Source organism: Tepidiphilus succinatimandens (assembly GCF_006503695.1).
GTDB classification, from domain to species: domain Bacteria; phylum Pseudomonadota; class Gammaproteobacteria; order Burkholderiales; family Rhodocyclaceae; genus Tepidiphilus; species Tepidiphilus succinatimandens.
On the sequence record NZ_SBIK01000001.1, the window covers coordinates 1 to 163748 of the forward strand.

Here is a 163748-nt window from a genome sequence, read left to right on the forward strand (position 1 = left end):
CTGTCAATACCTTCGAAGCCGGCCCCTTCGTACTGCCTCGACCCGGCTCCACAGGCCTTCCCGCCGCTTCACTCACCCGCTTTCAGCGGCAGCAGCGCGAGAGAGGGCGCATTGTAGGGAAAGGGGGCGAGAAAGGCAAACAAGAAATTTTGATCCATCCTATAACAAAACGAAAACGGCACCCAGAAAGGTGCCGTCATCAGTCATCGTGCGCCATCGCTCCGTCAAGGACGGGGCGATGGACGCAGGCTCAGAGCGCGACGCTTTCGGCGACTTCGGCGAACTCAGGGATCTGATCGAAGTTCATGTAGCGATAGATCTCGTTCGCCTTGCTCGTCACCGGCTGCAGGTGCGCGAGGTACTCTTCCACCGTCGGGATGCGGCCGAGCAGCGCACAGACCGCCGCGAGTTCGGCCGAGCCGAGGTAGACGCGCGTATCTAGCCCCAGCCGGTTGGGGAAGTTGCGCGTCGAGGTCGACATGGCCGTGGAGCCGCGCTTGATCTGCGCCTGGTTGCCCATGCACAGGGAGCAGCCTGGCACCTCCATGCGAGCGCCGGCGCGGCCGAGGATGCCGTAGTAGCCTTCCTCGCGCAGCATCATCTCGTCCATCTTGGTGGGCGGGGCGATCCACAGCCGCGCCGGGATGTCGCTCTTGCCTTCGAGCACCTTGGCGGCGGCGCGGAAGTGACCGATGTTGGTCATGCACGAGCCGATGAAGACTTCGTCGATCTTGTCGCCGGCGACTTCCGACAGGCGCTTGACGTCGTCGGGGTCGTTCGGGCAGGCGACGATGGGCTCGGTGATCTCGGAGAGGTCGATCTCGATCACCGCGGCGTACTCGGCATCTGGATCGCGCTCGAGCAGCTGCGGATTTGCAATCCAGTCTTCCATCGCCTTGATGCGCCGCTCGAGGGTGCGGCGATCCTGATAGCCTTCGGCGATCATCCACTTGAGGAGCGCGATGTTCGAGCGCAGGTATTCGATGATCGGCTCCTTGTCGAGCTTGACCGTGCAGGCGGCGGCGGAGCGCTCGGCGGAGGCGTCCGACAGTTCGAAGGCTTGTTCGACCTTGAGCTGCGGCAGCCCTTCGATCTCGAGGATGCGGCCGGAGAAGATGTTCTTCTTGCCCTTCTTCTCGACGGTGAGGAGCCCTTGCTGGATCGCGTAGTAGGGGATGGCATTGACGAGATCGCGCAGCGTGATGCCGGGCTGCATTTCGCCCTTGAACTTGACCAGCACCGACTCGGGCATGTCGAGCGGCATGGCGCCGGTGGCGGCGGCGAAGGCCACTAGCCCCGAACCGGCCGGGAAGGAGATGCCGATGGGAAAGCGCGTGTGCGAGTCGCCGCCGGTGCCGACGGTGTCGGGCAGCAGCATGCGGTTGAGCCAGGAGTGGATGACGCCGTCGCCCGGGCGCAGCGACACGCCACCGCGCTCGGTGATGAATTTCGGCAGCTCGCGGTGCATCTTGACGTCTACGGGCTTGGGATAGGCGGCGGTGTGGCAGAAGGACTGCATCACGAGGTCGGCGGAGAAGCCGAGGCAGGCGAGGTCTTTGAGTTCGTCGCGCGTCATGGGACCGGTGGTGTCCTGCGAGCCCACGGTGGTCATACGCGGTTCGCAGTAGGTGCCGGGGCGCACGCCCTGTCCTTCGGGCAGACCGCAGGCGCGACCGACCATTTTCTGCGCCAGGGTAAAGCCCTTGCCGGTGTCCTTGGGCTGCTGCGGCAGACGGAAGAGCGTGCTCGGCGGCAGGCCAAGCGCTTCGCGCGCCTTGGCGGTGAGCCCCCGGCCGATGATGAGCGGGATGCGGCCGCCGGCGCGCACTTCGTCGAGCAGCACCGGGGTCTTGAGGCGAGACTCGGCGATGAGCTCGCCGTTCTTGTAGGCCTTGACTTCGGCGGTGTCGTGGTCGATGACGAGCTCGACCTCGTCGCCCATTTCCATCTTGCTGACGTCGATCTCGATGGGCAAGGCGCCGGCATCTTCCTGGGTGTTGAAGAAGATGGGGGCGATCTTGCCGCCGAGGCAGATGCCGCCGTAGCGCTTGTTCGGCACGAAGGGGATGTCCTGGCCGGTCCACCAGATCACGGAGTTGGTGGCGGACTTGCGCGAGGAGCCGGTACCGACGACGTCACCGACGTAGGCGACGACGTTGCCCTTCTGTTTGAGTTCTTCGATGAGGCGGATCGGGCCGCGCTGGCCGGGCTCGTCCGGTTCGATGCCGGGACGGGGATTTTTCAGCATCGCCAGGGCGTGCAGCGGAATGTCGGGGCGCGACCAGGCGTCCGGCGCCGGCGAGAGGTCGTCGGTGTTGGTCTCGCCGGGCACCTTGAAGACGGTGATCTTGATGCGCTCGGGCACGGCGGGGCGGGAAGTGAACCATTCGCCTTCGGCCCAGGAGCGCAGCACGGCCTGGGCGTTGGCGTTGCCCTGCTCGGCCTTTTCCTTGACGTCGTGGAAATAGTCGAACACCAGCAGCGTCTTCTTGAGTCCTTCGGCGGCGATGGAGCCGACGAGGGGATCGTCGAGCAGATCGATCAGGGGCTGGACATTGTAGCCGCCGAGCATGGTACCGAGCAGTTCGGTGGCGCGCTCGCGCGACAGCAGCGGGTTTTTCTCTTCGCCCTTGGCCACGCTCGCGAGGAATTCGGCCTTGACTTTGGCGGCGTCGTCGACGCCGGGCGGCACGCGCTGCTCGAGCAGTTCGAGCAGGAAAGCCTCTTCGCCGGCAGGCGGTTGGCGCAGCAGCGCGACGAGCTGCTCGGTTTGTTCTTTCGACAGCGGCAAGGGAGGAATGCCGAGCGCGGCGCGTTCGGCGGCATGGGCACGATAGGCTTCTAGCACGACGATCACCTCATCTGGGTTTGGGTCGAAAACCGCGGAAAGCGAACAGGTTCGATATTATATGTCTTTTATAAGACTTGGGCGTCCCCCGGCTCATTGTACCAAAGGGCAAGGCGCAAAAAACCCTCGATCGGAACGATAATTCGCTTCGATCGACCCTGCACGGCAATCGGGTCGAAGATGTTCTAGACTATTGCCAGACGGCGAAACCGTTTCGACCAGCGTTTTTCATAGGAGGTGTCCGATGTCCGTTGCTGCCGCTACGCTCAAGACCTTCCACATCCCGGGCGTCGGGACGGGGAAATTCCACGACCTTCAGGCGCTGGAGGCGCTCGGGATCGGCTCGGTGCGACGCCTGCCGGTGTCGATACGGCTCGTGCTGGAGTCGCTCGTGCGCAATTGCGACGGGGTGCGCGTGGAGGAACGGCACGTGCGCGAGCTCGCCAACTGGCAGCCGCAAGGGAAACGCACCGAGGAGATCCCTTTCGTCGTCGCCCGGGTGGTGCTACAGGATTTCACCGGCGTGCCGCTGCTGTGCGACCTGGCGGCGATGCGCTCGACGGCGGCCGGCATGGGGAAAAAACCCAAGGCGATCGAGCCGCTCGTGCCCGTCGATCTGGTGGTCGACCATTCGGTGCAGGTGGATTACTACGGTACGCCGGATGCGCTGCGCAAGAACATGGAGCAGGAATTTGCGCGCAACCGCGAGCGCTACCAGTTCATGAAATGGGGGATGCAGGCGTTCGACACCTTCCGCGTCGTCCCGCCGGGCATCGGCATCATCCACCAGGTAAACCTCGAATACCTCTTCCGCGGCGTGCAGCGGCAGGATAGTGCCGAAGGCCCCGTCTATTACCCCGACACGCTGGTGGGGACCGACAGCCACACGACCATGATCAACGCCGTGGGCGTGGTCGGCTGGGGCGTGGGCGGAATCGAGGCCGAGGCGGCCATGCTCGGCCAGCCAATCTATTTCCTCACCCCCGACGTGGTCGGGGTGGAACTGGTCGGCTCGCTTCCCGAAGGGGTCACCGCCACCGACCTCGTGCTTACCATCACCGAGATGCTGCGCAAGGCGAAAGTGGTGGGGCAGTTCGTGGAATTCTTTGGCGAGGGCGCAGCGAGCCTGAGCGTGCCCGATCGTGCCACCATCGCCAACATGGCGCCCGAATACGGCGCCACCATGGGTTTCTTCCCGGTGGACGAGAAGACGCTGGAGTACCTGCGCGCCACCGGCCGCACGCAGGAGGAAATCGCCGCGTTCGAAGCCTACTTCCGGGCACAGAACCTCTTCGGCATACCGCGTGCGGGCGAGATCGACTATACGCGCACGCTGCGACTCGACCTCTCCACCGTGCGCGCCTCGCTCGCCGGCCCGAAACGACCGCAGGATCGCATCGAGCTGCAGGCGATGAAGTCGAACTTCGAAACGCTCTTTTCCAAACCCGGGAGCGAAAACGGTTTCGGCAAGCCGGCCGAGGAGCTGGGCAAGCGCTACCCGGTGCCGGGCCGCGAGGGGCTCACGCTCGGGCATGGCGACGTGCTCATCGCTGCGATCACTTCCTGCACCAACACGAGCAACCCGGCAGTGCTCATCGCCGCGGGACTACTGGCGAAGAAGGCGGTCGAGAAGGGTCTGAGCGTGTCGCCGCACATCAAGACCTCGCTCGCCCCGGGTTCGCGGGTGGTCACCGAATACCTGCAGAAAGCGGGGCTGCTCGAGCCACTGGCCAAGCTGGGGTTTGCGCTTGCCGGCTACGGGTGCACGACCTGCATTGGCAACGCCGGCGACCTCGCCCCCGAGCTCAACCAGGCGATCACCGAGAACGATCTCGTGGTGGCGGCGGTGCTCTCGGGCAACCGCAACTTCGAGGCGCGCATCCACCCCAACATCCGGGCGAATTACCTCGCCTCTCCCCCCTTGGTGGTGGCCTTCGCCATCGCCGGACGGGTGAACGTCGATCTCACGAGCGAGCCGCTGGGCACGGGCGCCGACGGCAAGCCGGTCTATCTGCGCGACATCTGGCCGAGCAGCGAGGAGATCCACGCCGTCCTGCCCTACGCCAACGATCCCGAAGTCTTCCGGCGCCTCTACCGCGATTTCACCAAGGATCACGACCTGTGGAATGCCATCCCGGCGCCCACGGGCGAGGTCTACGATTGGCCGAAGTCGACCTACATCGCCCGGCCGCCCTTCTTCGACGATTTCTCCATGCAGCCGCCGGGGGTGCAGCCGATCACGGGTGCCAAGGCCTTGCTGCTGCTGGGCGACTCGGTCACCACCGACCACATCTCCCCCGCGGGTTCCATTCCCGAAAACTCGCCCGCCGGTCAATGGCTCAAGGCGCACGGGGTGGAGCGCAAGGATTTCAACTCCTATGGGGCGCGGCGCGGCAACCACGAGGTGATGGTGCGCGGCACCTTCGCCAATGTCCGGCTGAAGAACCTGATGCTGCCGCCCAAGCCCGACGGCAGCCGCATCGAGGGGGGCTATACGCTGCTCGATGGCAAGCAGACCACCGTCTATGAGGCGGCCATGGCCTACCGCGAGCGCGGCATCCCGACGGTGGTCTTCGCCGGCGAGGAGTACGGCACCGGTTCTTCGCGCGACTGGGCGGCCAAAGGGACGATGCTCCTGGGCATCCGGGCGGTGATCGCCCGCAGCTTCGAGCGCATCCACCGCTCCAACCTGGTGGGCATGGGCGTACTGCCGCTGCAGTTCCTGGGCGAGGATTCGTGGCAGAAGCTGGGCATCGACGGCTCCGAGACCTTCGACATCCTGGGGCTCGATGAAGCACGGCTCGCGCCGCAGCAGCAGCTCACCTTGCGCATCCGCCGCGCCGACGGCAGCACGCAAGAGGTTCCGGTGCTCTCGCGCATCGACACGCCCATCGAGGTGGAATACTACCGCCACGGCGGGATCCTCCCCTACGTGCTGCGCCAGATCCTGGCGCGCGTTTGATCGATCCGCCCCCGCCTTCGGGTGGGGGTGCCTCCTTGGCTAGGAGCCGTCGTGAACCCGGAAAAAGTCGTCTTCGGTTTCTTCATCCTACTGGCGGCCACGCTCAACTTCGGCTTTTTCATCGGCGATATCGGGGTGGCCGCCTACCACGACGTCTATGAACTCTTCGCCGCGCTGGTCGTGAGCCTGATCGCCACCATCCTGAAGCTGGGCGATCGCACCCAGATCGGGGCAGTGCACCTGGCCACCTCGCTCGTGGCCGACCTGCAGCTGATCACCGCCGCCATCGTCTGGGCCTATGCCGAACATGCCACCGCGGCCGGCCTCACGCCGGAGATGGTTGCGCGTATCGTCTCGCTCTCGGGCGGGGCCTTGCTCGCCAACCTCGTGTCGGTCACCATTCTCGTGGCCGAGACGCTGATGCAACGCCGCTGAGCCCTCCCCCATGAACGTCGAAGGGCCAGACCGCAATTTCAGCGTCATCCTGCTGGTTTTACGGCGGCTGCGCGGTCCCCTGATCCTGATGGTGACCCTCTTCACGCTATCGGTATTGGGTATGGCGCTCGCCCCCGGCCCGCCCGATGCCGAAGGTCGACCGACGCATCTGAGCCTCTTTCACGCCTTCTACTTCGTGAGTTACACCGCCACGACCATCGGGTTCGGCGAAGTCCCCGGGGCGTTCTCCGATGCGCAGCGCCTGTGGGCGATCGTCGTGATTTACCTGAGCGTGCTTGCCTGGGCCTACCTGCTCAAGCAGACGGTCACCTTGATGCAGGACGAAGCGCTACGTCGGGCGGTGGCGGCGCTCGGCTTCGCACGCCGGGTCCGGCGCTTACACCATCCTTTCGTCCTGATCGCCGGTTTCGGCGAAACGGGGGCGCAGCTTGCATTGGCCCTGGATCGTGAAGGCATCGCGACGGTGGCGCTCGATCTCGACCCGAAGAAGATCGAGCGCGCGGAAATGATGGAATTCGTCCACCCACCCGTCACCCTGGCGGCGGATGCAAGCGACCCGAACGTGCTGCTTGCCGCCGGCTTGCGCCAGCCGCGCTGCGCTGCCGTGGCGGCGATGACCGACGACGACGCGGCCAACCTGGCGGTGACGGTAACCCAGGGTCTGCTCGCGCCACGCCTGCCCACCGTTTGCCGCGCCGAGCACGACGCCACGGTGGCCAATATGGCCGAATTCGCCACGACGGCGATCATCGATCCCTTCCACGTCTTTCAAAACGACCTGGCGCTCGCGCTCGAACATCCGGCCGTCTGGCGGGTGCGCCAGATATTGCTCGACATGCCGATGGACGAGATTCGCACCGACCGACCGCCTCCACGGGGCAGATGGATCATCTGCGGCGCGGGGCGCCTGGGTCTGGCGGCAGAGGCGGCGCTGCGCGGCAGTGAGCTCGAACTGGTGGTGATCGACCGCGCCGCCACGGACGGGGGCAAGCATTCAGAATGGATCACGGGCGATGCCACCCAGGCGGAAGTCTTGCGGCGAGCAGGAATCGAGAAAGCGGTCGGTATCGTCGCAGCCACATCCAATGACATCGACAACATTTCGATCCTCGTCGCCGCCCGCCGCCTCAACCCCTCGCTCTACACCATCGTGCGGCAGAACCGCAGACGCAACGAAGCGCTCTTTGCCGCTTTCCACTACGACCTGCGCGTGGTGCCACGCCACCTCGTCGCTGCCGAGGCGCTCGCGTGGTTGCGTCTGCCGGAGATTCCCGCCTTCCTTGCCTGGCTCGCGAACGCCCCGCAAGAACTCGCCCATGATCTGCAGGAAACGCTGCTGCGCCTGCGACGGCATGGCCCCTTGCGCAACCTGAAGATCGCGATTCTGCCGCAAACCGCTCCTGCGTTGTGGCACGCGCTGGCCGATGATTCCGGGGTCACGCTCGAGCGGCTGCTGCGCTCGCCTTCCCTGCGGCCAGAACCGTTGGCATTGCGGGTACTGGCGCTGGAGCGCGAAGGGCATTGGCAGCCCTTGCCGGAGCCGTCGACCCTCTTGCGGCGGGGCGACGTATTGCTGGTAAGCGGTACCGCCGCGGCGCTTGCCGACCTGAAAGAAATCTGCGGCTATGAGCCGACCCTCTACTACGTGCTCGAAGGCCGCGAGCGACCGCAGACTTGGCTGGGACGATGGTGGGCGAAACGCGCCCCGGAGGGATGAGCATGGCACCCTGGAGTGAACGCATCCGTGCCGTTGCCGAACGGGCACTCGCCTGCGGCGCTCTGGAGCCGATCGCCACCGAGGCGCTCGAGCGCCATGAACAGGGGTTCCCCTTCGTGCTGCGCTGGGTCTCGACGCTGGCGCACAAACCGCACCCCAGAAACGATGCAGGGCGCAACCCCTTCCTGCCGCCCGAGCCGGAACTCACGGTCGGCGCGCTCGGCAAGCGGCACCTGGTGGTACTCAACAAGTACCCCGTCTTTGCCGGCCATACCCTCATCGTCACGCGCGAGTTCGAGCCGCAGACGGCGCCGCTTTCCGGCGACGATTTTCTTGCCTGGCATGCGCTGCTCGCCGAAGGGGGGCTGGGGTTCTACAACGGCGGAGAGATCGCCGGAGCGAGCCAGCCGCACCGTCATCTGCAGTGGCTCCCGGAGGGTCATCTGGGCGAAAACCAACTCCGCGCCTTCCTGCCTCCCGGCGAAACCGGTTGGGCGGAACTGCCGTGGGCGGCCTGGCGCGAGCCGTTACCCATGCATACCGAAAGCGCCGCCTGGGCTGCAGCGGCCCGCCGCGCCTACCGCGCCGCGCTCGCCTCAATGGGTTGGCATGACGAGGCGCCGCAGCTGCCGCCTTACGACCTCCTGCTGCGGCTCGATCGCCTGTTCTTCATCCCGCGCCGGGTCGAGCGACTCGCGGGCGTGTCGGTCAACGCGCTGGGCTATGCCGGTTCGCTCTTTGCCGCCTCCCCAGAAAAACTGCGCGCGCTCGCCGCGCTCGACCTGGTCGCAGGGCTATGCACCCTCGGCTGGCCCCGCGCCGAGCTCGCCTCGGGCAAACGCTGAGAGATCGGCGGTGACGCGCCACAGCGTCTGCCCCGAATCCCGGTACTTGCGCTCGAAAGGCGTCATCGGCTCCTCGGGCACGAATGGGGTGCATTCGCCCCGTATCCCCGAAAGGGCCAGCGCGGCGATGAGCTCGCGGGCATAGACCGACCAGTTGGTACGGCACTCGAAGCGTCCGCCGAGTTGCAGCACGGTAGGCCAAACGGGATGCGCATACCAGCGCCGCCCAAGGTGCCCGATCTTGGGCCATGGGTTGGGATAGAGCCACCAATGCTCGCGCACCGGAACGCTGGCTTCCAGCGCCAGGCGCCAGAAGTCGATCACGTCGGCGCGCACGAAACGCAGGTTCTCGGGCCAGGTCGCGCGCGGATAGGGTTTCTGCCGCGAGAGCCGCTCTTGCGATTGGTCCACACCGACGACGAAAGCCTCAGGGCTGCGCCGCGCCAGCAGGATCGTCGACCAACCCACACCGCAGCCGGAATCGAGGATCCACGGCGAGCGCCCGTCCCATGCGGCGAGCGTCTCTTCGAAGGCGGCGAGGTTATAGGGCGCGTAGGGTTTGCGGAAGGACCGAGCGAGATGGCGGCGCACGAGTTCGGGCAGGCGCTCGTGCACCTCGCCCTGGGCGCTCGTCGGGATGCGGGAGATGCCGTAACTCATGATCGCTCAGAGGAAAGAAAGGGGAATTTTAACGAAAACCCCTTGCCCCGACTGGATCGATCGGCGATAATTTGCGTTTTCTCCAAGCAAAAGGATGGCCAAATCCGCCATCCGCCCGATCCCGAGGTGCCCCATGAAAGAGAACATCCATCCGAATTACGCCGAAGTCCAGGTGACCTGCTCCTGCGGCAATTCCTTCGTGACGCGCTCCACCATCGGCAAGCCGGCGCTGCACGTGGAAGTGTGCTCCGAGTGCCATCCCTTCTACACCGGCAAGCAGAAGATCGTCGACACGGCCGGCCGTGTCGAGCGTTTCCGCCAGAAATACGGCAATCTCGCCAACCGCGGCTGAGTTCGTCACGCCGGGTTTCAGCGAAAGGGCGGCCTTGCCGCCCTTTTTCATTGACTCCGTCCCGCCCGACGACGGGGAGCGACTATAATCGCCTCTTCCGCAACGAGTGGCAATGGCATGTTTTTCGACCCGCGTCCGGTTCCGCCGTGGCAACGACGACTCTACGGAAAATGGGGATTGGTGGCGCTACTGGCCGCCTTTCTCTTGGTCGGCACCACAGGACACGACCCTTGGCGCGGCGCCGATTTGCGCCATTTCTTTGCCGTCTGGCAGGTGCTCCAAGGCCAATGGCTGCTGCCTTCCGCGCTCATCGATGGTACCGTCCCTGCAACCGGTCCGCTCTATTACTGGGTGGCGGCGCTCCTGGGCCTGCTGCTCGAACCCTTGGGCTTGGCGCTGCACGACGCAACCCGCTTCGCTTCTCCGCTTCTGCTGCTCTGCACGCTGCTGAGCCTGGGCGCAGCGGCGCTCCCCTGGTGCGGCAAACCCTGGCAGGCGGGCGCGATGCTCGTGGGACTGGGAACCCTCGGCTGGGTGCTCGACGCGCACCAGCATCAGGCCCTGCTCGCTTCTGCCGCCGCGATCGGCCTTGCCCTTGCCGCCGTGAGCCGACGAGAGGCGCAGCCGGCAAAGGCATGGATCGCTGCCTGTATTGCCATGGCAGCCGGCTTTCTCGCACAGGGGTTTGCTCTCCTGCTCGTGCTGAGCATCCCCTGGCTGGCGACCTGGCCCTGGCCTCGGATCGAGGCAGCGCGGCGTCTGTCGCTTCTCATGGCCACGGCGCTGATCTTTGCTCTCCCTGCGATCTGGTTCGTCACCGTCTGGCGCACTGCCGAAGGCGAGGCTTGGTTTGCGCTGCAAGCACCGCAGCTCTCACAGGAATTCATCGCCTCCAACCTCGATGACGCCTGGCGTGACGCAGCCTGGGTGGCCTGGCCTTTGTGGCTGCTGGCATTGTGGCCACTGCGCCGGGCTGTCAACGGCGATGGGTCGAATCTCCGGCTTCTTGCCGTGGCTTGGGCCATGATCGCCATGGGACTGGTCGTGGTAACCGCCTGGCCTCCCAGCAATCCCAGCGACCTCCTCATCCTCTTGCCGCCGCTCACCCTCTTGGCGACGGAGCGGCTGCGGCGCATGCCTTCCGGCGCCCGCGCGGCGTTCTCGTGGTTCTCTGCGGCAACGGTGCTGAGCCTCGTCGTCTTCGCCGGCCTCTCGTGGAGCGCATGGAACCTCGACTGGCCGCCGGGGCTTGCGCGCCACATGGTGCGCGTCGCGCCCGAGTTTGAAATGAGCGGGTCTTTGTGGCGCCTCGGTGCGGCCACGGCGGTGCTGCTCACCTGGTTCGTCCTCGCCGTGACGACCCCGCCTTCGCCGCTGCGCCCGGCAATCCATTGGGCGCTCGGCGTCACGCTCGCCTGGGTGGTGCTGGTGCTGCTGCTCGAGCCCTGGTTCGAGCATACGCGCAATCTGCGGCCGATCGTCGAGCAGATGCAGGGAACGCTGCGCGAACGCGCTCCTTCCTGCGTTTCCGTGCCCGGTCGAGAGCCCGACGTGCGGGCGGCGCTCGTCTATTTCGGCGGCATCCCTGCGACCCTGGAAGACGGCTGCCCCGTCCGTTTCGCCCGACTGCGCGACCAGCAGCCCTTGCCGTCGGACGGCAGCGTGCTCTGGTCGATGACGCGTGGCCAAGGCAAACGCCTAGAATACTGGCTTCTGCTGGACAACGAACGAGCGAGGCCCACCCATGACTGATTCTCTTCCCCCTTTCGTCGCGCCCGAGCAGACCCCTGCATGGGCCGAACTGCTCGCCTTGGCCGATCTCTGGCTGGCGCGCCGCATTACGGATGCGTTTTCCGCCGATGCCGCTCGGGTCGATGCGCTCTCGCTGCCGGCAGGCGCCTTGTGGCTCGACGCGAGCAAGCAGGCATGGGACGCCGGAGTGCTCGCGCAGCTCCTCGCCCTTGCCCGGGCGGTGCGGCTGCCGGAGGGAATCGAAGCGCTCTTTGCCGGGGCGGAAGTCAACTTCACCGAGCGTCGCCCGGCACTGCACATGGCCTGCCGCGGCGGAGCGGACGTACCGCCGGCCGATCGCGAGCGCTTCGCCGCAACGGAAAGCCGACTGCAAGCGTTCGTCACCGCCTTTCACCGCGGCGAGCTGCGCGGTGCCACAGGCGAGCGGCTCGATCATGCCGTCAACCTCGGCATCGGCGGCTCCGACCTCGGCCCACGGCTCGCCTGCGAGGCGCTCTCGCATCAGGAAGCGCCGCAGCGGAATGTGCGCTTCGTCGCCAATCTCGACCCGAGCGATTTCAGCGCAACGATACGCGGGCTCGAGGCGGCGCGTACGCTCTTCGTCGTCTCTTCCAAGAGTTTCGGCACCGCCGAGACGCTCGCCAACCTCGAACGCGCGCGGGCGTGGCTTTCCCGGGAACTGGGAACGCACGAAACGGCGGCACATTTCCTCGCCGTCACCTCCAACCCGGACAAGGCGCAGGCGCTAGGATTTGCGCCGGATCGCATCCTCTGGCTGCCGCCTTGGGTAGGTGGACGCTATTCGCTGTGGTCGGCCGTGGGCTTGCCGGTGGCGCTCGCTTTCGGCTGGGAACGGTTCCTCGAACTGCGTGCCGGCGCGCGCCGCATGGACCAACATTTCCGCACGGAGCCGCTCGAACGCAACCTGCCGGTGTGGCTTGGGTTGCTTGGTCTGTGGAACGCGAACCTGCTCGATGTTCCTTCCTGGGCCGTGCTCCCCTACGATCAGGGGCTTTCCTGGTTTCCGGCCTGGCTGCAGCAGCTCGAAATGGAGAGTAACGGCAAGCGCTGCCGGCGCGACGGTTCGCTCGTGCCCTATCCCACCGCGGCCGTCGTCTGGGGCATGAGCGGTACCCTGGGACAACACGCCTTCCATCAGCTTTTCTACCAAGGAACGCGGCGCCTCACGCTGGACTTCATCGTCCCCCTCCCCCGTCCGCTCGATGCCGGGCGTCGGGCCTTGGCGCAACATGCGCTTGCGCAGGCAGGCGCCTTGCTTGCCGGTCGCACGCGCGACGAGGCGCGCGCTGCGCTTCGGACGCAGGGCCTGGCACCCGAAGAGATCGAAGCGCTCGCGCCGCACCATGAGATTCCCGGCAACCGCCCCAGCTCCGTGCTACTCACCGAGGGCTGGGACGCCAGCGTGCTCGGGGAGCTGCTCGCCGCCTACGAACACGCCACGTTCGTGCGCGGCTGGATCTGGGGGATCGATCCGTTCGACCAGTACGGCGTGGAGCTGGGAAAGGAACTGGCGCGCACGCTCGCCGCGGGCGGAACGCTCGCCGGTTTCGACCCCTCCACACGCGCCCTCGCCGCCCGGCTGGATGCGCACCGCTGAAACGGGGCACCCCGAAAAACGCCGCGAGCGGAAAAGTCGCGAGGCACCAAAACGCTCAGCCTTCAGGCAAACGCAGGAAAGCAGCGCGGTAGCGGCGCAGCTCTTCGATCGACTCATGGACGTCGGCGAGTGCCGTATGCTTGCTTTCCTTCTCCCAGCCCTGCAGGATGGCGGGGGCCCAGCGGCGCGCGAGTTCCTTGAGGGTGGAAACATCCAGGTTGCGGTAGTGGAACCAAGCCTCGAGCCGCGGCATGTAGCGGTAGAGGAAACGCCGATCCTGGCAGATGGTGTTGCCGCACATGGGGCTCGAGCGCGGCGGCAGCCAAGGACTCAGGAATTCGAGCAGCATCGCCTCGGCCTGGGCTTCGTCGATGCGTGAGGCACGCACCCGCTCGATCAGGCCGGAAGCGCCGTGCGTCTTCTGGTTCCAGTCGTCCATCGCGGCGAGCACCTCGTCGCTTTGGTGCACCGCGATCACCGGCGCTTCGGCGAGCACGTTCAGGTCATTGTCGGTGACCACCATGGCGATCTCGAGGATGCGGTCGCGATCGGGATCGAGCCCGGTCATCTCCAGGTCGAGCCAGACCAGCTTGTCGGAAGGCGCGTTGTTCTCGCTCATGCGGTTTTCCTTTCTTGGGGGAATGGGTGCGCTATACTGCCACGGCCGCGTGCCGGACGGCGCGATCCTCACCCGTATTTTTTCGTATCCTGCCCATGGATGAAACCTTCCTCGCCACCGTCGTCGCCGCCCACGGCCGCAGCTACGAGATTTCCCGGACGATTCCGTGGCACGAGCCGCCCTGGCACGCCGTCACCCGCGGCAAACGCCACGACTATGCCTGCGGCGATGTGGTCGAGGCGCGCGCCACGGCCCCCGGCCAGGCGGTGATCGAGCGGCACCAGCCGCGCTCCTCGCTCTTCTGGCGGGCGGACGGCGTACGGCAAAAGCTCATCGCCGCCAACGTCGATCAGGTCGTCATCGTCACTGCGGTCGAGCCGCCCTTCTCGTCCGAACTGGTGACGCGCTGCCTCGTGGCCGCCGAACATCAGGGGATCGAAGCCCTCATCGTGCTCAACAAGTGCGACCTCAAGGACGGCCTGGATGCGGCGCGCGCACGGCTAAAGCCATTTCTCGCTGCGGGCTATCGGGTGCTCGGCCTCTCGGCCAAACGGGACGTCGCCCCGCTCGAACCGCTCTTCGCAGGGAAGCGATCGCTACTCGTCGGACAATCAGGCATGGGAAAATCGACGATCATCAATGCCCTGGTGCCAGAAGCCCGAGCGCGCACGGGCGAAATCTCGCGTGCGCTGGAATCAGGACGGCATACCACCACCGAGGCGCGGCTCTATCCCTACCGGCAAGGGTGGATCATCGACAGCCCCGGCCTGCAGACCTTCGGCTTGGCCCACGTGCCACTGGAGGCGCTGGAAGCCTGTTTCCCCGAACTGCGTCCGGCGCTGGGTGAATGCCGTTTCCGCGATTGCCGCCACGATGCCGAGCCGGGATGCGCCCTGCGCGCGCTGGCAGAGCGCGGCGCGATCAGCCCCGAGCGCTGGCAGCAGTACCGCCGCATCCGCGCCGAACTCGAGGCGCTGGCGCGGCGGTCCGCGACGGGGAGGTAGGGCAGGAACCACCCTATCCCCGCCCTCGGGACTCAGAGACGCTCGAAGATCACCGTCAGGCCCTGACCGCCGCCGATGCACAGGGTCACCAGGGCATAGCGCCCGCCGATGCGGTGCAGCTCATGGATCGCCTTGGTGGCGATGATCGCGCCGGTCGCGCCCACCGGGTGCCCCAGGGCGATGGCCCCGCCGTTGGGGTTGGTCTTGACCGGATCGAGCCCGAGCCCCTTCATCACCGCCAGCGACTGGGCGGCGAAGGCCTCGTTCGATTCGATCACGTCCATGTCTTCGAGCTTGAGGCCAGTCTTCTCCAACGCTTTCTTGGTGGCCGGGATGGGGCCCTCGCCCATGATGTCGTTGGGCACTCCCGCCACGGCGTAGCCGACGATGCGGGCGAGCGGTTTCAGGTTTTTCTGCTCGGCCGTCTTGGCGTCGGCGAGCACGAGGAAAGAGGCGGCGTCGTTGATGCCGGAAGCGTTGCCGGCCGTCACCGTGCCGTCTTTCTTGAACGCCGGCTTGAGCTTGGCAAGGCTCTCCATCGTCGTATTGGGCTTGGGATGCTCATCGACTTCGAACACCACGTCGCCCTTGCGCGTCTTGATCGTCACCGGCACGATCTGCGAGCGGAAGCGCCCTTCTTCGATCGCACGCGCGGCGCGGCGCTGCGACTCCAGCGCGAAGGCGTCCTGCTCTTCGCGGCTGATGCCCCACTTGACAGCGAGGTTCTCGGCCGTGATGCCCATGTGGCCGACGCCGAAGGGATCGGTGAGCACCGCCACCATGGCATCGATCATGGTCGTGTCGCCCATGCGGGCGCCGTTGCGCATCGTCGGTGAGAGATAGGCTCCGCGCGACATCACTTCCACGCCGCCGCCCACGCCCATGACCGCGTCTCCGAGCATGATGTTCTGGGCCGTGGTGACGATCCCCTGCAGACCGGAAGAACACAGGCGGTTGACCTGCATCGCCACCGAGCTCATCGGCAGCCCCGCCTGGATGGACGCCACGCGCGGCACGTAGGCATAGCGCGAATCGGTCGGGATGCAGTTGCCAACCGTGACGTATTCGACTTCGTTGGGATCGACGCCCGAGCGTTCGATCGCCGCCTTCATGACCTGGCCGGCGAGCTCGGCCGGTTCGATCTGCGACAGAGTCCCCCCGAAGGTTCCAATGGCGGAACGCACGGCGCTCAGTACCACGACGTCTTTGTTCGGCATATCCTCTCTCCTTGCTGGTCAGTGAAACGGTTCCATGCGACTGGATTCATCATACGACGAAATTGTGACGATTGTCACCTGGGAGGTCGTGCTCATTCTTCTTTACCACGAATTAGTTCGAGGAACATACGCAGCATGGCCGCTGTTGCCCCCCAAATGAAATACTGCCGCCAGGGAACGGCCCAATAGTGGCGACGGCCTGCTCCGTATTCCAGCGAGTGACGCACGTAGCGGCGCGGATCGAGCACGTGCGACAAAGGTACGGTGAACACCTCGGCAACCTCGAACGGATCGGGGCGCAGCTCGCCCGGATCCTCTACCCAGCCGACGAGGGGGGTGATGCGATAGCCCGTGATGGTGACGTAAGGCGGCATCGCGCCCAACACTTGCACCCGCTGCGGCGCGAGCCCGATCTCTTCCTCGGTTTCGCGCAAAGCTGCCTCCACCGGACCGGGATCTTCGGGCTCCACCCGCCCGCCGGGAAAACTGATCTGTCCCGGGTGATGGGCGAGATGCGGCGTGCGGCGCGTGAGCAACACTCGAGGCCCTTCTTCGCCGGGCACCAGGGGGGCGAGTACCGCCGCCGGCCAGCGGACCTCGCGAGCCCCTTCGTCGCCTGCAGCAAGATCAAGAGGCCGATTCGCCGTCCGCTGCAGACGCTCGGCGATGCGCTCGCGCAGCCGTTCGGGCGAGGAAAGCAGATCCAAGAGTTCGTCATCGCGCATCAGTTCATTGTGGCACAAAAAAGCGGGAGGTTCGGCAGCGACTTCAGCAAAAATTATTTGACCAACCGGTCGGTTTATTTTATTATTCCTTGATCCAGATCAAACTCTGCCGTGAGAAGCTGCAGTACATTCACGGTACGCGAACGGCTTCGATCATGTTGAAGCCGATCCGCGAACGATCCGGATGGACGTTTTATCCACCCTAGAGGAGGCAACACCATGGCTCATCACGACAAACTCGCCCTACAAATGGACCTTCCGCCGCAGATCCCGCAGCCGAACGTCTTTCCCCTGTCTTGGCACGCCAAGACGCAGAAGATGGAGGAAATCTGGGATGCGGCGCAGCGCGAGTTTTGGGATCCGAAGAAACTTCCCTGGGACACGCTCGACGTCGAGTCCTATTCTTGGGAAGAACGCGAGGCGATCGCCTATTGGTGGACGCTTCTGTCCGTCTTCGACGCTTCCGCGCCTCCCGTCTTCGCCTCGGCGCTGATCAAGACCTACGAAGACCACGAAGAAGACCCGGTACGCCGCTGCTTCTTCTCGGTGACGCGCGACGAGCAGAACCACGAACAGATGTGCGGCCTGGCGATCACCAAGTTCCTGGGACACGACGATCCGCTCACCTACCAGCCCAAAACCGACCTGGGCAAGCGCCTGCAGAAAAACGCCATGTGGCTCTACTACAACGGCGGACGCTACTGGAACGGCTACAAGAATGCCGTGCCGAAGTACTCGCTTGCCGTGCTCTTCTCCTCCTTCCTCATGGGCGAGATCGCCGCGGCCACCATTTTCAAGCAGATGCATGACAACAGCCGGGAGCTGGTGTTCAAAGAGGCGTTCCGCAATATCGGCCGCGACGAGGGTCGCCACATGGCGATCTGCATGGCGCTGATGGAGCGCGACTATCCCCGGCTCGCCGCCGAAGACAAGGCACTCGTCACCAAGCAAATCCGCGCCGGTTACCTCTTCCTCTCGGCGGTACTCTTCGAACCGCCGGAAGAATTCTGGGACCTGCCCGCCGACTTCATCAAGAACCAGCGTGAGGGCGAAGAAGTGGCGCGCGGCGCCGGCTTCGGCATCCCCACCTACGAGGCGAAGAAGGAGAACTGGCGCAACGCCATGCTCAACCTCAAGGGCGTGCTGGATCGTTACGGCATCCCCTTCCCTGCCATTCCGGAAGTCGGGATCGAAGGTCAGGAAGTAACGGAAGTCGACATGGACTCGATCATCCCGGTCTTCTGAGCTTCGGCGGCCGCCTGCAGGGGCGGTCGCGCCCAGGCACACCGACCGCCGGGGTCCGTGAAGGACACCGGCGGTTTCGTCGACCAGGCACCCCATCACCCCTCAAGAGAGCGAACCCGAATGAGTACTCTCATCAAACTGCACCCTTCCGGCCGCCAGATCGAATCCCGCCCCGGCGAAACCGTGCTGGAATCCCTCGAACGGGCGGGCTATGCGCTGCCGAACAATTGCCGGGCCGGCGCCTGCGGCGAATGCAAGGTCAAGGTCCTCTCCGGGCACTTCGACCAGGGGGTCGTGCTCGACATGGCCCTGTCGGCCGAGGAACGCAAGCAGGGATTCGGCCTCATGTGCATGGCCAAGCCCCTCTCGCCCGAGCTGGTGATCGAATGGGGCACGGCCGACGCAAAACCCAAACTCTTTCCGCCGCGGGAGAACCAGCGCTACGTCGTGATCGACCGCGTGCCGCGTACTCCTCGCATCACCGAATTCCGCTTGCGGCCATTGGGACAGCCGATGCGCTACTGGCCAGGGCAATACGTGACCCTGAGCGATGTCGATGGCAAGATCCCGGCACGCTGCTATTCGATCGCCAACGCACCGCGCCCCGACGGCGAGATCACCCTGCAGATCACGCGCATCGAAGGGGGTGTGACCAGCGTCTGGATCCACGATCACCTGCAGATCGGCGACATGGTGCGCATCAACGGCCCTTACGGGACCTTCATCGGCGACCTGTCGCTGGATACACCCGTCCTGTGCCTGGCAGCCGGCTCGGGCCTGGCGCCGATCCGCGCGCTCACCGAAGCGGCCCTGCGCCGGGGCTACCGCAAGCCCGTCACGCTCCTCTATTCAGGAAAGACGAAAGAGGACATTTACGAGCTTGGCCTGATGCGCTATTGGGAGACCAAGCACCGCAATTTCACCTTCAAGGCCACGCTCACGCAGGAACGCGATCCTCAGTGGCTGCACGGGCGTATCCCGCAGATCCTGCCCGAGCTTTTTCCGACGCTGGCTGGCTACAACGTATTCATCGCCGGCAGCCCGGCCTTCGTGGCCGACTGCAGCGCGGCAGTGCAAGCCTTGGGTGCGGAGGAAACGATGATCCACACCGAAGGCTATTTCGGCCAGGCGCAACCCTCGGTGGCGCCGGCCGAACAGCTCATGAGCGCGTGATGCTGCATGACCTGCCCGGGATCACTCGATCCCGAGCAGATACTGGATCAGTCCCTTGGCGATGAAGCCGATGAATCCTATTCCCAGGGCGAGGAAGAGCCACAGGGTGCCGTACTTGCCGGCCTTGGACTTCCACGCCAAGTTACCAATGATGAAGATCATGTAGAGGATGAAGGCCGGCACGAGGATCTTGAAGGCCAGGTCTTCGAGCTGGGGAAAGGTGAGTCCAAAAAGTACCGCGTCTTCCATGGGGAGGCTCGCTTGGCCGGATTCATCGATCCGGCCAATTTATAGGTTAAATTAAATAAATTAAAGATCAATTAGACGCCGCGTTTCTTTTCGAGTTTCGCCGCAATGCGCAAGCGCAGGGCATTGAGACGAATGAACCCTTCGGCGTCTTTCTGGTTGTAGGCGCCGCGGTCGTCTTCGAAGGTGGCGATCGTCGGGTCGAAGAGGGAGTCGGTGGGCGAGTCGCGTCCCACCACCATGACGCTGCCCTTGTAGAGCTTGACGCGTACCCAGCCGTTGACCGTCTGCTGGGTGGCGTCGATGAGGGCTTGGAGCGCGCGGCGCTCGGGGCTCCACCAGTAGCCGTTGTAGATCATCTCGGCGTAGCGCGGCATGAGCTGGTCTTTCAGGTGCGCGACTTCCCGATCGAGGGTGATCGACTCGATGGCACGGTGCGCTTTCAGCAGAATCGTACCGCCCGGCGTTTCGTAGCAGCCGCGGCTCTTCATGCCGACGTAGCGGTTCTCCACCAGGTCGAGCCGGCCGATGCCGTGCCTGGAGCCGAGTTCGTTGAGCTTGGCAAGCAGCTCGTGCGGCCGCAGGCGCACGCCGTCGATGGCCACGAGATCGCCCTTCTCGAACTGCAGCTCGACGTACTGCGGCGCATCCGGGGCCTTCTCGGGAGCCGTCGTCCAGCGCCACATGGATTCTTCCGGCTCGGCAGCCGGGTTTTCCAGGTGCCGCCCCTCGTAGCTGATGTGCAGGAGGTTGGCGTCCATCGAGTAGGGCGAGCCGCCTTCGCGGTGCTTCATCTCGATGGGAATGCCGGCCTTCTCGGCGTAGGCGAGCAGCTTCTCGCGCGAGGTGAGGTCCCATTCGCGCCAGGGGGCGATCACTTTGATCTCGGGCATGAGGGCGTAGTAGCCGAGCTCGAAGCGCACCTGGTCGTTGCCCTTGCCGGTGGCACCGTGGGCCACCGCATCGGCCCCGGTGAGTTTGGCGATCTCGATCTGGCGCTTGGCGATCAAAGGACGGGCGATGGAGGTGCCCAGCAGGTATTCCCCTTCATAGATCGTGTTGGCACGGAACATGGGGAAGACGAAGTCGCGCACGAATTCCTCGCGCAGATCGTCGATGTAGATGTTCTCGGGCTTGATGCCGAGCTTGAGCGCCTTTTGCCGCGCCGGTTCGAGCTCCTCGCCCTGCCCCAGGTCGGCGGTGAAGGTGACCACCTCGCAGCGGTAGGTGTCCTGCAGCCACTTCAGGATCACGGAGGTATCGAGCCCCCCGGAATAGGCCAGTACCACTTTCTTGACTTCGCTCATCGTCCTTTCCCATCGAGCGTTCGCACACGATCCGGACGCGGGGTGCGCCGGATCCCCAAAATCTGCCTCAACCGTCCATCCGGCCGAGCACGAGATATTCCATCAGCGCCTTCTGCGCGTGCAGGCGGTTTTCCGCCTCGTCCCAGACCACGGACTGCGGCCCGTCGATCACATCGGCCGAGACTTCCTCGCCGCGATGCGCCGGCAGGCAGTGCATGAAAAGCGCATCGGGCTTGGCCTGGGCCATCATCGCCGCGTCGACCTGCCAGTCGGCGAAAGCGCAGAGACGGTCGTCGGTCTCGTGCTCGAAGCCCATGGAGGTCCATACGTCGGTGGTGACGAGATCCGCCCCGCGCGCAGCCTCCATCGGGTCGTCGAAGCAGCGGTAGTGCCCATTGGGGGTGACGCCTGCAAGCTGCGGGTCGATCGCGTAGCCGGGCGGTGTGGACACGTGCACCGTGAAGTCGAGCACTTCGGCTGCCTGCAGCCAGGTGTGGCACATGTTGTTCGCGTCCCCGATCCAGGCGACGGTCTTGCCGCGGATGGAGCCGCGGTGTTCGATGTAGGTGTAGACGTCGGCGAGCACCTGGCAGGGGTGGAACTCGTTGGTGAGCCCGTTGATCACCGGCACGCGCGAACGGGCGGCGAAGCGCTCGACGATTTCCTGCTCGAAGGTGCGGATCATCACCAGGTCGCTCATGCGCGAAATCACCTCGGCGGCGTCTTCCACCGGCTCGCCCCGCCCCAGCTGGGAATCGCGCGTGTTGAGATAGACCGCGAAACCGCCGAGCTGCTGGATGCCGGCTTCGAACGAGAGGCGCGTACGCGTGCTCGCCTTCTCGAAGATCATGACGAGCGTGCGGTCGAATAGAGGATGCCAGGGTTCGTAGTTTTTGAACTTGCGCTTGATCCAGGCCGTACGCTCGAAGAGGTAGGCGTATTCGTCGGCGCTGAAATCCTTGAACTGGAGATAATGTTTCGGCGGCATGGCGACCCCTCAGTGGCGCGCGACGAAGCGCTCGACGAGCGGCACCAGGCGCTCGACGATCTGCTGCGCCTCCTCGATGGCAAGGATCAAGGGCGGGAGCAGGCGGATGACGCGCTCGGCGGTGACGTTGATGAGCAAACCCGCTTCCAGCGCATCGAGCACCAGCGCCCCACAAGGGCGGTCGAGCTCGACGCCGAGCATGAGCCCCTGACCGCGCACACCCTTGACCTGAGGAAGATGCGCCAGGCGCGCAGCGAGCGTCGCCTTGAGGTAGCCGCCGACCCGGGCAGCGTTGTCGAGCAGGGCGTCGGTCTCGATCACGTCGAGCGTGGTGAGCCCGGCAGTGCAGGCGAGCGGATTGCCGCCGAAGGTGGAGCCGTGGTTGCCCGGGCCGAAGAGCCCCGCTGCCGGCCCGGCGGCGAGACAGGCGCCGATGGGCACGCCCGAGCCCAGCCCCTTGGCGAGCGTCATCACGTCGGGGCGCACCTCGCTCCATTGCCAGCCAAACCATTTGCCGGTACGCCCGAGGCCACATTGCACCTCGTCGCAGATCATCAGCAGTCCATGCGCGTCACACAAGGAACGCACGGCGCGCAGGTATTCGGAATCGGCGAGCCGGATGCCGCCCTCACCCTGGATGACCTCGAACATCACGGCCACCAGATCCGGCGTCTCGGCGATGAGCCGGGTGAGCGCGGCGACCTCGCCGAAAGGCACGCGCAGAAACCCGGACACGAGCGGTTCGAAGCCGAGCTGAGTCTTGACGTTGCCGGTGGCCGAAAGGGTGGCGAGCGTGCGCCCATGGAAGGCGTGTTCCATCACGGCAATTTTTGGCGCTTCGACCTTCTTCACCTTGTGGCCGTAGAAGCGCGCCAGTTTGATGGCGCATTCGTTGGCCTCCGCCCCCGAGTTGCCGAAGAAGACCTCGTCCATGCCGGAGAGCTCGCACAGGCGGTCGGCCAGGCGCTCCTGGGCCGGGATGCGGTAGAGGTTGGAGGTATGGATCACGGCCTTCGCCTGGCGGGCGATCGCCTCGACCAGGCGCGGATGGCCGTGCCCCAGGGTGGAGACGGCGATGCCGGCGAGCGCATCGAGGTAGGGTTTGCCTTGTTCGTCGTAGAGCCAGACGCCCTCGCCGCGCACGAAAGCCACGGGCAGACGGGCGTAGGTGTTCATCAGATGCGACATGTGCGACGCTCCCGCGAAATCCGGTTTTCCCGTGCAGTAAGAAAGGGGTCCGGATCAGGAAAAGTCTATGATCTTACGGGAAAGGCGCTTTTTTTGAAAGAGCACCCATAGCAAAAAGCGGCGCCACGCGGCGCCGCCGTCTTTCTTGCACGATCAGGGCGCTCAGCTCTCGCGGATGGCCTCGGCGACCATCTCGAGGGTATGGGCGTCCTCGATGGTGGGAAGATCGCCGGGGTCGCGCCCTTCGGCGAGCGCCTGCAGCGAGCGGCGCAGCATCTTGCCCGAACGCGTCTTGGGCAGCCCCTGCACGAAATAGACGCGGTGTGGACGCGCGATCGCGCCGAGGAGCTCATCGACCGTCTTCTTGACCTCTTCTTCCAGCGCCCGGCGCGCCTCGCGCGTGGCGATGCGCGAAGGATCCTTGACCACGGCGAAGGCCACCGGCACCTGCCCCTTCACCTCGTCGTGCACCCCGACCACCGCCACTTCGGCGATCGCCGGATTGGCCTGGATCGCCTCCTCGATCTCGCGCGTCCCCAGACGGTGCCCCGCGACGTTGATGACGTCGTCGATGCGCCCGAGAATGGTGAGGTAGCCGTTCTCGTCCTTGATGCCCCAGTCGGCGGTGGAATAGACGAGCGGCTCGCGGAAGAGGCTGAAATAGGTCGACACGAAGCGCTCGTCCTGCCCCCAGACGGTGGCCAGACAGCCGGGAGGCAGCGGCGGCACGATGCCGACGATGCCTTTTTCGTTGGGGCCGCACTCGGTGCCGTCTTCGCGATAGACGTGCAGGTCGTAGCCGTAGACCGGCAGACCCGGCGAGCCGTACTTGATGGGCAGATCTTCCTGCACCCCGCGGCACAGGGCGAGGATGGGCCAGCCGCTCTCGGTCTGCCAGTAGTTGTCGATCACCGGCACGCCCAAGGCTTCGTGGATCCAGCGGTGGGTGGTCTCGTCGAGCGGTTCGCCAGCAAGGAAGAGGTGCTTGAGCGAGGAGAGGTCCCGCTTCATGTAGGAAGGGTCCTGCTTCTTGAGCACCCGCACGGCAGTAGGCGCCGAGAACATGACGTTGACGCGGTACTTCTCGACGATGCGCCACCAGATGCCCGGGTCGGGGCGAAGCGGCGTACCCTCGTACATCACCGTGGCCATGCCGGCGAGCAGCGGCCCGTAGATGATGTAGCCGTGCCCGACCACCCAGCCGATGTCGGAGGTGCAGAACATCGTCTCGCCTTCGCCGCCGCAGAAGATGTGCTTCATGGAGCTCGCGAGCGCCACGGCGTAGCCGCCGGTGTCGCGCTGCACCCCCTTGGGCTTGCCGGTGGTGCCGGAGGTGTAGAGGATGTAGCTCGGATGGGTGGCATCGACCCACTCGACCGGCACGCGCGCCTCGCCCACTTCGTCGCGCAGCGTCGCATAGTCGAGGTCGCGCCCCTCGACGCGGGCGAAGTTGGGGTCGAGCCCGCGATCGACGATGAGCACCTTCTCCGGCGGGAACTGGGCGAGCCGGCAGGCTTCGTCGAGCAGGTGTTTGTAGGGGATGACGTTGCCGTTGCGCATGCCCGCTTCGGCGGTGACGACGAGCTTGGGTTGGGCATCGTCGATGCGGGTGGCGAGCGAGGCGGCGGCAAAGCCGCCGAAGACCACCGAATGGATGGCACCGATGCGCACGCAGGCGAGCATGGCAAACGCCGCCTGCGGGATCATGGGCATGTAGATGAGCACCCGGTCGCCTTTCTCCACGCCGAGCCGGCGGTAGATCGCCGCCATGCGCTCGACTTCGCGCTGCAGCTCGCCGTAGGAGTAAGTCTTCTCCTCGCCCGTCTCGGTGGAGACGTAGATGAGCGCCGGCGCGTCGGGGCGCTTGGCGGCATGGCGATCGACGGCGTTGTAGCAGAGGTTGGTGAGCCCGCCCTTGAACCATTTGACGAAAGGCGGATTGCTGTAGTCGCAGATGAGCTCGGGCGCTTTCTCCCAGTGGATGAACTGCGCCTGTTCGGCCCAGAAGGCGTCGCGATCCTCGATCGAGCGACGGTAGAAATCCTGGTACTTGCCCATGTCCTCTCCCCGATGACAAAGAAATTCCGGAGCGATGCCGTCCGGTCTTGCGAAAGTTGTCTATTATAAGACATGGTACCAAAGGGGAAATCCCCGGTCTCGCGGCAGAACGGCGAAACCAGGGAGTTCTGGCCAAAAAGGGCTCGGCTTACTCGCCGCCGATGCGCACCACCGTGCGCCCTTTGGCGCGGCCGGCGATGAAGTCGTCGAAGGCAGCGGGCAGTTCGTCGAGCGTGATGACGCGCGTGATCTCGGTCAGCTTCTTCGGTTTGAGATCCGTGGCGAGCCGCTGCCAGACGATGCCGCGGGTGGGAAAGCCGATGTAGCCGGAATCGACCCCCAGCAGGCTCACGCCGCGCAGGATGAAGGGAAAGACCGTGGTCTCGAGCTTGGGCGAGGCGGCATTGCCGATGGAGGCCACCGTACCGGCTTGCTGCATGGTGGCGAGCATCCAGTGCAGGATGGGGCCGCCGACGTTATCCACGGCGCCGGCCCAGCGGGATTTCTCCAGGGGGCGGGTGGCGGCAAAATCGATGGTATCGCGCAGCAGGATCTCGGCTGCCCCTAGCCCCTGAAGATAACCGCTCTCCTGTGCCTTGCCGGTGAGCGCCGTCACGCGATAGCCGCGTCCGGCGAGCATCTGGATGGCAAAGCCCCCTACCCCGCCGGTGGCGCCGCTCACCACCACCGGACCTTTTTCCGGCTCGAGGCCATTGTCCTCCATGCGCTGGATGCCCAGGGCCGCGGTGAAGCCGGCCGTACCCAGCGCCATGGCCTCGAACAGATCCAGACCCTGCGGCAGAGGAATCACCCAGCCGGCAGGGATGCGGGCGTATTCGGCATAGCCGCCGTGGTGCGACACGCCGATGTCGTAGCTGGTGGCGATGACCTTGTCGCCGGGACGGAAACGCGGATCGCTCGACTCGACCACCGTACCCGAAAGGTCGATGCCGCCGATGCAGGGAAAGCGCCGGATGATCTTGCCCTTGCCGGTGGCGGCGAGCGCATCCTTGAAGTTGATGCTGGAGTACGCCACCCGGATGAGCACTTCGCCCGGATCGAGGACGTCGAACCCGACCTCTTCGATGCCGGAGCGCACCGCCCCGCCTTCTTCGCGGATCATGAGGCATTTGAATTTTGCGGGTAATTGTCGTTCTTGCGTCATGGCGACTCCTCCTTCGTGAATGAAACCGCAATCAGGGTGAAGTGCCGCGCTCGAGCACGGCAGCGAAAAAGCCGTCGGTGCCATGCACGTGCGGCGCCAGGCGCAGCACCGTCGGGCTGAAGCGATCGACCAGTACCTCGGCCGTCGGACTCTCCCATCGGGGAATCTGCTCGGGCACCCCCGCCTTGAAGAGCAGCGGCAAGGGATCGAGCAGGGAGAACCGCGGCTCCTGCGCGAGGAAGGCTTCGAGCACGGCCTCGTTCTCCTCGGGCAAGAGGCTGCAGGTGACGTAGACCAAACGGCCGCCGGGGCGCACCAGGCGCGCCGCGGCCGCGAGGATGGCGCACTGTTTTTCCTGCAGCTCGGCGATCAGCGCCGGGTGCTGACGCCACTTGAGATCCGGATTGCGCCGCAGTGTCCCGAGGCCGGAACAGGGCGCATCGACCAGCACGCGATCGGCCTTGCCTTCGAGCCGTGCGAGGCGCTCGTCGCGCTCATGCGCAAGCACCATGGGCTGTACGTTGGTGAGTCCGGAGCGCACGAGCCGCGGCTTGAGTTTGGCAAGCCGCCCGGCCGAGACATCGAAGGCGTAGACCTGACCGGTGTTGCGCAGCGCCGCGGCGAGTTGCAGCGTCTTGCCGCCCGCTCCGGCGCAGAAGTCGACCACCGTCTGCCCGCGGCGGGGGGCTACGAGCAGGGTCACCAGCTGGCTTCCCTCGTCCTGTACTTCGAACATCCCTTCCTGAAAGAGGGGATGGGCATGCAGTGCCGGTTTCCCTTGCACGCGGATACCCAAGGGCGAGAAAGGGGTTGGCGCGCAGTCGATGCCGTCGGCCTGAAGCCGAGCGAGCACCGCCTCGCGCGTCGTCCGCCACGAGTTGACGCGCAGATCGAGCGGGGCCGGTCGGTTCGAAGCCGCGAGCAGCGCTTCCGTCTCTGCCGGGCCATAGGCGGCATCGAGCCGTTCGATGAGCCAGTCGGGCGCCTCCAGCCGCTCGGCGCGCGAGAGCACGGGCGCTGCCGCCTTGCGCTCGGCAAGCCAGGCGCGCTCCCCTTTCTCCAGCCAGGGCTCGAGACGGGCGAGCGACCAGCCTTCGCCACGCACGAGCCAGGCGAGCAGCAGCGCGCGCGGGCTCGTGCGTCCAGCCCAGGTTTCCAGGCTGCGCCGATGGCGCAGCACGGCGTAGACGCGCTCGGCGATCTCGCCACGATCGCGGTGCCCCAAATGGGGCCTCTCGCGGAAGAAGCGCGACAACACGGCGTCGGCCGGCCGCTCGAAGCGCAGCGCCTCGGCGAGTGCTGCCACCGCCTCGGTCAGCCAAGGGGCACGCGGCGCGGTTTCGCGCGAGGGGATCTTACGGCGACGGGAAGCGCTCACGGCTGCAACCAATGGTCGAACACGCCGTCTTCGGCCTCGATGAGCAGGCGCACCGGGCGCGAGGCCGGTTCGGACTGCCACCATACGGTCATGGCGAAGTCGCCCTCGACGGTGCGCGCCGTGATGCGCTGCACCGGAATCTCGCCCAACCCGTCGAGTTTGAGGCGCTCCGGCTGCGGCTCGACGCGGTAGGTAGCCTGCTTGATGCGCTTGCCGGTGACCACGGCGATCTTGCCTTCCCGCGGCCCTTTCTGCCGCAGGAATCCGAGCTGGTGCATCAAGGAAAGATAGTCCTGCTCATGGTCGGTGAGCGGCAGATCCACCGTCTTCCCTTTGCGTGTGCTCCGTACCGTGCGGGCTTTCCAATCGAAGTCGAGCATCTCGGGCGGCTTGCCGGAGCGCAGGCGCTCGTAGTGCAGCGGATGAAAACCCGTCTTCGCATCCCAGGTGCCGTTGCTCGTGCGTTTCTCGTTGACCTGGGCGACCAGCGCCACCAGACCGGTGCTCTGCAATTGCAGGGTCATGGTGTAGCGCCCGTCGTCGCTCAGCGTCCAGGCGAGGTCGGCTTGCCCGATCTGTAGCCCCCTTTCGCCGCTCAGGACGCGATAAACGAGCCGCTGCGACTCGGCAGCGAAAGCGGATGCCGCAACGAGCATGCCAACAACGACCAGAATTTTCTTCAACATCATGACTCCAATGGCGGCCAGACGAGGGCCGCTTCTTGCACGCTGGCCGACACTCCCTGCAGCACGACGCGGCCGTCGGCCGTGAGCCGCAGGCGATCCTCGACGAACCAGCGCACCGCCTGCGGATAGATGCGGTGCTCCTGCGCGAGCACGCGCGCAGCCAGCGTCTCGGGGGTGTCGTCGGGCAGCACCGGCACTGCCGCCTGCACGACGATGGGCCCGTGATCGAGCGCCGGAGTGACGAAATGCACCGTGGCCCCGTGCACGCGGCACCCTTCCTGCAGCGCCCGCTCGTGCGTGTGTAGTCCGGGGAAGGCGGGCAGCAGCGACGGATGGATGTTCAGCATCCGCCCCTCGTAGCGGCGCACGAACGCCTCTCCCAGCACGCGCATGAACCCGGCGAGCACCACCAGATCGGGCGCGAACGCATCGATCGCCGCGGCGAGCGCCACCTCGAACGCCTCGCGCGAGGAATGGGCCTTGTGATCGACCACGGCCGTGGCGATGCCGTGGCGCCGGGCGAATTCGAGGCCGGCGGCTTCGGGACGGTTGCTGATCACCGCCGCGACGCGCGCCCCTGGAATCGCAGCGCGCACGATCGCCTCCATGTTGCTGCCGCGGCCGGAAATGAGGATCACCAGATTGCGCACACCCGCTCCTTTCACGCCGGCTTCACGATAAACTTGGATTGTAGCGTCTACCGCCAAGCCCCATGCCCCGTATCCACCTGCTGCCCGACGCCCTGATCAACCAGATCGCTGCCGGCGAAGTCGTCGAGCGCCCTGCCTCCCTCGTCAAGGAACTGGTCGAGAATGCGCTCGACGCCGGCGCCCGTGCCGTGGCGGTGACGCTCGAGCAGGGCGGCGTGCGCCGCGTCCGCGTCCAGGACGATGGCCACGGCATAGCGCGCGAGGAGCTCGCGCTCGCGGTCATGCGCCACGCCACAAGCAAGCTGCACACCGCGGAAGACCTGGAGCGCATTGCCACGATGGGTTTTCGCGGCGAAGCGCTCGCGGCGATCGCCTCCGTCTGCCGCCTGACGATCACCTCGCGCGCTCAGGGAAGCGAGCACGCCTGGCGGTTCGACGCCGTAAGCGGCGAACTCGCCCCGGCGGCTCTGGAATCCGGCACGGTGATCGACTGCGCCGACCTTTATTACAACACGCCGGCGCGGCGCAAGTTCCTCAAAAGCGAATCCACCGAATACGCCCACTGCGAAGAGGCCCTGCGCCGCGTGGCCTTGTCGCGCCCAGAAGTAGCCTTTGCGCTCAGCCACAACGCCCGCAGCGTGCTGCATCTCAAGCCAGGCACCCCCGAGGAGCGGCTCGCCGCCCTGCTGGGGGAAACGTTCATCGAACGCAGCCGGGCCGTGGAGGCCGAGGCCGGTCCGGCTCGGCTCTTCGGCCGGGTGATCGAACCGCGCCACGCCGATCAAAGTCGACCGCCGCAATACTGGTTCGTCAACGGCCGCTTCGTGCGCGATCGCATGCTGACCCAGGCACTGCGCCAGGTCTACGCCGACGTCCTGCACGGATCACGCCAGCCCGCCTTCGCCCTCTTCCTCACCATCGACCCCGCGCTCGTCGACGTCAACGTCCATCCGGCCAAGATCGAGGTGCGCTTCCGCGATTCGCAGGCGGTGTTTCGCTTCGTGCTCGACGCGGTGCGCCGGGCGCTGGCGCCGAGCCGCATCGCGCTCGAAGCGCTTGAAGAAACCGATCGGCGAGGGAGCCCCGAATCTCTCGGCACGGCGCCCCTGCCGCAACAGCCAAGCCTACCCTACTCTTCCCGGAGCGGCGCACCGGCCTCGCGCCCGGCCCCCTATCCCGCCTCGCCTCCCCGCGCCCCCGCCGGTTCGCGCCTGCACGACGCCGCCGCCGAGACTGCCTATCTCGCCTTCGCCCGCTCGGCCCTTGCCCCAACGAGGGAAGCGGACGGCACCTCGGCCGTGCGACCGGTCGCAGAAAGCACCGAAAAGGGCTCGCCGGAAATTCCCGCCCTGCCGGCTGCCACCAGCACCGACGACGCCCTCGCCCCCCCGCCGCTGGGCTACGCGCTGGCGCAACTGCACGGCATCTACCTGCTCGCGCAAAACGCCGCCGGACTCGTGCTCGTCGACATCCACGCCGCACACGAGCGTATCCTCTACGAAGGGCTCAAGGAGGCATGGGATCGCACCCCGAGCGTGCAACGCCTGCTCGTGCCGCTCGTGCTCGCGGTCGATGCCCGAGAATATGCTGCATGGGAAGAACACCGTGAAACGCTCGAACGGCTGGGGTTCGACGTCGGCGCCCTGGGTCCCGAGCAACTGGCCGTGCGCTCGGCCCCTTCGCTCCTCGCCCAAGGTGCGCTGGAACCCTTGGTGCGCGCCCTGCTGCACGAACTTTCCGAGCTGCCGCAAAGCCTTGCCGTCGAATCCTTCCGTGATAAGATTTTAGCCACGATGGCCTGTCATGGAGCCGTACGGGCCAACCGCCCGCTCACGCTCCCCGAAATGAACGCGCTCCTGCGTGCCATGGAGCGCACCGAACGCAGCGACCAGTGCAATCATGGCCGCCCCACCTGGGTGCAACTGAGCCTCACCGAGCTCGACCGCCTCTTCCTGCGCGGACGCTGAACGCCCGCAGCTCTTCTGGCCGCTCAGCCCCACCCCCAGCGGTAGAGCGCATAGGCAAGGAGCAGTGCCGCCACGCTCGCCCAGCCGAGCCGGTCGATGATGCGGTGCAGCCTCGCCTCCATGCGCTCGCCGCCCCAGCGCATCAGCGCCGCCACGAGAAAAAAGCGCGCGCCGCGCCCCACGAGCGAGGCGAGCGTAAACGGCAGCAGCGCCATCTGCGCCACCCCGGCGGCGATGGTAAAGACCTTGTACGGGATCGGCGAGAAGCCGGCGATGAACACCGCCCACGCTCCCCAGGCGTCGAACCATGCCCTTGCCTGCAGATAAGGCTCCCAGTACGAAGAACCCTCCAGCCAGGGCCGGATCCCCGCGAACGCGAAATAGCCGATGGCGTAGCCGAAAAGCCCTCCCAACACCGAAGCCACGGTGGTGAGCAAGGCCAAAGCCCAGGCGCGGCGCGGCGCGGCCATGGCCATCGGCGCGAGCATCACATCCGGCGGCACCGGAAAAAACGAGGATTCGGCAAACGACAGCAGCGCCAGATACCACGGCGCGTGTGGATGGCGCGACCAGCGCATGGTGCGCGCGAACAGCGAAGAAAAGATCTTCATCGACGAAAATGGCCTGGCGGGATGAGAATCGGCCGGATTCTATGCTATAGAAAAGAAAATGCACATACCGCCACCCCCAAAGGGCGAGGTCACCAACCGTCCCCTTATCCCCTGGCTGCTCGGCCCTACCGCCGGCGGCAAGACGGCGCTCGCGCTCAGGCTCGCCGAGCGTTTTCCGCTGGAGATCGTCAGCGTCGACTCGGCGCTGGTCTATCGCGGCATGGACATCGGTACCGCCAAGCCCACAGCCCAGGAACGGGCGCGCGTGCCGCACCATCTCATCGATCTCGTCGAACCGGAAGAAGCCTACGGCGCGGCGCGTTTCCTTGCCGATGCGCTCGCCGCCATCGAGGAAATCCTCGCGCGCGGGCGGCTGCCGCTGCTCGCGGGCGGCACCATGCTCTACTTCAAGGCGCTAAGGGAGGGCCTCTCCGACCTTCCTCCAGCCGATCCGCGCCTGCGCACCGAGCTCGACGCACGCGCGGCACGCGAGGGCTGGCCGGCGCTACACGCCGAACTCGCCCGCCTCGACCCGCAGGCCGCCGCCCGGCTCGCTCCCACCGACGCGCAGCGCATCCAGCGCGCACTCGAGATCGTCCTTCTCACGGGCGAACCGCTCGCTGCACGCTACGCCCGCCGCACCCCTGCCGCCCACGGTTACCGCTGGCTGCCGCTCGCGCTCGTGCCGACGGATCGCGCACGGCTGCACGAGCGCATCGCCGAGCGCTTCCGCGCAATGCTGCAAGCAGGATTCATCGAGGAAGTGATGCGGCTACGGCAGCGCCCGAACCTCACCCTTTCCCACCCTTCCATGCGCGCCGTGGGCTATCGCCAGGTCTGGCACTACCTCGAAGGCACGATCGGGCGCGAAGCCATGATCGACGCCGGGATCGCCGCCACGCGGCAACTGGCCAAACGCCAGCTCACGTGGCTGCGCCAGTTCGGCGAAACCTGGCCCGAGCTGCGCCGCTTCGACCCCTTTGCGCCGGACACGCCGCAGCGCTTGGCTGCGGCGCTGGAGGAGGCGTTTTAGGCTGGCGAGCCCACGATGCGCGCCTGCGGCTCATCCCCTACCCGCGGCACCACCTCGCCGATGCGATAGACCGTCTCGCCCTGCGCCCGCAGCAGTCCTTCTGCCGCCCCGGCCTTCTCGGGCGCGACCACGAGCACCATGCCAATGCCGCAGTTGAAGACGCGCGTCATCTCGGCCTCGGCCACCTCGCCCTGCTCCTGCAGCCAGCGAAAGAGCGCCGGCCGGGGCCAACTGCCCAGATCGATGTGCGCGGCGAGCGGTTCTGGCAGGATACGCGGCACGTTCTCCCTGAGCCCACCGCCGGTGATGTGCGCAAGCCCCTTGACGGCCTCGGGCAGCTCGCGCAACAGCGCCAGGATACTGCGCACGTAGATACGGGTGGGTTCCATCAGCGCCTCACGCAGCGGCTTGCCGTCGAGCACGAGTTCGGCATCGCGCGCCGCATCCACCCCATGGCCCGCCTTGGCGAGCACGCGGCGGACGAGGGAATAGCCGTTCGAATGCGCCCCGCTGGACGCGAGCCCCAAGAGCACGTCGCCGGCGGCGATGCGCGAACCGTCGAGGATGGCTTCGCGCTCCACGGCCCCGACCGCGAACCCGGCCAAGTCGTATTCGCCTTCCGGATACATGTCGGGCATCTCGGCCGTCTCGCCGCCAATCAGCGCACAGCCGGCGAGTTCGCAGCCGCGCGCGATTCCGCCCACTACCCGCGCCGCCACCTCGACGTCGAGCTTGCCGCAGGCGAAATAATCGAGAAAAAAGAGTGGCTCGGCGCCTTGCACGAGGATGTCGTTCACACTCATCGCCACCAGATCCTGCCCCACCCCGTCGTGCATGCCCCAGGCGAAGGCGAGCTTGAGCTTGGTGCCCACGCCGTCGGTGCCGGAGACGAGCACGGGATCGCGATAGCGCCCGCCCAGCGCGAAGAGGGCCCCGAAGCCGCCAATGCCGGCGAGCACTTCCGGGCGCATGGTGCGCGCCGCCAAGGGTTTGATCCGTTCGACCAGGGCATCGCCCGCGTCGATATCCACTCCGGCATCCCGATACGTCAGTCCCGTCACAACGGCTCCTCTTGCTCAGCTTCCGGTTCCCCGGCGATAATTGACACCTATATATCACAAGGCGGTCGTTTCGACCGAACCCTCGCACATGGCGAACGACGCAAAATTGTACGATACCGCATGAACGGCGCACCCTCGACCCGTGCAGAATTTTGGCTGTGGGGTGGATGTGCGGCGCTCTTCGCGCTGCTCTTCTACTCCCTGCTGCCGGTGCTCACGCCGTTCATCGTCGGCGCGGTGCTCGCCTACATCTGCGGCCCCATCACCGACCGGCTCTCCGCCCTGGGCCTGCCGCGATCCTTGGCGGCCTGGCTCACCATCATGGCCGTCGGGCTGGTGCTGGTGACCCTCGTCCTGCTCGTGCTGCCCATTTTCTGGCGCCAGATCGCCGTCTTCATCCAGCAGCTGCCCGACCTGCTGGGCCGGCTCGACACGCTCTTGCAGGACCTGGGGCGGCGCATCGGGGTCGACATCGATCGCATCGACCCGGAGTTCGTGCGCGACTGGCTCAAGGAACACTGGGCGAGCGCCCAGAGCTGGCTGCTGGTGCTGCTGGGCAAGCTCAAGAGCGGCGGCGCCGTGCTCGTGGGAACGCTCATCGACCTCGCCCTCATCCCGCTGGTGATGTTCTATCTGCTGGTGGAATCGCCGCGCCTGCGCCGCGCGTTGTTGCGCCTGCTGCCGCGCGACTGCCAGCAGCCGGTGGCAAGGAAGATGCGCGGCATCGACCAGGTGCTGGCCGAATTCCTGCGCGGGCAGCTGTCGGTGATGATCGCGCTCGCTTTTTACTACAGCATCAGCCTGAGTCTGGCGGGGCTCAATTTCGCCCTGCCGATCGGCGTCATCACGGGACTCGTCGCCTTCATTCCCTACGTGGGCTACGGCACGGGAGTGGTCCTGGCCACCTTGGCCACCCTGCTGCAAGGGCCGGAGCTCGGGCTCGTGCTGCCCGTGGTCATCATCTTCGCCCTCGGTCAGGCCCTCGAGACCTATGTGCTCACCCCCTATCTGGTGGGCGAGCGCATCGGGCTGCATCCCTTGGCGGTGATCTTCGTGCTCATGGCCTTCGCCCACTGGTTCGGCTTCGTCGGTATGCTGATCGCGCTGCCCACCGGCGCGGTGCTGCTCGTGGTGTTGCGCGATCTTCTCGCGGCATGGAAGCGCAGCACCCTCTACCGTGGACGTCGGGGGAAAGGCCCTTGAGCACCCAGCTCGTGTTCGATTTCTTCGACGACACCGTGCCGACCTTCGAGCGCACGGTCATCGGGCGCAACGCGGAGCTGGTAGCGGCGCTGCAGTGCGTGGTGCAGACGCGAGACGGCAATCCCCTGCCCGCCGCCCATCTCTACCTCTGGGGCGACTCAGGCAGCGGTCGCACGCACCTTCTGATCGCCACCGCCGAGTTCGCCCAACGCCACGCTCGCCCCGTACACTACTTCGCCGCAGAGCATTTCGCCGGCGAAGCGCTGCCGGAGACGCCCGAGGCGATCCTTCTCCTCGACGACGTGCAGCGCGCCCCCCCTGGGCTGCAACATGCGCTCTTCAACGCCTACAATCGCGCACGCGAACTCAAGCAACGGCTGGTGGTGAGCGGTGACGCCCCGCCGCTGCGACTGGCGCTGCGCGAGGATCTGCGCACCCGCATCGGCCAGAGCCTGGTGTTCCACGTCGAGCCACTCGACGATGCGCAGCGGCTCGGCTTCCTGCAGCAGTGGGCCCAGGCACGCGGCATGCGGCTGGAACGCGACGTAGCCACCTACGTGCTGCACCGCATCGAACGCGACCCGCGGCGCCTTGCCGCTTTCGTCGCCGCGCTCGACCGGCGATCGCTCGAGCGCCAGCGTCCCGTGACCGTGGCGCTCGCGCGCGAGGTGCTCGCCGAGCTGGAGGCGGAACCGCTTCGGGATGAATCTGGTCTATCAAACAAGGAATGAAGGTGAACCTCACGCTCTTCGATCTGGACAACACCCTGCTTGCCGGCGACTCGGATTTCGAGTGGGCGCAGTTCCTGATCCGCAAAGGACTGGTCGACGCCGAGCTCTATGAAGCGAAGAACGCCGAGTTCTACGCCCAGTATCAGGCGGGCACGCTCGACATCCACGCTTTCCTCGATTTCCAGCTCGCCCCGCTCGCGCGCCACGAGCGCCGCACACTGGAGGCGCTGCACGCCGAATTCATGCGGGAAGTCATCGAACCCATGATGACGCCGGCGGCCAAAGCCTTGGTACGCGAGCATCTGGCCGCGGGCGACGTGGCGGCGATCGTCACCGCCACCAACGCCTTCGTCACCGGACCGATCGCGCGCGCCTTCGGCATCTGCCACCTCATCGCCACCATCCCCGAGCAGCAAGACGGACGGTTTACCGGCCGCTGCCGCGGCACGCCGGCCTTCCAGGCGGGCAAGATCGCGCGCGTCGAATCCTGGCTCGAATCGCTGGGCCTATGGTGGACGAGCTTTTCCCGCACCACCTTCTACAGCGACTCGCACAACGACCTTCCCTTGCTCGAACGCGTCGACGAGCCCGTCGCCGTCGATCCGGACGAGCGGCTGCGCATGCACGCCCTTACCCACGGCTGGCGCATCTTGTCGCTGCGCGAAGCCTCGCCCGCGACGTGCTGAGAAACCCATGATCCGCAAACTCATCAAAAAAGTCATCGCCAAAGTCACCAAACCGAGCGCTTCGGTGCCGGCCGTCTTGCCGGCCGCGCGCTACGGCATCACGCCCGAGCACATTTCTCCCGGCGCCCGCCTCGTGTGCGAGACGCTGCAGCGCCACGGCCATCAGGCGTACGTGGTGGGTGGCGCGGTGCGTGACCTGCTCTTGTCGCGCACGCCCAAAGACTTCGACGTCGCCACCGACGCCCATCCCGAGCAGGTGCGTGCCCTTTTTCGCCGCGCCCATATCATCGGACGCCGCTTCAAGATCGTGCACGTCTATCACGGCAAGGAAACGGTGGAAGTCACCACTTTCCGCGGCCTGGTCGATCCCGAGCGCGCCCCCGTGGATGCACACGGCAGGCTCCTCGACGACAACGTCTTCGGCACGCACGCCGAAGACGCCCAGCGGCGCGACTTCACCATCAACGCCCTCTACTACGATCCGGTGGCCGGCGTGCTGCACGACTTCCATCACGGCGTGGGCGACATCGAGGCGCGTACCCTGCGCGTGATCGGCGACCCGGAGCAGCGCTACCGCGAAGATCCGGTGCGCATGCTGCGTGCCGTACGGCTCGCCGCCAAGCTCGACCTCCTGATCGACCCGGCGGCCCGCGCCCCCATCCGGCGGCTCGCGCCGCTCCTGGAGAACGTTCCGCCGGCGCGGCTCTTCGACGAGATCGTGAAGATCCTCACCTCGGGTTACGCACTCGCCTGCCTCGAGCGGCTGCGCGAGGAGGGCTTGCACGGAGGTTTGCTGCCGGTGCTCGATCTCGTCTTCGCGCATCCGAGCGGCGAGCGCTTCGTGCGCCTTGCCCTGGAAGACAGCGACCGACGCATCCGCGAGGGCAAGAGCGCCTCGCCCGCCTTCAGCTTCGCCGCCCTGCTGTGGCCGCGCGTGCTCGACGAATGGCGCCGGCGTCAGGCCCAGGGCGAACCGGTCTTCCCGGCGCTGGAAGCCGCAATGGACACCGTACTGGAGACGCAGGCCGAGTCGCTCGCGATCACGCGCAAGCTCGCCGGCGACATCCGTGAGCTGTGGATGATGCAACCGCGCTTCGAGCGGCGTGCCGGCAAGGCCCCCTACCGCCTCGTCGAGCAGCCGCGCTACCGTGCCGGTTGGGATTTTCTCTCGCTGCGTGCCAAGGCAGGGGAAGTGCCGGAAGAATTGCCGCGCTGGTGGCAGCGCTTCGCCCACGGCGACGAGGCCGAACGCGCGGCGCTGCTGCGCGAAGCGCGAAGTGCCGGTGAACCGCCGGCCAAACGCAAGCGCCGCCGCCGTCCGCGCAAGGCAAACGCGGTCGAACCCGGGACGATCGCAGTCACTCCCACGCCGGACGCGCCATGACCCCCGTGCTTTCCTACGTCGCGCTCGGAGCCAATCTCGGCGAAGCCGAAACCACGGTACGGGCGGCGATCGCCGCCCTGGGGCGATTGCCCGGCACGCAGCTCGTTGCCGCCTCCTCGCTCTACCGCACCGCGCCGCTCGAAGTCCCCGAGCCGCAGCCGGACTACATCAACGCCGTAGCGCGCCTGGCTACGACGCTGACGCCGCATGCCTTGCTCGACGAACTCCTCGCGCTGGAAGCGCGCTTCGGCCGCGTCCGTCCCTACCGCTGGGCGCCGCGTGCGCTCGATCTCGACCTGCTGCTCTACGGCGACGTCGTACTCGACACCCCCCGCCTCACCCTGCCCCATCCGCGGCTGCATCGGCGCGCCTTCGTGCTCGAACCGCTGCTCGAACTCGATTCCTTCCTGGAAGCCCCTGGCCTGGGGCCGCTGTCGGCCTGGCGTGCGCGGCTGAGCAACCAGGACGTCGAACGCCTCCTGCCCCATCCCGCATGAACGCGCTCTCCCACCCCCCTCTCTGGCTGCAAACGGCGCTGCTGCTTTCCGCTTCCAACCTCTTCATGACTTTTGCCTGGTACGGCCATCTCAAGCATCTGGCCGACCGGCCGTGGTGGTTCGCCGCGCTCGCCTCCTGGGGCATCGCCTTTTTCGAGTACCTGCTGCAGGTGCCGGCCAACCGCATCGGCGCCCAGGCGCTCGCCCTGCCGCAGCTGAAGCTGATGCAGGAAGTCATCACGCTCGCCGTCTTCGTGCCGTTTGCCGTCTTCTACATGAAGCAACCGCTCAAGCTCGACTATCTCTGGGCCGCGTGCTGTCTGCTCGGCGCCGTCTATTTCACCTTCCGGACGACCTGACCATGCTCGACAAGGCCCGCTATCTCGTCATCGAAGGCCCGATCGGCTGCGGCAAGACTCGGCTCGCGCAGAAACTGGCCGAGGCGCTCACCCTGCAGCCAGCGCTGGAAGCGCCCGAGCGCAACCCCTTCATCGCCCGCTTCTATCAACACCGCGAACGGTGGGCGCTGCCCTTGCAGCTCGACTTCCTCTTCCAGCGCCTCGAAGCGCTCTCGAGCGTGAGCCAGATGCTCGCCGCCGGGCAGCGCGTGGTGAGCGACTTCATGCTGCAGAAAGACACTCTCTTCGCCGAGCTCAACCTCGAGGCGGACGAATACGCCCTCTACCGGCGGATCCAGGAGCGGATCGTCCCGGCAAACCTCCCCAAGCCCGACCTCGTCGTCTACCTGCAGGCGCGCCCCGAGACGTTGGCCGAACGCGTCGAGCGCCGCGCCTGGGCGGCCGAGCGCGGCATCTCGCTCGATTACCTCACCGACGTCTGCGCCGCCTACGCCCGCTTCTTCTATGAGTACGACGCCTCCCCCCTCTTCATCCTGGACGCGGAGGTACTCGATCCCATCCACGAATCGGGCGATTTCGCCCTTGTGCTCGAACGCCTGCGCGAGATGCGCAGCCACCGCGAGTATTTCGGCTACGCCTGAGCGGCGCGGGTTGTGCGCCGCGGCGAAATGCGCCACAATCGCCCGCACCATCGCTGCACGGAGGAAGTCATGAGCGCCCAACCCTTGGACGACAAGCCCGTCACGCTCACGCGGCTCGCCGAGATGCGCGCCGCCGGCGAGAAGATCGCCATGCTCACCTGCTACGACGCGAGTTTCGCCACGCTCTTGGAGCGCGCCGGCGTCGACGTCCTGCTCGTGGGCGATTCGCTCGGTAATGTCGTACAGGGACAAAAGAGCACCCTGCCGGTGACGATGGCCCACATGGTCTATCACACCGAATGCGTGGCCCGCGGAGCCCGGCGCGCCTTCGTCGTCACCGACCTGCCGTTTGCCTCCTACCAGGAAAGCCCGCAGCAGGCGCTACGCAACGCCGCTGCCCTCATGGCTGCCGGGGCGCAGATGGTCAAGCTCGAAGGCGGGCAGGTGATGGCCGAGACGGTGCGCTTTCTCGTCGAACGCGGCATTCCGGTGTGCGGGCATATCGGCCTCACGCCGCAGGCGGTGCACCAGCTCGGCGGCTATCGCGTGCAGGGGCGCAGCGAGGAAGACGCACGCCGCCTCCTCGAAGACGCCCTGGCGCTGGAAGAAGCCGGAGCGACACTCCTCGTCATCGAGATGGCCCCGCGTACCCTGGGTGCCGAGATCAGCGCCAAACTTTCGCGCACGGCCACCATCGGCATCGGCGCCGGGCCTGAGTGCCACGGCCAGGTCTTGGTACTGCACGACATGCTGGGCATCTACCCCGGGCGCAAGGCGCGCTTCGTCAAGAATTTTCTCACCGGCCGCGATTCGGTCGAGGAAGCGGTGCGCGCCTACGTGCGCGAAGTGAAGGAAGGGACGTTTCCCGCCCCGGAACACTGCTACTAGAGGCTTTAGAGGCTTGCCATGACCACGATTGCACCGCTCACGACCGTGGCCGAAGTCCGCGCCCTGCGGCCCTCCCTGGGACGCGTGGTGCTGGTGCCGACCATGGGCTGCCTGCACGAAGGGCACCTCGCCCTCGTGCGCCAGGCCAAGACGCTCGCCGACACGGTGGTGGTGAGCATCTTCGTGAACCGCCTGCAATTCGGCCCGAACGAGGATTTCGAGCGCTACCCGCGCACCCTGCCGCGCGACCTGGAGCTGCTCGCCGCCGAAGGCGTGCGCCACGCCTTCGCCCCCAGCGAAACGGAAATGTACCCCGAACCGCAAACCTACACCGTGGCGCCTCCGCCCGAGCACACCGACATCCTCGAAGGCGCCGTGCGCCCCGGGCATTTCCGCGGCGTAGCCACCGTGGTCACCAAGCTCTTCGGCATCGTGCAGCCCGAAGTCGCTCTCTTCGGCAAGAAGGACTACCAGCAGCTCATGGTGCTGCGCAACCTGGTGCGCCAGCTCGCCCTGCCGGTGACGATCGTCGCCGGCGAGACGATGCGCGCCCCCGACGGCCTTGCACTCTCCTCGCGCAACACCTATCTCTCAGAAGCCGAGCGTGCCGAAGCCCCGCGCCTCTACCGCGTGCTCACGCGCATCGCCCAGGCCGTGCGCGCCGGGGCCACCGACCATGCTCGGCTGGAAACGGAGGCGATGGCCGAACTTGCCGCCCACGGCTGGCAGCCGGACTACGTCACGGTACGCCGCCGCGCCGACCTGCAGCCGCCCGCACCGGGCGAGCAGGAACTCGTCGTGCTCGGCGCCGCGCGCCTGGGCAGCACGCGGCTCATCGACAACCTCGAGATCTGACGGGAACCGACATCAGCGCGGCGTGTAGCGCAACCCCACGAAAGCGCTCAGTCCCGGCGTGTTGTAGCCTCTCACGCTCTCGTAGTCCTTGTCGAAGAGGTTGTCGATGCGCGCCTCCAGCTTCAAATCCGGCGCGAAACGATAGCTCGCCACGAGGTTGAAGAGGCTATAGGCGCCGAGCTCGCCGCCGCCGGCCGTCGCGGCTTCCGGACGCCGCTCCATCCCCACCCATTCGAGGCCGGCGTCCCACGCGCCCCATTGGCGCCACAGCGACGCGGTGGCGCTGTGCCGCGCCCGGCGCGCGAGCGCTTTGTCGGTGGTCTCGTCGATCGCCTGCAGCCAGTCGTAGCTCGTGCGCCACTGCCAGGCACCCGCAGTCCCCTCCCAGGCGAGCGTCACCCCCTCGAAGTGCGCTTTGCCGACGTTGATGTAGCGTCCGCCCCAGGTGTCGGTCGGCACCCAGTCGATCAGATTTCTCACCCGGTTGTAATAATAGGTGAGCGAGGCGGACTGCTGGCCGCGTTCCCAGACGAGCGCGACTTCACGGTTGCGCCCTTTTTCCGGCTCCAGCTGCGGATTGCCGGAATAGGGGTCGAAGAGCTGGTAGAGCGAAGGCGCCTTGAATGACGTCCCCAGACTCGCGTGCGCTCGCCATTCGCGGGCGATCTGATAGCCGTAGGCGAGCGCGTAGGTATCCTCGCCGCCAAAAGTCGAATGCTGGTCATGCCGCGCGCTCAGCTGCCAGCGGTGCGGCCCGAGGTTGGCGCTCCAGGCGGCCACGGCCGAGTTGATGGCGATGGATTCCTCGCTCGAGGACTCGTCCCCTAACGGCGCGTTCTGCTCGAAGCGCTCCAGCGCGAGCATCGCCCGCCCCAGCGGCAGGGCCACGTCGTTCTGCCAGCTGTATTCGTCGTTCTCGGTGCGCATCCGGCTGGGCCAGGAGGAGACGTATTTGTGCCAATCCAGAGCGTGCCCGATGCGCAAGGTGCTCGTCCAAGCGTCGGTGAGGGCGTTGCGCGTATAGACCTGCCACTGCTGCGTGCGAAACTCCTCGTAGTCGTTGAACTGGCTCGTCGGCGGGATTTCGTCGTAGTGGGCTCGACCCTGGTTTTGTCGCAGCACGAAGCCCATCTCGTGGCCGGCGAGCGGCGTGAGCACGAGCGAGGCGGTACCGCCGCGGTTGCGGTAGGCATCGTCGTCCGCGTCCTGCCCCGAGGCATTTTTCATGGCGGAGAAGCCACCGCTATAGCTCTGCTGGAAGTCCGCCCGCAGCCGGACGAGCTCGTTGCCCACCGACAGCCCGGCGCTGCCCTGCGCCGTGTCGTACGAGCCATAGCCCGCGAAGGCATCGACCGAGAGGCCGGGCGCACCGCGCCGGGTGAAGATCTGGATCACGCCGCCGATGGCATCCGCCCCGTACAAGGTCGAAGCCGGTCCGCGCAGGATCTCGATGCGATCGACATCGGCCAGCGACAGGAAACGCAGGGGCGAACCGGCCAGGTCGAGCGAGTTGATCGGGACGCCATCGACCAGCACCTTGGTCTGGTCGGGACGCGTCCCGCGCACGAAGAGGCTGGCCGACGTCCCAGGCCCCCCGTTGCGCGTCATCTGGATGCCGGGCTGGCGGGCGAGCAGGTCGACCACGGTCTCGCCCCCCGCGCGCTCGATCTCCTCGCGCTCGATCACCGTGACGTCGGCAAGGATCTCGGAGACGCGCGTCTGCTGCCGCGTGGCCGTGACCACCACCGGCTCCAGCGCCTCCTGCGCCCCGACCTCGAAAGGAAAAGACGACAAAAGCAGGCTCGGCGGCAGCGCGGCCGCCAAAGATTTGACGAAGCGATTCACATGATTCCCCTCGGCCGGCCACCCCGCCGGCCCGAATGGAAAGCCCACCGCAGGCGAGCACCTCGCCTGCGCCCTGCGTTTCTGGCCGGTCTCCGGGCTTGCGAGATTTGACGCGCCGCCTTCCCGGGCCCAAAGAGCCCAGTGGCGTTTCGGCGCGCCCGCACTCGCCTACCGTTGCGGGGGCAGCAGCGGCTTTGCCGGAAGCACTCCAGCGCACCGCTTTCCCGTTTCACCGCGCCGGGAGAACCCCGGCCGCGGCACCAGAAACGTGAGGGGCGATTCTACCTCAAAGCGCTACCGGCGCTTCGTCGGCCATGCGCTCGAGGATCTCGCGCACCTCGGCCGAACGGGCCTGGCGGCGGGTCGCCTCCAGCACGGGCGCGAAAGACACACGATAGGGCTCGGCCCAACACCGCCAGCGCTCGAGCGTCCGGGCAAGGCGCGCCCCTACGATGGGGTTGGTCGCATCGAGCCGCAGCACCGCCTCCTGCCAAAAGGCCCAGGCCAGCTCGCCGGCGGCGCAGGCTTCGGCAAGGTTGTTGGCAAAGAAATTGAGTACCAGGGCATAGACCTTGTTCGGGTTGGTCCAGCGAAACGCCCGATGCTCGGTCAGACGCCGCACGCGCGCAAGCACCACCCCCGGGGCAGCGTGCCACGACCAGCGCATCGCCTGGCGGGCGAACCATTTGTCGAGCACCAGCTCGTCGTCGGCGTAGCGCGCCTCGAAGGCGGAGAGCAGCGCCTCGCCCACCGACTCGTCGGGATGCGCGAGCGCGGCATCGAGCGCCGCCAGCCGCTCGGTGAGGTTGTCGGCGGCGGCAAACGTGCGCGAGCAGCGTTCGTCCTCACCCAGCAGCGCCTCCATGCGCCAGGAAAACGCGGCGAGTGCACGCCGGCCGGCCTCCAGCGGATCGTAGCGGTAGGGGCGAGCGGCTCCGGAATCCCGCCAGCGGGGCCACAGCTCGGCTCCAGCCCGGGCGAGCGCGAGCGAGGCGCGCACGAGGGCGGCACGCAGGCGCACCGGGTCGGCCGGCGTCATCGCCTCCAGCAACCAGCGCTCGCTGGGAAGCGCCGCGGCCTTGACGCGGAACATCGCATCGAGCGACTCGTCGGCGAGGAGCTGCCTCCAGGACGCGACGAACCCCTCGTCCAGCGTCTCGGCTTCACCCCGCGCCAGCCGCAGCACCTGGCGCTGCGCCCAGCTCTGCGCCGCATCCCAGCGGTTGAAGGCGTCCGAATCGTAGGCCATGCGGTGGCGCAGCGCCTCGTCCGGCTCATCGAGCATCAGCCGCACCGGTGCCGAAAACCCGCGCAGCAGCGAAGGCACCGGCTTCGGCCCTGGCGGCAGACCAACGAATTCGAGCGCGAGCGTCTCCCCGGTCAGGGTGAAGAGGCGGGTCCTCGCCCCCACCGCGGTGTCGCGCGGCGCGATCGGCCGCATTCCTCCGGCTGGCGGCGCCTCGGGTTCGGGCACGGCATCGCGCTCGTCGGCGAGCACGAGCGGCAGGTCGCGCCCGTCGGCGCCGAGCAGCCCCAGGCGGATGGGCAGCACCACCGGCCCTTTCTCCGACTGTCCCGGCGTAGGCGGGGTGAATTGCCTCAGGCGCAGCCCGTAGCGCCCCGCTTGACCGTCCCAGTCTTCCTCCACCACCAGCCGCGGCGTGCCCGCCTGCTCGTACCAGCGCAGGAAGGGCGTCAGATCCACGCCGTTCGCCTCGGCCATGGCCGCGACGAAATCCTCGCAGGTCACCGCCCGACCGTCGTAGCGCTCGAAGTAACGGTCCATCCCGGCGCGAAAGCCTTTTTCTCCCAGCAAGGTGTGCAGCAGCCGGATCACCTCGGCGCCCTTTTCATACACGGTGGCGGTGTAGAAATTGTCGATCGCCCGGTACGCCTGCGGGCGGATGGGATGCGCCATCGGCCCGTCGTCCTCGGGGAACTGCGCCGTGCGCAGCGTCTGCACGTCCTCGATGCGTTTCACCGCCCGGGCCGACGCCGCCCGTTCGGGCCCAGCCGCCTCGGCCAGCTGGTCGGCGCTGAATTCCTGCTCGCGGAACACCGTGAGCCCTTCTTTCAAAGTGAGCTGGAACCAGTCGCGGCAGGTGATGCGGTTGCCCGTCCAGTTGTGGAAGTACTCATGCCCCACCACGGCCTGCACCGCGGCATAGTCCGCATCGGTGGCCGTCTCGGGGCTCGCCAGCACGTACTTCGTGTTGAAGATGTTGAGCCCCTTGTTCTCCATCGCCCCCATGTTGAAATCCGACACCGCCACGATCATGTAGCGGTCCAGATCGAGCACGCGGCCAAAGCGGCGTTCGTCCCAGCGCAGCGCCGCCTGGAGCGACTCCAGCGCCCAATCCGCCCGCGGCAAGTGTTCGGCCTTGACCCACACCTGCAGCAAGGCCCGGCGCCCGTCGGCCAGCGCCACTTCCCGCTCGAGCGCCTGCAGGTCGGCCGCCACCAGCGCGAAGAGATAGCACGGCTTGGGGAAAGGATCCACCCACACCGCGCGATGCCTTCCGCCGGGCAAGCGCGCCGTCTCCTGCAGATTGCCGTTGCTGAGCAACACCGGATAGCGCGCCTCGTCCGCTTCCAGGGTCACGTGGAAACGCGCCATCACGTCGGGCCGATCGGGAAACGGTGTGATGCGGCGAAAGCCCTGCGCCTCGCACTGCGTGAAAAGCCCCGTGCCCGAGCGGTACAGCCCCGAGAGCGCCGTGTTGCGCGCCGGATGGATGCGCACCACGGTCTCTACCCACGCCTCGGGGCCGCGTGCGCCGTAGAGCCGCAGGCTGGAGGCGTCATACACGAACCCGCGTTCACCCGGTCCGGCCAGCGGCGACAGCGGCTCGCCATCGAGCGTCACCGAGACGAGCTCGAGCTCCTCGGCATCGAGTACGACCGGTTCCTCTTCGCTCACCCCTTCGCCGCGCACGCAGTGCAGCCGCGCCCGCACCTCGGTCGTTTCCTCGTCGAGCGCAAAGGAGAGCCACGCCTCGCGCACCGACCACTGCGGCGGCCGGTAATCTTCGCGTCGGATCAGGTTTTCCGTCATGGTTTGCTCCTCATCGTTTCGGTGGCAGCAGCACGACTCGCGTGCCTGCCAAGCGGTCATGCAAGAATTGCCCCTCGGCATCGACGAAGGCCCATAGCACCCCAAGCCCCGTCAACCACGAAGGCCAGCAGAGCAGGTAGCGCCACAGGCAGCGCCGCAGGCCCGGGGGCGCACCGTTGCACTCGACCAGCCGCAGGCGCCAGGTCTGCATCGCCAGCGTCGCCCCCAGGCGCCACCAGCAACCGACGAAATAGGCGCCCAACAACATGAAAAGGTGCAGGAAAAGCCAACCGCCAGAAGCGATCCTCCCCCAGACCGTTCCAATCAGGATCCACGGCAGCATGAATCCGACCCCCACGATGCCGCCCAGGAGCAGCAGCTCGTAGAGGGCGGCGGCAAGCCGCCGTGGCAGCGGCGCGAGCACGGCCACGATCTTGCGCCCTTCGTCTTCCATTCTTCGCTCCGAAATCGTCAATGCAGATGCCACCACGCATAGAAGGCCGCACTGCTCGCCACCACGTTCAAGGCCGCCTCGGCGAACCCTCCATTGGCGAAGAGCCGAAAACCCACCCGCCGGCGCCACGGCCAGAATAGGGGGATCCCGCCGTCGGTGAGGAAATCGCCAAAAAGGTGCGAGGCGTAGCCCGCCGCGAACCCCAGGCCGATCGGCATCGACACGAAACAAAAGAGCCCTCCGCCCACCAGCGCGAGAAACGCGAGCGAATGCGTCAGCCCCCGATGCCCGGCGATGCAGCGCACCAGCCACGACACGAGCGGCATCGCCCGCCCCATGCGCGAATGCGGGTGATCCACGTCAGGGAAGAGCCCTCCGACCACCGCCGCCGCCATCCACAGCATGAACTCGTTCGCCCCGCCCACCGGCAGCCGCCCCACCCCTGGCAGCGGCACCACCTGCACTGCCGCCCACGAGGCGCTGCCGGCCAACACGGCCCAGAGCAAATGCGATTTGTACGTCATTGCAGGATGATCATCGTTACGTTCGGTTTTCGCGCCGGCGCTGACGCGGCGCCCTTCCCCCTCCCTCATCGGGCGCAGACTGTACCATTTCCGGCGCCGCTACTGCGCCCTCTCCTCCACTGCCCCCTCGCAAAAGCCCACCAGCGTCCCCGGCGGAATCGGCGTCCAGGTTTCGTTGTCGGTGAGCGGCGTGGTGGCGATCACCGCCACGCGGTCCTGCGGCGTGGTCACCTCGCTGAAGTCCATCGTCAGGTCTTCGTCGCACAGATGCGCCGCGGCAAAGGGCGCCTGGCGCACCCGGTAGCACAGGCGGGTCGAAGCGTGCGCATAGAGCCGCTCGCCGTTGGAGAGCAGGAAGTTGAATTCCCCGTGCGCGGCAATCTCCCGCACCGTCTCGCGCAGCGTGGCGAAGAGCGCTGCCGGCGTCGGCGGCCCATCGGGGAAACGCCGCGCCAAGGTATCGAGCAGGTGGCAAAAAGCCCGCTCCGAATCGGTATCCCCCACGGGCAGGAAACGTCCGCTCAAACGAGGCGCGTAGTCGAGAAGGTTGCCGTTGTGCGCGAACACCCAGTAGCGGCCCCACAGCTCGCGCACGAAAGGGTGCGTGTTCTCCAGCCGCACCACCCCTTGCGTGGCCTTGCGGATGTGGGCGATCACGTTGAGCGAACGGATGGGGTAGTGGCGCACGAGCTCGGCGATCGGCGAATCGGCGCTCGGCTGCGGATCGAGGAAGACGCGCACGCCACGCCCCTCGAAGAAGGCGATCCCCCAGCCGTCGCGGTGGTGATCGGTGCGCCCGCCCCGCGCGCGGAAGCCGGTGAAGGAAAAGCAGATGTCGGTGGGAACGTTGCAGTTCATGCCGAGCAGCTGGCACATGGACAGACCTCGCAAGCACGAATCATGGGTTCGACGAGCGATAGTCTAACGCAGACGAAACCTTGCTTGACCGTGCGCACTCCCATCGTTATAATTTCATGTTCTCTCATACCCTTTTTCGGAGCAGCGCCATGTACGCGGTCATAAAAACCGGCGGCAAGCAGTATCGCGTCACCGTCGGCGAAAAGATCAAAGTAGAACAGATACCTGCTGAAGTGGGCGCCGAAATTTCCCTGGACCAGGTCCTGATGGCCGGTGAAGGTGATTCGGTGAAAATCGGCACGCCCGTGCTCGAAGGCGCGCGCGTGAAGGCCACGGTCGTCGCCCACGGCCGGCACCCCAAAGTGCGCATCTTCAAGATGCGCCGCCGCAAGCACTACCAGAAACACCAAGGCCACCGGCAAAACTACACCGAATTGCACATCCAGGCGATCGAAGCCTGATCCCCTTGCGCGAGGACAACCACCATGGCACACAAAAAAGCGGGCGGCAGTTCCCGTAACGGCCGCGACTCCGAATCGAAACGGCTCGGCGTGAAGCGCTACGGCGGCCAATTCGTGATCGCCGGCAACATCATCGTGCGGCAGCGCGGCACCCAGTTCCACGCCGGCGACAACGTCGGCGTCGGGCGCGACTACACGCTCTTCGCCCTGAAAGACGGCATCGTCGAATTCACCGTCAAAGGGCCGAAGCAGCGCCGCTACGTCACCATCCGGCCGCTCGAAGCCTGATTCACCGCGCCGCCCCTGCGGCCTGAGGAAAGCCTCGTCCGGCGTACCGGGTGAGGCTTTCCCTCTTTGGAAGACCCATGAAATTCATCGACGAAGTCCGCATCGAAGTCATTGCCGGCAAAGGGGGCGACGGCTGTGCCTCGTTCCGCCGGGAGAAATTCATCCCCAAGGGCGGGCCCGACGGCGGTGACGGCGGACGCGGCGGCAGCATCTGGTTCGAGGCCGACGAAAACCTCAACACCCTCATCGACTACCGCTACACCCGCCTCTTCCGTGCCCAACGCGGAGAAAACGGCCGTGGCAGCGACTGCTACGGCGCCTCCGGCGAGGACATGACGCTGCGCGTACCGGTGGGCACCCTGATTTTCGACGACGAGACCGGCGAGCTCCTCGCCGACCTCGCCCGGCCGGGCGAGCGGGCGCTCATCGCCAAAGGCGGCCGCGGCGGGCTGGGAAACCTGCACTTCAAATCGAGCACCAACCGCGCCCCGCGCCAGCGCACGCTCGGCGAGCCGGGCGAACACCGTCTGCTGCGCCTCGAACTGCGCGTGCTCGCCGACGTGGGGCTCCTGGGGCTACCCAACGCGGGCAAATCCACCTTCATCCGCGCCGTCTCCGCCGCGCGGCCCAAAGTGGCCGACTATCCGTTCACCACGCTCCACCCCAACCTCGGCGTGGTGCGCACCGACGTGAACCGCAGTTTCGTCGTCGCCGACATCCCCGGCCTGATCGAAGGGGCGAGCGAAGGCGCCGGGCTCGGTCACCGTTTCCTGCGCCACCTGCAGCGCACGCGCCTGCTGCTGCACCTCATCGACCTCGCCCCCCTCGACCCAGAGGCCGACCCGGTGCACGACGCACACGCGCTCGTCGAAGAGCTGCGCCGCTACGACGAAGCGCTCGCGGCCAAACCCCGCTGGCTCGTACTCAACAAGATCGACCTCATCCCGGAGGACGAGCGCGAAGCCCGCATCGCCGAGTTTCTCGACGCCTACGGCCCCGCGCCGCGCCATTTCGCCATCAGTGCCGCCACCGGCGAAGGCTGCCAGGCGCTCGTCTATGCGGTGCAGGAAGCGCTCGAGGCGATGAAAGCCGAAGCGCCCGCGCCGCAGGATCCGGAAGACGTCTTGGACGACCGCGACGAGACCGAGCATGACGCATCCTGACCGCCGCGCAGCGCTCGCCACCGCCAGGCTCCTCGTGGTCAAGGTCGGCAGCGCGCTCGTCACCGCCGACGGCCGCGGCCTGGATCACGAGGCGATCCGCGGCTGGGCAGAGCAGATCGCCCGCCTCTTCGAGGAAGGGCGGCGCGTCTGCCTCGTCTCCTCGGGGGCGATCGCCGCCGGCATGCAGCGCCTGGGCTGGCGCAAGCGTCCCAAGGAAATCCCCATGCTGCAGGCCGCGGCCGCCGTCGGCCAGGCCGCACTCGTCGACGCCTACGAGCACGCCTTCCGCCCCCACGGGCGGCACACGGCCCAGATCCTCCTCACCCACGCCGATCTGGCCGATCGCACGCGCTATCTCAACGCCCGCAGCACCCTCAAGACCCTGCTCGATCTGGGCGTGGTACCCATCATCAACGAGAACGACACCATCGTCACCGACGAGATCAAGTTCGGCGACAACGACACGCTCGGCGCGCTGGTGACCAACCTCATCGATGCCGACGCCCTCTTCATCCTCACCGACCAGCAAGGGCTCTACACCGCCGACCCGCGCCTCCATCCCGAGGCCGAGCTCGTGGCCGAGGGCAACGCCGAAGACCCGCGTTACGCCGCCATGGCCGGCGGGGCCGGCTCGAGCATCGCCAAGGGCGGCATGATCACCAAGATCCGCGCCGCCGCCCGCGCCGCCAAGAGCGGAGCGCACACCGTCATCGCCTCCGGGCGCGAGCCCGAGGTGATCGTGCGCCTCGCACATGGCGAACCGCTGGGAACGCTCCTCTACGCCGAGCGCAACCGGCTCGCGGCGCGCAAGCAGTGGCTCGCCGACCACCTCAAACTCGCCGGCAGACTGTACGTCGACGCGGGGGCCGCCCGGGCGCTGCGCCAGGGCAAGAGCCTGCTGCCGGTCGGCGTCACCCGCGTGGAAGGCGAATTCGTGCGCGGCGCCGCCGTCGCCTGTCTCGACCCCGAAGGGCGGGAGATCGGCCGCGGTCTCATCAACTACAGCGCCGCCGAGGCGCGGGCCATCCTCGGCCTGCCCTCGAACCAGATCGCCGAGCGCCTCGGCCACGTGGACGAACCCGAGCTCATCCACCGCGACAACTTCGTGCGCACCGGCTGAGCGTCAGCGCCGAATCATCGCAGCCACCCCAGGATCACGCTCAGCGTCAAGGCCGAGGCCAGCGTGGTGAGCGAAATGAGCCGCGCCACGGCCGGCGCGTCGCCCCCGAGGCGGCTTGCGAGGATATAGGCCGAACTCGCAGAAGGCAGCGCCGCAAAGAGGATCAGCATCTGGCGCGCCAAACCCTCGATCCCCCACCACTGCGCCAACCCCCAGGCGACGAGCGGCAGCGCCAACAGCTTGATGAACACGATGAACCACGCCCCTGGCTTGACGAAGGAGCGATCCAGGCGCAAGGCCGCCCCCACGCCAAGGAGCCCCATGGCCACCGCCGCGGATGACAGGCGCCCCAGCAGCGTATCGACCGGCGCGGGCAACGGCAGACCCGCCGCGTGATAGGCGGCACCGGCCAGGGTGGCCAACACCAGGGGATTGGTGAGCAGCGCCCGCACGGTGGCCCGAACCCCTCCCCGGCTCATGGATCCCACCGCCAAGACGTTCGCCAGCGGCACCATCGAGCCGCACAGCGCCCCCATGAGGGCCGAGCCGCTCGCCCCGGCCAGTTGCCCCGCGAGCGCCATGCCGATATAGGTATTGAAGCGATAGGCGCACTGGATCTGCGAGGCCGCCCGCACCGCATCCGGGTCGATCGCGCGGCGCAGCATCCACCCCAGGGCAAAGCCCGCAATCACCGTGACCGCCGCCGCTCCCACCAGGGCCACGGCATCCGCGCCCAAGATCGGCGCATGGACGAGCGAGCGGAAGAGCATGGCCGGAAAGAGCACGAAATACACCAGCCGCTCCACCCCGTTCCAGAATTCCGGCTGCACCATCACCCGGCGTGCGAGCAGCGCCCCCAGCACGATCAAGGCGAAATCCGGCAGGACCAGCGCGAATCCCTCTCCCATGTGCCCTCCTCTCCTGGTTCAGTCGCCCATTGTACGGCTTGAGGCAATGGGAAAAATCTCCTTGAAATCCCCCGCTCCCGCCCCCATAATGGATCGACGACCCCTATCTGCGGAGCAAACAGGCATGACCGAAGAAACCCGACGCACCGAACCGATCGATCAGCCTCAAACCCCCGAGGCAGCCAGTGCGAACGAAAGCACGGCCAATGCCAACGAAGAAAAAACCGACGTGATGCCCAGCCTCGAAGAGATGCTGCGCATCGCCGAGCAGAAAGCCGCCGAACACCACGATGCCTGGCTGCGGGCCAAGGCCGAGGCGGAAAACGTCCGCCGCCGCGCCCAGGAAGAAGTCGCCAAGGCGAGCAAGTTCGCCAGCGAGCGCTTCGCCGCCTCCATGCTGCCGGTGAAAGACAGCCTCGAGGCCGCCCTCGGCACACCCAACCAGACTTTGGAAACCCTGCGCCAGGGGGTGGAACTCACCCTGCGCCAGCTCGAAAACGCCTTCGAGAGCGCCAACGTGCGCCAGATCGATCCGCAGGGCGAAAAATTCGACCCCCACCTGCATCAGGCGGTGGGCATGATCGAGAGCGAGGCCGAGCCCAACACCGTCGTGCAAGTCCTGCAAAAAGGCTATCTGCTGCACGAACGCGTACTGCGCCCGGCGCTCGTCATGGTCGCCAAGCCCAAGTCCGAACCGGAAAGTACCAAGGGCGGCGAGCAGGGCGCCTCCTCTTGAAAAACCGGCTCCTCGCCGCCATCTGAACTTCAACCGAATCCAAACGAGAGGAACGCATCATGGGAAAAATCATCGGCATCGACCTCGGCACCACTAATAGCTGTGTGGCCGTGATGGAAAACGGCAAGCCGAAGGTGATCGAAAACTCCGAGGGCGCGCGCACCACCCCCTCGGTGGTCGCCTATCTCGAAGACGGCGAAATCCTGGTGGGCGCCCCGGCCAAGCGCCAGGCCATCACCAACGCCGCCAACACCATTTACGCCGTCAAACGCCTCATCGGCCGCAAGTTCGACGACCCGGAAGTGCAGAAGGACATCAAGCTGATGCCCTACAAGATCGTGCGCGCCGACAATGGCGACGCCTGGGTCGAAGTGCGCGGCAAGAAGATCTCGCCGCAGCAGGTCTCGGCCGAGATCCTGCGCAAAATGAAGAAGACCGCCGAAGACTATCTCGGCGAGGAAGTGACCGAAGCCGTCATCACGGTGCCGGCCTACTTCAACGACGCCCAGCGCCAGGCCACCAAAGATGCCGGCCGCATCGCCGGGCTCGACGTCAAGCGCATCATCAACGAACCCACCGCCGCGGCGCTCGCCTACGGCATGGACAAGAAGCCGGGCGACTCCAAGATCGCCGTCTATGACCTCGGCGGTGGCACCTTCGACATCTCCATCATCGAGATCGCCGAAGTCGACGGCGAGCACCAGTTCGAAGTGCTCTCCACCAACGGCGACACCTTCCTCGGCGGCGAAGACTTCGACAACCGGCTGATGGACTACATCGTCGACGAGTTCAGGAAGGAACAGGGCGTCGACCTCAAGAAAGATCCGCTGGCCATGCAGCGGCTCAAGGAAGCGGCCGAGAAGGCCAAGATCGAGCTCTCCTCGAGCCAGCAGACCGAGGTGAACCTCCCCTACATCACGGCGGACGCAAGCGGCCCGAAACACCTCGCCATGAAGATCACCCGGGCGAAGTTCGAGGCGCTGGTCGACGACCTCATCGAGAAGACGCTCGAACCCTGCCGCATCGCCCTCAAGGATGCCGGGCTCAAGGTCTCGGACATCGACGACGTCATCCTCGTCGGCGGTCAGACCCGCATGCCCAAGGTGCAGCAGAAAGTCAAGGAATTCTTCGGCAAGGAGCCGCGGCGCGACGTCAACCCCGACGAAGCCGTCGCCATCGGCGCCGCCATTCAGGCGGGCGTGCTGCAAGGGGAAGTCAAGGACGTGCTGCTTCTGGACGTCACGCCGCTGTCGCTGGGCATCGAGACGCTCGGTGGCGTGATGACCAAGCTCATCCCCAAGAACACCACCATCCCGACCAAGGCGACGCAGATCTTCTCCACCGCCGAGGACAACCAAACGGCCGTCACCATCCGCGTCTTCCAGGGCGAGCGGGAACTCGCGCGCGACAACAAGCTGCTCGGGGAATTCAACCTCGAGGGGATTCCGCCTGCGCCGCGTGGGGTGCCGCAGATCGAGGTCACTTTCGACATCGACGCCAACGGCATCCTGCACGTGTCGGCCCGCGACAAGGCCACCGGCAAGGAGAACAAGATCACCATCAAGGCGAACTCCGGCCTCAGCGAAGAACAGATCAAGCAGATGATCCGCGACGCCGAAGCGCACGCCGAGGAAGACCGTCGCCTGCGCGAGCTGATCGAGGCGCGCAACCAGTGCGACGCGCTCATCCACTCGGTGCGCAAGAGCCTGGAAGAGCTCGGCGACAAGGTGAAGGCCGACGACAAGGAGAAAATCGAAGCGGCCCTCAAGGAAGCCGAAGAGGCGATGAAATCCGACGACAAGGGTAAAATCGAGGCTGCGATGCGCAAGCTCGGGCAGGCGAGCGCCGAGATGTCGCAGCACCTCTACGGTAGCGGCGAAGCGGGTGGCGCGACCGGCAGCGCCGGCGCCTCGTCGAGCCAGCGCGCGGGCGACAGTGACGTGGTCGACGCCGAGTTCACCGAGGTCAAGGACGACAAGAAACACTGACCGGCCCTGCCCTGCACCCTGAAAGCCGAGCCCGCGTCGGACCCTTCCGGCCGGGCTCGGCTTCATCATGATTCCACACGGGCGAGACGATGGCACAACAAGACTATTACGCGATCCTCGAGGTGAGCCGCGAAGCGACGGCGGCCGAGATCAAGAAGGCCTACCGGCGCCTGGCGATGAAATACCACCCGGACCGCAATCCCGGCAACAAAGAGGCCGAAGAGAAATTCAAGGAAATCCAGCGCGCCTACGACGTGCTGAGCGACGAGCAAAAGCGCGCCGCCTACGACCGCTACGGGCACGCCGGCGTCGATGGCGCGGCCGCGGGCGCTGGGGCGGCCGGATTCGACGACTTCGCCGAGGCCTTTTCCGACATCTTCGGTGACCTCTTCGGCGGCGGCCGGCGCGGCCGCTCCCAGGTCTATCGTGGCGCCGATCTGCGCTACCAGCTCGAGATCACGCTCGAAGAGGCCGCCCACGGCACCACCAAGACCCTCCGCATCCCCACCACCGAGACCTGCGACACCTGCCACGGCACCGGCGCTCGCCCCGGCACGCAGCCACGGGTGTGCCCCACCTGCGGCGGCGTCGGCCAGGTGCGCATGCAGCAAGGCTTCTTCTCCATTCAGCAGACCTGCCCCGAATGCCACGGCAGCGGCAGTATCGTCGCCGATCCCTGTCCCGACTGCGGCGGCGCCGGACGCGTGCGGCGAACGCGCACGCTGGAGGTGAAGATTCCCGCCGGCATCGACACCGGCATGCGCCTGCGCCAGAGCGGCTATGGAGAAGCCGGCATCAACGGCGGCCCGCCGGGCGATCTCTACGTCGAGATCCGCATCAAGCCCCACCCCATCTTCCAGCGCGAGGGCGACGACCTGCACTGCGAGATGCCCATCTCCATCACCACCGCGGCGCTGGGCGGCGAAATCGACGTCCCCACGCTCGATGGCATCGCCAAGCTGCGCATCCCGCCGGGCACACAGACGGGCAAGGTCTTCCGCCTGCGCGGCAAAGGCATCCGCAACGTGCGCAACCAGGGCGTGGGCGACCTGCTCTGCCACGTGGTGGTAGAGACACCGGTCAATCTCACCGAGCGGCAGAAAGAACTCTTGCGCGAATTCGAGGAGATCGCCCGCGAGAATGCCGAGCGCCACAACCCGCGCAGCAAATCCTGGTTCGACCGCATGCGCGAGTTCTTCACCGGCGAGACGCAATGAGGCGCTGACAACGGACGCGGCGGCAGGCTTCGATCCCCCCTCTCCGACCGAGGGGGACGCATCACCCTAGCCCTCGTCCAGACGCGCGCCGCGAATCTGCTATCCTTGCCCAGCCGTCTTCGTACAGGACCTTCCCATGCCGCAGACCGCTTCCCGCATGAACCCCTGGCGCCGCGCCCTGCTCGCGGCGCTCTTCGCCTGCACCTTCTCCCCCCTTTCCTTCGCCCAAGGAGCCCAAGCCGTGCAAGTCAAACTCGCCACCAACCGCGGTGACATCGTGCTCGAACTCGACGCCGCCAAAGCGCCCAAGACCGTCGAGAACTTTCTCGCCTACGTCGAGAGCGGCCACTACGACGGCACCATCTTTCATCGCGTCATCGACGGCTTCATGATCCAAGGCGGCGGGCTCACCGCCGACATGAAGCAGAAACCCACCCGCGCCCCCATTCCCAACGAGGCCGACAATGGTCTCAAGAATCTTCGCGGCACCGTGGCCATGGCCCGCACCCAGGACCCGAATTCGGCCACGGCGCAGTTCTTCATCAACGTGGCCGACAACGACTTCCTCGACTACCGCGCCCCCACCGTTCAGGGCTGGGGCTACTGCGTCTTCGGCAAGGTCGTACAGGGCATGGACGTGGTCGACGCCATCAAGTCGGTGAAGACCGGCGCCGTCGGCCCGTACCGCGACGTGCCGCTCGAACCGGTGGTGATCGAGCACGCCGAGGTGATCCGGTGATGGCGCTGCCGGCGTTCGAAGCGCCGCGCCTGCGCCTGCCGCGCGCCGCTTTCGTCTCCGACCTGCACCTCGACATCGACCGCGATACGCCGCGCCTGCACGCCTTCCGCGAATGGCTCGCGCAGCGCCCGGCCGAAGAACCCATCTTCCTCCTGGGCGACATCTTCGAATACTGGATCGGCGACGACTGGACGCACCCGGTGGTGGAGACGCTCATCGACGCCTGCGCCGCCGCCCGTGCACGCGGGGCCGCGTTCTACTTTCTCACCGGCAACCGCGATTTTCTCGTAGGCGAGACCTTCGCCGCGCGCGCCGGCTGGGAGATGCTGCCCGACCCGGTGACGGTGGAGATCGCCGGAATCGCCTTCGTGCTCACCCACGGCGATCTGCTCTGCACCGACGATCACGCCTATCAGACCTGGCGCGCCCAGGCACGGCAGCCCGCCGCCCAGGCTGCCTTCCTCGCCCAGCCGCTACCGGCGCGCATCGCCTTCGCCCAGCGCTCGCGCGAGCAGAGCCGCGCCTACCAGGGGGAGCTGGAGGCGCCGATCGACGTCAATGAGGAAGAAGTCCGCCGCTGGCTCGAAGCCTGCCGCCCCGCGGTGCTGCTGCACGGCCACACCCACCGCTGCGCCGTGCACCACTATGCGATCGCAGGCGAGCCACGCGAGCGCTGGGTGCTGCCCGAATGGCACGACACCGCCCGCTGGCTGGAGATCGGCCCCGACGGCGCCACTTGGCACGGCGTGACGCCGGCCAGAGTGGAGCACTCGTGAGCGCACCATGCCGACGATCAGCCTCTTCTATGGCATCATCATCAACATGTACTTTTTTGACGACGAGCGGCACAAGCTTCCCCACATCCATGCAAAATACCAGGGAATGGAAGCCGCTTTCTCCATCATCGACGGCTCGTTGTTGAGTGGGGATTTTCCTGCGGCAAAAGCCAGGCTCGTCCAAGCATGGATCGAGATCCATCGAGAGGATCTCTTGGCCGATTGGGAACTCGCCATCAACGGTCAAGCTCTTTTTCCCATCGACCCCTTGCGTTGAGGTTCTGCCATGGAATCGGTCGTCCGCGTCATCCCGCACGAGAACTTCACGCTCGAGCTCTGGTTCGACGACGGAAGCCATCGCCTCTTCGACGCCCGTCCCTATCTCGAACGTGGCATTTTTACCCGCCTGAAACGGTGGGACGAATTTCGGCTGGCCCACGTTGGGCTCGGCACCGTCTGCTGGCCCGGAGGACTGGACATCGCCCCGGAGACGCTCTACGACAAATCGGTGCCGCTCGCATCCGGGGAACCTCTGAATCTCGCCACCGGCTGAAGCCTCAGCCGCCGATCGCATCCAGCCCGCGGGCGAGGTCGGCTTGCAGGTCTTCGACCTCTTCCAGGCCGACCGAGAGGCGCAGCAGGTCTTCGCCCACGCCCATCGCCTGCCGCACTTCCGGCGCCAGCCGGCCGTGCGTGGTGCTTGCCGGGTGCGTGATGGTGGATTTGACGTCGCCGAGGTTGCCGGTGATCGAGAAGAGCCGGGTGGAATCGATCACGCGCCAGGCTTCGCTGCGTCCGCCGCGCACGCGGAAACTCACCACGCCGCCTCCGAGTTTCTGCTGGCGCCGGGCGAGCGCGTACTGCGGGTGGGATTCGAGCCAGGGATAGCGCACCTGCACCACGTTCGGATGGGTCTCGAGCCAGCGCGCGAGCGCGAGCGCCGCCTCGCTCTGCGCACGAACCCGCAGCGGCAAGATCTCCAGGCTCTTCACCAGCACCCAGGCGTTGAACGGTGAAAGGCTCGGCCCCGTCGTGCGCAGAAAACGATAGACGAGGTCGATGAGGGTACGGCTGCCGAGCACCGCCCCACCGAGCACCCGGCCCTGACCATCGAGGTATTTGGTGGCCGAATGGATGACGAGATCCGCCCCCAGAGCAAGCGGCTGCTGTCCGATGGGCGTGCAAAAGGTGTTATCGACCGCGAGCAAGGCGCCGACCCGGTGCGCCCGTTCGGCGAGCGCGGCCAAATCGACGAGCTCCATGAGCGGGTTGCTGGGCGTTTCGCAGAAGACGAGCTTGGTGCGTGGCGTGAGCGCCGCCTCGAGCGCCGCGGCATCGCTCAGATCGACGAAGCGCGTGGTGATGCCAAAGCGCGGCAGGATGGCCGAGAAGAGCTGGTGTGTAGCGCCGAAGAGTCCCTGCCCGGCCACGATCTCCTCGCCTTGGGAGACGAAGGCCATGGCCGTGCACAGAATCGCCGCCATGCCCGAAGCCGCGGCGATGCAGGATTCGGCACCTTCGAGGCTCGCGAGCCGCTCCTGGAACATGCTCACCGTCGGATTGGTGAAGCGGCTGTAGGTATAGCCCTCTTCCTGCTCGAGGAAGCGCGCCGCGGCTTGCGCCGCGTCGGCGAAGACGAAGCTCGAAGTGAGATAGAGCCCTTCGGCATGCTCGCCGAATTGGCTGCGCAGCACGCCGTCGCGCACCGCGCGCGTGCCCAGTCCTTTACCGTCGTCCATCACCGTCCTTTCATGCATCTTGGTCGAGCGGGAGGTTGAGGTCGAGCTGCGCCGCGCCGGCGCCTTCCTCCCCTTCCCGTGAAGCGACCGAATCCTCGCCGCGCCGTTCGATCCGTTCAAGGTATTCGGGCGTGACGTCGCCCGTGATGTAGCAGCCGTCGAAGCAAGAGGACTCGAAGCGCTGGATCGATGGGTTGACGCTCTGGATGGCGCGCTTGAGATCTTCGAGTTCCTGATAGAGCAAGCCGTCGGCGCCGATCTGGCGGCGCACTTCCTCCTCGTCGCAATAGGCGGCGATGAGCTCGCGGCGGCTTGGCATGTCGATGCCATAGACGTTGGCATAGCGCACGGGCGGGGCGGCCGAGGCGAGGAAGACTTCCACGGCACCGGCGTCGCGCGCCATCTGGATGATCTCGCGGCTGGTGGTACCGCGCACGATGGAGTCGTCGACGAGCAACACGCGCTTGCCGCGGAATTCCTGATGTACGGCGTTGAGTTTCTTGCGCACGGAATTCTTGCGCACCGTCTGCCCCGGCATGATGAAGGTGCGGCCGATGTAGCGGTTCTTCACGAAGCCTTCGCGGTAGGGTAGCCCCAAGCGGGTGGCCATCTCCAGCGCCGCCGGTCGGCTGGAATCGGGAATCGGGATCACCACGTCGATGCGTGCGTGCGGATAACGGGTGCGGAAGCGCTCGGCGAGGTATTCGCCCATTTTCACCCGCGCCTCATAGACCGACACCCCGTCGATCACGGAATCGGGCCGCGCCAGATAGACGAATTCGAAGAGGCAGGGGGCGAGCACCGGCTCGTCGGCGCACTGGCGCGCCCGCATGGTGCCGTCGATGCCAAAGAGGATCGCCTCGCCCGGGGCGACGTCGCGCACGAGACGGAACCCCAGGGTGTCGAGCGCGACCGATTCGGAGGCGACCAGCCACTCCGTTCCAGAGGACGTGTCGTTGCGGCCGAAGACGAGCGGACGGATGCCGTAGGGATCGCGGAAGGCGAGCAGGCCGTAACCGGCGATCATCACCACCACCGCGTAGGCGCCGCGGCAGCGCCGATGCACGCCCCGCACCGCCGCGAACACCGCCTCGTCGTCCGGCCGCGCCCCTTTGGAGGCGGCCGCGAGCTCGTGGGCGAAGACGTTGAGCAGAATCTCGGAGTCGGAATTGGTGTTGATGTGACGCAGGTCGGTTTCGAAGATCTCGCGCTTGAGCGCCTCGCCGTTGGTGAGGTTGCCGTTGTGCGCGAGCAGCAGCCCGAAGGGCGAATTGACGTAGAAAGGTTGCGCCTCGGCCGGATTGCAGGCATCCCCCGCCGTGGGATAGCGCACGTGACCGATGCCCCAGTTGCCCACGAGGCTGCGCATGTTGCGCGTGCGAAAGACGTCACGCACCAGACCCGGCCCTTTGTGCATGTAGAAGCGGTCGTCACTGCCGGTGGCGATACCCGCGGCGTCCTGGCCACGGTGCTGCAATACCATCAGGCCGTCGTAGAGGAGCTGATTGACCGGCTGATGGGCGACCACCCCGATGATTCCGCACATTCAAACGATCTCCCTAGGCAAAGGCAATTTCTCGATCAAACCTCGCGGCAGCCAAGGCTCCAGGCGCTGCAAGGCCACGACGATCCACGGCACCGTGCGCGCCTGTCGCCACCAAGGGGATTCCTGGGCACCGACCGCCAGCAGCACCGCCGCACACAACAACACCACGGCCGCTCCGCGCAGCACACCGAAGATGGCACCGAGCAGACGGTCCACGCCCCCCAGCCCGATGGCGTGCAGGACCTCACGCAAAGCGTAGCGTACCAACGCCGCCAGCATGAAGACGGCAAGAAAGATCGTCGCAAACCCGAAGATGCGCTGCAGCAAGGGATCGGCGAACCAACCTGCATAGAACGCCCGGCCGATCGGCCAGCCGAACGCCCACCCCAGACCGATCGCCAGCACCCAGGCCGCCAGCGAGAGCAGCTCGGCGACGATGCCGCGCCAGGCGCCCACGAGGAGCGAAATGCCGATCACCGTGAATACCGCGTAATCGAACTGATTCATGGTGAAGCGACATGCACGACGCGCGGGCTCAGGCGCTGCTGCTCGGCGATCGCCTTGGCCGACTGCGCCTTGGCTTCACTCACGAAAGGACCAATGCGCACGCGGTACCACCCGTCGGCGCCTCCTTCGACGAAGGCATCGAGCCCGGCGCCGCGCAGCTGCCCGGCCACCTGTTTCGCCTTGGCCTCGTCGCGGAAGGCACCCGCCTGCACCACCCAGTAGCCCGGCAGTTTCTGTCCCGGTTTCAGCGCCCCTTCCAGGGCTGCGAGCGCGCGCGCCTTCTCCTGCAGGGCATCGGGTTTGACGGTAGGCGCCGGTTTGGGTTCGGGCACCGGTTTGGGGGATTCCGGCGGCGCGGCGGGTTTGGCCGCCGCCACGTTCGCTTCCGGTCGCGGCGGGAGAGACGCCACCGGTTTCGATTGCGGCGGCTCTGGTTTGGCAGCAGGTTCTTGCCAGGCCGGAGGGGATGAGGGAGGAACCGGTACGGGCGCTTCGGCGAGTTCGGCTTCCGGGGGCGGTGTTCCTTCGGGGCCGGCCGTCTGGGTCGGGTCGGGAACGGCTGCAGGCGGCGGCACGGTCGCCGGCACCTGATCGCGCGCGGGGATCCGCACCTCGACCGGGGCTTTCTGCCCCTTGGGCTTTTTCTCCATCACCAAGGGTAGGGTGATGAGCGCCGCGAGCAGCAGGACGATCGCGCCGACGAAACGCCGCCGTATCCTGCGCAACCGCTCGAGAGTGTCTTCCTGGGTCGTCACCGTGCTTCCGTGTCCTGGACGTGCAGCGCACGCAGCGCCTCGGCCACCGTGAGGAAAGAGCCGAACACGACGATTCTATCATCGTCCTTGGCCTGCGCCCTGGCCGCAGCAAGCGCCTCGGGCACCGAGGCGAACGTTTCCCCAGGCACCACGCCCGCAGACTCCAAGCGCGCGGCGAGCGCCCCGGCCGTGAGCGCGCGCGAGCCTTGCAGACCGGCGGCGAACCACACATCGATCCGGCGGACGAGCGCGCGCGCCACCCCTTCCACGTCCTTGTCGGCGAGCATGCCGACCACCGCCAGCGTGCGCCGGTAGCCCGGCATGGCGGCGAGGTTCTCGGCGAGCACGGCCGCGGCCTGCGGATTGTGCGCAACGTCGAGGATCACGCTCGGGCGGCCCGGCAGCACCTGGAAGCGCCCCGGCAGTTCCACCGTCATCAGGCCCTCGCGCACCGCCTGCATCGCCAGCGGCAGACGATCGCGCAGGCAGGTGAGCGCCATCAGGGCCGCGGAGGCGTTCATCAGCTGATTGACTCCGCGCAGCGCCGGATAGGGCAGACCGCCGCGGTTGCCCGCCGTGCGCGACCACCAGCGCCACTGCTGGCGGTCGCCGTCGTAGCCGAAATCCACCCCGAGGCGGTAGAGCTCGGCACCGAGCGCAGCGGCCGTCTCCAGCACCGAGCGCGGTGGCACCGGATCGGCGACGATGGCCGGACGTCCGGAGCGGAAGATGCCGGCTTTTTCACGACCGATCGCCTCCCGGTCCGGCCCGAGCCAGGCCTGATGGTCGAGCGCCACGCCGGTGAGGATCGCGGCATCCGCATCGAAGACGTTGGTGGCATCGAGCCGCCCGCCCAGCCCGACCTCCAGGATGATGGCATCGAGCGGTTCGCGGCAGAAGGCCACCCAGGCCGCCAGCGTGCCGTGCTCGAAATAGGTGAGCGGCACGTCGCCCCGCACTGCCTCTACGGCTTCGAAGGCGGAAAGCAGGGCTTCGTCGCCGATCGGCTGACCGTCGAGGCGCACGCGCTCGTTGTAGCGCAGCAGATGTGGCGAGGTGTAGCAGCCGACGCGGTAACCGCCGGCGCGCAGCATCGCTTCGAGCAGCGCGCAGGTCGACCCTTTGCCGTTGGTTCCAGCCACGGTGATGACCACCGCCCCAGTCGCAACCGGCAGGCGATCGAGCACCGCCCGCACCCGCTCGAGCCCCAGGGCGATCACATGGCTCGCTGCGCGCGCTTCGAGCTTCTCCAGCCAGCGATCCAGGGCGGAAGTCTGCGTCATGCCACCTCGTGCGGGCGCAGCCCCAGCAGAGAGAAGGTACGCGCGAGCCACGGCCGCAGCTGGCGCCGATCGACGATGGCATCCAGCGCCCCCTTCTCCAGCAGAAACTCGGCGCGCTGAAACCCTTCCGGCAGAGTCTGGCGCACCGTCTGCTCGATGACGCGCGGCCCGGCAAAACCGATGAGCGCTCCCGGTTCGGCCACGACCACGTCCCCCATGAAGGCGAAACTGGCCGACACCCCGCCCATGGTCGGATCGGTGAGCACCGAGACGAAGGGCAGCCGTGCCTGGGCGAGCTGCGTGAGCGCGGCATTCGTCTTGGCCATCTGCATGAGCGAGAGCACCCCTTCCTGCATGCGCGCGCCGCCGCTTGCGGCGATGCACACGAAGCCGCAGCGATGCTCGATGGCGTGGCGCACCCCGCGCACGAAACGCTCGCCCACGACCGAGCCCATGGAGCCGCCCATGAACTCGAACTCGAAGCAGGCCGCCACCACCGGCAGGTTCTCTAGGTGCCCGGCGAACACGATGAGCGCCTCGCTCTCGCCCGTGGCCTTGGCCGCTTCCTTGAGCCGGTCGGTGTAGCGTTTGCTGTCCTTGAATTTCAGCGCATCCACCGGACGTACTTCGGCACCGATCTCCACTCGCCCCTCGGGGTCGAGCAGCGCCTCGAGCCGGGCACGGGCGCGGATACGGTGGTGATGGCCGCATTTGGGGCAGACGCGCAGTTCGCGATCGAGGTCGGCAGCGTAGAGCACCTCGTCGCAGGCTTCGCACTTGGTCCACAGCCCCTCGGGGACGCTGTGGCGCGCGCCGCTCACTTCACGCCGGATGCGCGGCGGCAGGATCTTGTCGAGCCAGCTCATGGCGCCACTCCTTCATCGAGCGCCCGGCGGATCGGGCGCAGGAATTCCTCCGCCCGCCGGCACGCCTCGTCGGCATGTGCAGCGCCTTCGATCGCTTCGAGCAAGCGGCTGCCGATGACGACCGCGTCGGCCGCCGCGCCGATCTCGGCGGCGGTGTGCGCATCCCGGATGCCGAAGCCCACCGCGATGGGAAGCCCCGTGCGCTCGCGCAAGGCGGGAATGCGCGCGAGCACCTCGGCCACGTCGAGGGAACCGGCCCCCGTCACGCCGGTGAGCGAGACGTAATAGACGTAGCCGCCGCCGAGCCGTGCCACCTCGTCGGCCCGCTCTGGTTTGGAAGTGGGCGCGAGCAGAAAGATGGGGTGCAGCCCCGCTTCGTGCAGCCGCGCGGCGAAGGATTCCGCCTCCTGCGGCGGATAATCGACGGTGAGCACGCCGTCGACGCCGGCGTCGCGCGCCGCCTCCACGAAGCGCTCCTCGCCCATCGCCTCGATCGGATTGGCGTAGCCCATCAGCACTACGGGCGTGTCGGCATCCATGCGGCGAAAGTCGCGCACCAAGTCGAGCACTTGCGCAAGCGTCATACCCTGCGCCAGGGCCCGTTCGCTCGCACCCTGGATGGTGGGGCCGTCGGCCATGGGGTCGGAGAAAGGGATCCCCAGTTCGATCAGGTCGGCGCCGGCGCGCACCAACGCCGGCAAGAGCGCCTGCGTTGTTTCGACCGAGGGAAAACCCGCCGTCACGAAAGGGATGAGCGCCTTGCGCCCCTGCTCGCGCAGGCGGGCGAAGGTGCAATCGATGCGGTTCATGGGACGCTCCTCGTTCACCAGCGAATGCCCGAGCGTTCGGCCACGGTGTGCATGTCCTTGTCGCCGCGCCCCGAGAGATTGACGAGCAGCACCGTCTCGCGCGGCAGGCTCGGCGCGAGCTTGGCCGCATAGGCGAGCGCGTGCGAGGATTCGAGCGCGGGGATGATGCCCTCGTAACGGCACAACGCGTGGAAGGCCGCCAGCGCCTCCTCGTCGGTCACGGCCACGTACTCGGCGCGTCCCAGGTCCTTGAGGAGCGCATGCTCCGGCCCCACGCCGGGATAGTCCAGACCGGCGGAGATGGAATGCGTCTCGCGGATCTGCCCGTCCTCGTCCTGCAGCAGGTAGGTGCGGTTGCCGTGCAGCACGCCGGGGCGGCCGGCCACGAGCGTGGCCGCGTGCCGCCCCGTCTCGATCCCCTCTCCTGCCGCCTCCACCCCGATCAGGCGCACCGATTCATGCTCCAGATAGGGGTAGAAAATCCCGATGGCGTTGGAGCCGCCGCCGACGCAGGCGATCACGTAGTCGGGCTGACGGCCGATGAGCTCGGGCATCTGCCACAGGCACTCTTTGCCGATGACGGACTGGAAGTCGCGCACCATCTCTGGATAGGGATGCGGCCCGGCGACGGTGCCGAGAATGTAGAAGGTGTCGTGCACGTTGGTGACCCAGTCGCGCATGGCCTCGTTGAGGGCGTCCTTGAGCGTGCGCGAACCGGAGGAGACCGGCACCACTTCGGCCCCCAGCAGCTTCATGCGATAGACGTTGGCCGCCTGCCGGCGCACGTCTTCTTCGCCCATATAGACGACGCAGCGCATGCCGTAGCGCGCCGCCACCGTGGCGGTGGCTACGCCGTGCTGCCCCGCGCCGGTCTCGGCGATCACGCGCGGTTTGCCCATGCGCCGGGCGAGCAGCGCCTGGCCGATGCAGTTGTTGATCTTGTGCGCGCCGGTGTGGTTCAGGTCCTCGCGCTTGAGATAGATCTGCGCCCCACCCAACGTCTCCGACCAGCGTTTGGCGTGGTAGATGGGGCTGGGGCGGCCGACGTAGTGTTTGAGCTCATCCTCGAACTCGGCACGAAAAGACGCGTCGCGCTTGGCCTCCTCATAGGCCTGGGCGAGCGCCTCGAGCGCCGGCACGAGCGTCTCGGCCACGTAGACGCCCCCGTAGGGGCCGAAATGGCCCCGGGCATCCGGGTAGTGATAATCCATCAGCGCATTCCTCGGGTCACGGCGGCGAAGAAGGCCGCCATCTTCTGCGGGCATTTGATTCCTTTGGCCGCCTCGACGCCGCTCGAGACATCCACGGCCCAGGGTCGCACGCGCGCGATCGCCTCGGCCACCGTCTCGGGCGTGAGGCCGCCGGCGAGCACCACGGGGCACGGCAGACCGGGCGGGATCAGGTTCCAGTCGAAAGCACGGCCACTGCCGCCCCATACGGCGGAGTCGGCATCGAGCAGCAGCCCCTTCGCGTCGGGATAGCATCGCGCCAATTCTAGCAGATCGAGCCCCGGGCGCACCCGCAGCGCCTTGAGATAAGGCCGGGCGAAACGCCGGCACAACTCGGGCGGCTCGTCGCCGTGGAACTGCAGTAGATCGAGCGGCACACGCTCGAGCACCGATTCCACCTCGTCCGGGGTGGGATTGACGAAGAGCCCCACCGTGGTGACGAAGGGGGGCACTTCGGCAAGCAGGGCTTCGGCCTGCGCGATCGTCACCGCCCGGGGGCTGGGCGGATAGAAGACGAAACCGAGCGCATCGGCGCCCAGCCGGCAAGCCTCCCGCACGTCCTCGGAGCGCGTCAGACCGCAGATCTTCACGCGCACGCGGCGGGGGGGGGCAGAATTTGAATTTTGGGGGTCAGGATTTTGGGACATCCACTTCCTCGTCCAAGCCGAATTCGGGCCGGCGCACGATCCGCTCGGGCACGCCCAGCCCTGGCGGATACTCGACCCCACAGAAATAGAGCCCGGCGGCAGGAAAAGTGGGCGCGGCGAGCGCGCGCTCGCGCCGTTCGAGCACCTCGCCGACCCATTCGGGCGGGAAACGCCCCTTGCCCACGTAGACGAGCGCGCCAACGAGGTTGCGCACCATGTGATGCAAGAAGGCGTCGGCGTGGAAGTCGAAGTGCAGGAAGGGGCCGCGGCGTTCGATTTCGAGGCGATGGAGGGTCTTCACCGGCGAGCGCGCCTGGCATTGGGCCGTGCGAAAGGCCGAGAAGTCGTGCGTCCCCAAGAGCGACGCCGCGGCCTCGCGCATCGGCTCGAGCGCAAGCGGCCGCGCTTCCCAGCCCACCCGGCCGGCGAGCGCGGCCGGGCGCACCGGCGCATTGTAGAGCACGTAGCGGTAGTGGCGGGAGACGGCGCGATAGCGCGCGTGAAACGCCTCGGATACGGGCCAGGCCGCACGCACCGCCACGTCTTCGGGCAGATGGGCATTCACGCCCCGCACCCAGGCGTAAGGCGGTCGTTCGGCCTCCGCGTCGAAATGCACCACCTGGGCGAGCGCATGCACTCCGCCATCCGTGCGTCCGGCGCAATGCAGGCGCACCGGCTGCGCGGCGAGTACCGAGACCGCCGCCTCCAGCACCGCCTGCACCGTGCGCCCCTCTGCCTGCATCTGCCAGCCGAGAAACCCCTGCCCGGCGTATTCGACGAGCAATGCCCAGCGCACCGCGCCTCACCCCCGCCGGCGGGAGAGTCCCGTCAAGCTTTACTCCCCAGGATCCGGTCCATGAGCTGCTGCGCCGCAGCGCGCTGTGTCTCGTCGCCGTCGCGCAGCACTTCCTCGAGCAGTTCACGCGCTCCTTCGGTATCCCCCATCTCGAGATAGGCCTCGGCGAGTTGCAGGCGGGTGTCGTGATCGGCCGTGCCGGCTTCACCGGCGAAGCGCTCGAGGTCGATGTCCATCACCTCGGTCGGCGGACCAGCCTCGGACGACTTCTGCTCTTCAGCGCTTGCCGGAGCCACCGCGGAAGGCTCCGCTCCTTTCGGCGGTTCGGTCGGCTCCTTGCCCGGCGCCTCCGTCTCCGGCGAGATCTCGGCGAGATCGAAATCGATCTCTTCGAGCATGGACTTCAATTCCTGCGACTCCGCCATTTCGGCCGGAGAAGGAGCGGGGCGCTCTTCACGCGGCGCCGCAGCGTTCTCTTCCAGCGAAAGCTCGGGGAATTCCAGCGCCGAGGAATCCTCCCCTTTTTCCGGGGAAGGAGCCTCTGCCGCCGGAGCCCCCGAGGGCGCCTGCGGCCGAGCTTCTTCCTCGGGAGGAAGTTCGAGATCGAAATCCAGCGCATCCGGGGCCGGCGCAGGCGCCGCGGTAGCCGGCGCAGGCTTCGGTTCGGCCGCCATCTGCTCCGTCAGTTTGTCGAGATCGAAGTCGAGTTCGACGAAGTCTGCTTGGGGAACGGTCGCAGCTGGCTCGGCAGTCGCGGCCGGTTGGGCCGGCGCCTCGGCGGCCGGCGCCGTAGCCGATGCAGGCGAAATCTCGCGCTGCAGCGTCGATTCGCCCGCTTTTTCGGCCAAAGACTCCGTGGGCTCCAAGGTGTCGGTCACGACCACCGTGGCGAAACGCTCGTCCTGCGGCCAGGCCCGCTGCCCGATCGCCAGGGCCATGGTCCAGTCGGGCCCCTGCTCGCCGGTCAATTCGGACAGGGTCCGCAGATATTGATCGAATTTCGCCCGATCGCCGCGCTTGGCATAGACTTCGAGCAGCTTGAGGTAGATGGCCGCACGCCGCGGGTTCTGCTTGAGCGCGTCGAGCAGGATCTCCTCGGCCTGGGGGTCGCGGCCGTAGGCCAGATAGACCTCGGCCTCGGCCACGGGATCGACCCCTTCGTCGGCATGCAGGGCGTTGAACGCGACTTGGGTGAAATCGGTACCGAGGATGCTGGAGGTGTCGATGTTCTGCCCCGAGGTGACGGCGCGACCGGACTCGGTGACCGGACCGGAGTGCTCCATCGTGGTCACGGCAGGCGTCTCCGGCTTCGCAGGCGAGGGAGTCGTCGACAGGGGGAATGCGGCTTTTTCCTCGCGCCGGCGGCGGTAAGCAGACCAGCCAAACATCGCAAGCAGCGCGGCCGCAGCCCCTCCTACAGCAGGCAGGAGCCCATCGATCCACGACGCCTCGCTCTGTTTGGCGCTGGCTTCGGCCTGCGCCTGCAGGCGGGCCAGGGTGGCGTTTTGCGCCTCGAGCTGTTTCTGCAGGCGGGCGATTTCCGTCTCGAGCTTGACGATGCGCTCGTTCGCCTCGCCGAGCGCCGCTTCCGAGGCAGAGAGGCTCTCTTGCAAAGCCGCGGTCTCGGGCAAAGGAATGGCGGGGCTTTTCGTTTCCGTGCCGGCCCCCGTCTCCGGAGCCGCACCGACCTTGAGCCGATCTTCGGCGGGCGCAGGCGATGGGGCTTCGAGCGCCTCGCGGGCGATCGCCTTGCCCTTGTCTGCCGCAGCCTCCGGCGCTGGCGCAGGCCCCGTTTCGCGGGCAGGCGCTGCCGCGGCCTGCCGCGGCTTGCTTGGCGCACGCAGCATCGAACGCGCTTCGGCCAGAGGGATGCGGCGGATCTCCTCGCTCGAAGGCACCTTGAGCGTCGCGCCGACCTTGAGCCGGTTGATGTCCCCCTCGATGAACGCATTGGGGTTGGCGCGCCACAATGCCACGAGCGTCTGCTCGGTCGTGGCACCGGATGGCGAGACTTGCCGTGCGATGGCGTAGAGCGTTTCGCCGGGCTGCACGGTCCATTGACCCGGCGTCTGCCGCGCTGCCGCCTTGGCGGGTACGGTCACATCCTTTCCGGTAGCCGGCACCGGACGTGCCGGCGCAGCCATTTCTGGCGGATCGAGCAGGATGGCGAATTCCCGCACCAGACGTCCGCCGGCCCAGTTCATGTCGAGCAGGACATCGACGAAGGGCTCCCGGATCGGCGTGCGGCTGGTGAGCACGATCTTGGCCCGGTTGCCGTCCCGGACCACTTTGGCATCGATCGCCTGGATCGTGGCGTTGTACGGCACGCCGACTTGGCGAAAATACTCGGCGGGGGCGATGCGTGCCGAGAGGGATCGCAGCTCTTCCGGAGTCGCCTTCACGGTGATCTCGGCCGTGAGCGGCTCCCCCAGGCGGGAGCGCACGATGAGCTCACCGAATCCCGCGCTCCAGGCGTTACCCCACAAAGCGCCCAGCAACAGGGCCAAAGGCACCTGCCTCGTTCGTTTCATGTTCTGCGCTCCCTCGTCGACATCGAATCCTGCAGCGGTTCCTCAGGCTTGCAGCAGGATCCGCAACATTCGGCGCAACGGCTCGGCCGCTCCCCACAGGAGTTGGTCGCCTACCGTAAACGCCCCCAGATACTCCGGCCCCATGGCGAGCTTGTGCAAACGCCCGATGGGTACCGTCAAGGTCCCCGACACGGCCGCCGGCGTGAGCTCGCGCTCGCTCGCCTCGCGCTCGTTCGGTACCACTTTCACCCACTCGTTGGCCCCGGCGATGATCGCTTCGATCTCCTCGAGCGGCACGTCGCGCTTGAGCTTGACCGTCAACCCTTGTGAATGGCAGCGCATGGCGCCGATACGCACGCACAAACCGTCGATGGGGATCGACCCTGGCGTGCGGAAGGGCGGCTTGCCGAGAATCTTGTTGCACTCGGCCCCGCCCTTCCATTCTTCCTTCGACTGACCGTGCTCGACCGGCACGTCGATCCAGGGGATGAGGCTGCCGGCAAGCGGCACGCCGCGGAAATTCTTGGTGGGAAAATCGGGCGAGCGCAGAGCAGCCGTCACCTTGCGGTCGATCTCCAGGATGGCGGAGGCCGGGTCGGCGAGATCTCTCTCCACCGCCCGATAGAGCCGCCCCATCTGCTCGAGGAGCTCGCGCATGTTCTGCGCCCCCGCGCCGGAAGCCGCCTGGTAGGTCATCGACGAGACCCACTCGACGAGCTCCTCCCGGAAGAGCCCGGCGAGCGCCATCAGCATGAGCGAGACGGTGCAGTTGCCGCCGATCCAGTCGCGCCCGCCCTTGGCGAGCGCCGCATCGATGACCGGCCGATTGACCGGATCGAGCACGATCACCGTGTGCGGTTCCATGCGCAGGGCGCTCGCTGCGTCGATCCAATGCCCTTTCCAGCCGGCCGCGCGCAGCTTGGGATAGACCGCCTTGGTGTAGTCGCCGCCCTGGCAGGTGAGGACGATGTCCATCCGGGCGAGCGCTTCGAGGTCGTAGGCGTCCTGAAGCGGCTCGGCCGGGGTCACGCCGCCGAAGCCCGGCGCAGGTTTGCCTGCGGCCGAAGTGGAGAAATACACCGGTTCGAAGAGGGTGAAATCTTTCTCCTCTTCCATGCGCTGCATCAGCACGGAGCCGACCATGCCGCGCCAGCCCACCAATCCCACTCGTTGCATTGCCATTTCCTGTTCCTCGTCTCGTTTTTCTGTCAGCGCAGTGCCGCCACCACCGCCTCGCCCATCTCGGCGGTACCGACGAGCCGCGTACCGGGCTCGAAAATGTCGCGCGTGCGCAGGCCCTGGGCGAGCACCGCACGCACGGCGCGTTCGATGCGCGCCGCCGCTTCTTCCCAGCCGAAGCTGTGGCGCAGCATCATCGCCGCCGACAGGATGGTGGCGAGGGGATTGGCCACCCCCTGGCCGGCGATGTCCGGCGCGGAGCCGTGGCAGGGCTCATAGAGCCCCTTGCCCTGCTCGTCGAGCGAAGCCGAAGGCAGCATGCCGATGGAGCCGGTGAGCATGGCCGCCTCGTCCGAGAGAATGTCGCCGAACATGTTGCCGGTGACGATCACGTCGAACTGCTTGGGCGCGCGCACGAGCTGCATGGCGGCGTTGTCGACGAGCATGTGCGTGAGCGTCACGTCGGGGTACTCCGGCGCGAGCTCGTTCATCACGTCGCGCCACAGCTGGGTGGTCTCGAGCACGTTCATCTTGTCGACCGAGCACAGCTTCTTGCCGCGGCGGCGGGCCGTTTCGAAGGCCACGCGGCCGATGCGGCGGATCTCGCTTTCGCGGTAGATCATGGTGTTGAAGCCCACGCGCTCGCCGTCGCGCACCTCGATGCCGCGCGGCTCACCGAAGTAGATGTCGCCGGTGAGTTCCCGCACGATGACGATGTCCAGCCCCGAGACGACTTCGGGCTTGAGCGCCGAGGCCGAGGCGAGCTCGGGAAAGAGCACGGCCGGGCGCAGGTTGGCGAAGAGCCCCAGATCCTTGCGGATACCCAAAAGCCCCCGCTCGGGGCGCTGGGCGCGCGGCAGCTCGTCCCACTTCGGCCCGCCCACGGCGCCGAGCAGCACCGCGTCGGCCCGGCGCGCCGCCTCCCGCGTCGCCTCGGGGTAAGGCTCGCCGGTGGCGTCGATCGCCGCGCCGCCCAGGAGGGCGTATTCGTACTCGATCGGCAGCGCGAGGGCGTCGAGCACCTTCACCGCCTCGGCCACGATCTCGGGGCCGATGCCGTCGCCGGGAAGCACACAGACGCGTTTTTTCATGCTGCCGACTCCTCGACGAAATAATAGGGATGGCGCGCGCGATAGGCCTCTTCGAAGCGGCGGATCTCGTCGGCGTGGCGCAGCGTCAAGCCGATGTCGTCCCAGCCGTTGAGCAGACACTCCTTGCGGAAGGAGTCGATCTCGAAGGAAATCACCCTGTCCTCGGGCGTGGTGATGGACTGCGACGGCAGATCGATCGCCAGACGGTAGCCGGGCGCGGCCTCGCATTCGCCAAAGAGCCGATCGACCTCCTCGGCCGGCAGCACGATGGGCAGCAGCCCGTTCTTGAAGCAGTTGTTGTAGAAGATGTCGGCGAAGCTCGGACCGATCAGCGCCCGAAAACCGTAGTCGAGCAAAGCCCAGGGCGCATGCTCGCGCGAGCTGCCGCAACCGAAGTTCTCGCGCACGAGCAGGATCTGCGCCCCCTGGTAGCGCGGCTGGTTGAGCACGAAGTCGGGATTCTTCGGCCGCTTGCTGCAGTCCATGCCCGGCTCGCCACGGTCGAGGTAGCGCCACGCGTCGAAGAGGTAGGGGCCGAAGCCGCTGCGGTGGATGGACTTGAGGAATTGCTTGGGGATGATGGCGTCGGTGTCGACGTTGGCCCGATCGAGCGGAGCGACCAGGGCGTCGAGGCGGATGAATTTTTCCATGTCTTTGTCTCTCTCGGGTCTCAGACGGAGGCCGGCAGCAGTTCGCGCACGTCGACGAAGTGTCCGGCGATCGCGGCGGCGGCGGCCATGGCGGGGCTCACGAGGTGCGTGCGCCCACCCGCACCCTGGCGGCCTTCGAAGTTGCGGTTGGAAGTCGAGGCGCAGCGCTCGCCCGCCTCCAGACGATCGGCGTTCATCGCCAGGCACATGGAACAGCCCGGGTCACGCCATTCGAAGCCGGCTTCGATGAAGATGCGGTGCAGCCCCTCTTCCTCGGCCTGTTTCTTCACCAGACCCGAGCCGGGCACCACCAGCACGCGCTTGACGTTGGGTGCCTTCTTGCGCCCGCGCACGACGGCGGCGGCCGCGCGCAGATCCTCGATGCGGGAATTGGTGCACGAGCCGATGAAGACCTGATCGACGCGGATCTCGCCGATCGGCGTGCCCGGCTCCAGCCCCATGTAGGCGAGCGCCCGCTCGGCGGCGTCCCGCTTGACCGGATCGGCGAAAGAAGCCGGATCGGGCACGCGCCCTTCGATGTCGGTGACCATCTCCGGCGAGGTGCCCCAGGTGACCTGCGGCTTGAGGGTGGCGGCGTCGAGCACCACCTCACGGTCGAACCGGGCTTCAGGATCGGACACGAGGGTGCGCCAGTAGTCGACCGCCTGCTCCCACAGCTCGCCCTTGGGCGCGAGGGGTTTGTCGCGGAAATAGTCGAGGGTCTTGTCGTCGACCGCGACCATGCCCACGCGCGCGCCGGCCTCGATCGCCATGTTGCATACCGTCATGCGCCCTTCCATGGAGAGCGAGCGGATCGCCTCGCCGGCGAATTCGATGGCGTGCCCCGTGCCGCCGGCGGTGCCGATTCTGCCGATGATGGCCAGGATCACGTCCTTGGCGTAGACGCCCGGCGGCAGGCTGCCGTCGACGCGCACGCGCATGTTCTTGGCCTTTTTCTGGATGAGGCACTGGGTGGCGAGCACGTGCTCGACTTCGGAAGTGCCGATGCCGTGGGCGAGGCAAGCAAACGCCCCGTGCGTGGAGGTGTGCGAGTCGCCGCACACCACGGTCATACCGGGGAGCGTCGCTCCGCTCTCCGGGCCGATGACGTGCACGATGCCCTGGCGCGGATCATGGAAGGGAAAATAGCGCAGCGCGCCGAAAGCGCGGATGTTCTGGTCGAGCGTGACCACCTGCTCGCGCGAGATGGGATCGCGGATCTCGGTCTCGCTAGGATCGGTAGGCACGTTGTGATCGGCCGTGGCGACGATGGAACCCGTCCGCCAGGGCTTTCGCCCCGCCAGACGCAGCCCTTCGAACGCCTGGGGACTGGTCACCTCGTGGATCAGGTGGCGATCGATGTAGATGAGGGCCGTGCCGTCGGGCTCCTGGCGCACCAGATGCGCGTCCCACAATTTGTCATACAAGGTCTTGGCGTTCATTGCAGGTTCTCTCCGGGTCGATCGCGCCACCCACGGCGCGTAATTATTTCACAACCTCGTCATCGGCGCCAACACCATGGCGTAGCGCATTAGCAACAGGTCATCCCTTCAAAGTGGCGAAGGAATCGAACCCGTTGCACCCGGCGACAAAGCCGGAACGGGGGAAAGCGGCGGCACCACGTCGCCGCACTGCGCCCGATGGCGCAGTGCCTGATCCATCAGCACCAGGGCGAGCATGGCCTCGGCAATCGGTGTGGCGCGAATCCCCACGCAGGGGTCGTGCCGTCCGTGGGTGGCCACCGTGGTCGGCACCCCGCGCAGGTCGATCGAACGGCGCTCGAGCCGGATGCTGGAGGTGGGCTTCACCGCCAGATGCACGACGACGTCCTGCCCCGTGCTGATGCCGCCGAGAATGCCGCCAGCGTGGTTCGACAGAAACCCCTGCGGCGTGAGCTCGTCGCCATGCTCGCTGCCGCGCTGGGTCACGACGGCGAACCCGTCGCCGATCTCCACGCCCTTGACGGCGTTGATGCTCATCATCGCCGCGGCGATCTCGGCATCGAGCCGCCCGAACACCGGTTCGCCCCAACCCGGGGGTACGCCGCGGGCCACCACCGTGAGCCTTGCGCCGACCGAGTCGCCCGCCTTGCGCAGCGCATCCATGAAGCGTTCGAGCTCCGGCACCAGCTCGAGATTCGGAGCGAAGAAAGGATTCTGCTCCACGTGCTCCCAGGAAACGAAGGGGATCTCGATCGGCCCCAGCTGGGCCATGAAGCCGCGGATCACCACGCCGTGGCGCTCGCGCAGCCACTTCTTGGCGATCGCCCCGGCCGCCACCCGCACCGCCGTCTCGCGCGCCGAAGAACGCCCGCCGCCGCGCGGATCGCGCCGGCCGTATTTCATGGTGTAGGCGTAGTCGGCGTGCCCCGGACGGAACGTCTCCACGAGGTTGCCGTAATCCTTGGAGCGCTGATCGACGTTGCGGATGAGCAAGGCGATCGGCGTGCCCGTCGTCATGCCCTCATAGACGCCCGAGAGGATCTCGACGGTGTCGGGCTCGCGCCGCTGGGTGACGTGGCGCGAAGTGCCGGGCTTGCGCCGGTCGAGCTCGCGCTGGATGTCGGCCTCGGTGAGCGCCAGGCCCGGCGGGCAGCCGTCGACCACGCAGCCGATCGCCGGCCCGTGCGATTCCCCGAAGGAAGTCACCGTGAACACTGTGCCGAAGGTATTGCCCGCCATCGCTTACCCTACCGTCCGTGCGCAAAAGAACGAGTTTAGCATGCGCTCCACACGGCTTCGACTCACTGGAAGAATCGCTCCAGCTGCACGAACACCTCGTGATCGGCTCCATGGCGGCGCACTTCGAGCACGTCGACCAGGCGCTCGAGCTGGCGGACGAGCTGTTCCAGCCGCTGGTCGGCGAAGACGGTGAGCCAGATGCGGCTGCGCCGCCCGTCGGGCAAGGGCATGCACAGGATCCCCTCGACGTTGAAGGCGCGCCGCGCGAACAAGCCACAGACGTGACTCATCACGCCGGGATGGTTGTTGACCTCCAGCTCCAGCACCACTTTCTCGAAACCGCCCGTAGGCAGCGGTTCGGCCACTTGTTCGATCATCTTCCTCTCCTGTCAGCCCTCGATCATCTCGGTGTTGGCGGCGCCCGGCGGCACCATGGGATAGACGAAGCGCTCGCGCTCGATCGAGCAGTGGATGAGCGCCGGACCGGGGCGGCGCAGGATCGCCGCCAGATCGGCCTCGGGATGCTCGCTGCGATCCAGATCGAGCGCTTCCAGCCCGAAGCCCTCGGCGATCTTGACGAAGTCCGTCGGCCGGCGGTAGTTCGAGGCGATCACGCGCTTGCCATAGAAGAGATTCTGCTGCTGATAGACGAGCCCGAGCGACTGGTTGTTCATCAGCACGATCTTGACGTTGCCTCCTTCTTCGGCGAGCGTCGCCATCTCCTGGATGTTCATCTTCAGGCTGCCGTCGCCGGTGAAGCACACCACCGTGCGCTGCGGCTCGGCGAGCGCAGCGCCGATCGCCGCCGGCAGACCGAAGCCCATCGTGCCCAGCCCGCCGGAGGTGAGCCACTGCCGCGGCCGGCGCAGCGGATAGGCTTGCGCCACCCACATCTGGTGCTGGCCGACGTCGGTGACCACCACCGCCTCGTCGTCGAGCGCCTTGGCCACCGCCTGGACGAGCCCGTAGTGGCTGCGCGGATCCTCGCGCCCCTCCAGCACGAGAGGGAAGCGCGACTTCAGTCCCGCCACGTGGCTCAGCCAGCGCTTGCGCAGCTGGGCCCGCACCCGCGGCAACAGCGCCTGCAGCACCGCCTTGACGTCGCCATGGATCGCCACGTCGGGGCGACGGATCTTGCCCAGTTCCGCCCGGTCGATGTCGATGTGGATCACTTTCGCCTCGGGGCAGAACTGCGACGCCTTGCCGATGGCCCGGTCGTCGAAGCGCGCCCCGACGCAAACCAAGAGGTCCGCCTCCTGCAGGGCAAAATTGGTATGGCGCGCCCCGTGCATGCCCAGCATCCCCAGCGAGAGCGGATGATCGACCGGCATCGCACCCAGCGCCATCAGCGTCATGGTGGTAGGCATCGAGGTCTGCTCGGCCAAGGTCACCGCGAGCGGGGCCGCATCGGCATGGATCACTCCGCCGCCCAGGTAGAGCACCGGGCGCTCGGCCTCGTCGATCAAACGCGCCGCCGCCGCGATCGCCGTTTCATCCAGCGGCGGCAGCGGATCGGACTCGGCCGGCGCGGGCAGTCGCTCGAAGGTGACGAGCTGGTTCTGCACGTCCTTGGGCACGTCGACGAGCACCGGCCCGGGACGCCCCGACATGGCGATGCGAAACGCGTGTGGCATCACCTCCAGCAGCTCGGCGGCCGAGCGCACGAGGAAATTGTGCTTGGTGATCGGGATGGTCATGCCGTAGATGTCGACTTCCTGAAAGGCGTCGGTGCCGATCATGGCAAGCGGCACCTGCCCGGTGATCGCCACCAGCGGGATGGAGTCGAGCCGCGCATCGGCGATCGCCGTCACCAGGTTCGTCGCCCCGGGGCCGCTCGAAGCGAAGCACACCGCGGGTTTGCCCGTCACCCGCGCCATGCCCTGAGCCATGAAGCCGGCACCCTGCTCGTGGCGCGCGAGCACATGCCGGATCGTCTTCGACTGGCTCAAGGCGTCGTAGAGCGGCAGGATCGCCCCGCCGGGAATGCCCACGATCGTCTCTATCCCCTGCTGTTCCAACAAGCGCACGATCAATTCGGCGCCGGTCATCGTCATCATCGCCCTACTCCTCGTTGCCGGGAAAAACGAAAACCCCCTCGGGAGACTGGCTCCGGAGGGGGTCGGGTTCGAATCGGTAGTACGGTTTGATCCGGCTTCAGTCCCTCCGGGGCGCACGCAGCCCTACGCCTACGCGTACGAGCAGCAGCACGGCCAGGGAAACGGGAAAACGGATCACCAAAGCACTCCGACTCGACTCACGGGCAAAAGTAAAACATGAAATCCGGTCTCTGACAAGCGGTTTTTTCACCCCTGCCGCCAAGCTTCCTCGCGCAGCGCGCGGCGCAGGATCTTGCCCACCTGCGTCTTGGGCAGTTCCTCGCGGAATTCGACGTAATGCGGCACCTTGTAGGGGGTGAGCCGCTCGCGGCACCATTGCCGAATCGCTTCGGCATCGAGCGTGGGGTCACGACGCACCACGTAGGCTTTCACCGCCTCGCCGCTGCGCTCGTCGGGCACGCCCACCACCGCCACCTCCAGCACGCCCGGATGCAGCGCGATCACGTCCTCGACCTCGTTGGGATAAACGTTGAAGCCGGACACGAGGATCATGTCCTTCTTCCGATCGACGATGTAGAGGAAGCCGCGCTCGTCCATTCGCGCGACGTCGCCCGTGCGCAAGAATCCATCGGGGAAGAATACCTTGGCCGTCTCGTCCGGGCGGTTCCAGTACTCCCGCATCACCTGCGGTCCGCGCACGCACAATTCCCCCGCATCACCCGGCGGCACCTCGGCGCCGGCGTCGTCGCGCAGGCTCACCTCGGTGGACGGCAGCGGCAGGCCGATGGAATGGTTGAACGCCGGCAAATCCAGCGGGTTGATCGTCACGGCCGGCGAAGTCTCGGTCAAGCCGTAGGCTTCGAGCAGCGGCCGGCCGGTGAGCTGCTGCCACTTCTGCGCCACCGCCTGCTGCACGGCCATGCCGCCGCCCAGGGTGAGCTTGAGCGGGGAAAAATCGAGTTTGGCGAAACCGGGGTGATGCACCAAGGCGTTGAACAGGGTATTGACGCCGGTGATGGCCGTAAACGGCCACTTGGCCAATTCCCGTACGAGACCGTCGAGGTCGCGCGGATTGGTGATGAGCAGATTGTGCCCGCCCAGACGGAAGAAGACGAGGCAGTTGGCGGTGAGCGCGAAGATGTGGTAAAGCGGCAAGGCGGTGACCACCCGCTCCTGCCCCTCGCGCAGCACCGAACCCACCCAGGCCGTAGCCTGCAGCACGTTGGCGATGAGGTTGCGGTGCAGCAGCACCGCACCTTTTGCCACCCCCGTGGTCCCTCCGGTATATTGCAGGAAGGCGACGTCTTCCAGCCCTGGTTCGACGCGTGTCATGGGGCGTGCCGCCCCCCGGCGCAGGGCTTCGCTCCAGCGCCGATGCCCCGGCAGGCGCCACGGCGGCACCATCTTCTTTACCCGACGAACGACGAAGTCTACGGCCCAGGAACGCGGTGCGCCCAGCATCTCCGCCAGCGAAGTCACCACTAAGGCCCGCATCGCGCCCGCCTCGGGCACCTCGTCGAGCGTATGGGCGAAATTCTCCAGCACGACGATCGCCTCGGCTCCTGCGTCGCGCAGCTGATGCGACACCTCACGCGGCGTGTAAAGCGGATTGACATTGACCACCACGCAGCCCGCCCGCAGGATGCCGAACATCGCCACCGGATACTGCAGCACGTTGGGCAGCATCAGGGCCACCCGCGCGCCCGGCTCGAGGCCCAGTTCATGCTGCAGAAAGGAAGCGAAGGCGGCCGAGAGACGATCTATCTCACGATAGGTCAATGTCCTGCCCATGTGGGTGAACGCGGGCAGATCGGCGAAACGCGCCACGCTGCGCTCGAACAAGTCGACCAGCGAGGCATGTTCGGTCGGGTCGATTTCCGCCGGCACGCCCGGCGGATAGCTCCTGAGCCAGATTTTTTCCATGGATACTCCTCCTCCATGTCGGACCATGCCGCGGCCCTTGCATGCCGCGGCCCCTGGCCCCCCCTCCCGGCAAACCGCCGCCTCTTACGGGCGGCTCGGCCGGACGACCATGGATCAAGTATCTTCTTCGTCGACTCCCGGCCAATTGCGGATGTAGTTCTTCAGCATCCGGTTCTCGAAATCCTTTTCCTCGAGCACCGCCTTGGCGACATCATAGAACGACACCACGCCGAGCAGCGTTCCGCCCTCCATCACGGGGAAATAGCGCTGGCGCGTCTCCACCATGCGGCGACGCAGCTCGTCGAGCTCCATGTCGGGATCGGCGACGATGGGCTGGCGCAGCATGGCCTCCTCCACCGTCAACATCCCCCAGGAGGCGCAGGCATGATGGATCGCCACCAGCACTTCGCGAAAGGTGAGCAACCCCGCCATCTTCCCCGCGTCGAACACCACGAGCGAGCCAATGTCCTGCTCCACCATCACCGCCACGGCATCGGAGAGAAAGCGGCGGGGCGTGATGGTGAAGAGCGCCGTTCCCTTGATCGCCAGGATTTCACGTACCTTCATGCTTTTGCCCCTGGCTGCTCAGCGGATGAGCTGGTCGCGCTTGTTCTTGACCTTTGCCCATTCATCGGCATCGGGCAAGGGATCCTTGCGCTCCACGATCGGCGGCCATTTCTTGGCGAGTTCGGCGTTCAGAGCGATGAAATCGCGCTGATCGGCCGGGACGTCGTCTTCGGCGTAGATGGCCTCGACGGGACATTCCGGCACGCACAAGGAGCAATCGATGCACTCATCGGGATCGATCACCAGCATGTTCGGGCCCTCGCGGAAGCAATCCACGGGACAGACGTCCACACAGTCGGTATACTTGCAACGGATGCACGCTTCGGTCACGACGTAGGTCATGAGAAATCCCCTGTTTGTGCGCGACGGCAGGGCGAACGGCTCACCCGCCTTTTGCATTTATACCACGCTTTCGTCGTTTTGCGCGGCCGCAGCCCCCTTCCCGCCTCCTTACCCCTTGACGCCGCGGCCATGATGCCCTAAGTTACGCCTTATCGCCCCGCAGCCGTTCGGCCGGGGCTTTCCTTCTCTCCCGACCACCCCCGAGACACACGATGAGTGAACACATCCATCACGTGAGCGATGCCACTTTCGAGCAGGAAGTCCTGCAGTCGAAGACGCCGGTGCTGCTCGACTTCTGGGCCGAATGGTGCGGCCCCTGCAAGATGATCGCGCCGATCCTCGACGAGATCGCCAAGGAATACGCCGGCAAGCTCAAGGTCTGCAAGCTCGACATCGACCAGAATCCCGAGACGCCCGCCAAATACGGCGTACGCGGCATCCCGACGCTGATGCTCTTCAAGAACGGCAACGTCGAGGCCACCCGCGTCGGGGCAATGGCCAAATCCCAGCTCGTCGCGTTCATCGACAGCAACCTCTGACGCCGACTGCGCGCCTGACGTGTTTTCCGGCCGGCCGTTCGTGCCGGCCTCCTTTCAGCCTCCCTCTTCCGGCTTGCTGCCACGATCATCGCGGCAAGCCGGTCTCGATCTCTTCCCATCCAGAACCTTCATCGACCGAAAACCATGCATCTGTCCGAGCTCAAGTCGTTGCACGTCAGCCAGCTCTTGGCCCTAGCCAATGAACAAAACATCGAAGGCGCCAACCGCCTGCGCAAACACGAACTCGTATTCGCGCTGCTCAAGAACCGCGCCAAGAAAGGGGAACCCATCTTCGGCGAGGGCGTGCTGGAAGTCCTGCCCGAAGGCTACGGCTTTCTCCGTTCGCCCGACACGTCCTACCTCGCCAGCCCGGACGACATCTACGTCTCACCCTCCCAGATCCGTCGCTTCAACCTGCACACGGGCGACACCATCGAGGGCGAGATCCGCATCCCCAAGGAAGGCGAACGCTACTTCGCCCTGGTGAAGCTCGACCGCATCAACGGCGAGTCGCCCGAGAAGTGCAAGCACAAGATCCTCTTCGAGAACCTCACCCCGCTGCACCCGAACGAAGCCTTCAAGCTCGAGCGCGACATCCGCAGCGAAGAGAACCTCACCGGCCGGGTCATCGACATCATCGCCCCCATCGGCAAAGGCCAGCGCGGCCTCATCGTCGCCCCGCCCAAGACGGGGAAGACCGTGATGCTGCAGCACATCGCGCATGCCATCACCTCGAACCATCCCGACGTCGTGCTCATCGTGCTCTTGATCGACGAGCGCCCCGAAGAGGTCACCGAAATGCAGCGCTCGGTACGCGGCGAGGTGGTCGCCTCCACCTTCGACGAGCCGGCCGCGCGCCACGTGCAGGTGGCCGAGATCGTCATCGAGAAGGCCAAACGCCTCACCGAGCACAAGCGCGACGTGGTGGTGCTGCTCGACTCGCTCACGCGCCTGGCGCGCGCCTACAACACCGTCGTACCCTCCTCGGGCAAGGTGCTCACCGGCGGCGTGGACGCCAACGCCCTGCAAAAGCCCAAGCGCTTCTTCGGCGCGGCGCGCAACCTCGAAGAAGGCGGCAGCCTCACCATCATCGCCACGGCGCTCATCGACACCGGCAGCCGCATGGACGACGTGATCTACGAGGAATTCAAGGGCACCGGCAACATGGAGCTGCACCTCGACCGGCGCATGGCGGAGAAGCGCGTCTATCCGGCGATCAACGTCAACCGCTCCGGCACCCGGCGCGAAGAGCTGCTGATGAAACCGGACATCCTGCAAAAGGTGTGGATCCTGCGCAAGCTCCTCTACGGCATGGACGATCTGGAAGCCACCGAATTCCTCCTCGACAAACTCAAGGCGACGAAGAACAACGCCGAGTTCTTCGACGCCATGCGCCGCGCCTAAAACAGAACGGTCGAGGCGGGAGCCGCTTCCGGCAGCCCGGCCTGCGCCAAACCCAAGCGCAAAAAACCGCGGTTTCGAACCGCGGTTTTTCGTCTACCGCCCGGCTACGGCCCAGGACAATCGCCCCGAGCAGCCTGAGGCTTACCTGTCGTAGCGGTAGAACCCTTCGCCCGTCTTGCGCCCGAGCCGGCCGGCCTCGACCATCTCCACGAGCAGCGGCGCGGGGCGGAATTTCGGATCCTTGAACCCTTCGTAGAGCACCTGCATCACCGCGAGCTCGACGTCGAGCCCGATGAGATCGGCGAGCGCCAGCGGCCCGATCGGATGGTTGCAGCCCAGTTTCATCGCCTCGTCGATCCCCTCGGCGCTCGCCAAGCCTTCCTGCAGCGCGAAGATCGCCTCGTTGATCATGGGGCACAGCAGGCGATTGACCACGAAACCCGGGCTGTTCTTCACCGCCACCGGCGTCTTGCCCAGCGCCTTGGCGATCGCCTCGGCCTTCTGGTAGGTTTCGTCGGAGGTCTGCAGGCCGCGGATGAGCTCGATGAGCGCCATCACCGGCACCGGGTTGAAGAAGTGCATGCCGATGACGCGTGCGGGATTCTTCGTCGCGGCGGCGATCTTGGTGATGGAGATGGAGGAAGTGTTGGACGCGAGGATCGCCTCGGGCTTGGCGAGCGCGTCGAGCTTGGCGAAGAGCTCGAGCTTGAGCGCCTCGTTCTCGCTCGCCGCCTCGATCACCAGGTCGGCCGCAGCCACGCCGTCGAGCTGGGTCGCCGTTGCGATGCGCGCGAGCGTCGCGTCTTTGTCCGCCGCCGTGAGTTTTTCTTTCTTCACCAGGCGATCGAGGTTGGCGGAAATGGTGGCCCGAGCCCGCTCGAGCTGTTGCGTGGAAATGTCGTAGAGCCGCACGGAAAACCCGCTCTGGGCCGCGACCTGGGCAATGCCGCTGCCCATCGTTCCTGCGCCGACGATGAAGATGGTCTGCATGGATGACTCCTCTGCGGTTGGTGGAAGACGTGCGCCGGCCTCCGGCGCGTTTGCTGCAGTGCAGTGTAGCACAGCGCCAACCGGAGCGCTTGCCGCCTCGCCCAGCCTCCTTTATCATGGAAAGCGCATGACGACTGGCACCGCCCATGCCCCGAGCCCTTCTCATCGACGACGAACCCGACCTGCGCACGCTGCTCACGCTCGCGCTGCACCGCCACGGCTGGCAGGCCGACGCCGTGGGTGACTGCGCCGGGGCCCGCCGCGTGCTCGACGATACCGCCACGCCGTATCACCTCATTCTCACCGATCTGCGCCTTCCGGACGGCAACGGGCTCGATCTCGTGCGCCACGCCCGCGAGCGTCGCCCCCTCACGCCGGTGGTCGTCCTCACCGCGTACGGGGACATCGACACGGCGGTACAGGCCGTCAAGCTCGGGGCGCACGACTTCCTCACCAAACCCTTGCGCATCGAGCGCCTCGCCCAGCTCCTCGAAGGTTTCGCCCAGTGCCCGCCGGATCAGGACGCCCCCGTCGACCCGGCAGCCTTGCGCGCAGCCCTCGAGCGCAACCGCTGGAACCAGAGCCGGACCGCACGGGAACTGGGCTGGACGCTCGCCAAGCTGCGCTACTGGATGCAACGCCTCGGCCTGACCCAATAGCGCCTTGCGAAATCATGAAAATAGCATGAAACGAACCCTTCCCCGCTGATGGTACAATTTCTTTTTTCTCTTTCGAGGAGTCTCCCTCATGTTCATCACCGACGCTTACGCCCAAGGCGCCCCGGCAGCGGATCCGACCGGCGGCCTGATGCAGCTGCTGCCCATCATCCTGATGTTCGTCGTGCTGTGGTTCCTCATGGTGCGGCCGCAGATGAAACGGGCGAAGGAGCACAAGGCCATGATCCAGGCGCTCGCCAAAGGCGACGAGGTAATCACCCAGGGCGGCATCGCCGGTCGGGTGACCTCGGTGGACGAAGATTTCGTTCGGGTCGAAATCGCCAAAGGGGTTGAAGTGACGGTGCAAAAACCCACCATTGCCGCCGTGCTGCCCAAGGGCACGCTGAAAAATCTCTAAAGCGCTCCCCTACCCATATGAACCGCTACCCTCTGTGGAAGAATCTGCTGATCGCCTTCGTGCTGCTGCTGGGGGCGATCTACGCCGCGCCGAACCTCTTCGGCGAGATCCCCGCCGTGCAGATCACACCGGCGCGGCCCGGTGCCCCGTTCGACGCCCGTTCTCTCGCCGCCCGGCTGGAGCCGAAGCTGACCGCGGCTGGGCTCACTCCCCAGGGTTTTCTCTTCGAGGCCGGGGCCCTGAGGGTGCGGTTCGCCGACACCGAAACCCAGATCCGGGCAAAAGACCTGATCGAAGCCGAGCTCAATCCCGATCCGGAAAAGCCCGAGGCGATCGTGGCGCTCAACCTCCTGCCCGGCACGCCCGAGTGGCTCGCACGGCTGGGCGCCAAACCGATGTATCTCGGGCTCGACCTGCGCGGCGGCGTCCACTTCCTGCTCGAAGTGGACATGGACGGCGCGCTGACCAAGCGGCTCGACGCCATCGCCGCCGACCTGCGCTCGCTCATGCGGGCGGAGAAGATCCGCCACCAGGGAATCGTGCGCAACGGCCGGCTCATCGAAGCGCGTTTCGCCGACGAAGCCGCGGCCGAAGCGGCGCGGCGCGTGATCGCCAAGAACGTGCCCGATCTGGCCCTCGACGTGACGGCCCAGGGCGAAACGGTGAAGCTCGTCGCGCGGCTCACGCCCGCGGCGGAGAAGACCCTGCGCGAATTCGCCCTCAAGCAGAACATCACCACCCTGCACAACCGCATCAATGAGCTGGGCGTCGCCGAACCCGTCATCCAGCAGCAGGGGACAGACCGCATCGTCGTGCAACTGCCCGGCGTGCAGGACGTAGCCAAGGCCAAGGACATCCTTGGGCGCACGGCCACCTTGGAAGTGCGCCTAGTCGACGACACGCCGGGCGCGCTCGAAGAGGCGATCGCCGGCCGCGTTCCACCGGGCACCGAGCTCCTCTACGAGCGCAATGGCCGCCCCATCCTGGTGAAGAAAGACGTCGTGCTCACCGGCGAGCGCCTCACCGACGCCCAGCCCGGCTTCGACGGGCAGACCGGCGAGCCGGCGGTGCACCTGACGCTGGATTCGGCCGGCGCGCGCATCTTCCGCGACGTCACCCGCGACAACGTCGGCAAGCGCATGGCGATCCTGCTCATCGAGCGGGGACAGGCCGAAGTGATCACCGCCCCGGTGATCCGCACCGAGATCACGGGCGGACGGGTGCAGATCTCGGGGGCGATGACGGTGGAAGAGGCGCGCGACATCGCGCTGCTACTGCGTGCCGGCAGCCTTGCCGCCCCGATGCGCATCGTCGAGGAGCGCACCGTCGGCCCCAGCCTCGGCAAAGAGAACATCGAGCGCGGCGTGCACGCCACGCTGTGGGGTTTCGCGATCATCGCCGTCTTCATGATCGTCTATTACCAGCTCATCGGCCTTTACTCGGTGGTGGCGCTGGCGGCCAACCTCATGCTCCTCGTGGCGCTGCTGTCGCTCTTGCAGGCCACCCTCACCTTGCCGGGAATCGCGGCGATGGCACTCACGCTGGGCATGGCGATCGACGCCAACGTCCTCATCAACGAGCGCATCCGCGAGGAATTGCGCCTGGGCGTCTCGCCGCAGATGGCGATCGCCGCCGGCTACGAGCGGGCGTTTGCCACCATCCTCGACTCCAACGTGACCACGCTCATCGCCGGCGTGGCGCTGCTGGTCTTCGGCTCCGGCCCGGTGCGCGGCTTCGCCGTGGTGCACTGCCTCGGCATCCTCACCTCCATGTTCTCGGCCATCCTGGTGTCGCGCATGCTGGTCAACTTCACTTACGGCGGCAAGAAGCGCGTCGCCCACGTCTCGATCGGCTGAACGGAGACTTCCATGGAATTATTCCATCCGCGCCAAGACATCCCCTTCATGCGGCACGCCCTGTGGTTCAACGCCGTGTCGCTCCTCACTTTCGTGGCCGCCGTACTCTTTCTCGCCCTGCGCGGGCTGAACCTCTCCATCGAATTCACCGGCGGCACCTTGGTGGAAGTACGCGCCAGCGAGGCCGTTGCGCTCGAAGCGGTACGCGACGTGCTCGCCCAGGCGGGGCTGCGCGAAGCCCAGGTGCAGAACTTCGGCTCCGCGCGCGACCTCCTCATCCGCCTGCCGCATCTGGGCGACGGCGAGAGCGCCCAGGCCGGCGAACGGGTGAAGGCGCTGCTCTCCCAGGTACCGGGGGCGAACTTCGAGGTGCGCCGCGTCGAGTTCGTGGGGCCCCAGGTGGGCAAGGAACTGGCCACCAACGGGCTCATGGCACTCGCTTTCGTGGTATTTGGCATCGTCGCCTATCTGGCGATGCGCTTCGAGTGGCGCTTCGCGGTCTCGGCCATCATCGCCAACCTGCACGACGTGGTGATCATCCTCGGGGCATTCGCCGCCTTCCAGTGGGAATTCTCGCTCTCCGTGCTCGCGGCGGTGCTCGCCGTGCTGGGCTACTCGGTCAACGAGACAGTGGTGATCTTCGATCGGGTGCGCGAGGTTTTCAAGCAGCGCCGTGGCAAGATGGACACGCCCGCCGTGCTCGATCATGCGATCACCGCCACCATGTCGCGCACCATCATCACGCACGCGAGCACCCTGGCGATGGTGGTGACGATCCTGCTCTTCGGCGGCGAGACGCTGCACTACTTCGCGCTCGCGCTCACCATCGGCATCGTCTTCGGCATCTATTCGTCGATCTTCGTCTCGGCCGCACTCGTGATGTGGTTCGGCGTCACGCGCGAGGATCTGGTCAAACCGGCGAAGAAGAAGGAAGAGGCGGTGGTCTGATTCTCTCTTCTGTGGCATGAAAAAGCCCCCGGAACCGGGGGCTTTTTCATGGGTAGCGCGAAAGGGCGGCGGGCTTACTGATCGACGAAGGCCCGTTCGATGGCGTAGTGACCCGGCACGCCCATGCTGGGCGAGACCTGGAAGCCCAGGTCGTCGAGGATCTTGCTCGTGTCGGCGAGCATGCGCATGCTGCCGCACAGAAGCGCCCGGTCGGTCTCGGGGTTGAGCTGGGGAATGCCCAGGTCGGCGGCGAGCTTGCCGCTGGTGATGAGGTCGGTGATCCGGCCTTGGTGAATGAAAGGCTCGCGCGTGACGGTGGGGTAGTAGATGAGTTTTTCGCGCACCATCTCGCCCAGGAACTCGTGCTGCGGCAGTTCCTTGGTGATGTAGTCGTAGTAGCCGAGCTCGCGCACCCAGCGCGTGCAGTGTACAAGGATCACTTTTTCGTAGCGATCGTAGACGTCCGGATCCTTGATGATGGACATGAAAGGCGCGAGCCCCGTGCCGGTGGCCAGAAGAAAAAGCCGCTTTGCGCCGGGCAGGAGGTTGTCCTGCACGAGCGTGCCGGTGGGCTTGGTGGAGACGAGCACTTCGTCGCCTACCTTGAGGTGCTGCAGCCGCGAGGTGAGCGGGCCGTTGGGCACCTTGATCGAGTAGAACTCGAGGTGCTCTTCCCAGTTGGCGCTGGCGATGGAATAGGCGCGCAGCAGCGGCTTGCCATCGACCATCAGACCGATCATGACGAACTGGCCATTGATGAAGCGGAAACCCGGATCGCGGGTGCAGCGGAAGCTGAAGAGGGTGTCGGTCCAGTGATGCACCCAGATCACTTTCTCGACGCGCAGGTTCTTGGGCAAGGCGGGGGAAGACGTCTGCTCGGCAACGGCACCGGTTTCGGCCATGGCGGTCAAATCCTCGCTGAAGGACTAAAAAACGCAATGATAGCACCGGCTTAATTCCGGCGCCAACACGATTGGAATCTCAGATGCGCTTGGCGAGCTCCTCGGCCTTGCCGGTGTATTTCTGCGGCACGAGGGCGAGCAGCCGCTCCTTGGCCGATTCGGGCAGAGGCAAGCCGGCGATGAAACCGCGCAGCGCCTCGGCGGTGATCGCCTTGCCGCGGGTCATCTCCTTGAGTTTCTCGTAGGGGTTGGGGATGCCGTGGCGCCGCATCACGGTCTGCACCGCCTCGGCGAGCACCTCCCAGGCCTCGGCGAGGTCGCGCTCGAGCGCCTTCGGATCGGCTTCGAGCTTGTCCAAGCCCCGGCGCAGCGAATCGAGCGCGAGCAGCGTATGTCCGAAAGCCACCCCCATGTTGCGCAGCACCGTGGAGTCGGTGAGATCGCGCTGCATGCGCGACACCGGCAATTTGTCGGCGAAATGGCGCAGCAGGGCGTTGGCGATTCCCAGGTTGCCTTCGGCGTTTTCGAAGTCGATGGGGTTCACCTTGTGCGGCATGGTCGAGGAGCCGACCTCGCCCTCCTTGAGCTTCTGGCGGAAGTAACCGTAGGAGATATAGAGCCACAGATCGCGGCATGCGTCGATGAGGATGGTGTTCGTCCGCGCCATGGCATCGAAGAGTTCGGCCATCGCGTCGTGCGGTTCGATCTGGATGGTATAGGGGTTGAATTCGAGCCCGAGCGATTCGATGAAGCGGCGATTGAATTCTTCCCAGTCGATCTCGGGATAGGCGATCGCGTGGGCGTTGTAGTTGCCCACCGCGCCGTTGAACTTGGCCGTGAGGCGCACGGCGGCGATGGCGGCGCGGGTGCGCTGCAGGCGCGCGGCGACGTTGGCCATCTCTTTGCCCAGGGTCGTGGGGCTCGCCGGCTGGCCGTGGGTGCGCGAGAGCATGGGCAGGGCCGCGTGTTCGTGCGCGAGTGCCCGGAAGCGTTCGATCACGGCGTCGAGCGCCGGCAGCAGCACCCGGTCGCGCCCGGCGGTGAGCATGAGCGCGTGCGCGGTGTTGTTGATGTCTTCGGAGGTGCAGGCGAAATGTACGAACTCGCGCGCCCGCTCGGCTTCGGGCAAGCCTTCGAGCCGCTCCTTGATCCAGTATTCGACGGCCTTGACGTCGTGGTTGGTGCGCGCCTCGATCGCCTTGATCGCCGCGGCATCCGACGGCTTGAATTCCTCGACGAGCAAGTCGAGCTCGCGCACGGTGCTGGGGGAGAAGGTCGGGACTTCGGCGATGCGGGGATCGGCGGCGAGCGTCTTGAGCCATTCGATCTCGACGCGCACGCGCTCGCGCATGAGGCCGTATTCGGAGAAAATCGGGCGCAGGGCGTCGAGCTTGGTGGCGTAGCGGCCATCGAGCGGGCTCAGGGCAAGGAGGGTGGCAGGATCGGTCATCGCGGCATGTTCCTTAGCTGCGGTATTCGGCGTTGATGCGGACGTAGTCGAAAGAGAGATCGCAGGTCCAGACGGTGGCGGCGGCCTCGCCCCGGGCGAGATCGACGCGCACGGTGATTTCGGCGTGCTTCATGACGCGGGCGCCGTCTTCCTCACGGTAGGAAGATGCCCGACCGCCCCCTTCGGCCACCAGGATGGAATCGCCCTCGGCTTCGAGCCAGACGCGGATCGCCGCGGGATCGAGATCGTCGATGCCGGCGTAGCCGATGGCGGCGAGGATGCGGCCCAGGTTGGGGTCGGAAGCGAAGAAGGCGGTCTTCACCAGCGGCGAGTGGGCGATGGCGTAGGCGACCTTGCGGCATTCTTCGCGCGACGCGCCGCGCTCCACCCGCACGGTGATGAACTTGGTGGCGCCTTCGCCGTCGCGCACGATGGCCTGGGCGAGCCAGCGCGAGACTTCGATCACGGCGGCGCGCACCTTGCGGTAGTCTTCGTCGTCGCTCACCGCGAGCTCGCGCGACATGGCCGCGCCGGTGGCGATCAGCACGAAGGAGTCGTTGGTAGACGTGTCGCCATCGACGGTGATGGCGTTGAAGGATTCATCGGCCGCCTCGCGCACCAGGGCATCGAGCAAGGGTTTGGCGAGCCTGGCGTCGGTGGCCACGAACCCGAGCATGGTGGCCATGTTGGGGCGGATCATGCCGGCGCCCTTGCTGATGCCGGTGATGGTGACGACGGTGCCGTCGGACAGGCGCACCTGGCGCGAGCAGGCCTTGGGCACCGTGTCGGTGGTCATGATGGCGTAGGCGGCATCCAGCCAGGCGTCGGGGCGCAGGTTGGTGACGAGCGCCGGCAGCGCGGCCTCGATTTTCTCTACCGGCAGCGGCTCGAGGATGACGCCGGTGGAAAACGGCAGCACTTCCTGCGGCTCCACCCCCAGCACCTGGGAGACCGCCTTGCAGGTGCAACGCGCCGCCTCCAGCCCCTCGGCGCCAGTACCGGCGTTGGCCACGCCCGTGTTGATGACGAGTGCACGGGGCGCGGCCTCGCCCGCCAGGTGTTCGCGGCAGACCTGCACCGGCGCGGCGCAGAAGCGGTTCTGCGTGAAGACGCCGGCCACGCGGCTACCGGGGGCGAGCGAGATCACGGTGAGGTCGCGCCGTCCGGCCTTGCGGATGCCGGCTTCGGCCACGCCCAGGCGCACGCCGGCGACGGGGCGAAGGTCCTTGGGATCGGGGGCGGTGAGATTGACGGCCATCGCGGGACTCCGTTCAGCTCAGTTTACCGTGGCAGTGTTTGTATTTCTTGCCGGAACCGCAGGGGCAGGGATCGTTGCGGCCGACCTTGGGCAGCGCATTGGTCTGCGGCCGGGCCTTGACGGCCGTCTCACCTCCCTCTTCGGCACCGGGTTCGGCGTGATGGTACTGCACTTGCTGCACTTCGGGGGGGCGTTCGACGACCTCTTCGACCGCGGCCTCGGTGCGCACCTGCACCGAAAGAAGGATGCGGCTGACGTCGCGCCGGATGGCGTCGAGCATGGTCTCGAAGAGCTCGAAGGCTTCGCGCTTGTATTCCTGTTTCGGGTTCTTTTGCGCATACCCCCGCAGATGGATGCCCTGGCGCAGGTGATCGAGCGCCGAGAGGTGTTCGCGCCAGTGCGTGTCGATGCTCTGCAGCAGGATGCTGCGCTCGAACTGTTTCCAGGCCTGCGGATCGACCAGGCTCGCCTTGGCGCGGTAAGACGCTTCGGCCGCTTCGAGCACGCGCTCGAGCAGCTGCTCGTCGCTGAGATCCGGTTCGGCCTCGAGCCACTGGCGCAGCGGCAGCGACAGGTTGAATTCGCCGGCGAGCGTCTGCTCCAGCCCGGCGAGATCCCATTGCTCTTCGACGCTGTCGGCCGGCACGTAGGTGCGGAAGATGTCGGTGAGGGTGCCGGCGCGCATGTCGGCGACGAGTTCGCTCACGTCCTCGGCGTCGACCACTTCGTTTCGCTGGGCGTAGATGACCTTGCGCTGTTCGTTGGCGACGTCGTCGTATTCGAGCAGCTGCTTGCGGATGTCGAAGTTGTGCTGCTCGACGCGGCGCTGGGCCGATTCGAGCGAGCGCGTCACCATGGGATGTTCGATCGCCTCGCCCTCGGGCATCTTCAGGCGCACCATGATGGCGTTGAGCCGGTCGCCGGCGAAGATGCGCAGCAGCGGGTCTTCCAGCGAGAGGTAGAAGCGCGAGGAGCCGGGGTCGCCCTGGCGTCCGGCGCGGCCGCGCAGCTGGTTGTCGATGCGGCGCGATTCGTGCCGTTCGGTGCCGATGATGCGCAAGCCCCCGGCGGCGATCACCGCGTCGTGTGCTTTCTGCCATTCGGCGCGCAGTGCCTCGATGCGCTTTTCCTTTTCTTCGTCGGAGAGCGCGGGGTCGTTGCGGATCTCCTCGATCTGCGGCGCGATGTTGCCGCCGAGCACGATGTCGGTGCCACGGCCGGCCATGTTGGTGGCGATCGTCACCATGCCGGGGCGTCCGGCCTGGGCGATGATGTGCGCCTCGCGCTCGTGCTGCTTGGCGTTGAGCACCTGGTGCGGGATCTTTTCCTTGGTGAGGAGCCGGGAGAGGAACTCGTTGACCTCGATCGAGGTGGTGCCGACCAGCACGGGCTGGCCGCGTTCGCGGCAGTCCTTGATGTCCTCGATCACCGCCTGCCATTTCTCCTTGGCGGTGCGATAGACGCGGTCGTTCTCGTCGCGGCGCACGAGCGGCCGGTTGGTGGGGATGATGACGGTCTCGAGGCCGTAGATCTGCTGGAATTCGTAGGCTTCCGTGTCGGCCGTGCCGGTCATGCCGGCCAGCTTTTCGTACATGCGGAAGTAGTTCTGGAAAGTGATCGAGGCGAGCGTCTGGTTCTCGGCCTGGATGCGCACGCCTTCCTTGGCTTCGATCGCCTGATGCAGCCCTTCGGACCAGCGCCGGCCGGGCATGAGCCGGCCGGTGAATTCGTCGACGATGATGATTTCGTCGTTCTGCACCACGTAGTGCTGGTCGCGGTGAAAGAGCGCGTGCGCCCGCAGCGCCGCGTAGAGGTGGTGCAGCAGGGTGATGTAGCGCGGATCGTAGAGGTTGCCGCCTTCGGGCAGCAGCCCCATGCGCATGAGGATGCCCTCGACCTTTTCGTGCCCCTGCTCGGTGAGCAGCACCTGACGCGCCTTGAGGTCGATGGTGTAATCCCCGGGCTCGAGCACTTCCTCGCCCTGCATCTTCTGTTCGGTAAGGAGCGGCACCACCTCGTTCATCTTGAGGTAGAGCTCGGTGTTGTCCTCGGCCTGGCCGGAGATGATGAGCGGGGTGCGCGCCTCGTCGATGAGGATGGAGTCGACCTCGTCGACGATGGCGTAGTGTAGCCCCCGCTGCACGCGATCGACCGGGGCGTAGACCATGTTGTCGCGCAGATAGTCGAAGCCGAATTCGTTGTTCGTGCCGTAGGTGATGTCGGCCGCGTAGGCTTCCTGCTTTTCGCCGTGCGACAGGCCGGGGACGTTGCAGCCCACCGTCAGCCCCAGGAAACGGTAGATTCGCCCCATCCAGTCGGAGTCGCGCCGCGCGAGGTAGTCGTTGACTGTGACGACGTGCACCCCTTTGCCCGTGATCGCATTGAGATAGGCCGGCAGCGTCGCCACCAGGGTCTTGCCCTCGCCGGTGCGCATCTCGGCGATCTTGCCCTCGTGCAGCACGATGCCGCCGATGAGCTGGACGTCGAAGTGGCGCATGCCATGCACGCGCTTGCCCGCCTCGCGCACCACGGCGAAGGCCTCGGGCAGCAAGGCATCGAGCGATTCGCCATTGGCATGGCGCTGTTTGAATTCCGCCGTCTTCGCGCGCAGGGCTTCGTCCGAGAGGGCGGCCACGCTCGGTTCGAGTTCGTTGATGCGGGCGACGGTGGTGCGGTAACGCCGCAGCAGCCGGTCATTTCGGCTGCCGAAGAGTTTCTTGAGGACGCGGGTAATCATTACGTGCGGTCGGCTTGTCGGAGCGAATGGTGAAGTTTATCATGCCCCATCGGACGAGGCACGGGAAAGGGCGATGACACGGAAACTGGGAGAACTCTTCCGTCTCAGCGCGGAACTGGAGCCGCTGCGTCATCATGCCATGACATTACAGCGGCTGCAGGAAGAAATCGACCGTCTGCTGGAGGAGGAGTTCCGGGGGCGGGTGTCCGTCGCCAACCTGAAGGACGGAACGCTTTATCTGCACACGGCCTCGGCGCTCGCGGCGGCGAAGCTGCGGCACCGTCTGCCCAGCCTCACGGCAGCGCTCGCGGCATCGGCCCCGGTCCAGGCGATCAAGTTGAGGGTACGCCCCACGAACGCCCCCGCGAGCGGCGTGGCGGCACCGCGGCCGCCGCGGGTACGGACCATCGGGCCGGGGGGGCGCGCAGCGATCGCCGAACTGTGCGCCCGGCTCGCGCCGGATTCGCCCCTGCGTCAGGCGCTGGAGCGGCTGATCGAGCGCGCGGCGATGGCCTCAGAGCAAAGGCAAGAGGGCGATCCGCTCGAGCGCAAAGAGGCCGAGATAGATGAGGACGATGCCGAGCGCAAGCCTCAGGATGCGTTTGGCGTACCGTAGCCAGCGCCGCTCGCCGCTCCAGAGATAGGCGGCGACGCAGACCCCTGCACCCAGAAGGACGAAGACGAGGAGAAGGCGGAACCCCAGCACGGCATGCGCTTACGTCGTCGCGGCGCCGGTGGCGAGCGTAGGCAGGAGCGCCGGCGCCTCGTCCCGTTCCAGGGTGGTGAGTTCCCAGGCGCTGCGATCGGCCATGAGGGCGCGCAGGAGCTGGTTGTTGAGCGCATGGCCGGATTTGTGGGCCACGTAGCGCGCGAGCAGCGGGTGACCGGCCAGGTACAGGTCGCCGATGGCATCCAGGATCTTGTGCCGTACGAATTCGTCGGGGAATCGCAAGCCTTCGGGATTGAGGATGCGGTATTCGTCGAGCACGATGGCGTTGTCGAGGCTGCCGCCCTGGGCGAGGCCGAGTTCGCGCAGCAGCTCCACTTCGTGCACGAAGCCGAAGGTGCGGGCCCGGGCGACGAAGCGCGGATAGGCATGCTCGGAGAGATCGACCACGGCGCGGGTTTGCGAGGCGCTGATCGCCGGATGGTCGAAGGCGATGGAGAATTCGAGACGGAATCCGAGATAGGGTTCGAGGCGGACCCACTTGTCGCCCTCGCGGACCTCCACCGGTTTGAGCACTTTCAGGAAGCGCCGCGGCGCCGGCTGGGCTTCGAGGCCCGCCTCGAGCATCATCATGACGAAGGGCGCGGCGCTGCCGTCCATGATGGGGATCTCGGGCCCATCGACGTCGATGTGCACGTTGTCGACCCCCAACCCGGCCAGCGCCGACATGAGGTGCTCGACGGTGGCGATTCTCACGCCGTCGCGCTCGAGCCCCGTGCACAGGCGCGTCTCGCGCACCGCCTCGGGGGAGGCGGGAATGGACACCGGCGGATCGAGATCGACGCGATGAAAGACGATGCCGCTATCGGGCGCGGCCGGTCGCAGCCACAGCTGCACTTTCTCACCGGAGTGCAGGCCGACTCCGGTGACGTGCGCGATGGACTTGAGCGTGTGCTGGGAAATCATGCCGGTCCGGGACGATCAGTCGTTTTGCTTGCGCAGGAAGGCGGGGATGTCGAGCCGGTCGAGCCCGGGCATGCGATCGGCGAGCGTGCTGCGGCGCCCCCGGACGGAACGCTCGACCTGGGGCATGCCGCCGCGCTGCGGAGTCTCGGTGCGCCCTTGCGTGGTGCCCATGGTGGCGCCGCCGCCATAGGTTCCCGTGCCACGGATCACTTCCATTTGGGGCTGCGGCCGCGTGGAACGCGCCGCTCCGAGACCGGTGGCGACGACCGTGATGCGGATGCGGTCTTCCATCGTGTCGTCGAAGACGGCCCCGTACTTGACGAAGGCTTCGGGAGCGGCAAAGGCCTGCACCGTGCGCACGGCGTCGCGCACTTCGGAGAGCTTGAGCGAGCGGCTGGCGGTAATGTTGATGAGGACGCAGCGCGCGCCGGAGAGTTCCGTCCCTTCGAGCAGGGGGCTCACTGCGGCCTGCTCGGCGGCGATGCGCGCGCGATCGATGCCAGAAGCTTCGGCCGAACCCATCATGGCGCGGCCCATCTCGCCCATGGCGGTGCGCACATCCTGAAAATCGACGTTGACCAGCCCCGGCACGTTGATGATCTCGGCGATGCCGGCCACGGCGTTCTTGAGCACGTTGTCGGCGGCCTTGAAGCAGTCTTCGAAGCCGGCGTCGTCGCCGAAGACTTCGAGCAGGCGGTCGTTGAGCACGACGATGAGGGAATCGACGTGGCGCGTGAGCTCTTCGATGCCGCTTTCGGCGACGCGGTCGCGGTTTTCGAAATCGAAGGGCTTGGTGACCACCGCCACGGTGAGGATGCCCATCTCCTTGGCGATCTCGGCAATGACCGGCGCGGCGCCCGTTCCCGTGCCCCCTCCCATGCCGGCGGTGAGAAAGGCCATGTGGGCCCCCTCGAGCGCGGCGACGATGCGATCTCGCGACTCCATCGCCGCTTCACGTCCGGCTTCCGGCTTGGAGCCCGCCCCGAGCCCGGAAGAGCCGATCTGGACCTTGGTGGGGGCGAGGCAGCGCGTGAGCGCCTGCGCATCGGTATTGACGGCGACGAACTCCACCCCGCCGATGCCCTCGCGAATCATGTGGTCGACGGCGTTGCCGCCCGCCCCCCCGATGCCGAGCACTTTGATGACCGTACCCTTGTGGGTGGTGTCGACCAATTCTTCAATCCCTTTGACCGCCATGACATTCTCCCGCTTTTGTCGTGCATTCTAACCAAGAAATCGTGATATTCAGAAATTTTCCCGGATCCATTGCCACGTGCGCCGCCACCATTGTCCTCCGGAGGCACGCCCTCCCCTGCCCGGGATCCTGCGCCGGGAATCGGCCGCCTCGAGCACCAGGCCGACGGCGGCGGCGTACTCGGGATCGGCGAGCCGCTCGCGCAGGCGCCCGCCCACCAGCGGCGCGCCGAGCCGCGCCGGCATCCCCAGGACTTCCTCGGCCAGCTCGACCATGCCGCCGAGCTTGGCCGAACCGCCGGTGAGCACCACGCCAGAGGAGAGCATCTCCTCGTAGCCGCTGCGGCGCAGTTCCTGCTGCACCAGCTCGAATATCTCCTCGGCGCGGGGGTGGATCACGTCGGCCAGCCGCTGGCGCGACAGACGCCGCGCCGGACGGTCGCCCACCGGGGCGACTTCGATCATCTCCTCGGGATCGACCCAGTCGTGGCGCGCCGCGCCGTGTTCGAGCTTGATCGTCTCGGCCTCTGCCGTGGGCGTGCGCAGCGCCATGGCGATGTCGTTGGTGATCATGTCGCCGGCGGCCGGAAGCACGGCCGTGTGCCGAATCGCCCCCTGGGTGTAGACCGCCAGGTCGGTGGTGCCGGCGCCGATGTCGATGATGCACACGCCCAGGCTCTTTTCGTCCTCGGTGAGGACGGCGTGCGCCGCAGCGAGCGGTTGCAGCACGAGTCCGTCGATTTCCAGCCCGGCGCGGCGCACGCACTTGATGATGTTCTGGGCGCTGGCCGCCGCCCCGGTGATGATGTGCACCTTGGCCACGAGCTTCACCCCGCTCATGCCGACGGGATCCTTGATGCCGCCCTGGCCGTCGATGATGAATTCCTGGGTGAGCAGGTGCAGCACCTGCTGCTCGGAGGGGATGGGCATGGCGCGGGCGACTTCGATCACCTTGACCACGTCCTCGCGCGTGATCTCGCTGCCCTTGACGGCGAGCATCCCCTCGGCGTTGGTACATTGGATGTGGGCCCCAGAGATGCTGGCGTGCACGCGCGGGATGTCGCAGGCGGCCATGCGCTTGGCCTCGTCGACGGCCTGGGCGATCGCCGCCACGCTCGCTTCGATATTGACGACGGCGCCGCGTTTCATGCCGGTCATCGGCGCCACGCCGAGCCCGATCGGCTCGACGCCGCCGTCCTCGCGCAATCGGGCGACGAGGCACGTCACCTTGGACGTGCCGATGTCGAGCCCGACGAGCAGATCTCGATCTTCCCTCATCTCTTCTTCTTCCCCTTTGATTCCGGCGGTGGAGGCGGCGCAATGATACTCGCCGGCCCGGCGACCGCGAGCGCCTGCTGGTGGCGAAAATCGACGCGCACGGGCGCATAGCCGAGCCGCTCGCGGATCGCATCCCAGCGCTGGGCGAGCCAGGAGAGGCGCTGCTCGGCCTGCTGCAGGGAATCGAGCCGTCCGAGCACGAATTCCGTCCCTTGGCTCAGCCGCACGACATAGGAGAGCGTAGGGCCGACCTGCAGCACTTCCAGGCGCCCCAGCGGCTGCAGTACCCGGCTGAGTCCCTCGTAGGCTTCGAGCAGGGTTTCCTCCTGCCCGGCGGGGCCGATGATGCGGGGCAGATCGTCGGAGGGCGGCACGGCGCTGAAGACGTGCCCGTTGGCATCGAGCAGGGAGAGCTCACCGCTGGCGACGTCGATCCAGATCGCGATGGGACGATATTCGGCCAGGCTGACCACCAGGGAATCGGGCCAGACCCGGCGCACGTCGGCGCGGCGAACCCAAGGCAGGTCTTCCAGGGCTCGGCGCAAGGCTCCGAGATCGACGTCGAAGAAGGTCTTCCCCTCCACCGCCCGCAGGGCCGCATAACGCAGGCGGTCGGAGTCGCTGTGCTCGAGTTCGCCTTCGATGACGACGGTGCGAATCGGCGGCAGCCATTGCTCCCCCCAGTAAGACCAGGCCGCGGCGGCGAAGAAGAGCAGCGCGAGCATCGTGAGGCGCCGCGTCCAGCGGGCGAGCACGAAGGCATCGCGCCACCAGCGTGCCCCGGGAGGCACGGGCGCGGGCGCATGGCGGGAGAAGCGCTCAGAGCTGCTCATCGCAGCGCGCTTCCTCGAGAATACGCAGGCACAAGGCCTCGAACTCGATGCCGAGCGCGCGCGCGGCGAGCGGCACGAGCGAATGCGAGGTCATGCCGGGTGCGGTGTTCATCTCCAGCAGATAGGGGTCTTCCCTCTCGAGCAACAGATCGATGCGCCCCCAGCCGCGGCAGCCGAGCGCGCGCACCGAGCGCATCGTGAGTTCGGCCAGCCGCACGGCGAGCGCTTCCGGCAAGGGGGCCGGGCAAAGATAGCGCGTCTCGTCGCTGAAGTATTTGTTGTGGTAGTCGTAGCGGCCTCGGGGAGCGATGATCTCGATGGCGGGCAAAGGCTGATCGCCGAGAAAGCCAATCGTGATCTCCCGCCCGGCGATGAAGCGTTCGACGAGCACCTCACCATCGAAGCGCCGCGCCGCCTCCAGCGCCGGCCACAGATCCTCTTCGCGCTCGACGCGCGTTGCCCCCATGCTGGAGCCTTCGTGCACCGGTTTGACGAACACGGGTAGCGCGAGCGCCTCGCACACCCGCCGCGACACCGCCTCGGGTCCGGCGGCGAAGTCTTCGTCGGTGAGCCGCAGCGCCGGCGGCGTGGGCAGCCCCTGCGCCTGCCACAGGAGCTTGGTGCGCCATTTGTCCATGGCCAGGGCGGAAGCGAGCACGCCACTGCCGGTGTAGGGGATACGCAACCATTCGAGCGCGCCCTGGAGGGTGCCGTCCTCGCCGCCGCGGCCATGCAAGGCGATGAAGGCGCGCGCGAAGCCTTCGCGCTTCAAGTCGCAGAGGTCGCGCTCGGCGGGATCGAACGGGTGCGCGTCCACGCCGGCGCGGCGCAGCGCCTCGAGCACCGCCGCCCCCGACATGAGCGACACCTCGCGCTCGGCCGAGCGCCCGCCCAGAAGCACCGCCACTTTGCCCAGATCGCCGCTCATGCCACCCGCTCCTCGTTCGCCGCCACGGCGGCGGATTCCTGCACCAGGCGTGCCGGCAGTCGCCCGATCGAGCCCGCCCCCATGGTCACGACCACGTCGCCGTCGCGCACCACCTGCGGCAGCACCGCCGGAACTTCATCGAGCTGCTCGACGAAGAACGGCTCGATCTTGCCGCGCAGCCGCAGCGCCCGCGCGAGGCTGCGTCCGTCGGCCGCCGGAATCGGCTCCTCGCCGGCCGGGTAGACCTCCAGCAGCACCAAGGCATCCACCCCCGAGAGCACGCGCACGAAGTCCTCGAAGCAGTCGCGCGTGCGGCTGTAGCGGTGCGGCTGGAAGACGACCACCACGCGCCGCCCTAGGAAGGCAAGGCGCACCGCGTCCAGCGTGGCCTGCATCTCCACCGGGTGGTGCCCATAGTCGTCGATGAGGGTGTAGGTGCCGCGCACCGCCCCGTCTTCCCCGATAAGGGGCAGATCCCCGTAGCGCTGGAATCGTCGCCCCACCCCTTGGAAGCCCGCCAGCGCACGCACGATCGCCTCATCGGGCACGTGCAGTTCGCTCGCCACAGCAATCGCCGCCAGCGCGTTGCGCACGTTGTGCAGGCCGGAGAGGTTCAATTCGACCGGAAGACGCGTCTCGCGCCCGTTGCGCCGCACGGCGGTGAAGAGCATCTTCCCGCGCTCGGCGCGCACGTCCTCGGCGCGCACGGCCGCCTCCAGGTTCAAGCCATAGCCCACCGTTGGTCGCTCGATCCGCGGCACGATGGACGCGACGTGTGGATCGTCCAGACAGAGTACTGCCACGCCCCAGAAAGGCAGGCGATGCAGGAAATCGACGAAGGCGGTCTTGAGCCGCTCGAAGTCGTGCCCGTAAGTGGACATATGGTCGGCATCGATGTTGGTGACCACCGCCATCACCGGGGAAAGGTGCAGGAAAGAGGCATCCGACTCGTCCGCCTCGGCCACGAGGTATTCTCCCTGGCCCAGACGGGCGTTGCTGCCGGCGGCGATCAAGCGTCCGCCGATGACGAAAGTCGGATCGAGCCCCCCCTCGGCGAGGATGCTCGCCACCAGCGAGGTGGTGGTCGTCTTGCCGTGGGTGCCGGCGATGGCGATGCCCTGCTTGAAGCGCATCAGCTCGGCCAGCATCTGTGCCCGCGGCACCACCGGGATGCCGGCCGCGCGGGCGGCGAGCACCTCGGGGTTGTCCGCCGCCACCGCCGAAGAAACCACCACGGCGTCGGCCCCGGCGACGTGCTCCGGGGCGTGCCCGAGCATCACCCGCACGCCGAGCGCACGCAGACGCGCGAGCGTCGCGCTCTCGGCCAGATCCGAGCCGCTCACCTCGAACTCCAGGTGCGAGAGCACCTCGGCGATACCGCTCATCCCCACCCCGCCGATGCCGACGAAGTGCACGCGTTTGACGCGGTGTTTCATGTTCCGTCCTTTGCCAATCGTTCGAGTTCGTCGGCGAGCGCCTCGGTCGCCTCGGGCCGGGCGAGCGCCCGGGCGGCGAGCGCCATCTGCCGGCAACGTTCACGGTCCAACCCCCGCAGCAATTCCGCCAGGCCCGCGGGCGTGAGCCCGGATTGAGGCAGCAGCCGCGCCGCGCTGCCCTCGACGAGAAAGCGCGCGTTCGCCGTTTGGTGATCGTCGACCGCATGGGGGAAAGGCACCAGAATCGCCCCCACCCCGACGGCGGCGAGCTCTGCCACCGTCATCGCCCCGGCGCGCGAGACGACCAAATCGGCCTCGGCCAGGGCGGCGCCCATGTCCTCGATGAAAGGCAGCAACCGCCCTTCCACGCCGTGGTGCGCATACGCTTGCTCGAGCGCGGCGAAATGGGCGCTGCCCGACTGGTGCGTCACCACGGGTCGCTCGGCGGGCGCAAGCCGCGCCAGCGCCGCCGGCACCACCTCGTTGAGCGCCTTGGCCCCAAGGCTGCCACCCACCACCAGCAGGCGCAAAGGCCCCTGCCTCCCGGCAAAGCGCACCTCGGGCGGCGGCACGGTAGTGAATTCGCGCCGCACCGGGTTGCCCACCCAGCGCCCGCCCGGCAGCGTCCCGGGAAAGCCCGTGAGCACGGCATCGGCCAGGCGCGCCAGCACCCGGTTTGCCAGTCCGGCCACGGCGTTCTGCTCGTGCACCACGAGCGGGATGCCTCGCAGGCGCGCGGCCACCGCTCCGGGAAAGCTCACGTATCCGCCCATGCCGAGCACCACGCCCGGGCGCACTTCTCCCAGCAAGCGCAGGGCGCGCGCAATCGCCACCGCCAAGGAAAACGGCAGTTTCAGTTTGCGCCCCATCCCCTTGCCGCGCAAGGCGCCGAAACCGAGCGAAACGAATTCGAATCCGCGCGGCGGCACGAGCCGGGATTCCATTGCCTCCGCGTTACCGAGCCAGACCACGCGCCAGCCGCGCTCGCGCAAGGCTTCGGCCACGGCCAGCGCCGGGAAGATGTGCCCGCCGGTGCCTCCGGCCATCACGAGCGCGGTGCGCCTGCTCATATCCGCACCCCTCGCCGCAGGCAGCGCAGCTCCCAGTCGGCGCGCAATACCACCGCCATCGCCGCGAGGTTGGCGATGATACCCGAACCGCCATAGCTCATGAAAGGCAGCGTCAGCCCCTTGGTCGGCAGAAGCCCGACATTCACCCCCATGTTGATGAGCGCCTGCACGCCGATCCACAAGCCGATGCCGAACACCGCCAGACCGGAGAAGTACTGCTCCACGCACACCAGCCCCCGGCCGATGGAGAAGGTGCGCCAGATGACCACCGCAAAGAGCGCCACCACCGCGCACACCCCCACCCAGCCGAGTTCCTCGCCGACCACCGCGAGCAGGAAATCGGTATGCGCCTCGGGCAGATAAAAGAGCTTCTCCACGCTGCCGCCCAAACCGACGCCGAACCACTCGCCCCGGCCGAAGGCAATCAGCGCGTGCGTGAGCTGGTAGCCCTTGCCCAAGGGATCGGCCCACGGATCGAGAAAGGCGAAGAGACGCTGGCGGCGGTATTCGGAACTCAGGATCAGGCCGGCGAAGGCAAAGCCGGCGAGCACCATCAGCGCGAAGAAGATGCGCAGCCTCAGCCCGCCCAGGAAGAGTACGCCGAAGGCGATGGCGCTGATCACGGCGAACGCCCCGAAATCGGGTTGCAACAGCAACAACACGCCCACGAGCACCACGACGAAGGCAAGCGGCAGGAAACCGCGCCAGAAACTGGCCATGAAGCGCAGCTTGCGCACCGTGTAGTCGGCGGCGTAGAAGGCGACGAAGAGTTTCATGAACTCGGAGGGCTGCAGATTGACCGGTCCCAGCGGGATCCAGCGCCGCGAGCCGTTGACCACTTTGCCGACCCCCGGCACCAGCACCAGCACCAGCAGCGCCACGCCCAACAGGAAGAGCCAGGGGGTGAGCGACTGCCACACCCGCATCGGCACCCGAAACGCCCCCCAGGCCACCGCAGCCCCCACGAGGACGAACACCATCTGCCGCACCAGGAAGTAGTGCGCACTGCCCCCCGTGGCGCGCGACTCGTCGGCAAAGGCGATGCTTGCCGAATAAACCATCACCAGCCCGAAGAGCGTGAGCGCCGTCACCGCCCAGAAGAGCGCCAGATCGAACTCTCCGAAGCGTACCGGCGGCACCTGCCCTGCATGGCGCGCGGCCGCCTCGGTGAGGCGGTCCGGCCCGCGGCCGAACCAGCGGCGGATCAGCGCATCGACCATCGTCCCTCCCCGCCCGGCAAAGACCGGATCGCCGCCAGAAACACCTCGGAGCGGTGCGCATAGTCGCGGAACATGTCCAGGCTCGCGCAGGCCGGCGAGAGCAGCACCGCCTCGCCCGGATGGGCCACCGCATCGGCCAGCGCCACCGCCTCGGGCAGCGAAGCGCATCGGCGCGCCGGCACACCCGCCTGGGCGAAAGCGGCTTCCAGTGCCGGGGCATCGCGCCCGATCAGGAGCGCCAGACGCACCCTGCCGTGCGCCGCCTGAGCGAGCGGCGCGAACGACTGCCCTTTGCCGTCGCCGCCGGCGATCAGGATCACCGGCGCATCGAATCCGGCGAGCGCCGCGATCGTCGCGCCCACGTTGGTGCCTTTCGAATCGTCGATGAAGCGCACCCCGTCGGCACGCACCGCCACCGTCTCGACCCGGTGCGGCAGCCCTTGGAACGAGGCAAAGCCCTCGATCGCCGCCTCGGGCGCCACGCCCATCGCCTCGGCGAGCGCGAGCGCCGCGAGTGCATCGATCTCGTTGTGCCGCCCCGGCAACGGCAGGATCGAACGCGGCGCCAGACGCTGCCGGCCGCGCACGAACCAGCCCTCCTGCACGCCGAAATCCGTCGCCGCGCCCGGCGCGTCGCTGCCCACCGTCACGCGCCGCGGCGCGCTGCGGGCCATGTCGCGCACGAGGGCGTCGTCGCGCACCACCACCGCCGTCTCCACGCCCTCATAGACGCGCGCCTTGAGGGCGGTATACGCCGCGAGCGAACCGTGCCGGTCGAGGTGATCCTCGGTGACGTTCAGCACCACCGCCGCCTGCACGGCGAAAGGCCCGGCCGTCTCCAGCTGGAAACTCGACACCTCCAGCACCCACACCTCCGGCCAGGGCAACCCGGCCTCCTCGCGCTCGCGTGCGGCGCTGAGGATGGCCGGGGCGATGTTGCCGGCGGCGAGCGCATCGAGCCCGGCGTGCCGCAGCAGATGCGCCGTGAGCGCCGTGGTCGTGGTCTTGCCGTTGGTGCCGGTCACTGCCACCAGCCGCCCCGGACGCCCGCGCGCCTGCCAGGCCTCGTAGAAGAGCGCCAGCTCCCCCTGCACCGGCAGGCCGCGCGAGCGCGCCTGCCGGCACAGCGGCAATTCGGGCGACAGCCCCGGCGAGAGCCACACCCGTTCGACTCCTTCGAGCAGCGACGCCTCGAACGGCCGGCCCAGCACCAGCGATTCGGGCGGCAACAGGGCATCCAGCCTTGCCGCGCCCGGCGGCCGAGCCCGCGTGTCGGCCGCGCGCACGGGCACTCCCCGATACGCGAGCCAGCGCACCATCGCCTCACCGCTCAAACCGAGTCCCAGCACCAGATCCATCGCCCCTCACCGCAGTTTCAAGGTGGAGAGCCCGAAGAGCACCAGCATCAGGGTGACGATCCAGAAGCGGATCACCACCTGGGTCTCTTTCCAGCCCCCCAGTTCGAAATGATGGTGCAGCGGCGCCATGCGCAGGATGCGCTTGCCGCCGGACCACTTGAAGTAGCCCACCTGCAGCATCACCGACAGCGCCTCGGCCACGAACAAGCCGCCCATGATGAAGAGCACCAGTTCCTGGCGCACGATCACCGCGATGGTGCCCATGGCCGCGCCCAGCGCGAGCGCTCCCACGTCGCCCATGAACACCTGCGCCGGATGCGCGTTGAACCACAAGAAACCCAGCCCCGCGCCGCACAGCGCCCCGCAGAAGACGGCGAGCTCCCCCGCTCCAGGAATGTAGGGCACCCCCAGGTAGCGGGCGAACACGGCATGCCCCGCCACGTAGGAAAAAATCGCCAGCGCCCCGGTCACCATCACCGCCGGCGTCACCGCCAGACCGTCGAGCCCGTCGGTGAGATTGACCGCATGACCGGTGCCGTTAATGACGAAGTAGGACAACAGCACGAAACCGCCCAGACCCAGCGGGATCGCCACTTCCTTGAAGAACGGCACGATGAGCTGGGTTTGCACCGGCTCGGTGGCGGTGAGCCCCAGATAGAGGCTTGCCGCGAGCGCGATCGCCGAGGTCCACAGATACTTCCAGCGGCTGGGCAAACCTTTCGGGTCGCGCCGCACCACCTTGCGCCAGTCGTCGACCCAGCCCACGATGCCAAATCCGAGCGTGACGAGCCAGACGGTCCACACGTAGCGGTTGGTCAGATCGCCCCACAGCAGCACCGTCACCGAGACGGCGAGCAGGATCAGCGCTCCACCCATGGTCGGCGTGCCGGACTTTGCCAGATGGGTCTGCGGCCCGTCGGTGCGCACCGTCTGCCCGATCTTCTTTGCCGCAAGCCAGCGGATCACGCGCGGGCCCAGCGCGAAGGAGACGAAGAGCGCCGTCATCGCCGCCAGTACCGTGCGCAGCGTGATGTAACCGAAGACGTTGAACGCCCGGATATCCTGCCCCAGCCAAAGCGCCAATTCCAAAAGCATCGAATCACCCTTGAAGCGCCGCGGACCGAGCCGCGAGCGCGGAAACCACCCGTTCCATGCGCATGAAACGGGACCCTTTGACCAATACCGCCGTCTGCGGCGAGAGCTCCGCGCGCAGCCGCTGTACGAGAGGCTCCAGCTCGACGAAAGATTCCGCCGCCCGACCAAACGCCGCGGCAGCCTCGCGCGCGAGCTCGCCCAAGGTAAACAGCCGCTCGATACCCGCCGCGCGCGCCTGGACACCCAACTGGGCATGCAGCCGCGGCGCCTCGGAGCCCACCTCGCCCATGTCGCCCAGCACGAGCAGCTTGCGCGCATGCGGCAGCGCCGCGAGCACTTCGATCGCCGCGCGCATGGAGTCCGGATTGGCGTTGTAGGTGTCGTCGATGAGCAAGGCCCCCTGCTCGCCCGGGACCGGCTGCAGCCGTCCGGGCACGGGGACGAAGGCGGCAAGCGCACCGGCCGCCGTCTTGAGCGGCACTTCCAGCGCCACGGCGCAGGCGATCGCCGCGAGCGCGTTGTGCACGTTGTGCCGCCCAGGCAGCGGCAGCGTGAATTCCCCCTCATCGCCCAGCGCACGTACCTGCACGCGCCAGCCCCAGGACAAGGGCTCGGCCGTGCCGCAAACCTCGCCGCCACGGCCGAAAGTAAGCACGCGGCGCCCCGCCGCCATCTCCCGCCACAGGGACGCATGAGGGTCGTCGGCAGGAATGACCGCCGTCCCGTCGGACGCGAGGAAACGGTAGATCTGCCCTTTCTCGCGCGCCACGGTGTCGAGCGTGCCAAACCCCTCGAGGTGGGCGCGCTGCGCCGTGGTCACCAGCGCGACGTCAGGGCGGGCGATGGCGGCGAGCATCGCCATCTCGCCGGGCCGGTTGATGCCCAGCTCGCACACCGCCGCGCGGTGACCCGCTTCGAGCTCCAGCAAGGTGAGCGGCAGGCCGATGTCGTTGTTGCGGTTGCCGCGCGTGGCGAGCACCGACTCCGCCCCGAAGTGCGCGCGCAGGATCGCTGCCGTCATCTCCTTGACGGTGGTCTTGCCGTTGCTGCCGGTGATGCCGGCCACCGGCCACGGGAAACGCGCCCGCCAAGCGGCGGCGAGCCGGGCGAGCGCGTGGCGGGTATCCTCGACCACGAGGAAAACCCCGGCCGGCTGCCGTGACGCCCACCAGCGCCGTTCGACCAGGGCGGCGGCCGCCCCGGCCGCGAGCGCAGCGGCGACGAAATCGTGCCCGTCGAAGCGCGCTCCGCGCAGGGCCACGAAGAGCTTGCCCACGAGCGGGGCGCGCGAGTCGATCTCCACGCCGGCGATTTCGCACTCGCCGCTGCCGACGCGTTCGACCTCCTCACCCTGCCCGGCGAGCAGGTCGGCGAGCTCCGCCAGTGGCGTGTTCACGGCAACTCCGGGAAGAGATTGCGTTCGCGCCAGCGCGCCAGCGCCGCCTCGGCTTCCTGCTGGTCACTGAAGGGATGGCGCACGCCAGCGATCTCCTGATAGGGTTCGTGCCCCTTGCCGGCGAGCAGGATCACGTCGTCGGCGCCGGCCGTCTCGATCGCCTGGGCGATGGCCTTGGCCCGATCGGGCTCGACGAGGAGGTCGCTGCGTTCGATGCCGGCGAGGATGTCGGCGATGATCGCCTCGGGCGGTTCGGAGCGGGGGTTGTCGGAAGTGACGATCAAGGCATCGGCGCGCGCCGCCACCGTGCCCATGAGCGGACGCTTGCCCCGGTCCCGATCCCCGCCGCACCCGAAGACGACCACGAGCCGCCCGCCGCGGGTCCGGGCCGTGGGCACGAGCGCCGAGATCACCTGCTCGAGCGCATCCGGCGTATGGGCATAGTCGATCACCACCAAGGGTTCCGCCACCCCGCCGAGCCACTGCATCCGCCCCGGCGGCGGCACCACCCGCCCCAGCGCCGCCGCCGCCCGCTCGAGCGCCACGCCACGCGCAAGGAGCGCCCCCAGCACCAAGAGCGCATTGCCGGCATTGAAGGTACCGAAGGCCGGCAGGTGCATGGGCAGCGTGCGATCCTCGAGGGCGAGCATCAGGCGCTGGCCGCTCGTGCCTTCGCGCGGCGGCTCCGCGAGCCACAGGGGCCGCACGCCCGGCAACGCCGGACGTGCCCTCAGACTCACCGCCCAAGTCTCCAGCCCGCGGGCAGCGCACTCGCGCGCGATGGCCTCGCCCACGGCGTCATCCACGTCGATCACCGCCGCACGCAGCTCCGGCCGCTCGAAGAGCCGCCGCTTGGCCGCCGCATAGGCTTCCATGCTGCCGTGATAGTCGAGGTGATCGCGCGTGAGGTTGGTGAAGAGCGCCACGTCGAAGCGCACACCGGCGACTCGGTCCTGTACCAAGCCGATGGAGGAAACCTCCATCACCGCTGCCTGGCAGCCGGCATCGAGAAAACGCCGCAGCCAGGCGTGGATCTGGGGCGCCTCGGGCGTGGTGAATCCCAGGTCCTCCAGACGGCCGATGCGCCCGCAGCCGAGCGTACCGATCACCCCGCACGCCACCCCGAGCGCTTCCAATGCCTGCGCCAGCCACTGGCTGGTGGTCGTCTTGCCGTTGGTGCCGGTGACGCCGGCCACCCACAAGGATTGCGACGGCGCCCCATAGACACGGTCGGCGAGAAGGCCAGCCATGGGCCGCAGCCCCTCCACGGCGATCAAGGGAACCCGGTTGGCCAATTCGGGCGGAGGGACCCAGCCATCCCCGGCCTCATAGACCACCGCCTCCGCACCGGCGGCAAGCGCCTGGACGAGGTAGTTCCTGCCGTCGGTCTTCTCTCCCGGCCAGGCCAGGAACAGCGTACCTGGCGCCACTTGCCGGGAATCGTGCGTCACCGCCCGCGGATAGACCCCTTGCCGGTGCAGCTCCCACCACAGATCCTCGATGTCGCGTATCGGATTCATGTCAGCCTCGCGGTCGTTCGGCTGCCGCCACTGCCGGTCCAGGCATGTCCGGCGCCACGCCGAGGCCGGGCAATACCTGCCCGACGATCTCGGCGAACACCGGCGCCGCCACGATGCCACCGTAGTAGGACTTCACTTTGGGTTCGTCGATCATCACCGCCACCACCAGCCTCGGCTGGGAAGCCGGAGCATAGCCGACGAAAGAAGCGACGTATTTGTCCACATAACGCCCGTCTTCGAGTTTGTGCGCCGTACCGGTCTTGCCGGCGGTACGATACCCTGCCACCGCCGCGCGCGTCGCGGTTCCCCCGGCCTGGGTGACGAGTTCCATCATCGCCTTCACCTCCTGCGCCGTCTTGGGCGAAAGAAGCCGGCGCTGCTCGGAGACCGGAGGGGGCGCATCGCGCCGCGTCAGCGACAGGGGCAGCATCACCCCGTCGTTGGCGATCGCCTGATAGGCATGCGCCAGCTGCAGCAGGGAAGTGGAGATGCCATGACCATAGGCCATGGTCGCCACCTCGATGGGCTTGAGAGAGCCGGAAGGCAGCATGCGCCCCGATGCCACCCCGGGCAGAGGCAGATCGGGGCGCACGCCGAAACCGAAAGCCCGGTAGTGTTGCCAGAGATCCCTCGAATCGAGGCCGAGCGCGATCTTGGCCACTCCCACGTTGGACGACTTCTGGATCACCTGGGATACCGTCAGGGCACGATCGCCGGTATGCGAATCCCGGATCGTGTGGTTGCCTACCTGGAAGACGCCCCCCTGGATGTCGATGAGCGTGTCCGGTCTGACCTTGCCGCGCTCCAGTGCCAAGGCAACCAGCACGGGCTTCATCACCGAGCCGGGCTCGTAGATGTCGGTGACCACGCGGTTGCGCACCTCGCTCAAGTCGAGCCCCGTGCGGCGGTTGGGATTGTAGCTGGGCCAATTGGCGAGCGCCAGGATTTCCCCCGTGCGCACGTCGATCACCACCGCCCCGCCGGCGCGCGCCTGATGCAGTTCCACCGCCCGCTCCAGCGCCCGGTAGGTGATGTGCTGGATGCGCGCATCGAGCGAAAGCACCACGTCGCGCCCGTCGCGCGGCCGCTGCACCCAGACCGAATCCTGCACCACGCGGCCGTGCCGGTCCTGGATCACCAGGCGTTTGCCAGCCTCCCCCTGGAGCATGGCCTGCAGACTCGCCTCCAGCCCCTCGATGCCGTTGCCATCGACGTCGACGAGCCCCACCAGCTGGGCGAATGCCTCGCCCTGAGGATAGAAACGCTGATATTCCTCGACCACGCCCACGCCCTCGAGGCCGAGCTGGGCCAGCGGTGCGGCCTGATCTGGAGGCAACTGCCGTCGCAGATAGACGAATCGGCGCCCGCCTTGACCGAGGCGCCGATCCAATTCATCGGTACTCATGCCCAAGGCGTGCGCCAGCCGGGCAAAATCCTCCGCCGGCCATTCGCGCACCTTGGCCGGGTCGGCCCAGATGCTGGCCACCGGCGAGGAATCGGCGAGGATCTGACCGTTGCGATCGAGCACACGCCCGCGCATGGCCGGCACCTCGATCTGGCGTTCATAGCGCGCCTCGCCCTGCTGCTGGAGAAAATCTCGCTGCACCCCCTGCAGATACGCCGCCCGCACCACCAGAGCCGCCAGCAGGGTCAGCAGCAAACCCGCCATCAGCCGCTGGCGCCATACCGGAACCGCCAGCACCAACATCGGATTGACCGCCGTCTTTTCCATCGTCAACGCTCCCACGGCACGATCTGCTCTGGCCGCGGCGACGCCAGGCCCAATTTTTCCTGCGCCAGGCGCTGTACCCGGTCCTGGGTCACCAAGGTCGCGCGCTCCAACTGGAGCTGTCGCCACTCCACGTCGAGCCGCTCGCCTCGCCGCGTCTGCATCTCCAGCGCCAGATAGCGCAGCCTCGCCTCGTGCTTGGCCTGCACCAGCATCACGCCGCTCGCCACCACCAGACCGACGAGCATCGCCTCGAAGCGCGTCATGAGCGCCGCTCCGCCACCCGCATCACCGCGCTGCGAGCACGGCGGTTGCGGGCGCATTCTTCTGCGGAAGGCCGCAGCTTGCGCACCACCCACCGTAGCGGCGGCACCGGGCGCTCGGCCTCGCGCACCGCCAGGCCCGGCGGCAGCGGCGGCGGGAAAGAGTGCTCACGCATGAAATGCTTCACGATCCGGTCTTCGAGCGAATGGAAACTGATCACCACCAGCCGCGCGCCGGGGCGCAGACGCGCCATCGCCTGCGGCAGGGTCAGCGAGAGCTCTTCGAGCTCGCGATTGACGAAAATCCGAAGAGCCTGGAAGGTGCGCGTCGCAGGGTGCTGCCCCGGCTCGCGCGTGCGCACCGCCTGCGCCACGAGCTCGGCAAGTCGTCCCGTGCGCTCGATAGGCGCCCTTGCGCGCGCAGCAACAATCGCCTTTGCAATCGCATCAGCAAACCGTTCTTCGCCATAATTTTTTATCACCTCCCTGATCTCTTCACGGCTCGCGCGCGCGAGCCAGCTCGATACGGGTTCGCCGCTCGTCGGATCCATGCGCATGTCGAGCGGCGCATCGAAGCGGAAACTCATGCCGCGCTCGGGCGCATCGAGCTGCGGCGAGGAAACCCCCAGATCGAGCAGGATGCCGTCGACCTGCGCCACCCCCAGCGCGTCGAGCTCGGCCCCCAGGCGCGAGAACGGCGCATGCACCAGAGTAAGGCGCGGCTCGCTCCAGGCGCGGCCGTGCGCGATCGCCTCCGGGTCGCGATCGAAGGCGATCACCCGCCCTTGCGGCCCCAGGCGCTGCAACAACGCGCGGCTATGCCCGCCGCGCCCAAAGGTGCCATCGACATAGATGCCGTCGGGGCGCGGTGCGAGCGCCTCGATCGCCTCTTCGAGCAGCACGGAAACGTGCGCTTCGCTCACAGCACCACGCCCTCGAACGTCCCGGCCAGATCCTCGGCCGAGAGCGCCAGCATCGCCTGCTGCTGCGCCTGCCACCCCGCTTCGGACCACAACTCGAAATGCGTGCCTTGACCCACCAGCCACACGTTCTTCTCCAGCCCCGCCCACTGCCGCAGGGAAGCGGCCACCGACACCCGTCCGGAGGCATCGAGCTCCTCTTCCTGAGCAAACCCCACCAGCAGGCGCTTCAAGGCCGCGGTGCGCGGATCGAGCCCAGGCAGGGCCACGATGCGCTCGCGGATGGGCGCCCACACCGCTTCGGGATAGACCAGCAGACACTTGTGCGGATGCGCCGTCAGCACCACGGGGCGATCTTCGGGCGCCAGGGCCGCGCGAAAACGCGCCGGAACGACGATCCGTCCTTTCGCATCGAGACTGAGCGTGACCGCCCCTTGGAACATCGCCGTCGCCTCTGGCCGTAACACCCACATTTTGCCACTTTTTCCCACGAAATCCCACGGCCGCAAAAAAACCTCGCTGCCGCATTCCGGTCAGGCCGGCAAGACGAATGAATGGAAGCGAACAGGAAGTGAAAACAACAGCCGGACGGGCAAGGGAATGCCCCTCCGTTTCAGCATGACAAAAGAGAATCGATCGGTCTTGCGCCACGGCAACGGGCGCGGCATGATTTGTAAGCAAATGTAAAGAAGAGAAGCCCGCCGCTTAAGCCGGGTTCTGTCGCGCATCGTGCGATGCGGGGCAGTCATTCCTCTAGGCCCGCCGTTGCCGACGGGCTCGAGCGGCCAACCCGGGAGCGGCGCGAGCCACGCCATCGCTCCCCTATTCGGCCTTGCTCCGGATGGGGTTTACCGTGCCGCCTCCGTTACCGGAGACGCGGTGGGCTCTTACCCGCAGGGATCGCCCCCGCGCCGGGTCTCCCCGGCCACCGTTTCACCCTTGCCTGAGCCCTCGCGGGCCATCGGCGGTCTGTTCTCTGTGGCACTTTCCGTCGCCTCGCGGCGCCCGGCCGTTAGCCGGCATCCTGCTCTGTGGAGCCCGGACTTTCCTCTCCGCGCCTTGCGGCGCGCAGCGACTGCCGGGCGGACTTCCCGCTACATGATACCGCACGGCGCGGCGGAAGTTCCTTATGGGGCAGATTTGGGCGCCGGCTCGAAGACGAGGACGCCATCACGGTGCAGAAAAGTCCCCACCACAGGCCCCAGTGCCTGCGGGTCGGGCTTGTCCCAAGGTTGCAGGCGGCAATCCTCGGTCGAGGCGAGGTACCAGCGCCCGTCCTGCTCGAGCGCCCACAGCAGGTCTCCCGCCTCATAAACCTTCATCGGCGTCATCTCGGCGCGATCGGATTCGATCGGATACTTTCGCTGACACTTCGGCAGACGCGAGACGACCACCGCCTGCTTCACCTCGCTCCAGGGGAAGGACTGCTGGCGCTCGAGCACCAGAGCATGATTCATCCCCTCGATGCGGTAACTGATCGCCGCATCCTCGCAAGCGGCCAAGCCCAAGGCGCATAGCGCCGCGATCGCCCCTCTCCTCCAGCGCATCGCCCTCTCCTCACTCAACCACCCAGCCCATCGTCTCGCCGGCGCGCAGAGGCACCACCTCCTCGCCCTCGCCCAAGGGTACTGCTGCCGGCACCGTCCACGGCCGCCGCACCAGAGCGATGCGCTCCGTGCTCTCCGCCACGCCGTAGAAGCGGGCGCCGAAGCGCGAGGCGAACCCTTCCAGCCGATCGAGGGCGCCGGCCGCCTCGAACACCTCGGCGTAGAGCGGCAGCGCGAGCGGCGCGGTGTAACAGCCGGCACAGCCGCAGGCCGATTCCTTCGCCCCGCGCGGATGCGGCGCCGAGTCGGTGCCGAGGAAGAATTTGGGCGAACCGCTCGTGGCCGCTTCCACCAGCGCCCGGCGGTGGCGCTCGCGCTTGAGGATCGGCAGGCAGTAGAAATGCGGCCGGATGCCGCCGGCGAGCATGGCGTTGCGCTCGTAGCGCAGATGATGCGCGGTGAGGGTGGCGGCCACCGTCTCGGGCGCCTCGCGCACGAAGGCCACCCCTTCGGCGGTCGTCACGTGCTCCAGCACCACTTTCAAGCCGGGGAAACGCGCCACCAGCGGCGCGAGCACCCCTTCGACGAACACCGCCTCGCGATCGAAGATGTCCACTTCTGGATCGACCACTTCGCCATGTACGCACAGCACCAGGCCGCGCTGCTGCATCCGCTCGAGCACGGGATAGATTCGCTCGATGCGGCGCACGCCGGCATCGGAGTTCGTGGTCGCCCCGGCCGGATAGAGCTTGGCCGCGAGCACCGCCCCACTGTCCACCGCCCGGTCGATCTCCTGCGGCGCCGTCGCCTCGGTGAGATAGAGCGTCATCCACGGCACGAAGGATGCCGCCCGCCCTCCGGCCGCCCGCGCCGCCGCCAGGATCTCCTCGCGGTAGGCAAGCGCCGCGGCGGTCGTCGTCACCGGCGGCTTGAGATTTGGCATGACGAGCGCCTGAGCGAACACCGCCGCGCTCGCCGGCACCACCGCGCGCATCGCTTCGCCCTGCCGCACATGCAGGTGCCAGTCGGCGGGACGCAACAACTCGATCCGATCCATTCCTGCTCCTTCAATCCTCATCTTCCCGCCCTCTGGCGAGCCCTTGGGCGTAAAGCCGGTTCTTGGACGCGCCAGTCAATTCCGCCGCCAGCCGCACCGCCTCGCCGAACGGCACCCCGGCCTGCGTCAGGCGCGCGAGCACCCTCCGCCCCTCGTCCTCGCGCGCGGCCTGCGCCTCTCCCGGACCCAGAATGAGGACGAACTCGCCGCGCGTGCGCTCGGGGCGCTCCTCGAGCCAAGCAGGCATCTGCGCAAGTGGCAGGCGCACCGTTTCCTCGAAGCGCTTGGTGAGCTCGCGCGCAAGGAAGAGTTCGCGCGTCCCGCCCAGCACCTCCAGCATGTCGGCCACGCTCTCGCGCACCCGGTGCGGCGCCTCGTAGCACGCCACCGGCACTTCCTCGGCCGCGAGCGAAGCCAGGAGCTTGCGCCGCGCCGCCTGCTTCGGCGGCAGAAACCCGATGAAACGAAACCCCGGCTCGACGAAACCGGCCACCGACAGCGCCGCGATCACGGCGCTCGGCCCCGGCACCGGCACCGCCGCGAAGCCGGCCGCGCGCACGGCGGCGACGATGCGCGCGCCCGGATCGCAGATGCCGGGCGTGCCCGCATCGGAAATCAGCGCCACGTGTTCGCCACGAGAAAGCCGCGCCACGATCGCCTGCGCCGCGGCCTGCTCGTTGTGCTCGTGCGCCGGCAGCATCGGCGTGCGGATGCCCCAGGCATCGAGCAGCCGCTGGCTGTGGCGCGTGTCCTCGGCCGCGATACAATCGACCCCAGCAAGTACCGCGCGCGCCCGCGGACTCAGATCGGCCAGATTCCCCAAAGGGGTAGCCACCACGTAGAGCGCCGGCGCGGCCTGACGCCACGCCCCCTGCGCGATCACTTCCGGATCCATCGCTCCCGCCCATGACACGAAAACCCGATTTTGCGCCCAATCCCGCCCCCGCCACAAGCGCCCGCGCCGTCGGCACCGCGTACGAGGCGCTCGCCGCCGCCTGGATCGAACGCCAAGGCGTGCGCCTGCTCGCGCGCAACGCCGCCAGCCGCCGCGGGGAGATCGACCTCATCGGCCTGCACCACGGCACGCTCGTCTTCTTCGAAGTCCGCCACCGCCGGCGCAGCGACTACGGCGGCGCCGCCGAGAGCGTCACTGCCGCAAAACAGCGGCGCATCCTCGCCGCCGCCCGCTACTGGCTCAACGGTCCCGCAGGGCGACACCATATGGACCGCCCCTGCCGCTTCGACGTGCTCGCCTTCGACGGCGAAGCGCAGATCCCCGAGTGGATCCAAGGCGCCTTCGACCTCGGCGCGGCATGGTGAGCGACACGCCATGTTAGACTAAATCGATGGATCTGATCGAACACCTCACCGAGCCCTTCCTCTTCCAGGCCGCCCTCTTGCAGGAGACGGCACCGGCGCTCGCCGCCCCCTGCGCCGCGGCCGCCGAGATTCTCGCGCAGAGCCTGCTGCAGAGCGGCCGCATCCTCGTCTGGGCCGAGGGGCCGGAACGGGCGCTCGCCGAGCTCTTCGTGCAGCGCCTGTGGCATGGGCTCGACCGCGAGCGCCCGCCGGTGGCGGCACTGCGGCTCGAAGGCGAAGGAGAGGACGTGCTTCGCCCCTTCACGGCGCTGGCGCAGCCGGGCGATACGCTCGTCTTGCTCTTCGCCCGTCCGAATCCGACCGCCACGGCGCTGCGCGAGGCCGCCCACGAAAACGGCATCGCCCTGGTCGCGCTCGGCACCGACCCCGCGGGCACATGGTTCGCCGAACTCGCCGGCAGCGACGTCCCGCTGGAGCTGCCGGAACTGCCGCCGTCGCGCCACGGCGAACTCATGCTCTTCACGCTCGATCTTCTCGTCGAAGCCCTCGACGCCGTTCTCCTCGGAGATTTCGCATGACCCGCACCCCTCTGCGTTCCACCCTCGTCCTGTTCGCGATCGCTGCCGCGACGGCGCTGCCGCTTGCCGGCTGTTTTCCCATCATGGCGGGCGGCGCGGCGGTAACCGCCTCGGTCGCCTCCGACCGGCGCACCAGCGGCGCCATGGTCGACGACGAGGCGATCGAATGGAAAGTCGGCGACAAGATCGCCCAGCGCCTGGGCGATCGCGTCCACATCAACGTCACTTCCTACAACCGCATCGTGCTGCTCACGGGCGAAGCCCCGCGTGAGGAAGACAAGGCGCTGGCCGAGCAGCTCGCCCGCGAGACCGACAACGTGCGCGACGTGGTCAACGAAATCCAGATCGCCAACCCCACCTCGCTCGGCTCGCGCGCGAGCGATTCGAGCATCACGGCGCAGGTCAAGGCCCGCTTCGTCAACCAGAGCAACGGCGCCTTCGCCGCCAACCATGTCAAGGTCGTCACCGAGAACGGCGTCGTCTACCTCATGGGGCTCGTCACCCGGCGCGAGGCCGACGCCGCCACCCAGATCGCCCGCACCACCAGCGGCGTGCGCAAGGTCGTGCGCGTCTTCGAATACATCCCCGAAGAAGAAGCCCGCCGGCTCGACCGCCAAGGCGCCGAACCCAAGGATACGCCGAAAGGCAACCCCTGATTCAGGCTTTCACGTCGAGGTGCGAGACGGTGCCGACGCTGCCCGACTCGCGCAGATAGATTCCCGTGCTGCGCAGCATCCCCAGAGCCTGGCTGCCGTCGGTCACCGTCAGCGGCGTCGCCGCCCGCGCCAGGCCGATCGCGCCGACGTCCGCCTCGGGCAGCGCGATCAAGGCATCGCGACGATACGGATGCCAGACGTAGAGCTGCGACCACGCCGGGTCGCTCTCGTCGATCCAGCCGTTGCCGTCGGTATCGAGCGCAGCGAGTTCGCCGAAGCCGTCGCCGGTGCTCGGACCGAAGAGCTCCCGTCCGTCATCGACGCGGCCATTGCCATCGCGATCGAACACGAGGAACCCCTTGCCGCTCGTCGGCAGCGGCAGATTCACCTCCGAGCCGTCGCCGTGCAGATCGAAGCGAAAGCCGAAGTCGCGCAATTCCGCCTCCGTGTCGGCGAAATCGAGCACCAGCGGATCTTGCGCCTCCGCACCGAACGCCGCCCGCACCTCGGTGGCGGTGGCGCGCGTGAGCGCCAAGCCCAGAGAAAACTCGATGCTGCGCCCGTCGGCCGTCTGCACGCGGCCACTCGCCGAGAAGGAGAGCTGCTCCACCGTCAGGGTACGCACCGTCAGCGTCCCGCCCAAGCCGGTGCCGCTGCTGGCTGAACTACTGGCGGAATCTTCGGGCACGCGAGCGGCCGCCGGCACTTCCGCCGATGGCGTCTCGATCTGACGGACTTCGACCAGATCGATCGAACGCCCCAGAGCCCACTCGAGCAGGCGTTTCAACACCTGTAAAGACGGGGACAAATCCCCCTCCTCCTGCACCGGCTCGGTCGGAATCGCGGCGGAAGTCTGCATCTGCCGCCCCGCCTCCTGCAGCCGCGCGGCGGCCTCATCCCTGCTTCCGCTCGCCCCCTCCTTCCGCCCCGTCAGGCGTAGCGACGCCTCTTGCCGTTGCCACGACGCAGACTGCGATTCCATCGCCACCCGTGAATCCACGATCTTCATGGCCCCTCTCCCCCGGAACGTCTTGGGTGTGTTTACGGCAAATGCCAAAAAAACTTGAGGCCATAAAGGGTTGTGTGCCAGTTCAAGCCCCCTGCCGCGGACCCGCTCAGTACACCACGATCTCCGCCTCCAGGCTGCGCCAGAGATACCACGTCGCCGCCGTGCGCCACGGGCGCCAGCGCTCGCCGGCTTCGAGCCACACCCGCCGCGGCGCCTTCTGCGGCAGCCCCGCATGGCGCACGAGCGCCCGGCGCAGACCCAGGTCGTCGATCGGCCACACGTCCGGCCGCCACAGATGGAAGATGAGGAACATCTCCGCCGTCCAGCGACCGATGCCACGCACGGCGAGCAGCGTGCGCAGGATCTCCTCGTCGCCCATCTCCCGCCAGCGCCGGGGATCGAGCCGCCCGGCGATGAAATGCTCCGCCAGATCGACGAGCCAGGACGCCTTGGCGCCGGACAGGCCCGCCTCGCGCAGGCGCGCCGCCCCCGCCTGGAGCACGGTCTGCGGTGAGATCGCCCCGAGTCCTCCTTCGAGCCGCTCCCACACCCGGCGCGCCGCCTGCACCGACAGCTGCTGCCCGACGATCGCCCGGGCGAGCGTGGCGAATGCATCGCCGGAGGGCGCCACGGCGGGCGGCCTTGACCGCGCGATCAGCGTCGCGAGCAAGGCGTCGCGCGCCCCCAGCGCCGCACAGGCTTCTTCCCACCACTCGGGAGCCATCCCCCCTTCGCTCATGATCCTCCCTCGCGTGCGGCGAGCGCCGTGAGCAGCCGCTCGTGGATGCCCTCGAAACTGCCGTTGCTCATCACGAGGATCGCATCGCCCGGGCGCGCCTGCGCGACGATTCCGGCCACGAACGCCTCGATCTCCTCGCCCACCGTCGCCCGCACCCCGAGCGGGGCCAGCGCCTCGCGCGCATCCCAGCTCAGACCCCTGGCGTAGCAATGCACCCGATCCGCTCCGGCGAGCGCCTCGGGCAAGGCGGCGCGCATCACGCCCAGTTTCATCGTGTTCGAACGCGGCTCGAAGACCGCGATCAAGCGCCCCGGCACGCGCGGACGCAGCGCGGCGATCGTCTCGCGGATCGCCGTCGGATGATGGGCGAAATCGTCATAGACCGCCACGCCGGCCACGACCCCGCGCCGCTCCAGCCGCCGACGCACGCCGCGGAATTCGGCCAGCGCCGCGAGCCCATCCTGCGGACGCACCCCGACGTGGCGCGCCGCGGAGAGCGCCGCGAGCGCATCGAGGGCGTTGTGCCGCCCCGGCACCGGCAGTGCGATCTCGCCCAGCGGGCGCCCCTCGCAGAAAAACTCGGCCGAAGCGCCGTCTTCCGCGACCGCCACCGTCCATTCCGCATCCGGACCCGGCACCAGCCCGAAGCGCTCCACCTGCGACCAGCAGCCGCGGGCGAGCACCCGTTCGAGTGCCGCTTCGCCGGCGAGCGCCACGATGCGCCCCGAGCGCGGCATCGTGCGCACCAGATGGTGGAACTGCGTCTCGATCGCAGCCAGATCGGGGTAGATGTCCGCGTGGTCGAACTCCAGGTTGTTGAGAATCGCCGTGCGCGGCCGATAGTGCACGAATTTCGCCCGCTTGTCGCAGAAGGCCGTGTCGTACTCGTCGGCCTCGATCACGAAGAACGGCCCCGCCCCCAGTTGCGACGAACGCGCGAAATTTCCCGGCACTCCACCGATGAGAAAACCCGGAGCGAGCCCGTTCGCCTCGAGAATCCAGGCGAGCATCGAACTCGTGGTCGTCTTGCCGTGCGTTCCTGCCACCGCCAGCGTCCACCGGCCGGGCAGGATGTGCTCGGCCAGCCACTGCGGCCCGGAGACGTAGGGCAGCCCCCGGTCGAGGATCTCCTCGAGCAACGGGTTGCCGCGCGAGATGGCATTGCCCACCACGAAGACATCGACCGGCAGATCCGCCTGCTCCGCCCCGTAGCCCTCGATCCAATCGATCCTCTCGGCCTCGAGCAGCTCGGACATGGGCGGATACACATTCGCGTCACAGCCGCTGACCTCGTGCCCGGCCTGCCGCGCCAAAAGCGCGAGGCTTCCCATGAAGGTGCCACCGATCCCCAGCACATGGATGCGCATCGCCTCTTACCCCTCGAGCGGAAAAACGCCGATGGTAAAATGCCCCACGATCCTGCACAACCCGTGGAACGCCCATGCCCAGCAGCCGCACCTTCGAGTCGCTCGACGCCCGCGAAGAGATCGCCGAGCTTGCCGCGCGGCTCATCTACGACGAAGGCATACGAGACTATGCGCTCGCCAAGCGCAAGGCCGTCAAGCAGCTCGGGTTGTCGCCGCGCACCATGCTGCCCACCAACGAAGCGATCGAAGAAGCGCTCGCGCGCCGCGCCGCCGAATACCAGGACGAGGACGACGCCGAGCGGCTCGGGCGCATGCGCCGCGCTGCGGCCGAAGTGATGCGCTGGCTCGAGCCCTGGAGCACCTACCTCGTGGGCCACGTGCTCGAGGGCACCGCCGGGCCGCTGTCGGTCGTCGACATCGACCTCTACGCCGAGAGCGCCAAGGAAGTCGAGATCTTCCTGCTCAACCACCCCTGGCTGCGTTTCGACGTCCACACGCCGCGCGCCGGTGGCGCCAAAGAACCCGAAACGGTCTTCGAGTTCGACTGGCACGGCGTGCCGGTGAGCCTGCGCATCTGGCCCCTGTCGAGCGAGCGCAACCTCAAGCGCAGCGAACACCGGGCGCGGCTGCCGGCCGTCCTTGCCCTGCTCGAACCGCCCGCCTCTCTTTCTCCGGCCGAGCCCGCGCGATGACCTCCGCCGACCAGGAAGAGGCATCCTCCCCATTCCTACGACGCCGGCGGCTGCTCGCCGCCCTCGCTGCCTTGGGTCTGGGCGGCGCGCTCTTGTGGCTCGCCCGCCCCCAGGGCGACCCGGCGGCGCATGCGGCGCTCTCCCGCCTCATCTATGCCAAGCTGCAAGAGCCCGACGGAACCCCCAGGCGCATCGCCACCGACTGGCGCGAGCGCGTGCGCATCGTCAATTTCTGGGCCACGTGGTGTCCTCCCTGCCGCGCCGAGCTGCCGCTGCTCGCCGCCGCGAGCCAGGCGTGGCCGGAAGAAAAAGTACAATTCCTCGGCCTCGCGCTCGACGACAAAGAGGCCGTGCGCCGCTATCTCGAACGCACCCCCTTGCCCTATCCCGTCCTCCTCGCCCCGCCCGCGCTCCTCGATCTCACCGTCCCCCTGGGCAACCGCCGCCGGGTCCTTCCCTTCACCCTGGTGATCGACCCCCACGAGGAACAGGTCGCCGCCCAGGTCGGACCCGTGACCCGCGCCAAGCTCGACGGCTGGATCCACGCTGCCCTCACGGACGACGCCGCGTCCCGCTGATTTCCAGCAATTTCCCGTTGCACCTTCTCATCCAACGCCTTGCCCGGGCGCGTGCTATGATGAACAAAGACACCTTTTCCTTGGAGACTGCCATGTCCCTCTCGTTGCGGCATCTTTGTCTGTTGTTCTTCCTGTGCTTTGGCGTGAGCCTCGCCCAGGCCCAGGGGACGGTCTCGTGCCCCGAGTGCGGTGTCGTCGATTCGATCCACGTCGTCAAGCGCGACTCACCGGGCGTGCTCGGCGCGATCGGCGGCGGTGTCGCCGGTGGCCTCGTGGGTAGCCAGATCGGCTCCGGCTCGGGCAAGACGGCGGCCACCGTCATTGGCGTGGTCGGCGGTGCGCTCGCCGGCCGCGAAATCGAGCGCCGCCTGCGTTCCGACGAGGAATACGAGATCGTCGTGCGCATGGACGATGGAACCTACCGTTCGGTACGTACCGACAAGACCCCCACCGTTCGCGCCGGCCAAAAAGTTCGCGTCCTCGGCGATACCGTCGTGCCGCGCTGAGCCGCATCCTGCGCGTGCCCGCCGGTAGATTTTGTCGGCGATTTGCGGCAAACTTCGGGTTTCGATCACGAAACCCGGAGCGGGCACGATGCAAGATCCTTCCGGCCCCGGCACCGACGAACGCTCGGTGCCGCGCATTCTCGTCCTTCACGGCCCCAATCTCAATCTGCTCGGCGTGCGCGAGCCTCAAATCTACGGCCGCACCACGCTCTCCGACATCCACGCCCGGCTCGAAGCGCGGGCGCAGGCCGCCGGTGCCCGCCTCGAATCCTTTCAAAGCAACCACGAAGGCGAGCTCGTCGACCGCATCCAGGCGGCGATGGAAGAAGGCGTAGACTTCATCCTCATCAACCCTGGCGCCTACACCCATACCAGCGTGGCGCTGCGCGATGCGCTCGCCGCCGTGAGCATCCCTTTCATCGAAGTCCATCTCTCCAACATCCACGCCAGAGAGCCCTTCCGGCATCACTCCTACCTCTCCGACCAGGCCGTCGGCGTCCTCTGCGGCCTGGGCGCCTACGGCTACGAGGCGGCGCTCGAATACGCCTTGCGTGCGCTGAACGCCGCCGACTGACCTCCCACCCTCTTCGACGCGGAAACTCCATGGACCTGCGCAAAATCAAGAAACTCATCGACCTCGTACAAGAATCGGGCATCGCCGAACTCGAAATCACCGAAGGCGAAGAAAAGGTGCGCATCGCCAAGCACCCGCCCACCAACTTCACCATGCCCGCGCCTGCCGGCCCTACGGTCGTCGCCTCCCCCGTGCCGGTGGCCCCGCAGGCCGTCGCCGCCCCCACCGAGCCGGCCCCTTCTGCCGAATCGGCACTGCCCGCGGGGCACATCGTCAAATCCCCCATGGTCGGCACCTTCTACCGCGCCCCCTCGCCCACCGCGCCGCCCTTCGTCGAAGTGGGAAGCAAAGTCAAGCCGGGCGACCGCCTGTGCATCATCGAGGCGATGAAGCTCATGAACGAGATCGAATCCGACGTCGCCGGCACCGTCACCGCCATCCTGGTGGAAAACGGCGAACCGGTCGAATACGGTCAGCCCCTCTTCGTGATCTCGTAAAGGATTTCTCCCCGATATGCAAGCTCCTCCTTTCAAGAAAGTGCTGATCGCCAACCGCGGCGAGATCGCGCTGCGCGTCCTGCGCGCCTGCCGCGAACTGGGCATCCGCACCGTGGCCGTGCACTCCGAGGCCGACCGCGAAGCGAAGAACGTGCTGCTCGCCGACGAGTCCGTCTGCATCGGTCCGGCCCCTTCGGCCCAGAGCTACCTCAACATCCCGGCCATCATCGCCGCGGCCGAGGTGACCGACGCCGAGGCGATCCATCCCGGCTACGGTTTTCTCTCGGAAAACGCCGATTTCGCCCAGCGGGTCGAGGCTTCCGGCTTCGTCTTCATCGGTCCGCGGCCCGAGACCATTCGCCTGATGGGCGACAAGGTGAGCGCCAAGGCGGCGATGAAAGAAGCCGGCGTACCTTGCGTACCCGGCTCCGACGGAGCGCTCCCGGAAGACCCCGATACCATCCTTGCGCTCGCGCGGCGTATCGGCTACCCCGTCATCATCAAGGCGGCCGGCGGCGGCGGCGGACGCGGCATGCGCGTGGTGCACACCGAAGCGGCGCTCCTCAACGCCGTGGCCATGACGCGCACCGAGGCCCAGGCGGCCTTCGGCAACCCTACCGTCTATCTCGAAAAATACCTCGAACGCCCGCGCCACATCGAGATCCAGGTACTCGCCGACGAACACGGCCACGCCGTGTGGCTGGGCGAGCGCGACTGCTCCATGCAGCGCCGCCACCAGAAAATCCTGGAAGAGGCCCCTGCACCAGGAATCGACCGCAAGAAGATCGCCGCGCTCGGCGAGCGCTGCGTCGACGCCTGCCGACGCATCGGCTACCGCGGTGCCGGCACCTTCGAGTTCCTCTACGAGAACGGGGAGTTCTACTTCATCGAGATGAACACCCGCATCCAGGTCGAGCACCCCGTCACCGAGATGATCACCGGCATCGACCTGGTGCAGGCGCAGATCCGGGTAGCCGCCGGCGAAAAACTCTGGTTCCGCCAAAAGGACGTCGTCCTGCGCGGCCACGCCATCGAATGCCGCATCAACGCCGAGGACCCCTACAAATTCACCCCCAGCCCGGGGCTCATCACCCACTGGCATCCGCCTGGCGGCCCCGGTGTTCGGGTCGATTCGCACGTCTATACCGGCTATCGCGTGCCCCCGCACTACGATTCGCTCATCGGTAAGCTGATCGCGCACGCCGATACGCGCGAAGGGGCGATCGCCAAGATGCGCGGCGCGCTGCAGGAGCTCGTCATCGACGGCATCCACACCAACGCCCCGCTGCACTTCGAGCTGATGAACGACGGCCCCTTTCGCGAGGGTGGCGTCTCGATCCACTATCTCGAGCAATGGCTCGAAGCACGGCGCACCGCGGCGGAGCGCAGCCGATGAGCGCAGCCGAGCCGCGCTGGCTCAACGTCCGCCTCACTGCCCCGGCCGAGCTCGCCGAGCGGCTCTCCGAAGCCTTGCTCACCCATGGAGCGCTCTCGGTCGGCATCGAGGACGCCGACGCCGGCACGCCAGCCGAGCGGCCACAGTTCGGCGAACCCGGGCTGCACCCGGAGCGGCTGTGGGAGCGCTCGGTAGTGCTCGCGCTCTTCGAGGCCGAAGCCGACTGGCGCGCGAGCCTCGCGGCCGCCGCGCGCAGCATTGGGCTCGCCCAGGTGCCCGAACCCGCCGTGGAACCGCTCGCCGATGCCGACTGGGTGCGGCTCACGCAGAGCCAGTTCGACCCCATCCCCATCGACGGCCGGCTGTGGATCGTCCCCTCCTGGCACGAACCGCCCGATCCCAGTGCGATCACGCTCACCCTCGATCCGGGACTCGCCTTCGGCACCGGCTCGCACCCCACCACCCGCCTGTGCCTGCGCTGGCTGCTCGCGCACGTGCGCCCGGGCGACACGGTGCTCGACTACGGCTGCGGCTCCGGCATCCTTGGCATCGCGGCGGCCAAGCTGGGCGCGGCGCGCGTGGTTGGCGTCGACATCGACGACAAGGCGCTCGAGACGGCCCGCTACAACGCCGAGCGCAACGGCGTGGCGCTGGAACTGCACCACGCCCGCGACCTGCCGCCCGGCACCTTCGACCGGGTCGTGGCCAACATCCTCACCAAGCCGCTGTGCGTGCTCGCCCCTCTCATCGCCCAGGCCGTGCGTCCCGGAGGGGAACTCGCCCTCTCCGGCATCCTCGCCGAACAAGCCGAGGAGGTCGTGGCCGCCTACGCCCCGTGGATCGCGCTCACCGAGGGCGCCGAAGACGAAGGCTGGATCCGCCTCGAAGGGATGCGCCCCGCATGAACGCCCTGCGCCGCGTCCGCTGCCCCCATTGCCAGACCGTCTTCCGCGTCGACCCGGCCAAGCTCGAGCGCTCCCGCGGCTGGGCACGCTGCGGCCACTGCCTCGAGCCGTTCGACACCGCCCGCCATGCCCTCGATGCCGCAGCCGAACCCGCCCAACGGCTCGATTTCGACCGCCTGCTGCACACCCCCGCGCCGCCCGCCCCCGAAACCAACGCGGCGACGCTGCCCGAACTCGACCAGCCGACCGTCTTCAGTCCCGCCTGGGAAGCCATTCCCAGCGGCAATCGCCAACAGGCCGAAGGCGTATCCGACGCCCCGCCCCCCTCTTCGTCCGCACACGAAGCACGCCGCGAGGAAGATGCGGTACAGCGCTCGAGCTTCGCGGACGAGCCGCTGCTGAGCGAACCGCCGCTCGTGCCCACGACCTTCCCCTTCGAGCGGCAACCCCGAGGGCCCTCCCCCTTCGCACTCCTCGCCGTGCTGCTCCTGCTCCTCGCGGCGCTCGCCCAAGTCGCCTACCTCTGGCGCCAGGAATGGATCCAGCGCTTTCCGCAGACCTTCTCCTACTGGGAGCGGGTCTGCCAGGAATTGGGCTGCACCGTCTCTCCGCCCGTCGACCTGCAACAACTCGTGCTGGAGCATTCCGAGCTCATCCGCGAGCCCGCGCCAGGGCGCTGGACGCTCACGTTTGCGCTGCGCAACCGCGCCGCCTACCCCTTACCCTGGCCCACGCTGGAACTGACTTTGAGCGATGCCATCGGCCGGTCGCTCCTGCGCCGCCCCATCCCGCCGCAGGAATGGGGGGCGACGGGTCCCTACTTCCCGCCCGGAGAACGGGTGGAACGCACCCTCGCCCTGGAAACTTTCGAAGCCGGCATCGTCGGCTATGAACTCAGGCCGATCGCTCCCTGAGCCTCAGCGCGCCACCCGCGTCGTGCCTGCGTCGTTGACCACGCGCACCCGCTCGCCGACGCGGAAACCTTCGCCCTGATCTTCCTGCACAACGGCGATCACCCGTCCGTTTTCGAGGCGGACCGTCACCTCCACACCCGGCTTGCGCGTCGCCGCCTCTTCCAGCGCGGCCCCCGCGAGGCCGCCGGCCACCGCGCCCACCGTCGCCCCGACGATCTCGCCGCGACCGCCACCGACGCCGCTGCCCGCCACCCCGCCGACGATGGCTCCTGCTCCCGCCCCCAAGGGGGACTTCGTCCCCTCCAGCTGAACCGGCCGCACCGCTTCGACCACGCCGTACTGCACGGTCATCATCCGGCGCGCTTCCGCCCGGCTATAGGTTCCGCCGCCGAGATCCGAGGCGCATCCGGCCGCCACGAGCGCCGCCACCCCCATCAACGACATCACGGCTACCCGCGCAAACCCTGATCGTTCCCCGTTCACTGCCATGGCCATTCCTCCTGATAGGTCTCCTGATAGCGCCGCACGAGGTCCTCGTGCCGCAGCGTGTAATTCTGCGCTCCGCGCGAGGCGATCTTGATTGCGCCGAGCACGGCACCCAGACGCACCGCCCGGATCCAGTCGCTGCCCGAGGCGACTGCATGGAGAAGGCCGGCGCGGAAGGCATCGCCACAGCCGGTCGGATCGACCACCGCATCGGGGCGCACCGGCGGCACCTCGAAGCGCTCTCCCTCGACGAAGACCCAGGCGCCCAAAGCCCCCCGTGTCACGACGAAGGCCTCGACCCGCGCGGCCAAGGCCACCAGCGACAGACCCGTGCGCACCTCCATGAGCTGCGCCTCGTAATCATTGACGGCGCAGACCCGTGCCGGTTCCAGGCACTGCAACAACTGCTTGCCGGAAAAAAGGGGCAGGGCCTGCCCCGGATCGAAGGCAAAAGGAATGCCAGCCTCGGCGAGCGCCGCACAATGGGCGATCATCCCCTCGAGACCATCGGGGGCCACGATTGCCCACTGCCCGTTCATTTTTCCTGCCACCGGATTGCGATGCGACGAAGCCATCGCCCCCGGATGAAAGGCGGTGATCTGGTTGTCGTCGAGGTCGGTGGTGATGAAGGCCTGCGCCGTGTATTCCCCCGGCAGCACGGCGATCCCCTCACGCGAGATCCCCAGCGCCCCGAGCCGGTCGAAATACGGCTGCGCGTCCTCCCCCACGGTGGCGACGATTACCGGCTCGGAACCCAGTTGCTTCAAGCCGTAGGCGATGTTGCCGGCGCAGCCGCCGAACTCGCGCCGCAGCCTGGGTACGGTGAAGGCCACGTTCAGCATGTGGATCTTGTCCGGCAGAATGTGCTCGCGGAAACGATCCTCGAACACCATGATCGTGTCGTAAGCCATCGACCCGCACACCACGATACGCGCCATCGCCGCTCCCTTCAGCGCCTTGCCGAGTAGAGGGCGATTATACGGGAGCGACGAGGATGCAGGCGGTAAATCCACCCGGGAGCGGCGCCAAAAAAACCGCCTCATGCACACCCCCTGAGCGAGGCCGGCGGAAATCCGCACGACGCCGCCACGCAGCCGCGGCGCAGCCCATCCGCGGCGTCCCTTTATCCGCTACCATGCGCCGGTCACCCACTCGCACCGCCGATCGCCATGCCCCGTCCCGTTCCCCGACCGATCCGGGCGCTGCGCCTCGCCCTCCTCGCTCTGCATCTCGCCACCGGGCTCGCCACCATCGTCCTGCGCTTTCCTTTCGCCGATGCCGCCACCCGCGCCCTATTGCGGCGGCGCTGGTCGCAACGCCTCCTCGCCCTGTGCGGCATCGAGGTGGAGCGGCACGGCGAATTCGCCGCCGGCGCCTTGCTCGCCCTCAATCACGTCTCCTGGATCGACGTCTTCGTCGTCCTGTCGCAGACCGACGCCACCTTCATCGCCAAGGCGGAAGTGCGCCGCTGGCCGCTCATCGGTTGGCTCGCGGCGCGCAACGGAACCATTTTCCTGCGGCGCGGCAGCCGTGGCCACGCGGCCGCACTTGCCCGCGAGCTCGTATCGCATCTGCGGCAAGGGCAGAGCGTGGCCCTCTTTCCGGAGGGAACCACCACCGACGGCCTGTCGCTGCACCCCTTCCACGCCGCGCTGCTGCAGCCAGCGATCGACGCCGGCGCCCCGGTTCAGGCCGTGGCCATCCGCTACTATGACGCGAGCGGCCGACGCACCACCGCCGCGGCCTTCTACGGCCAGATGACGCTCATGCAATCGCTATGGCGCATCGTGAGCGAACCGCGGCTGCGTGCCCGCATCGACGTTTCCCTGCCCTTTTCCATCCACGGTATCGACCGCAAGGCGCTCGGCCGTGCCCTCGAAGCCTGGATCCGCGAGCGCGTGCAAGAAGACCTCGCGTGATCCCCCCCCTCTTCCGCCCCCGGATCGTGCTTGGCGAGTCGGGGCAACGGAACAGACGCGGCGTTGCACTTCCCCCTCGTGTCGCCGATCCCAGGCTTTCAGGGCATAATGCGCTCCATGCGCTTCCTTGGAAAGCTCGCCATGCATGGTTCCATCCACGAGATCAAAGTCACCCTGCTGCGCCTCTTGCGTCTGCGGCAACGTGATGCGGCGCGTGGACACCCTCGCCTCGCCGTCAATACCAAAGTCATTGACGATGAGGGATTGCGCCGTCTGATGGCCGAAGGAACGCTCTCGTGGAACGGGGGCAAACCTCAACCCAAGGTGCCGGTTACGCTGTCTTCTGGCGGCACCCCCGTCAGCCAAGGGGTGATCGAGGGACGGGGGTGATCCTCTTCTGCGACACTTCTGCTCTGGTCAAACTCTACGTCGAGGAAGTTGGCAGCGCAGCGATGCTTGCCGCCGTTGCTCAGGCCCGGCTGGTTGCCGTCGTGCGCATCGCTTGGGCCGAAGCCATGGCGGCGCTGGCGCGACGCCTCCGTGAGCGTCCTGCCGATGCGGTCGCCATCGACACCGTGCGCGCCAGGCTGCGGGACGATTGGTCGAGCTACGCCATCGTCGAAGTCACGCAACCGCTCGTCGAGCTCGCCGGCACTCTTGCCGACGCGTTTGCGCTACGCGGCTACGACAGCGTCCAGTTGGCGGCCGCGCGGACGGTGCAGCAAGCCAGCAACGATGAGTTGTGTTTCGCCTGCTTCGATGCCCGGCTCACGCAAGCCGCAACACTGCTGGGCATGAGCCCGTTACGCATACGATCGTCCCAATGAGCCCTCGCCCCGAACAAGGCCAGTAATCGGCTCACGTCCCCGGCGGTGAGCCTTTCGTAGGTCCAGCAGGCGTGCTCGAGCAACCCTGTCATCAGCCTGTTACAAACCGCCTCTAGACTTCTCGCCACCGAGATCCGCCCTAGAGGGGCACCCCATGAAAGCGATGAAAGACAACGCCGCACCGCGCGAGGTACACGGCAATACCTTCGACGAAGTCATCGACCAGGCCCGCCGCCGGCTGCTCCAAGGTGCGGGTGGGGCTGCGTTCCTGGGCTTTTTCGCCTCGCCGGCGGCGCTCGCCCGCTCGCTCGATGAACCGGTTGCCGCGTCCTCGTCCTTGCTCGCCGCCTTCCCCCGCTCGATCCCTACCCACAGCGACGATCGCGTCACCGTCATGGACGGCTACGTGGTGCGCGCCATCCTGCCCTGGGGCGATCCGCTCATCGATTTCTCTGCCTACTGGCGCCCCGACGCCTCGTCCAGCGCCGAAGAGCAGGCGCGACAGATCGGCGACAATCACGACGGCATGCACTTTTTCCCTTTCGGTCCCAATGGGTTCGAGCAGGGTCTGCTCGCGCTCAACCACGAATACACCAACTATGAATACCTCTTCGGGAAGGAATACACCGAGCCCTGGACGCGCGAAAAGGCGATGAAGGCGATCAACGCCCATGGCGTATCCATCGTCCACCTGCAGCGCGACGCGCGCAGCCTCTGGCGTCCGGTGATCCCGTCGAGATACAACCGCCGCATCACCGGCGACACCCCCATCGAGCTCACCGGACCGGTCGCCGGACATGCGCTGCTGCGCACCTCGGCCGACCCCAGCGGCACCCGGGTACGCGGCACGCTCAACAACTGCGCCAACGGCTTCACCCCCTGGGGCACCTATCTCACCTGCGAGGAAAACTTCCACAACTACTTCGGCGGCGGCAGCAGCGATCCGCTGCACCAACGCTACGGCATCGGCAAGGACGGCGGCTACCGCTGGTTCGAGGTGATCGAGCGTTTCGACCTGCGCCGCGAACCGAACGAACCCAACCGCTTCGGCTGGGTGGTCGAGATCGATCCCTTCGACCCGCAGAGCACCCCCAAGAAACGCACGGCGCTTGGCCGCTTCAAGCATGAAAACGCTGCGGTCACGCTCGCCCCGGATGGGCGCGTCGTGGTCTATATGGGCGACGACGAGCGCTTCGAGTACCTCTACCGCTTCGTGAGCCACGGCCGCTACGATCCTGCCAACCCTGCCGCCAACCGCGATCTGCTCGATGCGGGCGATCTCTACGTCGCCCGCTTCACCGCCGACCCCGCCGCCGACGGCACCCGTCTGCGCGGACAGTGGATTCTGCTCGACAAGGCGCGCAACCCGCTGCTCGCGGCCGACGCGCGGCTCCCCACGCAGGCAGACGTCCTCATCCACGCGCGGCTCGCCGGCGACATCGTCGGCGCCACCAGGATGGACCGCCCCGAGTGGGTCGCCATCCACCCCGTCTCGGGCGAAGTCTACGTCACGCTCACCAACAACGACAAGCGCAAACCCGGGGAAGTCGACGCCGCCAACCCCCGCGCCGAGAACCGCTGGGGCCAGATCCTGCGCTGGCAGGAAGCAGGTGGCGACCCGAGCGCCGACGAATTCGCCTGGGATCTCTTCGTGCTCGCAGGCAATCCGCTCGCCTACCCCAAAGGGGATCCGCGCGCCGGCTCCGCCGCGATCACGCCGGAGAACATGTTCAACTCCCCCGACGGGCTCGGGTTCGACGCCGCCGGCCGTCTGTGGATCCTCACCGACGGCAACTACAGCAATACCGGCGCCTACCAGGGTATGGGCAACAACCAGATGCTGGTGGCCGACCCTAACGTCGGCCTCATCCGCCGTTTCCTCGTCGGGCCTTCGGGCTGCGAGATCACGGGGCTCACCTGGAGCAACGACGGGCGCACCATGTTCGTCAACGTCCAGCACCCCGGCGAGGCCGAAGGGCACCCGCGGGCACCGCGCATCCCGCCAGGGCAGGATCTCGCAACCTTCCTCGCGGCCCATCCCACGGTCTTCTCCGAATGGCCCCATTCGCAGTTCCATGAGCTGGGCGGCGGCCGACCCCGCGCAGCCACCCTGGTGATCGAGCACGCCAACGGCGAGCCCGTCTTCGCCGCGCGCTGAGGGCCAGGCATCGATGGCGCGCCCGCTTCGCTCCTTTTCCCTGTCGCTGCAGGCGCGCTACTGGACGATGGTCGCGATCGCGATCGGGCTCTTCTCGCTCGTGATCGCGCTCGCCTATCACACCATCGCCGCGCAGACCGAGACGATGCGTGTCGCCTACAGCGGCCAAGTCGCCCCCTTGGTCGATCTCGCCCAGCTCAAGCAGCTCACCGAGCGGCAGGCGAGTTTTCTCTATCGCGTCTTCGCCGACGCGAGCCAGAAAATCTCCTCCTTCGACCCACAAGCGCTCGAGCGCACCGCCACCCAGGCCGACGCCATTCTCGCAACCTTCGGGCAGCGCGCGATGGGCGAGGACGAACGCGCCGCCTTCGCCAAACTGGAAGAATCCGCCCACCGTTTCCGCCAAGCGGTGGACACCGCGCGCCAGACCATCGAACTCTATGGCGACGATCTCGCCGGGCTGGGCCGCGCCCAACGGGGGCTCATCGGGCAGATCGAGACCCAGCTGCGCGACGTCCACGCCGCGCTCGATGCGCTGATGGCGCTCGAGCGCGACGGCACCCGCGCCGCGTTCGAACGCAGCGCCGAGCGATCCGATCGCAACCGCCTGGCCATCGCCGCCCTGTTCGCAGGAGCAGCGCTGCTGCTCGTCGCCCTCGCCACCCTCTCCGCCCGCCGCCTGCGCCACGGCATGCGCACCGTCCTCGAATTTGCCCGCGCCGTGGCCGCGCTCGACCTGCGCCACGAGCTCGACGACGCCGGGCGCGACGAGATCGGCTCGCTGGCCGCCGCTCTCAAAGAAATGCGCACCCAGCTACGCGGTTTCGTGTCCACGCTCGCCCAGGCGGCCCAGCAACTGGAAGCCTCGGTCGCCGCCGAACGCGAACGCGCCAGCCACACCGCCGGCACGGCGGCCCACCAGGCCGAATCCGCCCAGGAGATGGCCGCCGGCATCGAAGAGCTCTCCACGGCCATGGATCAGACCGCCACCGATGCCCAGCAGGCGGCCGAGCGCGTTGCCCAAGGCATCGAGCACAGCCGGGCGGCGGCCGGGCGCGTGCGCGCCCATACCCACAAGGCCGAAGCGCTCGCACAGCGGCTCGATGCGCTCGCCGAGGACGCGCGCCTCATCGACGGCGAGATGAGGTCGGTTCGCCACGTGGTCGAGCTCATTCGCGAGGTGGCCGAGCAGACCAATCTGCTCGCCCTGAACGCCGCCATCGAAGCCGCCCGCGCCGGCGAACACGGCCGTGGCTTTGCCGTGGTCGCCGACGAAGTGCGCAAGCTCTCCGAGCGCACGGCGCAGGCCACTGGCGAAATCGGCGGTACGATCCATCGCGTCGAGACTCGCGTCACGCAGATGGCGGCAGACATGGCCCAAGGAGAGGAATCCATCCAGGAGACGCTGGCCTCTGCGCACGAAGCCCTGGAAGCGATCGACGCCATCGAGCGCACCATGGACGACATCGGCGAGCAGGCCCGCGCCATCCGCGACGGCGTGCACGAGCAGGCCGGCGTCAACCGCCAGATCGCCCAGGAAGTAGCCAAGGTCGCCGGCACCGCCGAGACGCTAGCCGAGCTCGCGCGCCAAGGCCGGGACGCGGCCGGTGAGCTCGACCGGCTCACGCAGACGCTCGCCGCGCTGCTGCAGCGCTTCCGTGCCTGAATCCTCACGGCCCCCGTACCGAGAACACCGCCGCATCCTCCAGCCGCACCGCCGTGAGGAGCCCGCCGTACACGCAGCCCGTATCGATTCCCAGCACTCCGTCGCCGGCGAAGAACCCCAGCGCCGACCAGTGCCCGAACACTACCTGCAACCCCAGGGGGACGCGTCGCGGCCAACGAAACCACGGCACCGTGCCTTTGGGTGCCCGCTCCGGCGGCCCTTTCGCTTCCAGCTCCAGCGCCCCCTGACGCAGCGACACGAAGCGCATGCGCGTAAACGCATTGACGATGTAGCGGAGGCGATCCATGCCGGAGAGATCGTCGCGCCAGCGCGAGGGACGGTCGCCCTTCAAGCGCAGCAGCCAGCCGAGTTCCCCCTGCAGTTTCCCTTCCACCTCGCGTGCGCGCGCCGCTGCCTGGGCCAGCGACCACACCGGGCTCACTCCGGCATGCGCCATCGCGTAGCCCAACGCCTCGTCCACCACCAGGAGCGGCCGTGCACGCAGCCAGTCGAGCAGTTCGTCGCGATCCGGCGCCGCGAGCACCGCATCCAGCGTGTCGTCCCGCGCGCGTTTGGGGTAACCCGCCGCCCGCATCAAGAGATACAGATCGTGGTTGCCCAGCACCACCTCGACCGAATCTGGCGGCAGGGAGCGCACGAAACGCAGCACTTCCAGCGACTGGGGGCCGCGATTGACCAGATCGCCCACCAGCCACAGCCGGTCACGCGAGGGCGTAAACCCGATCACCTCGAGCAGGCGCTGCAGTGCCGTGAAGCAGCCCTGCACGTCGCCGATCGCATAGGTCGCCATCCCGCGTCCTCTCTCCCTTTCTTTTCCGGCACTTGGACGCACCGCCGCCGGACTTGCTAAACTAACACCATCGCCCACCTTCTGCGACGGCGCCCGTGTCTTTACGTTATCACATCTACGACGCCCTCTGGCGGCTCGCCTGGCCGTGGCTGCGGCTGCGCCACCGCTTGCGCCATCGCGGCGACCCCCATGAAGCGCAGCGCTGGCGCGAGCGGTTGGGTCGCATCGCGCTGCCCGAAGAGGCGCGTGACACCGTCTGGATCCACGCCGTCTCGGTGGGCGAGACGCGCGCGGCCCACCCCCTGGTACGGGCGCTGCGCCGCCGCTATCCCCGGCTGCGGCTTCTCGTCACCCACATGACGCCCACGGGGCTGGAGACCGGCCAGCGGCTCTGGGCCCACGATCCCGCCATCGTGCAAGCCTATGCGCCCTATGATCACAGCCACTGGGTGCGGCGTTTCCTGGAAAGTGCGCGTCCATGCCTGGGCATCGTGATGGAGACCGAGATTTGGCCCAACTGGTTGCAGCAGGCCAAGCGCCGGGGCGTGCCGCTCGTGCTCGCCAACGCCAGGCTCTCGGAGCGTTCCTTCCGCCGCTACCGGCGCTTTCGCTGGCTGCTGCCGCTCGAATGGAAAGCCTTCGTGCAAGTCGGAGCGCAGAGCGCGGCCGATGCGCAGCGCCTGCGCGCGCTGGGGGCGCGTCAGGTCGTCGTCACCGGCAATCTCAAGTTCGACTGGAGCCCGGAGCCCGCGGCGATCGCGCTGGCGCACACCTGGCGCGAGGCCATCGGCCCCCGCCCCGTCGTCGTGCTCGCCAGCAGCCGCGAAGGCGAGGAAGCCCGTTTCCTGCGCGCCTGGGAAGGGTTGCGGCAGGAATGGGCCGAACGGGAGGATTTCCTCTTCCGCGAACCGCCGCTTCTGGTGATCGTGCCGCGCCACCCCGAGCGCTTCGACGAAGTCGCCCGCCTCGTCGAGCGCCACGGGCTGCGCTACCGCCGCCGCAGCGCCTCCTTGCCGCACCCCGAAGACGACGTCTGGCTCGGCGACAGCATGGGCGAGCTCTACGCCTATTACGCGCTCGCCGACGTGGCCATCATCGGCGGCAGCTGGGAGCGCCACGGCGGACAGAATCCGCTGGAAGCGCTCGCCGCCGGCACGCCCCCCATCGTCGGGCCGCATACGGAGAATTTCGCCGAGGTCGTTTCCCTGGGCGTGGCGGCACGGGCCATCGTGCAGGTGCGCACCCCGCAGGAAGCGATCGAACTCGCCCAGCGCTGGATCGAGCAGCCCGACGAGCGCGCCGCAGTGATCGCCCACGGTGCCATCTTCCTCGCAGCGCATCGCGGCGCCACCGAACGCACGCTCGCCCTGCTCGCCCCCTGGCTCAAGCACGAGCCTGGATTCGAGCAGCGCGGCATCGATGGTCCCGTCACTCCTCGGCCAGAAGCGCATTGACCGCGGCCAGGTCCTCTTCCGACAGCCGTCCCACCGCCGCTTTCAGCCGCAGCTGCCACATCAAGGTGTCGTAACGTGCCCGTGAAAGCCGGGTGCGCGCATCGGCCACCTGCGCCATGGCATTCAGCACATCGACGTTGATGCGCACCCCCACTTCGTAGCCCAGTTTGGTGGATGCGAGGTTCGACAAGGACGATTGCAGCGCCGCTTCCAGCGCCTTCACCTGCGCCAGCCCGCTCGTCAGACCCAGATAGGCCTGCCGCGCGCTCAGCACCGCCTGCCGCTTGGCGTATTCCTCGTCCTGCTCGGATTTGGTGAGCAGCGCCGCCCCTTCGCGCACCTGCGACTGGATGGCGCCACCAGCGTAGAGCGGCACCGTCAGCTGCACCCCGATCCGGGATGACTCCACCGTCTCGGTATGCAACGGCGGAAAACGCGACAGGTCCTTCGACTTGCCGTATTGCGCCACCACGTCCACGCTAGGCAGATGCCCCGCGCGGCGCCGCTGGACTTCGCGCTGGGCGATCTCGCGGCTCACCATCGCCTGCTGTACCAGGAAGTTGTCCTTCTGTGCCGCCTCCACCCAGGGATCCATCGGCGCCGGATCGGGGCCGCGCAGTTTCACTTCCGGCCGCAAGTGGGCATACTTTTGCGGCAAGTCGACCACGATGGCCGCCAGAGCCTGCTGCGCCACGTCGAGCTGGTTCTGCGCCGCGATGAGCTGGGCATCGGCCAGATCGAAACGCGATTGGGCCTCGTCGACATCGACGATGGTAACGGTGCCGACCTCGAAGCTCTTCTTGGCAAACTGCAGCTGCTCGCCGGCGGCGCGGCGCAGCTCGTCGGCCGCCGCCACCGCTTCCTGCGCCGCGACCACGTCGAAATAGGCCTGGGCCAGGCGCAGCGCCACGTCCTGCTGCGCCTGCGCCCACTGCAGGTCGCTCAAACTCGTCTGCAGCTCGCCCTGCTTGGCCGCCGCCCAGTTCTGCAGGCGAAAGAGCGGCTGGGTGAGCCGTACCGTCCATTGGTGCGACCCGTAATCCTTGTCGAGCTCGCTCGCTTCCAGGCGGTTGTGCAGCGCGTTGGCGTCGAGCGCCACGTTCGGCAAGAGCAGCGCCCGCCCCTGCACGGTCTTTTCCTGTCCGGCCATCATCGAGGCGCGCGCCGCCGCATAGCTCGGATCCTGCACCAAGGCTTGGCGGTAGAGCGCGAGCAGGTCGGCCGCCTGCGCAGCACCGGCGCCAAAGGCGGCCACGGCGCCCATACCCAAGGCGATGCGCCGCAGCAGCGTGCGGGCGGCGCCGCGCCTTCGCGCGTACGATTCGCTCATACCAACGCCGACGCTACCGGCTGCGGCACACGCAGCATCGGCACCACCGTTTCGAAGAGGTCTTCGTAGCGCACCTTACCCGGCTCGGAACAGGTGTAGAGCCGGCCGTGCATGAAGCGCTCGTCGCCGACGAAGGCGAAGAGCCGGCCTCCGGCCTTGAGCGCATCGAGCAGGAAACGCGGCACTTCCGGCACCCCGCCCGAGAGCACGATCACGTCGAAAGGGCCGGGCGCCGCGAGCGCCTTGAGTCCGTCGCCCGTGATCACCTCGACGTTGTCGAACCCTTCGGCCTCGAGGTTTGCCTGCGCGCGCGTGGCGAGCTCCGGCACGATCTCGACACTGTGCACCCACTGCCCCAGGTGCGCGAGGCAGGCGGCGAAGTAGCCCGAACCGGTACCGACCTCGAGGGCGATCTCGCCTTTCTGCAGCTGCACCGCCTGCAGCACCTTGCCTTCGATCACCGGCCGCAGCATCCGCTCCCCGAAGCCCAGCGGGATCTCCACTTCGGCGAAAGCCAGAGTCCGGTAGGACTGCGGCACGAACTGTTCGCGCCGCACCGTCATCAGCGTCTCCAGCACCCGCTGATCGAACACTTCCCAGGTGCGCACCTGCTGCTCCACCATGTTGAACCGCGCCCGCTCGAAATCCATGCTCATGCTCCCTACGACCGGAAAATGGAACGATCTTACGATTCTAGCCCATTTCGCGCCGCGGCAGGCGGTACCACAGCGCATAGAGCGCCGGCACGAAGCACAGGGTGATGAGCGTGCCTGCCATCACGCCGCCGATCAGCACGTAGGCAAGCGGCCCCCAGAAAGTATCGGTCGCGAGCGGCACGAAGGCGAGCACCGCCGCCAGCGCCGTGAGCAGCACCGGCCGCGTACGCCGCACCGCCGCCTCCACCACCGCTTCGGTCGCCGTCATTCCCGCCCCCAGATTGTCTCGTACCTGCTGCGTGAGGATGAGGGTGTTCCTCATCAGGATCCCCGCCAGGCCGATCAAACCGAGAAGCGCCACGAAGCCAAACGGCTTGCCGAAGACGAGCAGCGCCGTCGCCGCCCCGATCACGCCCAGGGGGGCGGTGGCCACGGTCATGAAGGTGCCGGCAAACTCGCGCATCTGCAGCATGATGAGGATGAGCATCACCGCCACCATCACCGGCTGCAGTTTCTGGATGGATGCATCGGCCTTGCGCGACTGCTCCACCGTGCCCCCCACCTCGAGACGGTATCCGGGCGGCAGTGCCGCGCGCAGCGGCGCGAGCGCTTCCCACAGCGCCTCGGTCACGTCCACCGCCTGCGCCCCTTCGAGTTCGCCCTGCACCGCGACGAAACGCTCCCGATCCATGCGCTTGTAGCGCACTTCCTCGTGGCGCACTTCGAGCCGCCCCACCTGCCCCAGCGGCACGCGGGCGCCGTCGAGGGTACGCAGCTCGAGGCCTTCGAGCCGCGCCGGGTCGCGCACCGCCGCCTCGCCGCGCACGAGCAGCGTCACGGTGCGGATGTCGCGCCGCACCTCGGTCACCGGGATGCCGTTCAAAGCGAACTGCAGCTGCCGCGCCACTTCCCGCGGCGTCAAGCCCATGGCCCGCAGGCGCTCGGCCGGCGCCTCCAGCACCAATGCCGGCGCGCGCTCGTTCCACTCCAGATGCGCGTCGCGCACGTGAGGATTCCTTGCCATCACCGCGCGCACCTCCTCACCCAGACGGCGCAGCACCTCGAGATCCGGCCCCACCACCCGAAACGCCACTGGCCAGGGCACCGGCGGACCATAGAGAAGGCGGTGCACGCGGATGCGCGCCTCGGCAAATTCCCCTGCCTGCCGGTGCTGCTCCAAGAGCGCGATCACTTTCTCGCGCGCTTCCACCCCCTGGGTCACGACCACGATCTTGGCAAAAGCCGGATCGGGCTCCTCGGGGTTGGCCGAGATGAAGAAGCGCGGCGCCCCGCGACCGACATAGGCCGACACCGAACGCACCTCTGGCAAGGGCGCGAGGATCGCCTCGATGCGCCGTGCCACCTCGTCGGTGCGTTCGATGGCCGAGCCCGCCGGCAGCCAGATCGACACCAACACCTCCGGCCGATCCGAACTGGGAAAGAACTGCTTCTGCACCGGCCCGACCATGGCGGCCACCCCCAGTGCGAGCAAGCCGAGCGTCGCCGTCACCACCGTCTTGCGCCGGTCCACGCACCAGGCGATCGCCGCGCGCCAGCGGCGGTAGGCCGGGGAATCGTACACCCCATGCCCGGCCTCGCGCTTGCGGTAGGACGGCAGCAGTTTCACGCCCAGATAAGGTGTGAAAACCACCGCCACGAACCAGGAAATCACCAGGGCGTAGCCGAGCACCCAGAAGATGTTCCCGGCGTATTCCCCCACGGCCGAGCGGGCAAAGCCGATGGGCAGGAATCCTGCCACCGTCACCAGCGTGCCGAAGAGCATGGGCTTGGCCGTCACGTTCCAGGCATGGCCGGCCGCCGCGATCCGGTCACAGCCTTCTTCGAGCTTGACGATCATCATCTCGATGGCGATGATGGCATCGTCGACCAGCAAGCCCAGGGCGAGGATCAGGGCGCCGAGCGAGACGCGGTCGAGGTCGATCCCGCTCCAGCGCATCGCAAGAAAGGTGAGCCCCAGCGTCACCGGAATGGCCACGGCTACCACCACCCCGGCGCGCCAGCCCAAGGTGAGGAAAGTCACCCCCATCACCACCGCCACCGCCACGAGGAACTTCACCTGGAAGAGATCGACGGCGTGCGCGATCGCCTCGGCCTGGTTGGTGAGCACGGAGAGCGTCATGCCGGCCGGCAAGCGGGCCTTTTCTTCGGCCACGAAGCGCGCGAGCCGCTTGCCCAGCTCGAGGCCGTTTTCCCCGCGCTGCATCACCACGCCAAGAAGGATCGCTTCCTCGCCGTGGGCCCGCACCAGGAAAGAGGGAGGATCCTCGATCCCCAGGCGCACCTTGCCCAGTTCCCCCACGGTGAGAATGCGTCCGCCCACGCGCAAGGGCACCGCGGCGATGCGCCCCACCTGCGACAGGTCCGCCCCGGGAAGCCGCACGTACACCCGCGGCCCGGCGGTGTCGATGAATCCGGCCGGCACCAGGGCGTTGTTCGCGTCGATCGCATCGAACACCGCCTGCGGCGTCAGCCCCAGCTGGATGAGACGGTCGAGGTCGAGCTCCAGGAAAATCTGCTCGGGACGCTCGCCGATGAGCTGTGCCTTCTGCACGCCGGGCACGCGGGCGAGCCGGTCGCGCAGCGCCTCGGCCTCGCGCACCAGATCCCACGAAGGCATTCCCGGCGCCGTCAGGGCCATCAGGCTGAAATAGACGTCGGAGAAATCGTCGTTGACGACGGGGCCGATCACCCCCTTGGGCAGCGTCGGGCCTTCGTCCCACATGCGTTTTCGCACTTCATAGAACAGCCGCCCGATCTCGCGCTGCGGCACGTACCCTTCGAACTCCACCTGGATGTCGACCCGTCCCGGCTGCACCGTCGTCGTCAACCGGTAGAGGTATTCCAGCTCCTGCAGCCGTTTCTCCAGGCGGTGGGCCACCTGATCTTCCATCTGCTGCGCCGTCGCACCCGGCCACAGCGCCGACACCATGAGGATGCGCACGGTGAAGGCCGGATCCTCCGCCCGCCCCAGGCCGAGGAAGGCGTACAGCCCCGCGAGCGCCGACAGGATCAAAAAGAAGAGGGTGACGGCGCGCTCGCGCACGGCAAGCGCCGAGAGATTGGGGAAACTCACGGTGCGCGCTCCTCGACCCGCATCCCCTCGCGCAGCACGTGGGTGCCGAAAGCCACCACATGATCGCCGGCCTCGAGAGGGCCGCGCACGCGCGCCGTGGCGTTCTCGACCGCCAGCACCTCCACTGGCACCGCTTCGAGGCGCCCCTGCTTCACCCGCCAGACCCGCGGACCAGCGCCGCGCTCGTCCATCGCCCCCACCGGCACTTCCCAGCCTTCCACCGGCGGCTGCGGCAGGCGTACCTGCACCACGCTGCCCAGGGGCGGCGGCTCGGCAGTGAGCAGGCGATAGCGCGCGCGGAAGGTGCGCGACACCGGATCGGCCGCTCCGCTCACCTCGCGCAGTTCGAGCGGTACCGCTGAGCCGTCGGGCAGGACGGCCTCACCACGCGGCGGCGGCTGCCGGCCGAAGCGCTCCGGCAGCGCCACTTCCACCTCCCGCTCGCCCTTTTGTGCCAGCATGGCCACCGGCTGCCCCGCCGCCACCACCTGCCCCGGCTCGGCGCTCCATTCCATGAGCACGCCGTCGGCCGGAGCGCGCAGCTCGGTATATTCCATGGCGTGGCGCGCCTGCCGCTCCTGCGCCTGCGCCGCCTCGAGCTGCGAGCGCGCGGCCTCGAGCTGGGTGCGCGCCCGATCGAGCGCCTGCTCACCGACGAAGCGCTGCGCCGCCAGGCGCTCGGTGCGCGCGAGCTCGTTCTGCGCCAGACGCCACTGCGCCTGGGCGGCACGCTCCGCCGCCTGCGCCGCCTCGAGCTGGGCGAGCACGTCTTTTGGATCGAGCCGCGCCAGCGTCTGCCCGGCCCGCACCGTCGCCCCTGCGTCGACGAGCCGCGCCACGATGCGCCCGCCCACCTGGAAGGCGAGCGGCGACTCGTAGCGCGCCCGCACCGTGCCGGAGAGCACCAGCGGGGCTGGCTCCGCCGCCCGGACCGGTGCCGTGCGCACCACCACCGCCTGCTCCTGCTGCTGCGCCGGCGTCTCCTGCCGCCCACAGGCGGCAAGGAGCACACAGGCCGCCATCACCCATCCCCATCGCCGCACTGGCGCACTCCCCAATCTCAGGCAAAAAAGAGCGCGCGCAAAGCCGCGCCCGGGTCGGGCACGCGCATGAAGGCTTCGCCCACGAGAAAAGTCTGCACGCCGCGCGTGCGCATCGCCGCCACGTCCTCGGGCGTGCCGATGCCCGATTCCGTCACCACGATCCGGTCGGCCGGAATGCGGGGCAAGAGCGCCCAGGTGGTCTCCAACGACACGGCAAAGGTACGCAGGTCCCGGTTGTTGATGCCCACGAGCCGCACCGGCAGGGCGAGCGCGCGCTCGAGCTCGGCCGCGTCGTGCACTTCCACCAGCACGTCCAGCCCCAGCTCCTGGGCCAAGGCGGCCAGATCGCGCAGTGCCGCATCCTCGAGCGCCGCCACGATCAGCAGCACCGCATCGGCGCCGAGGGCGCAGGCTTCCCACACCTGCCATTCATCGACGAGGAAATCCTTGCGCAGCGCCGGCAGCACACAGGCCGCGCGCGCCGCCGCGAGGTATTCCGGCGATCCCTGGAAAAACTCCCGGTCGGTGAGCACCGACAGACACGCGGCACCGGCCGCTTCATAGGCGCGGGCGATCGCGGCCGGGTCGAACTCGGGCCGGATCACCCCTTTGGAGGGGCTCGCTTTCTTGATCTCGGCGATCACCGCGGGCTCACCAGCCGCAAGCCTGCGCTCGATGGCGGCAACGAACCCGCGCGGCGCATCGCGCTCGAGCCGCGCCCGCGCTGCCGCCTCCAGCTCCGTCCGGGACTTGGCCGCCCGCGCCGCGGCCACCTCTTCGCGCTTGCGTGCGAGAATGCGCTGCAAGACGTCGCTCATCGCCCCGACTCCTGCGCCAGACGGCGCGTGGCGGCGACGAATTCATCGACCTTGGCCCGCGCCGCGCCCGAGTCGATCGCCTCGCGGGCGCGCTCGATGCCCTCGGCGATCGAAGGAACGACGTTGGACGCATAGAGCGCTGCCCCGGCGTTCAAGAGCACGATGTCGCGCGCCGGGCCCTGCTCGCCTTCCAGCACCGCCAGCAGCCGCGCCCGCGATTCCTGCGCGTCGCCCACCGTGAGGTTGCGGCTCGAGGCCATCGGCAGGCCGAAATCCTCCGGATGGATGCGGTACTCGGTGATCTCGCCCTCCTTCAATTCACCCACCAGCGTATCCGCGCCCAGGGTGATTTCGTCGAGCCCGTCGAGCCCGTGCACCACCAGCACGTGCTTGGCACCGAGCCGTTGCATCACCCGCACCAGGATCCCCACCAGATCGGGGTGGAATACGCCCAGCAGCGAATTCGGCGCCCCGGCCGGGTTGGTGAGCGGCCCCAGAATGTTGAAGATGGTGCGCACGCCCATCTCGCGCCGCACCGCCGCCACGTTCTTCATGGCGCTGTGGTGCGCCGGCGCGAACATGAATCCCACTCCCACCTCGGCGATGCAGCGCGCCACCGCCTCCGGCGGCAACTCGATGTCCGCGCCCAGCGCCTCGAGCACGTCGGCGCTGCCGGACTTGGACGACACCGAGCGGTTGCCGTGCTTGGCCACCTTGCCCCCTGCCGCGGCGACGACGAAGGCGCTCGTGGTCGACACGTTGAAGGTGTGTGAAGAATCCCCCCCCGTGCCGACCACGTCCAGGAGATGATCGTGCGGCGGTGGCACTTCCACCTTGAGCGCCAGTTCGCGCATCACCTGGGCCGCGGCGGTGATCTCGCCCACCGTCTCCTTCTTCACGCGCAGCCCGGTGAGGATCGCCGCCATCATCACCGGCGAGACCTCGCCGGCCATGATCTGGCGCATCAGATCCAGCATCTCGTCGTAGAAAATCTCGCGCAGCTCGATTGTGCGCTGCAACGCCTCCCGCGGCGTGATCTTCGTTCCCACTTCAACCCCTCGTCCGATTCATCGAAAACCCCGTTCCCTTGCCGCGTTTCAGGCCGCCGCCGGCTGCGGCGCATGCTGGCGCAGGAAATTGGCCAGCATCTCGTGCCCATGCTGCGTCAGGATCGATTCCGGATGGAACTGCACCCCTTCCACCGGCAGCGTGCGGTGGCGTAAGCCCATGATCTCGCCGTCCTCGGTCCAGGCCGTCACCTCCAGGCACTCGGGCAGCGACTCGCGCTCCACCGCCAGCGAATGGTAGCGCGTGCACTCCACCGGATTGGGCAAGCCCTCGAACACCCCCTCGCCGCGATGGAACACGGGCGAAGTCTTGCCGTGCATCAGGCGCTTGGCATGGACGATGCGCCCGCCGAACGCCGCCCCGATCGCCTGATGCCCCAGGCACACCCCGAAGATGGGGATCTCGCCGGCGAAACGCTCGATCACTTCCACCGAAATGCCTGCCTCGCGCGGCGAGCACGGCCCAGGCGAGATCACCAGGTACTCCGGCCGCCAGGCCGCGATCTGCGCCGCCGTCACCTCGTCGTTGCGCACCACCTTCACCTGCGCCCCGAGCTCGCCGAAGTACTGTGCCAGATTCCACGTGAAACTGTCGTAATTGTCGATCAGCAGCAACATCGCCCTTTCTCCCAGACCGTCGGACGGTCCATTGTACACACCACCGCCGTGCTCACTCTTGCGCCGGCCGCGGCAGCCACACCCGAAAGCATCCCTTATCGACCCACTCCACTTCTGCTTGGTTCGCCTGCGCGAGCGTGCGCGCCACGTACAGCCCAAGGCCTGTGCCACCGGGCCGGGAAGACGCGAACGGTTCGAACAAGCGCTCGCGCACTTCCGGTGCCACACCCGGTCCATCGTCGCACACCTCGACGCACACCCGCTCCCCTTCGGCCCGGGCGCGCACGCGGATCGCCCCAGCGCGGCGGCTCGCAAACTGCGCCGCGTTGTCGACGAGATTGTCGAGGATGTGCCGCAAATGCAGGGGGTCGATCCAGATGCGCAAGCCCTCGCCCACCTCCAGCACCACTTCCTCCTCGCCGCGGCCGAGCCGCGCGAGCGCCTCGCGCCGCCACTCCCTCAGCCACCCAGCCAGATCGAGCACTTCTGGCTGCGGCCGTTGCCGCCGCCCCAAAGACAGGATGTCCTCTACCAGGTGCTCGATGCGCTCCGCGTTGTCGAGCGCCATCGCCAGCAAGCGCTCGCGCGCCGCCGCGTTCTCCTCACCCCGCATCAGCTCCAGCGCCTGTACTACCGCCGCCAGAGGGTTGCGCACCTCGTGCGCCACCCCGCTCACCAGGGTTCCGAGCGAGGCGAGCTTGTTGCGCTCGAATTCGCGGCTCACCTCTTCCAGGTCGCTCACGAACGCCAGCCACCCGCCGCCGCGGTAGGGCACCGTCGCCCGGCAGCGCAGCCGCCGCCCCTGAACCGCCACCCAGCGCTCCCCGCCGCGTCGGGCCAGCAGCCGGTCCACTCCGGGCAGGACTTCTTCGACGCGTTCCCCCACCGGCTCCCGCCCCAACCACTGCCGCAGCGGCTGCGAGGCGTAGCGCACCACGTCTTCGTCGTCGATCACCAGCACCCCGTCGCGCAGCTCGCGTAGGATGCGATCGTTGATCTCCCGCTGCCAGGCGAGCGTCTCCTGCTGTGCCCGGATCGACGCTTCCGCCCGGCGCAGACGCTCTCCCACCGCCTGCGCCGCCAAGGCCACCGCAAAGGCTCCCGCTCCGCTCAAGCCCACGAGATAGGTATCGCTCGGCCCCCCTCCCTCCCCGGTTCGCCACAGGTTTTCTCCCAGCAGGGCAAGCGCCACCAGCGCCGCGTAAAAAGCGGCAAGCCGGCGCGATACCACCAGCGAAGCCCCGCCCACCGCCAGATAAAGGAAAGGAACCAGTCCCGAGCGGAATCCGCCGCTCACCGTCATCACCCCGGTGAGCGCCGCCACGTCCAACAACACCGCCGCCGTCACCCAGGCACCGGCCCGGCGCAGGCGCAGCGGCCGCAACACCGCCAATGCCACGGCGGCGCCGAAGTAGCCCACGCTCAGCCACAGGAAGGCCGACGGCCATTCCTCGCCCAGCGACATCTGTCGCCCGCCCACCAGCAGCACGCCGGCCACGGCCACGCGCAGCAGATCGCCTAGGCGGCCGACCGTTCCCGCCATGCCGGCGATGGAAGGCTCACTCCCGCGCACGCGCGCCTTCCTGCCGATGCGCCTCGCAGCAGAAGGTCTGCCCCCCGGCGCGCACCGCCTCGGAGGCCGGCACGAACACCCCGCAGCGGGCGCACTGCACCATCGGCTCAGCCTCCGCGGAAGGCTTCCTGTGCCCCCGCCCCGACCGCGCGCTCTCCTCGCCCGGACGCGATCCCCCGCCGTCGAGAAAACGCCGCCGCACCCACCACACCACCGCCAGCAGCACCACGAACCAGAACAACCAACGCATCACCGCATCCCGAACCGGACCAAAGAAGCGATTGTAGCGCGTGCCCATGTTCCTGCCGTGCTATGATTTTCTCTGCCCGGACCGACGTTGCCTACACGATGTCATTCACTCCCCCGCTTGCCACCCTGCGCCGCGACGGCAACTCCATCGTCATTATCGATCAGACCGGACTCCCCTGGCGCGTCGTCGAGCGCCGGCTCGGCACGCTCGACGACGTGCTCGAAGCCATCGTCGCCCTGCGCGTGCGCGGCGCACCGCTCATCGGCGTTGCCGCCGCCCATGGCCTCGCGCTCGCCCTGGAGCGCGACGCAAGCGACGCCGCCCTGGAAGACGCCATCGCCCGGCTGCTTTCCACCCGCCCCACCGCGGTGAACCTGCGCCTCGCGCTGGAAGCGCAGCGCGCCGTGCTCGCGCCGCTGCCGCCCTCCGAGCGCCCCGCTGCTGCCTGGCGTGAGGCCGAACGCCAGCGCGCCGACGACGCCCAACGCTGCGAGGCCATCGGCCGCGCCGGCCTACCCTGGATCGAGGAATTGGCGTGCCGGCTCGATCGCCCCGTACGCGTGCTCACGCACTGCAACGCCGGCTGGGCCGCCACCTGCGGCGCGGGCACGGCGCTTTCCCCCCTCTACCTCGCCCACGCTGCCGGCATTGCGCTCGAAGTCTTCGTCAGCGAAACCCGCCCGCGCAACCAGGGCCTCATCACCCACTGGGAGCTCACGCAAGCCGGCGTGCCCGCCACCCTCATCGCCGACAACGCCGCCGGTCTGCTCATCGCCCAGGGCGACATCGACCTCGTGCTCGTCGGGGCTGATCGCATCGCCCGCAACGGCGACGTCGCCAACAAGATCGGCACCTACCTCAAGGCCCTCGCCGCGCACGCCCACGGCGTGCCCTTCCTCGTGGCGGCGCCCGCCACCACGTTCGATCCCACCTGTCCGAACGGCGCCGCCATCCCCATCGAGGAGCGCGCCGCCGACGAAGTCCTCACCGTCGCCGGCCTGCCGCCCGGGGCGGACGAGCCCGTTCCCGTGCGCCTCACGCCACTGCCGGCCCGGGTGCGCAACCCCGCCTTCGACCTCACCCCTGCGCGCTGGATCACCGCCATCCTCACCGAGACCGGTGCCTGGCCCGCACCGCTCGCCGCCGCCAAGCTCTTCCCGGAGCCCGACCGATGACCGATGCCGCCCTGGCGCTTCTTGCCGCCGCCCGGCGCCTGGCCGAGACCGGGCTCAACCCCGGCAGCGCCGGCAACCTCAGCGTACGCACCGTCGAAGGTTTCCTCATCACCCCTTCCGGCATCCCCCCGGAAGAACTCGGCGCCGAGATGATGGTGCCGATGACGCTCGAAGGCATCTCCTCCGGTCCCTGGCCACCGTCGAGCGAATGGCGCTTTCACCGCGACCTCTACCGCAGTCGGCCAGAGGCCGGTGCCGTCGTCCACTGCCACAGCCCGGCGGCCACGGCGCTCGCCTGCCACCGCCGCGGCCTTCCCCCCTTCCACTACATGATCCTGCGCTTCGGCGGCCCCGACGTGCGCTGCGCCCGCTACGCCCGTTTCGGCACCCAGGCGCTCTCCGACGCCGTGCTCGAAGCCCTCGAAGGCCGCCGCGCCTGCCTCATGGCCAACCACGGCATGCTCGTCCTCGGCCGCGACCTCCCCCAGGCGCTCGCCCTGGCGCAGGAGCTGGAAACCCTGTGCGAACACTACCTGAGGGCCCGCACGCTCGGCGAGCCGGTCCATCTCACAGACGAAGAGATCGCCGAAGCACAGGAGGCCATCGCCGGCTATGGCCGGCGTTGAAAGACATAAAAAAGCACCTGAACGGTGCTTTTGGTGCCCGGGAAGGGACTCGAACCCCCACGCCTTGCGGCGCCAGAACCTAAATCTGGTGCGTCTACCAATTTCGCCACCCGGGCACGGCGAACCATTATAATCGAAGCCTCCCGCTGCCAAGATCAGGACCGGAGATGACCCGCAAGATCCTCGTCACGAACGCGCTCCCCTACGCCAACGGCGACATCCACCTCGGCCACCTCGTGGGCTACGTGCAGGCCGACGTCTGGGTGCGCTACCAACGCATGTGCGGGCATACGGTCCATTACGTCTGCGCCGACGACACCCACGGCACGCCCGTGATGCTGCGCGCGGAAAAAGAAGGCATCACGCCCGAAGCGCTCATCGCCCGCGTGCAGCAGGAACACGCGCGCGATTTCGCCAACTTCCTCGTCGCCTTCGATCACTACCACAGCACGCACAGCGAGGAGAACCGCTTCTTCGCCGAAGACATCTACCGCAAGCTCAAGGCGGCGGGTCTGATCGAAGCGCGCGAGATCGAGCAGTTCTACGACCCGGTCAAAGGCATGTTCCTGCCGGACCGCTTCATCAAAGGGGAATGCCCGCGCTGCGGCGCGCCGGATCAATACGGCGACAACTGCGAGGCGTGCGGCGCAGCCTATTCCCCCACCGAACTCAAGAACCCCTATTCCGCCGTCTCCGGCGCCAAGCCCGTGCTCAAGAAGAGCGAGCACTACTTCTTCAAGCTCTCGGACCCCCGCTGCGTGGAATTCCTGCGCCGCTGGACGCGCGGTACCAACGCGCGCGGCGAACCGCACCTGAGCCTCGAAGCGGCCAACAAGATCCGGGAATGGCTCGGCGAAGAGGGCGAGAACCGTCTCTCGGACTGGGACATCACGCGCGATGCCCCCTATTTCGGCTTCGAGATCCCGGATGCCCCCGGCAAGTATTTCTACGTCTGGCTGGATGCCCCCATCGGCTATCTGGCGAGTTTCCTGGCGCTCGCCAAGCGCCGGGGCGACATCGACGTGGCCGAGTACATCGACGCGCGCCGCGCCGCCGAAGCCGGCACCGAGATGGTGCACTTCATCGGCAAGGACATCCTCTACTTCCACGCCCTCTTCTGGCCGGCGATGCTGCACTTCTCCGGCTATCGCACGCCCACGCGCGAGTACGTCAATGGATTTCTCACCGTCGACGGCGCCAAGATGAGCAAGAGCCGCGGCACTTTCATCACCGCCCGCTCCTGGCTCGAACACGGGCTCGATCCGGAATGGCTGCGCTACTACTTCGCCACCAAGTCGAACGGCACCTTCGAAGACCTCGACCTCAGCTTCGACGATCTCATCGCCAAGGTCAATAGCGACCTCGTGGGCAAGTACGTCAACATCGCCAGCCGTACCGCCCGCTTCATCGCCGATCGCTTCGAGGGCCGGCTCGGACCCGTCGATGCCGCAGCGCTCGCCCCCTTCAAGACTGCCCACCGCGACGAGCGGCTGCATCGTGCCTTCGAAGACGCCGACTACGGTCGGGCGCTGCGCGAGGCGATGGCGCTCGCCGATGCCGCCAACCACTACATCAACGAGCACAAGCCCTGGGAATTGGCAAAGAGCGGCGAACCCGAGCGGCTGCAGCGCGTGTGTTCCACGGCGCTCACCATGTTCCGCGACCTCACCCGCATCCTCAAGCCAGTCCTGCCGCGCACCGCGGCCCGCGTCGAGCGATTCCTCGCCATCGAGCCGCTGTGCTGGGGAGAAGACTGGGCGCCCCTGCCGGCCGGGCATCGGATCGAAGCCTACGAGCACCTGCTCACCCGCATCGAGCGCAAGGCGATCGACGCGCTCATCGAAGCCAACCGCGAAGCGCTCGCTCCGGTCGCTCCTGCGCCCAAACCTGCCGAAGCGAAGCCCGAAGCGGCCGCGCCGATCACGCTCGAGCAGTTCCTCGGCGTCGACCTGCGCGTGGCGCGCGTCATCGCCGCCGAGCCGGTCGAGGGCGCCGACAAGCTGCTGCGGCTGCTGCTCGACGCCGGCGAGCGCGAGGAAGACGGCAGCGCCAAGGTGCGGCAGGTCTTCGCCGGCATCAAATCGGCCTACGATCCCGCCGCGCTCGTCGGCCGCCTGGTCGTGCTGGTGGCCAACCTCGCGCCGCGCAAGATGAAGTTCGGCCTCTCGGAGGGCATGGTGCTCGCCGCCTCCGACCCGGGCGGCACCCATCCCGGCATCTACCTCGTCTCGCCCGACGAAGGCGCAACCCCCGGCATGAGAATCAAATGAGCTTCTTCCGCCCGCGCCTCATCGAGACGCTACGCGGCTATGACCGCGGGCAGTTCCTCGCCGACCTCTCGGCTGGCGCCACCGTGGGCGTGCTGGCGCTGCCGCTCGCCATGGCGTTTGCCATCGCCAGTGGCATGTCTCCCTCGGCCGGCATCTGGACCGCCATCGTCGCCGGCTTTCTCATCTCCGCCCTGGGCGGCTCGCGGGTGCAGATCGGCGGCCCCACCGGCGCCTTCATTCCCATCGTCTATGGCATCGTCGCCGCCCACGGCGAAGCGAACCTGCTGGTGGCAACCATGCTCGCCGGCCTGCTGCTCTTCGCGCTCGGTGCGGCTCGGCTCGGCACGCTCATCCGCTTCATCCCCCTGCCGGTGGTGATCGGCTTCACCAACGGCATCGCCGTGGTGATCTTCCTCTCCCAGATCAAGGATTTCCTCGGCCTGTCGATCGACAAAGTCCCGGCCGAGTTCTTCGGCAAGATGCACGCGCTCGCCACGGCGCTGCCCACCGCGCACTGGCCTACGCTCGGCTTCGGGCTCGCCTCGCTCGCCTTCCTGCTCACCTGGAACCGCTACGCGCGCCGTCAGCGCTGGCTCGCGCGGCTGCCAGGGCCGCTGGCGGTACTGATCGTTGCCACCGCCGTGAACATGCTCTTCTCCCTGCCGCTGGAGACCATCGGCACACGCTTCGGCGGCATTCCCCAGACGATCCCCACGCCATCGCTGCCAGCCTTCGACATCACCCGCCTAGGGCAACTGCTGCCACCGGCGATCGCCATCGCGCTGCTCGGCGCCATAGAGAGCCTGCTCTCGGCCCGGGTGGCCGACAGCATGATCGACGACCGGCACGACCCGAACCAGGAGCTGATGGCGCAGGGCATCGCCAACGTCGTCGCACCCCTCTTCGGCGGCTTCGCCGCCACCGGCGCGATCGCCCGTACCGCCACCAACGTGCGCGCCGGCGGCCGCACCCCGGTGGCCGGCATCGTCCATTCCCTGACCCTGCTCGCCGTCGTACTCGTGCTCGCGCCGCTTGCCGCCCACGTGCCACTCACCTCGCTCGCCGCCATCGTGCTCGTCACTGCAGTCAATATGGGCGACTGGCACGAAATGGCCCCCGCTGCGCTCAGACGCTATAGCACCAAGTATCGCGTGATTCTGCTCACCACCTTCGCCCTCACCGTGCTCTTCGACCTCACCATCGCCGTCGAAGTCGGCATGGTGCTCGCGAGCCTCGCCTTCATCTACCAGATGGCGCGCTTCACCCACGTCGAACGGCTGCCGCTGGAGCGACGGCCCGACGCACACCGCTTCCGGCGCGAGGACGGGTCGCTGCGCGTGGCCGCCTACCGCATCTCCGGCTCGCTCTTCTTCGGCGCCATTCACAAGCTCGACGAGCTCCTCGACACCGAAGACTGGCCCGACGTGGTCGTGCTCGACCTGGGCAAGCTCGTGAGCATCGACGCTTCGGGACTCGATACGCTGCGCGCCATCGCCCGCGAGCTCAAGAAACGCGGCATCCCGCTCGTACTCGCCGAACTGAACCGCGACGTCTTCCGCACGCTGCGCAAGGCAGGCTTCATCGACGAGATCGGTCGCGAGAACCTGCGACGCAACCTCGAAGACGCTCTCGCCTGGGCCGAAGGCTTGCAGCGGAAGGAACCCGAGATTTCCTATACTTGACGCAGGTTCGGCGCCCGTCGCCAGGTCGTGCTGCGGTATACTTGATCCTTTTCCTTCAACGAGCCTCTTTCCCCAAACGCGATGGACTACCTCGGCTTTCGCCTGCGCAACAACCTCTTCGTCGCCCCGATGGCCGGAGTCACCGACCGTCCGTTCCGGCAGCTGTGCAAGCGCCTGGGTGCCGGGCTGGCGGTCTCCGAGATGGTCACCTCCAATTCGCTGCTCTACGGCAGCGCCAAGACCCTGCGCCGGGCCGATCACACCGGAGAGGTCGAACCCATCGTCGTGCAGATCGCCGGTGCCGACCCCGAGATGATGGCGCAGGCGGCGCGACACAACGTCGAGCGCGGGGCGCAGATCATCGACATCAACATGGGCTGTCCGGCGAAGAAAGTGTGCAACGTCTATGCCGGCTCGGCGCTCATGCAAGACGAAGCGCTCGCCGCCCGCATCCTGGAAGCCGTGGTGCGTGCCGTGCCCGACACGCCGGTGACACTCAAGATGCGCACCGGCTGGAACCGCGCCAACAAGAACGCCCCGCGCCTGGCGCGCATCGCCGAATCCTGCGGCATCCGGGCGCTCGCCATCCACGGCCGCACCCGGGCCGACCAGTACATGGGCGAGGCGGAATACGACACCATCGCCCTGGTGAAGACGCTCGTCTCCATTCCCGTGATCGCTAACGGCGACATCACCACGCCCGAGAAAGCCCGCGCCGTGCTGGACTACACCGGCGCAGACGGCGTGATGATCGGCCGCGCCGCCCAGGGGCGTCCCTGGCTCTTTCGCGAGATCGAACACTACCTCGCCACCGGCGAGCATCTGCCGCCGCCCTCGCCGCCCGAGATCCGCGCCCTGCTGCTGGAGCACCTCGAAGACCTCTACGCCTTCTACGGTGAAACCACGGGCGTGAAGGTCGCGCGCAAGCACATTTCCTGGTATACCAAGGGGCTCGTCGGCTCGGCCGCCTTCCGTCAGCGCATGAACCAGCTCGAGACGGTGACCGAACAGCGCGCGGCGATCGACGAGTTCTTCGGCGATCTGGCCGCCCGACGGATCGAATCCCTGGAAACGACCGCCGAGGTCTGCGCATGAAACCGGTGCCCGAATGCCGCGACGAGCTCGGCCGGGCGGTGTTCGCCACCCTCGAGCGCTATTTCCACGACCTCGAGGGCCAGACACCCACGGGGCTGCATGCCTTGGTGATGGATCGGGTCGAATGTGAACTCATCCGCTACATCCTCACGCGCGCCGGCGGCAACCAGACGCTGGCGGCGCAGATGCTCGGCATCAACCGCAACACGCTGCGGCGCAAGATCCAGCAATACCAACTCGGCTGACCTCCACGCACGGAAAACCATCATGACAGAAAGATATGCGCTCCTGAGCGTCTCGGACAAGACCGGCATCGTCGAATTCGCCCGCGGCCTCGAACGGCTGGGCCTGAGGCTGCTCTCCACCGGCGGCACGGCCCAGGCGCTGCGCGAAGCAGGGCTGAAGGTCACCGACGTGGCCGAGCACACGGGCTTTCCCGAGATGCTCGATGGCCGCGTCAAGACCCTGCACCCGCGCGTGCACGGCGGCATCCTCGCGCGGCGCGACGATGAAGCGCATCTGGCCGCACTCGCCGCCCAGGGCATCCCGCTCATCGACGTCGTGGCCGTCAACCTCTACCCCTTCGAGCAGACCGTGGCGCGCCCCGGCTGCACCCTCGAAGAAGCGATCGAGAACATCGACATCGGTGGCCCGGCCATGGTGCGCGCCGCGGCCAAGAATCACGGCAACGAACAAGGCGGCGTGGCCGTGCTCACCGACCCGGCCGACTATGCGCCGTTGCTCGACGAGATGCACGCCAACGGCGGCCGCGTGAGCTACGCCACCCGTTACCGGCTCGCCGCCAAAGCCTTCACGCACACGGCACGCTACGACGCCGCCATCTCGCACTACCTCACCGCCCGCACCCCGGCAGGTGAGACCAGCCGCTTCCCCGCCGCCTTCCAGCCTGCTTTCGACAAGGTGCAGGACCTGCGCTACGGCGAGAACCCCCACCAGAGCGCCGCCTTCTACCGCGACCCGCGCGCGGCCGCCGGCGGCATCGCCCAGGCGCAGCAATTGCAAGGCAAGGAGCTCTCCTACAACAACCTCGCCGACGCCGACGCCGCCTGGGAATGCGTCAAGAGCTTCGAACCCGCCGCCGATGGTCCTGCCTGCGTCATCGTCAAGCACGCCAATCCCTGCGGCGTCGCGCTCGGAGAAAACCCCCTCGAAGCCTACTTGCGGGCCTTTGCCACCGACCCCACCTCCGCCTTCGGCGGCATCATCGCCTTCAACGTGCCCGTCGATGCGGCAGCGGCCCAGGCCGTGGCGGCGCAGTTCCTCGAAGTGCTCATCGCACCGGGCTACACTGCCGAGGCGCTCAAAGTGCTCGCAGCGAAGAAGAACGTGCGCGTGCTGCGCTGCCCACTGGGCGCCGATCCCGCCCAATGGGAGTACAAGCGCATCGGCGGAGGGCTCCTGGTGCAGACACCCGATGCCGTCTCCTTCGATCCGGACCAGCTTCGCGTCGTCACCCGCCGCCAGCCCACCCCCGAGGAGATGCGCGACCTCCTCTTCGTGTGGCGCGTGGCCAAATACGTCAAGTCGAACGCCATCGTCTACGGCAAGGAGCGACGCACCGTGGGCATCGGCGCCGGCCAGATGAGCCGGGTCGACTCCTCGCGCATCGCCGTCATCAAGGCGCGCAACGCCGGGCTGGAGGTGCGCGGCAGCGTGGTCGCCTCCGATGCCTTCTTCCCCTTCCGCGACGGGCTCGACGTGCTCGCCGAAGCCGGCGCCACCGCCGTCATCCAGCCCGGAGGCTCGGTACGCGACGAAGAGGTGATCGCCGCGGCCGACGAGCATGGCCTGGCCATGGTCTTCACCGGCATCCGCCATTTCCGTCACTGACCGTCTGCCAAGAACGAGCGAACCCCCATGAAGAAACACGGCCTCACCGTGATGGTCATCGGCAGCGGCGGGCGCGAACACGCGCTCGCCTGGAAGCTTGCCCAGTCACCGCGCGTGCAGCACGTCCTCGTCGCCCCAGGCAACCCCGGCACCGCCCGCACGGAGAAATGCCGCAACCTGCCGGCAAGCACGATCGAACAATGGCTCGACGCCGCCCGGCTCGAGCACGTCGATCTCACCGTCGTCGGGCCGGAAGCGCCGCTTGCCGCCGGTATCGTCGACGCCTTCCGCGAGGCAGGGCTCGTGATCTTCGGCCCGACCCAGGCCGCTGCCCAGCTCGAGGCGAGCAAGGATTTCGCCAAGCGCTTCATGCAGCGCCATGGCATCCCTACCGCCGCCTACCAGACCTTCGCCGACGCCGCGCAAGCGCACGCCTGGGTCGAAACCAAAGGGGCGCCCATCGTCGTCAAGGCCGACGGGCTCGCCGCCGGCAAGGGCGTGGTCGTGGCGCAGACGCTCGCCGAGGCGCACGAGGCGATCGACCGCATGCTCGTGGCCAACGCCATGGGAGATGCTGGCGCGCGCGTGGTCATCGAGGAATTCATGGAAGGCGAAGAGGCAAGCTTCATCGTGCTTGCCGACGGGCGCAACGCGCTTGCGTTTGCCACCAGCCAGGACCACAAGCGCCTGCTCGACGGCGACCGTGGCCCCAACACCGGCGGCATGGGCGCCTACAGCCCCGCGCCGGTGGTCACCCCCGACGTGCACGCCCGCGTCATGCGCGAGATCATCCAGCCCACGCTCGCCGGCATGGCCGCCGAGGGCACGCCCTACGCCGGCTTTCTCTATGCGGGCCTCATGATCTCGCCGCAGGGCGAACCGCGGGTGGTCGAATTCAACTGCCGCCTGGGCGACCCCGAGGCGCAACCGCTGCTCGCGCGACTCAAGACCGACGTCGTCGATCTCATCGAAGCGGCGCTCGCCGGCTCCCTGCTCGAAGTCGAAGCTCAATGGGACCGCCGCCCGGCCGTGGGCGTGGTACTCGCCGCCGCCGGTTATCCGGAAGCACCGCGCAAGGGCGACGTCATCACGGGGCTGCCCGAGGAATGCACCCCGCTCGAACCCCAGGAACCGGTGCTCGTCTTTCACGCCGGCACCGCCGAGCGCGAAGGGCAGATCGTCACCCATGGCGGGCGAGTGCTGTGCGTCACCGCGCTCGGCGAGACGCTGCGCGAGGCGATCGCGCGCGCCTATGCCGTGGCCGACCGCATCGAGTTCGCCGGCAAACAGATGCGCCGCGACATCGGCCACCGGGCGCTTAACCGCCACCATCCATGATGCCAGACACCGCCGCGATCCGGCGCCATTTCCTCGCGCTGCAGACGCGCATCGTGGAGGCGCTCGCCGCACTCGACGGCCGCGCGTTTCGCGAAGAGCGCTGGGAACGGCCGCAGGGCGAAGCGCTCACGGGCGACGGGCTTACCTGCATCACCGAAGACGGCCCGGTGCTCGAGCGCGGTGGCGTCAATTTCTCCCACGTGCGCGGCGCGAGCCTGCCGCCTTCGGCGAGCGCCCGGCGGCCGGAACTCGCCGGGCGTGCCTTCGAGGCGCTGGGCGTGTCGCTCGTGCTGCACCCGCGCAATCCTTACTGCCCCACCGTACACCTCAACGTGCGCGCCTTCGTCGCCACCGCCGAAGGGCTGCCGCCCGTGTGGTGGTTTGGCGGCGGCATGGATCTCACGCCCTACTACCCTTTCGTCGAGGACATCGTGCACTTTCACCGCACCTGCCGCGACGCGGTGCTGGGCGCGGGCTTCGGCGAGGCGCACTATCGCCACTACAAGCGCTGGTGCGACGAGTACTTCTACCTCAAGCACCGCGAAGAACCGCGCGGCGTGGGCGGCCTCTTCTTCGACGATCTGGGGTCCGATGGCACCATCCCCTTCGAATCCGCTTGGCGGCTCGCCCAGGCCGTGGGAGATGCCTTCCTTCCAGCCTATCTCCCCATCCTCGAGCGGCGGCTCGCCCACCCCTACGGTGAGCGCGAGCGCGACTTCCAAGCCTATCGCCGCGGGCGCTACGTCGAATTCAACCTCGTGTGGGACCGCGGCACCCACTTCGGCTTGCAAAGCGGCGGGCGCACCGAAGCCATCCTCATGTCGCTGCCGCCGCTCGCGCGCTGGCGCTACGACTGGCACCCCGAGCCCGGCAGCCCCGAGGCGGCGCTCTACGAAGCGCTCAGGCCACGCGACTGGGCCGAACGCTCGGCCGAGGCTCCGCTCACCGGAACGGAATGAAAACCGGCGAGACGTCGATCGTCACGCCTGGACCGTAGTACGGCCGCGCATAGCGATACTCCACCACCCGCGGCGGCGGCGCCCAGTCGCGATAGATCACCGTCTTCTCACGCACCACCGTCACCGGCCGCCGATCCCAACCGTAATGACGCCCATGGTCATGGCGCTCGATCACCACCACGTCCGGCCGCCCTGGATGATGGCCCCATTCCCCCGGCCTTCCCGCCCACGCCGACGTCACTCCCAGCAACAGGGCTCCCAGTCCGAGCACGATCTTCTTCGTATTCATGATCCTTCCTCCGGCAAAGCTGTCTTTTTCCTGACTACAGAATAGCGTCCCTGGCGCTTCGCCAGCGTAAAAAGGTGTTTCGCCCAAAGTACGGCGGCAAAGCGCCTTCTTGCTACAATGAACGCACGCAAGCGCGTTGCGCCACCATCCGGAGTGCCCATGCCGCTACGCCACACCAAGATCGTCGCCACACTCGGCCCGGCAAGCTCCAGCGCCGAGGTGCTCGGCCGCATGATCGATGCCGGGCTCGACGTCGCCCGGCTCAACTTCTCCCACGGCAGCGCTGACGAGCACCGCGCCCGTGCCAAACTGGTGCGCGAGCTCGCCCTCGAGCGCGAAAGGCCCGTGGGACTACTCGGCGATCTGCAAGGGCCCAAGATCCGCATCGGCAAATTCGCCCAGGGAAAAATCACGCTCGAGCGCGGGCAGAAATTCGTGCTCGACGTCCACTGCCCCGTAGGCGACGAAACCCGGGTCGGGCTCGACTATCCCGATCTGCCGCGCGACGTGCGCCCCGGCGACGTGCTGCTGCTCGACGATGGCAAGATCCGGCTGCAGGTCGATTACGTCGCCGGCGATCGCATCCATACCACGGTGCTCGTGGGCGGCGTGCTCTCCGATCACAAAGGCATCAACCGCCAGGGCGGCGGCCTCTCGGCCCCGGCGCTCACAGCCAAGGACATGGAAGACATTCGGCTCGCCGCCGAGATCGGCGTCGACTTCCTTGCCGTGTCTTTTCCCAAGAACGCCGCCGACATCTACATGGCGCGCCAGCTCATGCGCGCTGCCGGCGGGCACGCGCTCATCATCGCCAAGATCGAGCGCATCGAGGCGGTGCAAAACCTCGAGGAGATCCTGCAGGCGAGCGACGGCATCATGGTCGCGCGCGGCGATCTCGCCGTCGAAGTGGGCGATGCCACGGTACCGGCGCTGCAGAAAAAGATGCTGCGGCTCGCGCGCGAGCGCAACCGGCTCGCCATCACCGCCACGCAGATGATGGAATCGATGATCGAAAGTCCCGTGCCCACGCGCGCCGAAGTCTCGGACGTGGCCAACGCCGTGCTCGACGGCACCGACGCGGTCATGCTCTCGGCCGAGACCGCCAGCGGGCGCTATCCGGTCGAGACGGTGGAAGCCATGCACCGCGTCTGCCTCGAAGCCGAACGCTCGCAGGAGAGCTCGCTCGACCGGGAGCTGCTCGACCGGGTCTTCACCCGCATCGACGAAGCGATCGCCATGTCGGCCATCTGGACCGGCTGGCACCTGCGCGTCAAGGCGATCGCCGCCATGACGCAGACCGGCGCCACCGCCCTGTGGATGAGCCGCATCAACTGCGGCGTACCCATCTTCGCCCTCACCCCCGACGAGCACACGCGCAACCAGATGACGCTCTACCGCCAGGTCACCCCCATCCTCGTGTCACAGCTACACCAAGACCGCGACGAGATGCTGTGGGAGGCGGAAAAGATCCTGCTCGAGCGCGGCATCGTCGCCTACGACGATCTCATCGCGCTCACCATCGGCGAACCCATCGGCGTGCCCGGCGGCACCAACACCCTCAAGATCGTGCGCGTCGGACAGACCCTGCGGGCGAGCGTCCCGCCGGTGTAGAATCCGCCCGAACGATCCGCTCCCAAGGAGAAACGACCCATGCCTCTCGTCTCGATGCGCCAGCTGCTCGATCACGCCGCCGAACACGGCTACGGCATTCCCGCCTTCAACGTGAACAACCTCGAACAGGTGCAGGCGATCATGGAAGCCGCGGCCGAGACCGACAGCCCGGTGATCATGCAAGCCTCGGCCGGCGCACGCAAGTATGCCGGGGAGCCCTTCCTGCGCCACCTGCTGCTTGCCGCGGTCGAAGCCTACCCGCATCTGCCGGTGGTGATGCACCAGGACCACGGCCAGACCCCGGCCGTGTGCATGGCCGCCATCCGCTCCGGCTTCACCAGCGTGATGATGGACGGCTCTCTGCTGGAAGACGGCAAGACCCCTTCTTCCTACGACTACAACGTGGCCGTCACCCAGGAAGTGGTGCGCTTCGCCCATTACATCGGCGTGACGGTGGAAGCCGAACTTGGCTGTCTGGGCTCGCTCGAGACCGGCCAGGCGGGCGAGGAAGACGGCATCGGCGCGGCCGGAACGCTCGCGCACTCGATGCTGCTCACCGACCCCGAACAGGCCGCCGACTTCGTGCGCGCCACGCAGTGCGACGCGCTGGCGATCGCCATCGGCACCAGCCACGGCGCCTACAAGTTCTCGCGCAAGCCCACCGGCGACATCCTGGCCATCGAGCGCGTGAAAGAGATCCACGCCCGGCTGCCCAACACCCACCTCGTCATGCACGGCTCCTCCAGCGTGCCGCAGGAGCTGCTCGAAGAGATCCGGCGCTACGGCGGCGACATGAAAGAGACCTATGGCGTGCCCGTCGAGGAAATTCAAACCGCCATCCGCTACGGCGTGCGCAAGATCAACATCGACACCGACATCCGCCTGGCCATGACCGGCGCCATCCGCCGCTTCTTCGCCGAGTCGCCCGACAAGTTCGACCCGCGCGAATACCTCAAACCGGCGCGCGCCGCGGCCAAGGCCGTGTGCAAGTCGCGCTACGAAGCCTTCGGCTGCGCCGGCATGGCGAGCAAGATCAAGCCGATCCCGCTCGAAAAGATGGCCGAGCGCTACCGCAAGGGTGAACTCGCCCAGCAGGTGCGCTGAAACATCGCCAGAAGCCCGCCATGTGCGGGCTTTGTCCATTCAAGGAGGAGACATCCCATGAGTGAAGAGCGTATCAGCCGCTTTCCCGTCGCCCGGCTCGACGATCTGCCCGAAGACATCCGCGCCCGCATTCTCTCGGTGCAGGAAAAGACCGGCTTCATCCCCAACGTCTTCCTTGCGCTCGCGCACCGGCCCGAGGAATTCCGCGCCTTCTTCGCCTATCACGACGCGCTCATGGAGAAGAACACCGGGCTCACCAAGGCCGAGCGCGAGATGATCGTGGTGGCCACCTCGGCGGCCAACGACTGCCTCTACTGCGTGATCGCCCACGGGGCCATCGTACGCATCCGCAGCAAGAATCCGCGCCTGTCGGACCAGCTCGCCGTCAATTACCGCCGCGCCGAGATCACCCCGCGCCAGCGCGCCATGCTCGACTACGCCATGAAAGTGGCGCTGCGCTCGGCCGAAGTCAGCGACGAAGACTTTGCCGCCCTGCGCGCCCATGGCTTCACGCTCGACGACATCTGGGACATCGGCGCCATCGCTGCTTTCTACGGCATGAGCAACCGCATCGCCAACATGAGCGCCCTGCGGCCCAACGACGAGTTCTACGCCATGGGACGGGGCTGAACACGGCAAAAAATCCTGCCCTCTGGGCGCCCGGGCGCCGCGAAAAAACGTCGAGAAGAAACGAGGCAGCGGGTCGGCTCGCCACCTCGTCGCGGTGGATTTATGACCGAAATTCATAAACAAACCCCTCCAGCTTGCTTGGCGAACGCGTCCTCCTCTTCTATCATCGCCCACCTCGACTTCGAGATTACACGTTGAGGTGATGGCGATGCGTTCCCTTGTCTGCTCCTGCCGCTCACTCCTGGTGACGTTCCTGCTGGGTTTTGCCGCCTTCGCCGCCGCGCAAACCCAGCCGGTGCGACCTTTGCTCACGCCGGATGAGCTCGTGCCGCTGCTGCGCGATCCCGGCGTGCGCGTGCTCGACATCCGCCCCGCCGCGGAATACGCCACGGGCCACCTGCCCGGTGCGGTCAATATTCCTTACGGTGTCTTTCGCGGCCCGGCCGACAACCCCGGCGCCCTGCCCTCCGAACAGACGCTGACCGAAGCGCTGCGCCGCGCCGGCATCGACCAAAACGTCCATGTGATCGTCGCCCATGCGGGCAAGGACGCCACCGACTTCGGCGCTGCCGCGCGCGTCTACTGGACGCTCAAGGTGGGCGGGCTCACCCGCCTGTCGGTGCTCGACGGCGGCACGCTCGGCTGGAAAGAACAGGGTGGAGCGTTGGAGACTGCCGCCGTCCAGTCGCGGCCTAGTACCTTTACCTTCCATTACGATCGCCGCTACGCCCTCTCCACCGAAGATTTGGCCGCCCAGGTGCGAAGCCCACATCCTCCCGTGCTCGTCGATGCTCGACCCGAGCCCTTCTTCCGCGGCGACGAACGCCACGGCGCCGCCGCTCGTTACGGGACGCTGCCCGGCGCCACGTCCTTGTCCTACGCGCACTTTTTCAACGCCGACGGCCGGACCCTCAAGCCGGTCGAGGAGCTGCGCACCCTCGTCGGGCGCGAAGTGCCGCCCGCGGGCAAACCGACGGTGACCTTCTGCAACACGGGGCATTGGGCCGCCATCGACTGGTTCGTCCTCTCGGAGCTCTTGGGCAGGGAAAACGTGCTGCTCTACCCCGAATCGGTAGTCGCCTGGAGCCGGCGCGACCTGCCGATGGACCACGAACCCTCCCGCCTGCAGGCGCTTGCGCGCGAAGCCAAGCGCTGGTTCGACCAATGAGGCCTATCATGCCGATCCGCCGTCTCCTCCTCATCGCCGGCGCGCTCGCGCTCGTGTTCGCCGTGACGCTGCTCGCCGGCCTGCGCCAGGGGTTGCTCACGCTGCTCGGGCTCGGTTTCGGTGCCGTGCTGCAGGGCTGCCGTTTCGGTTTCACCACCGGCTGGCGCGAGTACCTCGAGCGGCGCAATCCGCACGGGCTGTGGGCGCAGCTGCTTCTGCTCGCACTCGCCTCCAGTCTCATGCTGCCCCTGCTGGCACAGCATTCCGGCGAACTGGTCGGCGCAGTGGCCCCGCTCACCTTCAGCCTCGTGCTCGGTGCCTTCCTCTTCGGCGCGGCGATGCAGCTCACCGACGGCTGCGGCTCCGGCACGCTCTACAAGGCGGGCGCCGGGTCGCCGCTCTCGGTGGTGGTGTTGCCCACTTTCGTGCTCGGCAGCTTCCTTGGCGCCTCGCATCAGCCGGCCTGGGTCGCCCTCGGCGGGCTGCCGCCCGTCGATCTGCTGCGCTACGGCTGGCCGCTGGCGCTCGCCCTCACGCTGAGCGGCTGCGCCCTGGTGGCGCTCCTCACCCTGCCGCAGGCGCGCGCCGCCGGTCCCTGGCCGCGGCGCTGGGTGATCGGCGCCGTGCTGCTGGCGCTCCTGGCGGCGCTGCACCTGATCGTGGCCGGTCAACCCTGGGGCATCGTCTACGGCGTGGGGTTGTGGGGCGCCAAGGCCTTCGCGGCGCTGGGCTGGAATCCGGCTGCCGACCCCTTCTGGGGCGTGGCCCCGCACGCGGCGCGCCTGGCCGAACCCATCGTCTATGACGTCACCTCGGTGACCAACTTCGGGTTGCTCTACGGCGCCTATGCCGCCTCGCGCTGGCACGGCCCCGTGACCACCAACCTGCCTTCGGCACGCCGCCTGCTGGTGGCCGCCGCGGCCGGCCTGGTGCTGGGTTATTCTTCCCGAATGGCATTCGGCTGCAACGTCGGCGCCTTGCTGGGCGGTATCACCTCGGCCAGCCTGCACGGCTGGGTGTGGTTCGCCATGGCTTTTCTCGGCTCGATGGTGGGCGTGCGCCTGCGCCGGCGGATCGACGTTCCCCAAGGAGCGGTCTTCGCATGAACACGAACCTCCGTCTGCGCCGGTTCCGCCGCTTCACGGCGCTCTTCTGGCTCGGCTTTACCGTCCTGATCCTGCTTGATGCCTTCAGCAGCCGCGTCTACCGGCCCGAACCGCCCCCCATCGCCCTGGGAAGCGGCCAGGCTCCCGGCGGCGGTCACTGCTCCGGGCGCTGAACCCGCCCGCTGGCACCACCAGCGGAACGAACGGAATCGGCGAGGTCCATGCGGCAAAAAATGGCGCTATACTGCAGGGTCGATACGCAGGGGCTGCCATGTCGATCAAACACCCGATCATCGCGGTCACCGGCTCTTCCGGCGCAGGCACGAGCACCATCACCCGCACTTTCGCGCGCATCTTCGAGCGTGAAGGGGTCAATGCCGCCATCGTCGAGGGCGATGCCTTCCATGCCTTCGACCGCGCCGAAATGCACCGGCGCATCGCCGAGGAAACCGCCCGCGGCAATCCACACTTCAGCCACTTCGGCCCCGAGGCGAACCTGCTCGACGAGCTGGAAAACCTCTTTCGCTCCTATTCCGAGAGCGGCACCGGGCGCACGCGCCACTACCTGCACACCATCGAGGAAGCGGCGAAATACGGCGGGGAGCCCGGCACCTTCACGCCGTGGGAGCCGTTACCGGAGAACACCGATCTCCTCTTCTACGAAGGGTTGCACGGCGGGCTCGTCACCGAGACGCACGACATGGCGCGCTTCGTGGATCTCTTGATCGGCGTGGTGCCCATCATCAATCTGGAATGGATTCAGAAACTGTGGCGCGACCGCAGCGAGCGCGGCTATTCCACCGAGGCCGTCACCGACACCATCCTGCGCCGCATGCCCGACTACGTGCGCTACATCTGCCCGCAGTTCAGCCGCACTCACGTCAATTTCCAACGCATCCCGGTGGTCGACACCTCCAACCCCTTCATCGCCCGCGACGTGCCCACCGCCGACGAGAGCCTGGTGGTGATCCGCTTCGCCAACCCGCGCGGCATCGACTTTCCCTACCTGCTCAACATGATCGCCGACTCCTTCATGAGCCGCGCGAACACGCTGGTGATCCCCGGGGGCAAGATGGACCTGGCCATGCAGCTCATCTTCACCCCTTTCGTCTGGCGCCTGATGGAGCGGCGCCAGCGGGTGATGGGGGTGCTCTAAGCGCTCAGGCGCGCTGCGCCAGCGCCACTCGCCGCGCGGTCACCGCCTCGGCGAGGCGATCGAGCGCCGCAACCGTATCTTCCCAGCCGATGCAGGCGTCCGTAATGCTCTTGCCGTATTCGAGCGGCTTGCCCGGCACCAGATCCTGCCGCCCTTCCTTCAGATGCGACTCGATCATCACGCCGATGATGCGATCCTCGCCGCCGGCGAGCTGCTCGGCCACCGCTTCGACCACTTCGAGTTGCCGCTTGAACTGCTTGCGGCTGTTGCCGTGCGAGCAGTCGATCATCACCTTGGCCGGGATGCCGGCCGCGGCCAGGTCGCGGCAGGCCGCCTCGACGCTGTTCGCATCGTAATTGGGCTCCTTGCCGCCGCGCAAAATGACGTGGCAGTCTTCGTTGCCCGAAGTGCTGACGATGGCCGAGTGCCCGGCCTTGGTCACCGACA

157 protein-coding genes, 1 tRNA gene, 1 other RNA gene and 1 riboswitch are annotated in these 163748 nt (G+C 67.4%); of the genes, 73 read left to right on the top strand and 86 right to left on the bottom strand.

The window, feature by feature from the left end; genetic code table 11:
• Nucleotides 1-250: 250 nt before the first annotated feature.
• Nucleotides 251-2848 (bottom strand): bifunctional aconitate hydratase 2/2-methylisocitrate dehydratase, encoded by a 2598-nt coding sequence (gene acnB, locus EPD82_RS00005; protein ID WP_141054803.1) that lies wholly within the window; start codon nt 2846-2848, stop codon nt 251-253.
• Nucleotides 2849-3092: 244 nt separating this feature from the next.
• Here acnB and acnA point away from each other — a divergent pair, with 244 nt between their 5' ends.
• Genes acnA through EPD82_RS00025 form a run of 4 tightly spaced genes read left to right on the top strand, consistent with a single transcriptional unit; the run spans nt 3093 to nt 8828 of the window.
• A complete protein-coding gene (gene acnA, locus EPD82_RS00010; RefSeq protein ID WP_141054105.1) occupies nt 3093-5810 on the top strand; it encodes an aconitate hydratase AcnA in 2718 nt (905 codons plus the stop codon).
• Between the two features lie 51 nt (nt 5811-5861).
• Nucleotides 5862-6245: a DUF6394 family protein gene (locus EPD82_RS00015; protein WP_055422712.1), complete on the top strand. Its 384-nt coding sequence runs from the start codon at nt 5862-5864 to the stop codon at nt 6243-6245.
• A 10-nt stretch (nt 6246-6255) separates the two neighbouring features.
• Nucleotides 6256-7983, top strand: coding sequence for a potassium channel family protein (locus EPD82_RS00020; RefSeq protein WP_141054108.1), 1728 nt, complete (start codon nt 6256-6258; stop codon nt 7981-7983).
• A gap of 2 nt (nt 7984-7985) precedes the next feature.
• Nucleotides 7986-8828: a DUF4922 domain-containing protein gene (locus EPD82_RS00025; protein WP_141054111.1), complete on the top strand. Its 843-nt coding sequence runs from the start codon at nt 7986-7988 to the stop codon at nt 8826-8828.
• Here the strand turns inward: EPD82_RS00025 and trmB are convergent.
• A complete protein-coding gene (gene trmB / locus EPD82_RS00030; protein ID WP_141054114.1) occupies nt 8778-9488 on the bottom strand; it encodes a tRNA (guanine(46)-N(7))-methyltransferase TrmB in 711 nt (236 codons plus the stop codon). The two genes, EPD82_RS00025 and trmB, sit on opposite strands and share 51 nt — an antisense overlap.
• A 133-nt stretch (nt 9489-9621) precedes the next feature.
• On the opposite strand from trmB, the gene rpmE reads away from it, so the two are divergent.
• The 3 genes from rpmE to pgi all read left to right on the top strand — a co-directional run bounded on the left by rpmE (nt 9622) and on the right by pgi (nt 13210).
• Entirely contained in the window at nt 9622-9840 is a 219-nt protein-coding gene (gene rpmE, locus EPD82_RS00035; RefSeq protein WP_028874876.1) for a 50S ribosomal protein L31, read from the top strand.
• A 117-nt stretch (nt 9841-9957) separates the two neighbouring features.
• On the top strand, nt 9958-11592 hold the full coding sequence (locus tag EPD82_RS00040; RefSeq protein WP_141054117.1) for a hypothetical protein: 1635 nt from the start codon (nt 9958-9960) through the stop codon (nt 11590-11592).
• Entirely contained in the window at nt 11585-13210 is a 1626-nt protein-coding gene (gene pgi, locus EPD82_RS00045; RefSeq protein WP_141054120.1) for a glucose-6-phosphate isomerase, read from the top strand. Before EPD82_RS00040 ends, pgi begins: the two co-directional genes overlap by 8 nt.
• A gap of 55 nt (nt 13211-13265) precedes the next feature.
• Here pgi and orn read toward each other — a convergent pair whose 3' ends face one another.
• The gene (orn, locus tag EPD82_RS00050; RefSeq protein WP_055422706.1) at nt 13266-13829 is read right to left on the bottom strand and encodes an oligoribonuclease; all 564 of its coding nucleotides are present in this window, start codon (nt 13827-13829) and stop codon (nt 13266-13268) included.
• A 95-nt stretch (nt 13830-13924) separates the two neighbouring features.
• Between orn and rsgA the strand changes: the two genes are divergently transcribed.
• The gene (gene rsgA / locus EPD82_RS00055) at nt 13925-14833 is read left to right on the top strand and encodes a ribosome small subunit-dependent GTPase A (protein ID WP_055422705.1); all 909 of its coding nucleotides are present in this window, start codon (nt 13925-13927) and stop codon (nt 14831-14833) included.
• 32 nt (nt 14834-14865) lie between these two features.
• Here the strand turns inward: rsgA and EPD82_RS00060 are convergent, their stop codons facing one another.
• Entirely contained in the window at nt 14866-16050 is a 1185-nt protein-coding gene (locus EPD82_RS00060; RefSeq protein WP_055422704.1) for an acetyl-CoA C-acyltransferase family protein, read from the bottom strand.
• A 92-nt stretch (nt 16051-16142) separates the two neighbouring features.
• Nucleotides 16143-16775, bottom strand: coding sequence for a CoA pyrophosphatase (locus EPD82_RS00065; protein WP_055422703.1), 633 nt, complete (start codon nt 16773-16775; stop codon nt 16143-16145).
• 219 nt (nt 16776-16994) lie between these two features.
• On the opposite strand from EPD82_RS00065, the gene EPD82_RS00070 reads away from it, so the two are divergent.
• Together EPD82_RS00070 and EPD82_RS00075 are read left to right on the top strand one after the other, a co-directional pair.
• Nucleotides 16995-18020: a diiron oxygenase gene (locus EPD82_RS00070; RefSeq protein ID WP_055422702.1), complete on the top strand. Its 1026-nt coding sequence runs from the start codon at nt 16995-16997 to the stop codon at nt 18018-18020.
• Nucleotides 18021-18140: 120 nt separating this feature from the next.
• Nucleotides 18141-19193, top strand: coding sequence for a 2Fe-2S iron-sulfur cluster-binding protein (locus EPD82_RS00075; RefSeq protein WP_141054123.1), 1053 nt, complete (start codon nt 18141-18143; stop codon nt 19191-19193).
• Between the two features lie 21 nt (nt 19194-19214).
• On the opposite strand, the gene EPD82_RS00080 is transcribed toward EPD82_RS00075, so the two are convergent.
• From EPD82_RS00080 to purN, 9 genes are all read right to left on the bottom strand, one after another.
• The gene (locus EPD82_RS00080) at nt 19215-19442 is read right to left on the bottom strand and encodes a DUF2788 domain-containing protein (RefSeq protein WP_141054126.1); all 228 of its coding nucleotides are present in this window, start codon (nt 19440-19442) and stop codon (nt 19215-19217) included.
• A gap of 71 nt (nt 19443-19513) precedes the next feature.
• Entirely contained in the window at nt 19514-20746 is a 1233-nt protein-coding gene (locus tag EPD82_RS00085; protein ID WP_055422699.1) for an argininosuccinate synthase, read from the bottom strand.
• 67 nt (nt 20747-20813) lie between these two features.
• Nucleotides 20814-21734: an ornithine carbamoyltransferase gene (argF, locus tag EPD82_RS00090; RefSeq protein ID WP_055422698.1), complete on the bottom strand. Its 921-nt coding sequence runs from the start codon at nt 21732-21734 to the stop codon at nt 20814-20816.
• A gap of 9 nt (nt 21735-21743) precedes the next feature.
• On the bottom strand, nt 21744-22922 hold the full coding sequence (locus tag EPD82_RS00095) for an aspartate aminotransferase family protein (RefSeq protein ID WP_141054129.1): 1179 nt from the start codon (nt 22920-22922) through the stop codon (nt 21744-21746).
• 162 nt (nt 22923-23084) lie between these two features.
• Nucleotides 23085-24980, bottom strand: a complete 1896-nt coding sequence (locus EPD82_RS00100; protein ID WP_141054133.1) for a propionate--CoA ligase — start codon at nt 24978-24980, stop codon at nt 23085-23087.
• A gap of 148 nt (nt 24981-25128) precedes the next feature.
• Complete coding sequence (locus EPD82_RS00105; protein WP_088178250.1) at nt 25129-26103, bottom strand: oxidoreductase; 975 nt, start codon at nt 26101-26103, stop codon at nt 25129-25131.
• Nucleotides 26104-26176: 73 nt separating this feature from the next.
• Nucleotides 26177-27499, bottom strand: a complete 1323-nt coding sequence (locus EPD82_RS00110; protein ID WP_420824925.1) for an RsmB/NOP family class I SAM-dependent RNA methyltransferase — start codon at nt 27497-27499, stop codon at nt 26177-26179.
• Nucleotides 27500-27519: 20 nt separating this feature from the next.
• Nucleotides 27520-28209, bottom strand: coding sequence for a DUF3108 domain-containing protein (locus EPD82_RS00115; protein WP_170210746.1), 690 nt, complete (start codon nt 28207-28209; stop codon nt 27520-27522).
• Nucleotides 28209-28859, bottom strand: a complete 651-nt coding sequence (purN, locus tag EPD82_RS00120; RefSeq protein ID WP_141054806.1) for a phosphoribosylglycinamide formyltransferase — start codon at nt 28857-28859, stop codon at nt 28209-28211. Before purN ends, EPD82_RS00115 begins: the two co-directional genes overlap by 1 nt.
• A gap of 62 nt (nt 28860-28921) precedes the next feature.
• Between purN and mutL the strand changes: the two genes are divergently transcribed.
• Nucleotides 28922-30826, top strand: a complete 1905-nt coding sequence (gene mutL, locus EPD82_RS00125; RefSeq protein ID WP_141054143.1) for a DNA mismatch repair endonuclease MutL — start codon at nt 28922-28924, stop codon at nt 30824-30826.
• Between the two features lie 23 nt (nt 30827-30849).
• Here mutL and EPD82_RS00130 read toward each other — a convergent pair whose 3' ends face one another.
• Nucleotides 30850-31437: a YqaA family protein gene (locus EPD82_RS00130; protein WP_055422691.1), complete on the bottom strand. Its 588-nt coding sequence runs from the start codon at nt 31435-31437 to the stop codon at nt 30850-30852.
• A 58-nt stretch (nt 31438-31495) separates the two neighbouring features.
• Here EPD82_RS00130 and miaA point away from each other — a divergent pair, with 58 nt between their 5' ends.
• Entirely contained in the window at nt 31496-32470 is a 975-nt protein-coding gene (miaA, locus tag EPD82_RS00135; RefSeq protein ID WP_141054146.1) for a tRNA (adenosine(37)-N6)-dimethylallyltransferase MiaA, read from the top strand.
• On the opposite strand, the gene purM is transcribed toward miaA, so the two are convergent.
• The gene (gene purM, locus EPD82_RS00140; protein ID WP_141054149.1) at nt 32467-33531 is read right to left on the bottom strand and encodes a phosphoribosylformylglycinamidine cyclo-ligase; all 1065 of its coding nucleotides are present in this window, start codon (nt 33529-33531) and stop codon (nt 32467-32469) included. The genes miaA and purM overlap by 4 nt on opposite strands.
• A 120-nt stretch (nt 33532-33651) precedes the next feature.
• On the opposite strand from purM, the gene EPD82_RS00145 reads away from it, so the two are divergent.
• The 9 genes from EPD82_RS00145 (at nt 33652) to panC (ending at nt 40775) form a co-directional block, all read left to right on the top strand.
• The gene (locus tag EPD82_RS00145; protein WP_141054153.1) at nt 33652-34734 is read left to right on the top strand and encodes an AI-2E family transporter; all 1083 of its coding nucleotides are present in this window, start codon (nt 33652-33654) and stop codon (nt 34732-34734) included.
• Nucleotides 34731-35465, top strand: coding sequence for an HdaA/DnaA family protein (locus EPD82_RS00150; protein ID WP_206202115.1), 735 nt, complete (start codon nt 34731-34733; stop codon nt 35463-35465). The genes EPD82_RS00145 and EPD82_RS00150 overlap by 4 nt, the downstream gene beginning before the upstream one ends.
• 2 nt (nt 35466-35467) lie before the next feature.
• Complete coding sequence (locus EPD82_RS00155; protein WP_141054159.1) at nt 35468-36151, top strand: histidinol-phosphatase; 684 nt, start codon at nt 35468-35470, stop codon at nt 36149-36151.
• Nucleotides 36152-36158: 7 nt separating this feature from the next.
• Entirely contained in the window at nt 36159-37535 is a 1377-nt protein-coding gene (gene pcnB, locus EPD82_RS00160) for a polynucleotide adenylyltransferase PcnB (protein WP_055422686.1), read from the top strand.
• Nucleotides 37532-38032 (top strand): 2-amino-4-hydroxy-6-hydroxymethyldihydropteridine diphosphokinase, encoded by a 501-nt coding sequence (folK, locus tag EPD82_RS00165; protein WP_141054162.1) that lies wholly within the window; start codon nt 37532-37534, stop codon nt 38030-38032. Before pcnB ends, folK begins: the two co-directional genes overlap by 4 nt.
• Complete coding sequence (locus tag EPD82_RS00170; RefSeq protein ID WP_055422684.1) at nt 38029-38391, top strand: DMT family protein; 363 nt, start codon at nt 38029-38031, stop codon at nt 38389-38391. Before folK ends, EPD82_RS00170 begins: the two co-directional genes overlap by 4 nt.
• A gap of 2 nt (nt 38392-38393) precedes the next feature.
• On the top strand, nt 38394-39032 hold the full coding sequence (locus tag EPD82_RS00175; RefSeq protein ID WP_055422683.1) for a deoxynucleoside kinase: 639 nt from the start codon (nt 38394-38396) through the stop codon (nt 39030-39032).
• A 69-nt stretch (nt 39033-39101) separates the two neighbouring features.
• Entirely contained in the window at nt 39102-39920 is an 819-nt protein-coding gene (gene panB, locus EPD82_RS00180) for a 3-methyl-2-oxobutanoate hydroxymethyltransferase (protein WP_055422682.1), read from the top strand.
• Nucleotides 39921-39938: 18 nt separating this feature from the next.
• On the top strand, nt 39939-40775 hold the full coding sequence (gene panC / locus EPD82_RS00185) for a pantoate--beta-alanine ligase (RefSeq protein ID WP_055422681.1): 837 nt from the start codon (nt 39939-39941) through the stop codon (nt 40773-40775).
• Nucleotides 40776-40787: 12 nt separating this feature from the next.
• On the opposite strand, the gene EPD82_RS00190 is transcribed toward panC, so the two are convergent.
• From EPD82_RS00190 to EPD82_RS00210, 5 genes are all read right to left on the bottom strand, one after another.
• On the bottom strand, nt 40788-42620 hold the full coding sequence (locus tag EPD82_RS00190; protein WP_170210747.1) for a TonB-dependent receptor domain-containing protein: 1833 nt from the start codon (nt 42618-42620) through the stop codon (nt 40788-40790).
• 66 nt (nt 42621-42686) lie between these two features.
• A riboswitch (cobalamin riboswitch) is annotated at nt 42687-42900 on the bottom strand.
• Between the two features lie 6 nt (nt 42901-42906).
• Entirely contained in the window at nt 42907-45675 is a 2769-nt protein-coding gene (pepN, locus tag EPD82_RS00195) for an aminopeptidase N (protein WP_141054169.1), read from the bottom strand.
• A 10-nt stretch (nt 45676-45685) separates the two neighbouring features.
• Complete coding sequence (locus EPD82_RS00200) at nt 45686-46129, bottom strand: RDD family protein (RefSeq protein WP_055422678.1); 444 nt, start codon at nt 46127-46129, stop codon at nt 45686-45688.
• Between the two features lie 17 nt (nt 46130-46146).
• Nucleotides 46147-46653, bottom strand: coding sequence for a metal-dependent hydrolase (locus tag EPD82_RS00205; RefSeq protein ID WP_055422677.1), 507 nt, complete (start codon nt 46651-46653; stop codon nt 46147-46149).
• 99 nt (nt 46654-46752) lie between these two features.
• Nucleotides 46753-47529, bottom strand: coding sequence for a class II glutamine amidotransferase (locus EPD82_RS00210; RefSeq protein ID WP_055422676.1), 777 nt, complete (start codon nt 47527-47529; stop codon nt 46753-46755).
• Nucleotides 47530-47660: 131 nt separating this feature from the next.
• On the opposite strand from EPD82_RS00210, the gene rplU reads away from it, so the two are divergent.
• From rplU to proB, 4 genes are all read left to right on the top strand, one after another.
• A complete protein-coding gene (gene rplU, locus EPD82_RS00215; RefSeq protein WP_028874848.1) occupies nt 47661-47972 on the top strand; it encodes a 50S ribosomal protein L21 in 312 nt (103 codons plus the stop codon).
• Between the two features lie 24 nt (nt 47973-47996).
• Nucleotides 47997-48260 carry a 50S ribosomal protein L27 gene (gene rpmA, locus EPD82_RS00220; protein WP_028874847.1) on the top strand — a complete coding sequence of 88 codons (264 nt, stop codon included), beginning with the start codon at nt 47997-47999 and terminating at the stop codon, nt 48258-48260.
• Between the two features lie 77 nt (nt 48261-48337).
• Nucleotides 48338-49423 (top strand): Obg family GTPase CgtA, encoded by a 1086-nt coding sequence (cgtA, locus tag EPD82_RS00225; RefSeq protein WP_141054172.1) that lies wholly within the window; start codon nt 48338-48340, stop codon nt 49421-49423.
• Nucleotides 49410-50543 carry a glutamate 5-kinase gene (gene proB / locus EPD82_RS00230; RefSeq protein WP_141054175.1) on the top strand — a complete coding sequence of 378 codons (1134 nt, stop codon included), beginning with the start codon at nt 49410-49412 and terminating at the stop codon, nt 50541-50543. The genes cgtA and proB overlap by 14 nt, the downstream gene beginning before the upstream one ends.
• A 14-nt stretch (nt 50544-50557) precedes the next feature.
• On the opposite strand, the gene EPD82_RS00235 is transcribed toward proB, so the two are convergent.
• Entirely contained in the window at nt 50558-51451 is an 894-nt protein-coding gene (locus EPD82_RS00235) for an AEC family transporter (protein WP_055422673.1), read from the bottom strand.
• A gap of 124 nt (nt 51452-51575) precedes the next feature.
• On the opposite strand from EPD82_RS00235, the gene grpE reads away from it, so the two are divergent.
• From grpE to EPD82_RS00270, 7 genes are all read left to right on the top strand, one after another.
• The gene (gene grpE, locus EPD82_RS00240; RefSeq protein ID WP_055422672.1) at nt 51576-52187 is read left to right on the top strand and encodes a nucleotide exchange factor GrpE; all 612 of its coding nucleotides are present in this window, start codon (nt 51576-51578) and stop codon (nt 52185-52187) included.
• Between the two features lie 59 nt (nt 52188-52246).
• A complete protein-coding gene (dnaK, locus tag EPD82_RS00245) occupies nt 52247-54175 on the top strand; it encodes a molecular chaperone DnaK (RefSeq protein WP_055422671.1) in 1929 nt (642 codons plus the stop codon).
• Between the two features lie 89 nt (nt 54176-54264).
• Nucleotides 54265-55392 carry a molecular chaperone DnaJ gene (dnaJ, locus tag EPD82_RS00250; RefSeq protein WP_055422670.1) on the top strand — a complete coding sequence of 376 codons (1128 nt, stop codon included), beginning with the start codon at nt 54265-54267 and terminating at the stop codon, nt 55390-55392.
• A 241-nt stretch (nt 55393-55633) separates the two neighbouring features.
• Nucleotides 55634-56131 carry a peptidylprolyl isomerase gene (locus tag EPD82_RS00255; protein WP_055422738.1) on the top strand — a complete coding sequence of 166 codons (498 nt, stop codon included), beginning with the start codon at nt 55634-55636 and terminating at the stop codon, nt 56129-56131.
• Nucleotides 56131-56907, top strand: coding sequence for a UDP-2,3-diacylglucosamine diphosphatase (locus EPD82_RS00260; protein WP_141054177.1), 777 nt, complete (start codon nt 56131-56133; stop codon nt 56905-56907). Before EPD82_RS00255 ends, EPD82_RS00260 begins: the two co-directional genes overlap by 1 nt.
• A 7-nt stretch (nt 56908-56914) precedes the next feature.
• Nucleotides 56915-57184, top strand: coding sequence for a DUF4160 domain-containing protein (locus EPD82_RS00265; protein ID WP_055422668.1), 270 nt, complete (start codon nt 56915-56917; stop codon nt 57182-57184).
• 9 nt (nt 57185-57193) lie between these two features.
• A complete protein-coding gene (locus EPD82_RS00270; protein ID WP_055422667.1) occupies nt 57194-57460 on the top strand; it encodes a DUF2442 domain-containing protein in 267 nt (88 codons plus the stop codon).
• Nucleotides 57461-57464: 4 nt separating this feature from the next.
• On the opposite strand, the gene EPD82_RS00275 is transcribed toward EPD82_RS00270, so the two are convergent.
• The 21 genes from EPD82_RS00275 to fdxA all read right to left on the bottom strand — a co-directional run bounded on the left by EPD82_RS00275 (nt 57465) and on the right by fdxA (nt 80105).
• On the bottom strand, nt 57465-58646 hold the full coding sequence (locus EPD82_RS00275; RefSeq protein ID WP_141054182.1) for an O-succinylhomoserine sulfhydrylase: 1182 nt from the start codon (nt 58644-58646) through the stop codon (nt 57465-57467).
• Between the two features lie 10 nt (nt 58647-58656).
• Entirely contained in the window at nt 58657-60192 is a 1536-nt protein-coding gene (gene purF / locus EPD82_RS00280; RefSeq protein WP_141054186.1) for an amidophosphoribosyltransferase, read from the bottom strand.
• The gene (locus EPD82_RS00285; protein WP_141054189.1) at nt 60193-60699 is read right to left on the bottom strand and encodes a CvpA family protein; all 507 of its coding nucleotides are present in this window, start codon (nt 60697-60699) and stop codon (nt 60193-60195) included.
• A complete protein-coding gene (locus EPD82_RS00290) occupies nt 60696-61454 on the bottom strand; it encodes an SPOR domain-containing protein (protein ID WP_055422663.1) in 759 nt (252 codons plus the stop codon). Before EPD82_RS00290 ends, EPD82_RS00285 begins: the two co-directional genes overlap by 4 nt.
• Complete coding sequence (folC, locus tag EPD82_RS00295) at nt 61451-62737, bottom strand: bifunctional tetrahydrofolate synthase/dihydrofolate synthase (protein ID WP_141054192.1); 1287 nt, start codon at nt 62735-62737, stop codon at nt 61451-61453. Before folC ends, EPD82_RS00290 begins: the two co-directional genes overlap by 4 nt.
• The gene (gene accD, locus EPD82_RS00300; protein ID WP_141054195.1) at nt 62734-63603 is read right to left on the bottom strand and encodes an acetyl-CoA carboxylase, carboxyltransferase subunit beta; all 870 of its coding nucleotides are present in this window, start codon (nt 63601-63603) and stop codon (nt 62734-62736) included. The genes folC and accD overlap by 4 nt, the downstream gene beginning before the upstream one ends.
• Nucleotides 63600-64412 (bottom strand): tryptophan synthase subunit alpha, encoded by an 813-nt coding sequence (trpA, locus tag EPD82_RS00305; protein WP_141054198.1) that lies wholly within the window; start codon nt 64410-64412, stop codon nt 63600-63602. The genes accD and trpA overlap by 4 nt, the downstream gene beginning before the upstream one ends.
• A gap of 14 nt (nt 64413-64426) precedes the next feature.
• Nucleotides 64427-65623 carry a tryptophan synthase subunit beta gene (gene trpB / locus EPD82_RS00310; RefSeq protein WP_141054201.1) on the bottom strand — a complete coding sequence of 399 codons (1197 nt, stop codon included), beginning with the start codon at nt 65621-65623 and terminating at the stop codon, nt 64427-64429.
• Nucleotides 65623-66288, bottom strand: coding sequence for a phosphoribosylanthranilate isomerase (locus tag EPD82_RS00315; protein WP_055422658.1), 666 nt, complete (start codon nt 66286-66288; stop codon nt 65623-65625). Before EPD82_RS00315 ends, trpB begins: the two co-directional genes overlap by 1 nt.
• Nucleotides 66272-67084 (bottom strand): tRNA pseudouridine(38-40) synthase TruA, encoded by an 813-nt coding sequence (gene truA, locus EPD82_RS00320; RefSeq protein WP_141054203.1) that lies wholly within the window; start codon nt 67082-67084, stop codon nt 66272-66274. Before truA ends, EPD82_RS00315 begins: the two co-directional genes overlap by 17 nt.
• A 32-nt stretch (nt 67085-67116) precedes the next feature.
• Complete coding sequence (locus tag EPD82_RS00325; RefSeq protein WP_141054206.1) at nt 67117-69615, bottom strand: motility hub landmark protein FimV; 2499 nt, start codon at nt 69613-69615, stop codon at nt 67117-67119.
• 42 nt (nt 69616-69657) lie between these two features.
• Nucleotides 69658-70791: an aspartate-semialdehyde dehydrogenase gene (asd, locus tag EPD82_RS00330; RefSeq protein WP_141054809.1), complete on the bottom strand. Its 1134-nt coding sequence runs from the start codon at nt 70789-70791 to the stop codon at nt 69658-69660.
• A gap of 32 nt (nt 70792-70823) precedes the next feature.
• Nucleotides 70824-71885, bottom strand: a complete 1062-nt coding sequence (gene leuB, locus EPD82_RS00335) for a 3-isopropylmalate dehydrogenase (protein WP_141054209.1) — start codon at nt 71883-71885, stop codon at nt 70824-70826.
• The gene (leuD, locus tag EPD82_RS00340) at nt 71882-72535 is read right to left on the bottom strand and encodes a 3-isopropylmalate dehydratase small subunit (protein ID WP_141054212.1); all 654 of its coding nucleotides are present in this window, start codon (nt 72533-72535) and stop codon (nt 71882-71884) included. Before leuD ends, leuB begins: the two co-directional genes overlap by 4 nt.
• 20 nt (nt 72536-72555) lie before the next feature.
• Nucleotides 72556-73977, bottom strand: coding sequence for a 3-isopropylmalate dehydratase large subunit (leuC, locus tag EPD82_RS00345; RefSeq protein WP_141054215.1), 1422 nt, complete (start codon nt 73975-73977; stop codon nt 72556-72558).
• Nucleotides 73978-74085: 108 nt separating this feature from the next.
• Entirely contained in the window at nt 74086-75216 is a 1131-nt protein-coding gene (gene aroC / locus EPD82_RS00350) for a chorismate synthase (protein WP_055422653.1), read from the bottom strand.
• A 62-nt stretch (nt 75217-75278) separates the two neighbouring features.
• Nucleotides 75279-75593, bottom strand: coding sequence for an acetolactate synthase small subunit (ilvN, locus tag EPD82_RS00355; protein ID WP_055422652.1), 315 nt, complete (start codon nt 75591-75593; stop codon nt 75279-75281).
• Nucleotides 75594-75605: 12 nt separating this feature from the next.
• On the bottom strand, nt 75606-77273 hold the full coding sequence (gene ilvB / locus EPD82_RS00360) for an acetolactate synthase large subunit (RefSeq protein ID WP_055422651.1): 1668 nt from the start codon (nt 77271-77273) through the stop codon (nt 75606-75608).
• A 246-nt stretch (nt 77274-77519) separates the two neighbouring features.
• Nucleotides 77520-79196: an AMP-binding protein gene (locus EPD82_RS00365; RefSeq protein WP_141054218.1), complete on the bottom strand. Its 1677-nt coding sequence runs from the start codon at nt 79194-79196 to the stop codon at nt 77520-77522.
• Between the two features lie 114 nt (nt 79197-79310).
• Nucleotides 79311-79763, bottom strand: a complete 453-nt coding sequence (locus EPD82_RS00370) for a CBS domain-containing protein (protein ID WP_141054221.1) — start codon at nt 79761-79763, stop codon at nt 79311-79313.
• Nucleotides 79764-79781: 18 nt separating this feature from the next.
• Complete coding sequence (gene fdxA, locus EPD82_RS00375) at nt 79782-80105, bottom strand: ferredoxin FdxA (RefSeq protein WP_028874820.1); 324 nt, start codon at nt 80103-80105, stop codon at nt 79782-79784.
• 212 nt (nt 80106-80317) lie between these two features.
• On the opposite strand from fdxA, the gene trxA reads away from it, so the two are divergent.
• Complete coding sequence (trxA, locus tag EPD82_RS00380; RefSeq protein ID WP_055422648.1) at nt 80318-80644, top strand: thioredoxin TrxA; 327 nt, start codon at nt 80318-80320, stop codon at nt 80642-80644.
• A 144-nt stretch (nt 80645-80788) separates the two neighbouring features.
• A complete protein-coding gene (rho, locus tag EPD82_RS00385) occupies nt 80789-82048 on the top strand; it encodes a transcription termination factor Rho (RefSeq protein WP_055422647.1) in 1260 nt (419 codons plus the stop codon).
• A gap of 141 nt (nt 82049-82189) precedes the next feature.
• On the opposite strand, the gene EPD82_RS00390 is transcribed toward rho, so the two are convergent.
• On the bottom strand, nt 82190-83038 hold the full coding sequence (locus tag EPD82_RS00390; protein ID WP_141054225.1) for a 3-hydroxybutyryl-CoA dehydrogenase: 849 nt from the start codon (nt 83036-83038) through the stop codon (nt 82190-82192).
• A 146-nt stretch (nt 83039-83184) separates the two neighbouring features.
• Between EPD82_RS00390 and EPD82_RS00395 the strand changes: the two genes are divergently transcribed.
• The 4 genes from EPD82_RS00395 to secF all read left to right on the top strand — a co-directional run bounded on the left by EPD82_RS00395 (nt 83185) and on the right by secF (nt 86916).
• The gene (locus EPD82_RS00395; RefSeq protein ID WP_055422645.1) at nt 83185-83697 is read left to right on the top strand and encodes a response regulator; all 513 of its coding nucleotides are present in this window, start codon (nt 83185-83187) and stop codon (nt 83695-83697) included.
• Nucleotides 83698-83785: 88 nt separating this feature from the next.
• Nucleotides 83786-84112 (top strand): preprotein translocase subunit YajC, encoded by a 327-nt coding sequence (gene yajC / locus EPD82_RS00400; RefSeq protein ID WP_055422644.1) that lies wholly within the window; start codon nt 83786-83788, stop codon nt 84110-84112.
• 17 nt (nt 84113-84129) lie between these two features.
• Nucleotides 84130-85968 (top strand): protein translocase subunit SecD, encoded by a 1839-nt coding sequence (gene secD / locus EPD82_RS00405; protein WP_141054228.1) that lies wholly within the window; start codon nt 84130-84132, stop codon nt 85966-85968.
• Between the two features lie 12 nt (nt 85969-85980).
• Nucleotides 85981-86916 carry a protein translocase subunit SecF gene (gene secF / locus EPD82_RS00410; protein WP_141054231.1) on the top strand — a complete coding sequence of 312 codons (936 nt, stop codon included), beginning with the start codon at nt 85981-85983 and terminating at the stop codon, nt 86914-86916.
• A gap of 74 nt (nt 86917-86990) precedes the next feature.
• Here secF and EPD82_RS00415 read toward each other — a convergent pair whose 3' ends face one another.
• From EPD82_RS00415 to secA, 4 genes are all read right to left on the bottom strand, one after another.
• The gene (locus EPD82_RS00415) at nt 86991-87818 is read right to left on the bottom strand and encodes a ferredoxin--NADP reductase (protein ID WP_082438323.1); all 828 of its coding nucleotides are present in this window, start codon (nt 87816-87818) and stop codon (nt 86991-86993) included.
• 79 nt (nt 87819-87897) lie between these two features.
• A complete protein-coding gene (gene purB, locus EPD82_RS00420; RefSeq protein WP_141054234.1) occupies nt 87898-89268 on the bottom strand; it encodes an adenylosuccinate lyase in 1371 nt (456 codons plus the stop codon).
• 13 nt (nt 89269-89281) lie between these two features.
• The gene (gene argJ, locus EPD82_RS00425) at nt 89282-90526 is read right to left on the bottom strand and encodes a bifunctional glutamate N-acetyltransferase/amino-acid acetyltransferase ArgJ (protein WP_141054237.1); all 1245 of its coding nucleotides are present in this window, start codon (nt 90524-90526) and stop codon (nt 89282-89284) included.
• Nucleotides 90527-90539: 13 nt separating this feature from the next.
• Nucleotides 90540-93263, bottom strand: a complete 2724-nt coding sequence (gene secA, locus EPD82_RS12110; protein WP_141054242.1) for a preprotein translocase subunit SecA — start codon at nt 93261-93263, stop codon at nt 90540-90542.
• 73 nt (nt 93264-93336) lie between these two features.
• Here secA and EPD82_RS00435 point away from each other — a divergent pair, with 73 nt between their 5' ends.
• Entirely contained in the window at nt 93337-93879 is a 543-nt protein-coding gene (locus EPD82_RS00435; protein ID WP_141054244.1) for a DciA family protein, read from the top strand.
• Nucleotides 93880-93978: 99 nt separating this feature from the next.
• Here EPD82_RS00435 and lpxC read toward each other — a convergent pair whose 3' ends face one another.
• Genes lpxC through mraZ form a run of 16 tightly spaced genes read right to left on the bottom strand, consistent with a single transcriptional unit; the run spans nt 93979 to nt 111579 of the window.
• Nucleotides 93979-94896 carry a UDP-3-O-acyl-N-acetylglucosamine deacetylase gene (gene lpxC / locus EPD82_RS00440; RefSeq protein WP_141054247.1) on the bottom strand — a complete coding sequence of 306 codons (918 nt, stop codon included), beginning with the start codon at nt 94894-94896 and terminating at the stop codon, nt 93979-93981.
• 15 nt (nt 94897-94911) lie between these two features.
• The gene (gene ftsZ, locus EPD82_RS00445) at nt 94912-96093 is read right to left on the bottom strand and encodes a cell division protein FtsZ (protein WP_206202117.1); all 1182 of its coding nucleotides are present in this window, start codon (nt 96091-96093) and stop codon (nt 94912-94914) included.
• Between the two features lie 48 nt (nt 96094-96141).
• Nucleotides 96142-97368: a cell division protein FtsA gene (gene ftsA, locus EPD82_RS00450; RefSeq protein ID WP_055422636.1), complete on the bottom strand. Its 1227-nt coding sequence runs from the start codon at nt 97366-97368 to the stop codon at nt 96142-96144.
• Nucleotides 97365-98201, bottom strand: a complete 837-nt coding sequence (locus EPD82_RS00455; RefSeq protein ID WP_141054250.1) for a cell division protein FtsQ/DivIB — start codon at nt 98199-98201, stop codon at nt 97365-97367. Before EPD82_RS00455 ends, ftsA begins: the two co-directional genes overlap by 4 nt.
• Nucleotides 98188-99129 carry a D-alanine--D-alanine ligase gene (locus EPD82_RS00460; RefSeq protein ID WP_141054253.1) on the bottom strand — a complete coding sequence of 314 codons (942 nt, stop codon included), beginning with the start codon at nt 99127-99129 and terminating at the stop codon, nt 98188-98190. The genes EPD82_RS00455 and EPD82_RS00460 overlap by 14 nt, the downstream gene beginning before the upstream one ends.
• Complete coding sequence (gene murC, locus EPD82_RS00465; RefSeq protein WP_141054256.1) at nt 99126-100565, bottom strand: UDP-N-acetylmuramate--L-alanine ligase; 1440 nt, start codon at nt 100563-100565, stop codon at nt 99126-99128. The genes EPD82_RS00460 and murC overlap by 4 nt, the downstream gene beginning before the upstream one ends.
• Nucleotides 100562-101635: an undecaprenyldiphospho-muramoylpentapeptide beta-N-acetylglucosaminyltransferase gene (gene murG, locus EPD82_RS00470; RefSeq protein WP_141054259.1), complete on the bottom strand. Its 1074-nt coding sequence runs from the start codon at nt 101633-101635 to the stop codon at nt 100562-100564. The genes murC and murG overlap by 4 nt, the downstream gene beginning before the upstream one ends.
• The gene (gene ftsW, locus EPD82_RS00475) at nt 101632-102855 is read right to left on the bottom strand and encodes a putative lipid II flippase FtsW (protein WP_141054262.1); all 1224 of its coding nucleotides are present in this window, start codon (nt 102853-102855) and stop codon (nt 101632-101634) included. Before ftsW ends, murG begins: the two co-directional genes overlap by 4 nt.
• Nucleotides 102840-104213, bottom strand: coding sequence for a UDP-N-acetylmuramoyl-L-alanine--D-glutamate ligase (gene murD, locus EPD82_RS00480; RefSeq protein ID WP_055422630.1), 1374 nt, complete (start codon nt 104211-104213; stop codon nt 102840-102842). The genes ftsW and murD overlap by 16 nt, the downstream gene beginning before the upstream one ends.
• A 6-nt stretch (nt 104214-104219) precedes the next feature.
• Complete coding sequence (gene mraY, locus EPD82_RS00485) at nt 104220-105308, bottom strand: phospho-N-acetylmuramoyl-pentapeptide-transferase (protein WP_055422629.1); 1089 nt, start codon at nt 105306-105308, stop codon at nt 104220-104222.
• 4 nt (nt 105309-105312) lie between these two features.
• Nucleotides 105313-106704 carry a UDP-N-acetylmuramoyl-tripeptide--D-alanyl-D-alanine ligase gene (locus EPD82_RS00490; protein ID WP_055422628.1) on the bottom strand — a complete coding sequence of 464 codons (1392 nt, stop codon included), beginning with the start codon at nt 106702-106704 and terminating at the stop codon, nt 105313-105315.
• A complete protein-coding gene (locus EPD82_RS00495; RefSeq protein ID WP_055422627.1) occupies nt 106701-108224 on the bottom strand; it encodes a UDP-N-acetylmuramoyl-L-alanyl-D-glutamate--2,6-diaminopimelate ligase in 1524 nt (507 codons plus the stop codon). Before EPD82_RS00495 ends, EPD82_RS00490 begins: the two co-directional genes overlap by 4 nt.
• 1 nt (nt 108225) lies before the next feature.
• Nucleotides 108226-109956: a peptidoglycan D,D-transpeptidase FtsI family protein gene (locus EPD82_RS00500; RefSeq protein WP_055422626.1), complete on the bottom strand. Its 1731-nt coding sequence runs from the start codon at nt 109954-109956 to the stop codon at nt 108226-108228.
• A 2-nt stretch (nt 109957-109958) separates the two neighbouring features.
• Nucleotides 109959-110219, bottom strand: coding sequence for a cell division protein FtsL (gene ftsL / locus EPD82_RS00505; RefSeq protein WP_055422625.1), 261 nt, complete (start codon nt 110217-110219; stop codon nt 109959-109961).
• Nucleotides 110216-111139 (bottom strand): 16S rRNA (cytosine(1402)-N(4))-methyltransferase RsmH, encoded by a 924-nt coding sequence (gene rsmH, locus EPD82_RS00510; RefSeq protein WP_141054265.1) that lies wholly within the window; start codon nt 111137-111139, stop codon nt 110216-110218. Before rsmH ends, ftsL begins: the two co-directional genes overlap by 4 nt.
• Nucleotides 111136-111579: a division/cell wall cluster transcriptional repressor MraZ gene (gene mraZ / locus EPD82_RS00515; RefSeq protein WP_141054268.1), complete on the bottom strand. Its 444-nt coding sequence runs from the start codon at nt 111577-111579 to the stop codon at nt 111136-111138. The genes rsmH and mraZ overlap by 4 nt, the downstream gene beginning before the upstream one ends.
• Here mraZ and EPD82_RS00520 point away from each other — a divergent pair.
• On the top strand, nt 111560-111823 hold the full coding sequence (locus EPD82_RS00520) for a hypothetical protein (RefSeq protein ID WP_141054271.1): 264 nt from the start codon (nt 111560-111562) through the stop codon (nt 111821-111823). The two genes, mraZ and EPD82_RS00520, sit on opposite strands and share 20 nt — an antisense overlap.
• 2 nt (nt 111824-111825) lie before the next feature.
• Here the strand turns inward: EPD82_RS00520 and rnpB are convergent.
• The 4 genes from rnpB to rsmI all read right to left on the bottom strand — a co-directional run bounded on the left by rnpB (nt 111826) and on the right by rsmI (nt 114635).
• Nucleotides 111826-112227, bottom strand: an RNA gene (rnpB, locus tag EPD82_RS00525) — RNase P RNA component class A.
• A 36-nt stretch (nt 112228-112263) separates the two neighbouring features.
• Entirely contained in the window at nt 112264-112683 is a 420-nt protein-coding gene (locus EPD82_RS00530) for a hypothetical protein (RefSeq protein WP_055422622.1), read from the bottom strand.
• A 10-nt stretch (nt 112684-112693) separates the two neighbouring features.
• Nucleotides 112694-113740 (bottom strand): dihydroorotase, encoded by a 1047-nt coding sequence (pyrC, locus tag EPD82_RS00535; RefSeq protein ID WP_055422621.1) that lies wholly within the window; start codon nt 113738-113740, stop codon nt 112694-112696.
• Between the two features lie 10 nt (nt 113741-113750).
• Nucleotides 113751-114635 carry a 16S rRNA (cytidine(1402)-2'-O)-methyltransferase gene (gene rsmI / locus EPD82_RS00540; RefSeq protein WP_141054274.1) on the bottom strand — a complete coding sequence of 295 codons (885 nt, stop codon included), beginning with the start codon at nt 114633-114635 and terminating at the stop codon, nt 113751-113753.
• 11 nt (nt 114636-114646) lie between these two features.
• On the opposite strand from rsmI, the gene EPD82_RS00545 reads away from it, so the two are divergent.
• From EPD82_RS00545 to EPD82_RS00555, 3 genes are read left to right on the top strand one after another with little or no spacing between them, the layout of a single operon-like run.
• On the top strand, nt 114647-115060 hold the full coding sequence (locus EPD82_RS00545; RefSeq protein WP_055422619.1) for a YraN family protein: 414 nt from the start codon (nt 114647-114649) through the stop codon (nt 115058-115060).
• Nucleotides 115061-115086: 26 nt separating this feature from the next.
• Entirely contained in the window at nt 115087-115638 is a 552-nt protein-coding gene (locus tag EPD82_RS00550; RefSeq protein ID WP_055422618.1) for a phosphoheptose isomerase family protein, read from the top strand.
• A complete protein-coding gene (locus EPD82_RS00555) occupies nt 115635-116294 on the top strand; it encodes a BON domain-containing protein (RefSeq protein WP_055422617.1) in 660 nt (219 codons plus the stop codon). Before EPD82_RS00550 ends, EPD82_RS00555 begins: the two co-directional genes overlap by 4 nt.
• Nucleotide 116295: 1 nt before the next feature.
• Here the strand turns inward: EPD82_RS00555 and EPD82_RS00560 are convergent, their stop codons facing one another.
• The 3 genes from EPD82_RS00560 to mpl all read right to left on the bottom strand — a co-directional run bounded on the left by EPD82_RS00560 (nt 116296) and on the right by mpl (nt 119409).
• A complete protein-coding gene (locus tag EPD82_RS00560; protein ID WP_055422616.1) occupies nt 116296-117303 on the bottom strand; it encodes a hypothetical protein in 1008 nt (335 codons plus the stop codon).
• Nucleotides 117304-117409: 106 nt separating this feature from the next.
• Nucleotides 117410-118042 carry a DNA-3-methyladenine glycosylase family protein gene (locus EPD82_RS00565; RefSeq protein WP_198288958.1) on the bottom strand — a complete coding sequence of 211 codons (633 nt, stop codon included), beginning with the start codon at nt 118040-118042 and terminating at the stop codon, nt 117410-117412.
• The gene (gene mpl, locus EPD82_RS00570; protein ID WP_055422615.1) at nt 118039-119409 is read right to left on the bottom strand and encodes a UDP-N-acetylmuramate:L-alanyl-gamma-D-glutamyl-meso-diaminopimelate ligase; all 1371 of its coding nucleotides are present in this window, start codon (nt 119407-119409) and stop codon (nt 118039-118041) included. The genes EPD82_RS00565 and mpl overlap by 4 nt, the downstream gene beginning before the upstream one ends.
• A gap of 74 nt (nt 119410-119483) precedes the next feature.
• On the opposite strand from mpl, the gene EPD82_RS00575 reads away from it, so the two are divergent.
• From EPD82_RS00575 to EPD82_RS00610, 8 genes are all read left to right on the top strand, one after another.
• On the top strand, nt 119484-120101 hold the full coding sequence (locus EPD82_RS00575; RefSeq protein WP_055422614.1) for a hypothetical protein: 618 nt from the start codon (nt 119484-119486) through the stop codon (nt 120099-120101).
• The gene (locus tag EPD82_RS00580) at nt 120098-120679 is read left to right on the top strand and encodes a TlpA family protein disulfide reductase (RefSeq protein ID WP_055422613.1); all 582 of its coding nucleotides are present in this window, start codon (nt 120098-120100) and stop codon (nt 120677-120679) included. Before EPD82_RS00575 ends, EPD82_RS00580 begins: the two co-directional genes overlap by 4 nt.
• A gap of 92 nt (nt 120680-120771) precedes the next feature.
• A complete protein-coding gene (locus EPD82_RS00585) occupies nt 120772-121185 on the top strand; it encodes an outer membrane lipoprotein (RefSeq protein ID WP_055422612.1) in 414 nt (137 codons plus the stop codon).
• 88 nt (nt 121186-121273) lie between these two features.
• Nucleotides 121274-121759 (top strand): type II 3-dehydroquinate dehydratase, encoded by a 486-nt coding sequence (aroQ, locus tag EPD82_RS00590; RefSeq protein WP_055422611.1) that lies wholly within the window; start codon nt 121274-121276, stop codon nt 121757-121759.
• A 29-nt stretch (nt 121760-121788) separates the two neighbouring features.
• Entirely contained in the window at nt 121789-122256 is a 468-nt protein-coding gene (accB, locus tag EPD82_RS00595; protein WP_141054278.1) for an acetyl-CoA carboxylase biotin carboxyl carrier protein, read from the top strand.
• Nucleotides 122257-122272: 16 nt separating this feature from the next.
• Entirely contained in the window at nt 122273-123652 is a 1380-nt protein-coding gene (gene accC, locus EPD82_RS00600; RefSeq protein ID WP_141054281.1) for an acetyl-CoA carboxylase biotin carboxylase subunit, read from the top strand.
• Entirely contained in the window at nt 123649-124557 is a 909-nt protein-coding gene (prmA, locus tag EPD82_RS00605) for a 50S ribosomal protein L11 methyltransferase (RefSeq protein ID WP_055422608.1), read from the top strand. The genes accC and prmA overlap by 4 nt, the downstream gene beginning before the upstream one ends.
• Complete coding sequence (locus tag EPD82_RS00610) at nt 124554-125471, top strand: DUF3426 domain-containing protein (protein WP_141054816.1); 918 nt, start codon at nt 124554-124556, stop codon at nt 125469-125471. The genes prmA and EPD82_RS00610 overlap by 4 nt, the downstream gene beginning before the upstream one ends.
• Nucleotides 125472-125474: 3 nt before the next feature.
• On the opposite strand, the gene EPD82_RS00615 is transcribed toward EPD82_RS00610, so the two are convergent.
• Together EPD82_RS00615 and EPD82_RS00620 are read right to left on the bottom strand one after the other, a co-directional pair.
• On the bottom strand, nt 125475-125915 hold the full coding sequence (locus EPD82_RS00615; protein ID WP_055422606.1) for an outer membrane lipoprotein: 441 nt from the start codon (nt 125913-125915) through the stop codon (nt 125475-125477).
• Nucleotides 125916-125950: 35 nt separating this feature from the next.
• Nucleotides 125951-126895 (bottom strand): carbohydrate kinase family protein, encoded by a 945-nt coding sequence (locus EPD82_RS00620; protein WP_055422605.1) that lies wholly within the window; start codon nt 126893-126895, stop codon nt 125951-125953.
• Between the two features lie 231 nt (nt 126896-127126).
• Between EPD82_RS00620 and EPD82_RS00625 the strand changes: the two genes are divergently transcribed.
• From EPD82_RS00625 to EPD82_RS00645, 5 genes are all read left to right on the top strand, one after another.
• Nucleotides 127127-127876: a lysophospholipid acyltransferase family protein gene (locus EPD82_RS00625; RefSeq protein ID WP_055422604.1), complete on the top strand. Its 750-nt coding sequence runs from the start codon at nt 127127-127129 to the stop codon at nt 127874-127876.
• A 141-nt stretch (nt 127877-128017) separates the two neighbouring features.
• Complete coding sequence (locus EPD82_RS00630; RefSeq protein ID WP_072247883.1) at nt 128018-128266, top strand: hypothetical protein; 249 nt, start codon at nt 128018-128020, stop codon at nt 128264-128266.
• The gene (locus EPD82_RS00635; protein WP_055422602.1) at nt 128263-128703 is read left to right on the top strand and encodes a type II toxin-antitoxin system VapC family toxin; all 441 of its coding nucleotides are present in this window, start codon (nt 128263-128265) and stop codon (nt 128701-128703) included. The genes EPD82_RS00630 and EPD82_RS00635 overlap by 4 nt, the downstream gene beginning before the upstream one ends.
• A 154-nt stretch (nt 128704-128857) precedes the next feature.
• The gene (locus tag EPD82_RS00640; RefSeq protein ID WP_055422601.1) at nt 128858-130861 is read left to right on the top strand and encodes a PhoX family protein; all 2004 of its coding nucleotides are present in this window, start codon (nt 128858-128860) and stop codon (nt 130859-130861) included.
• Nucleotides 130862-130874: 13 nt separating this feature from the next.
• A complete protein-coding gene (locus EPD82_RS00645; RefSeq protein WP_141054284.1) occupies nt 130875-132527 on the top strand; it encodes a methyl-accepting chemotaxis protein in 1653 nt (550 codons plus the stop codon).
• Nucleotides 132528-132531: 4 nt separating this feature from the next.
• Here the strand turns inward: EPD82_RS00645 and EPD82_RS00650 are convergent, their stop codons facing one another.
• A complete protein-coding gene (locus tag EPD82_RS00650) occupies nt 132532-133338 on the bottom strand; it encodes a symmetrical bis(5'-nucleosyl)-tetraphosphatase (protein WP_055422599.1) in 807 nt (268 codons plus the stop codon).
• 95 nt (nt 133339-133433) lie between these two features.
• On the opposite strand from EPD82_RS00650, the gene EPD82_RS00655 reads away from it, so the two are divergent.
• On the top strand, nt 133434-134792 hold the full coding sequence (locus EPD82_RS00655; protein ID WP_141054287.1) for a 3-deoxy-D-manno-octulosonic acid transferase: 1359 nt from the start codon (nt 133434-133436) through the stop codon (nt 134790-134792).
• Here the strand turns inward: EPD82_RS00655 and EPD82_RS00660 are convergent.
• Genes EPD82_RS00660 through EPD82_RS00700 form a run of 9 tightly spaced genes read right to left on the bottom strand, consistent with a single transcriptional unit; the run spans nt 134767 to nt 145241 of the window.
• The gene (locus EPD82_RS00660; protein WP_206202118.1) at nt 134767-136122 is read right to left on the bottom strand and encodes a TolC family outer membrane protein; all 1356 of its coding nucleotides are present in this window, start codon (nt 136120-136122) and stop codon (nt 134767-134769) included. The two genes, EPD82_RS00655 and EPD82_RS00660, sit on opposite strands and share 26 nt — an antisense overlap.
• A complete protein-coding gene (locus EPD82_RS00665; RefSeq protein ID WP_141054290.1) occupies nt 136119-136772 on the bottom strand; it encodes a protein-L-isoaspartate O-methyltransferase family protein in 654 nt (217 codons plus the stop codon). The genes EPD82_RS00660 and EPD82_RS00665 overlap by 4 nt, the downstream gene beginning before the upstream one ends.
• A gap of 43 nt (nt 136773-136815) precedes the next feature.
• Entirely contained in the window at nt 136816-139872 is a 3057-nt protein-coding gene (locus EPD82_RS00670) for an efflux RND transporter permease subunit (protein WP_141054293.1), read from the bottom strand.
• Nucleotides 139869-140894, bottom strand: coding sequence for an efflux RND transporter periplasmic adaptor subunit (locus EPD82_RS00675; protein ID WP_072247875.1), 1026 nt, complete (start codon nt 140892-140894; stop codon nt 139869-139871). Before EPD82_RS00675 ends, EPD82_RS00670 begins: the two co-directional genes overlap by 4 nt.
• A 38-nt stretch (nt 140895-140932) precedes the next feature.
• The gene (gene trpC / locus EPD82_RS00680) at nt 140933-141733 is read right to left on the bottom strand and encodes an indole-3-glycerol phosphate synthase TrpC (RefSeq protein ID WP_055422596.1); all 801 of its coding nucleotides are present in this window, start codon (nt 141731-141733) and stop codon (nt 140933-140935) included.
• Nucleotides 141730-142782 carry an anthranilate phosphoribosyltransferase gene (trpD, locus tag EPD82_RS00685; RefSeq protein WP_141054296.1) on the bottom strand — a complete coding sequence of 351 codons (1053 nt, stop codon included), beginning with the start codon at nt 142780-142782 and terminating at the stop codon, nt 141730-141732. Before trpD ends, trpC begins: the two co-directional genes overlap by 4 nt.
• 48 nt (nt 142783-142830) lie before the next feature.
• Nucleotides 142831-143418, bottom strand: a complete 588-nt coding sequence (locus EPD82_RS00690) for an anthranilate synthase component II (protein WP_141054299.1) — start codon at nt 143416-143418, stop codon at nt 142831-142833.
• Nucleotides 143419-143470: 52 nt separating this feature from the next.
• Nucleotides 143471-144991, bottom strand: a complete 1521-nt coding sequence (locus tag EPD82_RS00695) for a two-component system sensor histidine kinase NtrB (RefSeq protein WP_141054302.1) — start codon at nt 144989-144991, stop codon at nt 143471-143473.
• Nucleotides 144978-145241: a PP0621 family protein gene (locus EPD82_RS00700; protein WP_072247882.1), complete on the bottom strand. Its 264-nt coding sequence runs from the start codon at nt 145239-145241 to the stop codon at nt 144978-144980. Before EPD82_RS00700 ends, EPD82_RS00695 begins: the two co-directional genes overlap by 14 nt.
• Before the next feature lie 98 nt (nt 145242-145339).
• Between EPD82_RS00700 and mtnA the strand changes: the two genes are divergently transcribed.
• Together mtnA and EPD82_RS00710 are read left to right on the top strand one after the other, a co-directional pair.
• Nucleotides 145340-146416 (top strand): S-methyl-5-thioribose-1-phosphate isomerase, encoded by a 1077-nt coding sequence (gene mtnA / locus EPD82_RS00705; protein ID WP_141054306.1) that lies wholly within the window; start codon nt 145340-145342, stop codon nt 146414-146416.
• On the top strand, nt 146413-147042 hold the full coding sequence (locus tag EPD82_RS00710) for a class II aldolase/adducin family protein (protein WP_141054309.1): 630 nt from the start codon (nt 146413-146415) through the stop codon (nt 147040-147042). Before mtnA ends, EPD82_RS00710 begins: the two co-directional genes overlap by 4 nt.
• A 31-nt stretch (nt 147043-147073) precedes the next feature.
• On the opposite strand, the gene EPD82_RS00715 is transcribed toward EPD82_RS00710, so the two are convergent.
• Nucleotides 147074-147158 (bottom strand) — tRNA-Leu (locus EPD82_RS00715).
• A 51-nt stretch (nt 147159-147209) separates the two neighbouring features.
• On the opposite strand from EPD82_RS00715, the gene metG reads away from it, so the two are divergent.
• The 7 genes from metG to hemF all read left to right on the top strand — a co-directional run bounded on the left by metG (nt 147210) and on the right by hemF (nt 156237).
• Complete coding sequence (gene metG / locus EPD82_RS00720; RefSeq protein ID WP_141054312.1) at nt 147210-149312, top strand: methionine--tRNA ligase; 2103 nt, start codon at nt 147210-147212, stop codon at nt 149310-149312.
• Complete coding sequence (locus EPD82_RS00725) at nt 149309-150994, top strand: SulP family inorganic anion transporter (protein ID WP_141054315.1); 1686 nt, start codon at nt 149309-149311, stop codon at nt 150992-150994. The genes metG and EPD82_RS00725 overlap by 4 nt, the downstream gene beginning before the upstream one ends.
• An 81-nt stretch (nt 150995-151075) precedes the next feature.
• Nucleotides 151076-152089, top strand: a complete 1014-nt coding sequence (dusB, locus tag EPD82_RS00730) for a tRNA dihydrouridine synthase DusB (protein WP_055422588.1) — start codon at nt 151076-151078, stop codon at nt 152087-152089.
• Complete coding sequence (locus EPD82_RS00735; RefSeq protein WP_055422587.1) at nt 152086-152334, top strand: helix-turn-helix domain-containing protein; 249 nt, start codon at nt 152086-152088, stop codon at nt 152332-152334. Before dusB ends, EPD82_RS00735 begins: the two co-directional genes overlap by 4 nt.
• Nucleotides 152335-152356: 22 nt before the next feature.
• Nucleotides 152357-153940: a bifunctional phosphoribosylaminoimidazolecarboxamide formyltransferase/IMP cyclohydrolase gene (gene purH, locus EPD82_RS00740; RefSeq protein ID WP_055422586.1), complete on the top strand. Its 1584-nt coding sequence runs from the start codon at nt 152357-152359 to the stop codon at nt 153938-153940.
• Nucleotides 153941-153967: 27 nt separating this feature from the next.
• Entirely contained in the window at nt 153968-155278 is a 1311-nt protein-coding gene (gene purD, locus EPD82_RS00745; RefSeq protein WP_141054319.1) for a phosphoribosylamine--glycine ligase, read from the top strand.
• Nucleotides 155275-156237 carry an oxygen-dependent coproporphyrinogen oxidase gene (gene hemF / locus EPD82_RS00750; RefSeq protein ID WP_055422584.1) on the top strand — a complete coding sequence of 321 codons (963 nt, stop codon included), beginning with the start codon at nt 155275-155277 and terminating at the stop codon, nt 156235-156237. Before purD ends, hemF begins: the two co-directional genes overlap by 4 nt.
• Here hemF and EPD82_RS00755 read toward each other — a convergent pair.
• Nucleotides 156221-156526 carry a hypothetical protein gene (locus EPD82_RS00755; protein WP_055422583.1) on the bottom strand — a complete coding sequence of 102 codons (306 nt, stop codon included), beginning with the start codon at nt 156524-156526 and terminating at the stop codon, nt 156221-156223. The two genes, hemF and EPD82_RS00755, sit on opposite strands and share 17 nt — an antisense overlap.
• 159 nt (nt 156527-156685) lie before the next feature.
• Here EPD82_RS00755 and pyk point away from each other — a divergent pair, with 159 nt between their 5' ends.
• From pyk to EPD82_RS00785, 7 genes are all read left to right on the top strand, one after another.
• Complete coding sequence (gene pyk, locus EPD82_RS00760) at nt 156686-158137, top strand: pyruvate kinase (protein WP_055422582.1); 1452 nt, start codon at nt 156686-156688, stop codon at nt 158135-158137.
• 39 nt (nt 158138-158176) lie between these two features.
• A complete protein-coding gene (gene fba / locus EPD82_RS00765; protein ID WP_141054322.1) occupies nt 158177-159241 on the top strand; it encodes a class II fructose-bisphosphate aldolase in 1065 nt (354 codons plus the stop codon).
• Nucleotides 159242-159298: 57 nt separating this feature from the next.
• Nucleotides 159299-159871, top strand: coding sequence for a peroxidase-related enzyme (locus EPD82_RS00770; protein ID WP_141054325.1), 573 nt, complete (start codon nt 159299-159301; stop codon nt 159869-159871).
• 208 nt (nt 159872-160079) lie between these two features.
• Nucleotides 160080-161039 carry a sulfurtransferase gene (locus EPD82_RS00775; protein WP_206202120.1) on the top strand — a complete coding sequence of 320 codons (960 nt, stop codon included), beginning with the start codon at nt 160080-160082 and terminating at the stop codon, nt 161037-161039.
• Between the two features lie 8 nt (nt 161040-161047).
• Nucleotides 161048-162145: a YeeE/YedE thiosulfate transporter family protein gene (locus EPD82_RS00780; RefSeq protein ID WP_037989253.1), complete on the top strand. Its 1098-nt coding sequence runs from the start codon at nt 161048-161050 to the stop codon at nt 162143-162145.
• Nucleotides 162142-162318, top strand: coding sequence for a hypothetical protein (locus tag EPD82_RS11855; protein WP_157287441.1), 177 nt, complete (start codon nt 162142-162144; stop codon nt 162316-162318). The genes EPD82_RS00780 and EPD82_RS11855 overlap by 4 nt, the downstream gene beginning before the upstream one ends.
• A gap of 98 nt (nt 162319-162416) precedes the next feature.
• The gene (locus EPD82_RS00785; protein WP_028874129.1) at nt 162417-163301 is read left to right on the top strand and encodes a phosphoribulokinase; all 885 of its coding nucleotides are present in this window, start codon (nt 162417-162419) and stop codon (nt 163299-163301) included.
• 4 nt (nt 163302-163305) lie between these two features.
• Here the strand turns inward: EPD82_RS00785 and EPD82_RS12115 are convergent.
• Nucleotides 163306-163748, bottom strand: a 443-nt coding sequence (locus EPD82_RS12115) for a 3-deoxy-7-phosphoheptulonate synthase (RefSeq protein WP_240803289.1), incomplete at its 5' end; no start/stop codon positions are given.

Excerpts from the sequence above, each read along its gene's own strand:
- EPD82_RS00495 (WP_055422627.1), bottom strand. The coding sequence starts at position 108,224 with ATGAATCCGATACGCGACATCGAGGATCTGTGGTGGGAGCTGCACCGG.
- EPD82_RS00755 (WP_055422583.1), bottom strand. The coding sequence starts at position 156,526 with ATGAATACGAAGAAGATCGTGCTCGGACTGGGAGCCCTGTTGCTGGGA.
- purD (WP_141054319.1), top strand. The coding sequence starts at position 153,968 with ATGAAGAAACACGGCCTCACCGTGATGGTCATCGGCAGCGGCGGGCGC.
- orn (WP_055422706.1), bottom strand. The coding sequence starts at position 13,829 with ATGAGCGAGAACAACGCGCCTTCCGACAAGCTGGTCTGGCTCGACCTG.
- murG (WP_141054259.1), bottom strand. The coding sequence starts at position 101,635 with ATGAGCAGGCGCACCGCGCTCGTGATGGCCGGAGGCACCGGCGGGCAC.
- EPD82_RS00315 (WP_055422658.1), bottom strand. The coding sequence starts at position 66,288 with ATGTCCCAAAATCCTGACCCCCAAAATTCAAATTCTGCCCCCCCCCGC.
- EPD82_RS00630 (WP_072247883.1), top strand. The coding sequence starts at position 128,018 with ATGCATGGTTCCATCCACGAGATCAAAGTCACCCTGCTGCGCCTCTTG.
- leuC (WP_141054215.1), bottom strand. The coding sequence starts at position 73,977 with ATGAACGCCAAGACCTTGTATGACAAATTGTGGGACGCGCATCTGGTG.
- purB (WP_141054234.1), bottom strand. The coding sequence starts at position 89,268 with ATGACCGATCCTGCCACCCTCCTTGCCCTGAGCCCGCTCGATGGCCGC.
- EPD82_RS00260 (WP_141054177.1), top strand. The coding sequence starts at position 56,131 with ATGGCGCTGCCGGCGTTCGAAGCGCCGCGCCTGCGCCTGCCGCGCGCC.
- EPD82_RS00145 (WP_141054153.1), top strand. The coding sequence starts at position 33,652 with ATGAACGGCGCACCCTCGACCCGTGCAGAATTTTGGCTGTGGGGTGGA.
- mutL (WP_141054143.1), top strand. The coding sequence starts at position 28,922 with ATGCCCCGTATCCACCTGCTGCCCGACGCCCTGATCAACCAGATCGCT.
- EPD82_RS00020 (WP_141054108.1), top strand. The coding sequence starts at position 6,256 with ATGAACGTCGAAGGGCCAGACCGCAATTTCAGCGTCATCCTGCTGGTT.
- mraZ (WP_141054268.1), bottom strand. The coding sequence starts at position 111,579 with ATGTTCCAAGGGGCGGTCACGCTCAGTCTCGATGCGAAAGGACGGATC.
- argF (WP_055422698.1), bottom strand. The coding sequence starts at position 21,734 with ATGCCGCCGAAACATTATCTCCAGTTCAAGGATTTCAGCGCCGACGAA.
- rho (WP_055422647.1), top strand. The coding sequence starts at position 80,789 with ATGCATCTGTCCGAGCTCAAGTCGTTGCACGTCAGCCAGCTCTTGGCC.
- EPD82_RS00775 (WP_206202120.1), top strand. The coding sequence starts at position 160,080 with ATGCGTTCCCTTGTCTGCTCCTGCCGCTCACTCCTGGTGACGTTCCTG.
- fdxA (WP_028874820.1), bottom strand. The coding sequence starts at position 80,105 with ATGACCTACGTCGTGACCGAAGCGTGCATCCGTTGCAAGTATACCGAC.
- EPD82_RS00585 (WP_055422612.1), top strand. The coding sequence starts at position 120,772 with ATGTCCCTCTCGTTGCGGCATCTTTGTCTGTTGTTCTTCCTGTGCTTT.
- EPD82_RS00545 (WP_055422619.1), top strand. The coding sequence starts at position 114,647 with ATGACACGAAAACCCGATTTTGCGCCCAATCCCGCCCCCGCCACAAGC.
- EPD82_RS00785 (WP_028874129.1), top strand. The coding sequence starts at position 162,417 with ATGTCGATCAAACACCCGATCATCGCGGTCACCGGCTCTTCCGGCGCA.
- EPD82_RS00460 (WP_141054253.1), bottom strand. The coding sequence starts at position 99,129 with ATGAGCGGCGATCTGGGCAAAGTGGCGGTGCTTCTGGGCGGGCGCTCG.
- EPD82_RS00085 (WP_055422699.1), bottom strand. The coding sequence starts at position 20,746 with ATGAGCGAAGTCAAGAAAGTGGTACTGGCCTATTCCGGGGGGCTCGAT.
- pyk (WP_055422582.1), top strand. The coding sequence starts at position 156,686 with ATGCCGCTACGCCACACCAAGATCGTCGCCACACTCGGCCCGGCAAGC.
- dnaK (WP_055422671.1), top strand. The coding sequence starts at position 52,247 with ATGGGAAAAATCATCGGCATCGACCTCGGCACCACTAATAGCTGTGTG.
- prmA (WP_055422608.1), top strand. The coding sequence starts at position 123,649 with ATGAGCGCAGCCGAGCCGCGCTGGCTCAACGTCCGCCTCACTGCCCCG.
- EPD82_RS00070 (WP_055422702.1), top strand. The coding sequence starts at position 16,995 with ATGGCTCATCACGACAAACTCGCCCTACAAATGGACCTTCCGCCGCAG.
- leuB (WP_141054209.1), bottom strand. The coding sequence starts at position 71,885 with ATGAAAAAACGCGTCTGTGTGCTTCCCGGCGACGGCATCGGCCCCGAG.
- EPD82_RS00365 (WP_141054218.1), bottom strand. The coding sequence starts at position 79,196 with ATGGAAAAAATCTGGCTCAGGAGCTATCCGCCGGGCGTGCCGGCGGAA.
- EPD82_RS00500 (WP_055422626.1), bottom strand. The coding sequence starts at position 109,956 with ATGGAAAAGACGGCGGTCAATCCGATGTTGGTGCTGGCGGTTCCGGTA.
- pyrC (WP_055422621.1), bottom strand. The coding sequence starts at position 113,740 with ATGGATCGGATCGAGTTGTTGCGTCCCGCCGACTGGCACCTGCATGTG.
- aroC (WP_055422653.1), bottom strand. The coding sequence starts at position 75,216 with ATGGCGGGCAATACCTTCGGCACAGTGTTCACGGTGACTTCCTTCGGG.
- mpl (WP_055422615.1), bottom strand. The coding sequence starts at position 119,409 with ATGCGCATCCATGTGCTGGGGATCGGTGGCACCTTCATGGGAAGCCTC.
- ftsZ (WP_206202117.1), bottom strand. The coding sequence starts at position 96,093 with ATGGCGGTCAAAGGGATTGAAGAATTGGTCGACACCACCCACAAGGGT.
- trmB (WP_141054114.1), bottom strand. The coding sequence starts at position 9,488 with ATGAGTTACGGCATCTCCCGCATCCCGACGAGCGCCCAGGGCGAGGTG.
- EPD82_RS00175 (WP_055422683.1), top strand. The coding sequence starts at position 38,394 with ATGCTCGACAAGGCCCGCTATCTCGTCATCGAAGGCCCGATCGGCTGC.
- EPD82_RS00205 (WP_055422677.1), bottom strand. The coding sequence starts at position 46,653 with ATGACGTACAAATCGCATTTGCTCTGGGCCGTGTTGGCCGGCAGCGCC.
- argJ (WP_141054237.1), bottom strand. The coding sequence starts at position 90,526 with ATGGCCGTCAATCTCACCGCCCCCGATCCCAAGGACCTTCGCCCCGTC.
- EPD82_RS00560 (WP_055422616.1), bottom strand. The coding sequence starts at position 117,303 with ATGAAGATCGTGGATTCACGGGTGGCGATGGAATCGCAGTCTGCGTCG.
- EPD82_RS00615 (WP_055422606.1), bottom strand. The coding sequence starts at position 125,915 with ATGTCGTTGATGGGGGTGGCGGCGCTCGTGGCGGCCGGATGCGCCTCG.
- rsgA (WP_055422705.1), top strand. The coding sequence starts at position 13,925 with ATGGATGAAACCTTCCTCGCCACCGTCGTCGCCGCCCACGGCCGCAGC.
- metG (WP_141054312.1), top strand. The coding sequence starts at position 147,210 with ATGACCCGCAAGATCCTCGTCACGAACGCGCTCCCCTACGCCAACGGC.
- EPD82_RS00665 (WP_141054290.1), bottom strand. The coding sequence starts at position 136,772 with ATGGATTTCGAGCGGGCGCGGTTCAACATGGTGGAGCAGCAGGTGCGC.
- EPD82_RS00660 (WP_206202118.1), bottom strand. The coding sequence starts at position 136,122 with ATGAGCGAATCGTACGCGCGAAGGCGCGGCGCCGCCCGCACGCTGCTG.
- trxA (WP_055422648.1), top strand. The coding sequence starts at position 80,318 with ATGAGTGAACACATCCATCACGTGAGCGATGCCACTTTCGAGCAGGAA.
- EPD82_RS00095 (WP_141054129.1), bottom strand. The coding sequence starts at position 22,922 with ATGTCGCATCTGATGAACACCTACGCCCGTCTGCCCGTGGCTTTCGTG.
- rsmI (WP_141054274.1), bottom strand. The coding sequence starts at position 114,635 with ATGGATCCGGAAGTGATCGCGCAGGGGGCGTGGCGTCAGGCCGCGCCG.
- EPD82_RS00555 (WP_055422617.1), top strand. The coding sequence starts at position 115,635 with ATGACCCGCACCCCTCTGCGTTCCACCCTCGTCCTGTTCGCGATCGCT.
- acnA (WP_141054105.1), top strand. The coding sequence starts at position 3,093 with ATGTCCGTTGCTGCCGCTACGCTCAAGACCTTCCACATCCCGGGCGTC.
- accC (WP_141054281.1), top strand. The coding sequence starts at position 122,273 with ATGCAAGCTCCTCCTTTCAAGAAAGTGCTGATCGCCAACCGCGGCGAG.
- asd (WP_141054809.1), bottom strand. The coding sequence starts at position 70,791 with ATGCAACGAGTGGGATTGGTGGGCTGGCGCGGCATGGTCGGCTCCGTG.
- EPD82_RS00770 (WP_141054325.1), top strand. The coding sequence starts at position 159,299 with ATGAGTGAAGAGCGTATCAGCCGCTTTCCCGTCGCCCGGCTCGACGAT.
- EPD82_RS00735 (WP_055422587.1), top strand. The coding sequence starts at position 152,086 with ATGAAACCGGTGCCCGAATGCCGCGACGAGCTCGGCCGGGCGGTGTTC.
- hemF (WP_055422584.1), top strand. The coding sequence starts at position 155,275 with ATGATGCCAGACACCGCCGCGATCCGGCGCCATTTCCTCGCGCTGCAG.
- EPD82_RS00235 (WP_055422673.1), bottom strand. The coding sequence starts at position 51,451 with ATGGGAGAGGGATTCGCGCTGGTCCTGCCGGATTTCGCCTTGATCGTG.
- trpA (WP_141054198.1), bottom strand. The coding sequence starts at position 64,412 with ATGAACCGCATCGATTGCACCTTCGCCCGCCTGCGCGAGCAGGGGCGC.
- cgtA (WP_141054172.1), top strand. The coding sequence starts at position 48,338 with ATGAAATTCATCGACGAAGTCCGCATCGAAGTCATTGCCGGCAAAGGG.
- EPD82_RS00060 (WP_055422704.1), bottom strand. The coding sequence starts at position 16,050 with ATGCCGAACAAAGACGTCGTGGTACTGAGCGCCGTGCGTTCCGCCATT.
- purH (WP_055422586.1), top strand. The coding sequence starts at position 152,357 with ATGACAGAAAGATATGCGCTCCTGAGCGTCTCGGACAAGACCGGCATC.
- EPD82_RS00285 (WP_141054189.1), bottom strand. The coding sequence starts at position 60,699 with ATGAATCAGTTCGATTACGCGGTATTCACGGTGATCGGCATTTCGCTC.
- grpE (WP_055422672.1), top strand. The coding sequence starts at position 51,576 with ATGACCGAAGAAACCCGACGCACCGAACCGATCGATCAGCCTCAAACC.
- EPD82_RS00610 (WP_141054816.1), top strand. The coding sequence starts at position 124,554 with ATGAACGCCCTGCGCCGCGTCCGCTGCCCCCATTGCCAGACCGTCTTC.
- pgi (WP_141054120.1), top strand. The coding sequence starts at position 11,585 with ATGACTGATTCTCTTCCCCCTTTCGTCGCGCCCGAGCAGACCCCTGCA.
- EPD82_RS00625 (WP_055422604.1), top strand. The coding sequence starts at position 127,127 with ATGCCCCGTCCCGTTCCCCGACCGATCCGGGCGCTGCGCCTCGCCCTC.
- EPD82_RS00170 (WP_055422684.1), top strand. The coding sequence starts at position 38,029 with ATGAACGCGCTCTCCCACCCCCCTCTCTGGCTGCAAACGGCGCTGCTG.
- aroQ (WP_055422611.1), top strand. The coding sequence starts at position 121,274 with ATGCAAGATCCTTCCGGCCCCGGCACCGACGAACGCTCGGTGCCGCGC.
- EPD82_RS00200 (WP_055422678.1), bottom strand. The coding sequence starts at position 46,129 with ATGGAAGACGAAGGGCGCAAGATCGTGGCCGTGCTCGCGCCGCTGCCA.
- EPD82_RS00580 (WP_055422613.1), top strand. The coding sequence starts at position 120,098 with ATGACCTCCGCCGACCAGGAAGAGGCATCCTCCCCATTCCTACGACGC.
- ilvB (WP_055422651.1), bottom strand. The coding sequence starts at position 77,273 with ATGATGACGATGACCGGCGCCGAATTGATCGTGCGCTTGTTGGAACAG.
- rplU (WP_028874848.1), top strand. The coding sequence starts at position 47,661 with ATGTACGCGGTCATAAAAACCGGCGGCAAGCAGTATCGCGTCACCGTC.
- ftsW (WP_141054262.1), bottom strand. The coding sequence starts at position 102,855 with ATGGTCGATGCGCTGATCCGCCGCTGGTTCGGCCGCGGGCCGGACCGC.
- ftsL (WP_055422625.1), bottom strand. The coding sequence starts at position 110,219 with ATGACGCGCTTCGAGGCGATGCTCGTCGGTCTGGTGGTGGCGAGCGGC.
- EPD82_RS00390 (WP_141054225.1), bottom strand. The coding sequence starts at position 83,038 with ATGCAGACCATCTTCATCGTCGGCGCAGGAACGATGGGCAGCGGCATT.
- EPD82_RS00040 (WP_141054117.1), top strand. The coding sequence starts at position 9,958 with ATGTTTTTCGACCCGCGTCCGGTTCCGCCGTGGCAACGACGACTCTAC.
- EPD82_RS00640 (WP_055422601.1), top strand. The coding sequence starts at position 128,858 with ATGAAAGCGATGAAAGACAACGCCGCACCGCGCGAGGTACACGGCAAT.
- EPD82_RS00325 (WP_141054206.1), bottom strand. The coding sequence starts at position 69,615 with ATGAAACGAACGAGGCAGGTGCCTTTGGCCCTGTTGCTGGGCGCTTTG.
- EPD82_RS00645 (WP_141054284.1), top strand. The coding sequence starts at position 130,875 with ATGGCGCGCCCGCTTCGCTCCTTTTCCCTGTCGCTGCAGGCGCGCTAC.
- mtnA (WP_141054306.1), top strand. The coding sequence starts at position 145,340 with ATGTCATTCACTCCCCCGCTTGCCACCCTGCGCCGCGACGGCAACTCC.
- fba (WP_141054322.1), top strand. The coding sequence starts at position 158,177 with ATGCCTCTCGTCTCGATGCGCCAGCTGCTCGATCACGCCGCCGAACAC.
- trpB (WP_141054201.1), bottom strand. The coding sequence starts at position 65,623 with ATGGATTATCACTACCCGGATGCCCGGGGCCATTTCGGCCCCTACGGG.
- EPD82_RS00675 (WP_072247875.1), bottom strand. The coding sequence starts at position 140,894 with ATGGCGGCCTGTGTGCTCCTTGCCGCCTGTGGGCGGCAGGAGACGCCG.
- miaA (WP_141054146.1), top strand. The coding sequence starts at position 31,496 with ATGCACATACCGCCACCCCCAAAGGGCGAGGTCACCAACCGTCCCCTT.
- EPD82_RS00065 (WP_055422703.1), bottom strand. The coding sequence starts at position 16,775 with ATGCGCGATGACGAACTCTTGGATCTGCTTTCCTCGCCCGAACGGCTG.
- leuD (WP_141054212.1), bottom strand. The coding sequence starts at position 72,535 with ATGGAAAAATTCATCCGCCTCGACGCCCTGGTCGCTCCGCTCGATCGG.
- panB (WP_055422682.1), top strand. The coding sequence starts at position 39,102 with ATGAGCGCCCAACCCTTGGACGACAAGCCCGTCACGCTCACGCGGCTC.
- EPD82_RS11855 (WP_157287441.1), top strand. The coding sequence starts at position 162,142 with ATGAACACGAACCTCCGTCTGCGCCGGTTCCGCCGCTTCACGGCGCTC.
- lpxC (WP_141054247.1), bottom strand. The coding sequence starts at position 94,896 with ATGATTTCCCAGCACACGCTCAAGTCCATCGCGCACGTCACCGGAGTC.
- EPD82_RS00075 (WP_141054123.1), top strand. The coding sequence starts at position 18,141 with ATGAGTACTCTCATCAAACTGCACCCTTCCGGCCGCCAGATCGAATCC.
- panC (WP_055422681.1), top strand. The coding sequence starts at position 39,939 with ATGACCACGATTGCACCGCTCACGACCGTGGCCGAAGTCCGCGCCCTG.
- EPD82_RS00435 (WP_141054244.1), top strand. The coding sequence starts at position 93,337 with ATGACACGGAAACTGGGAGAACTCTTCCGTCTCAGCGCGGAACTGGAG.
- accB (WP_141054278.1), top strand. The coding sequence starts at position 121,789 with ATGGACCTGCGCAAAATCAAGAAACTCATCGACCTCGTACAAGAATCG.
- mraY (WP_055422629.1), bottom strand. The coding sequence starts at position 105,308 with ATGCTTTTGGAATTGGCGCTTTGGCTGGGGCAGGATATCCGGGCGTTC.
- ftsA (WP_055422636.1), bottom strand. The coding sequence starts at position 97,368 with ATGAGGGAAGATCGAGATCTGCTCGTCGGGCTCGACATCGGCACGTCC.
- EPD82_RS00370 (WP_141054221.1), bottom strand. The coding sequence starts at position 79,763 with ATGAAGGTACGTGAAATCCTGGCGATCAAGGGAACGGCGCTCTTCACC.
- accD (WP_141054195.1), bottom strand. The coding sequence starts at position 63,603 with ATGAGCTGGCTCGACAAGATCCTGCCGCCGCGCATCCGGCGTGAAGTG.
- EPD82_RS00100 (WP_141054133.1), bottom strand. The coding sequence starts at position 24,980 with ATGGGCAAGTACCAGGATTTCTACCGTCGCTCGATCGAGGATCGCGAC.
- folK (WP_141054162.1), top strand. The coding sequence starts at position 37,532 with ATGACCCCCGTGCTTTCCTACGTCGCGCTCGGAGCCAATCTCGGCGAA.
- EPD82_RS00130 (WP_055422691.1), bottom strand. The coding sequence starts at position 31,437 with ATGAAGATCTTTTCTTCGCTGTTCGCGCGCACCATGCGCTGGTCGCGC.
- rpmE (WP_028874876.1), top strand. The coding sequence starts at position 9,622 with ATGAAAGAGAACATCCATCCGAATTACGCCGAAGTCCAGGTGACCTGC.
- EPD82_RS00700 (WP_072247882.1), bottom strand. The coding sequence starts at position 145,241 with ATGCGTTGGTTGTTCTGGTTCGTGGTGCTGCTGGCGGTGGTGTGGTGG.
- EPD82_RS00275 (WP_141054182.1), bottom strand. The coding sequence starts at position 58,646 with ATGGACGACGGTAAAGGACTGGGCACGCGCGCGGTGCGCGACGGCGTG.
- dnaJ (WP_055422670.1), top strand. The coding sequence starts at position 54,265 with ATGGCACAACAAGACTATTACGCGATCCTCGAGGTGAGCCGCGAAGCG.
- ilvN (WP_055422652.1), bottom strand. The coding sequence starts at position 75,593 with ATGATCGAACAAGTGGCCGAACCGCTGCCTACGGGCGGTTTCGAGAAA.
- secD (WP_141054228.1), top strand. The coding sequence starts at position 84,130 with ATGAACCGCTACCCTCTGTGGAAGAATCTGCTGATCGCCTTCGTGCTG.
- EPD82_RS00565 (WP_198288958.1), bottom strand. The coding sequence starts at position 118,042 with ATGAGCGAAGGGGGGATGGCTCCCGAGTGGTGGGAAGAAGCCTGTGCG.
- EPD82_RS00265 (WP_055422668.1), top strand. The coding sequence starts at position 56,915 with ATGCCGACGATCAGCCTCTTCTATGGCATCATCATCAACATGTACTTT.
- EPD82_RS00025 (WP_141054111.1), top strand. The coding sequence starts at position 7,986 with ATGGCACCCTGGAGTGAACGCATCCGTGCCGTTGCCGAACGGGCACTC.
- EPD82_RS00780 (WP_037989253.1), top strand. The coding sequence starts at position 161,048 with ATGCCGATCCGCCGTCTCCTCCTCATCGCCGGCGCGCTCGCGCTCGTG.
- pepN (WP_141054169.1), bottom strand. The coding sequence starts at position 45,675 with ATGACGGAAAACCTGATCCGACGCGAAGATTACCGGCCGCCGCAGTGG.
- trpC (WP_055422596.1), bottom strand. The coding sequence starts at position 141,733 with ATGAGCGACGTCTTGCAGCGCATTCTCGCACGCAAGCGCGAAGAGGTG.
- secF (WP_141054231.1), top strand. The coding sequence starts at position 85,981 with ATGGAATTATTCCATCCGCGCCAAGACATCCCCTTCATGCGGCACGCC.
- EPD82_RS00210 (WP_055422676.1), bottom strand. The coding sequence starts at position 47,529 with ATGTGCCAGCTGCTCGGCATGAACTGCAACGTTCCCACCGACATCTGC.
- folC (WP_141054192.1), bottom strand. The coding sequence starts at position 62,737 with ATGACGCAGACTTCCGCCCTGGATCGCTGGCTGGAGAAGCTCGAAGCG.
- EPD82_RS00725 (WP_141054315.1), top strand. The coding sequence starts at position 149,309 with ATGAGCTTCTTCCGCCCGCGCCTCATCGAGACGCTACGCGGCTATGAC.
- purF (WP_141054186.1), bottom strand. The coding sequence starts at position 60,192 with ATGTGCGGAATCATCGGGGTGGTCGCCCATCAGCCGGTCAATCAGCTC.
- pcnB (WP_055422686.1), top strand. The coding sequence starts at position 36,159 with ATGATCCGCAAACTCATCAAAAAAGTCATCGCCAAAGTCACCAAACCG.
- secA (WP_141054242.1), bottom strand. The coding sequence starts at position 93,263 with ATGATTACCCGCGTCCTCAAGAAACTCTTCGGCAGCCGAAATGACCGG.
- yajC (WP_055422644.1), top strand. The coding sequence starts at position 83,786 with ATGTTCATCACCGACGCTTACGCCCAAGGCGCCCCGGCAGCGGATCCG.
- rpmA (WP_028874847.1), top strand. The coding sequence starts at position 47,997 with ATGGCACACAAAAAAGCGGGCGGCAGTTCCCGTAACGGCCGCGACTCC.
- EPD82_RS00105 (WP_088178250.1), bottom strand. The coding sequence starts at position 26,103 with ATGATCCGCGAAGAAGGCGGGGCGGTGCGCTCCGGCATCGAAGAGGTC.
- dusB (WP_055422588.1), top strand. The coding sequence starts at position 151,076 with ATGGACTACCTCGGCTTTCGCCTGCGCAACAACCTCTTCGTCGCCCCG.
- EPD82_RS00690 (WP_141054299.1), bottom strand. The coding sequence starts at position 143,418 with ATGTTGCTGCTGATCGACAATTACGACAGTTTCACGTGGAATCTGGCA.
- murC (WP_141054256.1), bottom strand. The coding sequence starts at position 100,565 with ATGAAACACCGCGTCAAACGCGTGCACTTCGTCGGCATCGGCGGGGTG.
- EPD82_RS00530 (WP_055422622.1), bottom strand. The coding sequence starts at position 112,683 with ATGCGCTGGAGGAGAGGGGCGATCGCGGCGCTATGCGCCTTGGGCTTG.
- EPD82_RS00710 (WP_141054309.1), top strand. The coding sequence starts at position 146,413 with ATGACCGATGCCGCCCTGGCGCTTCTTGCCGCCGCCCGGCGCCTGGCC.
- EPD82_RS00270 (WP_055422667.1), top strand. The coding sequence starts at position 57,194 with ATGGAATCGGTCGTCCGCGTCATCCCGCACGAGAACTTCACGCTCGAG.
- EPD82_RS00650 (WP_055422599.1), bottom strand. The coding sequence starts at position 133,338 with ATGGCGACCTATGCGATCGGCGACGTGCAGGGCTGCTTCACGGCACTG.
- EPD82_RS00115 (WP_170210746.1), bottom strand. The coding sequence starts at position 28,209 with ATGTTGAAGAAAATTCTGGTCGTTGTTGGCATGCTCGTTGCGGCATCC.
- EPD82_RS00550 (WP_055422618.1), top strand. The coding sequence starts at position 115,087 with ATGGATCTGATCGAACACCTCACCGAGCCCTTCCTCTTCCAGGCCGCC.
- murD (WP_055422630.1), bottom strand. The coding sequence starts at position 104,213 with ATGGATCTGGTGCTGGGACTCGGTTTGAGCGGTGAGGCGATGGTGCGC.
- EPD82_RS00575 (WP_055422614.1), top strand. The coding sequence starts at position 119,484 with ATGCCCAGCAGCCGCACCTTCGAGTCGCTCGACGCCCGCGAAGAGATC.
- EPD82_RS00080 (WP_141054126.1), bottom strand. The coding sequence starts at position 19,442 with ATGGAAGACGCGGTACTTTTTGGACTCACCTTTCCCCAGCTCGAAGAC.
- EPD82_RS00455 (WP_141054250.1), bottom strand. The coding sequence starts at position 98,201 with ATGAGCAGCTCTGAGCGCTTCTCCCGCCATGCGCCCGCGCCCGTGCCT.
- EPD82_RS00415 (WP_082438323.1), bottom strand. The coding sequence starts at position 87,818 with ATGGCCGAAACCGGTGCCGTTGCCGAGCAGACGTCTTCCCCCGCCTTG.
- EPD82_RS00620 (WP_055422605.1), bottom strand. The coding sequence starts at position 126,895 with ATGGCGCGTATCGTGGTGTGCGGGTCGATGGCTTACGACACGATCATG.
- proB (WP_141054175.1), top strand. The coding sequence starts at position 49,410 with ATGACGCATCCTGACCGCCGCGCAGCGCTCGCCACCGCCAGGCTCCTC.
- EPD82_RS00395 (WP_055422645.1), top strand. The coding sequence starts at position 83,185 with ATGCCCCGAGCCCTTCTCATCGACGACGAACCCGACCTGCGCACGCTG.